The organism is Komagataeibacter saccharivorans, assembly GCF_004348195.1.
GTDB lineage: Bacteria > Pseudomonadota > Alphaproteobacteria > Acetobacterales > Acetobacteraceae > Komagataeibacter > Komagataeibacter saccharivorans.
On record NZ_CP036404.1, the window covers coordinates 523,659 to 754,344 of the forward strand.

Annotated in this window: 188 protein-coding genes, 1 tRNA gene, 5 pseudogenes and 1 other annotated feature (1 of these 195 running past the window's edge); of the genes and pseudogenes, 97 read left to right on the top strand and 97 right to left on the bottom strand. The window is 59.6% G+C overall.

The window, feature by feature from the left end; translation table 11 throughout:
* From KSAC_RS02275 to KSAC_RS02295, 5 genes are all read right to left on the bottom strand, one after another.
* On the bottom strand, positions 1-280 hold the 5' portion of the coding sequence (locus KSAC_RS02275) for a c-type cytochrome (protein WP_341812786.1). The gene continues 179 nt to the left of window position 1, outside the view; 280 of the gene's 459 nt are visible here — the first part of the coding sequence; it begins with the start codon at positions 278-280; its stop codon lies off the left edge, out of view.
* Positions 281-1,214: 934 nt separating this feature from the next.
* Complete coding sequence (locus KSAC_RS02280; RefSeq protein ID WP_102323736.1) at positions 1,215-1,490, bottom strand: hypothetical protein; 276 nt, start codon at positions 1,488-1,490, stop codon at positions 1,215-1,217.
* A gap of 116 nt (positions 1,491-1,606) precedes the next feature.
* Positions 1,607-1,972: a hypothetical protein gene (locus KSAC_RS02285; protein WP_102323735.1), complete on the bottom strand. Its 366-nt coding sequence runs from the start codon at positions 1,970-1,972 to the stop codon at positions 1,607-1,609.
* A gap of 108 nt (positions 1,973-2,080) precedes the next feature.
* Positions 2,081-3,634 (bottom strand): carbohydrate porin, encoded by a 1,554-nt coding sequence (locus tag KSAC_RS02290; RefSeq protein ID WP_243705338.1) that lies wholly within the window; start codon positions 3,632-3,634, stop codon positions 2,081-2,083.
* Positions 3,635-3,879: 245 nt separating this feature from the next.
* On the bottom strand, positions 3,880-4,398 hold the full coding sequence (locus tag KSAC_RS02295; RefSeq protein ID WP_132303962.1) for a hypothetical protein: 519 nt from the start codon (positions 4,396-4,398) through the stop codon (positions 3,880-3,882).
* Positions 4,399-4,562: 164 nt separating this feature from the next.
* Between KSAC_RS02295 and KSAC_RS02300 the strand changes: the two genes are divergently transcribed.
* The 5 genes from KSAC_RS02300 (at position 4,563) to KSAC_RS02320 (ending at position 9,944) form a co-directional block, all read left to right on the top strand.
* Positions 4,563-5,105, top strand: coding sequence for an iron transporter (locus tag KSAC_RS02300; protein WP_102323733.1), 543 nt, complete (start codon positions 4,563-4,565; stop codon positions 5,103-5,105).
* Positions 5,106-5,122: 17 nt separating this feature from the next.
* Positions 5,123-6,259: an ABC transporter substrate-binding protein gene (locus KSAC_RS02305; protein WP_132303964.1), complete on the top strand. Its 1,137-nt coding sequence runs from the start codon at positions 5,123-5,125 to the stop codon at positions 6,257-6,259.
* Complete coding sequence (locus tag KSAC_RS02310) at positions 6,246-7,352, top strand: FecCD family ABC transporter permease (protein ID WP_110547590.1); 1,107 nt, start codon at positions 6,246-6,248, stop codon at positions 7,350-7,352. The genes KSAC_RS02305 and KSAC_RS02310 overlap by 14 nt, the downstream gene beginning before the upstream one ends.
* Positions 7,349-8,131, top strand: a complete 783-nt coding sequence (locus KSAC_RS02315) for an ABC transporter ATP-binding protein (RefSeq protein WP_132303966.1) — start codon at positions 7,349-7,351, stop codon at positions 8,129-8,131. Before KSAC_RS02310 ends, KSAC_RS02315 begins: the two co-directional genes overlap by 4 nt.
* A gap of 1,312 nt (positions 8,132-9,443) precedes the next feature.
* Complete coding sequence (locus KSAC_RS02320) at positions 9,444-9,944, top strand: MucR family transcriptional regulator (protein WP_102323729.1); 501 nt, start codon at positions 9,444-9,446, stop codon at positions 9,942-9,944.
* A gap of 1,411 nt (positions 9,945-11,355) precedes the next feature.
* Here the strand turns inward: KSAC_RS02320 and KSAC_RS02330 are convergent.
* The 4 genes from KSAC_RS02330 to KSAC_RS02345 form a co-directional block, all read right to left on the bottom strand.
* Positions 11,356-13,359, bottom strand: coding sequence for a M1 family metallopeptidase (locus KSAC_RS02330; protein ID WP_132303970.1), 2,004 nt, complete (start codon positions 13,357-13,359; stop codon positions 11,356-11,358).
* 76 nt (positions 13,360-13,435) lie between these two features.
* On the bottom strand, positions 13,436-14,221 hold the full coding sequence (locus tag KSAC_RS02335) for a sulfite exporter TauE/SafE family protein (protein WP_243705269.1): 786 nt from the start codon (positions 14,219-14,221) through the stop codon (positions 13,436-13,438).
* A gap of 251 nt (positions 14,222-14,472) precedes the next feature.
* Entirely contained in the window at positions 14,473-14,715 is a 243-nt protein-coding gene (locus KSAC_RS02340) for a hypothetical protein (protein ID WP_132303973.1), read from the bottom strand.
* A gap of 77 nt (positions 14,716-14,792) precedes the next feature.
* Positions 14,793-15,449 carry a pyridoxamine 5'-phosphate oxidase family protein gene (locus KSAC_RS02345; RefSeq protein WP_132303975.1) on the bottom strand — a complete coding sequence of 219 codons (657 nt, stop codon included), beginning with the start codon at positions 15,447-15,449 and terminating at the stop codon, positions 14,793-14,795.
* A gap of 86 nt (positions 15,450-15,535) precedes the next feature.
* Between KSAC_RS02345 and pdxR the strand changes: the two genes are divergently transcribed.
* On the top strand, positions 15,536-16,954 hold the full coding sequence (gene pdxR, locus KSAC_RS02350; RefSeq protein ID WP_165927273.1) for a MocR-like pyridoxine biosynthesis transcription factor PdxR: 1,419 nt from the start codon (positions 15,536-15,538) through the stop codon (positions 16,952-16,954).
* Between the two features lie 104 nt (positions 16,955-17,058).
* Here pdxR and KSAC_RS17205 read toward each other — a convergent pair whose 3' ends face one another.
* A complete protein-coding gene (locus KSAC_RS17205) occupies positions 17,059-17,211 on the bottom strand; it encodes a hypothetical protein (RefSeq protein ID WP_165927274.1) in 153 nt (50 codons plus the stop codon).
* Positions 17,212-17,291: 80 nt separating this feature from the next.
* On the opposite strand from KSAC_RS17205, the gene KSAC_RS02355 reads away from it, so the two are divergent.
* Together KSAC_RS02355 and KSAC_RS02360 are read left to right on the top strand one after the other, a co-directional pair.
* Entirely contained in the window at positions 17,292-18,047 is a 756-nt protein-coding gene (locus KSAC_RS02355; RefSeq protein WP_132303979.1) for a CDP-diacylglycerol diphosphatase, read from the top strand.
* A gap of 190 nt (positions 18,048-18,237) precedes the next feature.
* Complete coding sequence (locus KSAC_RS02360; protein WP_102323721.1) at positions 18,238-19,038, top strand: SDR family NAD(P)-dependent oxidoreductase; 801 nt, start codon at positions 18,238-18,240, stop codon at positions 19,036-19,038.
* Positions 19,039-19,054: 16 nt separating this feature from the next.
* Here KSAC_RS02360 and KSAC_RS02365 read toward each other — a convergent pair whose 3' ends face one another.
* Both KSAC_RS02365 and KSAC_RS02370 read right to left on the bottom strand, forming a co-directional pair.
* The gene (locus KSAC_RS02365; protein WP_132303981.1) at positions 19,055-19,528 is read right to left on the bottom strand and encodes a DUF3574 domain-containing protein; all 474 of its coding nucleotides are present in this window, start codon (positions 19,526-19,528) and stop codon (positions 19,055-19,057) included.
* A gap of 47 nt (positions 19,529-19,575) precedes the next feature.
* A complete protein-coding gene (locus KSAC_RS02370; RefSeq protein ID WP_102323719.1) occupies positions 19,576-19,959 on the bottom strand; it encodes a VOC family protein in 384 nt (127 codons plus the stop codon).
* A gap of 194 nt (positions 19,960-20,153) precedes the next feature.
* Between KSAC_RS02370 and KSAC_RS02375 the strand changes: the two genes are divergently transcribed.
* The 8 genes from KSAC_RS02375 (at position 20,154) to treY (ending at position 36,587) form a co-directional block, all read left to right on the top strand.
* The gene (locus KSAC_RS02375) at positions 20,154-20,849 is read left to right on the top strand and encodes a YfdX family protein (protein ID WP_132303983.1); all 696 of its coding nucleotides are present in this window, start codon (positions 20,154-20,156) and stop codon (positions 20,847-20,849) included.
* A gap of 360 nt (positions 20,850-21,209) precedes the next feature.
* Positions 21,210-23,723: an alpha-glucan family phosphorylase gene (gene glgP / locus KSAC_RS02380; RefSeq protein ID WP_132303985.1), complete on the top strand. Its 2,514-nt coding sequence runs from the start codon at positions 21,210-21,212 to the stop codon at positions 23,721-23,723.
* A gap of 225 nt (positions 23,724-23,948) precedes the next feature.
* Positions 23,949-25,589 carry a glycogen synthase GlgA gene (gene glgA, locus KSAC_RS02385; RefSeq protein ID WP_132303987.1) on the top strand — a complete coding sequence of 547 codons (1,641 nt, stop codon included), beginning with the start codon at positions 23,949-23,951 and terminating at the stop codon, positions 25,587-25,589.
* A 57-nt stretch (positions 25,590-25,646) separates the two neighbouring features.
* A complete protein-coding gene (gene glgB, locus KSAC_RS02390) occupies positions 25,647-27,866 on the top strand; it encodes a 1,4-alpha-glucan branching protein GlgB (RefSeq protein ID WP_132303989.1) in 2,220 nt (739 codons plus the stop codon).
* Entirely contained in the window at positions 27,863-29,992 is a 2,130-nt protein-coding gene (glgX, locus tag KSAC_RS02395) for a glycogen debranching protein GlgX (RefSeq protein WP_102323714.1), read from the top strand. The genes glgB and glgX overlap by 4 nt, the downstream gene beginning before the upstream one ends.
* Positions 29,989-31,773 (top strand): malto-oligosyltrehalose trehalohydrolase, encoded by a 1,785-nt coding sequence (gene treZ / locus KSAC_RS02400; protein WP_132303991.1) that lies wholly within the window; start codon positions 29,989-29,991, stop codon positions 31,771-31,773. Before glgX ends, treZ begins: the two co-directional genes overlap by 4 nt.
* Positions 31,766-33,835, top strand: a complete 2,070-nt coding sequence (gene malQ / locus KSAC_RS02405) for a 4-alpha-glucanotransferase (protein ID WP_132303993.1) — start codon at positions 31,766-31,768, stop codon at positions 33,833-33,835. The genes treZ and malQ overlap by 8 nt, the downstream gene beginning before the upstream one ends.
* Complete coding sequence (gene treY, locus KSAC_RS02410; RefSeq protein ID WP_132303995.1) at positions 33,828-36,587, top strand: malto-oligosyltrehalose synthase; 2,760 nt, start codon at positions 33,828-33,830, stop codon at positions 36,585-36,587. The genes malQ and treY overlap by 8 nt, the downstream gene beginning before the upstream one ends.
* Positions 36,588-36,647: 60 nt before the next feature.
* On the opposite strand, the gene KSAC_RS02415 is transcribed toward treY, so the two are convergent.
* From KSAC_RS02415 to KSAC_RS02425, 3 genes are all read right to left on the bottom strand, one after another.
* The gene (locus tag KSAC_RS02415) at positions 36,648-36,980 is read right to left on the bottom strand and encodes a hypothetical protein (protein WP_110547575.1); all 333 of its coding nucleotides are present in this window, start codon (positions 36,978-36,980) and stop codon (positions 36,648-36,650) included.
* A gap of 132 nt (positions 36,981-37,112) precedes the next feature.
* Positions 37,113-37,331 carry a hypothetical protein gene (locus tag KSAC_RS02420; protein WP_102324223.1) on the bottom strand — a complete coding sequence of 73 codons (219 nt, stop codon included), beginning with the start codon at positions 37,329-37,331 and terminating at the stop codon, positions 37,113-37,115.
* 12 nt (positions 37,332-37,343) lie between these two features.
* Complete coding sequence (locus tag KSAC_RS02425; RefSeq protein WP_132303997.1) at positions 37,344-37,826, bottom strand: hypothetical protein; 483 nt, start codon at positions 37,824-37,826, stop codon at positions 37,344-37,346.
* Positions 37,827-38,095: 269 nt separating this feature from the next.
* Between KSAC_RS02425 and KSAC_RS02430 the strand changes: the two genes are divergently transcribed.
* The 3 genes from KSAC_RS02430 to KSAC_RS02440 all read left to right on the top strand — a co-directional run bounded on the left by KSAC_RS02430 (position 38,096) and on the right by KSAC_RS02440 (position 42,016).
* Complete coding sequence (locus tag KSAC_RS02430; RefSeq protein ID WP_243705270.1) at positions 38,096-38,326, top strand: hypothetical protein; 231 nt, start codon at positions 38,096-38,098, stop codon at positions 38,324-38,326.
* Positions 38,327-38,755: 429 nt separating this feature from the next.
* The gene (locus KSAC_RS02435; protein WP_132303999.1) at positions 38,756-39,244 is read left to right on the top strand and encodes a hypothetical protein; all 489 of its coding nucleotides are present in this window, start codon (positions 38,756-38,758) and stop codon (positions 39,242-39,244) included.
* Between the two features lie 366 nt (positions 39,245-39,610).
* Positions 39,611-42,016: a mechanosensitive ion channel family protein gene (locus tag KSAC_RS02440; RefSeq protein WP_408884750.1), complete on the top strand. Its 2,406-nt coding sequence runs from the start codon at positions 39,611-39,613 to the stop codon at positions 42,014-42,016.
* A 251-nt stretch (positions 42,017-42,267) separates the two neighbouring features.
* Here the strand turns inward: KSAC_RS02440 and KSAC_RS02445 are convergent, their stop codons facing one another.
* The 6 genes from KSAC_RS02445 to KSAC_RS02470 all read right to left on the bottom strand — a co-directional run bounded on the left by KSAC_RS02445 (position 42,268) and on the right by KSAC_RS02470 (position 49,236).
* On the bottom strand, positions 42,268-43,632 hold the full coding sequence (locus tag KSAC_RS02445) for an Nramp family divalent metal transporter (protein ID WP_132304003.1): 1,365 nt from the start codon (positions 43,630-43,632) through the stop codon (positions 42,268-42,270).
* Positions 43,633-44,172: 540 nt separating this feature from the next.
* On the bottom strand, positions 44,173-44,610 hold the full coding sequence (locus tag KSAC_RS02450; RefSeq protein WP_207918740.1) for an RcnB family protein: 438 nt from the start codon (positions 44,608-44,610) through the stop codon (positions 44,173-44,175).
* Positions 44,611-44,897: 287 nt separating this feature from the next.
* On the bottom strand, positions 44,898-45,581 hold the full coding sequence (locus KSAC_RS02455; RefSeq protein ID WP_102324220.1) for a Fe2+-dependent dioxygenase: 684 nt from the start codon (positions 45,579-45,581) through the stop codon (positions 44,898-44,900).
* 31 nt (positions 45,582-45,612) lie between these two features.
* The gene (locus tag KSAC_RS02460; RefSeq protein ID WP_132304005.1) at positions 45,613-46,125 is read right to left on the bottom strand and encodes a hypothetical protein; all 513 of its coding nucleotides are present in this window, start codon (positions 46,123-46,125) and stop codon (positions 45,613-45,615) included.
* Positions 46,126-46,149: 24 nt separating this feature from the next.
* On the bottom strand, positions 46,150-46,860 hold the full coding sequence (locus KSAC_RS02465; protein WP_102324219.1) for a tetratricopeptide repeat protein: 711 nt from the start codon (positions 46,858-46,860) through the stop codon (positions 46,150-46,152).
* 75 nt (positions 46,861-46,935) lie between these two features.
* Positions 46,936-49,236 carry a TonB-dependent receptor gene (locus tag KSAC_RS02470; protein ID WP_132304007.1) on the bottom strand — a complete coding sequence of 767 codons (2,301 nt, stop codon included), beginning with the start codon at positions 49,234-49,236 and terminating at the stop codon, positions 46,936-46,938.
* A gap of 822 nt (positions 49,237-50,058) precedes the next feature.
* On the opposite strand from KSAC_RS02470, the gene KSAC_RS02475 reads away from it, so the two are divergent.
* Positions 50,059-51,612 (top strand): glucoamylase family protein, encoded by a 1,554-nt coding sequence (locus tag KSAC_RS02475; RefSeq protein WP_207918742.1) that lies wholly within the window; start codon positions 50,059-50,061, stop codon positions 51,610-51,612.
* Between the two features lie 46 nt (positions 51,613-51,658).
* On the opposite strand, the gene ahpF is transcribed toward KSAC_RS02475, so the two are convergent.
* Both ahpF and ahpC read right to left on the bottom strand, forming a co-directional pair.
* Positions 51,659-53,239 carry an alkyl hydroperoxide reductase subunit F gene (gene ahpF, locus KSAC_RS02480; protein WP_132304009.1) on the bottom strand — a complete coding sequence of 527 codons (1,581 nt, stop codon included), beginning with the start codon at positions 53,237-53,239 and terminating at the stop codon, positions 51,659-51,661.
* 77 nt (positions 53,240-53,316) lie between these two features.
* A complete protein-coding gene (gene ahpC, locus KSAC_RS02485; RefSeq protein ID WP_102323703.1) occupies positions 53,317-53,880 on the bottom strand; it encodes an alkyl hydroperoxide reductase subunit C in 564 nt (187 codons plus the stop codon).
* A gap of 142 nt (positions 53,881-54,022) precedes the next feature.
* Here ahpC and KSAC_RS02490 point away from each other — a divergent pair, with 142 nt between their 5' ends.
* Positions 54,023-54,976, top strand: a complete 954-nt coding sequence (locus tag KSAC_RS02490; RefSeq protein WP_102323702.1) for a hydrogen peroxide-inducible genes activator — start codon at positions 54,023-54,025, stop codon at positions 54,974-54,976.
* A 94-nt stretch (positions 54,977-55,070) separates the two neighbouring features.
* Entirely contained in the window at positions 55,071-55,268 is a 198-nt protein-coding gene (locus KSAC_RS02495) for a hypothetical protein (RefSeq protein ID WP_102323701.1), read from the top strand.
* 47 nt (positions 55,269-55,315) lie between these two features.
* Here the strand turns inward: KSAC_RS02495 and KSAC_RS02500 are convergent, their stop codons facing one another.
* Positions 55,316-56,494, bottom strand: coding sequence for an OprO/OprP family phosphate-selective porin (locus KSAC_RS02500; protein WP_243705271.1), 1,179 nt, complete (start codon positions 56,492-56,494; stop codon positions 55,316-55,318).
* Positions 56,495-56,800: 306 nt separating this feature from the next.
* On the opposite strand from KSAC_RS02500, the gene KSAC_RS02505 reads away from it, so the two are divergent.
* Positions 56,801-57,664 (top strand): aminotransferase class IV, encoded by an 864-nt coding sequence (locus tag KSAC_RS02505; RefSeq protein WP_132304013.1) that lies wholly within the window; start codon positions 56,801-56,803, stop codon positions 57,662-57,664.
* A 9-nt stretch (positions 57,665-57,673) separates the two neighbouring features.
* On the opposite strand, the gene KSAC_RS02510 is transcribed toward KSAC_RS02505, so the two are convergent.
* A complete protein-coding gene (locus tag KSAC_RS02510) occupies positions 57,674-59,674 on the bottom strand; it encodes an N-acyl-D-amino-acid deacylase family protein (RefSeq protein WP_243705272.1) in 2,001 nt (666 codons plus the stop codon).
* 288 nt (positions 59,675-59,962) lie between these two features.
* Here KSAC_RS02510 and panS point away from each other — a divergent pair, with 288 nt between their 5' ends.
* Complete coding sequence (gene panS, locus KSAC_RS02515) at positions 59,963-60,961, top strand: ketopantoate/pantoate/pantothenate transporter PanS (protein WP_279433720.1); 999 nt, start codon at positions 59,963-59,965, stop codon at positions 60,959-60,961.
* A 229-nt stretch (positions 60,962-61,190) separates the two neighbouring features.
* Positions 61,191-62,183 (top strand): LLM class flavin-dependent oxidoreductase, encoded by a 993-nt coding sequence (locus KSAC_RS02525; protein WP_132304015.1) that lies wholly within the window; start codon positions 61,191-61,193, stop codon positions 62,181-62,183.
* 9 nt (positions 62,184-62,192) lie between these two features.
* Here the strand turns inward: KSAC_RS02525 and KSAC_RS02530 are convergent, their stop codons facing one another.
* The 7 genes from KSAC_RS02530 to KSAC_RS02560 all read right to left on the bottom strand — a co-directional run bounded on the left by KSAC_RS02530 (position 62,193) and on the right by KSAC_RS02560 (position 69,094).
* On the bottom strand, positions 62,193-63,134 hold the full coding sequence (locus tag KSAC_RS02530) for a 2-hydroxyacid dehydrogenase (RefSeq protein WP_132304017.1): 942 nt from the start codon (positions 63,132-63,134) through the stop codon (positions 62,193-62,195).
* Positions 63,135-63,160: 26 nt separating this feature from the next.
* On the bottom strand, positions 63,161-63,922 hold the full coding sequence (locus KSAC_RS02535; RefSeq protein WP_207918744.1) for a 2-keto-4-pentenoate hydratase: 762 nt from the start codon (positions 63,920-63,922) through the stop codon (positions 63,161-63,163).
* 116 nt (positions 63,923-64,038) lie between these two features.
* Entirely contained in the window at positions 64,039-64,983 is a 945-nt protein-coding gene (locus KSAC_RS02540; RefSeq protein ID WP_132304021.1) for a nucleoside hydrolase, read from the bottom strand.
* Between the two features lie 26 nt (positions 64,984-65,009).
* Entirely contained in the window at positions 65,010-66,245 is a 1,236-nt protein-coding gene (locus KSAC_RS02545; protein WP_110547562.1) for a NupC/NupG family nucleoside CNT transporter, read from the bottom strand.
* 102 nt (positions 66,246-66,347) lie between these two features.
* Positions 66,348-67,403: an NAD(P)-dependent alcohol dehydrogenase gene (locus tag KSAC_RS02550; protein WP_132304023.1), complete on the bottom strand. Its 1,056-nt coding sequence runs from the start codon at positions 67,401-67,403 to the stop codon at positions 66,348-66,350.
* A gap of 136 nt (positions 67,404-67,539) precedes the next feature.
* Entirely contained in the window at positions 67,540-67,884 is a 345-nt protein-coding gene (locus KSAC_RS02555) for a DUF952 domain-containing protein (RefSeq protein WP_102323690.1), read from the bottom strand.
* 67 nt (positions 67,885-67,951) lie between these two features.
* Entirely contained in the window at positions 67,952-69,094 is a 1,143-nt protein-coding gene (locus KSAC_RS02560; protein ID WP_132304025.1) for an MFS transporter, read from the bottom strand.
* A gap of 159 nt (positions 69,095-69,253) precedes the next feature.
* Positions 69,254-69,454: a sequence feature (23S ribosomal RNA rRNA prediction is too short), on the bottom strand.
* Positions 69,455-70,017: 563 nt separating this feature from the next.
* Here KSAC_RS02560 and KSAC_RS17885 point away from each other — a divergent pair.
* Positions 70,018-70,296: a hypothetical protein gene (locus KSAC_RS17885; protein ID WP_132304027.1), complete on the top strand. Its 279-nt coding sequence runs from the start codon at positions 70,018-70,020 to the stop codon at positions 70,294-70,296.
* A gap of 137 nt (positions 70,297-70,433) precedes the next feature.
* Here the strand turns inward: KSAC_RS17885 and KSAC_RS17210 are convergent, their stop codons facing one another.
* Complete coding sequence (locus KSAC_RS17210; protein WP_165927275.1) at positions 70,434-70,595, bottom strand: hypothetical protein; 162 nt, start codon at positions 70,593-70,595, stop codon at positions 70,434-70,436.
* Between the two features lie 372 nt (positions 70,596-70,967).
* Positions 70,968-71,651: a sulfotransferase family 2 domain-containing protein gene (locus KSAC_RS02570; RefSeq protein ID WP_132304029.1), complete on the bottom strand. Its 684-nt coding sequence runs from the start codon at positions 71,649-71,651 to the stop codon at positions 70,968-70,970.
* 943 nt (positions 71,652-72,594) lie between these two features.
* On the opposite strand from KSAC_RS02570, the gene exbB reads away from it, so the two are divergent.
* From exbB to KSAC_RS02655, 17 genes are all read left to right on the top strand, one after another.
* The gene (gene exbB, locus KSAC_RS02575; RefSeq protein ID WP_102324216.1) at positions 72,595-73,305 is read left to right on the top strand and encodes a tonB-system energizer ExbB; all 711 of its coding nucleotides are present in this window, start codon (positions 72,595-72,597) and stop codon (positions 73,303-73,305) included.
* 8 nt (positions 73,306-73,313) lie between these two features.
* Positions 73,314-73,802 (top strand): TonB system transport protein ExbD, encoded by a 489-nt coding sequence (gene exbD / locus KSAC_RS02580; RefSeq protein ID WP_102323687.1) that lies wholly within the window; start codon positions 73,314-73,316, stop codon positions 73,800-73,802.
* Complete coding sequence (locus tag KSAC_RS02585; protein WP_243705273.1) at positions 73,799-74,677, top strand: energy transducer TonB family protein; 879 nt, start codon at positions 73,799-73,801, stop codon at positions 74,675-74,677. Before exbD ends, KSAC_RS02585 begins: the two co-directional genes overlap by 4 nt.
* A gap of 280 nt (positions 74,678-74,957) precedes the next feature.
* Positions 74,958-75,782 carry an urease accessory protein UreD gene (locus tag KSAC_RS02590; protein WP_243705274.1) on the top strand — a complete coding sequence of 275 codons (825 nt, stop codon included), beginning with the start codon at positions 74,958-74,960 and terminating at the stop codon, positions 75,780-75,782.
* Between the two features lie 40 nt (positions 75,783-75,822).
* Positions 75,823-76,125 (top strand): urease subunit gamma, encoded by a 303-nt coding sequence (locus KSAC_RS02595; RefSeq protein ID WP_110547596.1) that lies wholly within the window; start codon positions 75,823-75,825, stop codon positions 76,123-76,125.
* Complete coding sequence (locus KSAC_RS02600) at positions 76,109-76,453, top strand: urease subunit beta (RefSeq protein ID WP_110547555.1); 345 nt, start codon at positions 76,109-76,111, stop codon at positions 76,451-76,453. Before KSAC_RS02595 ends, KSAC_RS02600 begins: the two co-directional genes overlap by 17 nt.
* Positions 76,450-78,156 carry an urease subunit alpha gene (ureC, locus tag KSAC_RS02605; RefSeq protein ID WP_132304031.1) on the top strand — a complete coding sequence of 569 codons (1,707 nt, stop codon included), beginning with the start codon at positions 76,450-76,452 and terminating at the stop codon, positions 78,154-78,156. Before KSAC_RS02600 ends, ureC begins: the two co-directional genes overlap by 4 nt.
* Positions 78,156-78,641, top strand: coding sequence for an urease accessory protein UreE (locus tag KSAC_RS02610; protein WP_132304033.1), 486 nt, complete (start codon positions 78,156-78,158; stop codon positions 78,639-78,641). Before ureC ends, KSAC_RS02610 begins: the two co-directional genes overlap by 1 nt.
* Entirely contained in the window at positions 78,601-79,314 is a 714-nt protein-coding gene (locus KSAC_RS02615; RefSeq protein WP_132304035.1) for an urease accessory protein UreF, read from the top strand. The genes KSAC_RS02610 and KSAC_RS02615 overlap by 41 nt, the downstream gene beginning before the upstream one ends.
* Positions 79,311-79,925, top strand: a complete 615-nt coding sequence (ureG, locus tag KSAC_RS02620) for an urease accessory protein UreG (protein ID WP_102323681.1) — start codon at positions 79,311-79,313, stop codon at positions 79,923-79,925. Before KSAC_RS02615 ends, ureG begins: the two co-directional genes overlap by 4 nt.
* A gap of 521 nt (positions 79,926-80,446) precedes the next feature.
* A complete protein-coding gene (locus tag KSAC_RS02625; protein ID WP_132304037.1) occupies positions 80,447-81,217 on the top strand; it encodes an SDR family oxidoreductase in 771 nt (256 codons plus the stop codon).
* A gap of 1,080 nt (positions 81,218-82,297) precedes the next feature.
* Entirely contained in the window at positions 82,298-83,215 is a 918-nt protein-coding gene (locus KSAC_RS02630) for an AMP-binding protein (RefSeq protein WP_279433733.1), read from the top strand.
* Positions 83,216-83,471: 256 nt separating this feature from the next.
* Entirely contained in the window at positions 83,472-84,479 is a 1,008-nt protein-coding gene (locus KSAC_RS02635; RefSeq protein ID WP_132304041.1) for a Gfo/Idh/MocA family protein, read from the top strand.
* A complete protein-coding gene (locus tag KSAC_RS02640) occupies positions 84,476-85,876 on the top strand; it encodes an MFS transporter (protein ID WP_132304043.1) in 1,401 nt (466 codons plus the stop codon). Before KSAC_RS02635 ends, KSAC_RS02640 begins: the two co-directional genes overlap by 4 nt.
* 32 nt (positions 85,877-85,908) lie before the next feature.
* Positions 85,909-86,670, top strand: coding sequence for a 2-keto-4-pentenoate hydratase (locus KSAC_RS02645; RefSeq protein WP_132304045.1), 762 nt, complete (start codon positions 85,909-85,911; stop codon positions 86,668-86,670).
* A 14-nt stretch (positions 86,671-86,684) separates the two neighbouring features.
* The gene (locus KSAC_RS02650) at positions 86,685-87,617 is read left to right on the top strand and encodes a 2-hydroxyacid dehydrogenase (RefSeq protein WP_132304047.1); all 933 of its coding nucleotides are present in this window, start codon (positions 86,685-86,687) and stop codon (positions 87,615-87,617) included.
* A gap of 280 nt (positions 87,618-87,897) precedes the next feature.
* Entirely contained in the window at positions 87,898-89,280 is a 1,383-nt protein-coding gene (locus KSAC_RS02655) for a carbohydrate porin (protein ID WP_243705276.1), read from the top strand.
* 120 nt (positions 89,281-89,400) lie between these two features.
* On the opposite strand, the gene KSAC_RS02660 is transcribed toward KSAC_RS02655, so the two are convergent.
* The 10 genes from KSAC_RS02660 to KSAC_RS02705 all read right to left on the bottom strand — a co-directional run bounded on the left by KSAC_RS02660 (position 89,401) and on the right by KSAC_RS02705 (position 105,404).
* Positions 89,401-89,787, bottom strand: coding sequence for an ectoine synthase (locus KSAC_RS02660; protein ID WP_102323675.1), 387 nt, complete (start codon positions 89,785-89,787; stop codon positions 89,401-89,403).
* A gap of 21 nt (positions 89,788-89,808) precedes the next feature.
* Positions 89,809-91,164, bottom strand: a complete 1,356-nt coding sequence (locus KSAC_RS02665) for an amidase (RefSeq protein ID WP_132304049.1) — start codon at positions 91,162-91,164, stop codon at positions 89,809-89,811.
* 22 nt (positions 91,165-91,186) lie between these two features.
* Complete coding sequence (locus KSAC_RS02670) at positions 91,187-92,353, bottom strand: pyridoxal phosphate-dependent aminotransferase (protein ID WP_132304051.1); 1,167 nt, start codon at positions 92,351-92,353, stop codon at positions 91,187-91,189.
* Between the two features lie 90 nt (positions 92,354-92,443).
* Positions 92,444-93,931, bottom strand: coding sequence for a prolyl oligopeptidase family serine peptidase (locus KSAC_RS02675; protein ID WP_207918746.1), 1,488 nt, complete (start codon positions 93,929-93,931; stop codon positions 92,444-92,446).
* Positions 93,932-94,046: 115 nt separating this feature from the next.
* Complete coding sequence (locus tag KSAC_RS02680; protein ID WP_132304053.1) at positions 94,047-95,588, bottom strand: efflux transporter outer membrane subunit; 1,542 nt, start codon at positions 95,586-95,588, stop codon at positions 94,047-94,049.
* Between the two features lie 26 nt (positions 95,589-95,614).
* Positions 95,615-98,917, bottom strand: a complete 3,303-nt coding sequence (locus tag KSAC_RS02685) for an efflux RND transporter permease subunit (protein WP_132304055.1) — start codon at positions 98,915-98,917, stop codon at positions 95,615-95,617.
* Position 98,918: 1 nt separating this feature from the next.
* Positions 98,919-102,089 carry an efflux RND transporter permease subunit gene (locus KSAC_RS02690; protein WP_132304057.1) on the bottom strand — a complete coding sequence of 1,057 codons (3,171 nt, stop codon included), beginning with the start codon at positions 102,087-102,089 and terminating at the stop codon, positions 98,919-98,921.
* On the bottom strand, positions 102,089-103,183 hold the full coding sequence (locus tag KSAC_RS02695; protein WP_408884751.1) for an MdtA/MuxA family multidrug efflux RND transporter periplasmic adaptor subunit: 1,095 nt from the start codon (positions 103,181-103,183) through the stop codon (positions 102,089-102,091). The genes KSAC_RS02690 and KSAC_RS02695 overlap by 1 nt, the downstream gene beginning before the upstream one ends.
* Positions 103,184-103,329: 146 nt before the next feature.
* Positions 103,330-104,706: an ATP-binding protein gene (locus KSAC_RS02700; protein ID WP_132304059.1), complete on the bottom strand. Its 1,377-nt coding sequence runs from the start codon at positions 104,704-104,706 to the stop codon at positions 103,330-103,332.
* A complete protein-coding gene (locus tag KSAC_RS02705; protein ID WP_243705277.1) occupies positions 104,703-105,404 on the bottom strand; it encodes a response regulator transcription factor in 702 nt (233 codons plus the stop codon). The genes KSAC_RS02700 and KSAC_RS02705 overlap by 4 nt, the downstream gene beginning before the upstream one ends.
* A gap of 779 nt (positions 105,405-106,183) precedes the next feature.
* Between KSAC_RS02705 and ku (KSAC_RS02710) the strand changes: the two genes are divergently transcribed.
* The 3 genes from ku (KSAC_RS02710) to ligD all read left to right on the top strand — a co-directional run bounded on the left by ku (KSAC_RS02710) (position 106,184) and on the right by ligD (position 108,698).
* A complete protein-coding gene (gene ku / locus KSAC_RS02710) occupies positions 106,184-107,143 on the top strand; it encodes a non-homologous end joining protein Ku (RefSeq protein WP_132304061.1) in 960 nt (319 codons plus the stop codon).
* Positions 107,037-107,705 (top strand): DNA polymerase ligase N-terminal domain-containing protein, encoded by a 669-nt coding sequence (locus KSAC_RS02715; RefSeq protein ID WP_132304063.1) that lies wholly within the window; start codon positions 107,037-107,039, stop codon positions 107,703-107,705. The genes ku (KSAC_RS02710) and KSAC_RS02715 overlap by 107 nt, the downstream gene beginning before the upstream one ends.
* 75 nt (positions 107,706-107,780) lie before the next feature.
* The gene (ligD, locus tag KSAC_RS02720; RefSeq protein ID WP_132304065.1) at positions 107,781-108,698 is read left to right on the top strand and encodes a non-homologous end-joining DNA ligase; all 918 of its coding nucleotides are present in this window, start codon (positions 107,781-107,783) and stop codon (positions 108,696-108,698) included.
* Here the strand turns inward: ligD and ku (KSAC_RS02725) are convergent.
* Entirely contained in the window at positions 108,695-109,495 is an 801-nt protein-coding gene (ku, locus tag KSAC_RS02725) for a non-homologous end joining protein Ku (protein WP_132304067.1), read from the bottom strand. The genes ligD and ku (KSAC_RS02725) overlap by 4 nt on opposite strands.
* Before the next feature lie 182 nt (positions 109,496-109,677).
* A complete protein-coding gene (locus KSAC_RS02735) occupies positions 109,678-109,983 on the bottom strand; it encodes a plasmid stabilization protein (RefSeq protein WP_132304069.1) in 306 nt (101 codons plus the stop codon).
* 408 nt (positions 109,984-110,391) lie between these two features.
* Between KSAC_RS02735 and KSAC_RS02740 the strand changes: the two genes are divergently transcribed.
* Positions 110,392-111,993, top strand: a complete 1,602-nt coding sequence (locus KSAC_RS02740; protein WP_132304071.1) for a B12-binding domain-containing radical SAM protein — start codon at positions 110,392-110,394, stop codon at positions 111,991-111,993.
* Between the two features lie 248 nt (positions 111,994-112,241).
* Here KSAC_RS02740 and KSAC_RS02745 read toward each other — a convergent pair whose 3' ends face one another.
* From KSAC_RS02745 to KSAC_RS02760, 4 genes are all read right to left on the bottom strand, one after another.
* Positions 112,242-112,634, bottom strand: a complete 393-nt coding sequence (locus KSAC_RS02745) for a hypothetical protein (RefSeq protein WP_132304073.1) — start codon at positions 112,632-112,634, stop codon at positions 112,242-112,244.
* 748 nt (positions 112,635-113,382) lie between these two features.
* Positions 113,383-114,327 (bottom strand): aliphatic sulfonate ABC transporter substrate-binding protein, encoded by a 945-nt coding sequence (locus tag KSAC_RS02750; RefSeq protein WP_243705278.1) that lies wholly within the window; start codon positions 114,325-114,327, stop codon positions 113,383-113,385.
* A gap of 36 nt (positions 114,328-114,363) precedes the next feature.
* Positions 114,364-115,080 carry an ABC transporter ATP-binding protein gene (locus KSAC_RS02755; protein ID WP_371208091.1) on the bottom strand — a complete coding sequence of 239 codons (717 nt, stop codon included), beginning with the start codon at positions 115,078-115,080 and terminating at the stop codon, positions 114,364-114,366.
* 38 nt (positions 115,081-115,118) lie between these two features.
* Positions 115,119-115,982 carry an ABC transporter permease gene (locus KSAC_RS02760; RefSeq protein ID WP_132304077.1) on the bottom strand — a complete coding sequence of 288 codons (864 nt, stop codon included), beginning with the start codon at positions 115,980-115,982 and terminating at the stop codon, positions 115,119-115,121.
* A gap of 359 nt (positions 115,983-116,341) precedes the next feature.
* On the opposite strand from KSAC_RS02760, the gene KSAC_RS02765 reads away from it, so the two are divergent.
* On the top strand, positions 116,342-118,774 hold the full coding sequence (locus KSAC_RS02765; RefSeq protein WP_243705279.1) for a TonB-dependent receptor: 2,433 nt from the start codon (positions 116,342-116,344) through the stop codon (positions 118,772-118,774).
* Positions 118,775-118,894: 120 nt separating this feature from the next.
* Here the strand turns inward: KSAC_RS02765 and KSAC_RS02770 are convergent, their stop codons facing one another.
* Positions 118,895-120,316 (bottom strand): coniferyl aldehyde dehydrogenase, encoded by a 1,422-nt coding sequence (locus tag KSAC_RS02770; protein ID WP_132304079.1) that lies wholly within the window; start codon positions 120,314-120,316, stop codon positions 118,895-118,897.
* A 100-nt stretch (positions 120,317-120,416) separates the two neighbouring features.
* Between KSAC_RS02770 and KSAC_RS02775 the strand changes: the two genes are divergently transcribed.
* Positions 120,417-121,073, top strand: a complete 657-nt coding sequence (locus KSAC_RS02775; protein ID WP_132304081.1) for a TetR/AcrR family transcriptional regulator — start codon at positions 120,417-120,419, stop codon at positions 121,071-121,073.
* A gap of 565 nt (positions 121,074-121,638) precedes the next feature.
* Positions 121,639-123,906 carry a TonB-dependent receptor gene (locus tag KSAC_RS02780; RefSeq protein WP_132304083.1) on the top strand — a complete coding sequence of 756 codons (2,268 nt, stop codon included), beginning with the start codon at positions 121,639-121,641 and terminating at the stop codon, positions 123,904-123,906.
* 198 nt (positions 123,907-124,104) lie between these two features.
* Here KSAC_RS02780 and KSAC_RS02785 read toward each other — a convergent pair whose 3' ends face one another.
* The 4 genes from KSAC_RS02785 to KSAC_RS02805 all read right to left on the bottom strand — a co-directional run bounded on the left by KSAC_RS02785 (position 124,105) and on the right by KSAC_RS02805 (position 131,732).
* Positions 124,105-125,481, bottom strand: a complete 1,377-nt coding sequence (locus KSAC_RS02785; RefSeq protein ID WP_243705280.1) for an HAD-IIIC family phosphatase — start codon at positions 125,479-125,481, stop codon at positions 124,105-124,107.
* 1,269 nt (positions 125,482-126,750) lie between these two features.
* Complete coding sequence (locus tag KSAC_RS02795) at positions 126,751-128,250, bottom strand: NCS1 family nucleobase:cation symporter-1 (RefSeq protein WP_132304087.1); 1,500 nt, start codon at positions 128,248-128,250, stop codon at positions 126,751-126,753.
* Between the two features lie 88 nt (positions 128,251-128,338).
* Positions 128,339-130,831: a TonB-dependent receptor gene (locus KSAC_RS02800; protein ID WP_132304089.1), complete on the bottom strand. Its 2,493-nt coding sequence runs from the start codon at positions 130,829-130,831 to the stop codon at positions 128,339-128,341.
* 145 nt (positions 130,832-130,976) lie between these two features.
* A complete protein-coding gene (locus tag KSAC_RS02805) occupies positions 130,977-131,732 on the bottom strand; it encodes an aspartate/glutamate racemase family protein (protein ID WP_243705281.1) in 756 nt (251 codons plus the stop codon).
* A 176-nt stretch (positions 131,733-131,908) separates the two neighbouring features.
* Here KSAC_RS02805 and KSAC_RS02810 point away from each other — a divergent pair, with 176 nt between their 5' ends.
* Positions 131,909-132,586 (top strand): GntR family transcriptional regulator, encoded by a 678-nt coding sequence (locus tag KSAC_RS02810; protein ID WP_102324205.1) that lies wholly within the window; start codon positions 131,909-131,911, stop codon positions 132,584-132,586.
* 173 nt (positions 132,587-132,759) lie between these two features.
* Here KSAC_RS02810 and KSAC_RS02815 read toward each other — a convergent pair whose 3' ends face one another.
* Positions 132,760-133,365 carry a biliverdin-producing heme oxygenase gene (locus KSAC_RS02815; protein ID WP_132304093.1) on the bottom strand — a complete coding sequence of 202 codons (606 nt, stop codon included), beginning with the start codon at positions 133,363-133,365 and terminating at the stop codon, positions 132,760-132,762.
* A gap of 187 nt (positions 133,366-133,552) precedes the next feature.
* On the opposite strand from KSAC_RS02815, the gene KSAC_RS02820 reads away from it, so the two are divergent.
* Genes KSAC_RS02820 through KSAC_RS02835 form a run of 4 tightly spaced genes read left to right on the top strand, consistent with a single transcriptional unit; the run spans position 133,553 to position 138,655 of the window.
* Complete coding sequence (locus KSAC_RS02820) at positions 133,553-135,877, top strand: TonB-dependent hemoglobin/transferrin/lactoferrin family receptor (protein WP_243705282.1); 2,325 nt, start codon at positions 133,553-133,555, stop codon at positions 135,875-135,877.
* The gene (locus KSAC_RS02825; protein WP_243705283.1) at positions 135,877-136,806 is read left to right on the top strand and encodes a heme/hemin ABC transporter substrate-binding protein; all 930 of its coding nucleotides are present in this window, start codon (positions 135,877-135,879) and stop codon (positions 136,804-136,806) included. The genes KSAC_RS02820 and KSAC_RS02825 overlap by 1 nt, the downstream gene beginning before the upstream one ends.
* Complete coding sequence (locus KSAC_RS02830; RefSeq protein ID WP_132304097.1) at positions 136,803-137,825, top strand: FecCD family ABC transporter permease; 1,023 nt, start codon at positions 136,803-136,805, stop codon at positions 137,823-137,825. Before KSAC_RS02825 ends, KSAC_RS02830 begins: the two co-directional genes overlap by 4 nt.
* Positions 137,825-138,655, top strand: coding sequence for an ATP-binding cassette domain-containing protein (locus tag KSAC_RS02835; protein ID WP_132304099.1), 831 nt, complete (start codon positions 137,825-137,827; stop codon positions 138,653-138,655). Before KSAC_RS02830 ends, KSAC_RS02835 begins: the two co-directional genes overlap by 1 nt.
* 111 nt (positions 138,656-138,766) lie before the next feature.
* Here KSAC_RS02835 and KSAC_RS02840 read toward each other — a convergent pair whose 3' ends face one another.
* The gene (locus KSAC_RS02840) at positions 138,767-140,461 is read right to left on the bottom strand and encodes a DUF885 family protein (RefSeq protein ID WP_132304101.1); all 1,695 of its coding nucleotides are present in this window, start codon (positions 140,459-140,461) and stop codon (positions 138,767-138,769) included.
* Positions 140,462-140,737: 276 nt separating this feature from the next.
* Here KSAC_RS02840 and KSAC_RS02845 point away from each other — a divergent pair, with 276 nt between their 5' ends.
* Complete coding sequence (locus KSAC_RS02845; RefSeq protein WP_132304103.1) at positions 140,738-142,990, top strand: prolyl oligopeptidase family serine peptidase; 2,253 nt, start codon at positions 140,738-140,740, stop codon at positions 142,988-142,990.
* A 141-nt stretch (positions 142,991-143,131) separates the two neighbouring features.
* Here the strand turns inward: KSAC_RS02845 and KSAC_RS02850 are convergent, their stop codons facing one another.
* Together KSAC_RS02850 and KSAC_RS02855 are read right to left on the bottom strand one after the other, a co-directional pair.
* On the bottom strand, positions 143,132-144,256 hold the full coding sequence (locus tag KSAC_RS02850) for a M24 family metallopeptidase (RefSeq protein ID WP_207918753.1): 1,125 nt from the start codon (positions 144,254-144,256) through the stop codon (positions 143,132-143,134).
* Positions 144,257-144,494: 238 nt separating this feature from the next.
* A complete protein-coding gene (locus tag KSAC_RS02855; protein WP_110547435.1) occupies positions 144,495-144,983 on the bottom strand; it encodes an Lrp/AsnC family transcriptional regulator in 489 nt (162 codons plus the stop codon).
* A gap of 110 nt (positions 144,984-145,093) precedes the next feature.
* Here KSAC_RS02855 and KSAC_RS02860 point away from each other — a divergent pair, with 110 nt between their 5' ends.
* From KSAC_RS02860 to KSAC_RS02870, 3 genes are all read left to right on the top strand, one after another.
* Positions 145,094-146,299 (top strand): diaminopropionate ammonia-lyase, encoded by a 1,206-nt coding sequence (locus KSAC_RS02860; RefSeq protein ID WP_132304107.1) that lies wholly within the window; start codon positions 145,094-145,096, stop codon positions 146,297-146,299.
* A 5-nt stretch (positions 146,300-146,304) separates the two neighbouring features.
* Positions 146,305-147,543, top strand: coding sequence for a Zn-dependent hydrolase (locus KSAC_RS02865; protein WP_132304109.1), 1,239 nt, complete (start codon positions 146,305-146,307; stop codon positions 147,541-147,543).
* A gap of 99 nt (positions 147,544-147,642) precedes the next feature.
* Positions 147,643-148,134: a transposase gene (locus tag KSAC_RS02870; RefSeq protein WP_132304111.1), complete on the top strand. Its 492-nt coding sequence runs from the start codon at positions 147,643-147,645 to the stop codon at positions 148,132-148,134.
* A 226-nt stretch (positions 148,135-148,360) separates the two neighbouring features.
* On the opposite strand, the gene KSAC_RS02875 is transcribed toward KSAC_RS02870, so the two are convergent.
* The 12 genes from KSAC_RS02875 to KSAC_RS02930 all read right to left on the bottom strand — a co-directional run bounded on the left by KSAC_RS02875 (position 148,361) and on the right by KSAC_RS02930 (position 162,489).
* Positions 148,361-149,983 carry a TolC family protein gene (locus KSAC_RS02875; RefSeq protein ID WP_102323644.1) on the bottom strand — a complete coding sequence of 541 codons (1,623 nt, stop codon included), beginning with the start codon at positions 149,981-149,983 and terminating at the stop codon, positions 148,361-148,363.
* A complete protein-coding gene (locus tag KSAC_RS02880; RefSeq protein ID WP_132304113.1) occupies positions 149,980-151,803 on the bottom strand; it encodes an FUSC family protein in 1,824 nt (607 codons plus the stop codon). Before KSAC_RS02880 ends, KSAC_RS02875 begins: the two co-directional genes overlap by 4 nt.
* Positions 151,784-152,833: a multidrug transporter subunit MdtN gene (mdtN, locus tag KSAC_RS02885; RefSeq protein ID WP_132306074.1), complete on the bottom strand. Its 1,050-nt coding sequence runs from the start codon at positions 152,831-152,833 to the stop codon at positions 151,784-151,786. The genes KSAC_RS02880 and mdtN overlap by 20 nt, the downstream gene beginning before the upstream one ends.
* Positions 152,833-153,099: a YtcA family lipoprotein gene (locus tag KSAC_RS02890; protein ID WP_243705284.1), complete on the bottom strand. Its 267-nt coding sequence runs from the start codon at positions 153,097-153,099 to the stop codon at positions 152,833-152,835. The genes mdtN and KSAC_RS02890 overlap by 1 nt, the downstream gene beginning before the upstream one ends.
* Before the next feature lie 369 nt (positions 153,100-153,468).
* A complete protein-coding gene (locus KSAC_RS02895) occupies positions 153,469-154,176 on the bottom strand; it encodes a VIT1/CCC1 transporter family protein (protein WP_132304117.1) in 708 nt (235 codons plus the stop codon).
* A 56-nt stretch (positions 154,177-154,232) separates the two neighbouring features.
* Positions 154,233-154,556: a hypothetical protein gene (locus KSAC_RS02900; RefSeq protein ID WP_243705285.1), complete on the bottom strand. Its 324-nt coding sequence runs from the start codon at positions 154,554-154,556 to the stop codon at positions 154,233-154,235.
* Positions 154,557-154,604: 48 nt separating this feature from the next.
* On the bottom strand, positions 154,605-155,954 hold the full coding sequence (locus KSAC_RS02905; protein ID WP_132304119.1) for a sensor histidine kinase: 1,350 nt from the start codon (positions 155,952-155,954) through the stop codon (positions 154,605-154,607).
* The gene (locus tag KSAC_RS02910; protein WP_132304121.1) at positions 155,951-156,622 is read right to left on the bottom strand and encodes a response regulator transcription factor; all 672 of its coding nucleotides are present in this window, start codon (positions 156,620-156,622) and stop codon (positions 155,951-155,953) included. Before KSAC_RS02910 ends, KSAC_RS02905 begins: the two co-directional genes overlap by 4 nt.
* Entirely contained in the window at positions 156,622-159,696 is a 3,075-nt protein-coding gene (locus KSAC_RS02915) for an efflux RND transporter permease subunit (RefSeq protein ID WP_132304123.1), read from the bottom strand. The genes KSAC_RS02910 and KSAC_RS02915 overlap by 1 nt, the downstream gene beginning before the upstream one ends.
* A complete protein-coding gene (locus tag KSAC_RS02920; protein ID WP_408884738.1) occupies positions 159,696-160,895 on the bottom strand; it encodes an efflux RND transporter periplasmic adaptor subunit in 1,200 nt (399 codons plus the stop codon). Before KSAC_RS02920 ends, KSAC_RS02915 begins: the two co-directional genes overlap by 1 nt.
* Positions 160,844-162,097, bottom strand: a complete 1,254-nt coding sequence (locus KSAC_RS02925) for a TolC family protein (RefSeq protein ID WP_132304127.1) — start codon at positions 162,095-162,097, stop codon at positions 160,844-160,846. The genes KSAC_RS02920 and KSAC_RS02925 overlap by 52 nt, the downstream gene beginning before the upstream one ends.
* A gap of 11 nt (positions 162,098-162,108) precedes the next feature.
* Positions 162,109-162,489, bottom strand: coding sequence for a hypothetical protein (locus KSAC_RS02930; protein ID WP_132304129.1), 381 nt, complete (start codon positions 162,487-162,489; stop codon positions 162,109-162,111).
* Positions 162,490-163,330: 841 nt separating this feature from the next.
* Here KSAC_RS02930 and KSAC_RS02935 point away from each other — a divergent pair.
* Positions 163,331-164,143: an IS5 family transposase gene (locus KSAC_RS02935; protein ID WP_132303502.1), complete on the top strand. Its 813-nt coding sequence runs from the start codon at positions 163,331-163,333 to the stop codon at positions 164,141-164,143.
* Positions 164,144-164,203: 60 nt separating this feature from the next.
* Entirely contained in the window at positions 164,204-164,320 is a 117-nt protein-coding gene (locus KSAC_RS02940) for a hypothetical protein (protein WP_243705342.1), read from the top strand.
* Here the strand turns inward: KSAC_RS02940 and KSAC_RS17800 are convergent.
* Positions 164,295-164,891 carry an IS5 family transposase gene (locus KSAC_RS17800; protein WP_207918792.1) on the bottom strand — a complete coding sequence of 199 codons (597 nt, stop codon included), beginning with the start codon at positions 164,889-164,891 and terminating at the stop codon, positions 164,295-164,297. The two genes, KSAC_RS02940 and KSAC_RS17800, sit on opposite strands and share 26 nt — an antisense overlap.
* Positions 164,892-165,158: a transposase gene (locus tag KSAC_RS17430; protein ID WP_207918754.1), complete on the bottom strand. Its 267-nt coding sequence runs from the start codon at positions 165,156-165,158 to the stop codon at positions 164,892-164,894. It lies immediately after the preceding gene.
* Positions 165,159-165,438: 280 nt separating this feature from the next.
* Here KSAC_RS17430 and nhaA point away from each other — a divergent pair, with 280 nt between their 5' ends.
* Positions 165,439-166,644 (top strand): Na+/H+ antiporter NhaA, encoded by a 1,206-nt coding sequence (nhaA, locus tag KSAC_RS02950; protein ID WP_132304131.1) that lies wholly within the window; start codon positions 165,439-165,441, stop codon positions 166,642-166,644.
* Between the two features lie 258 nt (positions 166,645-166,902).
* On the opposite strand, the gene KSAC_RS02955 is transcribed toward nhaA, so the two are convergent.
* Complete coding sequence (locus tag KSAC_RS02955; RefSeq protein WP_132304133.1) at positions 166,903-167,739, bottom strand: alpha/beta fold hydrolase; 837 nt, start codon at positions 167,737-167,739, stop codon at positions 166,903-166,905.
* Positions 167,740-167,836: 97 nt separating this feature from the next.
* Here KSAC_RS02955 and KSAC_RS02960 point away from each other — a divergent pair, with 97 nt between their 5' ends.
* Positions 167,837-168,346 (top strand): MerR family transcriptional regulator, encoded by a 510-nt coding sequence (locus KSAC_RS02960; RefSeq protein WP_132304135.1) that lies wholly within the window; start codon positions 167,837-167,839, stop codon positions 168,344-168,346.
* Here the strand turns inward: KSAC_RS02960 and KSAC_RS02965 are convergent.
* Complete coding sequence (locus tag KSAC_RS02965; protein WP_132304137.1) at positions 168,343-169,035, bottom strand: type 1 glutamine amidotransferase domain-containing protein; 693 nt, start codon at positions 169,033-169,035, stop codon at positions 168,343-168,345. The two genes, KSAC_RS02960 and KSAC_RS02965, sit on opposite strands and share 4 nt — an antisense overlap.
* A gap of 151 nt (positions 169,036-169,186) precedes the next feature.
* Here KSAC_RS02965 and KSAC_RS02970 point away from each other — a divergent pair, with 151 nt between their 5' ends.
* On the top strand, positions 169,187-170,119 hold the full coding sequence (locus tag KSAC_RS02970) for an SDR family oxidoreductase (protein ID WP_132304139.1): 933 nt from the start codon (positions 169,187-169,189) through the stop codon (positions 170,117-170,119).
* 28 nt (positions 170,120-170,147) lie between these two features.
* Here the strand turns inward: KSAC_RS02970 and KSAC_RS02975 are convergent, their stop codons facing one another.
* A complete protein-coding gene (locus KSAC_RS02975) occupies positions 170,148-170,297 on the bottom strand; it encodes a zinc-binding dehydrogenase (RefSeq protein WP_207918755.1) in 150 nt (49 codons plus the stop codon).
* Positions 170,298-170,352: 55 nt separating this feature from the next.
* Between KSAC_RS02975 and KSAC_RS02980 the strand changes: the two are divergent.
* The 4 genes and pseudogenes from KSAC_RS02980 to KSAC_RS02995 form a co-directional block, all read left to right on the top strand.
* Positions 170,353-170,572, top strand: a pseudogene (locus KSAC_RS02980) (integrase core domain-containing protein); the annotation flags it as partial.
* A 723-nt stretch (positions 170,573-171,295) separates the two neighbouring features.
* The gene (locus tag KSAC_RS02985; protein ID WP_165927276.1) at positions 171,296-171,733 is read left to right on the top strand and encodes a MarR family winged helix-turn-helix transcriptional regulator; all 438 of its coding nucleotides are present in this window, start codon (positions 171,296-171,298) and stop codon (positions 171,731-171,733) included.
* Positions 171,733-172,140: an acyl-CoA thioesterase gene (locus KSAC_RS02990; protein ID WP_165927277.1), complete on the top strand. Its 408-nt coding sequence runs from the start codon at positions 171,733-171,735 to the stop codon at positions 172,138-172,140. The genes KSAC_RS02985 and KSAC_RS02990 overlap by 1 nt, the downstream gene beginning before the upstream one ends.
* 75 nt (positions 172,141-172,215) lie before the next feature.
* Positions 172,216-172,947: pseudogene (locus KSAC_RS02995) on the top strand (IS5 family transposase); the annotation flags it as partial.
* 154 nt (positions 172,948-173,101) lie between these two features.
* Here the strand turns inward: KSAC_RS02995 and KSAC_RS03000 are convergent.
* The 4 genes from KSAC_RS03000 to KSAC_RS03015 all read right to left on the bottom strand — a co-directional run bounded on the left by KSAC_RS03000 (position 173,102) and on the right by KSAC_RS03015 (position 176,722).
* Entirely contained in the window at positions 173,102-173,575 is a 474-nt protein-coding gene (locus KSAC_RS03000) for a MarR family winged helix-turn-helix transcriptional regulator (protein WP_162900474.1), read from the bottom strand.
* Positions 173,576-173,678: 103 nt separating this feature from the next.
* Complete coding sequence (locus KSAC_RS03005; protein ID WP_132304143.1) at positions 173,679-174,851, bottom strand: pyridoxal phosphate-dependent aminotransferase; 1,173 nt, start codon at positions 174,849-174,851, stop codon at positions 173,679-173,681.
* Between the two features lie 81 nt (positions 174,852-174,932).
* Entirely contained in the window at positions 174,933-176,234 is a 1,302-nt protein-coding gene (locus tag KSAC_RS03010) for an NAD(P)/FAD-dependent oxidoreductase (RefSeq protein ID WP_132304145.1), read from the bottom strand.
* Positions 176,234-176,722 (bottom strand): DUF3830 family protein, encoded by a 489-nt coding sequence (locus KSAC_RS03015; protein ID WP_132304147.1) that lies wholly within the window; start codon positions 176,720-176,722, stop codon positions 176,234-176,236. The genes KSAC_RS03010 and KSAC_RS03015 overlap by 1 nt, the downstream gene beginning before the upstream one ends.
* Before the next feature lie 378 nt (positions 176,723-177,100).
* Between KSAC_RS03015 and KSAC_RS03020 the strand changes: the two genes are divergently transcribed.
* The 11 genes from KSAC_RS03020 (at position 177,101) to KSAC_RS03070 (ending at position 195,561) form a co-directional block, all read left to right on the top strand.
* A complete protein-coding gene (locus KSAC_RS03020; protein ID WP_132304149.1) occupies positions 177,101-179,269 on the top strand; it encodes an indolepyruvate ferredoxin oxidoreductase subunit alpha in 2,169 nt (722 codons plus the stop codon).
* A gap of 48 nt (positions 179,270-179,317) precedes the next feature.
* Entirely contained in the window at positions 179,318-180,874 is a 1,557-nt protein-coding gene (locus KSAC_RS03025) for an indolepyruvate oxidoreductase subunit beta family protein (protein ID WP_132304151.1), read from the top strand.
* A 12-nt stretch (positions 180,875-180,886) separates the two neighbouring features.
* Complete coding sequence (locus KSAC_RS03030) at positions 180,887-181,660, top strand: cyclase family protein (protein ID WP_132304153.1); 774 nt, start codon at positions 180,887-180,889, stop codon at positions 181,658-181,660.
* Positions 181,661-181,753: 93 nt separating this feature from the next.
* Positions 181,754-184,063 (top strand): oxidoreductase, encoded by a 2,310-nt coding sequence (locus KSAC_RS03035; RefSeq protein ID WP_132304155.1) that lies wholly within the window; start codon positions 181,754-181,756, stop codon positions 184,061-184,063.
* Positions 184,064-184,199: 136 nt separating this feature from the next.
* Positions 184,200-184,955 (top strand): SDR family NAD(P)-dependent oxidoreductase, encoded by a 756-nt coding sequence (locus KSAC_RS03040; protein ID WP_132304157.1) that lies wholly within the window; start codon positions 184,200-184,202, stop codon positions 184,953-184,955.
* Between the two features lie 68 nt (positions 184,956-185,023).
* Positions 185,024-185,440 carry a RidA family protein gene (locus KSAC_RS03045; protein ID WP_110547477.1) on the top strand — a complete coding sequence of 139 codons (417 nt, stop codon included), beginning with the start codon at positions 185,024-185,026 and terminating at the stop codon, positions 185,438-185,440.
* Between the two features lie 190 nt (positions 185,441-185,630).
* Positions 185,631-186,986 (top strand): oxidoreductase, encoded by a 1,356-nt coding sequence (locus KSAC_RS03050; protein ID WP_207918756.1) that lies wholly within the window; start codon positions 185,631-185,633, stop codon positions 186,984-186,986.
* A gap of 92 nt (positions 186,987-187,078) precedes the next feature.
* A complete protein-coding gene (locus KSAC_RS03055) occupies positions 187,079-188,380 on the top strand; it encodes an MFS transporter (protein ID WP_165927278.1) in 1,302 nt (433 codons plus the stop codon).
* An 82-nt stretch (positions 188,381-188,462) separates the two neighbouring features.
* Positions 188,463-189,539: a proline racemase family protein gene (locus tag KSAC_RS03060; RefSeq protein ID WP_408884752.1), complete on the top strand. Its 1,077-nt coding sequence runs from the start codon at positions 188,463-188,465 to the stop codon at positions 189,537-189,539.
* Between the two features lie 719 nt (positions 189,540-190,258).
* Positions 190,259-192,595: a TonB-dependent receptor plug domain-containing protein gene (locus KSAC_RS03065; protein WP_165927279.1), complete on the top strand. Its 2,337-nt coding sequence runs from the start codon at positions 190,259-190,261 to the stop codon at positions 192,593-192,595.
* A 185-nt stretch (positions 192,596-192,780) separates the two neighbouring features.
* Positions 192,781-195,561 carry a beta-glucosidase gene (locus KSAC_RS03070; RefSeq protein WP_132304163.1) on the top strand — a complete coding sequence of 927 codons (2,781 nt, stop codon included), beginning with the start codon at positions 192,781-192,783 and terminating at the stop codon, positions 195,559-195,561.
* A gap of 142 nt (positions 195,562-195,703) precedes the next feature.
* Here the strand turns inward: KSAC_RS03070 and KSAC_RS17480 are convergent.
* From KSAC_RS17480 to KSAC_RS03085, 3 genes and pseudogenes are all read right to left on the bottom strand, one after another.
* Positions 195,704-196,083: pseudogene (locus KSAC_RS17480) on the bottom strand (Mu transposase domain-containing protein); the annotation flags it as partial.
* 27 nt (positions 196,084-196,110) lie between these two features.
* A pseudogene (locus KSAC_RS03080) lies at positions 196,111-196,727 on the bottom strand (IS5 family transposase).
* 271 nt (positions 196,728-196,998) lie between these two features.
* Positions 196,999-197,637, bottom strand: coding sequence for an alpha/beta hydrolase (locus tag KSAC_RS03085; RefSeq protein ID WP_207918757.1), 639 nt, complete (start codon positions 197,635-197,637; stop codon positions 196,999-197,001).
* A gap of 466 nt (positions 197,638-198,103) precedes the next feature.
* Here KSAC_RS03085 and KSAC_RS03090 point away from each other — a divergent pair, with 466 nt between their 5' ends.
* The 10 genes from KSAC_RS03090 (at position 198,104) to KSAC_RS03135 (ending at position 208,469) form a co-directional block, all read left to right on the top strand.
* Positions 198,104-199,507 (top strand): aminotransferase-like domain-containing protein, encoded by a 1,404-nt coding sequence (locus KSAC_RS03090; protein WP_132304169.1) that lies wholly within the window; start codon positions 198,104-198,106, stop codon positions 199,505-199,507.
* Positions 199,508-199,847: 340 nt separating this feature from the next.
* Positions 199,848-200,330: an MSMEG_0572/Sll0783 family nitrogen starvation response protein gene (locus KSAC_RS03095; protein ID WP_010512648.1), complete on the top strand. Its 483-nt coding sequence runs from the start codon at positions 199,848-199,850 to the stop codon at positions 200,328-200,330.
* 24 nt (positions 200,331-200,354) lie between these two features.
* Positions 200,355-201,329, top strand: coding sequence for a Nit6803 family nitrilase (locus KSAC_RS03100; RefSeq protein ID WP_110547467.1), 975 nt, complete (start codon positions 200,355-200,357; stop codon positions 201,327-201,329).
* Complete coding sequence (locus KSAC_RS03105; protein WP_132304171.1) at positions 201,326-202,435, top strand: MSMEG_0568 family radical SAM protein; 1,110 nt, start codon at positions 201,326-201,328, stop codon at positions 202,433-202,435. Before KSAC_RS03100 ends, KSAC_RS03105 begins: the two co-directional genes overlap by 4 nt.
* Positions 202,432-202,995, top strand: coding sequence for an MSMEG_0567/Sll0786 family nitrogen starvation N-acetyltransferase (locus tag KSAC_RS03110; RefSeq protein ID WP_132304173.1), 564 nt, complete (start codon positions 202,432-202,434; stop codon positions 202,993-202,995). Before KSAC_RS03105 ends, KSAC_RS03110 begins: the two co-directional genes overlap by 4 nt.
* A complete protein-coding gene (locus KSAC_RS03115) occupies positions 202,992-203,966 on the top strand; it encodes a sll0787 family AIR synthase-like protein (RefSeq protein ID WP_243705343.1) in 975 nt (324 codons plus the stop codon). The genes KSAC_RS03110 and KSAC_RS03115 overlap by 4 nt, the downstream gene beginning before the upstream one ends.
* A complete protein-coding gene (locus KSAC_RS03120; RefSeq protein ID WP_132304175.1) occupies positions 203,963-205,141 on the top strand; it encodes an MSMEG_0565 family glycosyltransferase in 1,179 nt (392 codons plus the stop codon). The genes KSAC_RS03115 and KSAC_RS03120 overlap by 4 nt, the downstream gene beginning before the upstream one ends.
* A complete protein-coding gene (locus KSAC_RS03125) occupies positions 205,129-205,416 on the top strand; it encodes an MSMEG_0570 family nitrogen starvation response protein (RefSeq protein ID WP_132304177.1) in 288 nt (95 codons plus the stop codon). The genes KSAC_RS03120 and KSAC_RS03125 overlap by 13 nt, the downstream gene beginning before the upstream one ends.
* A 17-nt stretch (positions 205,417-205,433) precedes the next feature.
* Positions 205,434-206,681 (top strand): MSMEG_0569 family flavin-dependent oxidoreductase, encoded by a 1,248-nt coding sequence (locus KSAC_RS03130; protein ID WP_132304179.1) that lies wholly within the window; start codon positions 205,434-205,436, stop codon positions 206,679-206,681.
* A gap of 15 nt (positions 206,682-206,696) precedes the next feature.
* Positions 206,697-208,469, top strand: coding sequence for an AMP-binding protein (locus KSAC_RS03135; RefSeq protein WP_132304181.1), 1,773 nt, complete (start codon positions 206,697-206,699; stop codon positions 208,467-208,469).
* A gap of 63 nt (positions 208,470-208,532) precedes the next feature.
* Here KSAC_RS03135 and KSAC_RS03140 read toward each other — a convergent pair whose 3' ends face one another.
* Together KSAC_RS03140 and KSAC_RS03145 are read right to left on the bottom strand one after the other, a co-directional pair.
* Entirely contained in the window at positions 208,533-209,033 is a 501-nt protein-coding gene (locus KSAC_RS03140) for an SDR family NAD(P)-dependent oxidoreductase (RefSeq protein WP_243705288.1), read from the bottom strand.
* 35 nt (positions 209,034-209,068) lie between these two features.
* Positions 209,069-209,655: pseudogene (locus KSAC_RS03145) on the bottom strand (IS5 family transposase); the annotation flags it as partial.
* An 82-nt stretch (positions 209,656-209,737) separates the two neighbouring features.
* On the opposite strand from KSAC_RS03145, the gene KSAC_RS17485 reads away from it, so the two are divergent.
* Positions 209,738-210,817, top strand: coding sequence for a tyrosine-type recombinase/integrase (locus KSAC_RS17485; RefSeq protein WP_243705289.1), 1,080 nt, complete (start codon positions 209,738-209,740; stop codon positions 210,815-210,817).
* A gap of 122 nt (positions 210,818-210,939) precedes the next feature.
* Here the strand turns inward: KSAC_RS17485 and KSAC_RS03155 are convergent.
* From KSAC_RS03155 to gatC, 4 genes are all read right to left on the bottom strand, one after another.
* Positions 210,940-211,032: transfer RNA gene (locus KSAC_RS03155), tRNA-Ser, on the bottom strand.
* 100 nt (positions 211,033-211,132) lie between these two features.
* Positions 211,133-212,581: an Asp-tRNA(Asn)/Glu-tRNA(Gln) amidotransferase subunit GatB gene (gene gatB, locus KSAC_RS03160; RefSeq protein ID WP_132304183.1), complete on the bottom strand. Its 1,449-nt coding sequence runs from the start codon at positions 212,579-212,581 to the stop codon at positions 211,133-211,135.
* The gene (gatA, locus tag KSAC_RS03165) at positions 212,578-214,065 is read right to left on the bottom strand and encodes an Asp-tRNA(Asn)/Glu-tRNA(Gln) amidotransferase subunit GatA (RefSeq protein ID WP_132304185.1); all 1,488 of its coding nucleotides are present in this window, start codon (positions 214,063-214,065) and stop codon (positions 212,578-212,580) included. Before gatA ends, gatB begins: the two co-directional genes overlap by 4 nt.
* A gap of 1 nt (position 214,066) precedes the next feature.
* Positions 214,067-214,354, bottom strand: coding sequence for an Asp-tRNA(Asn)/Glu-tRNA(Gln) amidotransferase subunit GatC (gatC, locus tag KSAC_RS03170; RefSeq protein ID WP_102324202.1), 288 nt, complete (start codon positions 214,352-214,354; stop codon positions 214,067-214,069).
* A gap of 76 nt (positions 214,355-214,430) precedes the next feature.
* On the opposite strand from gatC, the gene ruvX reads away from it, so the two are divergent.
* From ruvX to KSAC_RS03185, 3 genes are all read left to right on the top strand, one after another.
* The gene (gene ruvX, locus KSAC_RS03175) at positions 214,431-214,910 is read left to right on the top strand and encodes a Holliday junction resolvase RuvX (protein ID WP_132304187.1); all 480 of its coding nucleotides are present in this window, start codon (positions 214,431-214,433) and stop codon (positions 214,908-214,910) included.
* A 159-nt stretch (positions 214,911-215,069) separates the two neighbouring features.
* The gene (locus KSAC_RS03180) at positions 215,070-216,032 is read left to right on the top strand and encodes an MIP/aquaporin family protein (RefSeq protein ID WP_118963199.1); all 963 of its coding nucleotides are present in this window, start codon (positions 215,070-215,072) and stop codon (positions 216,030-216,032) included.
* Between the two features lie 90 nt (positions 216,033-216,122).
* On the top strand, positions 216,123-217,757 hold the full coding sequence (locus KSAC_RS03185) for a dihydroxyacetone kinase subunit DhaK (RefSeq protein ID WP_132304189.1): 1,635 nt from the start codon (positions 216,123-216,125) through the stop codon (positions 217,755-217,757).
* Positions 217,758-217,805: 48 nt separating this feature from the next.
* On the opposite strand, the gene KSAC_RS17215 is transcribed toward KSAC_RS03185, so the two are convergent.
* Together KSAC_RS17215 and pgm are read right to left on the bottom strand one after the other, a co-directional pair.
* Positions 217,806-217,952 (bottom strand): hypothetical protein, encoded by a 147-nt coding sequence (locus KSAC_RS17215; protein WP_162900467.1) that lies wholly within the window; start codon positions 217,950-217,952, stop codon positions 217,806-217,808.
* A gap of 432 nt (positions 217,953-218,384) precedes the next feature.
* A complete protein-coding gene (gene pgm, locus KSAC_RS03190) occupies positions 218,385-220,052 on the bottom strand; it encodes a phosphoglucomutase (alpha-D-glucose-1,6-bisphosphate-dependent) (protein WP_132304191.1) in 1,668 nt (555 codons plus the stop codon).
* 470 nt (positions 220,053-220,522) lie between these two features.
* Here pgm and KSAC_RS03195 point away from each other — a divergent pair, with 470 nt between their 5' ends.
* A complete protein-coding gene (locus KSAC_RS03195; RefSeq protein WP_243705290.1) occupies positions 220,523-220,774 on the top strand; it encodes a hypothetical protein in 252 nt (83 codons plus the stop codon).
* Between the two features lie 49 nt (positions 220,775-220,823).
* On the opposite strand, the gene KSAC_RS03200 is transcribed toward KSAC_RS03195, so the two are convergent.
* A complete protein-coding gene (locus tag KSAC_RS03200; protein ID WP_102323617.1) occupies positions 220,824-221,273 on the bottom strand; it encodes a Fur family transcriptional regulator in 450 nt (149 codons plus the stop codon).
* 171 nt (positions 221,274-221,444) lie between these two features.
* Here KSAC_RS03200 and KSAC_RS03205 point away from each other — a divergent pair, with 171 nt between their 5' ends.
* Positions 221,445-222,071 (top strand): hypothetical protein, encoded by a 627-nt coding sequence (locus KSAC_RS03205; RefSeq protein WP_243705291.1) that lies wholly within the window; start codon positions 221,445-221,447, stop codon positions 222,069-222,071.
* A 106-nt stretch (positions 222,072-222,177) separates the two neighbouring features.
* Here the strand turns inward: KSAC_RS03205 and bfr are convergent, their stop codons facing one another.
* The gene (gene bfr, locus KSAC_RS03210; RefSeq protein ID WP_102323615.1) at positions 222,178-222,663 is read right to left on the bottom strand and encodes a bacterioferritin; all 486 of its coding nucleotides are present in this window, start codon (positions 222,661-222,663) and stop codon (positions 222,178-222,180) included.
* 155 nt (positions 222,664-222,818) lie between these two features.
* Between bfr and mtnK the strand changes: the two genes are divergently transcribed.
* Positions 222,819-224,051 carry an S-methyl-5-thioribose kinase gene (gene mtnK / locus KSAC_RS03215; RefSeq protein WP_132304195.1) on the top strand — a complete coding sequence of 411 codons (1,233 nt, stop codon included), beginning with the start codon at positions 222,819-222,821 and terminating at the stop codon, positions 224,049-224,051.
* A gap of 22 nt (positions 224,052-224,073) precedes the next feature.
* Here mtnK and KSAC_RS03220 read toward each other — a convergent pair whose 3' ends face one another.
* The 3 genes from KSAC_RS03220 to KSAC_RS03230 all read right to left on the bottom strand — a co-directional run bounded on the left by KSAC_RS03220 (position 224,074) and on the right by KSAC_RS03230 (position 228,247).
* Positions 224,074-225,780: a class I SAM-dependent DNA methyltransferase gene (locus KSAC_RS03220; protein WP_207918758.1), complete on the bottom strand. Its 1,707-nt coding sequence runs from the start codon at positions 225,778-225,780 to the stop codon at positions 224,074-224,076.
* Positions 225,781-225,787: 7 nt separating this feature from the next.
* Complete coding sequence (locus KSAC_RS03225; protein ID WP_132304197.1) at positions 225,788-226,846, bottom strand: AI-2E family transporter; 1,059 nt, start codon at positions 226,844-226,846, stop codon at positions 225,788-225,790.
* 222 nt (positions 226,847-227,068) lie between these two features.
* A complete protein-coding gene (locus KSAC_RS03230) occupies positions 227,069-228,247 on the bottom strand; it encodes a restriction endonuclease subunit S (RefSeq protein WP_132304199.1) in 1,179 nt (392 codons plus the stop codon).
* Between the two features lie 182 nt (positions 228,248-228,429).
* On the opposite strand from KSAC_RS03230, the gene KSAC_RS03235 reads away from it, so the two are divergent.
* Complete coding sequence (locus tag KSAC_RS03235) at positions 228,430-229,797, top strand: MATE family efflux transporter (protein WP_132304201.1); 1,368 nt, start codon at positions 228,430-228,432, stop codon at positions 229,795-229,797.
* A 14-nt stretch (positions 229,798-229,811) separates the two neighbouring features.
* Here KSAC_RS03235 and KSAC_RS03240 read toward each other — a convergent pair whose 3' ends face one another.
* A complete protein-coding gene (locus KSAC_RS03240) occupies positions 229,812-230,318 on the bottom strand; it encodes a hypothetical protein (protein ID WP_102323610.1) in 507 nt (168 codons plus the stop codon).
* Between the last annotated feature and the right edge of the window lie 368 nt (positions 230,319-230,686).

Genomic DNA, 230,686 nt, shown 5'->3' on the forward strand with positions numbered 1-230,686 from the left:
TGAACGAAGGCATGAACCCGGTATAGATGTCGCCCCCTACCGTAATCCGGCCCATGATGCCATTCAACGCGACGGCAGCCATGTATTGCCGCCCTTCCGCCGTGGCGGAAATCTGCGCCGCACGCCCGACCAGCGGCGGAAACTGCCCCGGACGGCCCTGCGCACCCGCTTCATGGCAGATACTGCAATTGGTCTGGTACAGCACCGCACCGTCCCCCGCGAACGCAACATTTCCCAGTGGCAGCATGCCAAGCATGACGGCAGACAGTCGTTTCATCATCCCTACGTTCCCGGCAGATCCCGTACCCGTAACAGGTGCCATGGGGACCTGTTTATCGTTTCAACATCGAATTCAGTATACGTCACGAACCGGTGAAAGCATGCCACAATACCATGGCTTACATCATATTTTCCAGTATAGTGTCGTTAACGCCACAGGATATGAGCTCTTTTATACAACATATATTTGAAATGATTGGTAACAATATGAATCATTTCCTGAAAATCGACATATTATGACTTACAACTCGCCCCTATGCTGATTTTATATATCGAGAGATGATACCTATGTTGTGGATATAAGGGCCTTTTTTGAAATTCGATATGATAGGTGTCAGAGCACTGATGCGTGAAACAGGCATCTGGATACGGACGCAGGGGCCACAAGACGAAACACGATCCTTCTGGCCCTACGAATGAGGAATGGGATCTGATCGCGCCTGCAAACCGGCGCGAGCGGAGACAGACAAGCAGCATTCCTGAAATGATCAGGACGCAGCACTATACCGCCCGCTCAGGCTGCGGCTATGTGATGGCCCCCGGTTCAGTCTGGCTCAAGGTTCGCTGGTGCAGCCCGTTCCTCTGGGGTCGTTTGTAAAAGACTACGAACAGCGGATGAATGCGGCAGGGACCACAGGTAGCCTCATGCTACACCGAAACACCCATCCCTGATTTTTCCGAATGGTCCTTGACCCCATTGCCGTCTGAATACCGCAAAGCGCCCCTCAATGGACGGGCCGTCGTCACACACGATGCACCATGCGCGTTTTCCCTGCGCACGAAAAAAAAGCGCCCCGCCGAAGCGGGACGCCGAGTTTAGGGATTGGGAGACGTTGTGGTGTCACGATATCCACATCCCTTTAACTACATTGATGGATAATAGTTTTATCGAATTCGATTAAATGACAAAAAATACATCTGCCGGGACATGCACATCACACGCCATGGATCATGACGTAATGCCGCGCGAACGGCAGCATGACCACAATGCCCAGCAGGCCAAACACCACCGTCATGCCTGCGAAGGTCACCATGTGGTGTGGATAATCTTCGGTGTAAAGCAGGCCGCAGACCCAGAATATCACGGCTTCCAGCGCCAGCGCGCCACCCAGTACCGGCCGGTGAAAGAACGGCCCCGACAGCCACCATACAAGGGCGGCCAGTATCACCACCATCGCGCTGCTGCGCGACAGGAAACGGATCGCACGCATGTCTTTCCTGAACCTTGGGGAAGGGAAGTAGGACTCACACCTTCGTGATCATGCGTGCAGTATGCCTTTATTCATCCCCGCGGGCAACGGCGCGACCCGTGCCCGCGGGGCATGGCTCACATTTTCTGCGCGCCGTCCGCAGGTGCCTGCGTAGCAGGGGCGGGGGCGGCATCGGGGTTCATCTTGCCCGGCGTTGTCGAATGTTCGACATCATACGCCGTGGCCTTTTCCTGATACGTGCCCTTGGAACCGGGATGTTCCTTGTCATACAACGCCGCCTTGGCCCTGGCTTCCTTGCGGTATTCATGACGCTTGTACATGCCGGTCGCACACCCGGCGGCGGCCCCCAGCACGCCATGGCCCGCCACATGGCCACCTACTGCGCCGACGGCGCCGTATTTCAGGCAGCCACCGGGTTCGGCATGGGCCGTGGTTGCGCAAGTAATGGCGGCAAGCGCCGCCAGCGTGGCTATTCTGCGCATGGATTATATCCTTTTCGCGTGTATCGGTGTCACGCGCCCAGACATATCCGATGGGTCATATTTTGTCACGTTTTCCCCAATCCCGGCCGGTAGGCCGCAGGGCGGGAATCAGAAGGTCAGGCTGCTGTGCAGGCCGAAAACGGCCTCGTTGCCCACGCGGCGGTTTCCGGTCCAGTCCGCCACCCCGCCGGAGGGGTTCCAGACGTACTGGAAGTCAGGCTGCATCACCATCCACGGCGTGACCTGCGCCTGATAGGTCAGTTCCAGATGGTTTTCGTTGCCCTGCACGATTGATCCGCTGTCGCGGTCGAACTGGCGCTGGCCTGAACTGGCCCGGCCAATGCCCCAGCCCAGCCCGATCGTGTCGTTGTCACGCCCCCTGAACGGCGCCTTCAGATTCACGCCCGCATCGATGGCGAAGCTGATCAGGTTGCGGTCGCCGCCATTGCCGGTCGCACGCAGGAACACGCCCACCGACCGTGCGGATTGCAGCGAAGGCCGCCAGATCATCTGGTCGATGATGCCATACACCATCCAGTTGCCCCGGTCCCAGCGCGGGGTCAGGTCGGACTGCGTGCTGTTCACGTTCAGCGTCGCCGCCCCCAGCGAACCACCGTTGCGGTTATACCGGTAATCGGCGAATTTCGCCGTGTCGTAATACCCGCCCAGCTTGTATATGCCCGGCAGGCCGGGGTCTTTCGTCACATGGGACATGTCGGCGGGCTGCGGGTTCAGCGCGTATTGCAGTTCGGTTATCAGCAGCGCGCCGGTGCCCATGTTGAAGTTGGTGCCATTGGCGCCATCATAGGTCTGGCTGGTGGGATCGGAATTGTAACCGCTGATGGACCCGGTAGCCTGCTGGATGGGAAGCGAGTTGTAGCGGTTGCCCGGCGGGTTGTCGTCGGCGGCGGCGAACATGAAGGTGAACTTCTCGCTGGGGCGGTAGCGGACGCGGATGGCGGGCGAGGACAGCGGCCATGACGGGCCGCCGCCATACAGGTTGACCGACGGGGCCATGGGCCAGCCGAAATTGGCGTTGAGGTAAAGCGATGCGTAATCGCTGATGAGGAATTCGGTATCGAGATCCTGCTGCCCGATCTTCACGTCCAGCTTTCCGTTAAGGAAGGTCTGCTGGTACCACAGTTCGAACAGGCGGGTGGAGCGGTCGGCCTCGAACCCGCTGACGGGGTTGAAGTTGGCCAGGTGATCCTGCGAGATCGAACGCCCGCGCGTCTGCAGCGCGCTGACCTGGAACAGGCCGCCCTTCAGGCCAAACAGCTTTTCGGTATCAACGGTCAGCGTCGGCATGGTCACGCCATCATAGGACGGGCCGGTGCCCGAACCGGCTGCCCCGTCATTGCCCGAGGCCGAACCGCCGGTGCCGTTCCCCCAAAGTTCATCGACTTCCTGAATGTCGAACGTGATGCCGTGTTTGTACAGCCATGGCCGCGCACCCCACATATTGCCCAGCAGGTTGCCGCTGGTATCGAGCCTGTCACCATCGCCCGCGGCCTTTTCCTCCGCATCGGCCTGCGCGCGTTCTGAATCGCGCACCGTCGCAGGGTCGATCTGCTGGACCAGCGGGGTGGAATTGCCAAGGCGGGCGCGGTCTTCCTCAATCTGTGTCTGGGCGAAAGCTGGGGCGGGCAGGGCCAGTCCCATGCACAGCAGCGATGATCCCGCCCGTAGCCCGTAACGCCATGCCCTGCGGCGTGGGGCAACGCCACCATGCAGGAAACGTCGGCTAGCGGGAAGGGAGTGCGCTGCGGGGGAAAGAGCCATTGGCCAACCTCAATTGAGAATCAATGTCAGTAATAATAATTCTCAATTACATTCCCGTAATGCGCCGTCAACCATATTTTGTTACATATCGCCCCCGCGCCAGCAGGGGGGGTGCCCCCGGCCCTTTATCGCAGGAAGACCTTGGGGACGCCTTCACTGTTAAGGCAGGACATGACCATCACACCGGTCCACAGCGCCAGCGAAAAACACGCGCCAACCCGCCCGCGCATCGTTGCCACCGGCCTGCCACACAGGACAGGCATATAGACAGTACGGTGGCACCACATGGCGTTCAGCATGGCCAGCGTGATCAGCAGCAGCTTGGGCGACAGGTAGGCCCGGCTGCCGATGCGCACGGGATCGTAAAAGAACAGTACGACGCCGCTCAGCATGGCGATGGTGAAGGTAACATGCAGTGGACGGACCATAAGCTGTGCGACAGGCGCAAGTCTGTTACCCACCCGGCGGTTGAGAATACCGAGGTCAAACAGCATATCCATCCCGAAGAACATCGCCATGCTTATGATATGCACAATACGGATCAGGTAATGTTCGGGCTGTAGCCAGAAATGCAGTGTGCGGCTGTCCATGGCGACAAGCAGATCATAGGGCAGCCGCATAAAGGCTAGGGGGTGGCTGATCATGGCAGGCGGTCTCCGTTACATGAAAGGGGGCATACCACCTGTTGACAGTGATAACAATTATCATTACCAGAACTGAAGAATCAGCCGGATGGGATGCCGCAAACCACCAGGTATTGCCGCAGGAAAATCAATAATAATGTGATGCATTACCTTCCTGAAATTTGATGGAAACAGTCGTCATGAATAGAAGAAATACGGTTCTGGCCCTTATTGTCGCGGCATTTCCCGTGGGGACCACAGTTGCGCATGCACGCGAATATCCGATCGGTGGGCCCGTGCAGGCCCATGATATGGAAATTGCATCCAGCTACCTGACCGGCATCATGGTCGAACCCATGCCCGCGGGCATGGCCGACAACATGAAGGCGGATACCATCCACCTTGAAACCGATGTCCACGCCACGGCGGACAATGTGTGGGGCTACCCCGATGGCGCATGGGTGCCCTACCTGTCGATCGGCTATGTCCTGACGAAGGATGGTACGTCATGGAAGGCGTCGGGCACCATGCATTTCATGACCGCCAAGGACGGCCCGCATTACGCCGATAACGTGCAGATGGACGGTCCCGGCCGCTACACCGTGGAACTGACCTATTCCTCGCCCGAACAGAACGGCTTCCTGCATCATGTGGACAAGGAAACCGGCACGCCGGGCTTCTGGAAGCCGTTTACCGAGAAGTTCAACTTCGCCTATCCGCAGAAATAAGCGGGCGGGACAGGAACATGGGACGGATACTGGACAGGGTACGGCAACTGGCATGCGGCGCGGTTGTGACCATGGGTTTTGCACTGGCGGCTACGGGCGCCAGCGCGGAAACCGTGACCGACCTTGCAGGCAGGACAGTGGAAATACCCGCCAGTGTCCATCGCATCATACTGGGGGAAGGGCGGTTGGTTTACGCCCTCGCGCCGCTGGAAAAACAGCACCTGTTCGACCACATCGTGGGCTGGCAGGGTGAATTCCGCGGCGCGGATACCCAGAGTTACGATCAGTACGTCGCAACCTTTCCGCAGGCAGCGGGTATCGCGCTGATCGGCAAGACCACGGCGGATACCGTCAGCCCCGAACGCGTGCTGGACCTTCATCCCGATCTTGCCATCCTGACGGTATCTGGCCACGGGCCGGGCAAGTCGAGCGAACTGGTCACACAGCTTGAAAGCGCGCATATCCCGGTTGTCTTTGTCGATTTCCGCGCCGATCCGCTGCACGATACCGTAGCGTCCATGCAGATCCTTGGCCGCGTGCTGCATCGTGAGACCGAAGCGGCGGATTATCTGTCTTTCTATCAGTCGCATCTCAAGCGCATTACGGACCGCATCGCCACCGTGCCGCAGGCGCAGCGGCCACGGGTATTCATTGAAATGCTCGCCGCCATGCGCGAAAGCTGCTGCCATACGGCGGGCAAGGGCAATATGGGGGCCTTCATCGAAGCCGCCGGTGGCCAGAATATCGCAGCCCCCCTGCTGCCCGGCTATATTGGTGACATCGATCTGGAAAAAGTGATCGCTTCCGACCCGGATTTCTATATCGCCGATGGCACCAAGGGACCAAAGGCCAGCGGTCCGGGCCTGCGCATGGGGGCGGAAGTCACGCCGGACATTGCACGCGCATCGCTGCTGAAGGTGATGGAGCGCCCCGGCATTTCCAGCCTGCGCGCCGTGACGGATGGCCATGCCTTTGGCATCTGGCATTCGTTTTATGACTCGCCTTACAACATCCTTGCCGTAGAGGTCATGGCGAAGCACTTCCACCCGGACCTGTTTGCCGATGTGGACCCCGATGCGACGCAGAAGGAACTTTACAGCCGCTTTCTTCCCGTCAGGCAGGAAGGGACCTTCTGGATCGATGCGCGTCCCTGACCAATCCCGGCCCGCCGCATCGTCTTCTTCTCCCGTTCCAGATCTTTCGGATTATGCAAGGCAGGTGCGCCAGACCTACCGGGCGCTGCTGCGGCGGCGCATCGGCATCCTTGGCGTCATGGGTGCGCTGATCGCCGGTTCGGTCCTGCTTGATTTCTGTCTGGGGCCATCGGGCCTGTCACCTTCGGCACTGGTGCGCACGCTGCTGCACCCGCATGATGTTTCAGCCGGACAGAGCGTGATCGTATGGCAGATCCGGCTGCCTTACGCGCTGATGGCCGTATGCGTGGGTGCCGCGCTGGGGCTGGCCGGTGCGGAAATGCAGACGGTTCTGGCCAATCCGCTGGCCAGTCCCTTTACCCTTGGCGTATCCGCTGCGGCAGCGTTTGGCGCGTCACTTGCCATCATCATGGGCTGGGGCATTCCCGGCGTGTCGGATGCGTGGGTGGTCTCCGCCGATGCCTTCGTTTTCGCCATCGGTTCGGTCCTGATGCTGGACATGGTTTCGCGCAGGCGCGGGGCGGGCACCGGCACGGTGGTACTGTTCGGCATCGCGCTGGTGTTCGCGTTCCATGCGCTGGTCTCACTGCTGCAGTTTGTGGCGAATGAGGACGCATTGCAGGATCTGGTATTCTGGACAATGGGTAGCCTGACGCGCGCGACATGGCCCAAGCTGGACCTGCTGGCCGCCGCCTGCGTGGTGGTCGCCCCGCTTTCGTTCCGCGCCGCGTGGAAACTGACCGTATTGCGCATGGGGGAGGAACGGGCGGCAAGCCTTGGCGTGGATGTGCCCCGCGTGCGGCGTGGCGCGCTGCTGCGGGTCAGCATCCTGTCCGCGCTTGCCGTATCCTTTGTGGGCACGATCGGCTTTGTCGGGCTGGTTGCCCCGCATATCGCCCGCCGCCTGCTGGGCGAGGACCACCGTTTTTATCTGCCCGGCAGCATGCTGGTGGGCGCGCTGGTCATGTCGCTGTCCTCGGTCGCGGCGCGTAACCTTCTGCCCGGCGTGGTCATTCCCACCGGGATCGTGACCGCGCTGGTGGGGATACCGTTCTTTCTGGCCATCGTGCTGCGCAGGCGGGGCCTGTCGTGAAAACGGGACTGCTGGCTGAACACATCTGCGTGCATTACGGCAGGCGCGTGGTTCTGGATGACCTGAATGTAGGTCCGTTCCCGGTGGGGCACGTATCCGCGCTGCTGGGGCCAAATGGCAGCGGCAAATCCACGCTCCTGCGCGCGATGGCGGGACTGGGGGAAAGCAGGGGCGCGGTCACGCTGGATGGGCAGGACCTGTCACGCCTGTCCTTTGCGCAGCGCACGCGACGGTGCATCTACCTGCCGCAGACATTGCCCGCCACCGTACATATACAGGTACTGGAATCCCTTCTGGCCGCACAGCATGCAACCGGATGGACGCCCGCGCAGCCTGAAGGCGACGCGGTGGACGGCGCGCTGCGCATGCTGGACGTGTTTGGCATTGCTGACCTGGCCATGCGGTATATGGATGAACTGTCTGGCGGGCAGCGTCAGCTTGTCGGGCTTGCGCAGGCGCTGGGCCGCCAGCCGGATGCGCTGTTGCTGGACGAACCCCTCAGCGCGCTGGACCTGCATCATCAGTTCGCCGTGATGGAAGTCCTGCGCCGTGAAACCGCGCGGCGCGGGATCGTGACGGTCATGGTGCTGCATGACCTGAACATTGCGGTACGCATGACCGATTATGACGTGATCCTGCGTGATGGGCGGATCATCGCCGCAGGGCCGCCCCGTGATGTCATAACACCCGATACGCTACGCGCGACCTATGACATCACTGCCCGCGTGGAAACATGCAGCCGGGGCCTGCCACACGTTATGGTTGACGGGCTGAGCTGAAAACGCGCCGCAGGCGCGTGAACACCCGCCATGACAGCCATGTAGTGGAAAGCAGGAAACGGTCATACATCCGTCCTGTCCTGCTGGAGCGATCAGGGCGGACCGGATGTATGACAGGCAAACGCCATGGCCTGTGCATGGTCAGGCCACCGCTGATCTTCATTACTGTATTGCAGCCTGCCGCACTCGCCGGTCAGACGTAAAGCCTCACGATGGCTACTGCCTGCAAGGTAGGGATGATACCGGTTCCTTTTACTTTCCCTTTACCCATCTGCCGAAGCATAGTCAGCCCGGACGGATATGACGGTATTGATACCTGTGTCAGGCCCATATGGCATTGCCCATGTAGCATATAAGAATATCTTTCCCGTTTCCGTGGCCGCAACGTGCATCCTGCAAATACAGACATGCGTGAGTGGCATCATGCCATGGTTAACGGCGGGTCGGCGTTATGGTGTGCCGGGACAGTAATCAGGTCGCGGTTATGGAGCCAGTGTGCAGGGTAGGATCTACCTGCGCTGCCCGGTTCCGCTGCATCCGGTAAAGTATTGGTAATGAAATAACGTCGCAGACCGTCCCGCGAAACAGGAGACCCCCATGGCGCGGCATGGCCATGGATACGACAGACGATAAGGGCGTTGCCGTTATTTATCCCGTGACCGCCATAAAGTAGCCGCGCAGCCACCTGTTCGCCCATTACTGGTCTGTTTCATAAGCCGGTTAATTTACCTCACACCCTTTTTATGTGTTCCCTATCCGCAGGATGATCATTACAGCCATAGGTTGAGAAGTGTAAAAAAGTATTCATCCTACGTTGCATCCAGCAGGGGGCAATATTGCGGTCATGTCATAACAGAACAAAATAAACCGCCTGTTCCATATATACGATACAGTCCATCCGGCCCATTGCCATCACAGGGCGGATCAACATGCCGATACTGTCAGGCCAGGGGCGCAAAACAGCGCTGTTCGCCTATGCGTCGTATCTATATAATAATGAAACATTATTAATAATGTATGGAAAAGTCGAAAGCTGCTTCCGGATTATTCATTTTTTGTAAACCAAAAATTGCATCTATTGGAAACATGGGATATTAGCCGGTGTTGATTGGCGTATACCCATGCCTGCTGCAAAAACCGGCCAGAGCGATATGTTACCCCGTGCTGTTGAAAGGTACGTCCCTGTCTGCAATGAAAATGGCATGAAATACCGATCAAAGTGATTTATTGTGGTTGCATAATAGACATATGATTATTACTGATAGGGTGAGATATGTCTCCTGACGGCAGTCTACCAAGGAAAGAAGCGACATTGGACAATAAAGATATTCCGCATACCGAACTGGTATCGATGACGACAGAAATCGTGGCCGCGCACACGAACCACAATACGGTTGCCATTGACCAGATCCCGGCCCTGATCGAGACAGTCTATGCTGGTCTCAAGGGACTTGGTGCTGAAAAGGCGGTCGAACCGACGCCGCTGCAGCCGGCCGTGCCCATCAAGAAGTCAGTATTCCCTGACTACGTGATCTGTCTGGAAGACGGCAAGAAGCTGAAAATGCTCAAGCGCCACCTCCAGACCGCCTATGGCATGACGCCGGAGCAGTATCGTGAAAAGTGGGGCCTTCCCCCCAACTATCCGATGACGGCGCCGAACTATGCGGCTCACCGTTCCTCCCTGGCGCAGAAAATCGGCCTTGGCCGCAAGGTCGTTGCCGAGCCGGTTGTCGAGGCACCCGCCGAAGCACCGGAAAAGGCGCCCCGCAAGACCCGCGCCCGCCGTACCAAGAAAGCCGACACAGCCGCGTAATAATACGCCCGCTGTTGCACGATACCCGGCCCGGAAACGGGCCGGGTATATGTGCGCGTAAAGGTCGTGATCTGCCAGTCATGACCCAGTTGCCGGTCAGGCCGGTTAATAATCCTCGCTCCGGGGCAGGGCACACATATGCAGCGCCCGTTCTGGCAATATGTTCAGGCGGTAGCATTACGGGCGTAATGACATAACATCCAATACAGGCTGTTCGGGGTAGTGATGTACGACCGGATCGCCTACTACAACGGCTATCTGGGCCAGTTCGCCGGTACCGGGACTTACCAGAACGTCTCGTCCTGACAGTAAGCAATCCGTAAATCCTGACACCTGCATGATAACCTGACTGGCGGCGATGCCGCGCATCTGCATTGTGCGTGAAGCTGACAGGGCGGCAATACGGACCATTCATATAACCTGTATTGCTTTGTGCATGTGCTGACGGTCAATCATTCGGCCATTCTCAACCACTGACCGGAACAGTGCTGTACGTTTTACTGACGTAGGCAGCATTGCCCTGATATGCGATCGCAGCAGACACAATAGAATATGTGTTTTCATACATAGTAATAAGTGACGTATTGCGCGCAGTGCGCTTTACGGTCATTGGCAGGATGGGACCGATCCAGACACGGACGCCACCTGCAAAACAGTCCCATTGCTGTTGGTCAGTAGATCAACGACCAACTGTTTAAAGAAATTACTGTGACAATTTGTAAACGATTTTCCGAACCAATATTACCCTGACAAACGGATACTGTTCCACCCGGTTCTTATCCGTTATTACAAAACAGTATACGAAACATAGTCTGCACAGTAACGGTTGGCTTCCAGTTCACGCAGTCAGGCGGTCCGTAAAGAAAAGGACGGGAACCGCGCAGGTCGTATCGCAAACCCGCCATGCGACGGCACCTCCATTTTGGATATCGAAGCGATACTGATCGTGGACAAGTCCGGTCAGTCGCAACGAACCAATGACCGCACAGGTAAACCGTTCGGACACACAGCCACGGTCGGGTACATCTACATAATGAAGCTGCATCATTAATGCAGGTCTGATCGGTTGCTGGCAGGCAGTGTCGTCTTGAGGAGGGATTAGACTGCATCCCCGAAACTGTCTGAAAGCGTAATCCGAACGTTTCTACAGTTTCTGACTGATGGGTCAGCCGCGATACATGCGTGGCGACTTTAGCAGGACCGGCGGGTACAGGCCGATCGTTATGACGCCAGGCCCCCGTGAACGCGCAGGGCAGGCGGTATGAACGGCTGTCTGAAGCAGTCACCCAGAAATCATCAAGAAGTTTTTGGTGGAGCTTTTTTCAAAATCTTCGGAAGACGTCGCCTTTCTGAAAAAGGCGGCAGACAGAACCGTGGGACAGCACACAGGCTGTCCCACAGGAGCATTGATTCAGCGCATCTTCCGGCTGTTGTCCGAACGGTCGGGTTCAGGCAGCACGTGATCGGGGTCCAGCGTGGCGCGGACAACGCTGCGTCCACCCGGCAGGCCGATCGTGATGCGGTCGCCCATATGCCAGCTTTCTGTCGGGATGACCTGATCGGCATGGGTACCATCGGCATAGTCCAGCCGTAACGTGACAGGCAGCATCAGCCTGCCCTTGCTGCGCAGGCCGACCTGCACGCCCTGTCGTGCATCGTTATGGACATAGGACAGGCTAGTGATGGCGTAATCGGGCCACCAGTTTTCAAAATACCATCCGCGCCAGAACCAGCCCAGATCCTCCCCGGTTTCGCTTTCCATGAAGCGGAAGAAATCGGACGGGGCAGGGTGGCGGTACGCCCATGCCTGAATATAACGCCGGAAGGCGGGATCAAAACGGTCGGGGCCAAGGATCTGCTCACGCAGCAGGACCAGCCCATAAGCACTTTTGAAATAACTGACCGGGTGACGGTACTTTTCCGAAACCAGTTCCGACGGCGTCATAAGGGGCGGCGCCTGCGGATCGGTCAGCAGGGGAATGATGTCGTCAGCGGGCCGCCCGGTTTTCGGCGCGAATTCGGAATCCCGCTTGGGCGCGTATTCCCCATGATTGAAATGCTGCGATGCGTAGGCATCGATAAAGGTATTGAACCCTTCATCCATGAAGGCACTGCGCCGCTCGTTCGATCCGACAATCATCGGGAACCAGTCATGGCCCAGTTCATGCGTGGTGATCCAGAACAGCTTGTCGTCACGGTCCTGCCAGCCATCAAACACGATGCCCGGATATTCCATGCCCGCGCCATGCCCACCGACATTGATGGCGTTTGGCCAGGGATAGGTGAACCACTGCTGCGAGAAGTATTCGATCGCGTGCTTTACATATTCGGTGGACCGATCCCATGCCTGCGCACCCGCCCCTTCACGCGGGTAGACCGACATGGCAAGCCGGGGCACAGGCGCCATGCCCGGCGCGGGGCTGATCGCAGGCAGGTTGATCCGCGCTGCGTCCCACACGAATACCGGCGATGCGACAAAGGATACATCGCGCGTGTTTTCCATGCGGAAATGCCACGTCTTTTCGCCATCATGGGCCAGATGGCTGGCGGGGTTGGCAACATCATCGGCAGTGCGGATCTGGACGGTACTGTCGCTGCGCGCCGCCTGCGCCAGACGTGCGCGTTCGGTCGGGGTCAGCACGTCCGCCGGATTAAGCAGCGCGCCCGACCCGACCACCGTGAAGTTCCACGGCACCGTTACCGTGTAATCGAAATCCCCGTAATCAAGATAGAACTCCTGCCCCAGATACGGCAGCGTATCCCATCCCCGGCGGAAGTCGTACACACTCATGCGCGGATACCATTGGGCGATTTCGTAAATATCGCCATCACGCACCGGGGTTACGGATGTCCGCCCGCCCCATGGGCCGGGCACGGTATGATGCCAGCGGATGCGCAGGCGTATTTTCTCCCCATGGCGCAGCAGCGTTCCATCGGGCAGGGCAAGCTGCATGCGGGTATCGGAAATACGGGGCTGGATCGTAATATCCCGCCCGTCGCGCACCACACTGACAGATTCGATGACCGCGCCGTCCGTCGTATTGGCATGCCGCGAAGGATTGACGAAATCAGCCCGCGCGCCGGAGCGGTAGATGTTCTGGTCAAGCTGCACCCACAGTTCGTCAAGACTGTCGGGGCTGTTGTTGGTGTAGGTCAGGATTTCCTCGCCACTCAACACATGCGTAGCGGTGTCGATGCGGGCATGGATGGTGTAGTCCGCGCGGTTCTGCCAGTAGTCGGGGCCGGGCACCCCGGAACCCGAGGCATAGCGCCCCGGCGCGTCGGGCAGCGTCAGCGCATTGAACGCCGCACGCATGGCCAATGCTCCGGACGGGTCGGACGCGGACGCGGGCGCGGCACGGGCTGTAGCGCACCCCGCGACACAAAGGATAAGGGCAATTTTTCCATAGGACATCAATGCGCTACCTGCCTGCTGCGTTATCGTTACGCAACTGTAGCAAGGTGGCAGGCCGCACGCAAAAGGCCGGGGGTCAGATGACCTTGATGCCGACGGTCAGCAGGATCGCGGCCAGTATGATCCGCTGTACCCGGTCCGGTATCAGCCCGATGCACAGGCTGCCCAGCACGATACCGGGTATCGACCCGCACAGCAGCGAGAACAGCAGCCCCATGTCGATATCCCCGATCCACCAGTGGCCCATGCCCGCGATGGCGGTCAGCGGCACCGCATGGGCGATGTCGGAACCGACCAGCGTGCGGACCTCCAGCCCCGGATACAGAAAAATCAGCGCCGCCATCCCGATCGCTCCCGCCCCCACGGATGACAGCGTCACCATCACCCCCAGCACGATGCCCAGCAATGTGGTCAGCCGGCCCGTCATGGCGGGGGAGATGCTGCCCGCCTTGGCGCGGGACAGCGCCTGCAGGCGCTGGCGGAACAGTACGCTGGGGGCGGTAATCAGCAGCGCGATGCCCAGCGCCACGGAAATGACATGCGTTACCTGTGGCGACGGGCTGCCCACCCAATGCAGGACGGCAATGGTCAGCAGCGTGGCCGGTATGCTGCCCGCCGCCAGACGGCCCACCACCGACCATGCCACCGACTGCCTGCGTCCGTGGACCAGCGTGCCCACCGTCTTGGTCAGGGCGGCATAGAGCAGGTCGGTCCCGACGGCGGATTGCGGATGGATGCCGAACAGCAGGATCAGCAGCGGCGTCATGAGCGACCCGCCGCCCACGCCGGTCATACCCACCAGAAACCCAACACCAAGGCCGGACAGGACATAAAGCAGGTTGATCGATTCAGTCAGGTGCATGGTGTAGGGACTCATGGCTCGACGGGCGGGGGCCGGTGCTGCATTCCATCGGGCGTGGTGCTGAATTTCCACGTCCGTACAGTCCCGACCGGGTCTAAATAACACAAAATATATGTGTTTTTCCGGTTGTGGAAACATCTCCTTATGTGGAATTACGGGCCAGCACAAGCCCGACCGTTAATACCGCGCCGCCATCGTCCGCATGGCTGGCGTGGAAAAAAGAAAACCCGGCGCGATGGCCGGGTCCCGGTTCAGTATGGATAGGGATAGACGGGCGGCGGCGGCGGCGGCGGCCGCATCCCCCACACGGGCGGCGGTGGCGGCGGACGGCCATAGCGCCACCTGCCTTCATGCCAGTATGGACGCCGCCCGTAGGGTCCGCGCCCGCCATGCGGGTACGGGTGGGCCCAGCCGGGATCGTAGGGCCGGGCCTGCGCCAGTGGCGGAACCGACAGCACAAGGACGGCAAAAACAGCCAGACAGAGTCTTTTCATGATGTCCTCCTCCTGTGCCAGCATGAAACCACCAGATTGCGGCACGATTGCGATAATGGTGCCAACGCGGCAGCGGCCTAAAGGAAGCGGTGCCGCGCCGCATCAAGTGATGCAGGGCAGGGGGTGCCTTCCACTACACGATTATCATCAACCGGACGACCCAGCGCGGTCACGACCGGGATCACCCCGGCCCAGATCGGCAGGTCATAATCCGCCGTATCATCAACCGGGCCGCCCGTACGGGTCTTGGTGGCGGCGGTGTCGATCCGCATGGCCAGCACACCCGTCGCCTTGCGTTCCTTCGCCAGCATGGGACGCACTTCAGCCCATCGTCCGGGCAGCAGGTGTTCGGTTATCACCTTCAGCGCATGGTCGTGCCCATCGGGGTCGGTGACGTGATGCGCCTGCCCATGCACCACCACGCTGCGGTAATTGACGGAATGGTGGAAGGCCGAACGCGCGGCCACGATCCCGTCCACCATGCTGACGGTCAGGCACAGGGGAAAGCCTTCCGCCACGTCGCGGATGATACGCGTTGTGCTCGCGCCGTGGATGTACAGCATATCGCCATCGCGGCCATAGGCCATGGGGATCACCATGGGCCGTCCGTCCATGATGAAGCCGACATGCGCCACCAGCCCGGCATCCAGAATGGCATGGACGGCGGGCGCGTCGTACCGGGCGCGTTTTGCCTGCCTTACGCGGGCATAGGGGGGCAGGTCGGTTGTCGTCATATCCTTGGCTCCTTCAGGTATGCGCCCATGGTGCGCGCGCCAGTGGCCGTGCTAAAGGTCAGGTTTTCATAATTACGGAGGGCCAGTTGCTGGCCGAACGCATAACCCTTGTGCCGCAGGGCCGCGTACCGCTGGCGGAACAGATCTACCGCCAGATCCGCGACCTTGCCCGCCACGGCAGGCTGCCATCTGGCATGGCGCTGCCGTCGTCGCGTGCGCTGGCGGGCCTGCTTGGGGTGTCGCGCAATACGGTTTCGGCGGCCTATGACCTGCTGCGCGCGGAAGACCTTGTCATCACGCGCCCCGGTGCCGTTGCGGTACTGAACATCCCCGCCACCTTCGCCCTGACGGAGCGCAGGGTGCAGACAGTCGGGCGGCCCGTCCGCCTTGCCCCGGCAGGTCATGCGCTGTCCGCCCCGCTACCCGCCATGGTGGAGGGTGCGCGCCTGCGCCCCGGCAGGCCCGACCCGCGTCTTTTCCCGCGTGACGCATGGGCGCGGGCGCTGCGCCGGGCAGGGCGGACCCTGTCGGGTGATGCGCTGCTATATGGTGATTCACACGGGCTGGCGGCCCTGCGGCGGGTTCTGGCCCGCACGCTGGCTGAAACGCGCGGGCTGCATGTCGATCCCGAACACCTGCTGATCCTGCCCACGGTCCGCGCGGGGCTGGGGCTGCTGGCGCGCTGCCTGTGCGCGGATGGCGACAGCGTATGGCTGGAAGAACCGGGCTATCCCGGCGCGATGCAGGCTTTTGGCACGTTGCGCCGGGTTGCGCTGCCGGTGGACGGAAACGGGGCGGATGTCTCGGCCATGCCGCAGGGCGCCCCACGGCTGATATACGTCACACCTTCCCACCAGTATCCCACCGGCACGCGGATGAGCCTGTCGCGGCGGCTTGCCCTTGTGGCGCGGGCGCGCGAATGCGGCGCGCTGGTGGTTGAAGATGATTATGACAGCGAATTCCTGTGGAGCGGACGCCCCGTCCCCGCGCTTGGCGCACTGGCGGAAGCGGGAGAGGTCGCAACGCTGGGCACCGTCGCCAAATCCCTGCTGCCGGGCCTGCGTCTGGCATGGCTGGCCGCCCCGCCACATCTTGCACCCGCGCTGATCCGTGCGCAGACCAGCCTTGGGCTTATGGCCAATGTCCATGCGCAGGCGGCGCTGGCGGATTTCATGGATGGCGGACAGTACCGCCGCCATCTGGAACGGATCAGCCGCATATACCGCAACCGGGGCGAAACCCTGCGCGGGGCACTTCTGGCCCATTGTGGCAATCATGTCGCCATACCGCCGCTGATTGGCGGGCTGCACATGGCCGTCCGCTTCGCGCCGGGGGTGGATGATGTGGCCGTGTCCACAGCGCTGGGGCAGGCCGGGTTCGGGGTGCCCCCACTTTCACAGTTCTATCAGGGCAGGGGGTCACCGGGGCTGGTTGTGGCCTTTGCGCAGGCGGATGAGGCGACCGCGCGCGAATTCGCAACCCGTCTGGCCCGACTGCTGGCATGAGCCATACCAGTCCTGCGCGACAGGAGAATTGTCCCCGGACCGGCACTGCACTGGCGGTTTACGGTCCTGTCCATAAAACACGCTGTAGCGTGGGGACATTTTCTTCAACGGCCCGGATGGAGCCTGCCTGCCATGGCCATCATGGTCGTGCCGGTCTGTAAGCTGTCATGGTTCGCGCGCGCAACCTGTGCCACGATTGCACATGCGGCGCTGTGGGCCGCCGGACGGACGAAGCCATGAATGACGGTCCCGTCCATGCTGGCAGGCGGGTTCGGGCACCAGTATGGCGCGGGAAAGATGCAGGGGAGGTCATGCAGTACGCCATGGAATACAGGGCATGAAGGGACGTGTCCTGATCGCGGTCGCGCTTGCCGTAGCGGCATGCGGCACCTATGCCGTCCGTGCCGCCGTCAACCCCGATGCGTTATGGCAGATCGTGCATGAACGCTGCACCCCGGGCGCAACCACGCCCGGACAGGCCATTCCCTGCGCGGAGGTCGATACCCGCGCAGGCTATGCCGTGCTGAAGGATCGGGTGGGAGTGGGACAGTACCTGCTTATTCCCACGCAGCGGATCACCGGCATGGAAGACCCCGCCCTGCTGCGCGATGACCTGCCGGATTATTTCGATTACGCATGGCGGCAGACACGGCGGCTGAATGGCAGGCTGGCACGTCCGCTGCCTGCGGATGACATGATGCTGGCCATCAATTCAGCCTACGGGCGCAGCCAGAACCAGTTGCATATCCATGTGGACTGCATGCGCACGGACGTAAAAGTGGCGCTGCACTGGGCCGTGCCCCATCTGGGGCCGGACTGGACGCCGCTGCCGCTGCATGGCCATGCCTACCGCGCACGCCTGATCCGGGTGGCCAGCCTGTCGGGCGTGCGGCCCTTCAGCCTGCTGGCGCATGATCTGGCGGACCCCGGCCGGGAAATGGGCCAGCACACGCTGATCGTGGCCGGCGTGGTGCAGCCCGATGGCCAGCCGGGTTTCGTGGTGCTGGACGATCATGTCGATCCCCGCACCGGCGACCGTGCTGCAGGGGAAGAACTTCAGGACCATGCCTGCCAGTTGCAGCACATGCCATAACCCGCGCCACAGGCTGGAAGCAGCCATGCAGGCATGTCCGCTGCACCCGCGCGGGTCCCGTGCCACCTTATGCGCACCGAACCGTGCGGGCAGATACCCGTTGGGTAGCATGTCGGGGCCGTTGCCGTGTTCACCGGGGCGCGTCCCGATCCCGTATTTCAGCCGGGTGTTTTTTAACCGGGAGACAGATATGTCATCTACCGCACAACCGTTTTCACACAGGGTCGCACTTGTTACCGGGGCGGCAGGCAATATCGGCCTTGCCTGCGCCGAAAGGCTGGCCGCCATGGGGGCGGATCTGGCGCTGCTCGACCTCAATGGCGAAAAACTGGAACAGGCCCGCGCCAGCCTGAGCCAGCATGACGTACGCATCACCACCCATACCTGCGACGTATCGGACAGCGAACAGGTCGGCAGCGTGGTGGACGGGGTGGCCGCTGAAATGGGCCAGATCGATTTTCTGTTCAACAATGCGGGTTATCAGGGCGCTTTCGCCCCCGTACAGGATTACCCGGCGGATGACTTCGCCCGCGTCATGAACATCAATGTATGCGGCATGTTCAACGTGCTTCAGCACGTATCGCGGCACATGATCGCACGCCGGTTCGGGCGGATCGTGAATACCGCCAGCATGGCAGGCGTGCAGGGGCCGCCCAACATGGCGGCTTACGGCGCATCCAAATTCGCGGTGATCGGATTGACGCAGGTGGCGGCAAAGGACCTTGCGCCATACAACATCCGCGTCAACGCCATAAGCCCTGCCTTCATGGGACCGGGGATGATGTGGGACCGTCAGGTCACCCTTCAGGCCGAAGCAGGCAGCCAGTATTTCTCCCGCGATCCGAAGGAGGTCGCACGCCAGATGATCGACAGCGTCCCCATGCGCCGCTATGGCAGCATTGAGGAAATACCCGGCGTGGTCGCTTTCCTGCTGGGCGACGATTCAAGCTACATGACCGGCGTCAACCTGCCCATTTCCGGCGGCATCTGAACCGGGGACCGAGGCATCAGAACGCATCGCACCCGGCGCCTGCCACCACGCCCACGGATTGCTGGCCAAAGCGGCGGCGGTATTCATCACGGATGGTGCTGATCCGCCCGGCAAGGTCGGGCAGGGCAGGGGTGACAATCCATACGACCCGTGCCGGTTCGTGCCTCACCTGACCGCTCTGCCGGTCACGCCACTGACCATCACCATGCACAACGGTCAGGCCGTCGGGAAACTGCGGCGTGACCACATCGCGCAGGAAAATCCGCCACTGCCGCGGTGTAACCCGTGTCCCATCCGGGCGGCGCAGGCCGAACAGCAGGGTAATGTTCAGGTCCGCCCGCGCCTGCAACGCCGCGCAGGCGGCATCAGGCCCGCCGGGTGACGCAGTATTATCCCGTGCCAGCGCGGGCGCGCAGGGCAGGAGCGTCCACGCCACCAGCAATACAGCCAACCCGCCCCGATAGCAGCGGTGCGGGTGCAGTGCCGCCATCCCGTCACGGCCCGTCCGATCAGAGCCGGTCGGGCACCGGGATGGGTTTACGCCGGAACGCGGTACAGCGCGCACAGCTTGTGCCCGGTGGGATCGCGCAGATAGGCAAGGTACAGATCGCCCGAAGCAAGATGGCGGATACCCGGCGGATTTTCACAGGTCACACCGCCATTGGCCACGCCTGCATCGTGCCATGCCCTGGCCGCTTCCGCCGAAGGGGCGACAAAGCCGAGGGTCTCGCCATTGCCCGCCGTGGCCGGTTCGCCATTGATCGGCTTCGTTATCATGAGCCGCCCGGTGGCAGTGGCGTAATTCAGTCGCCCCTTCGCATCGACGCTGGCTGGCGCAATGCCGAGGGCAGCAAACGTGCTGTCGTAAAATTTCTTCGAGGCTTCAATATCGTTCGTGCCGATGGTGATGTGACTGAACATGAATCCGTCCTTTGCAAATGTGCGGCGCGATCATGACATGGGGGAAACGAATACGGCAACAGCCCCCGGATCGGGCGCAGCCGCATAACGGCGTAACAGACATGGACCTGCGAGCAATTTTTTGTAACACTCCCGAACGGGATCGGCGCGCAGGCTGATCGTGATTTTATTATATTGATATATAAAGGAAAAACATGCGTTTTATCGCTTCACTTGCCGTTGTGGCAGGTCTGGTTTCGGCACCGCTGGGCGCCCACGCGGCATCGCTGCACACCGATTGGGAAAAGTTCAAGGCCACGCGCGCCTTCAACCACCTGTCGGCTGACGGGCAGCGCGCGATTATCGATATCCTGAATGCAAAGCAGATTCTGGACTCCGGCAAGACCGATGCCGCCATCCCGCCCCTGTATGACGCCACCCGCCGCCTGACCGCCGCGGGCAAGGCAAACAACCAGTTCGTTGCCGCCGAAAATGCGCTGCACCCCGCACCGCAGCACCCCGCCGCCCCGTCCCACGTGGCGGGCACGACCCCGGTTACGTGGGTTCCGGTTGGTGGGGAGGTGATCGGCACCGAAACACTGGCCCCGGAAAAGAAGACGGCCATCGCCACCGCCAACTCGCAGCTCAAGGCTGGCAATACCCAGCAGGCCGCGCAGACATTGCAGGTAGTGGGCGAGGACGCGGATTTCATCCTGGCCCTTGCACCGCTGGACCAGACGCAGGGCGCGATCAACCGCGCCACCGTGTTTACCGAAGCCCGCAACCCCACGGAAGCATCCGCCGCATTGCAGCAGGCGCTTGATGGCATCGTGTTCGTGTCCGAGGATTTTACGGAAACGGCCACGCCTGACCAGACCGGCAAGCACGCCCCGGCAAAAACCGGCAAGTAATCCGGCCCGGCCCGCCGTGAACCCGGCATAACCGCAGGGTTCACGGCCAGCGCGTGCCCCACCGGGCGCCGCATGCAAATTCTACGCCGCGCCATATGCTGGTCGCCCGCGTACACCAGAAAATCAGCCAGTTGATCCCCGCGCGACACCCGTTGCGTCCGTGCGTCCCTACGCATGCGGGGAGACAGTCTTCTGCCCCCCAGACAGTGCCTGCAACACCATGAGCGGAGAAACTTCCGGTCATGGCGCAACCGCATGCGGGGCATGGGCGTATTGCCCGTGGGCGGGATACATACCCGCTGCCGCGCACTGATCGCGCGGCTCACTGCCTGCATGGCATAATGAAAAGACCCTGAAACGATGGTTGATCCCGCAGGTCCAGATGCGACGGCAGATGAACAGGCCCTTATGGATCTTGCGCTGGACCTGCACTGGACATGGAACCATGCGACCGACGCCCTGTGGCGTCAGCTTGCGCCCGATATCTGGGACCATACGCGCAATGCATGGACGGTATTGCAGAACACGCCGCGCCACCGCATGCGCGAACTGCTGGAGACCCCCGCCTTTCACGACCTGCTGACCAGCCTGACGCAGGCCCATGCCGACAGCCAGCAGCGCCCCGCATGGTTTGAAACCGCCTGCACCATGACCCCGGCGCCCTGCATCGCCTATTTCAGCATGGAATTCATGCTTGATGAGGCCCTGCCCATCTATTCCGGGGGACTGGGCAACGTGGCGGGGGACCAGTTGAAGGCGGCAAGTGACCTCGGCGTACCGGTCGTTGCGGTCGGGCTGCTTTATGCGCAGGGCTATTTCCGTCAGGAACTGACCCCGGACGGGCGGCAGGAAGCCCTGTATCCCATAAACGATCCCGCCCTGCTGCCCATCCGCCCGGTTCTGGACGGCGGTGGCGACCGGCTGCGCCTGCCATTCCAGATCTCGACGGGGCGGATATGGCTGCGGGCGTGGCAGGTGACGGTGGGGCAGACGATGCTGTACCTGCTGGATACGAACGACCCCTATAACCCGCCGCATATACGCTGCATCACCACCCAGCTTTACGGTGGCGATGCGGAACTGCGGCTGCGGCAGGAACTGGTGCTGGGCATTGGGGGATGGCGGCTGCTACGCGCGCTGGGGCTGCGCCCGGATGTCTGCCACCTTAATGAAGGGCATGCCGCGTTCGCCGCACTCGAACGCGCACGCGGGCTGATGGAGGATATGGGCATTCCCTTCATGCAGGCGCTGACCATCGCACGCGCGGGCACCATCTTCACCACCCATACCGCCGTGCCCGCCGGGTTCGACCGTTTTGCGCCGCTGCTGGTCATGAGCCATCTGGCCTTTTACGCCAGCAATGACCTCCATATCGACGTTGAGGACCTTCTGGCGCTGGGCCGTGGCGGGGCACCGGCGGATGATATGAATACGCCCTTCAACATGGCCTATCTGGCCATGCGGGTCAGCGGCGCGGTCAATGCGGTCAGCCGCCTGCATGGACAGGTCAGCCGCGCGCTGTTCAACCCGCTTTTCCCCCGCTGGCCCCGCGTGCAGGTACCCATTGGCCATGTGACCAACGGCGTGCATGTGCCGACATGGGATTCAGCGGCGGCAGATGCGTTATGGACCCGTGCGGCGGGCAAGGAGCGCTGGCGCGGCGCGCTGGAAAGCGTGGAGCCATCGGTCCATGCCCTGCCGGCGCAGGAACTGTGGCACTGCCGCTGTCTTTCCCGCGCGGCACTGGTTGCGTTCATTGCAACCGATCACAGCGCGCGGGCCTGTTTTCATAGCGGGGAGCGCGCGCAATGCCTGCCGCCGCCGGTTTTCGACCCCGCCGTCATGACCATCGGCTTCGCCCGCCGGTTCGCCACCTACAAACGGCCCGACCTGCTCCTGCACGACCCTGACCGGCTGGCCCGTATCCTGACCAGCGCCGAACGGCCCGTACAACTGGTGATCGCAGGCAAGGCGCACCCGCAGGATACGGCGGGGCAGGCGCTGATTGCGCAGTGGATCAGGTTCCTGCAGCGGCCCGACGTGCATGGTCGTGTCGCCTTCCTTGTCGATTATGACATGTCGATCGCACGCCAGATGGTCGAAGGCATGGACCTGTGGATCAATACCCCCCTGCGACCGTGGGAAGCCTGCGGCACGTCGGGCATGAAGGTGCTGGTCAATGGGGGGCTGAACGTATCGGAGCGCGATGGCTGGTGGGCCGAAGCCTGGGCGCCCGATGTAGGCTGGGCCATTGGCGATGGCATGGATGAAGGGCATGATCCCCGGCGTGACGCCCATGATGCCGACAGCCTGTATACCCTGCTGGAACGCGAAATCGTGCCCCTGTTCTACCAGCGCGACGCCGATGGCATCCCCCAGCAATGGGTGGCCATGATGCGCGAAAGCATGACCCGGTTGACCGGGCGCTTTTCGGCAAACCGGGCGGTACGGGACTATACCCGCGATTTCTACATGCCCGCGGCGGCGGCATACCGTACGCGACTGGCCGATAACGGGGCGAAGGCTGCGGCCATCATGCACTGGCGCGAAAGCCTTGACCGGCTGTGGCACGCCATAAGCCTTGGCCCGGTGCAGGCGACGGCGGCGGGCGACAGGTGGCATGTCACCGTCGCCGTAACCCTTGGTCCCGTCACGCCGGACATGGTGCAGGTCCAGCTTTACGCCGACCAGCCGGAGGGAGCGCCCATCATAGTACCCATGACGGCACAGGCGGGACAGGCGAGCGGTCCCGTATCCTACAGCGCGGAGGTCAGCGCCACGCGCCCGCCCGCGGACTACACGCCCCGGGTCATTCCCCATCACCCCGATGTGGCCATCCCGCTGGAGGCTGCGCATATCATATGGCAGAAATAGCCATTACATTGCGAACAAGTAATGAATGATGGTCGCGGTTCCGTAATATCTAAATGGTTACATGTTTTACTTTACGGTCCTGTTTGACAAGAAACGTTGTGAAGTAATGCGCCCCCACCATGCGATCACATAACCGTGTGGTTGAGACCATGCGCACAATGGCCCGTTAATCGCAGCAGACCCGGAAAATATGACCGGTTTTTCCCATGCCAAGGAAACAGGCGGATGGCCACTGCGCTCAGCCCCTTTGTCTCACCGATCCGGCTGCTTTCGGTTACGTCGGAAATGTTTCCCTTCGTCAAGACGGGGGGGCTGGGCGATGTGGCTGGCTCCCTGCCCATGGCTCTGGCCCGCTACGGGGTGAATGTCACCACCCTTCTACCCGGTTACCGCCCCGTGATGGCAGCAATGGAAGACCGCCGCGCGGTCGCACACCTGCCTGACCTGCTGGGCCACGCGGCAACGCTGTGGGCGGCGCGGGCGGGGGATGTGGACCTGCTGGTACTGGACGCGCCCACGCTGTTCGACCGCCCCGGAAACCCTTACATGTGCCCCGATGGGCAGGACTGGCCCGATAATGGCGTGCGCTTTGCCGCGCTGTCCCGCATGGCGGCCAATATCGCGCAGGGCCAGCTTGCGTGCTACCGGCCCGACCTTGTTCACGCGCATGACTGGCAGGCGGGGCTTACGGCGGCCTATCTGCATTATGACCGCATGGCGGCGGGGGACGACGCGGCCGCCATACCCCGCATACCGGTCGTACAGACCATCCACAACCTTGCCTTTCAGGGGCGCTTTCCAGCGTCCAGCATGGCCGAATTCGGGCTGCCGCCAGAAGCCTTTTCGGTGGAAGGGTGCGAATGCTATGGCGCGATCAGCTTCCTCAAGGCCGGGCTGTATTTCGCGGATCGCATCACCACGGTCTCGCCCACCTACGCCCATGAAATCCAGACACCTGAAGGCGGCATGGGCCTTGACGGTCTGCTGCGCCAGCGCCGCGACCGGCTGGAAGGCATACTGAACGGCATCAGCACCGATATATGGAACCCGGCCAGCGACCCGGCGGTGCATTTTCCCTACATGCCGGGCGACACGCTGGGGCGCGCGCCCAACAAACGCGCCCTTCAGGCGGAATTCGGGCTGGCTGCCGATCCCGATGCCTTCGTCATCGGCATTGTCAGCCGCCTGACCGAACAGAAGGGCATCGACCTGCTGCCACAGGTGACGGGCAACCTGCTGGCGGGCAATACGCAGATTATCGTGGTGGGGGAAGGCGATCGGGAGATCGAACGCAGTCTGGTGGCGTTACAGCAGCGTTTCGCGGGGCGCTTTGCCTGCCGCATCGGCTATAGCGAGCGACTGGGCCACCGCGTGCCATCCGCCGTCGATGCGCTGCTGATCCCCTCGCGTTTCGAACCGTGTGGCCTGACCCAGCTCAGCGCGCTGCGCTACGGGGCGGTGCCGGTGGCGTCGCGCGTAGGGGGGCTGGCCGATACGATCGTCGATGCCAACCCCGCCGCCATGGCGCATGGGGTGGCGACGGGTTTCCTGTTTTCCCCGGTGGATGCGTCAACGCTCGTCACCGCCGTCAGCCGGGCGCGGATGCTCTACCGGCGCAATCGGCGGGCATGGCGGCAGTTACAGGTGAACGGTGCGGCGTGCGACGTATCGTGGAACGAGCATGCCGTCCATTACGTCATGCTGTTTGCCGATGTTCTGGGGCTGGACCCTTATGCGGCAGCCACATCCAACGTGATCTGCCTGCCATCGGGCCAGCAGCCACGCCGCATGCAGCGCGAAGCCCGCAGGCGGCGGATCGCGCGCAGGCCACCCCGGCTGTCATGGCCGCTGGCCGCGCCCCACTGACCACACGGCACGCACGCCATCGCGTCAGCACGTAACAAGCAATAAAGGCCGAGGTGTATGAGGATCAGACAGGATGAAGCCCATTATGCCCTTCCCGAAGGTGTCGATGACCTCATACATGGCCGCTGCGCCGACCCGTTTTCCATCCTTGGCCGCCATAACATGGGCAAGGTCGATGTCATCCGCGTGCTGTATCATGATGCGGCACGGGTGCGTCTGGTGGTTGAACGCCCGCGCGGCTCCGCGGTCGAACGCCCGATGCGGCGCATGGGCGATACCGGCCTGCATATCGGCACCATCCCCGCAGGCGCGCGCTATCACCTGAAGATTTTCTGGGCCGATGCGGCGGAGGAAACCGCCGATCCCTATTCCTTCGGCCTGCTGCTGGGCGATATGGACCTCTACCTGTTCGCCGAAGGCAGGCACCACCAGCTTGACCGCGTGATGGGCGCGCAGCCCATGATGATCGACGGGACGGCGGGCGTGCGCTTTGCCGTATGGGCGCCCAATGCGCGGCGGGTGTCGGTCATTGGCGATTTCAATTTCTGGGATGGCAAGCGCCACCCGATGCGCCTGCGCCATGCGGCGGGAATATGGGAACTGTTCATTCCGGGACTGGGGGTAGGCGAGCGGTACAAATTCGAGATCATGGCGCGCGACGGGCGCATCCTGCCACAGCGCGCCGACCCGTTCGCCCGTTTTGCCGAACGTCCGCCCGCCACGGCATCCGTGGTGGCGTCGGCCGATGCGTTTACATGGCATGACGGGGAATGGATGGGCAGCCGCGCGGGGTGGCAGGTGCCCGAAGCCCCGATCTCGATATACGAACTGCATGTCCCGTCATGGCGGCGACCGGGCGGCGATCCCGACCGTGATATTTCATGGCGCGAACTGGCGCAGGAACTGATCCCCTATATCCACGCCGCAGGCTTCACGCATGTCGAACTCATGCCGGTGATGGAATATCCTTTTGGCGGGTCATGGGGTTACCAGCCGCTCGGGCTGTTTGCTCCCTCCGCCCGGCATGGAACACCGGCGGATTTCGCGGGGTTTGTGGATGCGTGTCATCAGGCCCGCATCGGGGTGATACTGGACTGGGTGCCCGCCCATTTCCCCAACGACGTGCATGGGCTGATAAGTTTTGACGGCTGCGCGCTGTATGAACACCAGGACCCGCGTGAGGGCGTACACCGCGACTGGAACACCCATATCTACAATTTCGGCCGCCATGAGGTGCGCGGCTTCCTGATTGCAAGCGCGCTCATGTGGCTGGAGCGGTTTCATATCGACGGCCTGCGTGTCGATGCCGTGGCGTCCATGCTGTACCGCGACTACAGCCGCAGGGAAGGGGAATGGATACCCAACATCCATGGCGGCCGCGAAAATCTGGAAGCCGTGGCCTTCCTGCGCCAGCTTAACGAAACCATCCACGCCACCATCCCCGACGCCATGACGATTGCCGAGGAATCAACCGCGTGGCCCGGCGTCACCCATCCGGTCGCGCAGGGGGGGCTTGGCTTTTCGTACAAATGGAACATGGGCTGGATGCATGACAGCCTGCATTTCATCGCGCGCGATCCGCTGTGGCGTGGCTACCACCTGTCGGAAATCCTGTTCGGGTTGTACTACGCTTTCAGCGAACGTTTCATCCTGTGCCTGTCGCATGATGAAGTCACGCACGGCAAGGGTTCGCTGCTGGCGCGCATGCCCGGCGATCAATGGCAGCGCCATGCCAGCCTGCGCGTCTATTATGCCTTCATGTGGGCGCATCCGGGCAAGAAGCTCCTGTTCATGGGCAGCGAGTTCGCGCAGGAAGGCGAATGGTCCCATGCGGGCGAACCGGAATGGCATACCCTTGAAAACCCGCTCAAGGCCGGGATGCTGGGGCTGGTTTCCGATCTGAACCGCCTTTATGCAACACTGCCCGCATTGCATGCGCGCGACTGCGAACCCTCAGGCTTCGCGTGGGTCGTGGGCGATGACACGACCAATACGGTGCTGGCATGGCTGCGCCTTGCCCCCGGTCATGCGCCGGTTCTGGTGGTGCTCAACCTCACCCCCGTCATCCGCCATGATTACCGCGTGGGCGTGCCGGTGGGCGGGCAGTGGCGCGAATGTCTCAACTCCGACGCCACCGCCTATGGCGGCAGCGGGGTGGGCAATGGCGGTCACGCCATGGCGACGGATCAGGCGGCCCATGGCCACCCCTATTCATGCGTGCTGACGCTGCCGCCGCTGGCAGCGCTTTACCTGCAACCGGTGGGGGAAGGGGCATGATGCGCTTTCCGCCTTCGCTCTCACCGGGCAGCCCCACGCCGCTTGGTGCCCACTGGGACGGGATGGGCGTCAACTTCGCCGTGTTTTCCGCCCATGCGCAGCAGATGGATGTCTGTATATTCGACCCGCGTGACCGGCGTGAGATCGTGCGCTTCCGCCTGCCTGAATATACGGACGAGGTCTGGCACGGCTACCTGCCCGATGCCGAACCCGGCCTATTGTACGGCCTGCGTGCCTTTGGTCCGTACGACCCGGCCAATGGCCACCGTTTCAACCCGCACAAGCTGCTGATCGACCCCTATGCCCGTTGCCTGAGCGGGGCGCTGGTTCCGTCCGATACCCAGTTTGGCTACCGCCTGCATTCACCCCGCGCCGACCTGTCATTCGACAGGCGCGACAGCGGCCCCACCATGCCGCGATGCGTGGTGGTGAACGATGCCTATGAATGGGGCGATGACAGCCGCCCGTGCATCCCGTGGGATGAGACGGTCATCATGGAAGCCCATGTCCGTGGCCTGACCCGGCGACGCGCGATGGCGGGACAGTGGCAGCCGGGCACCATTCAGGCCCTTGGCGCGCCAGAGATGATCGACCACCTGCGCCGCACCGGCATCACCACGCTCGAACTCATGCCGTTGCAGTATTTCATGCCCGAACGCAGCCTGCTGGAAAATGGCCTGACCAATTACTGGGGCTACAACACGCTGGCGTTTTTCGTGCCGCATGATGGCTATCTGGTCAACGGGTCCGCCCATGAACTGCGCACCGCCATCCGGCGGCTGCACCGGGCGGGGATCGAGGTGGTGATGGACGTGGTCTACAACCACACCTGCGAAGGCAGCGAGCAGGGGCCGACCCTGTGCTATCGCGGGCTGGACAACGCATCGTATTACCATCTGGTGCCGGGTAACGAACGCCACCTGATCAACGATACCGGCTGCGGCAACACGCTCAACCTGTCCCATCCGCGCGTGTTGCAGATGGTGCTGGACAGCCTGCGCTACTGGGCGGACTCCTTCCATGTGGACGGCTTCCGCTTCGACCTTGCCCCCGTGCTGGGGCGCGAACCGTACGGGTTCGATCAGGGGGCCGGGTTTTTCGATGCGATCGTCCAGGACCCGGTCCTGTCGGACCGCAAGCTGATCGCCGAACCGTGGGACCCGGGACCTGGCGGCTACCAGCTTGGCAATTTCCCGCCCGGTTTTGCCGAATGGAACGACCGTTTCCGTGATACCACGCGCCGCTTCTGGCGCGGCGATCCGATGCAGCAGGGCGACATGGCCGCACGCATCGCGGGATCGGGCGACCTGCTGGACCGGCGCGGGCGCAGGCCGTGGAGTTCAATCAACCTCGTCACCGCGCATGACGGTTTCACGCTGGAAGATACCGTCAGCTACGCCGAACGCCATAACGGGGCGAACAGGGAAAACGGGCAGGACGGGCACGCGGAGAACTACAGCGCCAACTGGGGCGTGGAAGGTCCGACCGATGATCCCGCCATCCTTGAACTGCGCGGGCGGGTCCAGCGCGCGATGATGGCGACGCTGCTGCTGTCGCACGGCACGCCAATGCTGCTGGCGGGCGATGAGTTCGGCCAGACGCAGAATGGCAATAACAACGCCTACTGTCAGGACAACGCCACAAGCTGGCTGGACTGGAACCGCGCCCGCAGCCCGGCGGGGGAAGCCATGACAACGTTTGTCAGCCGCCTTTCGGCCCTGCGCGTGGTCCATCCCTCCCTGCGCTCGGCACGCTACATGCACGGCCGCCACAGGCCGCTGCCCGACATTCCGGACATAAGCTGGTTCAGCCATGACGGAAACCTCATGGGCGTGGACCAGTGGAATGACGGCGCGTTCCATTTCCTTGGCGTGCGCCGGGCGGTCAATATCACCGATGGCATATTCGATATTACCTATACGCTGCTCAATGCCGGGGGGGAGGACATCACGGCCCGCCTGCCCACGCCCGCGGGAAAATGGACGCTGCTGCTGGACACCACCCGCCCCGAAGCGCCGGAAAGAACGCTGGCGGACGATGCGCAGGACATTGTGGTGCCCGCGCATGGGGTGCTGCTGCTGTCGGTCATGCCCGACGCATCCGCAATCGAAGGGCACACGCCATGAACACGCATTTCCACTACGAAAGGCGGGCGGGGGCGATGCTGCTGGATGCGGGGCATACGCGCTTTCGCCTGTGGGCGCCGTCATCCGCCGGCGTGGTGCTGGAAGCCGAGGGGCATCCCCCGCTCCCCATGGCGCGAAAGGGCGGGGAGGGATGGTTTGAATGCGTGCTGGCCTGCGGGGCGGGCACGCGCTACCGCTACCGCGTAACACCCGACCTTGCGGTGCCGGACCCCGTTTCATGCTACCAGCCCGATGACGTGCATGGGCCGAGTGCCGTCGTCGATCCCGCATCCTATGACTGGCGGCATGGGGCATGGCGGGGCCGCCCATGGCACGAGACGGTCATTTACGAAGTGCATGTGGGCGTCATGGGCGGTTATGCGGGGGTTGCGCGCGACCTGCCGCGTATCCGCGCCCTTGGCGTCACGGCCATCGAACTCATGCCGCTGTCGGAAATACCGGGGGGCCGTAACTGGGGCTATGACGGCGTGCTGCCCTATGCGCCGGAATCCGCCCATGGGTCGCCCGATGCGCTCAAGGCGCTGATCGATCAGGCGCATGGACTTGGCCTCATGGTGTTTCTTGATGTGGTGTACAATCACTTCGGCCCGGACGGGAACTACCTGCCGGTCTATGCGGCACCCTTCTTCCGCAACGATCTGCACACGCCGTGGGGGGCGGCCATCGATTTCCGGATTACGGCGGTGCAGGACTATTTCCTCGATAACGCACTGTACTGGCTTATGGAATTCCGCTTCGACGGGCTGCGGCTTGACGCGGTGCAGGCCATTACGGAACGAAGCTGGCTGGAACAGCTACCCGCACGCATCCGCGCCCGGACCGAGCGCGGGCGGCATGTTCACCTGATGCTGGAAAATGAAAATAACGACGCCGGCCTGCTCCGCGCAGGGTATCGCGCGCAATGGAATGATGACGCCCATAACGCGCTGCATGTGCTGCTGACCCATGAGCATGAAGGCTATTACGGCAATTTCGTATCAAACCCGGCGGGGGCGCTGGCCCGCGTGCTGGGGGAAGGCTTTGCCTTTCAGGGTGATATCTCCCCCGTAACCCATAAGCCACGCGGTAGCCCCAGCATCGATCTGCCGCCCGAACGCTTCATCATCTTCCTGCAGAACCATGACCAGATCGGTAACCGGGCGCTGGGCGAACGTCTTGTGGCGCTGGCCCCGCCGCAGGCGTTGCGCGCGGCGTACGGGCTGCTGCTGCTGTGTCCGCAGATACCGCTCCTGTTCATGGGGGAGGACTGGGGTTCGCGCCAGCCGTTCCTGTTTTTCACCAGTCATGCACCGGAACTGGGCCGCATCGTGCGCGAGGGACGACGGAAGGAATTCGCCGGTTTTTCCCATTTTGCGTCGGAGGAGGCACAGCACACCATACCCGACCCCAACGCCCCGGAAACCTTTGCCGCATCCTGCCCCCCGGCGGCGGAACGCGACATGCCCGAACATAGGGCATGGAATGTGCTGATCCACGAACTGCTGACGATACGCCATGACGAAATCGTGCCCCGCCTGTCCGGCGCGCGGGCCATCGGGGCGGATGCAGTGGGGGCAGGGGCCGTATGCGCGCGGTGGCGGATGGGCGATGGCGCAGTGCTGACCATAGCGCTCAACCTTGCGGACAGCCCGGTAATCCTGCCGCATGCACCACAGGGACGGTGCCTGCATGCGCAGTTCCCCCCCGGCGCGGATCTGTCTTCCACCACCCTGCCGCCCCATGCCGTTCTGGCCTGCCTGACAGAGGCGCAAAATGACTGACCGCACCCTTATCGAGCGCGCCCGCAGGGCCGGTCTGAGCGTACGCTGGCGCGATACCGCCGGGCGGGTCCAGCAGGTGCCCGGCGAGAATCTCAGCCGCCTTCTGAATGTTGTTGAAAGCATGGGCGGCCGCGCGACCGGCACGGGCCTGCCCGCCATGATCGTGGCCATAGCCGGGCGGCCCACACCGCTCCCCCTGCCGGAGGGCATGCAGTCCAGCCCGTTCCGCATCACGCTGGAAAATGGCGAGCGGCTGGAGGGCAGCCTGCGGCAGATACGCGGCAAGCCCGCGCTGCCCGCCCTGACGGTTCACGGCTATCACCAGCTTGAAATCGGTCCTCATGCCACCCGGCTGGCGGTGGCCCCCGCATCATGCCCCACCATAAACACCATTACGGGAACGGAGAACGCACGCATATGGGGCGTGGGGGCCCAGACATACGGGTTGCGCATGCCCGGTGATGGCGGCATTGGCCATTTTGGCGCCGTCGCAACCCTTGCACGCCTGGCGGGCGCACGCGGCGCGGATGCGCTGGCCATAAGTCCCGCCCATGCCATGTTCGCGGCACGGCCGGGACAGTACAGTCCATATTCGCCTTCCACCCGGCTGTTCCTCAATGCCCTGCTGGCCGACCCGCATGCCGTGTTCGACACCGCCACCGTGCAGGCCGCAATGCAGAAAGGGGGCAGGGCCTATGTCGATGCCCTGAAAAATCTGGAAACCACCCCCCTGATCGACTGGGCGGCGGCATCCGCTCACCGTTACCAGCTTCTGCGCCGCCTGTATGAAGACCGGGTCGCATCCCAGCCGCCTGCCGAACTGGCCGCCTTCCGGGCGGCGGGCGGCACCGCGCTGGAACGCCACGCCATATTTGAAACCCTGCATGCCCATTTCGCCACCTATGGCGCGCGCGGGGGCGACTGGCGGCGGTGGCCCGTGGCCATGCGCCAGCCCGCCAGTCCGGAGGTTGCCCGCTTCGCCGCCGAATTCGCCCATGATGTGGGCTTCCACGTCTTCGTGCAGTGGCTGGCCGCACGCAGTCTGGCGCAGGCGTGCCATACCGCGCGGGCATCGGGCATGCGGGTGGGCATCATCGCCGACATGGCGGTGGGCATCGATCCCACGGGCAGCGAATGCTGGGCACGGCAGGAGGAGTTCCTGACCGGCGCATCCATCGGGGCACCGCCAGACGCCCTCAGCCCGCTGGGGCAGGACTGGGGACTGACCACGTTTTCCCCCGCCGGACTGCGCGCCACGGGCTATCGCGCCTTTATCGAAACACTGCGCGCCGGTTTCGCCCATGGCGGCGGGCTGCGTATCGACCATGTGATGGGGCTGGAACGGTTATGGGTCATACCGCAGGGCGGTTCGTCAGCGGAGGGGGCTTACCTGTCCTTTCCCCTGTCCGACCTGCTGCCCCTTGTCGCCCTTGAGGCCGAGCGCGCGCGCGCCGTGGTGATCGGGGAGGATCTGGGCACTGTCACCGCCAGCTTCCGCAAGGCCGCGCAGCAGCGCGGCGTGATGGGGATGAACGTGCTGTTTTTTGAGCGCACATCCCACGGCGCGTTCAGGCCGCCCGTCGCATGGTCCCCCGGTTCCGCCGCCTTCACCACCACGCATGACCTGCCGACCGTGGCCGGATGGTGGCAGGGGGTCGATATCGACTGGCGCGCGCAACTGAACCAGTTCGCCCCCGGCACCACCGCCGACACCCAGCGCGCGGAGCGGGAAAATGACCGCACGGCGCTGTGGTCCGCCCTGTCCGCCGCGCGCGGCACGGCTGGTGGAAAGCGGGTGGCCGAAAAGCCCCCGGCCACCGTTGCGGGCGCACGGCAGGTGGTGGATGATGCCATCGGCTTCGTGGCCGCCACACCGTGCCCGCTGGGTATCATTGCGCTGGAAGACCTGCTGGGCCTTGCCGAACAGCCCAACCTGCCGGGCACGACCACGGGCCACCCCAACTGGCGCAGGCGGTATGCGGGCATGACCGCGACCCTGCTGAGCGGCGCCGATGCCCGCAGGCGCGTCAACCGGCTGCGGGCGGAGCGTGGTCATGCCTGAACCTGTTGTCCCGTCCCTGATCCGCGCCACCGCCCGCCTGCAGTTTCGTGGGCGCATGACGCTGGATGACGCAACCGCCCTTGTGCCGCAGTTTGCCCGCCTTGGCATAAGCCATCTGTACGCATCCCCGCTGCTGGTGGCCTGTCCCGGTTCCACGCATGGTTACGATACGGTAGCCTATGACCGCATTGATCCCGCTCTGGGCGGGGAGATCGCCCTTATGAACCTGAGCAGCCGGCTGCACGCGCACGGCATGGGCCTGCTGCTTGATATCGTGCCCAACCACATGGCGACCGATGACCACAATCCATGGTGGATGGATGTGCTGACATGGGGGCGGGCGTCGCCCCATGCTGACTGGTTCGATATTGACTGGACCGTGCCCGATCCCGACCTGCGGGGGCGGGTGCTGCTGCCCTTTCTGGACCGTCCCTTTGCCGAGGCGCTGGCGGCGGGCGCGCTTGCCATGCAGTATGACGTGCCCAGCGGACTGTTTTTCATCCACCACCACAGCCATCGCTTTCCCCTGTGCCCCACGGGATATGGCGGCCTTCTGGCTGCGGTCAGGGCACCCGGGCAGGTACTGGCCAATTTTACCACGCTGGCCATGCGCGGCGGGCCGGGGGCGGAAGCGCAGGCGGCCCTGAGTGCCCTGCGCCAGTGGGCGACAACGGCTGAAGGGCGTAGCGCCATTGCCCGCGTCACCAGCCTGCACAACGCGGCAGGTAACGCGGCACGCACACGTCTTGCCGCCGTGCTGGAACACCAGCCATGGCGGCTGGCATGGTGGCGCACGGCGGCCACACGGATCAACTGGCGGCGGTTTTTCGACATTACCGGCCTTGTCAGCCTGAGTGTCGAACGTGAAAGCGTGTTTGACGCGGTGCATGCCTATGTCTTTTCGCTGTACCGGCGCGGGCTGATCGATGGGGTGCGGGTCGATCATATAGACGGGCTGAGCGCGCCTGCCGCCTACTGCCAGCGCCTGCGTGAGCGCCTTGGCCGCCTGTCGCGCCTGCGACCGGACAGCGCACTGCCGGGCGCCGTGATTTACGTTGAAAAGATCCTGTTGCCGGACGAGCAACTGCCCGCCGCATGGCCGGTTGACGGGACGACAGGCTATGATTTCATGGATCAGGTGGCCGCCGTGCTGCATGACCCGGCGGGTGCGGATGCGCTGGAGCGGCTGTGGGCGGCATGCGACGGGGATGCGCAGGCTCTTGAACCGATGGTCAGGACTGCGCGGGCGCATCTGCTTGACCACAGTTTCGCCGCCGAATTTAACCGCCTTGTCAGCCTGCTGGACGCGGCCCTGCGCCACCGGGGCGACATCTGCAAAACGGATGACATGCAGGCCGCGCTGAAAACCCTGCTGATGCACTTCCGGCCCTACCGCACCTATTTCGGGGATGAGGCGGTGCAGGACCATACCGCCGACGTAACAGCCCTGAACGCCGCCAGGGCGGCGGCCGTGCCGTGTCTGGACCAGGATCAGGGCCGGGCGCTGGAAAACATGATGCGCGTACTGAGCGCCCGCCCCGAACATGCGCCCCCGGTATGCGTGCGCAGGGCACAGCAGGCGTTCGAGCACCTGACAGCGCCGCTGGCCGCCAAATCACTGGAAGATACGGCGTTCTACCGTTATGGCCGCCTGCTTTCGCGTAACGAGGTGGGGGCCGACCCCGGCACGCTGTCCATGCCGGTCGCAGGCTTTCATGCCCGCTGTGCCGACCGCCTGCGCCATTATCCCGACGCATTGCTGGCCACGGCGACGCATGACCACAAACGGGGGGAAGATACGCGCGCGCGCCTCATGGTCCTGAGCGAAATGGCGGGGGAGTGGGAAACCACGGTGCAGGGCTGGTTCGTCCGTAATGGCGCGACTGACACCGCCGGGCCGGACCGCGTGGATGAGATCATGCTGTACCAGACACTGGTCGGCGCATGGCCGCTGGAACCCTTTGCCAACGGGACGGCCCGACAGCATTTTCGTGACCGTATCCTTGGGTGGCAGACCAAGGCCCTGCGTGAAGCCAAGCGCCATACAGGCTGGATCGACCCGGACGTGGCGTATGAAGACGCCTGCGCAGCCTTTGCCACGCGGCTGCTGGACCCCGCCATATCCGGGGATTTCCTGCACCAGATGGAATCCCTTGTCGCCCGCATCGCCCCCGCCGGTGCCCTGAACGGGCTGTCACAGACCCTGCTGCGGCTGACCACGCCGGGGGTGCCTGACCTGTATCAGGGATGCGACCTGTGGGATTTCAGTCTGGTTGATCCCGATAACCGCACACCGCCAGATTTCCTCCACCGCGCCGCCCTGCTGGAACAGTCCACCCGTTTCAGCGCCGCTGCCGCCACATGGCGCACGGGCCGCGTCAAGCAGGACCTGATCCGCCGCATCCTGTCATTCCGCCAGCAATATCCCGACCTGTTCGCACGCGGCACGTATGAACCCGTCACCCTCAACGGACCGGACCGGGACCATGCCATCGCCTTCATCCGGCGGCACGGCCCGCTGCGCCTTCTTGTCGTGGCCCCCCGGCTGCCGCTGGCGATGCGGCCCGGTACCGACACGCTGGCGCTGGGGCGGGAGATGGGGCTTTCGCTTGCCATGTCGGCAGAGGGGGCGCAGTGGCACAGCCTGCTGGGCGACGTGCCGCAGCGGATCACCCGCCCGTTCGAGCGTGGAAACGTGCCGCTTGTCTGCCTCACCCACGATGCGGATACATCAGGACGTCTGAAGATCTAACAGGATGGAAAGACGTGGGGCGGGTAACGCCTTTCTGACCACCCGGCAAAGGCTATGGACCTATTGCCACGCGCCGTTACGAAGCATGCAGTCGCGGAAGTAGTTGCGATGGGAGACACGGCTGATGCCGATGGTGGTGCTGCTCATATACGTCCCCGTACCGGACAGTGCTTCGCATTTGGCTTCGATCCCGGCATAGGCCCCACTGTCCTTCGACTGGGCGATATGATGGCCTGATATGGTCCCGTATGGGGAACTGATATGCTGCTGGTTCTGCATGTGGTGCGAACCGACCAGCAGATTGATGCGATGCGTGTGCGCCTGTGCCACAGGTGGGGTACACAGGGCGGCAAGCAGCATGATGGCCCCTAAAAAAGCGGGCTTCGCGGGCATAGGGTCTTCTCCATGGGGGATACGGCACCCTTTATACGCTGCGCATGTATCGCAACTGTGTCTGGATACAACATTTATGTATTATCCGGATTATATATTGTTCATGTTATATGATTGCCGTCCGGCAGCGGGTCAATGGTGGATCAGGCCCATGCCCGCCTGCATCGCGGTATGCAGCACGTCGGACCAGATGCCCTGACCACCACCCCTGCCGCCGCCGTGCTGACCATCGCCGGGTGGTGGCCCGTTATCCGCTTCGTCCATGGCCAGGTCATCATCGGGCTGGGACCGATGGGCCGCGCAGCCGCACAGAAGGAACAGGCAGCCCCCAACCATCAGCATCCTGCGCATGCCGCCCGTCATCTAATCGGAATTGCCGATACGGATTTTTGAGACATCGACACTCTCGTGATGGTCCACCGTGGCACTGCCCGGACCATCATGATCCGGCCCATGCCCGCGCGACGGACCCGGTGGCGGGCACCGGCTGACCATACGTTCATGCTCCGGCGGGGCGCCCCGGCGCATATCCATGCCATCGGGCGGCCCGTACTCACCCGCCATGCCATTATCCATCATGCCCCGATTGAACAGGCCATTCCCGGCCATGCCGCCGCCGGGCATCATACCCCCGCCCATCATGCCGGGACCACCACCCACGCCGAAGCCGGAAGTAACACTGCCATGTATCCCACGGTCCACATCGGCGGCTACGGCGTCATGGGGCAGGGGGACACGACGGCACACCTCCCCACCGGGGCGGTTATGACAGGCGGCAAGCGCCATGGGCAGAACGAAACTGAACAGGGTCGCGGCACGGATATGCCCGCGGGGTACGAAAATCATCTGGTGGCCTGCGCATGAAAAATACTGGCGGCACTGTAATGGGGGGAGGGTTCGATAATCCTGTCACGAAATGTTATTTTTCATTCCAGAAGTGCAGGAGGCCGCCTTCAGCATTTTTTTGTACGGTGGCGGGCCATGAAAACCATCCGGTCGACCGCAACTTATGTTAGACTGCGACGTTCGATGCAGGGGCCATGCCACCACAATATCCAGATACATAACTCGTGACCGTTCCAACACCCCAATCGCGGATGCACAGGGAGATGGACATGACACCGTCAGATCATGAAGTGAACAATCAGGAACTGGAAACCCGGGCAATCAGCCTGTGGAAAAAACAGCACCCCGACCGCCCCTGGCGGCGTGTGGGCAGCATGCACCGTTACCACAAGACCGCGCACGCGCTGGAAGGCATCCCGGCCTTCCCCGAGGAGCAGGCGCAGTTCCGGTTCCTTGCAGCGCATGCACTGACCGTTTCCCACGGTCGGGAGTGCATGTAGCACTGGCAGCCTTCACCGGATCGGCGGACGCACCGATGCCCTGCGGGGGCTGCGGGTCCGCGCATACTCCATCCGGTAATGGGGGCAGGGGTCATTACCACTTCACGCACAGAGTGTGGAGCTGATCGACGCGCATCGAAACAACCGGCCTTTTTTATACCCACGCCCCCTGCCAGATCCGGCAGGGGGCGTTTCTGTTCTGGCATCACCGGATGGAACCGAACTATCCGCTTCTTTCCATCAGCCGAAGGAGCCGTGTCGGGATCGTTGCCGTATGGAAGGGATGCCGGACCCGAATATCCGTTTCATGTCCTGTAGTCGGTAATTACATTAAGACTGCTTATGCATAACCGTATTCCCGATCCGGCAGGTTGTCTGCACTGCATTGCCAGCCCACCATAGCCACCTGATCAGGATGGAGGAGCTGACGTGATTGATCGTGACCTGCAGGACGCGATGCTTCGCCGCATGGCCGAAAACGGGGGAGCGGCCAATCTGGCCCCGCCCGCTGGCACGGATGCGACGCAATGCGCCCGCAATCTGCTCGACCTTGAATTGCAGGGACTGTGCAAGGGCGGGGTCAGCATTTCAGGCAGCAACTTCCAGATCACGGGCGACACCACCCTGACCGATGCGGGTCGCGCCTATCTGGAACGCAAGGATGAAATGCACCTTACACTGAACGCGCCCGATGCGATCGACAGGCTGCGCCAGCGCGTCGCCACCGATACCGGGCTGAGCGATACGGAACGTCACGACCTGACAGCCACGGTGGACACGCTGCATCCACTTGCCCTGCGGGCGCTGGGGCGAGAACTGCTGGAACGTGCGCTGGAAAACAGCCCCGACGCCATACCGCTGCTGAAGAAACATGCGAATACCCCGACATCTTCGTCGGGACCATCCCGCCCTTCATGACACCAGCGATCCCCGGCTGGTGTTCTCCCGATCATTTATTCATAAAATAATGAAATAAGCATATATATAATTTATACATATATCTTATTTCAACCAACCAATACATACCAGTAAAATACAGATATTTAAAGCATATCAGAAAACGGTAGAGCATTTTATTGCATATCAGATCGGCTTCCCGCGATCTGCGCTTTTGCGGTCCTGTCTGCGATAAACTGGATGCCCCGTATGGAATGGCATGTCGGTATGCCGGATTTACATTGCATGGGGCAGATTTCAGCAGTCGGGACGGAATATCAAGGAATGCGCCATTTTACGAATACCTGCCAGACGGGGGCAGGCCGGTTGACCAGCCCGATGGTCATGATGCGCATCGCCATTTTCGGATTACTGCTGTTCTGTACCGCAACCCTGTCGGGCCACGCCATGGCGGCGGATACGCAACCGGCGCAGGGCATGACCCAAGAACAGGCCCGACAGGTGCTGGACGTCATCAACGACCCGGCAAAACGCGCGGAATTCCAGAATACCCTTGCTGCCATCGCCGCACAGTTGCCGACCACCGCCCCGGTCGCAGCACCCACACCGCACGCCACGGCCCCGGCCAAGGCGGATGAAGTATCAGTCCAGCCAGACAGCCTTGGCAGCGATCTGGTGCAGGACGTAACATCGCTGCGGTCCAGACTGTTGGTGCAGGCACAGCATTTTGTGGCCCTGTTTGGCGATCTGGTGTTCGTGGCGCACTGGACCCATACGATTTTTGCCGACCCGCAGTCACGTTCGATCCTGCTGGATGCCGTGGGGCGGGCCACGCTGATCCTGTTACTGGCGCTGGCGGCGGAACGTGGTTTTTCCATGCTGCTGCGCAGGCCGCTGCTGAAAGTGACGGAACGGGCGGTTGCGACCGAACGTCGCCTGAACCTGCCCGATGCGTCCACCCCGGCGCAGCCTGACGCACCACCGCCTGCAACCGGCCCGACGCAGGCAAGCGACGAACAGCTTGCCCAGCAGGCCCAGCAGCACGACATGCAGGCACAGCACGCCACATTGCGCCTGCTGGCCCGCATTCCCTTTTCACTGCTGCACCTGCTGATCAAACTGCTGCCCGTCGGCCTGTTCTTCGCACTGGGGTCCAGTTTCGCCTATCTGCTGACCACCACCCATCAGGCGGAAATGGTCACGATCACCCTGACCAACGCCTATGTCGTCGCGCGCGTTGTCTATCTGTTGATGGAAACGCTGTTCGTTCCCCATTCGCCCGCCATCCGGCTTTGCAGCGCGAGTAACCAGACCGCGTTCATGGTCACGCGCTGGCTGAACTTTCTGGTGGCCGCGCCATCGGTTGTGGTGTGCCTTTCCACGCTGGGCGGGGTGTTTGACATGCCCGCGCGCGGAACGGAGGCGATCATCCGTAGCGTGGTGCTGGTTGAACATGTGCTGGTGGCCCTGTTTACATGGCGTGTGCGCGCCCATGTCGCGCTAAGCCTGCAACCACCCGCACGCCTGCGCAAGCAGCCGTTCTGGATGTTTATGGGCCGGATGGTCTACCTGTGGTGGATTCCGGCAATGTTCTTCAACTTCGCGTTGTGGCTGATCTGGGCGACCCATATTCAGGGGGGGTATGCGTGGATCATCCGCACGGTCATCCTGACTACCGCCGTGGTGATCCTGTCGCGCGTGGTATCTGTCGTGCTGTATAACCTGCAGAACCGGCTGTTCCACATCTCGCCCGCGCTGGAAGCCCGCTATCCGGGGTTACAGGCGCGGGTTGACTACTATTACCCGGCATCGCGCAAACTACTGTCTTTCCTGCTGTTTTTCACGACCACGATCCTGTTTTTCCAGGCACTTGGCCTACCTGCCATCCATTTCTTTTTCTATGGACGGCTGGGACCGAAAATCATTGGCGCGATCCTGTCCATGATTATCGCCTATACGGTCGCCATCCTGATATGGGAGGTCGCGAACGCCGCCCTTGAACGGCAGATCACACACTTTGAAAACTCGTCACAGGAAGGACGCGCGAGCCGCCTGCGCACGGTGCTACCCATTATCAAGACCGTGCTGCTGGCCGTCATCATCATTATCGTGGCGGTCACGACGCTGTCCCAGATCGGCATCAATGTCGCACCGCTGCTGACCGGCGCGGGGATCATGGGCGCGGCGATCGCCTTTGGCGCGCAGAGTCTGGTCAAGGACTTCATCACCGGCTTTTTCATGCTGGTGGAAAATGCGATCCAGGTGGGCGACTGGGTTACTGCCGGGGGCATATCGGGCACGGTGGAACATCTGTCCATCCGCACGCTGCGGTTGCGTTCGATCAACGGGGACCTGCATATCATCCCGTTTTCGGAGGTATCGTCCATCGCCAATACCTCCCGCGATTATAATCTGGTCGTTGTCGATCTCATGATCGATCTGACGCAGGATACGAAGCAGCTTACCGATATATTTCACGAAGAGTTGGAAAAGATGCGCCAGACCCCGCGCTTTGGCCATCTTATCATGTCCGGGTTTTCATTTCTGGGCATAGAGCAAGCGGACGGCAATGGCGCGCGCTTCCTTGGCTCCGTCCGCACGGCACCGGGATCAAAATGGACCGTCTACCGGGAATATTATGCCCGCGTTGCGGTACGCATGAATGAAGAAGGCATCAGGTTCCCGGTACCCAGTTTCCTCAACCTGCTGGGGAACGGCCCCGGCGATGATGGATTGCACGTCAACATAACCCCCACGCGGCCAGACAGCGCAACACCACAGGCAAAGGCGTAGAAAGGGCGTTACCTACCTCCGTCTTTGCAGTCTTGTGACACGCATAGCTGTTCGCTCATCCCATAACGGGCGAGCAGCCAGAAGGCGCGGTCCGTACCCACTGGTTACCCAGCAGCCACCTTGCGGTAAGGCGCAGTTTGATGGGCAGTGCTTCGCTGACAGGGAAGGGTCGGCATCACAACCCAAAGCCATGCCAGACGCTGAATGGATTATCTTATTATACCCTGAAGAGACGCAGCATTCCCGCAGCTTCAGGTAATCGCATCAAACAGCAGTTTGCCATTCAGCAGCAGAATGATGATCGCCACCGCCCATGCCAGCACGATCATGCGGCGGGAGATCACGAATTCCCCCATCTTGCCCCGGTCGGTCACGAACATAAGCAGCGGAATAACCGCGAATGGCAGTTGCATGGACAGGACCACCTGACTGAGCAGAAGCAGTTCCCCCACGCCCCGGTTGCCATACAGCGCCGTAACGGCCACCACCGGAATGATCGCCAACCCGCGCGTAAGCAGTCGCCGTGCCCAGTGCGGAATGGTCAGGCGCAGGAAACCTTCCATAATGATCTGACCCGCCAGCGTGCCGGTCACGGTGGAATTGGTGCCTGCCGCCAGCAGGGCGACGGCAAACAGGGTAGACGCCACGCCAAGGCCCAGAAGGGGGGAAAGCAGACGATACGCATCCTCGATTTCCGCTATGTCCTGATGACCCGATGTGTGAAAGGCGGCGGCGGCCACAATCAGGATTGCGGTATTGATGAACAGCGCCAGCATAAGGGCGATGGTGCTGTCCCATGTGGCCCAGCGGATCGCCTCCGTGCGGCCAGACGACGTACGCTCGAACGCGCGCGTCTGGACGATGGATGAATGAAGATAGAGGTTATGGGGCATGACCGTCGCCCCGATGATGCCGATTGCAATATAAAGCATCTGGCTGTTGGTCATGATTTCGGTGGAAGGAAGAAAACCCTTCAGTATGGCCGCCACCGGGGGCTGCGCCGCCACGACCTCCACCGCGAAGCATAGGGCAACAGTCGCAAGCAGGCCGATGACGAACGCTTCCAGATAACGGAAGCCCCGGTTCATGAGATATAACGCCAGAAAGGCATCCAGCGCAGAAATGATGGCCCCCGCCAGCAGCGGTATGTCAAACAGAAGGTGCAGGGCGACCGCCGTGCCGATCACTTCCGCCAGGTCGCAGGCAATAATGGCCAGTTCGCAGGCCAGCCACAGCACGATATTGACGGCAGGCGGGAAATGGTCCCGACATGCCTGTGCCAGATCGCGCCCCGTTGCAATGCCCAGACGGGCGGCAAGCGACTGCAGGATGATCGCCATGAAGTTCGACAGCAGAATGACGGTAAGCAGCGTGTAGCCAAACTGCGCCCCACCCTGCAGATCCGTCGCCCAGTTACCGGGGTCCATATACCCCACGGAAACCATGTAACCCGGCCCCACAAAGGCAAGGAACCGCCGCAGCCACGATGCACCGGCACCGGGAACCTGCACGCTGGCGAATGCGCCGGGCAGGCTGTTGGTGTCGGCCTGCGCATCACTGGCGAAACGCCATGCGGATTTTGGGGTAGGGGACAGGACGGGTTCTGGGCGTGACATAAGGTTACTCAATCCCATCCCCCACAAATATGCAATATGCTATATTGAATGGTGTAAGGAAATTTTATCAGCCTGTTGAAAGTCTGACGTGACGGGAAGCCCAGAGGAATATTATCGGGATCAGCAAACCACACTATAATTTTTAATACTATTAATATTTATTGTATATTTTATAATACTTCTATACGTATGCGCATTTATGCTATTGTATAGAAAAATACAACACTATTATTTCTAGGTATAAATGCCTGGAAAGGCACATACACAACGGGCATGTGAAGTCATGCAGAAAAATTGGCTTCAGTGCACCTTTCCAAAAGGGCACACACAAAACCGGTCCGTTGGGCATCATCCATGCCTTGCAGGAATACCCCGGTTCAGTATGGGGATATGAAATACCTGCCCATCCCGGAAAACAGGCCGGACGCCGGGGGATGCTGCCGTTCCACGGTCGCCCCCGGCGCCCATTTCATTCACGATACGACCGGCAAAGCCGATGGTGTCACAGCGTATCGGAAACGTAAAAGGATGATGCTTTTGTCACCGCATCATCGGGGATGCGATCGTGGCGCTGACCACACCGGCAATCACGCCGGTCGCCACGGCCGTAAGCAGGTACTGGTTACCATAACGCATCCACTGATAACCCGGCGGCGGGGCGGAAAGACCGCGATAGGACTGCCAGTTATTGACAACCCAGCGACTGTTGCGCGGGCCATCATAACGGTCGCCCCGGTGCCATACCCGGTTCATGTCAACATTGTCGTAACCGCCACGGGACGGGGGCGCATTACGCATGGGACGGCCATGTCCACCACCACGCGGTCCCTGTTGCGGACCATGCTGCTGGCCCTGCGGTCCGCCGCCACCGGGACCACCGGGGCCGCCAGGTCCATTCGGCCCCTGCTGGGCGTAGGAAGGTGATGCCATGCCCAGCAGGCAGGCTGTCCCCATAGCGATGAGGGATGTGGTTTTCATGTATCGTTCCAGTCCGAATTCAATATGCAGCTTCATTGAGAAAGGCATCTACAATCCTGAAAAACAATGATCTTACCATGCCCGGAAATAACGGCTTTTTTATGCGTGGGTCCGCGCATTACGTAACGTCGCTTCCGGTGCAGGTTATTACGTAGCAATGGAAATCCGGTATCTTCCCCTGTCTGCTGGATTGCCGGACCATACGCCTGCATTGCGCGGGCGGCAGGCACGGTCCTTCTGCGCGGTAACGCACTGGCACACTTCCCGGTTGCAGAGGGTATTACGCCTTACAGTTCCGCCCACCGGCGGATCAGGTTGTGGTACGTGGCTGTCAGACCCAGTACGGCCGGATGGTCGTCGGGCAGGGACTGGCGCGTTTCGATAATCGAGCGATCAAACTGATACAGCAGCGTGCGTTGCGTATCGTCGCGCACCATGGACTGCGACCAGAAAAAGGATGCCCAGCGACTGCCCCGTGTAACCGTGCTCACGCTATGCAGGCTGCTTGCGGGATAAAGCACCATGTCCCCCGCCGGGCAGCGTATTTTCTGGGTGCCATACGTGTCCTGAATAATCAGTTCACCGCCGTCATATTCATCAAGTTCGCTCAGGAACAGGGTGGATGATACATCGGTGCGGAACCGGAACCCCGTGCCGGGCAGGGGACGGATGGCATTGTCCACATGGGTATTGAAACACATGCCCGCATCATAACGGTTGAACAGCGGCGGAAAGACACGCAGCGGCAGGGCAGCGCTGTTGAACAGCGCGTTCCGTCCCAATGCCTGCAGGACCAGATCGGCCAGTTCGCGTCCCTCCGCACTGTCCTGCGGGATCTGGAGGTTGAATTTGGCCTTGGCGGACTGGTCGCCCGCCGTAACCCTGCCATCGACCCACTGCGATTTTTCCAGCAGGGCGCGACAGTAAGCCACTTCCGCCGCACTCAGCACCCCGGCAATATGGATCAGCATGATATGTTCCGCGTCCTTGGGTAAAACAGCATTATCGGTGCCTTCCACCACCGCCGTGCTGCGGCAGGATCTTCAGCAGGACATCGTTGGATTTCTGTCCGGCGGCGGAAGCGATTTCATCCAGTGTTTCGTCAGTGGAGCGCACGGCATATCCCGTATGGGTCAGACGTGCGGCCAGTTCATCGGGCGTGGCATGCAGCAGGGGCGCCAGATCGGTCAGCGGGGCATGCGTCAGGATGGGAAACAGACGCTGCGCCGGATTGCCGCCACGGTGCCCGGTCGTGACCATGAAAGCCACAGCCGCCAGCACCGAAATCCCGCAGGCCACCAGCATGGTCCGGCTGCGGAAATATCCAAGGAACTGCGGCCAGTTACGCCACATATGCAGCACGAACGGCACCAGCAGCACCATGCTCAGCCAGGCATGCATGGAATGGAACAGGCCGGGCTGCCAGTGAAAGAACAGGGCCGTGCCGGAAACGGCGGAAATGACAAAGAAACCCGTAACAAACGGGGTCGCGTATTTTTTTACGAAGCGGTTCATATGTAATGCTGTCCTGTTATCGCTTTATGCTGCTGGTCTGGAATGCGTGCCGTCACATAGCCGCCTGCGCGCATCCTGTGCCACACGACGCAGCCGCGGGTCGCCAGACCCGGCCAGAAGGGTTTCGACCGCACGGAATACGTCCGCAAAACCCAGTTCAAGCGCCTTTTCCAGCCATGTCAGTGCTGCGGGCACGTCCCGCGCTGCAAGATGGACACGCCCCAGATTGAGACACCCCCAGCAGTCACCCGCCATGGCGGCGGCATGAAAAAATGTGGCGGCCGCATCCACCTGCGCATCGGGCATCACGCCGTCTTCCACCATGATGCCCAGCATGTTGAATGCCTTGGCCACCCCGTTACGCGCCGCCGCCACATACAGGGCGCAGGCCCGGTGCGGATCAGCGGCCACACCGTCGCCCGCCAGATACAGATCGGCAAGGTTGAACATGGCCCAGCCATCGCCGCACCGCGCAGCCTGTGCAAAATACATGGCGGCGGTGGCCGGGTTGCGCGATACGCTCCAGCCACGTTCAAACGCGCGGCCCAGCATGTTCAGGGCGCGCGGATCACCACTGCGGGCCGCGACCTCGAACATGCTGAAGGCATCCGCCATGTTGCCGTTGTTCAGATGGACCTGCCCCAGCATGAGCTGAACATCCACCAGCGCCACCGGCTCACACGGCGCATTGCCGGTCGTGTCGTGTGTTGTGCTGTTTTTATTTGCACGTTTCATGTCTTCGGTCATGAGGGCACGGTTGTTGTCAGGACAATGAAGGGCAGGAGACAATAAATCAAAACTTTATGGGTTTCAGAATGTTACGCCAATATTACCCATGAAGTAGCGACCGGGAGAAGGAACCGCACGCGACCCGGAGAAGGAGGAGGCGTAATTAAGCCGGTTGGTAATGTTATTGGCGTTGAACGATACGCGGTAATGACGGTAATCCCACGAAACCATGCCATTGAGGTTGAAAGTATAGGGCATGCGTGCCGTATTGGTCGTATCCGGCCCGGCCCAGTAGCCCGATGAATACTGTGCGCCACCACCAACCTTCAGGCTGCCCCAGTCGGGACGCAGCAGCAGGTGGGACAGGTCATACGAACTCCATACCGACATGTTGTTATGCGGCACCTGGGGGGCGACCTTGCCGTTGTCGCCGGTGTTGCTGTGTGTCACCCGGCCATCCATGTAGGAATAGGAAGCAAATACCTGCCAGTCGCGCGTGATCTTGCCATTGGCGCTCAGTTCCACGCCACGGATGCGGCGGCCACTGCCGGAATCCGCAAAGCCGGTTTCCAGATCGCCATTGACATCATAATACTGCGAATTGTTTTCGCTGATCTGGAAGAACGCAACCGTGGTGCCAAGACGTTTGTGGAAGAAGTCCGTCTTGTTGCCCACTTCAAACAGGTCGCTGCGCTGTGGTGACAGGTTGACACCCTTCTGCGCCACATCGCCCGCCTGCGGCTTGATTGTGACAAGGGAGGACACATCGGTGCCAACGGGTTTGTACGACCGCGCGAAGGTGAAGTAGAAGGACGTTGTCTTCAGCGGCGAATACATGATGCTGCCCGACGGGCTCCAGCGATCAGATTTCTGTTCCGCGCGCCCCTGGCTGGCGGTCGAGCGGCTGTAATACGAACTGCTGAATGAATCCCACCGTGCGGTACCGAACAGGGAAAGCTGCCGGGTCAACTGGATGCGATCGGCCAGGAACAGCCCCAGATCACGCGCATTGGCATTGCCGTAACCGCTGTCGGGAAAGGTGAGGGAGGTGGACGGATAGGAGTATTGCGGGTTGCGGATGGTCTGGTTGTTGGTGCGGTTGGTAAAGCTGCCCGGCCAGCGTGAATCGCTGGCGTAATTGATATCCACCCCGGCCTTGAGGTCATGATGGACAAAGCCGGTATTGAACCGCGCACGTCCCATGATGACGTTCTGCACGCCCCAGCCCTGCTGCCGGTACGCGGCCCCACCACCCGCGCCGTAGGGCAGGGCGTAATTGCCACCACCCAGAATGGCCGCGGCGCACGCGCCCGAACATGCGGCGGGCGTGGTGGCGGTATAGTCGCGCTCGTACAGGCTCAGCCGCGTATCGTTGGTCAGCGTGAACCATCGCGTGATGTCGGATTTCAGCGCGGAGGTCAGCGTATGGATGTTGGAGCGGTCAAAATCGAAGCTGCGCGTATAGCTTGTATTGCGCGCCACACCGTATTCGGTAATGGGGCGGTAGATGCCATTGACCTGAATCATGCTGACACCGTAATCAGGCTTGCTGTCGCTGTTCAGCCACTGCCATGTCAGATGCCATGAGGTCCGGCTGCGCAGGCCCACGCCAAAATCCACCGCCGCACCGTAGCGGTTGGAGGACACGTTGTTGCGGTCAACCACGTCCTGCTTGTTGTACATGCCATTGACGCGAATGGCCATGTCATCATTGATCTGGTAATTGATATCCCCCGCACCCCGGTATAACGGGCCGCTGCCAAAGGTCTGGTCATAGCTGTAGCTGTTGCCCGCATGGGCGTGTTTCTGGCTCTGGTTGATGACGCCACCAACGTTACCCGCGCCAAAATATTCGCCCGACGGCCCCTTGATGACCTCGACACTGTCCGTATTGAACGTATCGCGTGTATAGGTGCCGAAATCCCTTAATCCATCAGTATAGATGTCCTGTCGCGCCTGCAGGCCGCGAATACGGAACTGGTCGCCATTCAGGCCGCCAGCCCCTTCACCGGTGGACAGGGTAATACCCGGCACATTCGCCAGCGCCTGATCCAGCGTAAAGGCGCGCTGCTGCTTTATCAGTTCCTGCGGCACGACAGTAATGGTCTGCGGCGTGTCACGCACGCTGTCCGGCATGCGCGATATATGCAGGATCTCGCTATTGGTATTGCCGGATTCATTGCCCGCATCCCCGGCTTCCACATGGCCGCCCACGCGCACGGCAGACAGTTTTATGCTGCTGTCGGGTGCTGCGGGCTGGGCGGCATCATCGGCATTCGCATCTTCCGCGCCCACACCAAGGCCAACGGACATGCCAAGGGCTACCGCCAGCCGCAACCCGCGGCCTGGCGGGGCTGATGGGGACAGTTCTGTCTCACTCATTCACCACTCTCCTGACGCGGCATGTGCTGTCGCGTCGTTTATTGCTAACAGGGGACGGCTGTTTGATATTCATTCTCAACTGCATTAGCAAATGATAATCATTCGCTATAACATGAGAAAAGGGCGAGTGTGGCATTACTGACACAGATAGACCGACCCAAGAAAAACTAGGTCAAAAATCAGAAATGATATGTAATGAAATGCCCGTTTTATATGTTTTTGTTATTATAAACAGCCGCAGGACCATGCGCTGGTCTACGCCTTCCGCAAAATGGGGAAGGGCTAAAGAACACATCCACAACCGATTATGGCATGGCGCGAAAAAGGGGTTCTCTGCTTACCGTTACGGCAGAATATTAAAAGCCATTCCCGACACATGGAGCGTAGCCCCGCAACCGGACAGCCATCATCCCATCAAGCCGTTTGGCCCTGACCAGAATCGTTCCGGTATCCTGTCCGATGCGGAGGGGAAGCGGTGAGGGAGCAGAAAAAGTAAGAACAACGGCCCGAATGCCAGCCAGCGCACAGAAACTGGCGTGTTATCGACCGATCCATCGAAAATACCGGTGCCTGCATGGCGAAGATACAGGCCGCACCGGACGGAAAATACTGATTTCATTACAAAACATCTTTTCCCGTCCGCGCCCGGCAATGATGGACAGGGGGCAGGGCACCGGACCGCATGATCCGGCTTTGTGGGCTGCACGGCGATCTCCGTCACAATTTGCAACGTTCATGTCGCTGCCCTGCGGGCGCGGGGATATTGCATTCTGCCCGGATCTCAAATCATAAAGGCCGGACAACCGGCAGGAGACGAAAGCTTTGTACCCTCGCAAAACGGGGAAGCATGCGGCTGTATTCATTTCGGCATTGTTATATGGCGCGTCCCTTGCATCCGTCCCGGCCCACGCAGTTGACGCAAAAGCCACCACGAGCGCCAGCACCCCTTCCGCCGCACCGGCCGCAGCCAGCCGCGCCGATACCATCCTGATCGATGATCTCGAACGCCGGACCTTTCAGTGGTTCTGGGATGCAGGCGACCCGAAAACGGGGCTGGTTCCCGACCGCTATCCTTCCGGCCAGACATTCAGCAGCGTCGCCTCCATCGGGTTTGGCCTGACCGCCTATGGCATAGGCGTGACCCGTGGCTACATCACCCGTGAACAGGCCATTGACCGCACGCTTGTCACCCTGCGCTATCTCATGCGCAGCCCGCAGAATGACAGCGAGGATGATGCAACTGGATATAACGGCCTGTACTACCATTTCCTGAACCGGGAGACGGGTAAGCGCTTCAACCGCGACATCGAACTGTCCAGCATCGACACGGCGCTGCTGATGCAGGGCATCCTGTTTTCGCAGTCCTTCTATGACCACGATACCCCGCGCGAGCACGAGATACGCGATCTGGCCGACCAGTTATACAGGCGCGTCAACTGGCAGTGGATCACCCGCCCCGATAACCGGCTGAGCATGGGCTGGTCGCCCGAACACCAGTTCATACCCAGCTACTGGGAAGGGTACAGCGAAGGCATGATGGCCTATATCCTTGGCCTCGGCTCGCCCAGTCACCCGCTGACCCCGGCATCATGGCAGGCATGGCTTGCCACCAATGACCGGCGATGGGGCGATTATTATGGCCAGACATTCCTGAACTTCGCACCTCTGTTCGGCCACCAGTACAGCCACGCATGGATTGATTTCCGGGGCGTGCAGGACGCATGGGCGCGCGCAAAGCGGATTGATTATTTTGAAAACAGCCGCCGCGCGGTCTATGCGCAGCAGGCTTACGCCATCGCCAATCCGGGTAAGTGGCACGATTACGGGCCGACCATGTGGGGGCTGACCGCCTGTGACGGCCCCGGTGACACCACGCAGCCGATTGATGGCCAGAGCCGGCGTTTCCTGTCCTATTCCGCCCGTGGCGCGGGCCGTGACTACACGCAGGATGATGGCACCGTGGCCCCCACCGCCGCGGCAGGCTCCATCGCCTTCGCCCCCGAAATCGTGCTGCCGACGCTACAGAACATGAAAGCCCGCTACGGCGAGCGCATTTATGGCCGTTATGGTTTTGTGGACGCTTTCAATCCCAGTTTCCGCACCGGCCAGTCCTTCTGGTCGGATAACGAATATCTGGGGATAGATCAGGGGCCCATCCTGCTTATGATCGAGAACTGGCGCAGCGGACTGGTCTGGAACGTGATGAAGCGCAACCCCTATATCCGCACCGGCATGGAACGTGCGGGATTTGAAGGCGGCTGGCTGCCCGCCACCACAACCGCAGCCAACGTCCCGAACCGTCCATCATCCACACAGGTTGCGCAGGATCACGCCGGCCCGGACCGCACGGCGGCAAATCCGGCCGGGCATTCGTAGCCGCCCGGTGGGGCAGGGGGCGAATATCCCCCGGCCCCGTTTTGCATCAGGCGGGGACGCGCTTTTCTTCCGCCACCGGCACGCGGATCAGGTAATCGAATGCGGACAGGGCCGCCTTCGCGCCATCACCAATGGCGATCACGATCTGCTTGTACGGCGTGGTGGTCGCATCACCCGCCGCAAAGACACCGGGCACCGATGTCGCGCCATGGTCATCCACAACGATTTCACCGAAATCGTTCAGCCTGACCGTGCCCTTCAGCCAGTCCGTATTGGGCAGCAGGCCGATCTGGACGAATACCCCTTCCAGATCGACATGGTGGTCCGCGCCGTCACCGCCGCGATAGGTCAGGCCAGTCACGTTCCGGCCGTTGCCTTCCACCCGCGTTGTCAGGGCCTCGGTCAGGACGGTGACATTGGGCAGGCTGTGCAGCTTGTCCTGCAACACCTTGTCCGCCTTCAGGTGTGATCCGCGCTGCAGCAGCGTGACATGGGCCACGATACCGGCAAGGTCGATGGCCGCTTCCACGCCGCTGTTGCCACCACCGGCCACGGCAACCCGCTTGCCCTTGTAGAACGGGCCATCGCAATGCGGGCAGTAGGCCACGCCCCTGTTACGGTATTCCTCCTCGCCCGGCACGCCGAGGTGACGCCAGTGCGCGCCGGTGGCAAGGATGACCGTGCGGGAATGCAGGATCGCCCCGCTTTCCAGCGCGACCCCATGCAGGCCACCGGGCTTTATCGCCGGAAACAGTTCCGCCGCGCGCTGGGCGGGTATGATCTCCACATCATACTGCCGCACATGTGCTTCCAGCGCAGCCGCCAGTTTTGGCCCTTCGGTTTCCTTGACCGAAATGAAATTCTCGATGCCTTCGGTATCCATGACCTGACCGCCGAAGCGCTCGCCCACCAGCCCCGTGCGCAGCCCCTTGCGCGCCGCATAGATCGCGGCGGAAGCGCCCGCAGGGCCGCTGCCGATTATCAGCACGTCGAAGGGTGCGACATTCCTGAGCTGCTCCGCCGCGCGTTTGGGGGCATTGGCGTCCAGCCTGGCCAGAATCTGGGTAATATCCATCCGCCCGGTGTCGAACAGTTCCCCGTTGAGGTAGACCTGCGGCACGGACATGATGTTCCTTGCCGTGACCTCGTCCTGAAACAGCCCGCCGTCAATCGTGACGTTATGGATGTTGGGGTTGATGACGCTCATGGCATTGAGCGCCTGCACCACGTCCGGGCAGTTCTGACAGGACAGGGAGACATAGGTCTCGAAATTGTAATGTCCCGGCAGCGCGCGGATCTGGGCAATCTGGTCATCGGTGAATTTGGGGGGGTGGCCCCCGGCCTGCAACAGCGCCAGCACGAAGGACGTGAACTCATGCCCCATCGGGATGGCGGCGAATGTCACGCCGGTTTTCGCCCCATCGCGCCTGATGACGAAGGAGGGGCGGCGCGTGGCCTCGCCCTGTTCGGACACCTGCACCCTGTCAGAAAGGGCGGCGACCTCGTGCAGCAATTCATGCATCTCACGCGATTTCGGGCTGCTGTCGAGCGATGCCTCCAGCACGACCGGGTGCGCCAGGTCTGCCAGATAGGCCTTGAGCTGCGTCTTGATGGTGTCTTGCAACATGGGAGTGAACTCCGCTTTTCCTGAAAAGGTGAAGCGCGGTGGCCCGATCCCGCAGGGTCGGGCCACCGCCGTCGGGATCAGATCTTGCCGACGAGGTCCAGCGACGGGGTCAGCGTCTCGGCGCCTTCCTTCCACTTCGCCGGGCAGACTTCACCGGGATGGCTTGCGACGTACTGCGCGGCCTGGATCTTGTCGATCAGTTCGGCGGCACTACGGCCCACGCCGCCAGCCGTGATCTCGATGTACTGGATCTTGCCTTCCGGATCGATCAGGAACGTGCCGCGATCGGCAAGACCTGCTTCCTCGATCAGCACGTCGAAGTTGCGCGCGATCTGGCCGGTCGGGTCGCCCAGCATGACGTACTGGATCTTGCCGATGGCCGGCGACGTGTCGTGCCATGCCTTGTGCGTGAAATGCTTGTCGGTGGAGACCGAGTAGATTTCAACGCCCAGCTTCTTGAACGTCTCGTAGTTGTCGGCCAGATCCTCAAGCTCGGTCGGGCAGACGAACGTGAAGTCGGCGGGGTAGAAGAAGAATACGGACCATTTGCCCTTCACGTCGGCATCGGTCACCTTGATGAACTGGCCGTTGTGGAAGGCGTCGGTTTCAAAAGGCTTCAGTGGCGAATTGATGCGTGCCATGTGGAATTCTCCTTGCTTGCACTGTCAATGTTGACGGGCCTGTTGTCCCACGAACACGAAATGCGGGGAAACAGTTTCTGTCAATGGCTGTAATCGGTAAAACCATTTTACAAACAGACAGGAATCGGTCCTATCTATACCCATGACGTATATTCCCCTTTCTGGTCTGTCGCTACGGGATATCGAATATGTGGTGGCGGTTGATGACCTGCGTAACTTTTCCCGCGCGGCGGAACGCTGCGGGGTAAGCCAGGGCGGCCTGTCGGAACAGGTGCGCAAGCTGGAAGGGCTGCTGGGTGTCGTGCTGTTTGAACGCTCCCGCCGCCACGTCACGCTGACACCGGATGGCGCGCGCCTGATCGCCCGTGCCCGCGACGTGCTGGCCGCCGCCCGTGCGATGATCGAAGCCGCCCGCGTGCAGACCGGCCCGCTGGAAGGGGTGCTGCGCATGGGGGTCATAGCAACCCTTGGACCGTATTACGTACCCAGCCTGCTGCCGCTGCTGCGCCGGACCTACCCGCAACTGAAACTGCAACTGACCGACAGCCTGACCAACATCATGCTGGACGCCCTGCGGCATGATGAACTGGATCTTGTCTTTGCGGCCCTGCCGGTCAAGGGCGATAATTTTCACTGCGTGCCCCTGTTCGACGAGCCGTTTGTGGCCGCCTTTCCCGCCGAGCACCCTCTGGCCACACGTCCGGGCCTGACCATGCCGGACCTGCAGGGACCGGACCTGCTTTTGCTGGAAGACGGGCACTGCCTGCGCGATCAGGCACTGGCGCTGTGTGGCATGCCCCTGCAACGCGACCACCAGCGTCTTGCCGCAAGCCTTGAAATGCTGTGGCACATGATCGGCGCGGGGGAAGGCTACTCCCTCATCCCGCGTCTTGCGCTGCGCAACCGCAGCGAGTGGTCGGACCTGATTTCCCTTGTCCCCATTCCCGAAGCCCGGCGCACCATCGGGCTTGTCTGGCGCACAACCGACCCGCGGGCCGCCGCTTTCAACGAATTCGCCCACTTCCTGCGCGAAAACGTGCCCGATGGGTGCCGGGCAGCAAGCGAAAACCCGGCCGCACAGGAGACTGACGCCTGAACCCACCCCACGCAGCCGCATTACCGCCAGGATTTAACCGCAATCAAACCTTCCTTGCGCTGCAACGTTCATCTTCAAGTTGCAGGAGGAAGACATGAAACCTTTCATCAGGACCCTTTACGTCGTGGCGATCAGCGCCGCGCTAGCCGCATGTTACGGCGGCCATCCCCACCATGGCGGTCGTGACGGCTATTATCAGGATGGCCATTACGGCGGCGGCTATGGCGGCGGACCCGGACCGGGGCGTCAGGGTGGTGGTCCCTATCCCGGAGGGGGCATGGGGGGACGTTAATTCCACCCGGTTACAGATACCCGCGCGCCCAGGCGCGCGGGAACACATCAGAACTTGATCTGGAACAGCGACATGATGCCGTGAAAATGTTCCGGAGTCCGGCCACCGCTGACCTGCCCGTATTCATACTGCATCGTCATGCGCATGATCGTCGTGGGCCACCAGTTGACCGCCAGCGTGCCGACTTGCTGGTTGCCCCCCGAAATCGGGGCTGAATTCAGGTTCGCATGGGAATAGCGGGCCGCCAGTTCCAGCACGCCATACCCATTGCACAATACGGTCTGCCTGCGGTCGCACACAGGCGATGAAAAGGCGGCGGTGCGTCCCTTCCATGCGCGTGGCTGACCGTTGATGGTATAGGCAAGCTGGCCGTACCATCCGTGAAACTGTAATTGCCTGCCGCTACCGCCGGTATGGCTGTTGACCAGAATATCGTATCCTTCCCCTTGGAAAAGCAGCTTTTTCCATGCCAGCGCGGCCTCCATGCCGAACGCTCCGGCGCTGTCTGCCGCGATTTTTCCGGTTCCAAGGTATTTCGCGTCGGTGCCCGTATTCATTTCGGGCGTATCGGCAAAGGACAGGGCAGGGCTGGCGTTGCGGGCGGATGCGGGCCGGAACACCCATTCCCCCGAAACACCCAGATGGAGCAGGACCGAGCGGGTGCGCACCGGCAGCCCCACCAGACGGAACGCCATGGCACGCTGGTTGCCATCTTCGCCGGGCCCTGCGGTGCCACCCGTGGCGGAAAGGGCCACATGATAGCGCCTGCCATAGGATTCAGCCTGCACGGCCTGCCGTTCAATGCCTGTGGCCAGATTGCGCGTAAGGGTGGAAATGCTGGCCCGTTCGACAAAGACCGTATCCCCCTGCGCCTGCATGGATTCAAGGCCGAAGCTGGGTTTGAAAATACCGGCGGTAAAGACGAAATGCTTCAGCCCGATATAGGAAACCTGTCCTTCAAACAGGCGCATCGGCCCGCCGGGTGCGGGACCTGCATCCCATATCGCGCCAATTTCCACCTGTTTGTGAATATCCATCCGCACGCCATTGCGCAGGCGTGCGCCACGGGCGCCGGTTCCGGGCTGCTGGGGCGCGGCATGGGCAAAGCCGCCTACATCAAGCTGGTCCGTGGCATAGGGCCGGATGGTAATGCCGGGCAGGGTGATTGCGGGAATGCTCTGTCCATGCGCGATACCACACGGACCCAGCAGGGACAGGCAAACCAAAAACCCTGTTTGTAACCGACACGACAAAAGGGGCCACGCTCCCATCACTGGCTTCACAAGGCTGACAGTCATAACACGGGGCCAGCGCGGACAGGGGTATCGAATCTTTGAAGGGGGGTGTTGCCGCGTGGTGAACACACAAGGGGGAGAAGAACGCACAGGCGCGCAGACCGGGCATGGCAGCCGACCGCGTGGGGCTATGGCAACCACTGGATCATTGCGCAATGATTACGGTCTGGCTCCCTGTTTTTTCGGTTTCATTCCCTGTATCAGGGGGCAATCCCATTGACGCAAAGGAAGGCGCACATGTCGGGTGAACTGTTTCTCAATGGCCGTTACCTGCCGCCTGAACAGGCAACCGTGTCCGCCTTCGATCGCGGGTTCCTGTTTGGCGAAGGGATTTATGAAGTCTGGCTGGTTGTAGGGCGCAGGCTGGTCGATCTGGACAGCCACCTCAGCCGCCTTGACCGCTCGCTGCGTGAAACCGGCATTCCCGTCCCGCCGGAACGCGCGGCACTGCCCACCATTTTAGCAGAAATCATCACGCGCAACGCCATAACGGACGGCTTCATCTACCTTCAGATCACGTCCGGCGCGGGGGAACGAAACTTCACGGGTGAGGCCAGCACGCGCCCGACCCTGCTGATCCTTGCGCAGGAAAAGGACGCGCTGGCGGCACCTGCGCTGCAATCCGGCATCGCCGTTGATCTGGTGCCCGACATCCGCTGGCTGCGCCGCGACATCAAGACCATCATGCTGCTGCCACAGGTCATGGCGAAAAAGGCCGCCATGGCCCATGGCAGGCAGGACGCCATTTTTTACGACAGTACGGGCGTGACCGAAGGGGCTTCGGCCAATGTGTTCATCGTGACAGCACAGGGTGACCTCGTTACCCGTGCCCTTTCGCACGAACTGCTACCCGGCTGCACCCGCAACCGTGTGATGATCCTTGCACGCGAGGCAGGACTTACCGTGCGTGAAGAGACCATAACCGTGGACGCGCTGCTTGCCGCGCCTGAAGTGTTCCTGACCAGTGCCACCAGCCTTGTCATGCCGGTTATCCGCATCGGGGACAGCACGATCGGAAACGGACAGCGCGGCGCAACCACCCAGCGGCTGCAGCAGCTTTACCTGAACTACATAGACAGCCTGCCCCCTATCGGCGGCTGAAGCGCAGGGCTACTGCGGCAGAAGCATGACCACGTTCTGGTAGGTCGCGCGCACCCTGGCGCGGACGGCGTTGTCCGGCGGGTTCATATCGGGGTTCTGTTCCGCCGTAGCCCGTGCCGCAGCATCGCGCATCTGTTCATCGGGATGGTCCTGTGGCTTCAGGACGCGGCCAAACTGCGTCTGTCCAAAATCGGGCACATATTCTTCGTCACGCCATGCCGTCCTGCCCGCGATCATGACTTCATGCACCACGCCTTTTGGGCGATTGATGACCTGCCGACAGCCCAACTGGCTGCGATAGACGAATTCATAGGTTCGTTCCGGATTCCACTGCCGCAGGGCCGTGGGGTCGATCAGACACAGATCCGCCTGCGCGCCAACCTTCGCTACGCCCGTATTGAGGTTGAAGAATTCCGCAGGCAGGCCGGTCAGCCGATGCACGGCCTGCGCCACCTTCTGCAATCCCTGTTTCTGGGCTATTTTGAGGAAACGCAGGTTGCCGTCATAAAAACCGATATTGGCCAGATGCGCACCGCTATCATTGAACCCCGGCAGGGTCAGGGGATGGAACAGAAGTTTTTCCAGTACGGCAGGGTTCCGGTTGGCAATCGTCGTTTCCCATCGCAGGTCGGTATCCCACTGCCGCAGCAGATGCACGATGAAGGCCGCGTCATCGCATATGGGATTGGGAAAGGTTTCAAAAAACCGCGCTTCAGCCGAGGTCGCCGCGCCAAGCTGGCCGCCGGATTCCTGCCAGCATAACAGGCGCTGATACGGGGCATCCAGCGTGTGATCGCACCAGTTGTCCAACGGGCATTCGCTGACCATCATATCCGCAAGCCTGCGGGTCAGCACCGTTTCTTCCTGCCGCAGCACGCGGCGCAGCCGGGCCAGCGACAGACCTTTCTTGCCGTTGAGCCACATATGCCGGAATGATGCGATCCATTCCGGATCATTCAGGATGCGCGCCCGCGCGGCCCGGTCCTCTGGCTCGCATTCATTCAGGGCGCGCAGTTCGGGAATTTCATCGGCCAGCGGATTTATTGCCCCGTCGCTCCATATACGGAACGTGCCGGACAGGACCTGAAACCGGAACATCCCGTCCAGAAGGCGGGAATTGAGGATGGCCGAAAGCATGAGGCACAGCTTCACCGCGGCACGGTTCGTATGCAGGTCGAGAATGGCCAGCACCGTCGTGCGCAGGGGGCGGCCAAACAGGCGACCGCTGGTCAGCAGAAAACTGCGGAATGCCTCGAAAATATTGTCCTTGGGTGGCGTCGCCTGCCATACGCGGCCATAGCGCCGCACCACCCCGGTCAACCGCGCCAGTTCGCGGAAGCCTGCGTACTGCGTTGGAATCCGGCTTTTCTTGTGCGGGCTGTTCGCCAGAAAATGGAAGGGCAGGGCATCAGTTGAAAAACCGGCATATCCCTGCGCCATGCCCGCATCAAGCAGGCGTTCCATGCTGGCGCGTTCGCGCCGGGTGGGCCTGCGGTTGATGGACGCCTGCAACCCCATGACTTCGACCCGCAACATGGAATGGGGAATAAGGGGTATGACATTGGGACCAAGCGCCAGCCCGCCCAGATGGTCGAGATACTGCTGCGAATCAGTCCATGTGCAGGCATCGGCCACCTTGCCCAGCACGCTTTTGGGCATGTTTTCCACCCGGGCGAAACAGTCCACGATCGGGTCTTCCCCGTCGCGTCGCTGGTTGCCATATGTTACGCCGATGGAACAGTTGCCAATCACCACCGCAGTCGTGCCATGGCGCACGACTTCCGGCAGTTCGGGGGCAAGTTCCAGCTCAAGGTCGAGATGCGTATGGATATCCAGCAGGCCGGGCATGAGCCACAACCCGCCGCAGGCCACCTGCCGGGTGCTTTCATCGGCTTCAAGCCCGATGCCGATTGCACTGATCCGGCCATCGGAAACCGCCACGTCGGTTACGACAGGCTCACATCCCGTACCATCGAAGAAAAGGGCATTGCGATAAATGGTATCGGGCACCTATGCCTCCACACTTTATGCCATGGTCGGGCATGGCGGAAATACTGAAGGCTGAACCGCTGTCGCGCGGGCCAGAATGCATATCGCTGAAACACCCTGGCACCGGATTGGTTCCCCACAATCCTGCCCCAGGCCGTCAGTCCCGTCTGCTGATGAACCCATGCAGATGATACGCAGGCAGGTATGCAAACCGGACCCCATGAGGGTAAATGGCCCCCTCATGCGTTGGCGACAGGAAGTGAAGGGCACGAAATTGAAAACACGATGGATGGACAGGGGGGCGGCACTGTGAGCCTGACGCGCCTTTTTCCGGTATGGGCGGTTCTTGTCTCGCTTTGCGCCGTGCTGTTTCCCGCCCCGTTCGTGGCGCTGACACCGGCGATCACGCCGCTTCTGGCCTTCATCATGTTCACCATGGGTGTCACGTTGACGGTGGGGGATTTCGCGCGGATCGCACGCCGCCCGCTTCCGGTGCTGGCCGGTGTGGCGCTGCATTATCTTGTCATGCCGCTGGCGGCGTGGGCCATTGCGCATCTGCTGGGCATGCCCCCCATGCTTGCGACCGGCATGGTGCTGGTGGGATGCGTGTCAAGCGGTACTGCATCCAATGTCATGATCTATCTGTCACGCGGCGATCTGGCGCTATCGGTCAGTATCAGCACGCTTTCCACACTGGTTGGCATTGTCGCCACCCCGCTGCTGACCCGTCTGTATGTCTCCGCCGGTGTGCAGGTCGATAGCTGGGGCCTGTTCTGCAGCATTGTGGAAATCGTCGCCCTGCCGGTTCTGGCCGGGGTGGTGGTCAACGCATCATGCGCACGCACGATCCGCCGGATCGAACCGGTCCTGCCGCTGGTGGCCATGGTGGCGATCATGACCATCATCGGCAGTATCGTCGCCGGTGTGCGGCCATCCCTTGCGGCGGTGGGGCCGCTGGTACTGGTGGGCGTGGTGCTGCATAACGCAATCGGGCTGCTGGGCGGTTACTGGGGTGGCCGTCTGCTGGGTTTTGACGAAACGGTATGCCGCACGCTGGCGCTGGAGGTCGGCATGCAGAATTCCGGACTGGCCGCAACGCTGGGGCGTGTCTATTTCTCTCCGCTGGCGGCGTTGCCGGGGGCCGTATTCTCGATCTGGCATAATATTTCCGGTTCGGCCCTGGCCGCCATCTGGGCGGGGCGACCTCCCGGTCCTGCCGGTTCCGGGCGGTCAGGGCAGCGGGGCATTGCTGGTGCCGGGCATGTTGAACAGAAGGAACAGCGCGATAACCAGCAAAAGGATCGGTAACAGACCGATCCCCTTAAGCCCCGGACTGTTGGCACCCCCGTACCAACCGGAACGGAAACCATAGCCGCCCCCGCCAATGGCGAATATGAGCAGGCAGATCACAAGAAGGGTCAGCATGGGATATACTCCACAAAATGCCTGCTGACCCAACGTAAGGGATTGTGTACGGTTCCGCCGTGCAGCATGCCCGCGCACCCACTCCGTCCTGCCATGCTGAAGGAGACCCTGCGTGATTCCATTTTCGGTTCTTGACCTCTCCCTCATCACACGCGGATCAGGCGTGGCTGATGCGCTGCGCAACACGTGCGATCTGGCGCAACTGGCGGACGGGCTGGGTTTTCATCGCTACTGGCTGGCGGAACACCATGCCCTGCCGGGCATTGCTTCCGCCGCGACAGGTATCCTGATCGGACAGGTCGCGGCCGCGACACGGCGCATCCGCGTGGGGGCAGGCGGCATCATGCTGCCCAACCATTCCCCCCTTATGGTGGCCGAGCAGTTCGGCACGCTGGAAACGCTTTTTCCAGGTCGCATCGACCTTGGGCTGGGCCGTGCGCCGGGGGCGGACCAGCGCACGGCGCGCGCCCTGCGCCGCGACCCGCACGCACCGGACCGCTTTGCGGAAGATGTGGTTGAACTGCTGCATTACTTCGAACCCATGGACGAAAATGACACCCATCGGGTCCGTGCCATACCGGGGGCGGGACTGCGCGTGCCGGTATGGCTGCTGGGATCGTCGCTTTTTTCCGCCGTTCTGGCGGCACGTCTGGGCCTGCCCTATGCCTTTGCATCCCATTTCGCGCCCGCGCAGATGGAGGAGGCAATCAGCCTTTACCGCGCACGTTTCGAACCATCGGAACGCTGCCCCCGGCCCCATGTGATGCTGAGCGTGAACATCATCGCAGCCGATGATGCGACCGGGGCACAGCGCCTGGCCACGTCGCTACAGCAATACTTCGTCGCCCTGCGCCGGGGACGGCCCATTGCCTTTCCGCCCCCGCATGACACGCATGAAGCCCTGTGGTCACCTGCCGAACAGGCCATGCTGGACCACGCGCTGGCCTTCACCTTTGCCGGATCGGTGGACACGATTGCACCGTCCCTGCGGGAGTTCGTGACCCGTTACCGGCCTGATGAACTGCTGACCGCCGTACCCCTGTTCGATCACGCGCAGCGCCGTCATTCGCTGGAACTGACGGCGGCGCTGCGATCCGCGCTGTAGGCTGGCCCGTCAGATAACGGGTGTAGGCAGGGGCTGGCCCGCAAAATAGGCAGCCAGATTGCGCATGACCAGATCACCCATCGCCAGCCGGGTTTCCACCGTTGCGCTGGCGCGGTGGGGTTGCAGCACCGTGCGCGGGCTGGTGCGCAGGGCTTCGGGCACATCGGGTTCATGCTCGAACACATCCAGACCCGCACCGCCAAGCGTTCCCGCCTCCAGCGCACTGCTCAGGGCCTGCTCATCCACCACCGAACCACGGGCTACGTTGATGAGGAACCCGTCCGCCCCCAGTGCATCAAGAACCTGCCGGCTGACCAGATGCCGTGATCCCGCCCCACCGGATGCCGCGACCACCAGAATGCTGCTATCCGCCGCAAGCGCCGCAAGGTCGGGGATAAAACGGTAGCCTTCCAGATTCAGGTCACGCAGGTCGGTATAGGCGACGGGCATGCCAAACGCCCCGGCCCGGCGTGCGATGGCCTGCCCCACATGCCCCATGCCCAGAATGCCCAGCTTCCGCCCCGATACCTTGCGGCCCAGCGTCGGGCCGGGTGCCTTGCCCCATTCCCCCGCACGCACGTAACGATCCCCGGCAGGCAGGCCCCGCAGCAGCGACAGGATCAGCCCCATCGCCATATCCGCCACGTCATCCGTCAGGACGCCGGGGGTGGTCGTAACATGCACTTTCCGCTGCCGGGCCAGATCCAGATTGACGGCGTCGGTCCCGATCCCGTTTATGGCGATCAGCCCAAGGGCGGGCAGGATATCCATGACCGCATCGGGCACGCCCGTCCCGCCGCCGGTCGCAACCGCCCGTATCCGGCCCGCCGCATCCCCCAGTGTCGCGGCCAGCGTTGCGGAAGGGGTATGGCGATGGACCGTATAGGCCGCATCAAGCTGTTGCTCGATTTCCGGCATCATGGGTTCCAGCAGCAGGATTTCAGGCTTCATGGGTCATGCCTTCCAGTAGGGGCCGTTCAGGCCAGATGGGTGCGCACATGGCCGAGGCCGGCAAAGCTGACATCGACATCCGTGCCATGAGCGACAAAGAGAGTACCCATGGTTGACCCCGTTGTGACAATCACATCCCTGCCAATACCGATCCCGCGACGCGATGCGTGGTTGGCCAGCCATACCAGCATGCGCAGCGGATCGCCTGCGGCGTTACCGCCAATCCGGTCCACGCGCACATCGTTATCAATGCGCAGGATCACGCGTTCGGTCTGGGGGACAATGGCGCGCCAGTCGGCCCGGCCCGACCCCACAATCAACGCCCCGTGATTCTGCTGGTCCGCGGCATGCACCAGCGCGGGCTGGGAGGACGGTTTTTCAAAACGGGTATCCAGAATCTCGATAACCGGATGAATGGTGCCGATCGCGTCCAGTACCTCATCGCGCGTCCATTCGCCATCACGGGGTGGAAGGGCACGGGCGAAACGGTAGCCAATTTCGGCTTCCACCCCCAGATACCGGCACAGCGCATGCGGCACGGTCGCGCCATCAGTGAAGATCGTACCGGTATGAATGGGCGCGCAGGCGGGTTCTGCATCCGGGCCGGAAGCGCCAACCTTCCACCCGCCAATCGGCCCCATATGCCGCCCCACCGCATCCTGCACCCTGTAAGCCTGCGCCATGTCCGCCGGGACAAGGCTTTCATCAACCCCCGCAGGTGCCGGCTGGTCGCCGCGACGTATGGCTACGAGCAGGTCAACAAGGGGGGAAGGGGACGAAGACGGCATGAAAGTCATTTTCCTGCGTGAAATGGGAAAGGGCGGATGACAGGTTCCGCAAGATGACACATCCCCCGACGTTGAGCCACGCCACCCACGCGGGATAGACCCGCACCGGCCATGGCTTATGGCAGGCGCGATAGACGGTCCATCAGCAGCGACCACAGGCCATCGCTGTCCACATCACGCAGGAACAGCGCATTGCGTGGCCTGTCCGTTACATGCCACCAGTCCACTGCCGTTGCCCCCTGCATGAGCGGACTGGCGACCTCGACCGCGACATTGACCTCCCGCCCGGTAAACAGGTCCGGGGCCAGTAGCCAGCCGATCGTGCAGGGGTCATGCAGGGGCGCACCGTCCCAGCCATATTTCGCCAGATCGAACCGCCCGGAAAAACCCAGCATTTCCGCCGCCGCCCCGGCGCATCGACCCCGCAACGCGCGCAACTGATCCAGACGCGGTGCCGTGACCAGAAAGCGGTGCGTGACATCCAGCGGCACAAGGGTAAGCGGCATCCGGCTGCGCAGGACGATATCGGCAGCATCAGGGTCCGCGAACATGTTGAATTCGGCGCTGGGGGTAATATTGCCGCATTCCGCATAGGCGCCGCCCATCGACACCACCCGTTCCACCCGCGTTGCGATATCGGGGGCCTTGATGACGGCCATGGCGAGATTGGTCATCGGCCCCAACGTGACGACTGTTACAGTGTGGTCAGGATGGGCGCGGATCGTATCGATCAGGAAATCCACGCCATGCTGCGCTGCGGGGCGCAGGGTCGGCTCGGGCAGGGCGGGGCCATCCATGCCGGTCTGGCCATGCACGTGTTCCGCCGTTACCGGATCGCGCCGGACGGGACGCGCGCAACCGGCATGAACGGGAATGTCCCGCCGCCCGGCCAGTTCCAGTATTTTGCACGCATTGGCCGCCGTCTGCCGTACCGGCACGTTGCCCGCCACGCTGACCAACCCCAGAACATCCAGTTCGGGTGAAGCAAGGGCGAGCATGATGGCGATGGCATCATCCTGCCCCGGGTCCGTATCGATTATGATCCTGCGCCTGTCGGCCATCGTCCTGTTCCGGTAGAAATTAAGCATTACTGAATGATGATACCGGCTATGGCGGCACTCGTCAGGTTCGACAGCATGCCACCCAGCACGGCGCGTGCGCTGCTGCGCGCCACTTCTTCGCGCCGGTCAGGGCACTGGCTGCCAAACGCCGCGACCAGTAACCCGACCGAACTGAGATTGGCAAAACCACACAGCGCGAAGGATGCAATGGCCGCCGCCTGATGGGACAGATGGCCCGCCTGAATGGCGGGGCCGAGCCGGGCGTAGGCGACGAATTCGTTCACCACCACCTTCAGCCCCAGCACCGAACCCACCGCGCCGCATTCACGCCCGCTTACGCCCAGCAGCCACGCAAGCGGCCCGAACACGAAACCCATAAGGTATTCCAGTGACAAGGCGGGGATCCCGACCACGCCACCCGCCGCCTGCAATACACCGTTGACCAGCGCGATCAGGCCGATGCAGGCAACCAGCATGGCCGCGACCGCAAGAGCGGTCCGGGCACCCTTGAGGGCGCCTTCCATCACCGCCTCGAAAAACGCACGGTGATAGGCGCCGCGCGCCGCGTCAATCGAACCCGTCCGGTTTTCCGGCCCACGGGGCGCGAGTATCCTGCCGAACATCAGGCCGCCCGGTATCGCCATGAAGGATGCAGCCACAAGATAATCCGCCGGAATACCCAGCCCCACATACCCCACGAGTGTCGCCCCCGATACCGAGGCAGCGCCACTGCATAGCACGCTGAACAGTTCCGTCCTGTCCATTGCGGCAAGGTAGGGACCAAGGGCCACCGGCAGTTCGCTCTGGCCCACGAAAATGGTGATGACCGCCCCAAAGGATTCCACGGGTGACGTGCCCAGCAGCCGTTGCAGCGCGCGCCCGAAGATGCGCGCGAACGCCTGCATCACCCCGCAATGGTACAGGATTGCGATCAGCGCACTGACATAGACCAGTGATGGCAGTACCTGAAACGCGAAGACATAGCCCCCATCAGGAAACAGGTCGCGCATACGCGGCCCCACAAGGGGACCAAACAGAAAACGCGCCCCCTGATCGCCGTAGGACAGGAGGCGCGTCACCATGGTCGATATGATCCGCAGCGCTGCCTGCCCCATGGGGACACGCAGCACGACAAAGCCTATGGCGACCTGCAGCAGCAGGCATGCCATGACGATGCGGGGGCGGATATGCCTGCGGTCGGTGGAAAATGCGATGCCGATGCATATCAGGACGATAATGCCGATACATCCGCGGATATGCATGAAACAACCTTTGACAGCGCCGGACCTGGCAACAGGTTTTTCTGGCAAGTAGTTGTATCAGCGTAACATCATCCCCCGCCGCGTCAACCGGCGGGGTTGGGATCAGGCCGTTTCGGGCATCGTCGCCATGTCGATGACGAAGCGGTATTTCACGTCCGAACGCAGCATACGGGCGTAGGCGGTCTCGATTTCATCCATGCGGATCATCTCGATATCGGCGGTGATGCCATGCTCGCCACAGAAATCCAGCATCTCCTGCGTTTCGGGGATGCCGCCGATCAGGGAGCCGCTGAAATTGCGACGCTTCATCAGCAGGCTGAAAACCGAAACGGGCAGGGGGGTTTCCGGCGCGCCCACCTGCACCAGCGTACCGTCGCGGCGCAGCAGGTCCAGATAGGTATTGATATCATGATCGGCAGCGACGGCATCAAGAATGAAGTCAAAGCGACCGCGTTCCTTCGCCATGGCTTCCGGGTCTTTGGACAGCACGACTTCATGCGCGCCAAGGCGCAGCCCATCAGCGACCTTGCTGGCGGATGTGGTGAACAGCACCACCTCCGCGCCAAAGGCACGGGCGAATTTCACGCCCATATGGCCAAGTCCACCCAGCCCCACGATCCCCACACGCTGGCCCGGCCCGACCTTCCAGTGGCGCAGGGGGGAATAGGTGGTGATTCCCGCGCACAGCAGGGGGGCGACAGCAGCAGGATCCAGTTTTTCGGGCACCTTCAGCACGAAAGCCTGATCGACCACAATCGCGCGGGAATATCCGCCAAAGGTGATGCCGCGCCCCTGCCGGTCCTCCCCGTTATAGGTGCCGACAAATCCTACCTCGCAATACTGCTCGAACCCCGCACGGCAACTGCTGCATTCCCGACAGGAATCGACCATGCAGCCAACCCCCACCAGTTCGCCCGCGCGGAAGCGGGTGACGGACGGGCCCACGCGTGTCACGCGCCCGACGATTTCATGCCCCGGTACGCAGGGAAAAATGGTGTTGTGCCATTCATTGCGGGCCTGATGCAGATCGGAATGGCAGACACCGCAATACATGATGTCGATCTGCACATCCTCGGGGCCGGGATCGCGGCGGTCCAGCGCGATGGGACCAAGGGACGCATCGGCGGCGGTGGCCGCGTAACCTACGCATGAAAACATGACTGACTCTCCGTTCCTGACATGCCACGCCGGGCGTGCGCCGGGGCATACGATTTCCCTATTGTGAACAGAAGGCCGCCCCTTCTGTCGAGGGGAGGGACAGCACGCTCATGCAGCCGTGATCGCCGCCGGCCCTTCACACCGGCAGTTGCACCTGCCCGTTTGCATCGCGCGTAACGGGGCAGATGGCCACGACCGCGCCCCACGGCAGCACGGCATACAGATGCGGGAAAAGCTGGCCGCCCCGTGCCGGCTCCCACCGCATGGCGGCGGGATCAAGCAGGCCGCAGTCAATGGCCAGCAGCATCAGGTCGCTCTGCCCGCTGAAATGCCGGTCCAGCGTACCGGGGACCTGTGCCCCGGTGGAAAAATGGATGAACCCGTCCGCCAGATCGGCCGGGGAGCCGGAAAAACTTCCCGTACGCTCGAAAATCTCATGTTCGGCGGAGGTCAGGATCTTGTAAACGATGCGGTCAGCCATGGCGCCTTTCCTGATTGCGGGGCCTGAGCAGCCCCTGTTTTCCCGCTACTGGCGGAAGACGGACCTTTCAATGGCCCATCTGGCGGGGAATGGCAAAGCGCCTGCCCATCCGCAGGACAGGCAACGCCAGCAGCGCGAGGACCGTGCTGCCCCCCACCACGGCATAGGCCCCGATGGTGGATAACGCTACACCCCCACACAGCGCGCCCGCGCCAATGCCCATATTGAAGCCGCATACGCAAAAGGAACACGCGGCTTCCCGCTCGTCCGGGGCCAGTTCGATGGCGTAGCTCTGCGGGCTGAGGTTCAGCACGCCCGTAACAATCCCCCACACCGCCATATCGGCCCATACCGCAGCCGGAAACCAGCCCGAAAGCATGAGAAACGCGTGGCTGGCCAACAGCCCCACCACGGCAAACCCGATGGTCCGCCCGGCGGAATAGGGCAGGTTACCGCCCAGCCAGTTGCCCGCAACCCCGGCAACCCCGCATACCAGAAGCAGCAGCGGCAGCAGGGTTTCCGGACTGTGCGGAATGGCCTGCAACAGGGGGACGATGTAGGTATAGGCCGTGAACTGGGCCATCTCCACCAGTGCCGTCAGCACGGCGATATAGCGCAGCCGTGGCTGACGCAGCAGTTGCATGACATCAAGATGCCTGCGCTGCGCAGGAAGCGGCGGCAGCAGCACCATCATGCCCGCCATGACCATAAAGGCCATTACCCCGAAAACGCCAAAGGCCGCACGCCATCCCAGCCATTGCCCGATGGCGGAAGCCAGGGGAATGCCACCGGCAATGGCGACCGCAACACCGCTGAATGCCCATGCCGTAACCCGCGCGACCGGCAGGCCCGGCCCCAGCCGTACCGCCACACCGGCAATGATCGACCAGAAAATGCCATGCCCCAGCGCCAGTATCACCCGCAGCACGGCCATGAGTGCATAATTGGTGACAAACGCGCAGGCGATGTCCACCACCCCGGCAAGGCCCAGCAGACCGACCATGATGACGCGCCGGTCCACGCCGGAGGTCAGCAGCGTAAGCGGTATGGCACCCAGCGCCACCATCCATGCATACCCCGTGACCAGTTGTCCCACACTGCCAGCGGAGACCTGCAACCCCTGTGCAATATCCGTCAGAAGGCCGATGGGCAGGAGTTCGGTCACACCCCACACGAATGCTCCCATGGAGAGCAGGACGATACGCAACATAATCACAGACACCTGACGGGCATGAAGAAGATAGCACATGACCATCTTCCGACAGGCCGTGCGTGGCCGCTTTAGCGTTATCACCGCAGCACGAAAAGGGGATGATGCCCACAATTACGCAAAGACTGGAAAAACACCGGTGGCAGTCCATGCCGCTGGTCAATCCCGACCGCTTCAATGCTGCTCTCGTGACCGAAAATAATGCTGACCTGCATCTCCGATCGAACTGTCACGCACACAGTCAGGCGGGCTTATGCCATTGCACTCGGCAGCCGGTTTCCGGCCAGCCTGAACCCACCATCACGGGCCTCCGTTACACTTTGGCGGCAACCGCCCCAATCAACATGCCTGCTCTATGAATAAAGCCGATCGCCTGCGTTACGGATACCGGGCAGAACGAGGGTTATGCCGTATCCGAGTGCATGTCCGTGCCGATTACGCATCAGATGACATCATCACCCCGACGGGTCTGGAATTACGGAATAATATAATAGTATTATATAAATAAAAATGTTATTATTGTTGCCGTTTCCATTTAAAATAACTTATTTAATGAAATCCGATATATTCCATCATTTGTAGCAGACCGTATTCTTTATACTCGGCCTGTCGACGGTTCGCAGTCCATAGTCCTTTCGGCCCTGTAATCACCCGTGCCTTGTCAGACTGGCCTTTGCCATCCTGCTGAACCGTATCCGGCAGTCAGAAGGGGCAGGGGAGGGAACAGTCCTGAAATGACTTCATGTATATTTCATCTCGAGCGCAGTCGCAGATAAACATCTGAAAAACAGAAGAAAGAACAGCCCCCGATAACCAGATCGCATTGCCAGCGCGCACAAAAAAAAGGGGCACCCTGAACGGGTGCCCCTTTATTCTGGTTTTACAACCGCAGATTACTGCTGGTCCTGATTGCGGTGTTCGCCATGCTCACCGTGCTCACCGTGCTCACCGCCACGCTCGCCGCGGTCGCCGCGGTCGCCACGATCACCACGCTCGTTGCCCTGCGAACGATCGCCGTTATCGCTGTTCTGGTTGTCGCCTTCGCTACGGTTGCCGTGGTGGCCGCCGTGTTCACCATGATGGCCGTGGTGACGGGATTCCGTGTTGTCATCCGCATGCGCCACAACCGGCAGGGACAGACCAAGAGCGGCAGCGAAAAGGAGTGCTTTTTTCATGTAATTAATATCCTCTTAATAAGCTGATTCATCTCAAATCAGTCAGGTTTAGTCTAAAATATCGAACAGAATAAATAAAGTGTTCAGCGACCAACCAATTGTAACGGAATGCATCATGACACACCCGACAAAAACACATGTCAGGTATCCGATTACTGTGCGGGTCAGGGTTCGTCGTAAATAAATCCTTCTTCCGGCATCGCAGATACGCCTTCGTGCGTCCGCACGTAGCCACGTCTGTTTTTCCAGGCATGAATCAGGGCTTCGCGCCATTCTTCATACGGCTCTTTACGGGGTTTGGGGGTGGAATCGGATTTTATGTTCATGATCCGGAAACCTCTGAAAAAGCCCGCAGAAGCACAGGCGTAAATGCCTTACCAAAAACCATCCCCAACGAGTGTGATAATTATATGAAGACAGGAATACCTGAAAAAGACATTGCCCGTTACCGGGTTCTGATCTGCCACTACAGCCATCGGTATTTTTTCCAAAATCCGCTGACCTCGCCCTCCATCCACCTGCCGTGCCCGTGCGTAAACACGTCCTTCGCATGGGCCGGAACGACATCCATGCCCGACAGGAAGAACAGAAGTCATGCAACAATCATCCGGGAATAGGACAGAATTCCCCTACGCCAAGTAAAGTGACAATCACATCAGGACCGGAGCCACTGGTTTTTTTTCGGAAGTGAGGTCTGTTCAGTGCCGGATACGGGCGATGAGATCATAGTCAGCCCGGTAAATCTGCCTGATCCGCTCGATCTGGTCGGGCCGGGGCAGTTCGCCTTTATTGACCGTTCCATTCATCTGCCTGATTGCGACAGGCGTATATCCCGCCACAAAGTCCTGAATGCCCTTCATATCATCCAGCATGAACAGGCGATCGACCGCAATGCGTCCATCCCGGTCAGTCAGGTACCATGTCTGGGGACGGAAAATATGGTCGATTTCATATGTTCGCCGCGCCTGCGCAACAAGATCAAGCGCGTCGTCCAGATCACGTAACGCCATGTAATGCGCCCGGAAGCCCCGGGCCACCTGTCGCGTCTCACCACCGCCCGTCCGCGCGTAGCGACAGGCCGAAAGGAAACGCTGCACCGGGTCGCGCAGAATGGCGAAAGAGGGAAAACGCAGCAGATCAGGCATCCGATGCTGGAAATACCGGACAGTCTCATGCCCGACATCCATGCCATACAATGCACGGGTTATGGATGTTCCGGCATTCTTGGGTATGTGAAGGAAGAATACGCCCCGTTCACGCACCATGGCCGCACGGCGCTGCCGTTTTGGTCCGGGCGGGTAGGGAATTCGCAGCTCCGCCAGCCGTTCATGCACGTCGCTGGACATCTTGACACGAACGACGGGCTGCAAAAGCGTCTGCATGAAAAACGGTTCCGATAGGCAGGCGGGTCACCAAGGACCACGACGCATCATCTGCCACGGAAACGTACGGTGTGTGAATAAAGGAAACGGATTGAAACAGCCCGGACAAAGAACGGCCTCTGCCATGACTGACCGGCCCATTTGCCACAGCTAACCAGACAATGGCGGCTGCCCCAACCAGTCGGACAAGGCCACGACAGGGCAGGGACACCGCACGCGTTTTCCATCGGGCTACGGTCCCGTTTCCATTACGCGGAACCCTTCCGCTGCACGGATAACCTACCGTCCAACTGCATACGACCGCAGGTCGCCCCGAAGGCGGCAGTCAGAGACCGGGGTAGAATGCCAGCCATATCATTTCAAAGGCTTTTCCATCGGAAGAATCCATGATTTCGGGCAGAGCGATGTGCTGGTCCCCGACCCGCTCCATATACATAAACCGGTGGTCTCCCAGCACGCGCCACCACCCATACCGATCGGAATATAGCCTCCCTCCGTAACTGCGCGGCCTGACGGAGGATCGCCCGCCCGGCGCAATGTTCTTGGTTCGGCAAATATCCTGATCCGCACAATGCTCCGCCGCGCGTGCAAAAGCAGGGAAAGCGTTCCGTTTCAGCACCACCGATCTTTCCACCGGCCCGTGCAGCCGACTGGTGCCCCGTAAGGACGCTGACCAGACGCATGCACAGGCGCCACGGGTCATCGTATGGCGTGATGACCGCTATTTCACGGTGAATGGCCTGTTCATTTTCCGCAGTCCTGAAGGATTATGACACAATAAAATGGATGGGTCTTATGCTGAATCATGTTGCGATTAATTATCACATTCATTACTAATTCACCTGCCCATGACACGCCGCGCCCGGCGGCGCTGGTTCTGGTGCCGCACACCGTCTGTCAAGGGAGGTCAGTTGTGACCCCGATTTCTTTCTCCCCGTGGGAGATGTTCCTTAGTGCCGGTCCCGTGGTCCGCTGCGTCATGATCCTGCTGGCGGTGGCCTCGCTGCTGACCTGGACCATCTTCATCGCCAAGTCCGTCGAACTGCTGCGCGTGCGTCTCACACTCCACAAAGCGGAAAAATCGCTGGAGGAGGCCAACACGCTGGATCTGGGCGAAGAATGGACGCGCGGAAATTCGTCCATCGCCCACACGCTGGTCATGGCTGCAGAGACCGAACGCCATCGTTCGCGGGACATTCCTGATGATGGCGAAGGGCTGAAAGAACGCATTGTCCTGCATCTCGAACGGCTGGAAGCTGCCGAAGGGCGCCGCCTTATGCGGGGCACCGGACTGCTTGCCACCATCGGCGCCACGTCGCCCTTCATTGGCCTGTTCGGCACGGTCTGGGGGATCATGACCTCGTTTACCGGCATTGCGGCGAGCAAGGCGACCAGCCTCGCCGTGGTGGCGCCCGGCATTGCGGAGGCACTGCTGGCCACGGCGCTGGGGCTGGTCGCGGCCATTCCGGCTGTGGTGATCTACAACCACCTTGCCCGCCAGACGGCGTCATGCCGCGCGCAGGTGGCTGACCTTACCGCACTGGTCATGCGTCTGGTGTCACGCGATCTGGGCCGCATGCACATGCTGATGGCGCAGGACAATATCGTGCGCCTTGGCGGACAGTCGCACGATGCCCGCGCGGCGGCGGAATAGGGGCGGTCATGGCCATTCGCATCCGTCACGCCGATGAAAACCCGCATGAGGCCAGCGAGATCAACGTCACGCCCTTCATCGACGTGATGCTGGTGCTGCTGGTGATCTTCATGGTCACCGCCCCGCTGACTACGGTAAACGTGCCGGTGGACCTGCCGTCCTCGACCGAAAAGCCGACGCCGCGCCCGGATGATCCGGTATTTCTGACGGTAAAAGCCGATCACGGTCTGGCGCTGGGAGAAGACGACATTTCGACAGATGCGCTGCCCGGCGCGCTGGAAACCGCAACGAAGGGCAACAGGGATGAACGGATCTTCCTGCGCGCTGACAGGACCGTCGATTACGGCACGCTGATGGGGGTGATGGATAAGCTGCGCGCCGCCGGGTACCTCAAGGTCGCCCTGGTCAACCTGCAGGGGCAGGAGGAAGGCAGCGAAGCCGGAACGACTGCGCTGCCGGACGCCAACCGCGCTTCCGCAACAGGCGGCACACCGTGACTATCGCCACCGACACGCCGGACGGGGGAACGCATGGCGCATACCCGATTGAAAGCCCTGCCGTGCCATCCTTTGCCCAGTGGCAACGCAACCGGGCGCGACTGACCCGGCGTACGGACACCATCCGCTGGGGGCTGTCCCTCCTTGCGGTTCTGGCGACCGCTGGTGGGGTCATCGGGTGGGTCATGCACCTGCCGCCTGCGCCGGTGGTCGTGGCGGAACAGGCACCTGCCGCCATTGCCATAGATATGGCCCCCGAACCTGTCTCCATCCCCACCCCGCCGACTGACGCGCCGGTCGGACCGAAGCAGACACTGTCCATACCCGACCCGCAACCCGATCCGCCGCCAAAGATCACGGCGCCCCCTTCGCCCGCACCCAACCCGCCGGTTCCGGTGCCCGCACAAGAACAGCGGAAAATCCCCAGAAAGAAAACCAGACCGACGCTACAGCAAAAGAAACCGGTTCCGGATAAAACACCACCTGCCGACGCGACCACCGCGCCACCTTCGGCCGAAGCGCCGCCCGCACCGACACAGGCAGCACCCGCGCCCGGTTCCTCATCGGCCCATGCCGCACATGATCCGGTTACATGGCAGGGCGCGCTGCTGGCGCAGCTTGAGAAATTCAAGCGTTACCCGTCCGCGGCCATGGCCGACCATCAGGAGGGCGTGCCGACCGTAACCTTCTCCATGGACCGCAAGGGGCACGTGCTGTCGGTCACGCTGGCCCAAAGTTCCGGTCATGCCCTGCTGGATCAGGAAGCACTGGCGTTGCCCAGCCGCGCCCAGCCGCTACCCATCCCGCCGGACAGCGTGGCAGGCGATCCAATTAAACTGACCGTGCCGGTCGAATTCTACCTGCATCAGAACTGACCACGAGGCTGCCCGAAACGTTACGGCCTCGTACAGGTCTGTTCCGGTTTCTCGTGATTCAGACGGCTGATCCGTTCAGCAGCAGCCTGTCCGCCCCCTACGCCCCATCCCTGCTACGGGCAGTAAAATGATGCGAACGGCGTGCGCCATCGGGAAGACACCCTTTCACCAGATATTCTGGCAGGCTCTGGTCGGCTGACCAGAAAAAGTCATTACGCTATAGACCTGTTCTGCGCAGGCGCTAGGATCAGCCCGGTTATGGCAGGATGAAAGTGACCGGGTGACTACGACTCTCCAGCGTGCAAAAGGGCGGTTCGGACTGGAAGTCAGGGCATCAGGCACCCGTACGCGCATGGCCGATCTGGTGCAGGAGGGATGTTGCCGCCTTCTGTTTCCCCGGATTGCGGGGCCGGGGATGGAGACGGCTACCGTCAACATATCGGGCGGGATTGCAGCGGGTGACCGTATCGAAGGCCGTCTGGCCTGCGGGAAGGGAACGGACCTGCTGATGACATCTCAGGCGGCGGAACGGATCTATCGTGCGCGCCCTGATGATGCCCCGGCTGAAATTGCGGTCTCGTGCCAGATTGATGCCAACGCCCGGCTGGAGTGGCTTCCCCATGGCACGATCTTTTTTGATGGCAGCCGCCTGCATCGTCGCATGACGGTAGACATGGCAGGCTCGGCCACCTTCATGTTTCTGGAAAGCCGGATATTCGGGCGCAGGGGTTCGGGCGAGAAGCTGTCGCGGCTGGATGTGCGTGACCGGCTGTCCATCCGGCGGGACGGCAGGCTGTTAGTGGAAGATATGCTGCGGCTGGAAAGTCCGGACGTGTCCACCCTGCTGGCACAACCGGCAGTAGCTGACGGGCAGGGGGGCGTGACGACACTGGTGCTGGTCAGCCCGCAGGCGATGGACCTGCTGCCGGACGTGCGCATGCGGCTGGCGGCCCCCGAATGCGCGGGGTTTGCCGCCTCCGCATGGAATGGCATGCTGGTGGTGCGGGGGCTGGCACAAAGTGGATGGATGCTGGAAGTCGCGGTGCGCAAAATCCTGCCCGTCCTGCGCGATGGCCGGCCCATGCCCGGCACATGGCGGTCATGATGATGGCGCCCGACCGGCGCGCAAGGGAGCGGATGACTACATGAAGCTGACACCCCGAGAGAAAGACAGGCTGCTCGTTTCCATGGCGGCCATGGTGGCCCGGCGCAGGCTGGAACGCGGCGTGCGCCTGAACTACCCCGAAGCCGTGGCGCTGATTACCGACCATGTGGTGGAAGGCGCCCGCGATGGCCTGAGCGTGGCCGAACTCATGGCCAGCGGTGGCCATGTGCTGACGCGCGCGCAGGTCATGCCCGGCGTGGCGGAAATGATCCATGACGTGCAGGTTGAAGCCACTTTTCCTGATGGTACGAAACTGGTGACGGTACATGACCCGATACGCTGATCCCCTGTCCGAAGGGGCCATTCCGGGCGAAATCCTGCCTGCCGATGGTGATATCATCCTTAACGAAGGCCAGCCCCGCCGCGTGCTGCGCGTGACCAATACCGGCGACCGTCCCGTACAGGTGGGCAGTCACTATCACTTTGCCGAAGTCAATCCCGCCCTGCATTTTGAACGCGCGCAGGCGCTTGGCTGGCGACTGGATGTGCCATCCGGCGGCGCTGTACGCTTTGAACCGGGGCAGGAGCGAGACGTGACACTGGTGCCTCTGCGCGGGTTACGGCGCGCCATCGGCTTTCGCGGCGATGTCATGGGGAGCGTGGATAAATGACCCGGATTACGCGGCATGATTACGCGGGCCAGTTCGGTCCCACCACCGGCGACCGCGTACGGCTGGCGGATACGAACCTGCTGGTGGAGGTGGAGAAGGACTTCACCACCTATGGCGAGGAAGTCCGCTTTGGCGGCGGCAAGACTATCCGTGACGGCATGGGCCAGTCACAGGCCACCCGCGCGCAGGGGGCGGCGGATACCGTCATCACCAACGCGCTGATCATCGACCACTGGGGCATCGTCAAGGCGGATGTAGCGCTGTGCGACGGACGGATCGCAGGCATCGGCAAGGCGGGGAATCCCGATATCCAGCCCGGCGTTGACATCATCATCGGGCCGGGGACGGAAATCATCGCGGGGGAAGGCAAAATCCTGACGGCGGGCGGCATGGACAGCCACATCCATTTCATCTGCCCCCAGCAGATCGAGGAAGCGCTGGCATCGGGCATCACCACCATGCTTGGCGGCGGCACGGGACCGGCCACGGGCACGGCGGCCACCACCTGCACGCCGGGACCATGGCATCTGGCCCGCATGCTGCAGGCGGCGGATGCGTTTCCCGTCAATCTGGCCTTTGCCGGCAAGGGTAATGCCTCACGCCCCGAAGGGCTGGAGGAAATGGTCCGCGCCGGAGCGTGTTGCCTGAAACTGCATGAAGACTGGGGTTCGACGCCTGCGGCCATCGACTGCTGTCTGGGTGTGGCCGACCGGATGGACGTACAGGTCATGATCCATACCGACACGCTGAACGAAAGCGGCTTTGTGGAGGATACGATTGCAGCCTTTCAGGGCCGCACCATCCACGCCTTCCACACCGAAGGCGCGGGCGGCGGCCACGCGCCGGACATCATCCGCGTGGCCGCTCTGCCCAACGTGCTGCCGTCTTCCACCAATCCCACGCGGCCCTATACGCGCAATACGCTGGATGAGCACCTGGACATGCTCATGGTCTGCCACCACCTTGACCCCAGGGTGCCGGAGGATATTGCGTTTGCCGAAAGCCGCATCCGGCGCGAGACCATCGCGGCGGAGGACATTTTCCACGACATGGGCGTGCTGTCGATGATGTCATCCGACAGTCAGGCCATGGGCCGGGTAGGCGAAGTGCCGCTGCGTACGTGGCAGACCGCCCATAAGATGAAAAGCCAGCGCGGTGCGCTGCCCGGCGATGGCGCGGCGGACAACAACCGCGTCAAACGCTATATCGCCAAATACACCATCAACCCCGCCATCGCCCATGGCCTGTCGCATGAGGTCGGGTCCATCGCGGTGGGCAAACTGGCCGACCTTGTATTGTGGGAGCCTGCCTTCTTTGGCGTGAAGCCCGATCTTGTCATCAAGGGTGGGGCCATCGCCTATGCCATGATGGGCGACCCGAATGCCTCCATCCCCACGCCGCAGCCCGTACATGGCCGCATGATGTTTGGCGGCTATGGCGGCGCACTGACCCATACAAGCCTGACATTCGTGTCAAAAGCGGCCCTTGAGGATGATATCGGCCGGAAACTCGGCCTGCGTAAAAACCTTTCCGCCGTATCCGACACGCGTGGCGGCATTGGCAAGCGCAGCATGATCCATAACGACGCCATGCCGCATATCGAGGTCGATCCCGAAACGTATGAAGTACGGGCCGATGGCGTGCTGCTGACGTGTGAGCCTGCCGACATCCTACCCATGGCCCAGAGGTATTTCCTGTTCTGATGACCCGTGTTGCCGAAATCCTGCCAGCGGGAAGCTGGAATGAATCCGATGCGGCCGACATATTCGCTGCTGATTACGAAGGCCGCCATCGCCGCCGCATGATGCTGGCCCTGCGTTCAGGCGCAAAGGTGCTGCTGGAACTGGAACACGCCCGACTTCTGCACGATGGCGACGGCCTGCGGCTGGAAGATGGCCGTATCATACGGGTCGAAGCCATGGCCGAAGACCTGATGGAAGTCACGGCCCACGACCCGCTGCACCTGTTGCGGCTGGCATGGCATCTGGGCAACCGGCATCTGCCCGCGGCGATCGGGGGACAGCATATCCTTGTGCGCCATGACCATGTGATTGCCGATATGGTCCGGGGTCTTGGTGGTCACGTCCATAACGTGCGGGCGGCGTTCGACCCTGAAAGCGGGGCCTATGCCGGACGCGGGGCAGGCCATGTCCACGGGGAGGAGCACCACCATCATTCCCATGACTGAATACGAACCGGCCGGACTGGACTTCCTACGCCTGCTGTCATGGGTGTCACCCGCCTTTCCCACTGGTGGCTACGCCTATAGTCACGGGCTGGAATGGGCTGTTGAACAGGGCAATGTGCGGGATGTGGAGACACTCTGCGCATGGATAGGCTCCCTGTTGCGCCATGGCAGTCCCGGCAACGATCTGATTATCCTGCATGCCGCCTGGGCTGCAGGGAACGACGATGAACGCCTGCGCGATATTGCCGAATTCGCCTGTGCCTGCGCCACCTCGCGCGAACGGTATGAGGAAACGGTCTATCAGGGCGAGGCCTTCCTGCGCGCGGCAGGCGTATGGGGTGTCGTACCGCCCGAGGCCGCTCGGGCGGGGGTACGCTGGCCGCTTCCGGTGGCGCAGGGACTTGTCTTCCGCCGAGGCGGCGTTTCGCGGGAGCAAGCCGTGCTTTCTGGCGGTTATGCTGCCGTCGCAGCCCTTGTATCCGCTGCCGTAAGGCTGGTGCCGCTGGGACAGACGGACGGACTACGCGCGCTTTCCCGGCTGGAACCCGTAATGGCGGAAATGGCAGACCGCGCACAGGCGCAGACACTGGAAGATGTGGGCGGAGCCTGTTTTGGCTCCGACCTTGCGGCGATACATCATGAAACTCAGGAAACGAGGTTGTTCAGGACATGACAGAGGCAAAACACGGCCCGCTTCGGGTAGGCATCGGCGGTCCGGTTGGCACGGGCAAGACAGCACTGATGGATGCGCTGTGCCGCCGCTTTCGCAATGATTACAATATCGCCGCCATCACCAACGATATCTACACGCGTGAAGATGCGGAGTTCCTGACCCGCGCCGGTTCCCTGCCGCCCGAGCGGATCATGGGGATCGAGACCGGTGGCTGCCCCCACACCGCCATCCGGGAGGACGCCAGCATCAACCTTGCCGGTATTGCCGAACTGACAGATCGTTTTACCGGTCTGGACCTCGTACTGGTGGAAAGCGGAGGGGACAACCTTGCCGCCACCTTCAGCCCGGAACTGGCGGACCTGACCATTTACGTCATTGATGTTTCGGCGGGCGACAAGATCCCCCGCAAGGGTGGCCCCGGCATTACGCGCAGCGATCTACTGGTCATCAACAAGATCGACCTTGCACCGCATGTGGGGGCCGACCTTGGGGTGATGGACCGCGATAGCAGGCGCATGCGTGGCGAACGGCCCTTCGTATTCTCCAATATCCGCGCGGGCGAAGGAGTCGAAGCCATTGCACGTTTCATTATTGAACAGGGGGCGCTGTAAAATATTATTATAAAACTGTTCGTAAATCCGAACGCATAATATGTGTTCCAATCAGATGGTTCATTTCATCAAGACAAATTAAAAATGCATCGAGCCAGCGGCAATTATTGGGATGGGTCGGTAATCAGCGACCCCATAGAGGCATATAAATACACGCCTATGAATGAGATACTTTTTTCTGACGATCAACAGAAGTGGATGGAACCCTTTTTCCATTAATTCATAGGTCACCATTGCCTACAATATTGTTTCAAACGCAGTCTTTTATAAAAAACAGGAAAAGTTTTTGAATGCTGCCTTTTTCCAAAAAGACGCCTTCTTCAAAGATTTTTGAAAAAATCTTCCTTATTATTTCTGGGTATTTCCAGACAGGCTTTGCAAACAGTCTCTAAAATACTGACTTTCCATACCGGTTCAGCCATCAGGAGATAGGAAGTATCGTCCACGCGCGAAGACGTGTAAGGGCAGGGGACATTATTCCCTGCTACCGTCGCATCCTTCATAAGCAAGACGGACGTATCATGGCTGATAATACGCTTTTTTCCCTTACCGGCAGACGGGCGCTGGTCACCGGGGCTTCCCGTGGCATCGGGCTGACCCTGGCACGCGGGCTGGGCCTGTCGGGGGCAAAGATCGTGCTGAACGGTCGCAATCCTGAACCGCTTGAAACAGCCCGCGAGATGCTACAGCGCGAAGGGCTGGATGTCGTAACCGCCCCGTTTGATGTGACCGATCAGGAAGCCGTCATCGCCGGGGTTGAAAAAATAGAACATGAACACGGCCCGATTGATATTCTTATAAACAATGCGGGCATCCAGCGTCGCGCGCCGCTGGACCAGTTCAGCCGGACAGACTGGGATGCGCTGATTGCAACCAACCTGAACGCGGTTTTCTTTGTAGGACAGGCCGTGGCGCGGCACATGCTGCCCCGTGGACGGGGCAAGATCGTCAATATCTGCTCGGTACAGAGCGAACTGGCACGGCCCGGCATCGCGCCGTATACCGCAACCAAGGGCGCGGTCAAAAACCTGACCAAAGGCATGGCGACGGACTGGGCGCGCCATGGATTACAGATCAACGGGCTTGCGCCCGGTTATTTTAAAACAGAAATGAATGAAAAGCTGGTGGCGGATCAGGAATTTACCCAATGGCTGTGCAAACGCACGCCCGCCGGTCGCTGGGGAAATGTGGAGGAGCTTGTCGGCGCTGCGGTTTTTCTGTCATCGGATGCGTCCAGTTTTGTGAATGGCCACGTCCTTATGGTGGACGGTGGTATTACCGCGTCTTTGTAATTCTTGTGATGATATGGGCATATGCCCGCAGCAGGCGCTTGCGGGCATACGTTCCATACAATCCAGTCTCCCCCCGTATTCGTATCATTCGAAACGAACTTATTCCTTATACATCACCGGTTTATATAAACAAATAAAGCAATACTTTTCCATTAATATTTACAAAACAATGTCTCACACGTAAATTGTACCGCGTTATTCATGTAATATGTATTATTTATATTTGAAATAAGTATTTTATAAAATAGGAAACTTTTGGGTGTCGCCTTACGAAGCTTTTTGAAAAAAGCTTCACCAAAAACTTCTTTATGATTTCTGGATGTTTCCAGATAGTTTTTCAAACAGCTTCTTATAACCCACGCGATCAGACTCATACTGTAATGGATAACGATGGATTGCGGTCATATTTGCATGCTTCAGAAAAAGTCAACTGCAAGATACATGACCGAAGGATATGTAACAGGCAGACCAGCACACCTTCCTGAATACTTTTTATATTTACGTTTTAATTTAATTATAGAAATTAATATATTTAAATACATAGTTTCATACTACGGAACTGACAGGATTTTCCTCAAATATGCTTTATAGGCAATTGATAAGGGTCCACGTAACGCCGGGAAGTTATATAATATATGTCCTGATCTGTTCTGTATAATTCCAACAAAATTCCGTTGATGCTCTATACACGGTTCCGTGATTATATATATTTGCAATCTTTGCAATTACTGTTTTTGCTTTCACCACTTTAAACGGCAAAGCATCTTCCGTCCGTCAGCCGGATTTGCCACAGTCCGTAGCAACAAAAACAAACAAGAGCAGCACAAATAAAATGCCACAATCAGGCGCATGCCCCGCCACGCAACATCTTCGCCGCGTCCCGGCCAACACGCATGGTGATTTCAGGGCAGGGGCATCCCATACGGGGCGGACTAAATATCAGGCACGTTTTCGGCCGGGTGAGGGTATTATCCTCACCGTTTTTTACCGCGTAAAACGCCCGGATTCACCTCTTTCATGTACTGCTGCACCGCAAGTCATAAAGACCGGAGCGGCTGAACGATGGGAAACAGGCCCATGATGCGTAGAACCTTTGACAGCGTTTCCATTCTGTCCGCCCTTCATTCGCGGCAATACATTCCCCGGCAGGCAGGATACGTTGCCTCTTCCCACATTATCCCGGTATCGAAGCGCGGCCAGCGTATACAGAACATCTGCGCTTCATGCGTGGATTACCATCTGGGGGACCATGCGGACAGGAGTGCAGTAATCTGGCGCGGCGCAGGTAATACGCCGAACGGACGGATGTCATATCGGGAACTGCATGAACGGGTCTGTCGCCTGGCTAACACGTTGCAGGATCAGGGCGTGCAACGCGGCGACAGGGTTGCAATCCACCTGCCTCTGATTGCGGAAAGTATCGTGGCGGTACTGGCCTGCATGCGTATCGGCGCGGTGCATGTCGTGCTACCCACGCATCTGGATGCGCGGGCGCTGGCGGAGCGGCTTGGGGATTGCGGCGCGACCGCCATTCTGACAGGCGACCAGATACGGTGTGATACCGGACCTGTACCGCTGAAGGTCACGCTGGACACGGCATTGGATATGGAAGTTGGCCATAGCCGCATAAACACGGTGCTGGTCGTCACGATCAATAAGACGACAGTACCAATGCAGTCCGGTCGCGATCATCGCTACGATGCCGTGGTAGACTGGTACGAACCCGACTACGCGCCCGTAGCCATGTATGAGAATGACCCGCTGTTCATGCTCTATCCAAATGATCGTCCGGGCGGGTTCGGTACTGTAAAATACACAGCCGGGGAGTACAGCCGTCTGGCCGACTATACAATGGACATGCTGGCATCCGACAGGAATGGGGGCGTCCTTCCGGGTATGCTCGACATGGCCTGGAATACCGGACAGACAGCCCTTGTTGCCGGTGTACTGGCAAAAGGGGGCACGCTCACCCTTTCCGTAGGGCTGCCGGCTTCATAGCAGCAGGGGCACCGACAACACGGACCGCAGGGGACAGTCCTGCAATATTTCTTCACGATTTTGTTTTCAGTGGAAGAAAACCGGTCGGTCAGGGTGACGTTTTCAGTAAGCCGTCATCACTCGCCGGACATGAACAAATAAATAATAAATAAAAATTCAACGTTCAGTTGCTTTGTGCAACTGACACCAAAGACACGCCCCCAATGGGGAAAGCGTGCCCATGTGGGGAGGGTCATAAATTGTCCCTGACTATTCAATGAGCAAACATATTGGCTGGGCCCTGATTGGTGCAAGTAATGTAGCCAGACAGTGGATTATCGATGCCATTCAGGTACAGGCTAACAGCAGCATCCTCGACGTACTGAGTTCAAGCGATGAACGCGGTGCGAAGTTTGCGGCTGAAAACGGTATTCCGGCCCATACCACGGATATAAACGCCATTCTGACGGATGACAGGGTGAATGCTGTCTACATCAGTACAGCCAACCAGTTCCACTGCGAGCAGACACTGGCGGCAGCCCGTGCCGGTAAGAATGTACTGTGCGAAAAACCGGTTGCACTGACGGTCGCGGATGCCCGCAGGATGATCGCCGCCTGCCGGGACGCGCGCGTGATACTGGGGGTAAACCATCACCTGCGCTGCAACGCCATGCACCAGAAACTGCGGCGGATTCTGGCGGAAGGAACCATCGGCAGGCTTAATGCCGTACGGGTGTTTCATGCCAATTTCCTGCCTCAGGCCCTGCATGGCTGGCGGGTTAACGACCCCGATGGGGGCGGGCTGATACTCGACAGCACCATCCATGACATTGATACGCTGCGTTTCCTGATCGGAAGCAATCCCACGCATGTCATGGCGATGACCCAGAGCGGACGCCTTGCCCATGACGGGGTGGAGGACGGCATCATGGTCATCATGCGCTTCCCCGGCGATGTGCTGGTCCAGATCCACGGGGCCTATACCGTCCCGTTTTCCGAAGGGGGCGTGGAATTCTACGGCAGCGATGGCGTACTTGTCGGGCGGGACTGCATGAGCCAGCGGGCCGCGGGCCGACTGTTCATGCGCAACGCCGATGGCGAGAAAGAAATACCGGTTGAGCACCATAATCTTTACCACTACGCGCTCGCCGCCTTCAGCAATGCGGTGCGCGGCACGGGACAACCCGCCGCTACTGGCGAAGACGGTCTTGCTGCCCTGGCCATAGCGCTGGCCATTCGTGAATCGGCCCGTACCGGCCGTCAGATCGAAGTGGAAATCCCATGAGACACGCAGCTTTCGGGGCCATCGGTGCCGATGGCCGGATAATGGCCGGGGCGAGCACGGCCCGGGTCACCCTGACCGTAAGTGAACTGCGGCGCGCGGCGTGGACCTGCTCGCTGGGCAGTGCGCTGGAATATTATGATTTTGCCCTCTACAGCCTTGCTTCCGCACTGATTTTCGGACCGCTGTTCTTTCCGTCGGCAACGCCCGTTACCAGCCTCATCGCCAGTTTTGCCACCTATTTCGTGGGCTTTGCCGTGCGTCCCGTTGGGGGCATCATTTTCGGCAGGCTGGGCGATCATATCGGCCGCAAGAAGGTCCTGCTGATGACCGTAACCCTTATGGGGCTTGCCAGTACGGGCATCGGGCTGATCCCCACCTATCAGACGATAGGGATATGGGCACCTGTCCTGCTGGTTACGGCACGGATGCTGCAGGGCCTTGGGGCCGGGGCTGAACAGGCCGGGGCCGCCGTCATGATGACGGAATACGCCCCTCTGGGCCAGCGCGGGTTCTATGCCTCGCTGCCATTCCTCGGTATCCAGATTGGCACCATCATTGCGGCGCTGGTCTATTGTGCGCTTCTGTTCGGGGTGACGGATATCACGCATTCATGGATATGGCGCCTGCCATTTCTGGTCAGTGCCGTCATTCTTGTGGTTGCACTCTATATGCGGCTCAAGCTCAAGGAATCTCCCACTTTCGAGACGATCCAGCGCAAGGTGGTGGAAGAACGTGAGTCCCTGACTACCCTCATCCGCGGTTCCTGGCGCACGATCCTTGCGGGGATAGGCGTAAGAATGGCTGAAAACGGCGGATCGTCCATCTATCAGGTGCTGGCGATCAGCTATCTTGTCAATACGATGGGCCTGCCCGGACTGTGGGGCACCACATCGCTGATAACGGCTGCCGTTATTGGTGGATTTACCGTACCCATCGCAGGCAGGCTGAGTGACCGGTTCGGACGCATAAAGGTGTACCGGACCTGTGCCATCCTGCAGGCCGTAACGGCGCTGCCGGTATGGTATGCCTTCAGCACGGGCCGCCCCTTTGCCGCAGTTATCGCGCTGTCCATCGCGCTGGGGGTGACCACATGGGGCATGTTCGGCACGCAGGCCGCCATGTTGCCAGAAATGTTTGGCGCGCGGCATCGCTACATGGCCGTGTCGCTTTCACGCGAAGTTTCGGCCGTTATTGCCGGTGGCCTGACCCCGCTGGTCGGTTCGTGCATCATAAGGTGGGTTGCAACCTTTTCCCCGTCCGCAGCGCATCCCGGTCAGATGTCATGGCTGCCCATTGCGGCCTATGTCATTTTTCTTGCGCTTATCACCATCGGGACGACTTTCTTCATTCCGGAATGTCGTAACCGCGATCTCGTTGAACAACACGACATTATCTAGTCATTTTTATTTCATTACAGGAAATGCTGAATATGCAGACCGTAATCTCGTCTGATGTCGCACACATGCTGCTGTCGGTGCGGAATGGGAAAACCGCGCCGCCCGCGCATGTGCCCGACAGCCAGATCCCGCTTTCGATTGAAGACGCCTACACCATACAGGATGAAGTCGCGCGCCATCTGGGACCGATAGCGGGCTGGAAGGTTGGATCGGAAACCCCGGCTTCGGAACCGTTCTGCGCACCCATCCATACATCAACCATTTTTACCGATGGCGCGACGGTGCCTGCCGAACTCTGCCGTCATCTTGGTGTGGAAGCGGAAATCGCATACCGCTTTGCCCATGACCTGCCGCCGCGCACACGGGAATGGACCCGTGACGAGGTGCTTGACGCCATTGGCACGATCCATCCGGCGATCGAAATTCTGGATACGCGTTTCGCACAGCCGGGGTCGCAGCATAAACTGCTCCATACCGCTGACCAGCAGAGCCATGGCGCCCTGATTGTAGGGCCAGGAGTAGCGGACTGGCGCCGGTTTACGCCCGTGCAGGAACCGGTTGTGCTGACCATCAACAACCGCATCGTAGCTGAACATACGGGCGGCAATTCCGCTGGTGATCCACTGCGCCTGCTGGTCTGGCTGGCCAATCACGCATCCCGGCGAAAAATCGGCATCGCCGCTGGTGATATCGTCACGACCGGCTCCACAACCGGAACCATTTTTGTCGAGCATGACGCTGACATTACAGCCTGCTTTCCCGCCATTGGCAGCGTACACGCCCATCTTGCCTGAACAGGAAATCTGAGATGACGAAACCTGAAATCCTGCTGATCGAACCCATGATGCCGGAAATCGAAAAGCAGCTTGATGCCGCCTATACGGTCCATCGCTTTACTTCGCTCGCACAGTTGAAAGACATCGCGGGCCGCATTCGCGGCATTGCTACCGGCGGAGCGACCGGCGTGCCGCAAGCCGTCATGGACAGCCTGCCAGCCCTTGAAATCATTGCCATAAACGGGATTGGCACCGATGCCGTGAACCTGAAGGAAGCAAGACAGCGCAATATCCATGTCACAACAACACCCGGTGTCCTGACCGATGATGTCGCGGATATGGCGATCGGACTGATCGTATCGCTGCTGCGCGGCCTGCCTGCCGGTGATCGATACGTACGCGATGGGGAGTGGGGCCATAAAGCCGCCCCGCCACTAGGCCGTAAGGTAACAGGAAAAAAGCTGGGTATTGTTGGCATGGGGCAGGTGGGGCGCGCGATTGCGCACCGTGCCCGGTCTTTTGCAATGCCTGTGTCCTATACCGACCTGCGGGATCTGGAACTGAAGGATTATGCTTTTGTGTCCGACCTGAAAACGCTGGCGCGCAGCAGCGAAATTCTGGTTATCGCGGCATCCGGCGGGGCGGGATCACGGCATCTGGTCAACAGGGAGGTGCTGGACGCGCTGGGACCGGACGGTTTCCTGATCAATGTCGCCCGTGGTTCGGTGGTGGATGAACAGGCCCTTGCGCAGGCCCTTGATGCGGGCACGCTGGGTGGCGCGGGACTGGATGTCTTTGAGCATGAACCGGAGGTACCCGAAGCACTGCGCCATTCGTCGCGCGTCGTGCTGCAACCGCATCGTGCGAGTGCTACGGTCGAAACACGGCTGGCCATGGGTAATCTGGTTGTAAAAAATCTTGCCGCGCATTTTGCGGATGAATCGTTACTTACCGCCGTTATCTGAGCGGACATACGGCCTGTCCGGATACGCCCCCCGGTCGGGCGTATCCGGCATGGCGGCATGGATGATGGTGATGCCGCCGACCGCGTACCATTTATGGTCTCAACCATTCTTCTGTAACGGAAGAAATTCTTAAAATAATAAATATAATGAGAATTAAATCGGATCAGCATGAATGCGTACGTTATTTACGGTAATTGCAGCATTCTATAGCCAGAAACCGCTTTTAAGAATAACAGCCCATATACCTGTCGTCGCGGTGATGATGCTGTGCGGTCATGCAATGGGCCAGACCTTTCAGGACAACTCGAACAGCGACGCCCGCCTGCGGGTGGCCACACCGCTTATGGCCCACCCGTCCAACGCGCCTGTCGTACCCCCCTTTTCCCGGCCCGAAGCCGTGTTCGCGGACCCATTTGGCATGACCACATGGCTCCGTACACGCGGCATTGCGCTGACGATGGACAATACCAACGAATACACGGCTGCCATTTCCCGACCGACCCCCGGTCATCCCGGTTACAGGCAGGGGTCAAGTAACGCAGGGCAGGTCAATACGGCCCTTCATATAAACTGGGAAAAAATTATTGGCCTGAAGGGTTTCGCCACCCATACCCTCTTTACCAGCCGTTACGGCACGACTGCCAACCGCATGATGGGGGACTGGATGGCCCATTCATCGGAAATATATGGCGGGGGAGGCAATGTCGTCGTCCATCTCGTCACTGCTTATGGTGAAGAAACATTACTTGGTGGTCGCGTAAGTATTGCTGGCGGACGACTGACGGAAATGAGCGAATTCAGTGCCAGTTCGCTTTTCTGCAATTTCCAGAATAACAGTTTCTGCGGCCGGCCCAAGGCTGCCATCGATAATCAGTATATCACTTCCTATCCTGCAGGAGAGTGGGGTTTTCGTGTCCGTGGTCGCCCGTCCCGCTACACCTACATACAGGCAGGCGTCTATTTTGCCGAACGCGGTATTTATGCAAACAGCCAGCACAGGACCGGTTTCCACTTCAATTCATCAAATATCGTAGGTCAGCTTGCGCCGATCGAATTCGGCTGGGAACCCATGCTTGGCCGCCAGCATAAGCTGCCGGGGCATTACAAGATCGGTGGACAACTGATTTCAGCCCCCAACCCTGACAATTATTATGACGTGAATGGGCAGGCTTTTGCACTAACGGGCAAAACGGCGGCCAATCATCAGCAGACATGGAGTACGTGGTTTGAAATAGACCAGAAACTTCTGCGGCACTCCTATTCCAATGCCGAAGACGGCCTGACCATAATGAGCGGGGTTATCTATAATGATCCGCGTACATCACTGCGTAATTATGAGACTTACGCAGCTATGGTTGACCGTGGTTTTATTAAAAGCAGACCCTATGATTCCTTTGGCGTGGCCATGACCTACGTCAAGATTGCGCCCGGCGTCTCATATACGGATGCACTGGACCTGAGCATGGTTCCGGCAAAAACCGCGCCGAACCACGCAACAGGCATTCAGGGCCATGAAACCATCTTTGAAACGAATTATCAGATCCACGTCATGCGTGGTGTAGTAGTGGCCCCCGATTTTCAGATCTATTTCCATCCCAATGCACAGAGAAACCTGAAAAACGTGGAATTCATAGGTTTCAAGTCACAGATCCAGATCTTCTGACGGATAGATGTCCTGCTCATGAAGGACAGGCATCGTATAGACGTAACACAGGTTAAGGATAACCCCATGTTACGCAGCGATGCCTGTCGGTGACGGTAAGGAAAGGCCGCGATTGCCGTATTATTCGACGGGTGCGTAACTGCCATCCTCGCGATGGACTTCATTGCCCGCAAGCGGGGGCGTAAAAACACAGACCAGCAGAAGATCGCTTCCTGTCGCGCGCAGGATATGCGGATCGTTCCTGTTCAGTGCGTAAATGGTACCGGGGCGGATTGGAAAGACTTCACCGGTCTGCGTATCTTCGACCTCACCTTCACCAGAAATGCAATAATTGGTCTCAAAATGGTTCTTGTAATGCAGATGCAGTTCCGCGCCCTTCTTGACGCGCGTTTCATGCACGGAATGACCCATGCCATCATCGCGCACGATCATGCGGCGGCTTTCCCATCCCGGTCCCGAAGCATCCCGTGCCGTACCCGCAATTTCGTTGGATGTAACAACAATCATGATCTTTCCCTTATGGTGATTTCACACGGGCTGCTGAAGGTTACTGACCAGTGGTTCCATTACACTGGCCATGGCGAGGAGGGCATCATCGCCACCCCGTATTCCCGTCAGCATCAGGCCGACGGGAAGTTTGCCAACCGGCAGGGAAATGCCGGGCAGATCCAGACGGTTGGCGAATTCGGTTAATGAAAATGCGCGCCGGTTAAGCCGCAGATAGGTTGCCTCATCCCGCAGTTCCGCCACAGCCGGTGGCAGGATCGGAACGGTGGGCAACAGGAAGCCGTCATATCCGGTTATCTCGCGGTCGAACCTGTCGCGGCAGGCAGACAGGGCCCGCAGGGCATCCACATAGCGATAGGCAGGATTTTCCCGCCCGGCCAGCAGGCGTTTACCGACTACGGGATCGTATCCGTCAAAATCCGTCGCCAGACGATGGCGGTGCAATGCGTATGCTTCCGCCCCGATGATCCCGCCCTCCGCTGCAATACGGGCACTGTCCATAAGGCTGTCCAGAGGGATTTCGTGAATGGTTATACCCGCCGCCGTGAGGACATCCCGACAGGTCCTGAACAGGGCATGCACATCTTCATCCAGCCCCATATCGGATAGTGTGCCGGGAACAGCCAGACGGATAGCAAGGGGAGGGGAAGGGACATCCGCCCCACAACCGGTAATGCCACGATCCACCTGCCGGCACAGCCCCACAGTGGGACAGATAAGACCCGGCACGTCAAAACTGGTGGAAAGCCAGTGCATGCCCTGCGTGTCGTAACGCGCGCGGCTGGGCTTGAACCCGACCACACCACAAAACGCAGCGGGAATACGGGCTGAACCACTGGTATCGGAACAGACGGCCACATCGCCGTATCCGCGCGCAACCGCGACTGCGGCTCCTGAACTTGATCCCCCGGCAATCCGTGTCCCGGTTGGGTCAAGCGGCGTGCGGGGCGTGCCGAAACGGGTATTGACCCCCAGCGCGCCATAAGCGAACTCGGTCATATTGGTCTGCGCCAGCAGGGTCGCGCCAGCCGTACGCAGCTTATGGACGAGTGCCGCACTCCGCATGGCCGGTTTCGCGTGCTGCAAGACCTGCGATCCGCAGCTACTGACCCAGCCTGCGGTATCGAAACAGGCCTTGACCGTCATGGTCAGGCCAGCAAGCGGGGGAAGTTCCCGACTGGTCCGGGACAACGCCTGCCAGTGCCCAAGTTCCGCGCGCGCCGCTTCAAACCGTTCATTGAGGAAAATGGCCTGATCCGTCCAGTCACGGGCGGTATAGTCAGCCAACGCCCGATCAAGCCGTGCAGGCCCGTTTGCGGATATATGCGGTTCCGCATGGTCCTGCTGTGTATGCAACGGCGAGACGTCGGTATTCATTTTTCCACCCCGGCGTGAATGGTCAGTATTGTAATGCGTTACATTTGTGCGTTCTTGCCGCCTGTTCCTGAAACCATGGGACCATGCGCCGTATTGCTTCTTCAATCAAAGCTGTATTCACCGCAAAACTGAAGCGTATGAAGAACTTCCCATCGACGGGATCAAAATCGATACCGGGTGCCGTGGTGACACCTGTATCCATCAACAGGCGCCTGCAGAATGCCATGCTGTCATCCGTCAGATGCCGGATGTCGGCATAGATATAGAATGCGCCATCCGGTGGGGCGATATGATTCAAACCCATCTGTGGCAAAGCCTGTAGCAGCAGGTCACGGTTACGGCGATAGGTTTCAATATGGCCGTCCAGTTCGTCCCTGCCATCGAATGCGACAAGGGCCGCGTGCTGGCTGAGGGCCGCAGGCGGCAGGAACAGGTTTCCCATCCGCGCGTGGGCAATCTCCGCTTTTTCCGGCGGTACGACAAGCCATCCCAACCGCCACGGCGCCATGCTGAAGTATTTGGAAAAGCTGTTTACCACCAGCGCATGGGGATCATATTCTAGGATACTATGCGCGCGCTCGCCAAAGCTGAGGCCGTGATAGATCTCATCCGATATGATGCAGATCCCGCGTTCCCTGCACACTGCGACAATGGCCTGCATTTCGTCGGCTGACAGTATGGTGCCGGTCGGATTGGCGGGGCTGGCCAGGATCAGCCCGTCGGGGGCAGGCTCCAGCGCCCTGATGGCGCTGGCGGTCAACTGAAAGCGCTCTTTCTCCCCACATGGAATTTCAACCGGCTCCATGTGTAATGTCCTGACCACATTGCGGTAGGCGACATAACCCGGACGCGCCATGGCCACACGGGCACCGGGCACAAAACTGGCCAGCAGGGCAAGCACCAGTGCCGGTGACGCGCCGCATGTAAGGATAACCTGCGCAGGCTGGACCGAAACATCGTAGGTTTCGTGATAGTGCCGGGCGATCCTGTCCCTTAGGGCCTGACTTTCCCAGTAGCCCATGGGATCGGTGGCCAGCACATGCTGCGCGCGCTCAAGCGCCGCCTTCGGCGCGCCGGTGGAAGGCTGGCCGAACTCCATATGGATGATACTGCGCCCTTGCGCCGCCAGTTCATGTGCCAGCTTACTGATGGACAGGGCATGAAACGGATCAATCGGGGGCACAGTCATCACGACCTCAGGCTAGGGAAAGCGGCTTTATCATCCCTGCCATACAACACCGTATCGGGCGGGATGAAAAGCCACCCGCCCAACCGGCTTTCACGATTTCACCTGCCTGAACAGCCAGTCCCTTGCCGCCTTGATGTAGAAGAATTTCCGCGCGGACCCCATATGGTCGACACCGTCAAAGGTCAGGAAGGTGATGTTGCCATCCCTTGCAAGGTAGCCATTGACCTGATCGGTCAGTTTCTGCTGGGCATCGACAGGAAAAATACGCGCAGGATCAAGGTATTCCGCCGGTCGCACCACTGTAGCGCCAGCCTGTTCCCATACCGGCACGCATTTCTCGTTCCATGGCGTGGCCTTGTTGTCTTCCGACCCGGTGATGATCAGCACCTTCTGTTTTGCAAGCGGTATCAGATCACTCGGGCGCTGCTGTCCGGCGATAATCAGCCCGGCGGCAAAGGTTTCAGGGTGTTTTGCCATCAGCCACAGCGATGTCATGGCCCCCATGGACCAGCCGGTGCAGTAAACCCTTTTCGGGTCGATCTTCAGAACCTTGTCACGCCGGTCATCCAGATTGGGGTTGCCATAATTCCATGTATTACCGAGCAGGGATTCGACAAGCCGGTAAGTATTTTCGACATCGGATGTATGTTCCCAGTAATCGTTCATCGTCGTGCGCTCGTAGCGCGGGGTGATGATCACGCATTCATGCCGCTCCTGCTCCTCGGGCAGGCTCCAGATACTGGCGATGCACTGTTCGGTCAGCGTCTGGGCACAGGTTCCATCCGGGCTTGTCCCTGAATGGGTGACGGCAAGGAGGAGGGGATAGGAACGGTTCTCCCCCCCCTTTGCCAGGAAAGATTTCGGCAGGTAAATGCTGTATTCAAGCCACGCGGACCGCGTATCGTCCCACCACCAGTGATTCTGTTCCCAGGCATCGACCCCACGTATGACAACACTGTTCCCGTGCGGCCCCGCGTTGCTCCATACGGTCTTACTGGCCGCATACACGGCGCCGCCCGTGGTGCGGACGTTCCTGTCCTGTATCAGCGTGACCCTGTCACTATCGGTTGTGGGCAGGCTCAGGTCCGGGTCATGCGTAAACTCGGCAATGACATACCTGCCGGAAATGCTCTTCCGGTCAGGCCGGAGTGCAGGCATGTTACTGGTATAGATGGCCGCAACCGGGCGCGGTTTCGCGGCTGCCGTCGTATCATTCTTGTCAGGTTCCTGTGGCATCCCCGCGAAGAACCCTTTGGCCGCAGGAAAGACTGCCGTGGCATATGTATCAGGCGACAGGCTGGCCGGGTCGATTGCAACATCGTATTCCACTGCGATGCCATAGACCTTCTCACCCCCGCCCGTGACCTCACACAATGCGCTGATGCCCTGAATTCCGGTGGTTTTCTTTCCGTGGGGGCCGGGACCGTCGGGTGCATCCGGTCCTGCGGAAGATGCGGCCATGAAGCCATGCCCGCCCTCCGCCGCCCGTGCGCCCTGAACGCCAAGCCCCATTGTGGAGACCGCCCCGGCCAGAGCCGCGCTAACCGTCACGAAGTTGCGTCTTGATACATCGGTCATGGGTTTCTTCTCCGGTTGAGGGTCAAAATCAGGCTATGGCAGGGGACATCATGCCGCAACATACTGATATTGTTGTTTAGAATTGTGGAAAATCCCTGAAAGCGCCCCTCTTGCATCAGTCTTTCCCATGCCTTTCCAGAAAGGAGGGCACCAGGGGATTATCGCTCTGAAGGGAATTCTTGCCGGGCAGTTGCGATACATCCCAGCCACCACCCAGATCGGCAATCAGCTTCACGCTGGCCAGCAGGCGGCTTTCCTGAATCTGCAACGCCGTTTCCTGATCCCCCAGCGCGGTCTGCTGGGTGGTGATGACAGTGGTGTAGATGGCGGTGCCAAAACGGTATTCATTCATCGATACGTCCACGGCTTTCACCGCCGCACGCACGGCAGCATCCTGCTGGCTGGCCTGCTGTTCAAGAATACGCAGGCTGGAAAGCTGGTCCTCCGTATCCTGCAGGGCGGTCAGCACCGTCTGGCGATAGGTGGCCACCGCGTTGTCGTAATCGGCATTGGCTTCCTGCACCGCTGCCGTCCGTGCGCCGCCTTCAAACAGGGTTTCGCTGCCCGCTGCCCCCAGTGACCAGATCCGGTTGGCAACCTGAATCAGCGACTGGACGGGATTGCCGCTATAGCCATAGGCAGCGGACAGGGTGACATCGGGATAGAAGGCGGCAATGGCGGCCCCGATTTCCGCATTATATTCCTCCATGGCCCGTTCGGCCGCGGCAATATCGGGGCGGCGTTGCAGCAGCGTTGCAGGCAGGGTGACCGGCACGGCCGGAATGGCCAAAGGCATGGCGGCTCGCGCAATGGTCAGGTCGGCGGGCGCGCGGCCAACCAGCACAGCGATCGCATGCTCATATTCCGAGCGCGCCACATCCGTTGCGGTGGCGCTGGCGCGGGTCTGCTCCAGTTCGGTTTCAGCCTGCAATTCATCGCCTGCATTCAGCGTGCCGCCTTCATGCTGGTTACGGATGATCTGGAGATTATGGGCATAAAGCGCTGCCGAGCGGTCCAGCAGCGACTTGAGGGATTCCTCATAGCGCATTTCAAAATAGTCCTGCGCCAGTTGCGACTGGTAGGACAGGCGGGCATTGGCAATATCGGCGGCACTGGCCTGTGCTGCGGTCACCTGTTCCTGTATCTGGCGGCGGATCTTGCCCCACAGGTCCAGATCCCAGTCGGCACTCAGTTCAGCGGCATAGGTGTTGCGCGTGGAGCCGGTGCTGTAGGTGGTGCCGCTGGTTGATGTGGCAGAACTGCCCTGACTGTTGCGGGCAAAGCTGAGATCACCGGAAAGCGTCGGGTAAAGGCTGGCCTTCGCCGCATTCACCAGCGCCCGCGCCTTGCGGTACTGGGCTTCGTATTCCTTCAGGTTCTGATTGGACAGTGCAACCTGATCCTCCAGCGCGTTCAGCGTCGGGTCATTATAGACCAGCCACCATTTGCCCTTTGGTATTGCGGCCATATCCGGCTGGCTGACCGTCCAGCCCGGGGCGGGCTGCAGTTCCTTGAACCGGGCAGAAATGATGGGCGCCGGGTGTTTGTAACGCGGACCAACCATAAGGCAGCCCGACAGCGTGACCGCCGCCAGCAGTACTGTCGTGCCGCGCATGGCCGTGTGGAAACGGGCGGAAAGAAAGGAAGAATACGGCATGGAACTGTCCTGATACGTCATCACGCTCACGAGGAACGGGCAGGGCGCACGGCGCGCGCAATGGCATGGAAAAAGGCAGGAAGGCGGCGGCGCCCCCACTGGCCCAGACGGTCGAGATACAGGTACACGACCGGCGTCGTGTAAAGCGTCAGGATCTGGCTGAACAGCAGCCCCCCCATGATCGCGATACCCAGCGGGCGGCGTAGCTCGGCCCCATAACCGTTACCCACCACCAGCGGAAGTGCCCCCATGGCGGCGGCAATGGTCGTCATCATGATCGGGCGGAAGCGCAGCAGGCAGGCGGTATGGATGGCGTCATGTGCCGTGCGGTTGTGGTTGCGCTCCTCGGTAATGGCGAAGTCCACCAGCATGATGGCGTTCTTCTTCACGATCCCGATCAGCAGGATCAGCCCGATCAGCGCGATCAGGTCGAACTCCTGCCCCAGCAGGTACAGCGCCAGCAATGCCCCCACACCAGCGGAGGGCAGGGTGGAGAGAATGGTCAGCGGGTGAACATAGCTTTCATACAGGATGCCAAGCACCAGATAGACAGCACCCAGTGCCGCCACAATCAGCAGCGGTTCGTTACTGGCGGAACTCTGGAACTGGGCGGCGGTGCCTGCAAAATGCCCGTGCACGGTCGCTGGCACCTGCAACCGGGCGATCTCCTCATTAATGATCCGCGTGGCATCGGACATGGATGCGCCGGACGCCAGGTTGAACGACAGCGTGGCCGCCAGCGACTGCCCCTGATGGTTCACACTAAGCGGCATGGTGGCGGACTGCATGCTGGACACGACCGAAAGCGGGACCATCGTTTCCGCCGTGGAGGAGACGGCTGACCCGCTGGAAGCCCCGCTGCCGCCCGCAAGGCTGTTCTGGATCTGGTTGGCAAAGGACTGGCTGCTGAGCGAGGATGAAGTGGTGGACGTAGTGGAAGACGATGTCACCTTGATCGTATTGCTCTGCGTGCTGCCGCTGGCGGTCCCGCCCGATGTGCTGACCCATACCTGTTGCAGGATGTCCGCATTGTCCCAGTATTTCGGCAGCACGTTCATCACCACCCGGTACTGGTTCAGCGGGTTGTAGATGACCGAAGCCGCACGCTGGCCAAAGGCGTCATAAATCGTATTGGAAATCAGTTGCGGGGTCAGGCTCGTCCGCCCCGATACGTCACGGTTGATCATGACATTGGTGGACAGTCCGCCCTGCTGCACGTCGGATGAGACATCCCGCAGTTCCGCATGCTTCTGCAATGCAGCCTGCAGGCGGGGAATCCAGTGATACAGCGTCGCCGCATCATCGCTTTGCAATGTGTACTGATAGGCCCCGTTGGCCTGCCGCCCGCCTGACGGCAGCAGGCTGGGCAGCATGGCAATGAACTGCCCGCCCACAAGATCATGCGTGCGATGGGTCAGATCGGCCAGTGTCTGGCTGATGGTGGTCTTACGCTGCGCCTTGTCGATCAGGTCAATGAAGATATTGGCCTGGTTGCTGGAATTGCGGCCACCGACAAAGCCGGTCACGCCGGAGACCTGTCCGTTCTCCATAATATTCTTTTCCACCTGATCGACCTTCGCCAGCATCTCATCGAAGGAGGTGGCCTGATCGGCGACGAGATGCGCCATCATCATGCCGGTATCCTCGGTCGGGAACAGACCTTTGGGCATGATTACGAACAGCGCGCCCATCACCCCGATGGTTACGGGCAGCGACAGCAGCACCAGCCTGCGATGGCGCAGGGCCGCCCCCAGTGAGCGGCCATAGGCGTTTTCCACATAAGCAAAGACCCGTTCCATCCGCGCCGACAGGCGTGACCAGAAGGCTGGCTGCCGGTCGGCCCGCACCGCGTCCGATGGCAGGATACGCGCGCACATCATGGGCGTAAGCGTAAGCGACAGCACCATGGAGACGAGCACCGTCACCGAAATGGTCACGGCGAACTCATGCAGCAGGCTGCCCATAAGCCCCCCCAGCATGAGAATGGGCAGGAACACCGCCACCAGCGATATGGAAACCGACAGCACGGTAAAGGCCACTTCCTGCGCGCCCTGCAGCACGGCATCGGCGCGGCTCGCCCCCTGTTCCATATGGCGGCTGATATTCTCGATCACCACAATGGCGTCATCCACCACGAAGCCCGTCGCAATGGTCAGTGCCATGAGGGAAAGGCTGTCGAGCGAATAGTTCATGAGCTTCATCACGCCAAAGGTCGTGACCAGCGATGCTGGAATGACTAGGGCAGGCACGATGGTCGTGCGCGGTGAACGCAGGAACACCAGCACCACGCCAACCACCAGCAGGACCGACAGGACCAGCGTGCTTTTGGTATCGGTCAGGGCCGCCTGAATGGTGGCGGAGCGGTCCATGCCGACATGCAGTTCCACATCAGCGGGCAGGGCGGCCTTCAGGGTCGGAAACTGCGCCCTGATCTGGTTGATGGTCTGGACCACATTGGCCCCCGCACGGGGGAAGACAATGGCCAGAACTGCGGGCTTACGGTTAAAAAATCCGCCATTTTCGACATTTTCCACCCCGTCAGTCACCTGTGCCACGTCCTCCAGCCGCACGGGACGCATGCTGCGATAGGCCACGATCAGACCCTTGAGATCCTGCGCGCCATGAACCTGATCATTGGTCTGCAGGATCAGGCGCTGCCTGCCGCGATTGAGGAACCCCTTGGGCGTATTGGCATTGGCGGAGGACAGGGCAGCACGGATATCCTCGAACCCGATGCCGTATTTGAACAGGGCGAGGGGGTTGAGTTCCACCCTCACGGCAGGCAGCGCCGCCCCACCCAGCATGAGCTGCCCCACGCCACTGATCTGGGACAGATGCTGTTCAAGCACATTGGTCGCCACGTCATAGACCTGCGCGGGCATTCTGGTGGCCGAGGTGAGCGCAAGAACCATGACCGGCATGCCAGCGGTATTGGCTTCGACATAGGTCGGATTCTGCCGCAGGGTGGCGGGAAGGTCCGCGCGCGCGGCCACGATGGCCGCCTGCACGTCACGCGCGGCGCTGTTGATGTCGCGGGAGGTGTCGAACTGCAGGGCAATGCTGACCTGCCCGGTCACGGATTGCGATGTCATCTCGCTCAGCCCGGCAATCGTGCCCAGATGCCGCTCCAGCGGTTCGGCAATCGTGCTGGCAATCTGCTCGGGCGTGCCACCGGCCTGCTGGGCCTGCACCTGAATGACCGGCAGGTCGACATTGGGCAGATCGGATACAGGCAGCAGCCAGTAGCCGATGGCACCGGCAATCATCATGCCGATCACGATAAGCGTGGTGCCGATCGGACGCTTTATGCACAGGGCGACGATCGACATGTCAGCGTGCCCCCCCGGAAGGCGCGGGCGGCGGGGACGCATGGCGGGCGCGGAAGGCGGCAAAGCGCAGGCGCACCCGCTCCATGAACAGGTAGATGACCGGCGTGGTAAACAGTGTCAGCAACTGGCTGACAGCCAGACCACCCACAATGGCGTAACCCAGCGGCCGCCGCAGTTCCGATCCCGTTCCGGTGCCGATCACCATGGGAATGGCCCCCAGCATGGCGGCCAGCGTCGTCATCAGGATCGGGCGAAAACGCAGCCGGGCCGCCCGGGTTATGGACTGCACGGAATCCATGCCTTCCTGCCGTTCGGCCTCCAGCGCGAAATCGATCATCATGATGGCGTTCTTCTTCACAATGCCGATCAGCAGGACGATTCCGATCACCCCCATCACATCCAGCCCGGACCCCGATACCCACAGCACCAGCAGCGCGCCAATGGCGGCCGAGGGCAGGGTGGACAGGATGGTCAGCGGGTGGATGAAGCTTTCATACAGAACACCCAGCACGATATAGACCGCAACAAGGGCCGCCAGTATCAGCCAGGCCTCGTTGCTCATGCTGCCCGCAAACACGGCGGCCGTGCCCTGAAACGATGTCTGCATGGTGGCGGGCAGATGCAGCGATTTTTCCACCCGCTCGATCGCATCGGTCGCAGCACCGAGGGAATAGCCGGGTGCGACGTTGAACGAGATGGTCGATGCCGGAAACTGCGCCACATGGGTAATCAGCAGCGGCGCGGTGGATGCTGTCATACGTGTCACCGTACTCATCGGCACAAGGCCGGATGACGGGTCACGGGTCGGGCCGGACGTGCTTGCGGCCCCGCTACCGCTGGCGGCAAGATACAGCCTGTCCAGAGCCTCCGGCGTGTTCTGAAGCGACGGTTCGGCCTCAAGGATCACCCTGTACTGATTGGACTGGGTATAGATGGTGGAAATCTGACGCTGGCCAAAGGAATCATACAGCAGATTGTCCACCGTTTCCGGCGTGATCGAGAAGCGTGCGCCCGTGGCCCGGTCCAACGTCACACTGGCCGCCAGTCCCTGCGCCTGCAGATCGGAGGTGACATCGGCCAGTGCCGGTTCCCTGCGCAGCGCGTCAGTCAGGCGCGGCACCCATGTGGCAAGGCGGTTCGTGTCGGAATCCGCCACCAGAAACTGATACTGGGTGGCCGATACATTGGTGTTCAATGTCAGGTCCTGCACCGGCTGCAGGTAAAGCTGCGTACCGGCTATGGCGGCTGTCTCGCGCTGGATACGCTGCGCCACCTTTGCCGCCGACAGGCTGCGTTTGTCATGTGGCGTCAGGTTGATTTCAAAACGCCCCCGGTTGAGCGTGGTGTTGTCCCCATCCACCCCGATATAGGAGGACAGGCTGACAACATCCGCATCCTTCGCAATCGCTGCCCCCAACTGCTGCTGCAGTTCACGCATCGCATCGAACGAGATGGAGGCATCCATCACGGACACACCCTGAATCACCCCGGTATCCTGTTCAGGAAACAGCCCCTTGGGAATGACAGCCACAAGCAGGCCGGTCAGCACCAGCGTCGCCACGAACAGGGCAAGTGTCGCCCGCTGGTGACGCAGCACGCGTGTCAGCCCCCGGTCATAGGCATCGATGACCGAGACGATCAGCCGGTCGGTCGCCTGTGCCCAGCGCGGCTTGGTTACGGCGTGGGCCCTGTCCTTGAGCAGACGGGCGCACATCATAGGCACCAGCGTAAGAGAGACCACGGCGGACAGGATGATGGTGACCGCCAGTGTCACCGCGAATTCATAAAACAGCCGCCCGATCACATCGCCCATGAACAGAAGCGGGATCAGCACGGCGATGAGCGAGATGGTCAGCGAGACGATGGTAAAGCCGATCTCGCCAGCGCCTTCCAGCGCCGCGGTCATCCGGTCACGTCCCATCTCGATATAGCGGGCGATGTTCTCGATCATGACAATCGCATCATCCACCACGAAACCTGTCGAAATGGTGAGCGACATGAGGGAGAGGTTGTCGAGCGAGAAGCCCATCATATCCATCACCGCCAGCGTGCCGATAATGGACAGCGGCACGGACAGCGCCGGAATGACGGTGGCCGATGGATCATGCAGGAACACGAAGATCACGCCCACAACCAGCGCCAGGGCCAGACCCAGTTCGAACTCCACATCCGCCACGGATGCGCGGATGGTGATGGTCCGGTCGGTCAGTGGCGTGATGGTGACGCCGCCGGGCATGTCCTGCTGCAGTGATGGCAGCGTGGCCTTGATGGCGTTGACGGTGTTGATGATGTTGGCCGAAGGCTGGCGGCGGATGTTCAGGATGATGGCCGGGGTCTGGTTTGACCATCCGGCAAGCTGGGTGTCTTCCGCCCCTTCCACCACCGTTGCGATATCGCACAGCCTGACCGGCCCCTGACTGGTATCCGACCAGCCGACAACCTGATTGAGTAGCTGGTCAGTACTGGAAATCTGGCTGTCGATATGGATGGTGCGGTTCAGCTTTTTGCCATTGAAGCTGCCGGTGGGTGAATTGACGTTCACGTTGCCGATCGTGGTGCGCAGCGTATCAAGATCAATGCCCAGCGAGGTGGCCTTGGGCACATTCACGCGGACGCGGTAAGCCTTCTTGTTGCCACCGGACAGGGAAACTTCACCCACGCCGGAAATCTCGCTGATTTTCTGCTGCAGGCGTGTCGTCACGTAATCCTGCACTTCAGGCAGGGACAGGGTGGTGGACGTGACCCCCAGGATCATGATGGGCGTATCAGCCGGATTGACCTTGGAATAGATGGGCGGCGCGGGCAGGGCGGTTGGCAGCAGGGAATTGGCGGCGTTGATGGCCTCCTGCACCTCCTGCTCGGCAACATCCAGCGACGTGGTCAGCCCGAAACGCAGCGTGATGACCGACGCCCCGGCCGAGGACTGGGATGTCATCTGGTCCAGCCCCGCCATTTCGCCCATCTGCCCTTCCAGTGGCGCGGTGACGGAGGTCATCATTACATCCGCGCTGGCGCCGGGGTAGAAAGTGCGGACTACGATGGTGGGATAATCCACTTCCGGCAGGGCCGAAATCGGCAGGAACCGATAGCCGATCAGACCCGCCAGCATCAGCGCGAACATGAGCAGCGTGGTGGCGACGGGCCGCTGTATGAAAAGACGGGAGAGATTCATTACCCCCCCTGCGTCGTGGTGGCGGGAATGGTGACTTTCGCCCCTGCGTGCAGGCGGTCGATGCCCGATGTCACCACCTGCTCATCCGCCTTCAGGCCGGATGTGACAACGACCGTATCCCCCTGACTGACCCCTGTTTTGACCAGACGCACGGCCACGGTGCTGTCAGGCTGCACCACATAAACAAATGAACCATTGGGACCGGACTGGATGGCGCTGGCTGGGGCAAGCAGCACATCATGCTCGGTATCAACCAGAAGGTGGGCATTGACGAACTGGTTGGGGAACAGGTCCTCATCCTTGTTGGGGAACAGGGCACGCAGCCGGACCGTGCCGGTCGAGGTATCGATCTGGCTGTCCAGACTGCTGACCGCGCCATCGGTCAGCTTCGTGGTGTCCGTGCTGTCCCATGCCTCGACCGGCAGCGACTTTGCAGTACGCAGCCGTTTCCAGACCATGCCAAGCTTGTCCTGCGGCAGGGTAAAGATAACTGAAATCGGCTGCATCTGCGTCAGAACCGCAAGCCCGCCGGACTGTGCCGCAGTCACATAATTGCCCCGGTCCACCGCACGGATGCCCACACGGCCACTGACCGGTGCTGTGATGTGGCAGTATTCAATGTCCAGCCTGTAGGTATCGACCAGCCCCTGATCGGCTTCCACCGTGCCTTCAAGCTGCTTGACCTTGTACTGCTGGTCCTGTGCCGTCTGGGTATCGATACTGTCGCGTCTGAGCAGCTTCTGGTACCGGACGTTATCCATCCGCGCTTCATCAAGCTGGGCCTGATCGGCTGCGAGCTGCCCGGAATACTGCTTCAGTTCGGCCTCATAGGGGCGGGGGTCGATGACCGCCAGCAGGTCACCCTCATGCACTTCCTGCCCTTCGGTAAAGAGCACCTGTGTCAGATAGCCTTCCACGCGGTTCTGCACGGTCACATTGGTGACGGGAATGACCGTACCCAGTTCGCTCAGCACCACGGGCATGTCGCCTGATTTTATGATCGCAACAGAGACGGGAATACCTTCATCCACCGCTTTTGTAGCCGCCCGCATCGGATGGGAACCGATCACAAGCAGCGCCGCCAGCAGGGCCATGCCCGTCAGGTTACGGTATCCAGTCGGCATTCCCCGGTCCGTGCGACCGGAAACACCACTCCATGGAACCGTAGACGAAGTCAAATCATCAATACGCTGCATTCTTCTTATATCCGTCTCTGTATTTCCTGGTGGATGCAGGGGCATCAATGCACTGAATGTGTCCGGCTGCGCGCGTGCGTGAACTGCTGCGGGTCAAGGGGCAGGGCGATACACACCCGCAATCCGTGTGGCTGATTGGACTGAAAGTTCAGGCTGCCGCGATGGCGCTGCACGATGTCATGGATGATCGACAGACCCAGCCCCAGCCCACCGTCCGAACTACGGGCCGGGTCCAGCCGCGCGAAGGGTAGCAGGACGACATCGTGCATTTCAGTGGGGATGCCCGGACCGTCATCCGCGACCTCGATAATGGCTTCATTGCCATTGCGTCTTGTATCAACCTGCACCGTGCTACCGAATTTGCAGGCATTGTCGATCAGGTTGTTGACCATGCGGGAGACTGCCACCGGCTGGCACAGACAGGTCAGGCCCAGGTCACCCTGATAGATCACATTCCGGCCGGTCGCCTCGAATTCCGCGCAGACACTTTCCACCAATGCGCCGATATCAACCCGTTCCGCCGGTTCCGTGTCACCCTGACCTTTCAGAAAAGACAGTGCCCCGTTCAGCATCCGGTTCATGAGCCACAGATCATTACGCAGGGCCGCGGGCGAAGCATCCGCCCCCCCCATTTCAATCCGCATGGACAGGCGGGTAAGCGGCGTACGCAGGTCGTGGCCAATCGCCATAAGCATGCGGGTGCGCTCCTCCGCTGCTGCCGCGATACGGGCCTGCATGCGGTTGAAGGCGCGGGCCACGCGGCGCAGTTCCACAGGCCCCTGTTCCGTCAGCGGTTCGGGCGTAATGTCATAGCCAAAGGTTTCCGCCTTATTCGCAAGTACCTTAAGCGGGCGGTTGATGCGCCACAGGCTCCACAACGACAGCGTGCCCATTATGACCAGCAGCGACAGGAATGACACGATCAGCGGCAGCGTTGCACGCATGAGCTGGGGCAGGTGATGATTGATCCCGTTATGGGCGGTAATGAATATCCCCTCGCGCGGCATGTCGATATGGGTGGAGGTCATACCGCTGGAATCCGCAGCACAGGTGGATTCCTTGATGACGGCATTCCGGTTGTTCATCTGCGCCTTGAGGATACGGCGCAGCAGGACCGAAAAATGTTCGGTTGGAATGGGCATGCAGGGGAAAGGGCCGGTCGTCTGGAACGATACATCCGGCGTAGACATGCCACGTGCAATTACTGCGCGTATTTCGGGCGGGCCTGCACGCAATGCGTCAATGGCGGTCTCAATGGCCAGCGCGTTTGGCCATGGTCCTTCGGGCAGGGGCGGCACGGTTGGCCGCAACACAAATACCAGAAAGGCAACAACAAAAATGGTGACCATCATGCTGGAAATCACGATCGCAACCATCTGCCCGTAAACGGTGCGGGGCAGCAGGGAAAAGCGGGTTTTCATCGGTCGGCAGCCCCCTTGTGGGACGCTGCCGGGCCTGGGTCGAACACATAGCCGTCGCCACGTACCGTCCGCAGCATCTCAAGCTGGCGACCACCATGGGCCAGCTTGCGCCGCAGGCGGCTGACAAGCAGGTCAATGGTGCGTTCTTCAACGGCCCCCGGCGTATTATAGAGCAGTTCAATAATCCGCTGCCTGCTCAGCAATGCCCCCGCATGGTTCCACAATAGCAGGAGAAGGTCGGTTTCAGCCCCGGTCAGGGTCATGCGTATGCCCTCCGTACTGTAAAGGGCGCGTTTTTCCGGAACGAAAGTCCAGTTTCCGAAGCTGTAGCCATGCTTTGGTTCGTGCGTGACAGGGGCTGCGGTACCCGACGGGCGACGCAGGACTGCCCGGATGCGGGCCGCAAGCTCCCCAAGATCGAAAGGCTTGCTGACGTAATCGTCCGCCCCGAGATCAAGCCCCGCAATCCGGTCACGGACATCGGCCAGGGCCGTAACCATGATGATGGGGGCAACGCTCCGCTCGCGGATCAGGCGGCAGATGGCATGGCCACTTTCCTGCGGCAGCATGAGATCAAGCAGGACAATATCAGGCGTGCGCCCAGCGAGGACGGCCAGCACATCCGCCGCCGTCATGGCGGACGCTACCGCATAACCCTGCTGTGACAGGAAACGTGTCAGCAGGTTGCTGATATCCATGTCATCTTCCACAACAAGGACGAAATTCCGCCCTTTTTCAGCCGGGGAAACACCTGTTCCCTGCCTGTATGGAAGATCATGGCCTGACTGCCCCGCTATCAATCCGATACTCCGCGCCATTACATTCGCATTCATTCGACGGGGCAAAGTATAATCATGCCGCCACTCCGGCCTAGCAGATAGAAGCGGGGAGGAATGTTTATTTCAGAAATGACAAAAAAAGCATGAGAATTAAAAGAAAGTTTATGTGATATTGTATGTAACGGATTAATTCATTTTGTATTTATTTTGTACAATCTCCCAGAGGCAGTGCCAGAAAAGGAAGGATGAATACCCTGCGCGTTTCAGCATCACCCGGTGGTCATACAGTTCACTTCCGCACTTTGCAGCGTCGCAGACATGACAGCGGGCAATGTCACTTCATGACGCCGACAGCCACCGCATCGAGGCAATGGGCGGCCCGGCGCCGCATTAATGGAAGTCACAACTCATCTGCGATGAAAGCGATCCCTGTTTGATACCTTTGCGGCGAAACTCCCGCCGGTCACGATGCTTTATAGCGGCATAAAGCATGATTCATGGCGCCCGAAAGGACAGCCCATGTCACGTCTTCGCAGCTTTACCTGCCGCCAACTGCCCGAAAATACGGCAGGTCATGGAGGACAGGCATTGCATCACGGGCACAGTGGGCAAGAAGAACCTGGCAGCCATCCCGATGCACCAGATAAAGACAGTCACAGCGTAAGATAACGTCCATAATCCCAACAGCAGGTGTCGCCATGGTCGCACGGGCAAGCTGGAAAGGTATTCTTGCGATCGGGGAACTCACATGTCCGGTTGCCCTCTATGCGGCAGTCTCGGCTTCCGAACGGGTTACCCTGCATCTGATCAACCGTCGCACGGGCAATCGGGTGCATCGCCACTATATCGACAGCAAGGACGGCACTGAAGTGGACCGGGACGATCAGGTCAGGGGCTACGAGACGCAAGATGGCGAGATCATTCTGCTTGAGCCCGGGGAAATCGCCGCCGCCGTTCCGGACAGCGACAGAAGGCTGGCGCTTTCCGCCTTCGTGCGATGCAGCGAAGTTGACGATGTCTATCTGGACCGGCCCTATTACCTCTGCCCGGCAGAACCGGCGGCAGGAGCGACCCTTGCACTGATCCACGCCAGTCTTGCCCGCCAGAAGGTCGCGGCCCTGACCACCACAGTCCTGTTCCGTCGCGTGCGGACGTTGCTGATCCGGGCGCACGATGACAGGCTGATTGCAACAACGCTGAACTTTGATGATGAAGTCCGCCCGGCACAGGACGCTTTTCGCGATATTCCGGGCCGGAGACTGTCGCGGGAAATGCTGGATCTGGCAGCCCATATTATTGAAACGAAAAAGGGGCATTTCACACCGGCAGACTATACCGACCGTTATGAAGCCCTTCTTGCGGATCTGGTACGGGCAAAACTGGCCGGCAAAAAGCCGCGCCTCGCACGGCGTCCGGCAGCAGGCGGGGTCGTCAGCCTGCTGGACGCCCTGCGGAAAAGTGCCGGCACGCCCCAGAAAGTGGCACGCCATCGCCCCACAGGGGAAAAAACAGCCCCCGCCCATCCCGTACCCGGCGTAGGGCAGGCTGACCGTGTCGCTCGATACCTATCGCCAGAAGCGCGACTTCCACAAAACGCACGAACCAGCAGGCGAAGGGCAGCAGGTGGCAGGACAACACTTCATTGTCCAGAAGCATGATGCCCGAAGACTGCATTATGATTTTCGTCTTGAACTGGATGGCGTGCTGAAAAGCTGGGCTGTAACCAGAGGACCAAGCCTTGTGCCGGGTGAAAAGCGTCTGGCCGTCCGGGTGGAAGACCATCCGCTGGATCATGGTGATTTTGAAGGCACTATCCCCGCAGGCCAGTACGGGGGCGGCACGGTGGCCATATGGGATCGGGGCACATGGACCCCGGCAGGGGACGCAGGACAGGGGCTGGCCAAGAGGCATCTTGATTTTGAACTGCACGGGCAGAAGCTCACCGGGCACTGGCATCTGGTCCGGATGAAAGGCAGGCCACGCGACAGGCATGACAACTGGCTTCTGATCAAGGCCGATGATGAGGCCGCCCGTAGCGCGGATGATCCCGATATCCTCAAAGAACAGCCCCTGTCGGTCAAAAGCGGTCGGACCATCACCGAAATTGCGCAGGGCATGCCGCCTTTCCCAAGGATAGATAAAGCAGAAAAAACGCCGGTTTCTTCATCCAGGGCACCAGCCATTCCGTCAGGAGAGCAGCACGGGGTGGATGGCGGATAACCGGCTTCGCATGCTGCCTTTCGCGGTGTCCGGGACGACAGACCGGCTGAGGAGATCATTCGTGAGATGCCAGTCATGGACACATCATCGGCCCAGCCCGAAAAACAACCCGCACGCACTGTCACCCTGACCCATCCCGACCGGGTTTACTGGCCTGATGTCGGTATTACCAAGGCAGGGCTGGCCGACTACTATACGGCGGTATGGCCCCGTATCGCGCCATTTATTATCGACCGGCCATTTGCGCTGCTGCGCTGCCCGGAGGGGATGGAAGGACCGCACTTTTTCCAGAAAAACGCATGGAAAGGCATGAACGCCCATATCGTGCCGCTGGATGACCCGATGGGAGATACCGCAGGGCATCTGATCGGTATTCATGACCTTGATGGCCTTATGGGGCTGGTGCAGGGGGCAACGCTGGAAATTCATCCCTGGGGGGCGTCCTGCCGCGACTGGGACCATCCCGATACACTGGTCATGGACCTTGATCCGGGGGAAGGGGTTGAGTGGCAGGCCGTCATCACGGCTGCGCGGGAAGTGCGCGAACGGCTTGAAGCCAGTGGCCTGGCTGCATTCGTCAAGACGTCCGGGGGCAAAGGGCTGCATGTGGTCGCGCCTTTGCAACCCGCAGCCGACTGGGATATGGCAAAAACCTTCTCCCACACCATGGCGCAGGCGATGGCAGCCGACAGTCCGGACCGCTTTGTCGCGACCGTGTCCAAAGCGAAACGCCATGGCAGAATCCTGATTGATTACCTGCGCAATCAACGGGGCGCGACCTCCGTATCCCCCTATTCAACGCGTGCCCGCACCGGTGCCCCGGTCTCGATGCCTGTTGGGTGGGAAGAACTGGATACGATTACCGGTCCGGCGCAATTCACGGTAAACAATGCCATGGAACGGCTTGCCTCACTCCGCACGAACCCGTGGGAGGATTTTCCAGCGGCGCGTCAGCCGATCACGACAGCAATGCTTTCCCGGCCGGGTCATTAGGAACCGTTCCTGTCAGATGATTTGAGGCTTGCCCTAAGCGTATCCATGATGTTCACGATTTTTTCTTCCGCCGGTGGTCCGGACCGCCTGATTGGCCTGATTCTGCGCGACCGTCTGCGGGCATCAATGATTCCCTTCAGGCGCGCCTGCACCGGATCATGGACCATGGCCGCATTCCAGGGACGGGTAAGCCCGGCCATGACCTTCCCAAGCTGCGCAACATCCTGCCTGTTTGGGGCAGGGATGCCCCCCGCCGGAAGGGAATCCGCCGGATCGCGCATGTCCACACCGTAGCGGAGCGTCCATACCACAATCCCGTTATCCCTTGGCTCCAGCAATACGGCATGTTCCCGTCGATAAAGAACCAGCCGCGCAATGCCGACCGTGCCGGTATGACGCATGGCATCACGGATGACGGTGAAGGCTTCGGTGCCGATTTCATCATCCGGCAGCAGATAATGCGGCGTATCGTACCAGACCCAGCCAATCGCCTCCCTATCCACAAAACATTCGATATCAATGGTACGGGTGCTTTCCAGCGCAATGGCGTCGAGTTCGTCGTCCTCCAGCACAACATACTGGTCATCACCGCACGGATAACCCTTTACAAGATCACCATCATCGACCGGCGTACTGGTTACAGCATCCACATACTGAACGAACACCCGGTTTCCCGTCTGCCGGTTCATCATATGGAAGCGGATACGCTCAGCTTCCGTTCTGGCCGGTATCATGGATACGGCACAGGTTACGAGGGAGAGCCTGAGATGCCCAGCCCAGAACGGCCTGCCTGCCATTGTCCTGTCCCTCCCGCTCATATCGCCTGATTCTGATGCCTGACCGGGTGGCGCGTTGCATATCCCTGACCGGCATCCTGTCCGCGGGCAGGGCGCTCGCTCCCGCCCCGACGCCGCCGGGTTCTCAACCGCGCCAAGCGGGAACTCAGCCGCGTATCTGGTCGGCCGGGACAGGTATTCCGCTATTTCTCTTCATTTTCCCGGCGCGTTTCAGCGGCTTTCCGGGCGGAAGCGGAGCGTTCCTCCGCCGGGCGATGGGCTGAGGCTGCCCCGCCGATCTTTCCGCCCCTGCGGGCGGGTTCGTGCGTTACGGTATGCCCCCTGCCTGAGCCACTTTTCTTGCCGCCGCCCGTCTCCTTGTTGACTGTGGCCCAGGCGCGGCGCTCGGCCTCATCCTCGTCGATACCGCGCTGCTCGTAGCTTTCCTCGATATGTTGGGCCTGTCGCTTCTGTTTGTCCGTATAAGCGGACTTATCTCCACGTGGCATGATCCATACTCCCGTTTCCCGCAAGTGACAGGGGTGCCGTTTGGGGAGACGGAGCCCCCCTTTGCACTGACAATGTCGGCTGACAGGAAAAGTTTTCATAATGGCCTGCATGGTATGGGGAAGAAAACCGTTTCGAGTGTAAGGGGCTGAAGGCAGGCTCCGGGCAGTCGTGTTTGTGTTACATTTCGCAAAAATGGTATCCTGCCGACCTGAAGCTCTTCTATCGCTATTGCGGGGCAGGAGGTGTAGAAACACCCTTTCATCCAGATGGAAGATCCATATGACGACCCTTCGCCGGAATATTCCCATTTCACCCGAAATGGATCAGTCCGCCCGCATATACCTTGCTACCAACCGGGGAGGCCGTTTCGATCGTGAAGAGGGGGTAAATCGAAGGATTTCATCATAATGACCGACACCTGCAAGGTCTTGATGATCTTCCCGCTTTTCAATGCAAATTCGTTCTGGAATTACAAGGAAGCCTGCGATCTGTCCGGCGCGCGCTATCCTGCCGCACCGCTTGGCCTGATTACAGTTGCGGCCCTGCTGCCCAAAAACTGGGAAGTCCGGCTGGTCAATCGCAATACCGAGCAACTGGACGATGACGATTTCGGCTGGGCCGATATCGTGATGACCGGCGGCATGCTGCCGCAGCGCAACGATGCCCTTCATATCATTGAAATGTGCCGTGCCGCCAACAAGCCGGTGGTGATTGGCGGTCCCGATGTCACATCCAGCCCGGCGCTATACGCGGCCGCGAATTTTCAGGTTCTGGGCGAAGCCGAGGAAATCATGGTTGATTTCATCGAGGCCTGGCGCAGGGGAGAGCGCGAAGGTGTGTTTGAAGCCCCGATGGGCAAGACGGACGTTACAAAAAGCCCGCTGCCCCGCTTCGACCTGCTGAAACTGGACCAGTACCTGCATGTTGGCGTCCAGTTTTCGCGCGGGTGCCCGTTCAGTTGCGAATTCTGCGATATCATCGAACTGTATGGGCGGGTCCCGCGCACCAAGACGAATGCACAGGTCATGGCCGAACTCGATGCCCTGTACGCGCTTGGCTATCGCGGACATGTGGATTTTGTCGATGACAACCTGATTGGCAACAAGAAGGCGCTCAAGAAATTCCTGCCCGACCTGAAACGCTGGCAGAACGAGAAGAACTTTCCCTTCGAGTTCTCGACCGAGGCATCGATCAACCTTGCCGACGATGCCGACCTGCTGCGCAGCCTGTCCGACACCAATTTCTTCGCCATCTTCGTCGGCATCGAAAGCCCGGATACGGACTCCCTCGTGCTTATGCAGAAAAAGCAGAACACGCGCCGCAGCCTGCAACAGAGCATCGAGACGATCCACAAGGCGGGCATTTTCGTCAATGCAGGCTTCATCGTCGGCTTCGACAGCGAAAAGGGCAGCGTCGCCCAGGGTATGATCGACTGTATCGAGGACACGTCCATACCGGTCTGCATGGTCGGCCTGCTTTACGCCCTGCCTACGACCCAGTTGACGCGCCGCCTGCTGGCGGAGGGACGTCTTTTTTCCGGCAGTGAACAGACGCAATCAGGCGACCAGTGTACGGCGGGCCTGAACTTCGAGACCAAGCGCCCGCGTCGCGACGTGCTGGATGACTACAGGACGGTTCTCAAGGCGATCTATGATCCGGTTGCCTATTTCGGTCGTGTGCGCAGGCTTGGCCGCATGCTGAAGCGCGAGCGGACCCATAAAATGGTGAAGGGTGATCTGCGCAGCTTTGTCCGACTGCTGTTCCGGATCAACCGGGCCGGACCGGGCACCGCAGGGCAGTTCTGGCGCATGCTGCTGGACTGCGCCCTGCACAACCCCAAGGCGCTGCCCTATGTGGTGATGACAAGCGCCCTTTACCTGCATCTTGGTCCATTTTCGCGACAGGTTATCAAGGAAATCGATCAGGAAATCGGGAATGTGGATTCAGGACGCTGGCAGGCCCCGCCGTCCCTCCAGCCTGTCCAGCCCCTGCAGCCAATCGAGGCGTAACTTTTGTACGGCATGAAATAAAGTAGCCCTTTGGAAAGGGGAGCATCCCCCCGGATGCCCCCTTTCCGAAGAACGGATTATCCCTACGGTTTCCATATCGAAAATGGAGCCGGAGGGAGGCGGTATCCGAACGTTCTGCTGTGGCTTGCGGATAAATGCGCAAATGATCCTGCGGGAAAGCCTCCAGCGGGTATCACGCAAAACCGCCCCGACTACATGGCCACAGCCGATGAAAAGGGCAGCCAGCCTCAGTTCAGATGTATCTTATCCACCGCGGGGGTAGCGGGCTGTAATGGCCGGTTCACCAGACGGAAAGACAGCCGCGAAATCTGGCCTGACAGTTGCGCGCCTCTGGTCCGGGCGTGAAGGTCGATATCGACCCCACGGGCATTTTCCATAACAATCCCGGTCGTACCATGATGGACGGTAAGGGTTCCGCCAAGCGTCCAGTATGTACCGTTGAAATCCTGCACGCGTCCCAGATTGTGGACACATCCGCGCCCGGACAGGGAGATGCTGCCTATGCTCGGCATTCCGCCACCACGCACCGTAAACGCGTAAACATGTTCACTAGCGAACAATGTGCCATGGCCCCACAGATATCCGACACCCGCACTGATCTGGCGCGCGGATATATCCATAACTGCATCGGTTGGCGCGCAGTGCGTCTGGGCCTGTGCCTTATCATAAAGAGGCAGCGACCCCATAAGGAAACACAGGCCAATAGTCCGGGATAAATTCATTGCATATGAGGCCCCGACAGGCGTCGTCACATCATACGACTTCTCCTGCCTGATATGGTCGAAACAAGGATCATTCCATTACTGAACGGTCCCGTATCGTTCCTTATGGGGCGGCAGTCATACTGTCAATATGAAATGAAATATCCGCCCGTTCCGCCATATCCGCCCTACAGGACGGGAGAGGGGACCCGGTGAATTCCTGTGAAAATACGGATGAATAGATACAGACCGACAGGCCAGTGATGGGCGCTGAAGGTCTCGCGAGACGTATCTCTCAAAATCTTACGGACAACAGCCGAGGGACACAGGCTACCCGTTCATCATAACGGGGACTGGTCTATTTTTCCGACCCATCCGACATCGCCGGAAAAGTCTGCCGAGAAGAGCGGGCAGTTACATTTCTTACGGTATTCTGCACACAGAACCATTCCGTCGTATGTTTGAGAAGGGAGGCTTGTATCGAAAACCCATACAGTTCCCGCTACTGCAAAAGCATGTACCCCTGACTACGCAGCATGGATTTCCCATACGAGCCGACCGACTGCATCAATCCGGGCCAGATAGCACGCCATGGCATGCAGGTACCCTGTCTATTGTAATTATTGAAGATAACCTCAATTAATGAACGTATAGGCCTACTATTCTCTCAAGGAATCCTGGGCACTGCGGCCGCCACTTCAGGGGAGGTGGCCAGCAAACCAGCCGCATGAAAACTGTCAGCTATCCTCTGCTGCCCTGCGATCACTTCGGGGGTCATGGGTAGCAGGCCGTAATGCAGTTTCGCAACCGAACGGGCAACGACTTCCGAGGGCAGTCCTGTGCTGTGGGCAAGCAGGGCGATGACATCGTCCCTGTGGTTCGTCGCCCAGTCATCGCATTGTGCGATCGCCGCAAGAATGGCGCGCACCAGATCCGGACTCTCCTCGAAAAATCCCCGACGGGCGAGATAGAACTGGGTGCCGCCATTCACGTCATCGCCGGTCGCAATGACACGGGTATCGGCATTGGCCCCGGACAGATACGGGTCCCAGATTGCCCATGCGTCGACCTGTCCCGTCTCAAAAGCCGGTCGCGCTGCGGCAGGCAGAAGATAGGATACCGATATATCGTTCAGGCTCAGGCCATATTTGCGCAGGGAGGCAACCAGAAGCCAGTGGGCATCCGCCCCCCGGGTCACCGCAACCCGCTTGCCCTTCAGATCAGCCACCGAGTGAATGGGGCTTGAGGAGGGAACAATGATGGCCTCGCTGGTGCCAGTCGGGGCTTCATGCCCGACATAGACCAGAGCGTCGGGCGAGGCCGCCTGCACGAAGACGGGCGGCAGGTCCCCCGTCTGCCCGAAATCCAGCGCGCCGGCCACCAGCGCCTGCAACAGCGGCGGCCCGGCAGGAAACAGCGCCCATTCCACCGACACCCCAAGGGGACGCAGCGCATCCTCAAGAAATCCCCTGTTTTTCAGCAGGACAAGCGTCCCGTATTTCTGATAGCCAATCCGAACGGTCCGGGATGCGGCATGAGCGCGCCGTGCCATACCGGCCATGATCCCCTGCGCCACGAATGCGGCCAGAACGCGACGTCTCGAAAATAACACTTTCTGCCTTCCTTCCATTATTGCGCGTCTGACGTGTCAGTCATCGTGAACACCCAACGCATCCAGCAGCGTCTGGCGGAACTGTTCGAATTGCGGGTCGGTATGCCGTCTTGGCCGGTCGAGGGGGATAGCCAGATCCGTCCTGATACGTCCCGATTCCAGAACCACCGCCCGGTCCGCCAGCAACACGGCCTCATCCACATCATGGGTGACAAGGAGCACGGCGCAGCGATGGCGCTGCCATAGCCCGGCAACCAGACGCTGCATCCTGAGCCGGCTCAGCGCGTCCAGTGCCGCGAACGGCTCATCCAGCATCAGCAGGTCCGGCTCCCGCACCAGCGCCCGTGCCAGCGCCGCGCGCTGGGCCTCGCCCCCCGACAGCGTAAGCGGCCAGGCTTCGCTACGGTGGGCCAGCCCCACTTCCTGCAGAACCGCTTCGGCACGCGCACGGACCGAAGCGTCCTTTTTCTGTCCCAGCACCACGTTCTGCCATACACGTCGCCAGGGCAGGAGCCGGCTTTCCTGAAACACGACCGCCACATCATCGGGACGGTGGACCGAACCTTCCGTGACCGGGTCAAGTCCTGACAGCATACGCAGTAACGTTGATTTCCCCGATCCGCTCCGGCCCAGAAGCGCGACGAATTCGCCCGGCGCGATATGCAGGTCCAGCCCGTCGAGCACCGCCGGACCATTGGCGAAGCGGCGGGTGAGGCCGGTGACCGTCACGGCAGCGTCGGCAGCATTGACCATGGGTCCGGGTCGCGTCTGTGCGGGGGAGGAAAGGGTGTTCATGCGTTCTCTCCCCGTCGCGGCGAAAGCGGACGCCAGGCCAGCAGCCACGTTTCCAGCCCACGGACCAGATTATCCGACAGCAGGCCCAGCAGGCCGTACACCATCAGCCCCACCAGGATGATGTCCGTGCGCAGAAAATCTTCCGCATCCATCATCATGTGCCCGATGCCACTTTCGGCGTTGATCTGTTCGGCCACGACAAGCATCAGCCACGCGACCCCTACGGCATAACGCACGCCGACCAGCAGGTCGGGCAGGGCCGCCGGAAGAACGACATCACGAACCGTCTGCCCCCGCGAAAGCCCCAGCGTCTGCGCCATTTCCAGCAGTTTCGGATCAACCGTGCGGATGCCTTTATGAAAATTCAGATAAACGGGAAAGGTCGCGCCGAGCGCCACCAGAAGTACCTTTGGCGTCTCCCCGATCCCGAACCACAGGATGAACAGCGGCACCAGCGCCAGCACCGGCAGCGTACGCATGATCTGCAGTGGGGCATCGACAATATCCTCGCCGATACGCGACAGGCCGGAAATCAGGGCAAGGACCATACCCACCAGCAGCGCGATCGACAGTCCCGACACCGCGCGAAGCAGGGAGATGCCAAGATTGGCCTCCAGCGTACCATCGCGCATCAGCGACCATGCCGTCGTGACGATCTGGGCTGGTGAGGCGACGAGATGCGTCGAGAGAATACCCACCGAACAGCTACCCTGCCACAACGCCACAAGCGCCAGCGGCGAAACATAACGCGCAATATCGCGCCATCGGGGCAGGCGGCCATGTCGGGACAGAAGGCCGGACAGCACATCCGTTGACAGACCATGCGTGTGGATACCAGTAGGCTGGGATGCCTTTAACATACGATCACCCGCTGTAGTTTTCAATCTATATCATCATTGCCAATGATGGAATTGTTCCACATCGCTGATCGTAGTTCAATTGGTTTTCACATTTAATATGATTAAATTAATCGAGATCGCACCATTCCAACATTATCTCGCATACACACATGCCTTTCGCCGCGCAGATCAACCGATATTAAAACGATTCGTATTGTCATATTGACTCACATCCGAACTTATGAACGATTATAGGTAGTGATAATAATATATGCACATATGATTCGTTTATTTCGAGGGATGCAATGCGCGCCATACCGGACGGACAGCAGAATTTACGATGGCCATCATCGGACAGGCGTCTGGTCGCGCATTGTTCCTTGGCCTTCTCGCTGCTGGTGACGACGGGCGTCATCAACCCCGGCCATGCCGCCGACAGCCCGAGCAATCCGCAGCGCGCGCCGAAAGCCGTAAAGTCCCATTCCCCGGCAACGCGCAGCACGAACGCCGTGATCGCTACGCATCCCGAGGAAATGAAGGTCACCGCCACGCGCTCCCTGTCGCGGCGTCAGATCCTTGCACGGCAGAACGACCCCGTGGCTGTGACGACCATCACCGAACACGATCTGCAATCCCACCAGATCACCAACATACAGCAGGCTGTGAAACTGCTGCCCGCGGTCTCGCTTCAGGTCACCAATCCCCGTAACACGGCCATCAACGTGCGCGGCCTTGGCAATTTCAGTTCCAGCGCGCAGGACGGGCTGGAAAACGGTACGGCTGTCTATATCGACGGCGTGTACCAGACACGGCCCGGCGCCGTACTGGGCGACATCAGCGATCTGGCGGGCATGGAGGTTCTCAAGGGCCCGCAGGCTACGCGTGGTGGGGTGGATAACGATGGCGGCGCGATCAACATCACCACGCTCGCGCCATCCTTTACGCGGGGCTACTCCGTCACCGGCGATTATGGCAGTTACAATACCGCCAATGTCCGGCTACGGGCCACCGGCCCGATCGGCAGCAGCGACAAGGTCGCCTATAGCCTGTCCGGATTTTCAATCAATCATGACGGTTATATAAAAAACGTCACGACAGGGCGGGATTATCAGGATTATCACGATATTGGCGTAAAGGGGCAGATACTGGCGGTTCCGACTGACAGGCTGACAATCCGCCTGATCGCCGATTATTCGCATCTTAAGGAAAGCTGCTGCGTCACACCTTTTTCCACGGCACTTACCCACTATGCCAACGGGGCGGCCGTGGTGGGAAATTACTGGCAACGCGCTGCCTTTGCGGGGGCTGAGACGCTGCCCGCCCATGGCGTCCGTGACATGCAGGTGGCCCTGCCATCCACCGGCAGTCAGGCCGTGGATCAGGAAACGTACGGTGTCTCGCTGGATGTTACCTATCGGCTGCCGCATGGGTGGAAACTGGAAAATACCGCGGCATGGCATTCATGGCTGTGGTACCCGCATAACGGATTTTCCGGTGGTCTTGGCACCATACCGGGGTTGCGGACGCTGACCGCTGGCAACAATCAGGTATATGAACAGCACGCCACGGAAGAACTGAAGATATCGTCCCCCGAAGGACGCCGTTTCCACATATCCGCCGGTGCTTTCTACATGTATGAGGAAGTGCCGGATTACACGCGCTGGCAGATTTCCGCGCAGGGCGCAAAGTATTATGGCTACGGCCTGTCGCCTGCCGTGTACAATTCCGCCTATAATGGTGCGCTGTTCAGATCATCGGATAATCCGATCACCAACGACCTTGCGGGCTATGTGCGCGCGAAATACGACATTACATCGAAACTCTCCATTGAAGGGGGATTCCGGTATTCCTTTGTCACCAAATCAGGCAGCTATACATCAACCATCGTCAACTCATCCAACCCGTCGCTTGCTGCGGGGGTGCTGGGGGCGGCGACGTCCTATCACGCATTCCATCGGGAAAGCGAACCCAGCGGCACGCTCAGCCTTGTGTACCGTCCAACCGGCAATAATCTGGTCTATGCCACCTACAGTCGCGGATTGAGGAATGGCGGGATCAATCTGGTCAGCCTGAACATCGCACAGGGCGCCAATCCGGACGTGAAACCGGAACTCGACGACATGTTCGAGGTCGGAAGCAAGAATGCGTTTTTCAACAAACGGCTCGTGGTCAATTTCGACGCATTCTGGAACAACGTGCATGATTACATCACCAGTGCCGCATATTATACTTCGGCTGGCACCACGATTTCATATCTGACAAACGCCAAACACGTTGTTTCGCGCGGGCTGGAACTTGAAACACGCGGCACCATCCTGCCCGGGCTGGAGGGCCGCCTGTCCGCATCCTATACCGATGCCTTCTTTGCATCATTCAATAACGCGTCCCATCCGCTGGAATCTTCCAACGTGTCAGGACTGTACAGTCTGACGGGAAACCAGATTCCACTGAATTCCCGATGGAACCTGTCCGCCGGGCTGGAATATACTACGCATCTCAGAAACATCGGCAATGTATCCGGTCGGTTCTGGCGGCAGCTCGTGTTCTTTGTGGGTGCGGATTATACCTATCGCAGCAGCTATTATGCCGACGCATCCGAATCTTCCTATACGCGCATAAGGCCGTACGGGCTGCTGGATGGTCATATCGGCATACGGCCTGAATCGGGCAAATGGGATCTCAGTTTCTGGGGACATAACATGCTGGACAAGCGGTATTTCATTACCATGACACCCCTTGCCGCCGGAGCCGTGTTTTACGGGCAACTCGGCGACCCGGCGATGTTCGGTGGTGAATTCAGCTATCGTCTGTAGTGTCGGGGAAATCGTTCACGACGTTCATTACCGGCGGGAAGCCATGACGTGACTGCCCCGCCGGTCCAACAGCCATAATCGCCCATCACAGGGAATTCTGCCTTCAGAGTGCATTTTTTCTCACCGCAGAATAAAATTCGTGATGGCATCGGTCAGTTTGCCAAAGGGAGGCTTAAGAAGCGTGGCGGCATTGAAACGACCCTGCCGGTAAATGCCCCGGGGATGAGTGAGGGTCATGAAGCCTTCTTTCCCATGATACGCGCCGATCCCGCTATCCCCCACGCCACCAAACGGCAGGTCGTCCTGCGCATAATGCAGCAACGTACCGTTAATGGTCACACTCCCCGATACCGTGCGTTTCAGCACCCTGTCCCGGTCAGCGCGCTTTCTGCCGAAGTAATACAAAGCCAGAGGTCGGGGGCGGGCGTTAATGAAGGCGATCGCTTCATCGAGTGTCCGATATGTCAGTACAGGCAGGACAGGCCCGAAGATTTCCTGCTGCATGACCGCCATTTCTGCTGTGACGCCCAGCAGCAGAACGGGGGCAAGGACATGACTGGATGCTGAGTCGCTGCCCATCCGGATGACGCGCGCGCCGTGTTCCTCGGCATCGCGGACCAGAGCAGTAAGCCGCTCGTAATGATGCTGGTTCAGGATGGCGGTGTAATCGGGTGAACCAGCGTAACCGCCCGGATGAAGCTTTTCCACAGCGACCTGATACGCCGTGGCGAAAGCGTGTTGATCCGCTTCGTGAACCAGCACGTAATCCGGTGCGATACAGGTCTGTCCCGCATTGGTCAGTTTGCCGAATGCCACCCGATCCGCCACAAGCGGTATGGTAAAACCGGGCTCAATCACTACCGGTGACTTCCCGCCGAGTTCAAGCGTCACCGGGGTCAGGTTGTTTGCGGCCGCAGCGGCAACCTTCTTTCCCACCGCCGTACTACCGGTAAACAGGATATGGTCAAAGGGCAGGGCGGAGAACGCGGCACCCAGTTCGGCATCCCCCGTCACGACGGAAACCTGTTCCGGCGCAAAAGCAGCCTGCACGATCTGTCCGATCACAGCCGATGTGGCGGGTGTGAGTTCCGATGGCTTGACCATGGCGCGGTTGCCAGCAGCAATCGCGGTGGCCAATGGTACAAGAGCAAGGGATAGCGGATAATTCCATGGCGCGATAATGCCCACCACGCCAACGGGCTGATGGATCACCCACGAACGACCCGACCGGAAATAGGCGGAAACGTGGCGGCGTTCCGGTTTCATCCACTGTCCCAGATGACAGATCATATAATTGATCGACTGCACCAGCGGAATCAGCTCCACAATTGCGCTTTCGCGTTCTGATCGCTGGCCAAAATCCGTTTTCAGGGCGTGCGTGATGTCCGTCCGCCGCTTCAGGATTTCAGATTTCAAACGACGCAGATCGGCCCGGCGCTGCTTCAGGACGGGCGGTCCGTCATTGACGAACGCAGCCCGCTGACGGTCGAGGATACGGCGCAGGTCATCGGGGGTAATATTTGCTGAAACAGTATTGGACATTGCGACCTCCATGTTTACAGGAGAAACTTATGCAGGCAGGATATGGAGTAGAATGATCCGGTGTCAACGAAAGTTTCTTCTGTAAACATGGCTATCGCGAATGAGTGAAACGACAGACCGTCCCTACCATCATGGCGACCTGCGCCGCGCCCTGATCGACACGGCCCTTGGCATGCTGGCCACGGATCAGAACTGGACCTTTACCCTGCGCGAGGTTGCCCGCCGCACCGGTGTCAGTCACGCTGCCCCCTACAAGCATTTCCGCGATCGCGAGGACCTGCTGCGGGAACTGGCGCGGATCGGTTTTATCCGGCTGGGACAGGGCATGACGGAAGCCGTGGGGGCAAAGGGTCTTTCCGTGCGTGAAAAATTCATTGCCGGAGCCGGGGCCTGTATTGATTTCGCACTCCACAATCCCGGCCTTTACCGCCTGATGTTCAGCGCGGATGCGGACAAGACGGCGGACACGCACCTGCATGACGCAGCCATGGACACTTTCGGGATCCTTTTACGCCTTCTGGAGGAGGGGCAACAGAACGGCAGTTTCCGCCCGGCTGCCATCAGCGCACTGGCGGCGGCAAGCTGGGCGCAGGTACACGGGCTGGCCATGCTGGCCATCAATGGCCAGCTTCTTGAAGAAAAGGTAGGAATGGAGCCAGTCCGTGCGGCGCTGGACGTGCTGCTGGATGGCTTATGTCAGGGGGATGGTCATGCAGGATCAGTTTATGATCCGGAACCATATCCAAAAGTAATATAATGAAATTGATAGCTGCATCTTTTGACGCCAAATTTTGACTACATCATAAGGCATTTCAAACAGTTCTGCATGCACACGTCCCAACGTGTCCTTCTGCATCCGTCGCAGCATGGACCGGGTCAATGTCCTCTGGCGACCGGCAAACCGACGCATGCCACATGCAGGACGATCGACCAGTTCCCGGAGTGCCGAACCGTCCGGTGAGCGTGTTTCCCACCAAGAATACCGGAACTCCGCCGATTGGCTTTCCCATGCAGGGAATAAGGCCAGATCAGGCAAAGCAGCCTGCCATAGAACCAGGCGAACACCACGTTGGGACAACCCGGCATCGTCGTAAGAGCGTGACATCCGCGCCCACTGTCTGTTGCTCAGACCACAGGGCTTCAGCCGGAAAGAATCACCAGAACGCGACAGGAATTATGAAGCGGAAAATGATTGCTCCGTGGAACGAACGCGGCCGGAAAACCCTTCGGAATGTTTGTCCCATAAAAGACATATTTGATATTGCAATTCACTATCATTTACTAAATAAGCGGTCGGGAACGTCATATCGTGAGCTTTGATAATGAGTCTTCGTGCGCTTTGCCTCAGCACCATCTGCGCCTCCAGCCTGCTGGCGGGTCTTGCCAATCCGGTGATTTCCCTCGCTGCAACAGACGAGTCCAGCCCCGTGCCACAGAAGGTGAAACCGTCTTCCGCACCGCGCACGCAGCCTGCCCATAACCCGGTGAAAAACGCGGACCCGACGGCTGAAAACACACCGGATGCCACGCCCGGCCAGCATGAGGACATTGTCGTCACAGCCGCGCGCAAGAACCGCATGTATGTAAGCAGCGGCGGTGATCTGGGCGCGCTGGGCAACAAGAAGGGGCTGGATGTGCCTTTCAACATCCGCAGCTACAATTCCAGCCTGATCCTGAACCAGCAGTCACAGACGCTGGGCGATGTCCTGCTGAACGATCCCACCGTGCGTACCACAATGGGGTATGGCAATTACGCCCAGCTTTTCCAGATCCGCGGGTTCACCCTGTATGGGGATGATGTGGCGATTGATGGCCTGTATGGCGTGACGCCGCGCCAGCTTGTGTCTCCACAGCTTTATGACTCAGTGCAGGTGCTCAATGGCGCCAGCGCCTTCCTCAACGGCGCGGCCCCCGGTGGCTCGGCCATTGGTGGTAACGTCAACCTGATCCCCAAACGGGCGGGGGCGACGGATATCACCCGTATCACCGGCGATTATACCAGCAGCGGGCAGGGCGGTGGCGCGTTTGACATAAGCCGCCGGTTTGGAAAGGACCATGCCTTTGGATTCCGCTTCAACGCCGCCGGCATGGATGGGGAAACGGCAATCAAGGACGAGCGGCATGACGATGTCGCCCTTGGTGCGGCTTTCGACTGGCATAATGACGATACGCGCATCGACATGAACATGAACTACCAGAAACAGCAGGTTTTTGGTGGACGCAGCGCGATCATCGTTTCCAGTCTGGCGACGGACATGCCTGCGCCAAAAGCAACGTCCCCTTCGGAAAACTGGGGCCAGCGCTGGGCCTATACCGATCTGAGCTATCTGTTTGGCACGCTGAACATTGAACATGATTTTGGCAGCCACATAACGGCATATGGCAAATTCGGCGCCCAGAGCGGCAATGAAATGGGCAATTACGCGACCACCACGCTTACCAACTCCCGCACCGGTGACGGCACGGTGGGCGCCATGGCGGATGCGTATAATGTCATGAACGAAGCAACCCAGGCTGGCGTGCGCGCGCATGTCAACACTGGCCCCATCAAGCACGAAATCAATGCGGGCGGGTCCGCGATATGGGAAGAATCGGACGCGGCCTATTCCATGAGCCTCGTCTCCAACGCAGGCAACATCTACCACCCCACGCAGTTCACGCCGTCGGAAACTTATAGCGGGGGCAGCCTGAACAATCCCGGTCGTGTGGCATGGAACAAGCTGTATAGTTTCTTCCTGTCCGATACGATGACGTTCTGGCATGATCGCATCGCGCTGACAGGCGGCTTCCGTTATCAGGATATCCTGTCGGATTCATATGCCTATGGCACGGGAACCCTGAGTACGCATTACGATGCTGCTGCATTCTCGCCGGTCATCGGGCTTGTCATCCACCCGGTCAAACACGCCGCCCTGTATTTCAACCGTATTCAGGGCCTGTCGGCAGGGCAGACCGTGGGGGCAACCTACGTCAATGCCGGACAGGTTTTCGCCCCGTACCAGAGCACCCAGTACGAAGTCGGTGCCAAGTATGACGTGGGACGGTTTGCGGCTGGCGTGGCCTTTTTCCAGACCTCCATGCCGCAGGGCATGACCGAAGCCTACGGCAATACCGGTCAGGAAATTTACACCCAGGATGGCAAGCAGCGTAATCGGGGCATGGAACTGACCTTCAATGGTGAAATCCTGCGTGGCCTGCGCTTTAACGGTGGCCTGACCCTGATTGACGCCAAGCAGATGCATACGACGGGCGGCACGTATGATGGCAAGACCGTGATCGGCGTGCCGAACTACACCATCAATGGCAACCTTGAATACGATGTCCCCTTCGTAAAGGGGCTGACACTGGTTGGCCGCGTGATCAGCACGGGCAAGCAGCAGTTCAACAACGCCAATACGACGCATCTGCCCGCATGGTCCCGTTTCGATCTGGGCGCACGATATACTTTCCTGGCGGCAAAAAAGCCGCTCACTGCGCGCTTTGAAGTCGACAATATAGGCAACCAGCGTTACTGGGCCTCCGTTTACCAGAGCGATCTGGTTATGGGAGACCCCGAGACGTTCAAATTCTCGATCAGCGCCGATCTCTGATCTTCATTACGGATCATACAAACTGCGATGCCTGCCTTCCTGATATTCAGGAAGGCAGGATAACAGTCGAATAAAACAGGGTACAAACCTTTTTGTCTGCCATAAGGGGAGATGGTCAGCCCCTACTGCGAACGGTCTGTCGCTCGACCTGGCGCCTTATCGGGATCGCACACTCTTCCCGTCGGCTTCAGCTATATATCACCATGCAATTTTATCCTCATTGGTGACTTCAGGGGGACAGGCAGGCGCAATACGGGTGACGAAATCATTCCCTTCCCTGGTAAAGCCACACTTCTCCAGATAATTTTCACAATAAAAGTTGCGCCCGGTTGCTGTGAATCCCCCCGTTACGGTCGGGTATTTTTCCAGGATATGCTGTGCCAGTACCTGCATGGACGCGTATTCCGAGCACAGGCCGAATACACGACATGACAGGATGGACTGGATGATCCTGTTCTTCTGGACAAGGTGCAGTCCGATCAGGCCGTTATCCGTCTGCCTGTCCCGCAGGAACACGCAGAATATATATCCCTCCTGCGCAAACAATTTCTTTATGGCATCCAGCGACCAGCGCTGTCCGGTGGTATTGAACTGGTTGGTCTTGTTCAGAAGCTCAAATGCCCGTGCAAAGTTCCGGTCATTGTCCGAACGCACCACGGTGTAACGCTGCTGGATATGAAGGGAACGGAGCCATTCCTCGCGGCTCATTTTCTGCCGCGTCTGGTCACGACTGATCTTGGCCCGCAGCGTCTGGGTACGTTGCCGGGATTCCGTACTGATCCGGGGTACCTGCGTGCTGGGAGAAAGCAGGATCGCACGCCGCCAGTCCATGTGCTCCTCGCTCAGGAATCGCAGTTCGGGAATCACACAGCGGACTTCATCAATCTCACGCGGATTGTCATCCACAAACAGGACGTTGGCAGGCAAAAGATTTACCTCGTCCAGTATTTCCAGAATATTTTCCGATTTGGGCTGAAAATTGATCTTTACCGATACAAAATCTTCCAGCTTCAGGCGTCCACGCCACACGCGATCGAACTCGGCGCGGGCCAGTTCGGGATCATTCTTGCTGCAGATGGCCAGCACCCCCCCTCTGGCCTTATACACAAGCAAGGCTTCGGCAAGACCCATGGGCCAGTAATCCGTGCGTTCATAAGGCGTGCGGTCGCCATCCGCCAGCACACCGCGCCACATGGTATCATCAAGATCCATGATAATAAGCTTGATCGGGGCTGCCGCGTTTATAATGGCAAGATTATCACGGATGACGTTAAAGACGCAGTGGCCGTAAACATCGGGTTGGCCGTCCACATCATATATATGGGAAACAGGTGTACTGTTGCGGATACGCCTGCCATCATCCTCGAAGGTGGTATCGAATATATTCGATGCATGCGAAAGTTCGCGCGCGTAGTCATCCTGTATCCGGAAACGACCCATCGAATTGAGAACGTCGTTCACGTCCAGAAGGAAAGTATTAGGATAGGCCCGAATAATCCGTTCCATTTCAGCATTAAGCCGTGTCACGAAATACTGTGGATTGGACAGATCAAAACGGGGGAAAAGTGACCCCATGAAATTCTGCCTCGGCTCCCAGAATGACAGGAAAAATGTCGGCTTTCCGTCAAGAAGGTCGGAAATGGATGTGACGAATTCTGAAATATAGTCAACACAGTATTTCAGATAATTTTCATGGTCTTCTTCGGTCTTGAGGCGAGGCCAGAACACTTCATTTTCAAAACCGTCAAAGGGGAGGGCCCCGGCGGCCATAACCGAACGGAGCGGCAAGCCGATGACGTTCACCTCTGCTTTTTCATGGTTTATTTCTGACAGGGGCGGGGAAAAATGAATCTGCCGACTTTCATCCACACCCATCGTCACATGGATGACATCATGCCCGTGATTTGTTGCGTAATTGATGATGGGCAAAAGTGCGCAGGGACCAAAAAACGCAACATGGAGCTTTTGCTCCGTTTCAGGTTCCAGTCTGTGGAAGGGAAACCCCTTCAGTCCATTCGATGATACACGATCAAGTTTGTAATGCTGATATTTAACTTCGTTTGGAAGGTTAATTATTTTTTTTATTTTTCTGGACAGCTTTTTGATCATTGAATCGCTCTGATATTATAACTGAACCACCTTACAAAAGTTACATTAAATAACACAATGGCACAAATTATAACAAAGCTCTTCGCTTCATGATCCTGTGACCAGGAATCAACCAGACAGGAGAAAAAGGCGTCAGGATTCCATGGAACTGAATGATTACGGACAGGTGTTACGAACCATAAAAGCTGTCCTGCGTTCCCGTTACGGTCAGATCACAAGACGGTGTAATGTCCTGTCATGCTGACTGGCCATGAATGTGGGATGATACCTGCATGCAAACCGTATCCCTCTGACATATCAGGCGAAGAATGGTCTCTGACTGTCCCTGATATGCGGGAATGCAAAATGGCGGCATCATGCATTGCGTGAATTACTTAATGGGTTGCGTTATATGATCAGCAACGGGATTGCGTGGCGCACGATGCCGAACGATCTCCCGCTGTGACTGGCAGTCTGTCAGCAAGCCCGTCTCTGGATAGAGGCTGGCTGCTTCGAAGCGCTTTGTCTGATCTACGTGCGCGCTTCACTGCGTATTGAGTCTGGTCATAGGGCTGAACCAGCAGCCTTTTGCGTTCGACACAGGAAAACAGGTCCCGCATCGGATATGATGCGGGGGCAAGCGCAAACGGGAATCAAAGCTACATATGCCGCTGAACCCGCCGGGTCACCTGCTGGCCCCGCATGTGACCCTGTCGATCAGGATGATCGCGCCTAAACCGGGCGTTTCGCCGCCCTTCAGGATCTGATGGACGAAAACACCGAACGGGCATCACGTCCCGAATGCATCAGGATAAGGTAAGATAATCCCCCTGTCAGGCAGCCTATAAACCACGCAAATCCGGACAGGGTTGATAACGCCGGCACAAATACACTCGCGCTGCCCGCCATCACCGCGACAAGCAGGGCAAGGACCGCCGCCAGATTGACCCCGTTGCGGTACCAGTAGCGACCCTGCGGACTGGTTGTATAAAGTGCTGCTACGTCGACCCGACGACGGCGTACAATATAATAGTCAACCACAAGAATACCGAACAACGGCCCAATAAATGTCGCCAGCACATCCAGCGTCAGATGCATGACCTGCGGACTTCCGTACAGCTTCCAGGGCATGATGAGAATGGAGCCCACGGCAGCGATCATGCCGCCTCTGCGCAGGCTGATGGATCGTGGCGCAAGATTGGAGAAATCGAATGAAGCCGAAACAAAATTGGCTACGATATTGATCCCTGCCGTAGCAATGATGAAGGTCAACATGCCGAATATGACAGCGGTCAGGCTATCTATATGCGCCACTGTTTCCACCGGATCGATCATGACATGACCAAAAGCCGGAGCAGTCAGGGCGATGGTACAGATCGTCAGTGCTGAAAACCCGATAAAATTGAACGGCAACCCCCAGAAATTACCGCGCCTGATATCCGATGCACTTCGCCCGTACCGCGCGAAATCACCAAAATTAAGCATGGGTCCCGAGAAATAGGAAACCACCAGCGCCACTGCATTTATACTGGCCCATGCCAGCGCCCCCCCATGCAATGGGCCGCCAGCACCCGTAATCTGGAATGAAAAATGGCTCCATCCCACGCGCTGGAGCAGATACAGGTCCAGCGCAATCATGATGGCATAGACGGCTGGCCCCGCCAGTTCGATAAACCGGCGGATCGTCTCGATCCCCCGCCAGAAAATGGCGGCCTGCACCAGCCATAGCAGACCAAATGCCCCCCATCCCACGGCGGAAAGCCCCAGCATGCCATGCATCCGGACTTCCGCCCACGGTGTCAGGGCCGGCGAAAGCCGCAGGGCGAGCACCACCAGCGCATTGGATGCCAGCCATGTCTGTATCCCGTACCAGCACACAGCTATCACACCACGTATGAGGGCAGGGATATTGGCACCCAGCACGCCGAAGGACATGCGACATATAACCGGAAACGGCGCACCCGTGCGCTGGCTGGGTACCGCCACAAGGTTACACAACACGTTTACGATCAGCACACCAGCAAGCAGGGATGCAAAAACCAGCCCCGACGGCAGGCCGAGCGTAAAGAGGTTGCCCGCTGTTACATAGCCGCCGACGCTATGCACGTCCGACATCCAGAAAGACAGGTAATCGTACCAGTTCCAGTCCTGCCTGGCAGCAGGTAGCAGGTCACGGTTACGCAGCCTGCTGTCCTGTTCTCTCGCCTGCGTGATCAGGACAGGTGGCACCGCTTCCGGTCGTGTCTGCATGTTCATCCGCATCATCCCCGCAGCCTACTATGCTTGGGTCTTCCCGCCATGTGAAGGTCATGCCGGCCTGTGGACCCCGTTTCCAGCTTCCTGCTCAGAATCCGGCCCGGAAAGTCACAACCGCCGAGAAGCGACCCAGCGTATTATACGTAGGCGCCGTGCCCTGAATCCTGCCAATGGTCGTATTGGTCAGGCTGACGCTGTTGATGGCGGAATAGGCATGGGTGTCGATCATGTTGTTGACCCACAGCATGATTTCCGGGCTTTTGAGAAAGCTCAGACCACGCCCGACAAGACTGTTGCGGGGAAGCCGCGCACCAACTGTTGCATTCATGGTGTAAAGGGAGGGCAGGGCTTCCTGATTCATGAAGGTCGAATACTGCTTGGAGAAATAGTTCAGCCCATAATTCCAGAAGAAAATGCCATTATCCCAATCTATCCCAAGCGAGGCCGCCCATGTGGGCGTATTGACCGCCATCTTGCCCTTGGTCGGCAGGCCCTGAATATTGTTGTCGATGGTCGAATGCAGGTACTGCATGGACGCATAGGGACGGAAATGATGAATGGGCCGCGTGCCGATTTCCGCATCGAAACCATTGGTGGTCTGGTTACCCGCATCAATGACCTGTCCGATCGCCTCGTTACCCAGGAACATGGACGTAGAAACCTGATGATGTGACAGGTTATAATGGAAATATGTAAAGGACCCGATGATGTATTTACCGGTATAGCGCATACCCACTTCTTCGGTAATGTTGTATTCATCATGGATATGGGTCTGGCCCTGATTGGCGATCTGGCCGGTATTGGGGTTGATGGTGGTGATCATGGCGCTGTCCGGCGGCGCCTTGGCGCCGGTCGAGACCCCACCGAAAATCTGCACATACTTGTTCAACTGGAAATGGCCACCAAGCGTTGGCAGCGGCATGACTTCGTTGGCGCTGACCTTGCGCTGCAGGCCCGGGATATTGTCGGTCCCGTCACGGTGGATCATGGTGACACGCATGCCACCATCAAGCACCAGACGACCGTCGAGCAGCGAAACCGTATCACCGGCATAGATCCCGTTAACAGTCGAAATATCGCTGTAATTCTGGGAATAGAATACTTGGCCATTTGCCAGCCGTAGCGACTGGCCCGCCCGGCCCCATGATGTCGCCGGGTTGCCCGCACTGCTTACGCCGGTATAGCCCACAAGATTGGTCGAATTATCATAATCAAACCAGTAACCAAGATAGATATGGTGCTGACCGACCTTATAACTCAGCTTCGCGTTCACACCGCCGCGCATTTCGTTCAGGCTGCTGTACTGCTCGGTTACGCCATAGGACTGGCCCGGCAACTGTCCGGGGATGGAAATGGACTGCGGGCTACTGCCATATCCATTGTAAACCTGATCGTTCAGTTCAAAGCCTGAACCATAAACTTTCTGGTTGGCCGCGACATAAGGGGTTACATCCAGTCCCAGCCGCCCGAAATTGAAGTGGGAAGGGGCTGCGATATTGAAGGTCTTGGAATGAAGCCAGTTCAGCTTCCAGTAATCGGTGCCGCCAGCAGCGTTATTGATGTTGTATGAGCCAGCCAGCTCGTTTTTAAGACCCTTCTGACGCCAGCTCGCCATTGTCATGTCCCAGTATGGCTCGTTCCCGATGATGCCGCGCGTAAAACCACCCACCAGCGAGACGCGGTTTCCGTTGTCCCATTCCTTGAGGATCTTGAAATCGATATGCTTGAAGTCTTCCTGACCGGGACCATGGTAAAATGTGTCATGCTGGTTGGAAAACGAGATATAGGAGCGGATGCCCGTTTTACCCCATTCACCCGTATCCATGCGCAGGAACTGGCGGGTATAATCCCGGTTTCCCACACCCACATCCCCCAGTCCGCCAAATTTTCTGGAGGGATCACGGGTCTTGAACTCGAACATGCCGCCAGAACCATTGATGGCGGGCGTGTCCAAGTTGGATGATCCGGGCTGCACGGAAACGCTGCCAATATTCTCGCTATCCGTAACCCATGCCACATCGAGGTTGTAGCCGCCGATACTGCTCAACGGCATGCCTTCCCATACATTGGCGATCTGGTCCTGCGTCAGGCCACGCATGCTGAGGGCAGATTTTTCATGGCCCGCAGGGTCCGTATTCGCCACTACTATGCCCGGCAGCAGCTTGACGGCATTATAGGCATTCTGCGCCGGAGACTGCTTCATGATGTAATCGGGCGTGACAGTGCTGCGGGCCTTGGGGGCAGTCTGCTTCTGGATCAGGCCGCCGCCGGGTGCGCGTCCGGTCACGCCATCGGCCGAATGGACCACATTCGCACCCACCCGGATCTGTTCCGCACTGCCCGTGGCCCGGATGCCATCGTGCGGGGTGGTGGCTTTGTGCTGCGCGGCTGCGGGCTGGGCGTTCGCGGTATGCTTCGATACCGTACGGGCAAAGGCTGCCCCGTGTGACGCGCTCAGTCCCAGCGCGGTTGTAAGCGCCAGAAAAAACCGATGTCCGGGGAACTGCACTGAAAAACGGAGCAGCGGCGCGGGTTGTCTGGAAGAATACGATCCGGTCTGGCTTTTTCCGTCAGGGCACATTGCCGGTGTCCTTATGCTTTACCACCGCACGACAGGGCGGGATTGCGACATGAAATGATACTTGAAAGAAATGTTCGTCGTTTCGGATACAAAATAATACACACCGAAAATGTGTGTCAACGGATATTGTTTACAAAACGAGATTTCAATTCAGATCGACGCCAGCATCGGTTCCCGATGCCAGATAACGCTGCAGTTCGGGCGACAGACCCACCGTTTCCATACCATCCCGATGGAAAACGGATCGTGCCGGGCGCGATAACAGGTCCCGTATTTCCAGCAGACTCTCATGCAGGGAACACATGACAGGAACGGCGACATAGGGCGCGACGCGTATGGAAAAACCAGCCAGTCCCGCACCACCAAGCAGCACACGGGCTGCACCGTCCTGACGCACGGCCTCATTACAGATATGCGCAATCTGGCGACAGACGGCATCCCCCCCGGTCGCCAGAACGTTGCCCGCTTCGGGCAGGATACGCACGGAAGCCAGCCGCGCGCTCAGTCCCATGGACTGCACCAGACTGATCAGCGTGGGTTTCCATTCCTTCCCCCCGGTCACGATGGAAAAGCGCCCCGGCAGTCGTGCCGCCCGCCTGATGGCAGCCTGCGCCATGCCCGCAACAGGCACGGGACAGATGCTGGACAGCGCCTCCCGACCCGGATCACCAAAACAGGCCACCAGAACCCCATCAAATGGCCCACGCGCGCGCGCCAGCGCATCCAGCACCGCATGGCCTGCAATGGTGAGAGAAACGGAATTGGTAATGTACCGTGCCCCAAACCGGGCGGTTACCGCTTCAATAGCCACCGTATCGGCGAACAGGGATCGGGCATGGGCCACCATGCGCTGCGTCATGTCTGTATCGGTATTGGGATTGATAAGCAGCAGGCGCGGCAAGGGCAGGGCATCCAATCATCAGATTACGGGTCACAGCAGCGACCTCCGCCATTCAGTATGATTTGGAAACGTATTTCGTCAACCCAGATTGTTTACAATATGAATACCCTTGACGGAATCATCAGACTGCCCCAACAGAAATGCGTTTCAGCCAAAAGGGGAGGGGGACGCAGGCCATGGGATCATCTGCCAGGGAAGAAGCGCGCATTGCTGATGCCTTGTGCAAGGCGGTCCTTGAACGCAGGCTTGCACCCGGCAGCAAGCTGCCCGAGGAAGAGCTTGCACAGATTTTCCGCTCCAACCGGGCCAAGATCCGGCGTGTGCTGCTATCGCTATCGCGTTCCCATATCGTCACGCTGGAACCCGGTCGTGGCGCATTCGTCAGCCGTCCCTCCCCACAGGAAGCGCGAGACGTGCTGGCCAGCCGCCGCCTGATCGAAGTCAGCCTGCTGGCACAGCCCTACCGCAAACTGTCCGCACAGGGTGCAGCACGCCTGCGCCACATCATGGCGCAGGAAGCGGAGGCGCATGAGAAGCACGACGCAATTGCCATGATCTATCTTTCAGGTCAGTTTCACCTGACGCTGATTGAGGAGCTGGGCAACAGGGTGCTGAAAAGCATTACCGATGAACTGATCCTGCGTATGTCGCTTATCATTACCATGTATGAGCGCCAGAACACGACCTGCTGCCTGTCCTCCGATCATCATGACCTGCTGGAACTGCTACTGGCCGACAACCATACGGAGGCATCCGCCCTTATGGCACGGCATCTGGAAGGGATTGAAAGCTGCCTTGATTTCAACCGCGAACCAGCGACCACCACCATACTTAGCCAGATACTCAAGTGTTAAGTTTCGCTGTGAACTGAACAGTATTTTCTGAAATCAACACTGCTCGCCCGTAGTTCACGGCCCAGCCGGACACACATCACGACCCTTACGCAAGCCAGAGGGAACGGCTCCGGCCGCGTCTCCGCTGACTTACGTATTGCGCATGAAAAGGCGTCGTGACCTGAAGGGGCTGGTCAGGTGGCCGTCACCGTTGCCGCCGTATTATTTTTCCGTGCCGGGATATAGGTTCTTACGCGGGCATAACTTTCACGCACGCCCTGTACGCAGCGTTCCGGGTCGAGGCCCGCATGATCGATCGCCTTGCGGAATGCAGTCCATGAAGGACCACGCCCCATCGGGTCCGCCGCCATATGCCGGGCACCAAAACTGTCGTCAAAGCCCATTTTTTCAACAAGCCGGGTCAGGAAATTAGCGCCGAGCTTTGATCCTTCCGCGACATACAGCCATCCAATCGCGGTGGAAGGGTCCATCATGCCCACAGGCACGCCTGGGGCAGGTATGGCGATGTCCAGATCGTTCATATCGGCCGAAACCTGCGGGAACCTGTTTCTGGCGGCCAGATCCGGCACGATGCGCGCAAGGTCATCGCTGTTGTACAGGGGATCAAGGTCACGATGGAACAGGTACTGCATCAGCACAAAGTCCCGATAGCCTGCGGCATCCGTAAACATGCCCCGTGACATGACGGTGTGATTGAGATCATCGTGGATCTGGTGAGTGGCTTCCCGCAGGTAGCCGGACAGGGGGACATGAATGTTCCCGTCGTTTAACAGAGCCATGTTTTTCTTCCTGTTACAATTTTATACTTAGAGTCCAACGGACTGATTCTTGCGTTTCACATGCGCAGACCGCTGGAATCCAACATTTCCTCCATTAGTGCAACTAAGAATCAGGCGCAACAAAATCCTTGCCGCCTCACGATCGCACGCATATCGTTGTGCTAATGATTCCCAGTAGCAATGGTGAATGATGATAAAGCTCTTCTTCCGACGAGGGCAGGCACGCCGCCGTCACATGCTTGCAACCACGGCTCTGGCCTGTGCGTGGATGACCCCCGCCTTTGCCGCATCACAGGCAACAGATACGACGACATCCCCAAAAACGGCAGTAAAACAGTCCTCTTCACCAGCGCAGGTTTCCCTTTCACCCGCCGCACCGATCCGGCTTTCCCCCGTAAAAGTGCAGGGCAGTACGGACATCATTGACCTGATGAAATTTGATCCCGACAAGGATCATAGCGAAGTGGGCAAACCGGCGGTCCTGACCACCACAACCACCTATAAAACCTTCCGCGACAGGCAGATCGACAGTCTGGAGGATTATTCACGGCGCGTGGATGCCTCTGTAAACTATAGTAACGGAAACTCCAGCATCAATATTCGTGGTCTGGACCAGAATCGGATACTGACCACGATTGATGGCGTGCGTATGCCATGGGCAAATGATGGTGCCTACGCAGGTAGCTTCAATACCGCACAGGGGGGCGTAAGTGATTTCGATTTCAATTCACTCGGGGCCATTGACGTGGTCAAAAGTGCTGATTCCAGTTTCTTCGGCACGGGTGCGCTAGGCGGGGTGATTGCCCTGCGGACGCTGGACCCTGAAGACATCCTCAAGCCCGGTAAAAACTTCGGGGGCCTGACGAAGATGACCTATAATGGCGCAAGCGAAGCCGCATTGCTCAATCAGGCTTTCGCTGCGCGTTACGGGAATACCGTGTTCCTGCTTCAGGGGGGCTACCAGAACGGCAGCGAAACGGGCAACCGTGGCGATACGGGTGGTTATGGCCGGACCCGGACCATGAAAGATCCGGCGTCCTATCAGGTGGGCAACTTTCTGGGCAAGGTCCGGCATTATTTCGCTGGCGGCCACCGGATCGGCCTGACGGGCGAATGGTATGACCGCAATTATAACGAGGAGACCAAAACCTCCGAAACCACAGCGACCGATCGCTATTATACCCGCAGCGAAAACCAGCGTTCGCGTGTTTCAGCCAATTATGATTATCAGGCTGACAGTCCGACCGCACTATTCAGCGAGGCCCATTTTCTGGCCTACTGGCAAAGCATCAGGACCGATACCGATATCACGAACCGGGATTCAGCCAATGCTTCCACATATACCCACGAACATCTGAGCCTGCCCGTGCAGTCCTATGGTGTTACCGGGTCAGCCACAAACAACATCTTCACCGGCCCGCTGCACCATAAGATTACTTATGGCGGCGAAGTCTTCCTGACCGATACCTACCAGACCCAGACCGGCCAGCAGGCGGTCTCCAGTCCGTACCTGCATGACAACTTTTCGGACATGCCCAAGGTACACGGGACGGACATGGGGGCAATCGTGCAGGACCGTATCGGCATCGGGCGCAATGAATGGTTCCATATCACGCCGGGATTCCGCTTCGATTACTTCCAGCGTGATCCGCATAATACCACGTCCTACATGGCAAATGCAGGATATAGCGGCCTGCCACATGGTGCCCATGGCTCACACTTCTCGCCCAAGGTGCTGGTGGAAGCGCGGGTGGCCCACAACCTGACATTATATGGACAGTATTCCGAAGCCTACCGCGCCCCATCAGCGACGGAGGAATACCTGAATTACAGCACCCCGCCGTACTATCAGGTAACAGGGAATCCCAACCTCAAACCCGAAAGCAGCCGGGGATGGGAAGTTGGCATGAAATACGGCAATTCCGAACGCGGGGCCAATATCTCGTTTTATGACAATCACTACCATAACTTCATCGATATGGAGGGGGTCAGTGGCTGTTCGGGGTACTACCTGTGTTATGGCTATACCAATCTGGCGCATGTCCGCATTTATGGTGTGGAAGCGAGCGTCAACTGGGCGTTTGACCGGCACTGGCATACATGGGGTTCGTTTGCCTATGCCGACGGGCGCGATACGGACATGAACTTCCACCTCAGTTCGGTCGCACCTTTCCGTGGCATCATCGGCTTTGGCTACAAGACGGATAACTGGGGCACCGACCTGTCGGGCACATTCGCCACTTCACGCGATGACGCCAAATACCTGACCACCACGGGATCGCTACAGAACCAGTGGAAAACGCCCGGCTACGTCATTTTTGACCTGACAGGCTGGTACAGCCCCACATTCTACCGTCCGCTGCGCATACAGGCGGGCATGTACAACATCTTTGACAAGGCTTACTACAACGCAGCCTCGCTTCCCTATGGCCAGTCATCCAGTTCACTTTCGGAGCGGTATTACACGCAGCCTGGCCGCTCCTTCAAGGTAACCGCGAGGATCGAGTTCTGATGGCATATAAACCTGCAGGCCACGGTCGGGTGGAAATGGGACGCCGACTATTTGCCTGCCTGCTGGCTGGCGGCGTGCTGACCATGCCACGCATCAGCCGGAGCGCCGGAGATGACCTGTTCACCGACTGTCGGGGGCGACAGGTAAAAACTGGCCCTGCAACGCGCATAGCCAGTATTGGGGGCACCATTACCGAAACGCTGTATGCGCTGGGTGCGGATGCGCGTATCATCGCGGTTGATATTACCTCCACATGGCCCGCACAGGCATTGCGCGAGAAGAAATCCGTGGGCTACATGCGCGCCCTGTCCGCCGAAGGCATTCTTTCGCTTCAGCCTGACCTGATCCTGGCCATGAACGATTGTGGACCACCACAGGTTCTGGAGCAGTTGATGGCATCAGATGTGCCGGTCGTGTTTGTTGACGCCACACCATCGGAAAATGCCATTCTGGCACGCACACGCTTTCTGGCGAAACTGATACATGCGCAAATGGCTGGCGACCGGATCTGCGCGGACATATCGCGGCATTTCGATATGCTGTCACAATGGCGCGCGGCCCACCCTGAAACAAAGCGGGTGCTGTTCGTCATGCGCATGAGCAATAACCGCCCGATGGTAGCAGGTACGGGCACGGCCGCGGATGCCGTGATCCGTCTGGCCGGTGGAACCAACCCTGCAACATTTGAAGGCTACAGGATACTGGATCAGGAAGCCCTGATCGGCCTGCGACCGGATGCGGTACTGACCATGGAACAGGACGCCCCGCAGGTCCGCGCCGCCCTGCTTGCCAATGCGGGATTCCGGTTGACGCCTGCAGGCAGTAGCCAGACGATCATCGCCATGGAAGGCGAACGCCTGCTGGGTTTTGGCCCCCGTACGCCCGATGCGGCACTGGAACTGGCCCGCCACCTGAGCACGCCCGCATGACGAGGGAAAGATCCCGCACGGTCCGGCTTTTCAGCCTGCTGTCGGTCCTGCTGTTACTGACCATGCTTGTGGCCCTTGATACGGGGGCCACGACGGTTCACCTGCGCGACCTGTGGCATCCGGCTGGAACACAGGATCAGGCGACACGGCTGGTGCTGCGCGACATCCGGGGACCGCGCATCGTCATGGCCTGCCTGACCGGCGCGGCGCTGGCGGTTGCAGGCACGATCATGCAGGGACTGTTTCGCAACCCGCTGGCCGATCCGGGACTGGCCGGGGTTTCGTCCGCTGCGGCGCTGGCGACGGCCTGCGTCATTATCCTTGGCAGTTCGTGGCAATGGGCGACGTGGCTAGGCATGTGGACAATCCCGTGTGCGGGCATCGTGGGCAGTTTTGCTGGCATGGGACTGCTCTATCTTTTCGCTACGCGCGGTGGGGTCACATCGATCACCGCAATGCTGCTGGCGGGCGTGGCGTTTGGGGCTTTTTCCGGTGCGCTGACCGGTATCCTGATCTTCCGGGCCAATGATACAGCCCTGCGTGATCTGACTTTCTGGACAATGGGCAGCTTTTCCGGGGCCACATGGCGCAGTGTCAGCCTACTGGTGCCGTTTGTGCTGATTGCGGGCGCACTTGCCACCTGTCTTGCCGCCCCGCTGAACGCCATGCTGCTCAACGAACACAACGCGCTGCTGATTGGCTACCCGGTAGAACGGATCAAAAGCCTGTCCATTCTGGCAGTAGCCTGCGCCACGGGGCCGACCGTATCCCTGGTGGGAGCCATCGGTTTTGTGGGGGTGGTCGTGCCGCATCTGGTACGACTGGCCGCAGGTCCTGACCATCGGATTGTCCTGCCCGCCAGTGCAATGCTGGGGGCAATATTACTGACGGGAGCAGACACCATGGCCCGCACGCTGGCCAGCCCTGCGGAGATCCCGGTTGGCGTCGTGACGGCACTGCTCGGCACGCCGGCTTTTGTCTGGCTGCTGGCACGTAGCCACCGTACGGATGTTTCGTGATGACACTGGAATTGCGCAACGTAACATGGCGGCGGGGTGAGCGTGAAATCCTGCGCGACGTCACCCTGTCTTTCGGCAGGGGGCTGGTCACGGCAATCATTGGCCCCAACGGTGCGGGCAAAAGTTCGCTGCTGCGTCTCGCCAGTGGACTGTCCAGGCCGACCGGTGGAGACGTGCTGCTGGATGGCCAGCTGGTTGCTGCCATGTCGCCACGGCATCTGGCCACCCGCCGCGCCATGCTGACACAGGAAAATGAAACTGCAGGCCAGTTTCTGGTACGCCAGATGGTCGTGATGGGGGCAGGGATATCCGCCCGCGGGATGGCCATCGACCGGCAGGTGGCACTGGCTGATATGCTACTGCAGCAGGTAGGGCTGGCACAGTTGGCCGGGCGACAGATGATGACCCTGTCCGGCGGGGAACGCCAGCGTGCAAATCTTGCCCGTGTCCTCATGCAACTGGAAGTTGCCCGGTCGAAGGACTTACCTGCGGGTTTTCTCCTGCTCGACGAACCGATTTCAGCGCAGGACCCCGCCCATCAGGCGCTTGTCCTGCAACTGGCATGCCAGCATGCCGCCCGGGGCGGTGGCGTCGCTGTTGTCCTGCATGATCTCAACTGGGCCGCCGCCTGCGCAGACCGACTGGTCGTGGTTCATCAGGGCAGGGTCCATGCGTATGGTACCGTCGAAGCGGTAATGACACAGGATCTGGCCTGCTCCATTTTCGGTCTCAAGGATGGCTGCATCCATCTTCATACAAAAACGGGCCGCCCCTTCATCCTTCCCCATGATAATATTGGTGGGGAAGCCAATATCCGTGCATCGTCATAACCTACCTGCACGATCAGGCGCGCAGGCAGGTAGATCAAGGAGGACGACTTTATCCGACTGCCACCGCGATCCGCGCCGTCCTCCATACCCGCTCACTTCCGAACTACGCCTTTACGGCGCGGTAGCGAGTGTTTTTGCGGGCAGCAGCGCTTCCTCCACCAATGGCCATGGGACGATCCCCGCTGACGCGATGCCCGCAAACGTGGTGCGGACATCAAACGGGCGGCCTGCGGCCTCCGCATCATGTGCCTGACGCGATATTAACTGATCAAGCATCAGTTTTCCGGTCACATAGCTGGTGCCATAGCCGGGCTGGCGCAGATAAAGAAGCTGCTCGAAACCAACCAGCGCATTGTTGGGATCAGAATAGCCGCGTGGCGTCCATGTCGCATGGAACCGCCCCGCCGTGGCGAGGTCCATCTGGTTCGCCTGCACATACAGCGATGCCAGACCGCGCGCGGCACGGTTGGCCAGCATGATCCAGACCAGTTCACGCCCGCGCCGTTCATGGTCATACAGCCCCGCCTGCATCACGATTTCCTCGAACGCGGTAGCAAACCCTTCGGACCGGGCGGCATAGATGTTGAACAGCGGCGCGCCACGACGGATCGGGTCGGGATTGGGGTCATCCTTGATCCGCGCCAGTTCCGTCCAGTGAATGTCATGGGAATAGAGCGGCCACGGGTCCAGCGCCGTAACTTTCAGAAAGAAGTTGCGCTCATCCGGCGGGGTGTAATCCAGCGTCTGCGCCGCCATCGCCGCGCGGTAATAGGGCTGATCCGGCACCAGACCTGATTTGATGATGAAATCAGTGAACTGCTGCATCTTCGTCGTGGCGTATTTACGATAGGCCACGGCATCATCAACAGGTTTCAACTGCGGCAGGTCGCGGTTATGCAGTTCCTCCAGCCGCAGCGAGGCCTGCGCGCGCTCCAGTTCGCGCCGCAACAGACTGACCTGCTCATCCCAGGTGTAGGGAACAAGCTGGACGTTCTTCATGTACCAGTCATAGTTCACCTTGCCCACGCCTGATGGGCCGGTCTTGTGCGGGGCTTCGGCTTCGATCCAGTCCGCGAAGTCCCGTGTTGCGATCAGCGCTTTTTGCGCGGCATCACGCACCTGCGGCCCTGCACCTTCCAAAGTGGCCGCCTTCTGTCCCTCCAGCGTGCGCATCTTCAGGGAACCGTCGAGCAATGCGGACAGCACTTTTTCCTGACGGCGGAATTCTCGATCGCCATATTTCCACAGATCGGCGGTATTGCTTTTCGCCAGCCACCCGCGCGCACGCTGTAACAGCACCGGCACACCCGACAGACGCGTCGCAAGATCCTGTGCCGCCTGCGGTGACAGCGGATAGCTGTAGCGGAACAGGTCGATCGTATCCGCCGACGGGCCTTCATGCGCAGGCACGTCACTTTCCTCGGCAAAAATGGTGGCGAAATAACCGGGATCACGCGCCCATGGACGACGCACCCGCAGATCGAAATCCAGCCCGTTCATTTCCGCAGCGATCAGGCGCGCGTCGATATCATCCTCGGTAGTCCAGCCCGTTCGATCCAGCGCGGCAAGACGCTTCTGCATCCGCTTCAGGCCGTCCTTTTTATGTGACAGCGCCTTCACATCATAGTCTGGCGCGCCATCGCGCTGTTCTGGCGCGGCAAACGTGCGCCAGTCGGAAAACAGTGTCTGCAACTGCGGACTGGCGGCCTGCGCCAAGGTGGCCATGACATTGCATTGCGGCAACAGAACCATGGCACCGGCACATAGCAGGACCGTCGTGCGGTGCTTTAGAATTTCTTGCAGCATTCGTGTTCCCGATCTCTGCGGTATTTCCCCTCCACCGTGACGCATCGCCCGCGGCAGCTTTGTTTCACGTTGCCCGCACCACACGCGGACTGTCAATTCCGCCCCGGCCTATACCAGATGTCTGGTATGTCTTTTCGAAACCACAACATCCTGGACCCACTCCAGATGGGGCATAGCGTGAAAAGTACGATACCCGACAAGAAAGAAACGATATTGCCATCCGGGCCAGCGGGCCGTTAGATGAATCATGATGGAAACGAAATGTCATGAAACGGGATGGGAAGCGTGAAGGCCTCATGCCGGTTGTCCGCAGGGCTGCTGCTACTGGCGTCGGTTGCGGCGACAACGCCCGTCCTGTCCGCCACGCCTGCGACATCGGTCGCTGCGGCACGGTCATCGGGCAATCAATCACCGGCACCGCTGACGATTGCAGGACTGTATGCGGATCACAGCATAATCGGCACCTCACCTGAACATTACGCATGGTCCGCTGATGGCGCACGACTGGCTTTTGCATGGAATGATCACGCAACCACGTTTCGTGATATCTGGGTCTACGACACTGCATCGGACGTAAAACGGCAGGTAACGCATCTGGACGATGCGAAAGACGGCCATAATACGGCAAAAACGCCCGCGCCTGATCCCGGCGTGACACAGCTTGCATGGTTGCCGGGCGGACGCATCGCCTTTGTAACCGATGGCATGGTACGGGTTACGGACATGCAGGGCCATGTAAGCATGCTGGAAGCGGCACACCATGGGGTCAGACTGCTGTCGACCTCACCGGACGGGCGGTGGCTGGCCTTCGTATCCGATGGATCACTGTGGCTGCGTGACATGAAGGCACGGATGCCCGCGAACATCATGGTTACGGGATCTGCTGATTTCAGTGTGGACCGGATGGAATGGAGCCCCACATCCGACCGCATAGCTTTCGTCATGGCTGACAACCGCGCCGTCCATAAGGTGGAGATCGATTATACCCTTGATGGGCAGAACCACCACGACCACGTGACCCGCGCCTTTCCCGGCGATCCCAATACCGCGTTCCCTGTTGGCGTCGTCGATGTTGCGGGCGGACCACCGCGCTGGATGGCACGCGACAACGAGCAGGACCCGGTATGGAATTTCGGCCTGTCGCCGGACGGTCGATCCCTGTTTGTGAATGCCAGCGACCTGACGATCAAGCATCATGCCATTGATGTCTATGACGTATCCACCGGACATCGGCAAAGGTTCTACCAATTTGCCGACCCCACCCAGATCCGCCCCGACTGGCAGGCCGCATGGGCGCCACGGGGCAGGGGACTGGTGCTGCTGACAAACCGGTACGGGTATAACCAGCTTTACCACATCCCCACCGCAGGGGCGCGACCGCATCCGATCACGGGCAGGACCGGGAAACAGGGAACATGGGAAATCGAATCCTTCGTGCCCGATCCGATACATGGGCGGCTGTATTTTACTTCTAACGAAGCAGGGTATGCACAGCGCCAGGTCTATCGCATCGGTCTGGATGGCGGGATGCCTGAACGCATCACCCGGATACATGGCACCCACGAACCCGTCTTCTCACCCCGGTTCGACCATATGGCCGACCGGTTCAGCAACGATACCACGCCGCCGGACCTGTATATCACGGCGCTGGACGCCAATATGCCGCCTTCCATCCGTGTGACACATTCGCCGCTGCCATCGTTTGATACGCGAACATGGGCGGACGTGCGCTACATGGACTACAGAAGCCATGTTGACAACGCACTGCTGACGATGCGTGTCATGCTTCCCCCCGATTATGACGCCAGCCGCCGCTATCCCCTGATCGTCGGTTCGGTCTATTCCGACGCGGTGCGCGACCAGTGGGGTGGACGGACCGCCCATCCGACATGGGGACTGGATCAGTATCTGGTGTCGCGCGGGTATATCGTGATCAATCCGGGCATACGCGGCAGCTTTGGCCGGGGAAAGGCATGGAACCGGCCAATGCTGGGTAAATACGGCGTGCTTGACATTGATGACCTGCAGGATGGAGCGCAGTTCATGATCAATCAGGGCTATGCCGATCCGGCGCGTATCGGCATCTGGGGATCGAGTTATGGCGGGTTGATGACGCTGATGTCGCTGTTCACCAAACCCGGTTTCTATGCCGCAGGGGTAGCGGGCGCACCCGCCAGCAACGTGGCCCATGCCTATCCCGAACAGGAATGGATCATGGGCCCACCATCAGGTCGGGATTTCCCCGCCCGTTACCAGCGGCAGTCGGCGCTCTACCACACGGATGGCCTGCGTGACCCGCTGATGATCATCCACGGCACGCGGGACGAGGTCGTTCTGTATGCCGATACCATGGCCATGGCACAGCGCATGATCGCACAGGACCGAATGTTCGAACTGGTCACGCTACCCGGTGCAAACCATCCATGGGATACGGAAAATCTGCCACAGACACGCTTTGCCTATACCAGACTGGTGCGGTTTTTAGACTTTTATCTGCATCCCGCGGCTGCCGTCAGCCCGGTACAGTAGATGGAACAGATCACGATTTCAGCGATCTGCCTGCGCTTTTACATCAGGCAGACTTCACTGTAATTGATCTGCATGTCATGGAATGCCTCCATATTACCGTATGCGCTGATGAAGGCATTCCACTGCATTTACAGGTCCCGGTCAGGAAATGACGGGCATTTCCCGTGGCGCACGAATGGTCAGGAGATGTGCGCCATCTTCCGTAATCACCACGTCTTCCTCGTGAACGATCATCTTACCCGGGGCGTATTCCATGCCCGGTTCGATTGTCAGGACCATGCCCGGCTGGATGATGGTTTCCTCGCCTTCCCGGAAGGACGGGGGCTCCGTCAACTGCATCCCCAGCCCATGCCCCAGTCGGCCCACATTATTACCGATTGATCCGGCATCCTGTAGCGCGGTGGCCATTATTTTCCATACGGATTCCATCGTCGCACCGGGCCGGGCGGCCTGAATTCCCAACTCCGTCGCCTGCCAGACGGCCTCATTGGCGCGGCGCGCGGCATCATCAATACTGCCCACGGCATAGACACGATCGAAATCACAGAAATACCCGTCATAGGTTGCACCGGTATCGATGAACAGGACATCGCCCTGCGTCAGTACGCGGTCCTGCGGACCACAGACGATCTGCGCAACACCACCGGGACCGGAAATCGCAGGCATGAAGGGCACGCTGTCAGCACCCCGCGCACACATATCGGCCCGCAGGCGCTTGACGGCCGTCCGCTCGGTATCGCCAATGGAAATCAGGTCTGGCAATCCGATATAGGCGTCACTCGCCACCTCACAGATAAAGCGGATATGATCGATTTCCGCCTCCGTCTTTATCATGCGGGCCTGCCATAGCGCCGGTGTCCCGTCCACAATCTTCATTTCGGGCATGCGGGTGCCCAGGTCCAGAAAATCCGAAACCGGCATGCGCAGCGCCATCTCGCGCCCCATTTCCGCCCCGACGCGCCCGAAACGACGCGGAACAGCAGACAGCGTGTCCGCCAAAAGGGAAACACCATCATCTTCCGGGCATGGCGCAGGCCATGTACGGATGTCATTCACCCAGGTTCGCGCCATCTCCGGTGCGCCAATTTCCGGTATTACGGCAATAATGGCCCCTTCACGCGGGACAACCACAAACCACGGGCGGGTTGGACTTTCCCAGAACTGGGAATCAAAACCCGTAAAATAGCGAATATTCGATGGTGACGTGACAAATACCGCGTCCAGTTCTTCTGCCCGCAGGATGGACTGCATCCTTTGTACACGCAAGGCGAACTCATCGGCGCAGAACCCTCTGCGGGGGGGATTACGAAGTATTGTCATCTATCTTCACCCTGGCATGGATATATAAATTTCATGTACGGATATGATATTCTGCCTGATGCGGCGGACATGTCCCGCCTTTATAAATATTGCAGAACAGACAAGAAAAGCGCTCTATTTTTGATGGAGATATGAAACTTTATTTCGGCATCAACCCAAAAATACGTAATTATCGTCAGGTCAGTCAGGCATCGGGGCGCGATACAGCCATGCCGGTCTTGACCCGGTCCATGACCACGGTCGTACGAAACCGCTTCACATTGTTATTCCCGAAAAAAAGAGTTTTGGTCAGTTCTTCATATTCAGCCATGGTCGAAACGAGCATGACGAGGAAAAAATCGGCATTGCCAGTTATATAATAGCATTGCTGGACCTGTGGGCATGTCGCAAAGCTCTGCTTGGCTGCCGCAATCAGTTCGACGGTCTCGGTTATGACTTCTACTTCCACCAGAACCGTTATGGTGCGCCCGACTGAAACCGGATTGATTACCGATACATTCGCTTCGATCACGCCACATTCCTCCAGTCGCCTGATCCGGCGCTGCACCGATGGGGCAGACAGGTTGACCGCTTCGCCTATGACACGTTGCGGCGTCGTATTGTCGCGCTGCAGTATATCGAGAATGGCAAGGTCAAACTGGTCAAGATCGGACCGACCTGTAGATGAAGACATGAAACAGCGTCCTTCATGCAAAAAATGTGCAAAATACACCGTATAATACAGCAGATATTTCAGTGACGTTGCAATATATTTGCACGCATCATGACAGGGATCGTGTAAAAATGTTTCTTGAAAACAACAGTACGCTCCATAAGCAACCTCTGCCTGTATCTGATGCGGCGCTTCTGGGTAAAGAGGCAGCGCAGGACGTGGAACGCTTCCTGACCTACCGGGAAAACAGCGCGCCCACACCGCTCTACAACCTGCCAGAGATGGCGGAGGCGCTGAAAGTGGGTGTCATTCACGTAAAGGATGAGGGGCAGAGACTGGGACTGGGCAGCTTCAAGGCGCTTGGCGGTGGCTACGCGGTCACCCGGCTCGTGCTGGAAAAAGCAGCCCAGCAGGAAGGGCGGAAGGTGGATGTATCCGAACTGCATAGCCCGATGGTACGTACGGTAGCCATGGGAATGACATTCGCCTGCGCCACAGACGGAAACCACGGGCGCGCGGTCGCACAGGGCGCGCAGGCAGTCGGGGCGAAAGCGGTCATTTTTGTTCATAAAGGCGTCAGTCACGACCGCATTGCGGCCATTGCCCGCTTTGGCGCGGAAATCGTACATGTGGATGGAACCTACGATCACTCTGTGACAGTGGCGGCGCAGACGGCGGCCGAGAAGGGCTGGATCACGATATCGGATACGTCATGGCCGGGTTACGAATATATTCCCGGTCTGGTCATGCAGGGTTACATGAACCTCGTGCGTGAGGCGCTGCGTCAGATGCCCGCTCCGCCTACGCATGTATTCGTACAGGCCGGGGTAGGGGGAATTGCAGCCGCGGTTGCAGGCCATCTGGCTGTTGTCATGGGTGCTGCGCGTCCGGTTTTCACGGTGGTGGAACCGGCCCGCGCCGCATGTCTTTATCAATCAGCACTGAAAGGCGAACCCGTGACGGTTCCGGCCACGCAGCCCACCATCATGGCCATGCTTGAATGTTATAGTCCCTCTCTCGCCGCGTGGCGCATCCTGTCCCATACGGCGGATGCCTTCATGACGGTCGATGAGGATGATGCTGTAAATGTCATGAAGCGCCTTGCTTATCCCCAGGGGCGTGATCCGGCTATCGTGGCAGGGGAAAGCGGAGGCGTCGGGCTTGCGGGGCTTATCCGTGCAGCGACCTCGCCCGAAATACGTACTGCACTTGGGCTTGATGCTGCATCGCGTATTTTTGTCATCAATACCGAAGGCGCTACGGACCCCGTGCGATATGGTGAGATTGTGGGATGCCACCCCGATCAGATCCGTCCTGCCGCAAGCGTCCGGGCCTGAAAATCATGAAGCCGTTATCAGTCAACAGCACCCGTCTTCTGGCCCGTATTCAGGAACTGGGCAGTATTGGCAGAGACGCGGATGGCAGATTGACGCGCCTCGCCCTGTCCGATGCTGACAGACAGGCCCGTGATCACCTTGTTGCGTGGATCAGGGCTGCGGGTCTGGAAGTGGCGATAGACCGGATTGGCAATATTTTTGGCATATGGGGTGGGAACAAATATGGTAGCCGGCAACCGCTCCTGCTGGGGTCGCATATTGATACCGTCATGAATGCAGGCATTTATGATGGGTGTTACGGCGTTCTCGCCGGGCTGGAGGTTATCCAGACACTTCACGAAGCAGGCTTCGTTCCCGAACGGCCCATCGCCGTGGCCGCGTTTACGAATGAGGAAGGGGTCCGCTTTGCACCGGACATGATGGGATCGCTGGTTTACGCAGGGGGACTGGAATTGGAAACGGCGCTTGCCACACGCAGCACCGATGGTGCGGTGCTGGGGCAGGAGCTTGCCCGTATTGGTTATGCTGGCGATCATGCTGTCGGTTTCATGCGTCCCCATGCGTATGTAGAGCTCCATATCGAGCAGGGGCCCGTGCTGGAATATTCCGGCATCCCCATCGGCGCGGTGGAGGATCTGCAGGGCATTTCATGGCAGCGCATCACGATAGAAGGGCAGGCCAACCATGCGGGTACAACCCCCATGGCCCTGCGGCGCGACGCCGGATACGCTGCAGCACGGATCATGACCTTCGTGCATGACCGTGCCATGGCTTCAAAACTGTCTGGTGTTGCCACTGTGGGCAGCGTTGCTTTTGAACCCAACGCCATAAATGTCATCCCCGCCCGGGCAACCCTGACAGTCGATCTGCGCAATCCCGATGAAACGGGACTGCAGGAGGAGGAAAATGCGTTGGCCGCGTTCCTGTCTGATCTGGAGACATCGGGAGATGTAAAAATCCACGTCGAAATACTTGCCCGCTCCCGACCCGTTACATTTGATGCCCGTATTATTGACCTGATCGAAGAGGCGACATTGAAACGCGGCCTGACCGCCCGGCGCATGACTTCCGGTGCAGGGCATGATGCACAGATGATCGCCAGCATGGCGCCAACTGCGATGATTTTCGTTCCCAGCCACAAGGGCATTAGCCATAACCCGGCCGAATTTACATCGAACGAAGGGCTGATTACAGGGGCGAACGTGCTGCTTGATGTGACTCAGCATCTTGCAGACGCGTCATAATACCGAAAGAGCGAATGAAATACATAAAGGGGGAGACGACTATCACAGCATTAAGTTAGAGGCGGGCTTAGGTAATCAAATGATGTATTGATATGTCATATGAAAGCACGTCGCCGCAGCCGTCTGGCACTTTCCACCCCAAGACACTTTCTGGAGCATTTCGTTGCAGGTACGCCCGCGCGCAGTGCTACGGAGATTATCGGTGTCAATCGCAATACAGTGACCCTATCCTGTAGTAAGAGTCGGGAAATTATCGCCGGGCACAATGCTCTGGAAGCGCCACTCGAAGGGAAGGTCGAAGTCGATAAAAGCTATTTCGGCGGACATCGCAAAGGCGAAAGAGGCCGGGGTGTTGCCGGAAAAGTCGCCGTTTTCGGGCTTCTCAAGCACGGCGGTCGCGCCCATGCCATGATGATCCCTGATGCGGGAAGCAGGACACCCATGCGGCCATTCGAAAGAAAATACGTTCTGGTTCAATCGTTTATTCAAACGCATGGCACGTCTGCCCCACTGGGCCTGTATCCCCAACCCAGCCGGGAAGCAGAGGCGCAATCCGCCGCCATTACGCTTCGTTCAACCCGTACCGCCTGATGTCGGTTGGTCCCAAAGCGGCTGCCTTTCGTGGAGAGCGACTAAAAATGAATCCATGACCTGAGCACGGTTTGCGACCGTATCCGCCCGGCGCACTCTCCTCGCCCTTTCTGCTCCACGGAACGCTGCCGTTCTGATACCCGAGGCAGACAGGCCCAGCAAAGGCAGCGCCTGTCGGTAAATGAGCGTTTTTTTTCATCTCGGGGACCGTGCTCCGTCCCCACGCTCAGGGGGCATATTCTGCCGGTGCCTGATCAAGTGACCCGGTAGAAAATGCCAGGCTGGCCGCCGCGATCAGGGCGGCGTAATAGGCATCGGAATGACTGAGGGTCGCATCCAGAAGGCCGTTCTGGGCCATGGATGTCTGTATGATGGACCCCACACCATTGCGATAGGCGGCATACGCTGCATCGAACGCTGTCCGTGTCGCAGCCTCCAGCCTGCCGGATGCGCTGTAGGCGCTCAGACTGGTATGCAGGGCGTTTTCTGCCGCCACGATCTGCTTGACGGATGCATCCACCGTTTTCTGTAATGTGGCGCTGGCGCTATCCGCCCGGTCCTGCGCCTGCCTGAGCTGGGCCGCCCGCATGCCGCCATCAAAGATCGGTACGCTGATCCCGCCCAGAATCACGCTGCTGAGCGCATTGGAAGACAGGTTGAGGGTGGGCGGACTATCACTGCCGACCCCCGGCACGGAAGACAGCGCCAGCCGACCGGTGGTATAGGCAACATTGCCAGTCACGAAGATCTTGGGCAGGAATTCGCTCCTGGCTGCGGTAACCTCACTTTGGGTGGCTTTTACGCTGGCGTAAGCCGCCAGTACATCCGCCCGGCGTGCAACCGCCTGCTGGACAAAGGCATCACTCAGTCGGGTATCATCCAGCGTAAGGGGCCGGTCCGATACATTCTCGGTCTGCAGGCGGGTGCGGGGGGAAATGCCCATCGCATTGACCAGTTCCAGATAGGTATTTTCCACATCGCCCTGCGCCTGCACAAGACGGAGTTCGGTCTGGGCCGTGGCCTGGCGGGCCTGTGTCGCATCCACGATCGTGCCCTGCCCATGTTTCAGCCGCGCCTGTGCGGCATCCTCCACCCGCCGGGCATTTTCCAGCGCCTGTTCCAGCCAGCGCACGCGGGAAGCCGCCGCCGCGTGGGCATAGAAGGCGATGGTAACACCATAAATGATTTTCTGGTGGGCGGCGGTAAACAGGATATTGGCCCCGATCTGTCCCTGCCGCATCGCGGCCAGCACGGCTTCACGTTTGCCAAAATCAAACAGAAGCCATTCCAGTCCTACCGTCTGGATTTCACCCGCACCTGAACCGGCGTTGCGAACGCCACCGACAAGATTGTTGAAACTGGTCACCCCGCCATTGAAGGCATCGCCCGCCGCGCCGCCATTGCTGATGGAAGGGTTGTCACCATTGTTGCGGGTGTGATTGTAGCCGCCCACCACAGTTGCCGTCAGCCGGGGCAGGTAGGTGCTTCTGGTAATGCCCACAGCCAGAGCCGCATCGCGCGCCGTATCCCACGCCCGACGCGTATCGGGGTTGGCCGACTGGGCAATGTCAATCAGTTCTGCCAGCCCGTAGGCATGCCCGGCCTGTGCGGTAATGGCTGTATCAGGAGGCCGCACCTGAATCTGGCTGTTGGAGGGCAGGGTGAAACCCGGTGGCATCAGCAGCCCATGTCGGGCCGCACGACCGGGCTGGATTTCGCCGCTGGCGGTCTGGCTGGGCTGCCATGGGCTGTCCGGACTGGCCGGGGCACTGGCCAGTTCATGCGTGGCGCACCCGCACAGGACAACAATCGCGCAGCCGGCCAGTATGGAAAAAGCATGACGGTTCATCGGGCGCTGTGTTCCAGTTGTTCGATCTGTGCCGCCGTATCAGACGGGGCGTGGCCCAGCAGCGTGGTGCCCAGACATCCGGCCTGCGCCAGCGTGTCGCGCCATGTTATAAGCTGGGTATTGCGCCGGTCCGCATCGTCGCCCGGGGGCACCGGTTCGGCCCGGGTGTATTCTACCGCCAGTGCCGCAGTTTCCATCGCGCCCTGTACCCGGGCAAACAGGGCTTCGCGATGCTGGAGAACAGGCGCATCCGCCTGCCGGCGCAGGAGGCCGAACAGGGCTGCAAGTTTCCCCGGTATCGCATCACGCGCACTGGCGGGCCAGAAACTGGTGAAGATGGCGTACGTGATGAAATTGCCGATCATGATTCCTACAATACGGTCCCGCGCCGTCGCCATGTCACTGGTTGGTCCATAGCCCTTGAGATCGGTCAGGTAGAAGGCAAGACCAATCTGGAAACCGGCATAGGCGATCCGTGCATCACCTGTCTTGATCCATGCTCCGAGCAGGGAAACGACAAAGACAAGAACCAGAAAACCCGTAATGCCATCCAGGTGCGGCATGACGAAAATGATGCCCAAGATCCCGATCATACCCCCGATCAGCGCCCCGGTGATGCGCAGCGTCAGTTTGGAGATCATTTCGCCCATAGTGGGGAGCGCCACGATGAAACAGGTGATGACGCAGGTATGGATGCCCGGCCAGTCCAGCATCTTGAACAAAAGATAGCTGCTCATGACCGCAGCCGTGCCCTTGACCGCGAAGCGGACATGAGTGGGGCTGGTGAATGCATCAGGGACAAAGAAACCTGCAGAACCGCCCGTTTTTTCCGGTTGCGCTCCGGCAGGCGTTGTAAATGTCGGCAACAGGGCCGCAAGGTCATGCAGGATGGCGCTGTCCCCAATGGGGGCGGGAAGGGGGATATCGACAGGATAGTCGCCTTCTTCGAACATGGCCGCCATATCGCCCAGTGTTGCGACCAGTTCGGGCGGTGCGGTAGCCTGCGCGCGTGCTGCATCAATCGACAGCGCCAGCACCGCGACACTGGCATTGGCGGCCTGCTGCAGGCAGGCAAGGTTATGGGGGGACCAGACCTTTTCCAGTCCCGCCATTTTCACATTGCCCATCATTTCGGCAGACCCGGCGCGTAGCAGACCCGTGGCATGGTCGATCAGCCTGTCATCAGGGTTCCGCAGCAGGCTAATGGACAGGTTGAGACGCGCTGCAATGCCATCGGTCAGAACCGTTTTGGGCGAAGGGCAGATCAGCAGCCCGAGCACGACCATCACCGCGCCGGGCACGGCGAGGAACAGATCGGTATACAGCACGGCACGGGTCACGATTTCACCCACCGGTACCTGATCAATGGCGATCAGCGCATACACGACGGTCAGGCCGAGCACGTAGGCGACTGGCCTGAGCCTGCTTGCCGAGCCCAGAAAGAAAAAGCCGAACGACAGAAGCGCAATGATGATGACCAGCCCCATCGGGTGGTCCAGCGTCAGACGGACCAGCCCGAACACGAAAGCCAGCAGGAACACGACGAAGATGTTGAGGCCCACTGCCGCCAGCACATTCGTCACCCGGTCTTTCTGCCACAGCGCCATGGTCACCAGAGCAGGCACGGCCAGATCGGGCACCTGCCATATTTCCCCCACCAGCACGGTGGTGGTACACCCCGCCGCCATACGCAGGGCATAACCCAGCCGACCGGGTGCCGGATTACAGACCAGCGCCCACAGGCGCGACAGGGACAGACCATGGGGCATGCCCGTGCGCGCCCCCTGTGCGGTAGGGACGTTAGTGGCAGGCGGCGCCATAACGGATCTCGACGGTAGCGGTGGCGCCCATGCGCAGCAGGGCAGGGCGGATGTCATCGAGCCGGATCCGGACCGGAAAACGCTGGGCGACGTGAACCCAGTCCATCTGCCGTGGCACGAGGGGCAGCATGCGTGCAAGGCCGGTCGTATCGGCGGACATGACGCCCCACCCAATGCTTTCCACATGGCCCCGCAGGGGGGTGTGGCGGTCGATCATGGAATAGACCGTAACACAGTCACCGGGATGAACGGGGGCAAGGTCGACTTCCCGAATGGTGGCGGTCACGTACCATGCCTCATCCACAATCAACGTAAACAGCACCTGTGACGGGGCCAGCACTTCGCCCGGCTTTACACTGAGGCTGGTCACGTACCCATCCGCAGGCGCGGTGACAACTGTCTGGCGCAGTTCGTAACGGGCATGGTCCAGCATCGTCTGGCTTGCGGCCTGTGCGGCCTGTGCGCTTTTCAGATCACCCACGGCCATATCCGCCGCTTCCGACTGCTGTCGCGCCTGTGCCAGCGAGACCTCGGCATCACGCAGGGCAACGCGGGCCTGGTCGTATTCCTGCCATGGAATATAGGACTTACCGGCCAGCGGCTGCAGGCGCTCGGTCGTACGGGCTGCAAGGTCACGGTTGGTCCGGGCGCGGGTCACCTGGTCACGCGCGGCGGCGGCGGTTGCCGTTTTAACGCCAACCAGCCGCTTCTGGTTCTCCACCTCCGCGCTGGCAAGGTCCAGATTGGCCTGCGCCTGCTGCACGCCCAGCATGTAAGGCTCGGGATCGAGACGGTACAGCACATCGCCCTTATGAACATGCTGGTTGACCTGAACCGGAAGGTCTGCCAGCCGTCCACCAACCGTTGAGGCGATATGAACCAGTTCGGCATCAATGCTTGCGCTATCGGACCCGGGATAGGCATTTTCCCGGTGAGCCACATAAAAACCCAGCACGACGGCAGCACCGATGCAGCCTGCGGCAATGACCATGCCAAGCGGCTTCCTGCCTGAAATACGGACGCGCTGCATCATCCGGGTCCGAAGGCCACCAGCCAGACCGCCAGCGCGGCCAGGATACCCAGTGCAACATAGGTAAAAAGCCGGAAGCTGAGGATGGCATCCACCCCGATCAGCACGAATACCACCCGCAGGCCCAGCGACACCGCAACCCCGGTCAGCCCGCACACCATCCATGCCGGGAAATAGGCGCCCACCACTGGAAAAGAGGGCGCCCCGCGGAATGCACATCCCCCAAGCAACAGGGGAAAAAACGGCAGGATCGTTAGTGGGCGCACTGATATCATGACAGGGGAAAAATCTTCCTCAATCGTGTCGGAAATTCCCTGTTATCATATTTTCTATTAAAAAATAGTCACAAAAATATTTCTATTCCAGATTATTTAAATATAAACAAATTGTTAATTCAGTCCATTGAATGGATTGACCAGCGTCATTTTGTTAAGAACGATTTTCCAAAAACCATCCGCAAAGCAGTGCTGAAACATTCTGTCGCCAACCAGACAGCGCACCGTATCGCAACGCGTTATGACTGCAACGCCCAGATATTCTGCCCGGCCAGATAACTTGCGACAATCATAATTTTTTAAATACTATATATTAGTTCAATTCTTAATAATACAAATATCAAAATAAAATACATATTTTTACTTATTAAATACGTTTCCAACAACTGATGTAACAACCATAGCCATCACGCCCCAGAATATCACCCGCAACGCTGGACGCCAGGGTGCCGTACCTCCAGCCAGAGCGCCGACAGTCCCCAGAATTGCAAGACAGATCAGCGAAACAATAGAGACACTCCATGATACCAGCCTGAGCGGTGATACCACGACCGTAAGCACCGGCAGTATGGCACCAAGCGCAAAGGCACATGCGGATGCCAGGGCAGCCTGTATCGGACGCGCCGCCGTTGCCTCGGAAATACCCAGTTCGTCACGGGCATGGGCACCCAGCGCATCATGTTTCATCAAGGCGACGGCGACCCGATGCGCCAGAAGATCATCAAGTCCACGCTGACGATATATGCCAGCCAGTTCGCTGACTTCAGAATCCCAGCTACTACCGAGCTCCCTTTTTTCACGGGTCAGATCCGCCTTTTCCGAATCTGCCTGGGAACTGACAGACACATATTCCCCCGCGGCCATGGACATGGCGCCAGCTATCAGACTGGATATGCCAGCCAGTAGTATTCCAGCCTGCGATGTATGGGCACTTGCAACGCCAATAATAAGGCTGGAAGTAGACAGTATTCCATCATTTGCCCCAAGAACGGAAGCCCGCAGCCAGCCCAGACGGGCTGTTGCATTTACCTCTCCCGAACCAGATATGCCCTTATCAATTACGCCCATTGGATATATTCCCGGTAATGAACATGCGCTGCAGAACATTGTCGTGCAGGATGAAGTCATGAAAACACGCCGCCAACACGTGGCCGGTGGCCAAGGCCGATTTCCATCATGGTCAGCCCATACAGGCTGTATTCCACGCTGCGGGCCAAGCGGACATCTGCCGCCCCCACCCGATCCGCCACGTGATGCGGAGGGGCAGGAGCGGCACCATTCCCGCCGTCAGGTGGCTGACCACAAGCTGTGTGATGCAGTGGATTATGGAACAGGCCCCATATATTTGTGCTTATGAACTGCCGCATGATGATTGCCGCACGGCTCCAGTGAAAAAGGACTGTCGGTGCGTCATAGCGTATGCGTGCGGAGAATGTTTCCTGCATCATGCCAGTCCTCATATCAGTTCTACATGACGCGAAACTGAACGCGCGGTCTCAGGCCAGGCCGGAAGCTGGGATCACATCCGGGTCGGGGAAAGTAATGCGGGCACCAAACCCCCTGCCTGATTCCGGCAGTGGGGAACGCAGGCACACGGTCGCATCCATCTGCCGGGCAATATTGCTGGCAATCGTCAGGCCAAGACCGCTACCGCGCGTGCCAGTCCCGCCACGCACGAACGGGCTGGTCAGCCGCGCCAGCATGTCCGCCGCCAGGGCCGGACAATCGTTGATGATGTCAATGCTACCATCTGGCAGGACGGTCACATGCACCGGAATGTCACCCACCCCGTGCAGCAGCGCGTTTTCCAGCAGGTTACGTAGCATGATGCCAGTCGCATCCATGTCACCATGCACGAATATGTGGCTGATCCCGTTTACGGTCAGGATGATTCCACACCCGTCACGCGGGTTCTGGTCCAGATCGTCCGCCAGCACACGCAGCACGGTCAGGAGATCGAAGCGGTTACGGCGGAAGGCAACACCTGACGAGGCACGTGAGAACTGCAGCAGTTTTTCCACCGTCCGTCCCAGTCGGCGCGTCCGGTCGGCAATGATATCCACCCTCCGGCCGGCCTCCGTTTGCGGCGATACCATGCGGCCCAGCATCTGCACCTGCGCCAGCAGGGCGCCAAGCGGGTTGCGCAGTTCATGCGCGGCGCTCGCGGCAAAGGCCCGCTCGGTGGAGAGCGCCGTTTCCAGACGGGCCAGAAGGGTATTGACGGCATGCTGGATGGAGACGAGTTCCACGGGCAGGTCAAGCAAGGGGATGGGCCGCAGGTTGCCGCTGCCACGCGATTGCATTTCATCATGCAGGCGGTCAAGCGGACGCAGGGCACGGCGCACGATCACGCGCACCAGCAGCCAGATGACAGGCAGGAAAACCAGTATCGGCACAATGGCGATCGCCGTTGCGCGCCACGTCGCCCCCCGACGGTGCAATGTCGGCTCCCCCACCAGCACACGATAGGCCGTGTCGGTCGGGGCTGCGATATAGACCCGGAAACGGGTGGTATCGACAAACCCGGTATGGATATCGGGCACAAAGGGCTGAACCGGTGCATTCTGTGAACGCAACACCACGTGTCCGGACTGATCGACTACCTGATAGGCAAGTGTGCGCGGTCCCACACCGGGCACCCAGGCAACAGTATCCCGTGATCCATGAGGCTGTGTAGCGATGGTGGCCTGCAGCCGTTCGGAGACCTCCTGCAGAGAATTGTCCAGCCGTTCCGTTATTTCGTAGCGGGTAAAGCCTGCAACGGCGAGGCTGAGAGCCAGCAGGCTGAGCGTCACCACGCTCAGGACACTGCTGACAATGCGGGTGGCAAGGCTCCAGTTCTTCATACTGTTTCACCCGCAGTCAGGCAGTATCCACGGCCACGGACAGTCCTGATCACCGTGTTGCCCACCTTTTTGCGCAGGCGGCTGACGAAAACCTCGACAGTGTTACTATCCACATCCTGATCCAGCGCGTACAGGGCCGTGTCGATCTGCTGGCGGGAATAGATCCGCCCCGGACTGCGCGACAGCAGTTCCATAATGGCCCATTCCCGTGCGGTCAGGTCCAGCACCCGCCCGTTGCGCGATACCGAGCGGTTTTCCCGGTCGATCGTAATCTCGCCAATGCGATAATGGACCGGCCTGTGCGGTGCGGCATAGCGCCGCGCCACGGCAGCGATACGGGCCACGAGTTCGTTCAGGTCGTAAGGCTTGACAATATAATCATCCGCCCCTTCCGACAGGCCGGCAATGCGGTCGCTGATCTGGTCTTCCGCCGTGGTGATGAGGATGGCGATATTCGATGACGTCCGGCGGATGTCACGCAGCAGGCTGCGCCCGCTGCCATCCGGCAGGCCAAGATCGAGCAGCATGAAATCATAATCCACGATGGCCATGGCCGCGCGCGCGTCCTCCAACGTCATGAACCAGTCCACTGCATGCCCGTCCAGACGCACGCGCTCCTGCACAGCCACCCCAAGGTCATGTTCATCTTCCACGATAAGGATACGCATCAGTCCTGAACCTTCTCTCGCATGACCCGGGCGTAAAGCGATGGCAGCACCAGGAGTGTAAGCAATGTGGACGTAACCAGCCCGCCGATCACCACGCTGGCCAGCGGGCGTTCGACTTCCGCCCCGGCGCTGTCCGACAACGCCATGGGGAAAAAGCCAAGGCTGGCGACAAGGGCCGTAGCCATAACGGGACGAAAACGGGATCCGGCGGCGGCAAAGGCCGCCTGTGCCACCGCCATGCCGCCCGCGCGCAGGGCTGCGATTTCGCTGACCAGCACCACCCCGTTTAGGATCGCCACGCCAAACAGTGCAATAAAGCCGATGCCTGCAGAAATGCTGAATGGCAGGCCGCGCAGTGTCAGCGCCACGATGCCGCCGGTCGCCGCCACCGGCAGGTTGATGAATACCAGAAGCGCCGGCCGCACCGCGCCAAACGCCACCACCAGCAGGGCAAAGATCAGGCCAAGGGCAATGGGCAGGACGATCTCCAGCCGCAGCACCGCTGATTGCAGGTTACGGAACTGGCCATCCCACTGCATGGTATAGCCTGCGGGCAGTTTTACGTCCCGCATCACGCGGGCCTGTGCTTCGGCCACGTAGGACGCAAGATCGCGCCCGCGCACATTGGCCTGCACCACCATGCGCCGACGCACCCGGTCCCGGCTTATACGCGGCGGGCCATCGACTTCATGCACATGCGCCACCTGTGAGAGCATGACACTGCCTTGCCCGTCCATACGCCGGACCTGCAGCGCACCAATTGCGGCAGCCGAGGTCACGCGCTTCGGGTCAAGGCGCACCTGCGTGCTGATGATGGCATTGTCCACCATCACCGGCCTTGTGCCGATATGTCCGCCGACTGCCTCTACCGTATCCAGAATATCCTGCACCGCCACGTTACGGCTGGCAGCCTGCGTACGGTCGATATCGGCCACGATCAGCGGCACGGTGCCATCGCCCGCTGCCGCCACGTCCGCCGCACCCTTCACGCCGGACATTACGGCCACCACCCGGTCGCCCAGTTCGGCCAGCGTTTTCAGGTCATCTCCGAAGATCGAGACGGCAATCTGGGTGCGCACACCAGAGAGCAGGTCGTCCATGCGCATCTGCACCGGCTGGCTCCATGAATACAGTGCATCGGGCAGTTCGCGCCGCAGGGTGTCGTCCATCACGGCCACAAGCCCGGCCTGCGTGCGGGCAGCTTTCCATGTGGAGGATGGGTTGAGAAAGACGAAGCTGTCGGTCTCGTTTACCCCCATCGGATCGGTCGGGATGGCGGATGTGCCAGTATTGCTGATTACTGTCCTGACCTCGGGGAAGCGGCGCAGGATCTGCTCCTGCTTCGTGACCGACGCCAGCACGGTGTCGAGCGCGGCCGAGGGCAACCGCGTGGTGGTGACCGCAAGCGCCCCTTCATCAAGCTGGGGTATGAATTCACCTCCCAGTTGTGTGGCAAGAACAGCCGATACAACCAGCACCGCGATCGTACCGCCAAACAGGATGCCCGGATGCGTCTCGCCCCATGTCATCATGCGCGTATAGGGGCGGCGCAGCCATGCGATCAGCCGTGTATCGCCCGCAGGCTGCACCCGCCCCAGCGTCAGGCTGGCCAACACGGGAATGCAGATGAAACAGTACGCAAGCGAGGCCAGCAGCGCCATGATGACCGTCTGCGCCATGGGGCGGAACATGTGCCCCTCGATCCCCTGCAGGGTCAGGATGGGCAGGTAAACCATGATGATGACCAGTATGGCGAACCCCACCGGGCGCATGACCTGCCGTACGGACGAGACCACGAGGGGCATGAATTCCACATCCGGCTCCTCCTCCCGTCGGGAGAGAACATGCTCGATCACCACCAGCGAACCATCGACGATCATGCCAAAATCGATCGCGCCAAGGCTGAGCAGGTTGGCCGAAATCCCGAACTGTCGCATCCCCGCCATGGCGCAGACAAGGGCCACCGGAATGACCGAGGCAATGACGAGGGCCGCCTGCCAGCTCCCGATCACCACCACCAGCACGCCCACCACCAGCACCGCGCCCATCAACAGGTTGTCGCGCACGGTAGCAATGGTCTGCCCGGTCAGGGTGGCGCGGGTGTAGTAGGGTTCCAGCGTTACGCCTGCGGGCAGTGCCTGCCTGATACCCGGCAGGGCACGGTCAATCGCGGCAAGGGTGGCGTTGGAACTGGCCCCACTTTCCATCATCACCACGCCGATCACGATTTCGCCTTGTCCATCGCGCGTGACCGCCCCCAGCCGGGTACGTGCGCCCGTGGTGACACGCCCGAGGTCGCGCAGGCGTATGACCGAGCCGTCCGCATTCGTCCGCACGGCGATGTTGCCAAAATCTGCCAGACTGCCCACCAGCCCACGCCCGACCACGCTCTGCTGTTCGGCATGATGCGTGATCCAGCCACCACCGGACGCGGCATTATTCTCATCCACCGCGCGATAGACCTCACCGACTGAAAGATTGGCCCCGATCAGCCGTGCCGGATCGAGCGTGACTTCATAGGTTTCCTCGGCCCCGCCATTGACGTTGACATCCACCACGCCGGGAACAAGGCGCATCTGCGGCACCACGGTCCAGTTCATGATGCGATTGAGTTCCATGAGCGAGCGCCCTGCGCCCCGGATCTGGAACTGCATGATCTCACCCATGCCGGTAGCCAGCGGCCCCATGCTGATGGTAATTCCGGGCACGGATATGTTCGAACGCGCCTGCTGCATGCGCTCGTTTACGCGGGTACGGTCAAGGTTGATGTCGGTGTCATCGGCAAACTGCACATACACCACCGACACCCCGCCACGGGAGACGGAGCGCAGGTCGGTCATGCCGGGAATGCCGGTCATGCTGGCCTCGACGGGAAAGGTGATGAGTTTCTCCACTTCCTCCGTCGCAAGGCCGGGCGCGACGACCGAGACAAGCACCTGACGGGGCGAGATATCGGGCACCGCCTCCACCGGCAGGCCCAGCACCGTCATGATGCCAGCCGCCAGCAGCACGAAAAGTCCGCCCAGAACCAGCATACGCGCACGTAGCAGGGCTTCAAGATACCTGCGCGCCATCACTCCGTATCCATCCCGGCAAGGCCAATGACCGAACGCAGGGCGAAACTGCCATGCCCTACGACCGGCTCGCCCCCTTTCAGGCCGGAGCGGATGACTGCCCGTGTTCCGTCATCCAGCGCCACATCGACCACGACGGGCCGGTAATCGGTTTCGCTCACCCGCACGAACACGATGCTATGCCCGTCAATCTGCTGGCAGGCTTCGGACGGCACGACAATGCCCGCAACGCTGTCGCGCTGTGCCAGTGTTGCATCCAGCACCATGCCGGGCATCAGTGTGCCGACCGGGTTGGGCACGGTGCTTATGACCCGGACCAGCCCGGTCAGCGGACTGGCCATGCCATCCACCGTGTTGATACGCGACGGGAACGGGCCATCTGCCGCCTGCGTCACCTGCTGGCCGCCCGGCGCGATCCGCGCCGCCTGATCGGGCGGGATATCGGAAACGATCCGTACGCTGGACAGGTCCGCCACGGTCGCCACGTCCATGGTCGGGTCCATGTCGCCCGCCACCGACGTATTGATTGCCTGCACCATGCCATCGACAGGGGAAATCAGGGTCGAGGTCTCATCTTCCGTGCCGTGGCTGTCCTGTTCCGACGATGAATTAAACTCTTCCGCGAAACGGTGGCCCAGCGTGTCCACGTCCGCCTGTCGCGCGCGCATTGTGGCGTCAGCCTGCGCCAGTGCATCCTGCCTGCGGCGCAGTTCGGCCATCGGCAGGCTTTCGCCCGCCAGTGCCTTGGCCCGTTGCACGGCGCCCGCCGCATCGCTCCGGGCCGCGATGGCAGCGGTGAGTGTCGCACGCATCTGGACCGCCTGCAGGCGCGCGACATGCAGGGAATGGTCCTGATAACGCAGCAGCGCCTGTCCCCGCCGCACGGGCGTTCCCGGCTGCACCAGCACCACCAGCACCTTGCCGCTGCCAGCGGGGTGGATATGCACGACCCGGGTCGTATCAGGCATGACCCGGCTTATGACCGGCAGCATGGGCGCAACCCTGCCGGGTACTGCCGTGGCGATGGTAATACCCTCGTTTACTACGGCAGCCCCATCCAGTTTCACGATAGGAGGCAACGCCCCGTCCGTGGCATGGGCTGACGGGCAGGACAGGCCCAGAATGAACAGGGCAGGGGTGAGCCGCTTCACGGTACGATCCCGGTTGCGATCAGCATGCGGATGCTGGCGACATGCCATTCCACCTCGGCCCGGGCGCTGGCCAGCCGGGTATTGGCTGCTGTCTGCCGGGCACCAAGCGCCGTATCCAGGCTGGCTTCGCCCAACCGCCAGGCCCGTTCCTGCGCCTCGGCCCGCTTCTCCATGTTTTCGGCTGCGGTGCGGGTGGCCTGCCGCGCGGTGGTGGCTGCGATCAGACGTTCACGTACCCGCATCATTTCCAGATGCACCATGCGCCGCGCCTGCGTTTCTTGACTGGTAGCCGAAGCCAGCCGGTTGCGTGCTTCGGCCATGATGGGCGTGTTGCGGACCTCGCTGGGCAGGGGAATGCTGAAATTCAGCCCCACGCGGTCATCCCACGGGCTGCCGTACTGCTTTTCATGGATCGCATCCACGCCGATTTCCGGGTTGGGCATAAAAGAACGGTGCGCCAGCTTCATGTTAGCCTCAGCAGCTTCAACATTGCGATGCGCGACCCGTATGCGGGGATCATTGTCCTCCATGTCACGGGGCGCGATAAAACGGGCATGGGTGACGTCGCCTGCCCCATAACGCGCAAGATCCGGCACAACCGGACGGCCGAGGAGCACCTCCAGTGCAGCGGCTGCATTGTCGGCCTCCTCCTGCGCCAAGGCCAGTTCATTGCGGGCGTTCCCCACTGCCGCCTGCGCCATCTGACCATCGGCCGAGGCCAGTTCACCATCATGCACCGCCCGTGTTGCGCTGGTGGCCATACGTGCTGTCACCTCATACAGGGTATGGGCCACATCCGCCCGCGTACGGGCGATCAGGGCGGCGGCACCCGCATCAAGCACCCGGATGGACAGCGCCATGTGTTCGACATTGAGCTGTTCATCAAGCGATGCGGCTTCCGCACTTGCAACCTGTTGCGTGGCACTACCCTGTCCCGGCAGCCATAGCGGCACGGACACCCCGCCCTGATACGTTGTATAGCCTTCGTTACTGCCCAGCATGTGGTCATCCATGTATTCACCCGACAGGGTCGGGCCACCGGCAAACCATGACCCCGCCGCACTCGCGCGGGCACGGGCGGAATGGTGGCCGACCTGCAGTTCGGTGCGGACCGGATCGATCGCCCACGCCATGCTGACGGCTTCATGGAAGGACGGGCCGGACCGGGGCACCTGAGCCCGGGCCAGCACCCCCCATGTCAGGGCACCGGTCATGCCTACCGACAGGAGGGCGCGCATGACGCGCTTCATGCTTCAGGCCTTCATGGAATGACGGGACCACCATGGCTGATCCGTGCGGCCAGGTCACTCCACAGTCGCGCCATCATGAGGTTGATGCAGGACGAAACCGAAAAGGGAGACTGGGACCGCGCCAGGGGGGAGAGGGACATGCGCTCCCCTATGACAAAATGCCCCTGCAAGAACAGCCGGGCGGAAATCGATCCCTGCTGCCCCTGTCCCATGGGCCTCATAACGGAAATACGCAGATGAGGTGCTGGCTCAGCGATAAGGCTGAATGCGTGCAGTTCAGCCTCATCAGACGGGCACGCCACACCCTGCAGTACGACATCGCGCAGTACGGAATGGGGATATCCGCCATACATACCGTCCACATGCAAGCGAATGCCCTGCTGGACTGTCATGCATATGCCTTCCGCCCCGCTATCTGCCCGGGAGGGCGACACCATCAGAAAGAAAATACAGGCTGTATACAGGCTGCCGTACAATATCCTTCGCATAATACGCGTCTGTTTCCTGTAAAACGTATAATTCCTGCCATCACGACGATGACTTCCTACCGATAACAGAGAAACCTGACGCGAACCTGAATATATCATCTTCGAAATAAATTTATATTATGAAAATGATTATCGTTCTGATATTATTGCAGGATTTACGGATGGAAATTCATTGATAAAATATAATATTAGATAATTTTGAGGCATTTTATAAAGTATTGTTTATTATTCACAAATATTAACAACAAACATTACCTGACGAACGGACAGACAGCCCGATCATATACCCATTTATTCAAATAACGTTAAATTTACTACGGGAACATTAACCAAGTATAAGTATTTCCGATCCATTACGGCGCGCTTTCTGGTCATGTCCAGCAGCCGTTCTATAAAATAGGTCGGCGCAAGATACCGGAGACCGCGAGATCCCATGCTCCTCCATACGAATGGTATCCGGCACGACATTGTGCCTGATGTTTTTCAGCGCGGTAGAATACCGCCAGATTTTTTGCTGTTGTAACGAATAATCTGCAATCGCCCCACAACCCCAACCCGCCCATAACACAAGCCACAATGATGTCGGGCCAGCCTGTAGCCTCTACAGGGTCAAGACAGAATGCCGCGGGGCCATATAACCGACACGAAGGGAGAAACCATCCGCTATTATGAACGTGCCGGTCATTGCCCTCTCCGCCTAGAGGGTGTTATGTACTTTTTTGTGTAATTGTTGTAGAATATGTGGATGAATACTGCTCGCAAACCGTATCCGTCTGATATCAGTGACGAAGAGTGGTCTCTGATTGTTCCCTATCTCCTTCTGATGAAAGAGGATGCAGAGCAGCGACATCATGATCTGAGAGAGTTGTTCAACGGCCTGCGGTATGTGATCCGTTACGGTATAGCATGGCGCGCGATGCCGAACGATCTGCCACCGTGGACTGCGGTTTATCAGCAATCCCGGCGCTGGATGGACGCAGGATGTTTCGAGGTTGTCGTCCACGATCTCCGGGCCGTGCTGCGTCTGGCTGCAGGAAAGCAGGCCGAGCCGACAACGGCGATTATCGACAGCCGGACACTGCGCTCAACCCCTGAGAGTGGTTCACGCGCCGGGTATGATGGCGCGAAAAGAAAAAAGGGATCGAAGCTGCACATGGCGGTCGACACCCTAGGGCATCTTCTGGCCCTGCACGTCACCCCGGCAGACAGAGATGATCGGGCAGAAGTCGCTCCGCTCGCGCAAGCCATTCAGCAGGCAACAGACGGTAGCGTTGAACTGGCATGGGCTGATCAGGGCTATACCGGATCAAAACCGGCGAAAGCTGCCAGAGAGCAGGATATCACCCTCGAAATCGTCAGGCTGCCTCAGGCAAAGCGGGGTTTTGTGCTGCTGCCCCGACGATGGATCGTGGAGAGATCGTTCGCATGGGCGACACGGTGCAGAAGGCTCGTAAAAGACTACGAGCGCTGCGCCTCAACCCTCGCCGCAATGCACACCATCGCCTTCGCTGGCTTCATGCTCAGAAATGCCGCTCAACTGCTCGCCCAAAGTGCATAACACCCTCTAGCCGGAAACTACCGTGTCTACACCCAAAGACATTTAAAGTGTCTGGGCTTTATCCGTCGCGCAAGAAAGTTGGGCTTTCCGCTAAATCAGATACGGGTATTACTGGATCTGCAGTACAGACGTGCTGATCTTGCAAGTAATATTATGTTATTTCCAGTAAAAATATGAGAAGAAACAGCCAAGAAATCCATGATCTGCGATCGCTACGGCATGAGCTGAACCATCTACTAGGTTCTGTTGACAAAAGAGATAGCCACAATTTTACGGCTGCGAGGTTAAGAAAGGCGAGGAACGATTTTCTTGTCTTGTCATATCGTGTGGCGATACGTCGGAACTGCTTCAGTTTGTTGAACATCCGCTCGATACGGTTGCGATCCCGATAACGAGGGAAGTCGCAGGGAATATCCTCCGTGCGATTTGAACGCGGCGGGATAACAGGAAGAATGTCTCGAAAAAGCAGGTTCTCCCGTATCCTGTCACTATCATACCCCTTATCGGCCAGAAGTCGGCGCGGTGTCACGACCGGCAGGTCCATCAGGGCATCAGCGCCGAAATAATCAGAAACTTTACCCCCCGTCAGGTCGAAGCCAAGAGGGCGGCCCTGACCGTCAGCGCGGGCGTGGATCCTGCTCGTAAAGCCGCCGCGGCTTCGACCAAAGCCTTCCTTATACGTCCCCCTTTTGCGCCAGCCGCCTAGCTGTGAGCCCGAACGACCGTGCTGTCGATCATGTGCTGCCAGTCATCGGGTCAGACCGAGTTCAACCAGCGTTTTCAGCAGAGCGTCCCAGACACCTTGCTCTGCCCATCGACGGAACTGCACATAGACCGAGTTCCATTTTCCGTAGCGCTCATGCATGTCCCGCCATGGGCAACCGACACGCAGGACATAAAGCATTCCATTGAGAAACAGACGGTTATCCTGTGCCGGTCGTGACCAGCGGCCACGTTCAGGCGGCAGCAGGCCACCAATGATCGCCCATTCCTCGTCCGTCAGGTCGCCACGCATCCACAGGTCTCCGCAAAGACCAACGTTGAATCACATCCAAGCCAGTCTGAGAAGACTTTTTGTCAACAGAACCTAAAGCAGTGCCAGCATGGCAGGATTGGAGAATGCAGGGTCATTGATGATTTTGGCCAGATATAAGGAAAAGGCTGCAGTCGCGTCATCCAGAACGCAAAGCTCGCAAAACGGGTATTCAAGAATACGGACACAAGAAGAAATATTATGACAAGATAGCGCAGAACCTTTGCCTTGTCCGGAACCCCGCCTTGTTCGACAAAGAGGGATGACTAAAGCTTTTATTGCGTTCACCACCCACCTTCGACGTTTCCTTGGCTCTCCCGCAGGCGGGACGTCTGTTCTCCTGTTTGCGTCTCTTGCGGGTCTTATCCTGGCAAATTCACCATGGGCGTTGGGTTATAGAGCCCTGATAACGACCCCCATGACACTTTCCTTTCTGGGCGTGCATGGGCCGGAAAACATGGACGCATGGGTCTCCAACGGGCTTATGACCCTGTTTTTTCTGGTGGTCATTCTCGAAATCAAGAAGGAAACCGTCTCAGGGCATCTCTCGTCACTACGCCGCGTTGCCCTGCCGCTTATCGGGGCACTGGGCGGCATGATCGTGCCCGCCCTGACGTATCTTCTGATAACATGCGGACATCCGGAAGCGACGCGCGGCTGGGCTATTCCTGTTGCAACGGACGCTGCATTCACGTTGCCGATCATTCTTGCTCTTGGAAGGCATGTCTCGCCGGGAGCCAGAGCCTGGTTGATGGCGTTGGCCATTTTCGATGATGTGCTGGGTATCGTGGTAATCGCCCTGTTTTACGGAAGCACTCTGTACTGGCCAGCACTGGTGGCGGTCGGAATTGTCACGGCAGCGTTGATCGGAGCGAACAGGGCCGGGATCAGAACGTTATGGAGTTATGCCACCGGGGGCATTCTCCTATGGATAGCATTTCTGGAATCTGGCCTGCATCCAACTCTTGCTGGGGTGATAACCGGACTCTGCCTGCCAGCGACAGCATCCGGAAAAGGCGTTGGACAAGTTACGCCTCTCGACAGGACAGACTCCGCGCTGGCACCCTTCGTCACATGGGTGGTTCTGCCGCTTTTCGGTTTCATGAATGTGGGTGTGTCATTGACGGGTGTTCACCTGGACATGATGCAGGAGGCTGTTCCGCTCGGGATCATGTTGGGACTGATTGTTGGCAAGCCTGTCGGTGTCTTTGGCGCGACGCTGCTTGCGACCCGATTGAAGATCGCTACGCTTCCGACCGAAACACCAACGGGAATGTTATTTGGCCTTTCTCTGCTGTGCGGCATCGGATTCACGATCAGCCTGTTTATCGCGAACCTGGCATTTGCCGGATCAGACCTTGTAAGCCCGGCCAAGATGGGCATTTTCGCCGGCTCGGTCCTGTCTGCCCTGTTGGGGTGGTGCTGGTTGCGTTTCTTGCCTCAGCATGACCGGCCATCTTCTCAGTAGAAGATGGCCGACAAGAGAGAAATTGTCACCCACAGCCAGCATTCGTCTTTCCCTGTCTGCTTCGCGAGAACAGGGCGGACAGGCTGCTGATGCCCACATTCAAGACATTCCGTCCATCAGCAACGTTTTCGTAAAGCCGACATTAATGCCAGATTTCAGCACGGCGACATTGTAGGAGCTGACTTTACGATCAGGCTGGTGAAGAAATAAACTCGTCACCCGCTGATGTTAAAAAACCAAATGATTGGGACGCAATTTTCAGCCGGTAATAAACGCCAGAATATCGGCATTGATGATGTCAGCATGGGTCGTGTGCATGCCATGCGGATAACCGGCATAGATTTTCAATGTGCTGTTCTGAAGCAGCCTGTCCTGAAGGATTGCCGCATTTTTGTAAGGTACGACCTGATCATCATCGCCCTGCAGCACAAGCACCGGCACGGTGATGGCCTTCAGATCCTCGGTCTGATCCGTTTCGGAGAAGGCCCTGATCCCTTCATAATGGGCTTTTGCACTCCCCATCATGCCCTGACGCCACCAGTTGCGGATCGTCCCTTCTGAAACTTCTGCGCTCGGACGGTTGAAACCGTAAAATGGGCCGCTCGCTACATCCAGAAAGAACTGCGCGCGATTGGCCGCCAGCCCGGCACGCAGCCCGTCCAGCACCTCGATCGGTGCGCCTTCAGGGCTGCGATCCGTCTGAACCATCAAAGGCGGCACGGAACTGATGAGCACGGCTCTGGCGACACGTCCCTGAGGCTGACCATATTTCGCGATATAGCGGGCAACCTGTCCGCCCCCTGTCGAATGCCCGATATGGATGGCGTTTTTCAGGTCGAGATGTTCGACAACAGCCGATGTATCCGCCGCGTAATGGTCCATGTCATGACCGTCGCTCACCTGCGCCGAACGCCCGTGCCCGCGGCGGTCATGCGCAATGACGCGAAATCCCCTGTTCAGGAAGAACAGCATCTGCGTATCCCAGTCATCGGCGCTGAGTGGCCAGCCATGATGGAAGACGATCGGCTGGGCGTTCTTCGGTCCCCAGTCCTTGTAGAAAATCTCTACGCCGTCAGATGTCGTGACGAATGGCATGATACGTCTCCTTGCCGATCAGGAACGGGATACTGTTCACAGTCTAACGTTAAAGGTAACTTCAAGGTCAAGTTGCATTCATGACGGGAGGTACATCATGAAGATTGGAGAACTGGCACGGCAAACCGGTCTTACAGCTTCTAAAATCCGGTTCTATGAACGTATCGGATTGCTGAAAACGGTTGATCGTCGTTCCAACGGATACCGAACCTATCCGCCACAGGCTGTGCTGATTCTGAGGCTTATCACAACGGCGCAGCGAGCTGGGTTTACGCTGGATGAAATCCGTACCCTGCTGCCCGCTGATCTGAAACACTGGAACCATGATGCGCTCATGGACGCACTGACACGCAAGATTGCGGATATCGAGGCGCTGCAGGCACGCCTAGCCCAGAGCAAAGCGCACCTCCTTCGTCTGGTTGAGGACATTCAGGCTCGCCCCGACGACATGGACTGTGCGGCCAATGCCCATCGTGTCCTGACGAATGTACTTATGACACCTTCCGAAAATCTGGATGTCACACCTGACGATGTGCGCCTTCTGGACAGGATGGATCGTCGTCTGTCCGTGAGCAGGGCGCGCAGCAAAAAAGTTGTTTCGCCTTAAAGTCCTCCCAGAAGGGACACGACTGTTCTTGCGGTCGCTCTGGCGGAAGAAGGGTTCTGGCCCGTCACCAGTTTTCCATCCGCCACGACATGGGACATGAACGGTAGAAGGGCTTTTTCATAAAGCGCGCCCCGTGCCTTCATTTCAGCTTCCGCGTTGTAGGGTATCTCCCGCGATACGCCCGCCAGCCTTTCCTCGGTCCATGAAAATCCGGTGATTTTGCGCCCGGAGACCAGAAAGGAACCATTGGCCAACCGGGTGTTCAGAAGCCCGCAATATCCATGACAGACAGCGGAAACAATGCCCCCCTTTTCCCACAATGCGCGTGTGATGGCCTGCAGTCCTTCATTATCGGGAAAGTCCCACATTACACCGTGCCCGCCGGTAAAGTAGATCGCATCATAATCCTGCGGATTGATGTCTGCGGGGCAAGGGGTTGCAGACAGCAGGGCCATTTTTGCCGGATCGGCCAGCCACGCTTTTGCGGAACCGTCGCGCATCGGCCATTTCAACGCACGCGGGTCAAGCGGAACCTTGCCACCCATGGGGCTGACAATGCGCTGTTCATAACCCCTGGCGGCAAACACGTCCCAGGCATGCGTCAGTTCCGACAGCCATAATCCAGTTGGGTGCGCAGGATTGTCGAAATGCGCAATGTTGGTGGCAACGTGAAGTATATGGCGGCTCATGGCTGGCCCCTTTCATGCGGCAGGGTAGTCGAACGGCCGTTCTGTAACGTTCAAGTCCGGTTGAAGGTCAATCTGTCGTTTGACATTAAATCTGACTTCAACGTTAGCGTTGTAAGGGCAAACTTGCTCGGCACCATGGAGGCAGCCCCACATGCAGACAATCTTGGGCGCAAATGGCCAGATCGCCACAGAACTGGCGCGGACATTGCATCAGCATCATACGGGCGATCTGCGGCTCGTGAGCCGCAATCCCCGCAAGGTCAACCAGGACGACACTCTCATGGCTGCGAACCTGCTGGATGCAGGGCAGACGATGCAGGCAGTGAAAGGCAGCCGGATCGTCTATTTCACAGCCGGCCTGCCCCCTGACAGCACGCTCTGGGAAGAGCAGTTTCCCGTCATGCTGAAAAACGCCCTGCAGGCGAGCCGGGCGGCGGGGGCCAGTTTTGCCTATTTCGACAACACGTACATGTATCCGCAGGACAGCGAGATCCAGACGGAGGAAACGCGCTTCGCCCCGGTTGGCCGGAAAGGGCGGGTGCGCGCCGCAATGGCGTCCATGGTAATGGAAGAAATGGCCCGGGGAGACATTCCCGTGCTCATCGCCCGCGCACCGGAATTCTATGGTCCGGGGAAAACGCAGAGTTTTACCAACGCCCTGATCATTGACAGGCTGAAAGCGGGCAGAAGACCGCTGGTCCCTGTCCGTGACGATACGCGCAGGACCCTCATATGGACGCCGGATGCAAGCCGCGGGCTCGCAACGCTGGGCAACGCACCGGATGCTTATGGCCAGACCTGGCATCTGCCGTGCTGTGATGATCGGCCGACCTACAGGACATTCGTTACTATGGCGACCAGGATTTTCGGACGCACGCCTTCCTATTCGGTCATCGGCAGATGGCCATTGATCATCGCAGGCATTTTCTCAAAAAAGGTGCGGGAAATCAGAGAACTGCTGCCCCGCTACGAGCAGGACAATCTCTTCGACTCAACGAAATTCAAACGCCATTTTCCTGCGTTTTCGGTCACGACATATGAGGAGGGTCTGGAGTTCATCATGAAGAAGTGGAGAGGCAGATGAGCCTGAATAATCCCGGCTTCTCCACTTTTTACGGAATCAGCAGGAGCTTTCCGGTCGTCTTGCGGCTTTCCATGTCGGCATGGGCGCGGGCGGCGTCGGCCAGCGGGTAGGTGCCGCCAATGTTGACCTTCAGCCTGCCTTCAGTGATCCAGTTGAAGAGCTGCGCCGAATGGCGCACGGAGCAGATCTATCGTCTTCACAAGGAGTTGGGCATGCAACTGCGCAACATGGTGCCGAGGAGCATCCGGGTCGACGAGGGCTCGGAGTTTATCAGCCGGGATCTGGATTTACGGGCGTATCAGAAGGGCATCGTGCTCAACTTTTCCTGCCTAGACAAAAATGGAGGCTTGGCGTCAGGATTACAACGAAGTCCGCCCACACAGTGCTATCGGCAACAAGCCACCGATATCGCTGCTGAACAGTTCTCCGGCATGCTTGTCGGCTAAGCTTTGACCCCGGAAGTTTCCAGTTCACGCTGGTCCAGATTCGGGAAGAACTTCAATAAAAACAGGACCTCTCCTTTTGACTGGTAACAAAATGGGGGACACGTCATCCCTTTTGCCGACTCAGTCGGAGGATAATCCATTATTCACTTACCCAGAGTGGATCCGCCAACATCACGGTCCGCAGCCATGCACGTGCGTGACAGCCCACGGCTTAATGCAATACTTATGGCATCGCTCTTGAAACCTTCCATGCGCTTCGTCTCGCCGGTCTCTGGATACGAGCATTAAAATGTTCGGATGACCGGATCAAATCCGTTTCAAGTCCACTTCGTATCTCCCGCATATGGCGTCATGCGCGTGAAGATATGGTCAGATGTCCATGAAGACTGTCATTCTGGCCGGACCAGTTCTTATTGAAAATCATTAATATAAACAATCACATGTCCGCGTAATGCATTCGGCGTAACGGGTTGACCAACACAAAGTCGTCAGACGGCCGCATTTAAAGCGTGACTGCGTGCCAGAGCAATCTTGTCTTTGCAAAAAGAAAAACATGCCTTAGAAGCTTTAATCTAAACTATTATGATATAACATCGATTTATGATAATCTGCATCATACGGTATGGAACAGACAATGCCTGTGCACTCATCGCTCGCAGCAAACTCCGCCAAGCATAAGGAGGACACGAAAAAATCAGTCGACAAGATGGCACTGAGGGTCTGGATCCGGATGTTTGCCTGCACCCAGCTGGTTGAAAAGCGCGTACGCAAGCTTTTGCGGAAAAAGTACAATACTACCCTGCCGCGCTTTGATGTTCTTGCCCAGCTAGATTCCAGCAACGGAACGCTCTCGATGGGCGACCTGTCCCAGCGCCTGATGGTCACCACGGGCAACGTGACCGGACTGATAGACCTTATGGAACAGGAAGGGCTGGTTGAACGTCACCCTCATCCCACCGACCGGCGCAGCACGCTGGTGCAGATGACCGCGCTGGGTGAACAGCTCTGTTCAACCGCCATGCCCGCCCATCAGGAATGGATACAGGAAATGCTGAAAGGCATGACCGAGGATGAACTGTCCCAGCTTCACCAGTTGCTGGGCAAAACCAAGGCAGCCATTGCGGCAAGGGAAGAGCAATGGGAACAGAAGCGGACAAGAGCAGAATAATGACGGAACAGATCGCGCAGGCACATAACGAGACACCGGCCAATGAAACGCCGCCAGAGCTGGTACTGCGGGTCATGACCATGCCAGCCGACCTGAACGGGGCGGGCAGCATATTCGGTGGCTGGATCATGGCGCGTCTTGACCAGGCGGCTGGCCTTGCCGGCGGCAGCACCAGTTCGGGAAACGTGACGACGGTCGCGGTCAAGGAACTGCTGTTCCTCCACCCCGTGTATCCGCATCAGGATGTAAAGGTCTATGCCCGGCTACTCAGGACAGGGCGTACGTCCATGCATTTCCATCTGGAAATGTGGGCGGCGGATCTGGGCAAGGCAGAATCTATCCAGTGCGCCACGGCTACATTCGTGGTGGTGGCTGTAGATGCGAAGGGAAATCCTAGGGCCTGTTAGTGTCTTCCCGAAAATGAGTTGAGTGATTTCAGCAGGTTATGATTCATGGGCTTGCGAGAACCTGATGAGATCAGGATGGCCTGGACTGAAATCACCCGCGCGCAGTATCAAAGGGACGATCTGGAATATTCAAACGACCTGCGCGATGCGGAGTAGGCGCTGATTGCGCCGCTGATGCCCGAGAGGAAACGACCGGGGAGACCACGACGTACGGATTTGCGCCGGGTCATGGAGGCGACCCTCCATATCGTCACGACCGGCTGCCAATGGCGGCAGTTGCCCGGCACTTTCCGGCCTTCACAACCTTACAGGGCTATTTCTACCGTTGGATTCGCGAGGGATGATGGGAAGCCATGAACCATATTCTCGTGATCCTGTCGCGTGAGCAGGATGGGCGAGACGCCACGCCTTCGGTGGGCATTATCGACAGCCTGTCGGTTAAAACCGCTGAAAATGGCGGCCCACGCGGTTATGACGCGGGTAAGAAGATCAGGGGCCGCAGGCGGCATATCGCGAGACATGCCGGGTCATGTCGTGGCGGCTGTCGTACATCCCGCCGACATTCAGGATCGTGATGGTGCGCTGGCTGAACTCGGCCGATGAACGATCGAAATCATCAAGCGTAGCGATCGGGCCGAAGGCTTCGTCGTCCTGCCCAAACGCTGGATCGTGGAGCGCAGCTTTGCATGGCCCGGACGCTGCCGTCGCCTCACGAAGGATGTCGAGGCAACAATCTCGTCATCCCATGCGTGGTTGATGATTACCCATATCCGCAGAGTTCTGCGAAAAATCACTCAACTCATTTTCGGTCAGACACTTAGAAAAAACAGACTGCATCATGCCCATCGTAAACAGCTATGCAGTCCGTTCTGTCATTCAGGACCTAACAGGTCCTAGGTAAATTTCAAAATAATACAGACACTTTATATTTATGCATGCCCATTCCTGAACAGGACGGTTTCTACTCTATTCCAAGTCTGTCCAGATTTTTGATGATATGGCGTAGGGTTTTTACAAACGCCTGTAGCTGTTCCTGGTTCAGGCCCTCCATGGCGCGGATGGTCTGACGGGCGACAACAGGCGTCAGCCTGTCAAGCAGCTTACGACCTTCCGGGGTCAAGGTGACAATGGTCACGCGGTTGTCATCAGGGGACAGGAAGGTCGTCACAAGCTGCATCTGCGCCATGCGCTCGATCAGTCGCCCGACCGTATTGCGCTTGATCAACGCATGCTGCGCCAGGCCGGAAATACTGATATTTTCCTGCGCGCGCAGGACAGTCAGTATGCGATAGATACTTTTATTGACGCCGTTTTTTACAAGAACGGCTTCCACATCTTCGTGATACTGAAAATCCGCATGCGCGATCAGATAGAAAGGGGATCCGAACAGGTCGAAGTCATGCGCGGCGGGATCTAGTATGACGTTCTTGTTCACGGGCAGCTCTGTATCGGGTTTATGAAAACAGGCTGAACATAGTCGTTAATGCGGCGCACGTCACGTTCAACCTGTCATGCGGCGAAATGCCGGATCGACGCTTTTAGCTGGCCAGCGTGTTGAAGAAATGCCGCATGCGTTCCAGCGCCATGGTCAGGCGGTCCGCGCTTTCCGCACCGAAGCACACGCGCAGGTGACCTTCACCCGCAGCGCCATAGAAACTGCCAGCTTCCACCACTACGCCTTCGCGTTCCAGCAGGGCATCGGCAATATCCTGCGCCCGGCGTCCGGTGCCTGAAATGTCAGGGAATGCATAGATCGCGCCCTGCGGCAGCGGGCAGGTGACGCCGGGACACTGGTTTAGCGCATGGACCACCTGGTCACGGCGCCTGCGGTCTTCCGCCAGCATGCCGTGCAGCGGGCCTTTATCACCCGTCACGGCGGCAAGGGCGCCATACTGGATAAAGGTGTTCACATGCGTCACCTCGTTGGACGTGACCGTCAGCAGCCCCGCCATCAGGTCCTTCGGGCCGCATGCATAGCCCAGTCGCCATCCGTCCATGGCATAGGCCTTGGTGAAGGCAAAAAGGGTAATCGTACGCTCCGCCATGCCGGGCAGTGAGGCAATGCTGGTATGACTGGCATCATCAAACAGGATCTGCTCGTACACTTCATCGGAAATGACCAGCAGGTCATGGCGGATGGCCAGATCGGCCAATGCCGACAGTTCGTCGCGGCTGTAGACACGGCCGGTCGGATTGCACGGATTAACCAGAATGATCGCCCTGGTACGCGGTGTAATGTGCGGCGCGATCATGTCGGGATTTATGCTGTAGTCATTCGCCCGGTCCAGCGGTGCGCGCACCACCACGCCACCTGCCAGTTCGATCTTGCCGATATGCTGCGGATAGAAGGGTTCCAGCAGGATGACTTCATCCCCCGGATTGATGGTGGCGAACAGGGCGGCAAAGGAAGCCTGCGTCAGGCCGTTGGTAACCAGCACCTGATCGGGGGCAACATCAATTGCGTTCTCCCGCTGCAGCTTGCTCGCCAACGCCGTGCGCAGTTCGGCATTGCCCCGCAGATCGCTGTAGTGAACGTGCCCGGCGCGCAGGGCGTCCACCACCGCTTCCTTGATATGGGCAGGAGTGTCATGAACCGGCTGCCCCAGTTCAAGATGGATCAGATCGCGCGTGCCTGCCATTGCCATCGCCCTGGAAAACATTCCGTAATTTTTGGGCGATGATTCGGTAATACGTTTTGCCAGTCGGCTCATGATCAGGTTCCGTCAGAAAATTCGGAATGCGCGGCACGCTCATCACGTGCCGCGCTGCCAGTTTTGTGAAAATCCGCGCGTCTATGCCGCGGGTCGTTTTATCATCTGCGTGACGCGCGCACGCAGGCGCGCGGCGGTCATGATCAGGCGTGGCACATGGCGCAGCAGCATGAACCCCGGCACGGCCCGGGGGCGGCTGGTCGGCAGGCGTGGCAGGTCCCGCCCGGCAGAGAGAATCCAGTTGGCCGCATCACCACCCGCCAGCGTGTTGATGGCCAGGCCGCGTCCGTTGCACGCCTGAATGGCCAGTAGCCCTTCATCCAGGATCGGCATGCGCGGCACGCAGTCACTGCGCAGCCATGCGGTGCCCGTCCAGGCGAATTCCAGCGGCAGCCGTTCCCAGCCGGGAATGGCCTTTTCCAGCCGGTCGTTAATGCTGTCTTCAATCCGTGCCCAGTCAAAATGCTCGGGCGCGGGTGCTGCCGTAATCAGGTGGCCTTCGGTGTCAAAACGGATGGAAAAGACATCGGTGGCAAGATCCGTCAGGGCGTGGCGCTGGGGCAGGATGACTTTCCGCAGGGCAGGGGAGACGGGCGCGGTGGCCACCTCCAGCACCGGCAGGGGAAGCACCGCATGACGCAGCGCGCGGTGGAGGAACTGGTTGCCGCCATTTGCAGCCAGAATGACATTGCGCGCCACGAATTCCCCACCGGGAAAACTTACCAGCCAGCGCGTAGCCCCATTACCCTTATCCCGCGTGACGGAGGTTACGCGGCAATTATTGAAGACCCGGCCGCCTTCTTCCAGAATGCGCCGGCCCAGTTCATCGGCATAGGCCGAAGGGTTCACGCCGCCGCCACTGCGGTCGAGGACGGCTCCGGCATATCCCTGACATCCGGTCAGTTGTGCTGTCTGTTTCGCATCCAGCAGGGACATGTCCTGCCGCCATGCCTGCCAGTCCGCCACTGTCTGGCGTTCACGCTGGCCATTACCGAAAAACGGCGCGAGAAACCCGTTGGGCATGGCGCCGCAGGCAAGATTCTGTTCCCGGATCAGGGCAAATGTTTCACGCGGGGAGGCGGCGACCGCTTCCAGAAGGCGGCTGCCTTCCGCCTTGCCCAGACGTTTCATGATGGAAGCGGGCGTATTGCGCACAAGCTGGCCGGTAATGATACCGGCACTGGCGCGCGTGGCCAGCCCCAGGGCCGTTCCCGCATTGAGAACAGCCACGTCATGCCCGTTGCGGGCCAGATGGAACGCGGTGGACAGACCGGCAATGCCGCCACCGATCACAACGGTTTCAGCCTGCTGGCGGCCACGTCCGTGCGGAATATCCAGTGTGGCGCTGCCCTGCCACAGCGGCCGCTCTGCTGAGGGGGCCATCAGTTCCGGCTCGTGGCTTCAAAGGTCAGTCTGCAACTGCCATTCCTGCGGATGACACCGCATCCTTCCCGAAGAGCTGCCAGATCTTCCGGCACCACACGGGCGCAGACGGAACCCATGATCCAGCCCATGGGCATGAGCATTCGCCCGCCCGGACCGTAAAAAATGCCGATATCAAAAAAATCGGCGTCCGGCGCGCCCTTCCATGTACCCTTTGGCGCGAATACTGTAGCGATTTCGCCCATATCGGGAAAACTGGTGGCATTTTCCGGCGGCAGGTCGAGTACAGCGCCCTGTGGCAGGCTGTCACCCACGACGGGGCATGAAATTTCCGGCCCCGTCCACATGGCATGGATTGCGCCATGGTCACCGCCCTGCTGCGCGATGCGCCACAGCATTTCGGCGTGACGGGGCGCTTCCTTGTCCAGTAACTGGAACCGTGCGGTCAGTGCTGATTTTTCTTCTTTAACAGTAATGAAACGGGTCATGTCAGGGCATATCCATTAACCAGGGTCAGCATAATATTATAACCAAAATCACATGATGTCGATCGTTTTATGTAGCATCCGGCCGGAAAGGCTGGCAGGATCATGAATGGATGCGGCGTGCGCAAAACAGACGGGGACAGGTAAGTGTCCCGTCTCGCCGTTCGCGAGCTTCAGCCGATTTCTGTCGGGGCCGGGAATACAAATCGGCATCAGACAGGTCATGAAATTATTTTTTGGACGCAACGTTTTCCGCCGGAAGTAACGGGCATGCGCCTGGGAGGGGGATAAAATTCATTGCGATATCGAACAGTAAATGATTGAAGCCGAAATATCTTATGTGCTAACTATTTTTCATATCTGAACGAGGAGCGGGACATCATGGCAGAGCGGTCGTTTGCGCTTGAAGTGCAGGATCTGCGCATTGGTGCCGGAGAAACCTTCCGGGGCGAAGGAATACTCGCCATAACCAAGGCCCTGTTGCAGTCGGGCGTGGGTTATGTGGCAGGCTATCAGGGCGCGCCCATTTCCCACCTGATGGATGTGCTGTCGGACGCGCAGGACCTGCTGGCGGAACTGGACGTACATTTTGAATCAAGTGCCAGCGAGGCAACGGCCGCTGCCACACTGGCCGCTTCCGTCATGTATCCCATCCGTGGTGCGGTGACATGGAAATCCACCGCAGGTACCAATGTGGCATCCGATGCGCTTTCCAACCTGTCTTCGGGCGGGGTGAAGGGGGGAGCCCTCATCATCATTGGTGAGGATTATGGTGAGGGCTCCTCGATCATGCAGGAGCGTTCCTATGCATTCGCCATGAAATCCCAGATGTGGCTTCTCGATCCCCGCCCTTCGCTGCCCTGTATCGTCGATATGGTGGAGAAGGGGTTCGAACTGTCCGAAGCCTCCAGCACGCCGGTCATGCTCCAGGTCCGGATCAGAAGCTGCCACCTGCACGGCACATTCGTAGCCAGGGATAACAGGCGGCCCATAATGACGCTGGATGAAGCGACACGCAGCCCCCGGCGTGATCTTTCGCGCATCGTGCTCCCGCCCGCGGCCTATGTTCAGGAAGCCGAAAAGCTTGAACAGCGCTGGCCAGCCGCCGTGCAGTATATCAGGGAGCACAGGCTTAACGAATTTTTTGACCAGCCGGATGCAGATGTCGGGCTGATCCTGCTGGGTGGCCTGTACAACAATACGCTGCGTGCCCTGATGCGGCTGGGTCTGGCTGATCTGTATGGCAAGACGGACATCCCGCTTTACGTCATGAACGTTGCCTATCCGGTCATTGATGACGAGGTCGTGGAATTCTGTCGCGGCAAGAAAAGCGTTCTGGTCATCGAGGAAGGCCAGCCCGACTATATCGAACAGGCCATCGGCCGGATCCTGCACCGCGCCCGGATTGACTGCACCCTGCACGGCAAGGATATGCTGCCCATGGGGGGCGAATATACCGTGGGCGTGCTGACCGACGGACTGCGCAACCTGTTCGTGGCGGATGCGCCGGATCTGCTTGACAGCACGGCACGGGCCACCAACCAGCCTCCCATCACATGTACTCCGCAGATCGCGGCGCTGAAAGACAGCGTTCCCGCCCGTCCCGCCGGATTTTGTACCGGCTGCCCGGAGCGGCCGATCTTTGCCGCCATGAAACTGGTGGAAAAGGAACTGGGGCCACATCACATCGCGTCGGATATCGGCTGCCATCTTTTTTCCATCCTGCCACCCTTCAATCTTGGCGCCACGACCATGGGCTACGGACTGGCGCCGGCTTCCGCCTCGGCCTTCAGCGGGGACAGCCGTCGCAAGGGGCGCGAGCGCAAACGCACGATTGCCGTAATGGGCGACGGCGGCTTCTGGCATAACGGGCTGACCAGCGGTATCGGGAACGCGGTTTTCAATAAAAACGATGATGTCACCATCATTGTCGATAATTATTATTCCGCCGCCACGGGCGGACAGGATATCCCGTCCTCGCGCTCGACCCCCGCCAGTCGGTCCACCCACCATCCGATCTCCAGGGCGATCAAGGGGGTGGGCGTGAAATGGGTGCGGGAAATCGATCACACCTATGATGTCGGCCGGATGCGCGAAGTGCTGAACGAAGCCCTGACCACGCGCGAAAGCGGGCCGAAGGTGATCGTGGCATCTTCGGAATGCATGCTCAATCGCCAGCGGCGCGAAAAGCCCCTGAAGCGCAAGGCGCTGAAGGACGGCAAGCGGGTGGTCACCCAGCGTTTTGGCGTGGATGAGGACGTCTGCACCGGCGATCATGAATGTATCCGGCTGTCCGGCTGTCCCTCCCTGTCGGTCAAGCCATCGGGGGACCCGCTGAAAGAGGACCCGGTCGCCAGCATTGACCAGAGCTGTGTCGCCTGCGGCAACTGTGGCGAGGTGGCGGATGCCGCCGTTCTGTGCCCCTCCTTCTATCGTGCGGATGCAGTGGTCAATGCAGCGCGGTCGGAGCGGTGGAAACACCGCATCCGTTCGGCACTCATTGCGTCCGTCCAGCGGTGGCGCGAAGCGCGCCGTCCGGTATTCAGCTGACGTCCGGCCATCGCCCCATCTGGTAGCTGTACAGGATCAACATTTTTCATGACCGTTCTTTTACGAGAAAACTCCGCGGCCGTTGCGACAAAACCGATTTCAATAGCCGTCTGCGCCATGGGCGGTCAGGGCGGCGGCGTTCTGGTCAGCTGGATTGTCTCCCTTGCGGAACAATGTGGCTGGATCGCCCAGTCGACATCGGTTCCCGGCGTGGCCCAGCGCACCGGGGCAACCATTTATTACATCGAGATCGCACCGGCCGACCCGGCAGGACGGATGCCCGTTCTGGCCCTGCTGCCCACGCCGGGGGAAGTGGACATCGTTCTGGGTGCCGAACTGATGGAAGGCGGCCGGGCCATGCTGCGTGGCCTGGTCACACCGGAACGCACGACCCTGCTCGTTTCCACCCACCGCAGCTACGCGGTGGAAGAACGCATCAATCCCGGCGACGGGCGCATAGACCCCGCGCCGGTGTATGACGCCGCAGCCTTTGCCGCAAAAAAAGTCATCGCCTTTGACATGGAGCAGGTGGCGAAAGAGGCGCGCAGCGTCATTTCCGCCGTCATGCTGGGGGCACTGGCGGCCAGTAATGCCCTTCCATTTCCACGCAAAGCGTTCGAGGATGCAATCCGCAACGGCGGGATCGGGGTCAAGCCAAGTCTGGCCGCCTTTGACCGTGGCTTTGCGCGCACCACCGGCGATATGCCCGAACCCGCCCACCCCGTTACGATGGAGCAGGCGGTGGCCCCGTTCAGCCCGTCGGGCGTGGCAGCTTTCGATGCGCTGCTGCACGCCGCGGCCGGACTGCCTTCCGGTGCCGCCACCATGCTTGATGCCGGACTGCGGCGCGTGGCGGATTTTCAGGATGTTGCGTATGCAGCCACCTATCTGGCGCTTGTGCGTGAGTTTGCGCTGAAGGAACGCGCGCAGGGCATGCCTGCGCTGACGATCGAAGCCGCGCGCCATATTGCCAACGCCATGGCCTATGACGACGTGATCCGGGTGGCAGACCTCAAGACCCGCCGGACCCGCTTTTCCCGCATTGCGGCGGAAATGGGTGTAGCCGCCGGTCAGCCGCTTTCCATTACCGAATTCATGCATCCGCGCGTTGAGGAAGTGCTGGGCCTGCTGCCATCCGGCCTTGCCCTGATGCTGGAAAAAACCGGGTTGGGCAGACTGCTTATGGGGCGGTTCCTGCGCAGGGGCTGGCGGGTGCGGACCGACCGACTGCGCTGGTTCGTGCTGTTGTCCATTACTGCCGAACTCTATCGCCTGCGCCCTGTTTCGCTGCGCCACAAACGCGAAATGCGCCATCGGGACGAATGGCTCGACCTGACCCGCGCCGCGCTGGAACAGGATTACGATTTCGGTGTCGAGGTGCTGCGCTGCAGGCGTCTGGTCAAGGGTTACAGCGACACCCACGCCCGCGGCCTGTCCAAATTCGATCGGGTCATGACGGCGGTTGGCGTCATGGTCGACAGGCCGCTGCTGCAGGGCAAGGCGGCGGTATGGACCCGGCTGCTGCGAGAAGCCGCCCTGAAAGACCCGGAAGGCACGGCGCTGGAGGCCGCACTGGCCCGCTTCCAGCGCGGCGCCATGGCATAGGAGAGCACGATCATGTCACTTTTGCCCGAGCTGGCTGCCGGACTTGCAAGCGGCAGCATAGAGGTGGTGGATCTTACCCACACACTGAGCGAGGATTTCCCTACGCTGATCCTGCCCGAACCCTTTGGTCAGACACTGCCGTTTTCCAGCGAAGTCATTTCCCGCTACGATGAAAACGGCATTGCGTGGTACTGGCGCAACTTTACCGTCGGGGAACATACCGGCACGCATTTTGATGCCCCGGCCCACTGGATCAGTGGCCGGAACCTGCCGGACAACACCGTCGATACCATGCCCGCCCGCGACTTCGTGGCACCGGTCAATGTCATAGACTGCGCCGCCGCCGCCGCGGAAAATCCCGATTTCCTGCTGACATGCGAACATATCCGCCAGTGGGAGGAAGAATACGGCACGATCGAACCCGGTACCTGGGTTTTCATGCGCACGGACTGGGGCAGGAGAAGCCCGGAGGATTACACCAACCGCAAGGAGGACGGCGCGCATACGCCAGGGCCATCTGCCGAATGCATCCGTTTCCTGATTGAGGAGCGAGACATTTTTGGATTTGGAACGGAAACGATCGGCACCGACTGTGGCCAGGCCCATCTGCTTGACCCCAAATACCCCGCCCATACCCTGCTGCATGGCGCGGGCAAATATGGGCTGCAATGTCTGACCGGGCTGGACCGGCTTCCTGCGCGTGGTGCGATTGTCATGGCAGCGCCACTGAAACTGCGTGACGGATCAGGCAGCCCGCTGCGGGTCTTCGCCCTTGTAACGAGATAATATATTAAAATATCAACTGCAATTCCGAAGTATTATATAAATAATTTATTTAATATATAATATTTCGGACCTGCCAAAAAAAGGAATGTCTGGATGGACATCGTTTCAATCGGTGGCGGGCCTGCCGGTCTGTACGCTGCAATCCTGCTCAAGCGCGATCTTCCGCAGGCACGGGTCAGGGTTTTCGAACGGAATGCCCCGGCCGACACGTTCGGTTTTGGCGTGGTATTCAGTGACCAGACCCTTGATATCTTCGCGCAGGCTGATCTGCCGTCCTATGAAATGATCCGCCGTGAGTTCTCGTACTGGGATGATCTGGACATAGCGGTCAGGGGGCGGACATTCCGGGTGCCGGGCAATGGCTTCTGCGGCTGTTCGCGCCGCGCGCTGCTGCAACTGCTGTACCGGCGGGCGGAAGAACTGGGCGTGGAACTGGCCTTCCGCACCGAAGCATCGCCCGAGGAATTCCCCGAAGCGGATCTTGTCCTGGCGGCCGATGGCATCAACAGCGCAATCCGCGAAAAGAACGTCGCCCATTTCCAGCCCGCCATCGACCTGCGTTCCAACCGTTTTGTCTGGCTGGGCAGCACGCGTGCGCTGGACGCCTTCACTTTCTTTTTCCGCGAACATGAGGGCGGCGTATTCGTCGCGCACTGCTACCAGTACGAACGCGAACGCAGCACCTGGGTCATTGAGGTGGACGAGGAAACCTTTGCCCGGTGCGGGCTGGGGGACATGACCGAGGCCGAATATGTCGCGTATCTGGAGGGCGTCTTTGCCGAGGAACTGGACGGCCACGGGCTGATTGCCAACCGGTCCATATGGCGCCGGTTCCCCGCCATCCAGTGCAAAAACTGGTCAAAGGACAATATCGTCCTGATGGGTGATGCCAAGTCAACGGCCCATTACTCGATCGGTTCGGGCACGAAACTTGCCATGGAGGATGCCATTGCCCTGCACGCCGCCGTCATGGCGACCGACACTATTGGCGATGCGCTGGCAAAATATGATTCCGACCGGCGTGATGAAGTCGAACGCCTCCAGCATGCGGCGGAAGTCTCGCTGACATGGTTTGAGCACCTGAACCGCTACTGGCCCATGAGCGATATCCGCTTCGCCTTCTCCCTCATGACGCGTTCAAAAGCCATTACATGGGATAACCTGGCCCTACGTGCCCCGGATTTCGTGGCGCAGGTGCAGAAGGATTTCGAGACGGACTGCACGGCATCCGGCCATGCCACCAGGCCAGGGGTCGTGCCCGCGTTCCAGCCGTTCCGGCTGCGTGATATGGACATTCCCAACCGCCTGGTGGTGTCGCCCATGTCCACCTATCGCGCCCGTGACGGCGTGCCGGGGGAATGGCATCTGGTGCATTACGGGCAGTTCGCTGCCAGCGGGGCCGGGCTGGTCTATACGGAAATGACCGATGTCTGCGCCGATGGCCGGATCACCCCGGGCTGCACCGGTCTTTATACCGATGCGCAGGAAGCCGCCTGGCGCCGGATTGTCGATTTTGTCCATGCCGAAGGTGACAGCCGGATCTGCCTGCAGTTGGGACATGCGGGCCGCAAGGGCGCGACCCGTGTCATGTGGGAGGGCATGGACCAGCCACTGGCCGAAGGGGGCTGGGACCTGATTTCCGCGTCACCTCTGCCCTATCATCCGCACAGTGCGATGCCCCGCGCCATGACGCGTGATGACATGGACGCGATTACGGCGGACTATGTTGCCGCGACCCGGCGGGCCGTGAACTGTGGCTTTGATATGATCGAGGTGCATTGTGCCCACGGATACCTTCTGGCCAGTTTCCTTTCGCCCCTGACCAACATCCGGGACGACGAATATGGCGGCAGCATCGAAAACCGCATGCGCTATCCGCTGGAGGTGGTACGGGCCGTACGGGCGGCCTGGCCTGCCGAACGTCCCATGGCGGTCCGTATTTCAGCAACCGACTGGCAGGAAGGCGGCATCACGATGGACGATGTCGTGACGGCAGCGCGGCTGTTCGCACAGGCGGGTTGCGACCTGATCGATGTTTCCACCGGCCAGACCACGCCTGATGCCCGACCCGTGTTCGGCCGGATGTTCCAGGTGCCCTTTGCCGAGCATATCCGGGCGGAAGCCCGGTTACCCGTCATGTGCGTGGGCAATATTTCCACCGTTGACCAGGCCAATACCATCCTTGCCGCCGGTCGTGCGGATCTGGTTGCGCTGGGTCGTCCCATGCTGGTTGATACCGCCCTCATCCTGCGCGCGGCGGCCCGTTATGGTGCGCCCATGCCGCGCCTGTGCCCCGGCAACCTGCCCGGTCTGCATGCGCTGGAACGTAACGAAGGCCGCAATTTTGCCGAGGAGCAGGCGTTGCGCATCCGGGCGCGGCCCCGTCGCCATGCAGTGACCTGATAGGGCCCGCCACTCCCGCAAGCAGCAGCCTGCCGGGGGAGGGGCATAAAGCGGTTGCGGATATACTTCATATCAATGTATCTTAAATATAAGATAATAATACGGTCTTCCCGACCGACAGGGGAATGGAATCCTGATGCGTGCAAGGCATGTACTGGTTACAGGCGGTTCAAGGGGCATAGGCCGCGAAATTGCCCGTAAAATGATGCAGGGCGGCGATATCGTGACCGTTCTTGGCCGCTCGGAAGCGCAGCTTGAAGCGGTGGTCGGCGCGGGTGATGCACATCATTACGTCGTGTCAGACATTACGTGCGAAAAGGACCTAGATAACGCCTTTCACCGGGCTGTTGCACAGGCGGGGGCAATCAATGTCCTTGTCAACAATGCCGGTGGATCGTCCAGCGCCCGTTTTGCCGATATGGCGATGGATGCGTTCGTGCAGGCATTCCGGCTGAACGTGCTAGGCGCGGCGCGGCTGTGTCAGCTTGTACTGCCATCCATGGTGGAAAGACGGGACGGACGCATCGTCAATGTCGCCTCCACGGCGGCACTGCGCGGGTATACCTATGTTTCCCCTTATGTCACCGCCAAGCATGCCCTGCTGGGTCTGACCCGTTCGCTGGCGCTTGAATACGCGCGTTACGGCATAACCGTGAATGCCGTCTGCCCGGGCTTTACGGAAAGTGACCTGGTGCGCGACAGCGTGGAGCGCATCGTCAGGAAAAGTGGTCGCCCGGCGGAGGACATCCGCACCGAATTTGCCCGTTTCAATCCCCGTGGCTGCCTGAACAGCGTGGAAGAAGTGGCCGTGGCGGCTGCCTTCCTGTGCGGGCGCGAAGCAGGTGCCATCAACGGCATTGCACTGCCCGTAGCCGGGGGAGAGGTGGGGTAGGCCCGTTCCCGACCAGTCCTGCCTGTTCTGGCCAGGATTTTTTCTATTTCATGCAGGTGGAAACAAACATGGATTCATGTCTTACAAAAAAAACGGATCACAAGATCCTGCTGCCGGACGGCTGGCCCGCGCCACGGGGGTATTCCCATGCCATTGCCGCGTCCGGGCGACTGCTGGTACTGGGTGGCCAGATCGGAATAACCCCGCAGGGCGACATGCGCGACGGGTTCGTGGCGCAGTGCGAACAGGCGCTGCAGAACATCTGCTGCCTGCTGGAAACGGCAGGAGCCATGCCGGAACATCTGGTGCGGATGACCTGGTTCGTTACGGACATAGCCGTCTACAATGCCAGCCTGCGCCCGTTGGGGGCTGTGTACCGGCAGACGATGGGACGGCATTACCCGGTCATGAGTCTGGTGCAGGTTGGTCGCCTGGTTGAGCCCGGGGCCGTTGTGGAAATCGAGGCGACTGCCGTCATTCCGTAACAGGAAACAGGTCATGGCAATCGGCACGTCCATGCTGTTCGTTACGAAATCGTAATTATAATGAATGTTTCAGGTTCTTCGGGCATGAATGGGATCAGGAAAGGCAGAGGGTAAGATGTGGAAACCATCGGACCGAATTCAGTGGCAGTCCCATGCACCGGCAGCTTCCGCCGCCGCGGCGGATTCCCCGTTGTTCCGACCTGTTACGGTCAACAGGTTCGCCCTGAAAACCAGAAGCTGGTACCCCGCCGTCGTAAGCTGGCGGGCAAGTGAGGACGGCCATGTCACCCCATCCACCCTTGCATGGTACAGACGCATCGCCATGGGTCGGCCCGGCGCGATCGTGGTGGAAGCCGCAGGGATCAGGGATATTCCCAGCGGCCCGCTTCTTCGCCTGTCGCATGACAGATACGTGGCCGGCATGGCGGAACTGGTTGCGACCATTCGGCAGGCCAGCGGAGGCGAGACAAAGGTTTTCGTCCAGCTTATCGATTTCCTGAACATACGCCGCAGGCCGGAGCCTGATCGTTTCCTGACGCGTTTTCTGGTCATAACCGACCGCCACCGGGCATTACTTGGCGAGACGGACGACACGATCATCCGCAACCGCCTGAAAAACATGAGCCGGGCCGAGCTTGAGACCATTCTTGACCTACGTGAACGCGAAGCTCTGGATTACGGGGCGCGGGAGCGGATAACGGATGTGCATCTACCGTGGATAAAAGACCTGCCCGATGTTCTGCCCGACCTGTTTGCCAACGCGGCCCTGCGGGCACGCGATGCCGGTTTTGACGGGGTGGAACTGCATTATGCCCATGCCTATACCATGGCCTCGTTCCTGTCCGCGCTGAATACGCGTGGGGACGGATGGGGCCAGACGCGCGAAGGGCGCGTAAGGCTGGCGGAAGCCGTGCTGGACAGTGTGCGTGACAGGGTCGGTCCGGACTATCCGGTCGGCTGCCGTCTGCTGGCCGAAGAATGCATTACAGGTGGCAGCACGGTAGAAGATGCTGCCTGGTTTTCAGGGCGGCTGGCGGCGCGCGGACTTGATTTTCTCTCACTCTCCCGTGGGGGGAAGTTTGAAGATGCGCTCCAGCCACGGGTAGGTGAGGCGGCTTATCCCTATACCGGCCCAAGCGGATATGAATGCATTCCACACGCGATCTCAGATTCCTTCGGGCCGTTTGGCCGTAATGCACAGGCATCGCGCTTCATCCGCGCGCAGCTCCGTAGCGCCGGTTTTGACACACCCGTCATCTGTGCCGGCGGGGTTCATACCGTGGAGATGGCGGAAACGATGCTGGCAGACGGCACATCCGATGTGGTTGCAAGCGCGCGGCAGTTCATGGCGGACCCGGACTGGTTGCTCAAGGCGCGGGCCGGACGTGCCGACGGCATGCGCGTCTGTAAATACACCAATTACTGTGAAGGACTGGACCAGAAGCACAAGGCCGTGACCTGCCGGTTATGGGACCGCACCGCCCTGAACAGCCCGGACACGCGGCTTTGCGCCGATGGGAAGCGGCGGCTTGAGGCACCCGTATGACCCGATAAGCAGCACTGCTGCCTGTCATCCCGTCTTGTTTCTGACGGGTTTTCTTTCCGGATATAACTGCCCTCATACCTGGAGTATTCAGTGTGGAACGTGGACTGTTGCGGCACTTCAAGGTCATTTTGCCAATACTGGCGTCATCTATTGGCAATGCGCTGCAATTTTATGATTTCTTTCTGTACGGGCTGGCGTCCGCGCTGGTCTTTGGTCCATCCTTTTTCCCCCTGAGCAACCCCATACTCAGCACCAGCGGTGCCTTTGTGGGCTATGCAGTGGGCTTTGTGTCACGGCCACTGGGTGGAATCGTGTTCGGGTCGGTCGGAGACCGGTATGGCCGCAAGACCACGCTGACATGGACGCTGTCACTGATGGGTGGGGCGACATTCCTGATCGGTCTGCTGCCAACCTACCAGCAGGCGGGCCTCATCGCCCCCATCGCCCTGATTACGCTACGTCTGATCCAGGGATTTGCAGCCGGAGGGGAATGGAGTGGCGGGATCCTTATGGCGACTGAAAACGCCCCCCCGAAGCAGCAGGGATTTTATGGCGCGTGGAGCCAGGCAGGGGTCGGAGTGGGATTTATACTCTCGTCGGGGCTGTTTTTCCTTTTCCGCGCCATCAGCGGTGACCAGTTCCTGACCTGGGGATGGCGCCTGCCATTTCTGATCAGTATCGTGGTTGTCGTGCTTGGTGTCGTGATCCGGCTGAAGGTGGGCGACACGGCCGAATTTGCCAGGGTCGCCGAAAAAAACGGCGTCCAGACCCCCATGACGGAAGTGATCCGCAGTTACAAGACGTCGGTCCTGGCTGCGTCCACCCTGATCCTGTCCGAGATGATCTATGTTCTCATGACCACAACCGTCTCGCTCTCTTATGGCGCGTGGCTGCATGTAAATGAAAGTATCCTGATTGCGTCGGTTTTTGTTTCCATGACTGCTGATACGGTCATGATGGTCGTATTCGGGCGGCTGGCCGATCTGCTGGGCGCACCGGTTGTTTACGGGCTTGGCATCCTGTGTTCCGCCATTTCCATATACCCGTTTTTCATGTCGGTCGGTACTGGCAACCCCTATGTCATCATGGCGGCCTTTGTCATTACAAACGGCATTTTCCATGCCGGCATGATTGGTACCCAGCCCGGCCTGCTGACGGCGCTGTTTCCGGTTCAGGTACGCTCCTCCGGTCTGGCGCTGGGGCAGTCCATCGCGTCGGTTATCGTGGGGTTCATTCCCCTGATCTCTACGGCCATCCTGTACAGGACCGGGTCCTTCAACGGCGTGATTGTCATATTTTATGCCGTGTCCATCATCTCGTTCGGCGGGCTGGTCCTGACATGCCGAAAAATGTCCACCTTTTCCGTAGGAACGGTGAAACAGACTTCCTGCTGACGAAGCTGCGCGCCTTTTGTGACCTAGGTGAATATTTTCTTTTCCTCTCTTCTGTCCGGATAGGTAAAACATGAGTAATAACATGCACGATTACGGCACGCGCCTTATTCATCACAACGGGTCATATGACAACGCAAGGACCCTGCATGTTGTGGATTCCCATACCTGTGGCCAGACAACACGGGTCATTATGGACAGCGGCGAAAACCTTGTCGGCCTTTCCCCCACCGCGGCCCGGGATCACTTCAGAACTCAGGCCGACTGGGTTCGGCGGATGGCGGTACTGGAACCGCGTGGGCACCGGTCAATGTTTGCCGCTGCGCTGATCGCGCCCAGCGCTGCCGGTGAACCCTTCGGGATCGTATTCATGGATGCAAACGGCTACCCGGATATGTGCGGACATGCCACGATCGGTGTTGTGACAACACTGTGCGAACTGGCGCTGATTCCGTCGATTGACCTGGGCACGGACGGGCATTTTCAACTTCCGCTCCTGACGCCCGTGGGCACCCTGGCGATAGAAGTGGAAATAAAGGACGGCCGATGCCAGGCGGTTTCCTTCCAGATTCCCCAAGCATATTATATTGGCTCTGTTGAGGTCGATACTGGCCATGGTAAAAAAACAACCGTGGAAATAGCCTATGGCGGCCAGTATTATGGATTTGTTGAATCAGACAGTGTCGGTCTGTCAGTTCAGCCTGACCTGATAGATGAATTGATTGAAAAAGCTAAATTCATCCGTCAGGAACTAGGCCGGACATCCACTTTATCCGATCCCCTGACCGGCGTCGTGCCATCGGTGGGCAATATCGTCTGGATCGATGAACCGCGGGCGGAAGGGGCCGATGGGCTGAATGTTCCGGTTTCCGGTGCCCACTCCTTTGACCGTTCGCCCTGCGGAACAGCCACATGTGCCAGGATGGCGGTCAGGGTGGCAAAGGGCCTGTTAAAGGTAGGCGATGATTTCGTTAACGAAAGCATCATGGGAACACATTATCGGGGCAGGATTGTAAAGGAAGAACGGAAAGACGGCAGCACCTATCTTGTGCCGCGCGTAACCGGTTCCGCCTGGATCACCGCGCTGTCCCAACTGGTGGTCTCGAAATATGATCCGCTGGGCAATGGTTTTCTTATCGGCGGCGGCAAGGCTGTAGTGTAACGCGTCACGACGGCATCTCCAGCCCTATGGCTTCGCCTGGGCATGGGGATCTGGATATTATTTCAGAACAACGCGTTTATATAAATAACAGACAATCCTGCGTGCCACCTTTTTTTCATGAAGGTGGCATTTTCTATAGTTCCCCAAAAGAAATCTTCCCCGGAAACGTACGTTTCGTTTTTGTAATGTTTTCGGGCTGGATTTTAGACCTGACACGCTGTCCAATCGGATGGACCAGAACAAAACCAAATTGATATTACATATCGGTGCAGTAATATTTTGCCAAAATCCAGATGGACTTGATCCCACCAGCTATTCTGGCATTTTTGCAACATGACCTGACGCAAATTTTCGATACCGTAACTCTTATCGTTGGCGAATCGATCTAATATACTGAAATAAAATACTTTTATTATTATCGTACAGAAATGACCAACCGCATTTTTAGTGAGAAACGTTTTTAGTTCGTATTGACTTAGACATAAGCTTCTCATACGATGTGTCCATATTCACGTGAAGAAAGACTTACTTTCTCTACCCCACGTCACTCCCGGTCGGTACGGCGCGGACCACGCCTTTTACACGCAACCGGGCAATCCCTTTTTCGAAGTCACGGCATCTGCGTGCTTCTCATAACAGTAATCAGGATGGAGAATTGGATGCGTAACAGGAAGCTGCCGTTTCTTCTGTTCCTTTTGACAGGAATATCCACCGTCCCCATGCCGGGGTACGCTGCGGCAACGGCTGAAACACAGACCAAAGACAAGAAAACCACCCGTAATTCGGGTGAGGCGGAACAGCTTATCGTAACGGGCACCCGTACCACCAACCGCAAGCTTTACCAGAGCATGAGCCCGGTTGATGTGACCACCAAGCAGCAGATCCTGCGTACGGGCCAGACGAACCTGCGTGATGCGCTGATCGTGACATCGCCATCGGTCACGACGCCTGCATTCGGCACCGGGGCAGGTGGTCTGACCGATGCCATATCGCTGCGCGGCCTGAACCCGGACGAGACGCTCATCCTGATCAACGGGAAAAGACGCCACCCGACGGCCAATATCTATGCGTCTCCCGGTTCACAGCAGGGATCGACCCCAACCGATCTTGATATGATTCCGATGTCCATGATCGATCATATCGAAATCCTGCGTGATGGCGCGGCCGCCCAGTACGGGTCCGACGCTGTTGCCGGTGTGGTCAACATCATCCTGAAATCACAGGATCATGGCATTTCCGCCCAGAGCCTCGTTGGCAATTACGGGAACAATCAGGGCTTTACCGCGGGCGGCATGTTCAATGAGGGCTTCAGGATCGGCCATGGCGGTTCCCTGCAGCTCAGCTTCGATTACCGTCACCAGGACCCAACCCATCATGACGGCACGGATACACGCTATAACGCCAAGGTTGACCGGCTGTTCGGTATCCCGGCCAGTGACCGCGAGGCGTTGGGCGTCAACTTCAACCTGCCGCTTACGGAACACGTAACCTTTTACGGCAACGCGACCTATGCCCACAGGGATGCCAAGGCCTGGGCATTTTACCGCACCATGCCAAGCGGCTACTCTGGAATCTATCCCAACGGTTACAGCCCGATCCAGACATCGGACGAAAACGACATGGGTGTGACTGCGGGATTCAAGGGGGACAACTTCTTTGGTTTCTCGTGGGATGTCAGCAGCACGTATGGATCTGACTGGTTCCATAGTGGTCTGGATCAGTCGATCAACCTGGATCTGTTGCAGGCCACGGGCACGTCCCCCAACAGTTTCTCGATCGGCAATTACCGTAATGCGCAGTGGGTCAATAACGTCGATCTGCGCCGTTCGATCGCGGCGCCGTTCTTCGCGGCTCCGGTGGCGGTGGCGCTCGGGTTTGAAAACCGTAACGAGCAGTACGAGATGGGCGCAGGTGATGCCGCATCGCTTTACGGCAATGGTTCACAGGCGTTGCCTGGCCTGCCCGACGTCGCATCCGGCGTGCATGGACGCCATATCTACGCAGGCTATGCGGATGTAAACTTCAAGCCGCTCAATGGTTGGGAAGTCGATCTGGCAGGCCGTCTGGAACATTATTCTGACGTGGGCAACGCAATCAGCGGCAAGGTCTCCACCCGTTATGAGATCAATAAGTGGGTTGCGATCCGTGGCACGATCAGCAACGGCTTCCGTGCCCCGACACTGGCGGAAGAAAACTTCACCAACCTGAATGTCAGCCCCGAAGCCGCCAGTGGCGTGCTGGCCGTCAATTCGGCGGCAGCACGGTCACTGGGTGCCAAGGCGCTCAAGCCAGAACGCTCTACCAACCTTAGCGGCGGTATTGTCATCAATCCGCTGAAAAAACTGCATATTGCTGCTGATGTCTACCAGATCAATATCCGTGATCGTATTGTGGAAGGGGGGTACGCCTCTGGCGCGGAAGCGCTGAACGCCATCGATCTGTCCGGTATTCCAGTGCCGACCAGCCTCGATCCCTCGGCCGTTTCGGTCAACTACTTCACCAATGGGGCAAGCACGCGTACGCAGGGGCTGGACATCACCGCGACCTATCTGACCGATTTCAAGAAGTATGGGCGTGTTGACTGGTCACTTGGCCTGAACCTGAACAGAACACGTGTATCGCACATGTCCTATAACAGTAACGGTACCCCCGTACTGAATGCCCAGCAGGTTGCGTTCCTGACAACGACAACGCCGCGCAGCAAGATCATCATGTCCGGGCACTGGTCACTGGGTCGATTTGACGCAACGCTGCGTGAAACACGCTGGGGTTCCGTGACCGACGAAATGCAATATACAACGGGTCCGAATGCATGGTCGGTCAATACGTTCTTCCCGTTTGAAGCAAAACCGCGGTGGGTGACAGATCTGGAATTCGGTTACGCGGCAACGCGCAACCTGCATCTGGCCATTGGCGGGAACAACATCTTCAATACCCACCCGACCGAAGTACCGGCGCAGGGACGTGCCTATGGCGTGACCAAGTATGATTATTATGCGTCGCAACTGGCCTTCAACGGTGGATTCTATTACTTCCGCGCAGATATGAAGTTCTAAAAACCTCATATCCATCAGCAATACAGTCCGCGTCCTGCGAAAGATCCTGCCGCCATGGGGCCACAACCCGCGCAGGACCGGACTTCTGTCCCCCTGCAGTAGCAGACCCTTCGGGACGGTATCATGCGCCTGGTCGGGAAAACGGTCAGGCGCAGGTATGTATAATATTAGAAAGGGACAGGTACATGGTCATGCCAACCCGGATTCTTGCAGCTCTCACCTCGCGCTGGCCAGACAGGCCAGTCCATGGACTGGCCCGGATCCTGAAAAAACGCAGCACAATACTTCTATATGGCAGTGCCTGCTGTCTGGCCCTGTCGGTCTGCAATCCCTTCCACCCCGCGCAGGCCGCCGACCAGGAAGATGCGGACGTCAAGGCAACCCGTATCGCATCCAGCCTGCTGAAGCAGATGACCCTTCAGGAAAAGCTGAACCTTATCCGGGGAACGGAAGAACCTGCGGCGCACAATGATGGGGAGGCAGGCTACCTGCCGGGCGTAAAACGGCTGAATGTGCCACCGCTGCGCATGGCGGACGGACCGCCGGGACTGCTGCTGAGCAAACCCTCGGTCGCTGAAGTCGCGACCATGGGGGTTGCGGCCACATTCGACCCAAAGCTTGCATTTGATAATGGCGTCCTGATTGCGGATGAAGCCAATCGACTGAATATTGACGTTGTCCTGCAGCCTTTCATCAATATAGATCGGGATATCACCTATTCCCGGGCCTATAATACTTTTGGCGAGGACCCGACCCTGACATCCATGATCGGTGCTGCTGAAATACGCGGCATCCAGTCACGCAACGTCATGGCCGATGCCAAGCATTTCATCGGCTACGATACTGACGGCCAACATGTCTTTATTGATGAACAGCCGCTGCACGAAATCTATCTGGCCCCGTTCGAAGCCGCCATCAACGCCCATGTTGCATCGATCATGTGTGCGTATAATATGATCAATGGACCTTACGCCTGCGCAAACAGGGCGCTTATGGACCATGTGCTGCGTGATGAGCTGGGCTTCAAAGGGTTTGTCGTATCGGACTGGGGCGCGGTGCATGACAATCTGGGCCTGACGGCGGGTCTGGACATGGAAATGCCGGGGCACCTCAATCCGACCAATCCCTTTGCGGGCATCATTCCCGCTTATTATGACAATACGCCGCCGCCCCACCATGTTCCGCCACCCGACTTTGATGCCATGCATCGTATCTTTGAAGGGACCATTCCCGAAGAACCGCAGCCCGAGCCGGTAAAGTGGGATGTCCTGTTTCCCGTCAATCACCAGTTCAGAAACCTGTATGACGCCCTGCGCGACGGGGCGGTGACGCAGGCTGAAATCGACCGCGCGGCGGGGCGGGTCCTGTTTGAAATGGCCCTGTTCGGTCGGTTGCCGGGCACGACGGGTCAGGGGACAGGCACGCGCCTTACGCCCGGGCAGGTTGACGACATCAATGAACGCACCAGTGCTGCATCTGCCGTCCTGCTCAGGAATGTCCATCATGCGCTACCGCTTACCCCTGATGACCTGACGGACCTGGCAGTTATCGGGCCGGGGGGCTCACAGGTTATTGCAGTTGGCAAACCCAATGAACGTTCACTGGGTGAACCTGATCATCAGGTCAGCCCCGTTACCGCGCTGCGCCAGATCGGGGGGGGAAAGGCCCATATCCAGACCGCCGTTGCGGATGACATGGATGGCCACATCATCGCCGCGGACCATGTTATCAGCCCCATGCCACAGGACATGGGGCACAAGGCAGGGCAGGCGCCACTTTCTGTCCTGACCGCAGCTACGGGCGCCACCGTGCCCGCAGGCAGCACGATGGACTGGAGCGGTGATCTCCAGATTGATGAAGACGGGGAATACTGGCTGTGCCTGCACGTGCTGGGTGCGCGGGCCGACATTATCGTGGATGGCACGCGCATCGGCGGCACCCATGCACTGAAGGGCGGTCTGCACGGGGATATTGTCGAACCCAATCAGGATAACCTGCTGCCGGGCTCGGACGGACTGGACAACGTACGTGTGCCGGTCAAACTGGCTACCGGCAGACATAAGGTTGTGATCCATGCCGTACCCGATGATTCCGGCACCCCCGAAAGACTAAGGCTGGCATGGGCAACGCCAGCAACACGCCGGGCGGACCGGGATCATGCGGTTGATGTCGCCCGGCATGCACGCAAGGTCATCCTTTTCCTGTGGAGCCGGGGCCAGCCGCCCTTCCAGCTTCCGGGTGAGCAGAATGAACTGGCGGAGGCCGTTCTGGCCGCCAATCCCCATACGGTCATCATGCTCAATACAAGCCAGCCCGTGGCGCTGCCCTGGCTTGATAAGGCACCGGCCGTGATGGAAATGTGGTGGTCAGGCGACCGGGGTGGCGTTGCCGCCGCTAGGGTTCTGACGGGACAGGTCAATCCTGCTGGCCGTCTACCCGTTACATGGGGCAGGCAACTGAGCGATTATCCCGCAACCGACCCGATGCACAAGGAGCGCTCCGGCGCGGGACAGGACGAAAAGACCGTGTTCTCGGAAGGGGTGAATATTGGCTATCGCGCCTTCCTTAAATCCGGTCGCAAGCCCCTGTTCCCGTTCGGGCATGGCCTGTCCTACAGCCGTTTTGCCTATTCGCGGCTACATATCGATACCAGTAATGCAGGTGGCCTGGACGTCCGGTTCAGGATCAGGAACAGCGGCGGGGCCGGGGGTGATGAAGTTCCCCAGGTCTATATCGACGCCCCCGGACCGCCTGTACCCGGTGCAGATCTTGCCGTAAGAAGCCTTGTCGCTTTCGACAGGGTGCATCTTGATGCCGGGGAAAGCCGGGACATTACGCTGCATGTAGCTCCCCGTGCCCTGCAGTACTGGTCCACACATGACCATGCATGGCGCAAGGTGCCGGGGACACGCCCGGTCCTGGTCGGTGCTTCGTCAGGCGACATCCGGCTGAAGGGCAGGATCTGACCTGACCGCAACCCCGCGTTCCGTTGGAACGTGGGGGCCGATAATGGCTACGGCACAGAATATGGACAGAACCGGCAGGAGAGGGCTGACGCAGGGGCCGACGGAACAGGCAGTCTAGTTTGCCATTCAATAGCACGACAACCAGCCGCCTGCGGATCCGTTCAATGGAGACGGGCAGGACCCGGTCCTGAAACGGCGCGCCATTGCGCAGGACGCCAGACTTGCGCCCCAGTACTCCAATATAATGCCATGGATCATAAACCGTCCGCTCCCGCCCGAACGGGCGGACATGGACACCAATCGTCCGGTCATCCTGCCGGATCTCGATGCGAGCGGCATAAGCCCTGAATTCCACCGGGCGACCAACCGCACTGCTGAAGAGGGAATACCGACTGTTGTCAAAGCAGACCAGGCAGGTTTTCGTGACAGAGGCCGTGCGGGCATGGAGCCCGTCAAAGGAAACAGTGCCGCGCGCCCGACCAGGAACATATCCGAGACCGTTGTCTCCGGGACATCCGGATGCATCTGAATTCCTCTTAGGCTCAGGACTCATAGCCAGAAGATGACGGTTGCAGCGAGGCAGATGGCTGAGAAGAAGGCGGTCGGGCATCTGTCATAGCGTGTTGCGACCCGCCGCCAGTCCTTGAGGCGGCCGAACATGATTTCGATGCGGTTGCGTCTTTTGTATTTTCGCTTGTCGTATTTGACTGGTTTTCCGCGGGATCTTCTTCCCGGAATGCAGGGCCTGATCCCTTTTTCCTCCAGGGCATCTCGGAACCAGTCAGCATCATAACCCCGATCCGCCAGCAACCACTGTGCCATGGGAAGGCCGTCCAGCAGAGCAGAGGCTCCGGTGATCTGTCCGGCTGTCATAAAGAAGCTCAGCGGTCGTCCGTTCTGATCGGTGACCGCATGCAGCCTGGTGTTCATGCCCCCTTTAGTGCGTCCGATCCGGCGGCCTGGATCCCCTTTTTTAACTGCAGGCTTGAAGCCGTGCGGTGTGCCTTGAGATAGGGCGTATCACGCCAGCGCATACCATTGCGGTTCACAAAAATGATGCCGCTCAGCACGCGGCGGTCATCAACGCGAGGTTTACCATGGCTCGTGGGAAAGAACGGCCGCAGACGCTCCATCTGTTCATCCGTCAGCCAAAACAATTCGCTCATCTTCAGTCTCCTTGCAAAGTCTGAATCAAAATTCCCTACACAAATCAATAGGTCCTGAGCCTAAAATCCACGCCGAGGCCATTCATATCTGGGCGACATCAGCCCCCTCGCTTTCGAAGCAAGGGTGGCGTAATCACTTCCTGACCGGCACAAAACCGTCGCAAGTCCAGACTGGCGCATGGCATCCCGGTTATCCTGACGGAACAGGCTGCTGAACAAAATGCCTGACGGTTGGGTAAACACAGGTCCATATCCCAACAAGCGCCTTGTTCTATCTCAAGGTAGAAGTTCGGATCGTGGCATCCAGCCATGTAATGATCTTGGTAATGACCTCTGCCTCAATGCCGAAATAACCGTGTGGCGCAAGCGAACCACAGTTTTTTCCAGACCGGGTTTTACCGCCTGCCACCATTAACACGGTGACTTCATGACTGCCTGTCATGGCCGAGCCAATTCGCTTTGCGTCTTGTGACGGGGCGACGTTGCATCGATCATCGCGATTAGCAACAACAAGAACCGGCGGCTGTACCTTCTCTGGATGGGCACTGAAAACGGTTTCCCCGCTACTTCCCATAACGGACACCGATTCAGTCAGCACAACACCGGCAATATCCCCCGGAGCGGCATGGACCGCGCCATTGACGGCGGCAATCGCACCCTGACTTGTACCGAGCAGAAAAACAGGGCCTGAATCCTTCCAGTGTACGAAAACGATGATATCCTCGACAAGATGGGCATAGTACGCGGAACTACGCTGCCCCCGAAGATTGCGGTGGCCAACCGTGTCCGGAATGAGCACCGCATAGCCGTGCCTGTTCCATGCCTCGCGGGTTCGTACGACGAAGTTGTCGGCATGCCGGATGCGCCCGTCCTGCCCGAGGCCGATGTCACCTGTTCCGCCAGGAAACATGATGATCGTTGCTCGTGGCCGCTCCGGAGAACTGAAGATGGCCCGGACAGACCCGCCCGCCCGGAGAGGTATAGTCATAACACGTTCATCGATGTCCGGATCTACGATATTAGCAGTGGTCCCTGGGGCAGGGCAGTCGCTGGCATTAGCCACTACTGACAGGAGCGCGCAGCAGATAGCGAGCACGACCATTGTGCAGTGCCTGTATTCCGACATGGTCCTGCCGAGATCGGTTCTGATCATCTCATCCTGTTCTCGGACGAATAACTTCTCATTGCCTTAATTTCAGGTCTGGTCTTCCAGCTACCTTGTATAGAATCTTCAGCCTCCCGCAGAAATACATTCCCGGTCGAGACGGGTAAGACCCCCCTGCGCCGAATATCCAGTCTTACCGGTATCGTTATTGCGCTGATTGTATGGCATATGGTCAAATGGAATTCCATTGAATGTATGGAATTTTCATCCCATGTCTGCATACCCCTATCTGGTCCACTGGAAAGATGAGATCAGCCGCAGTCCGAATGCGATTTACATGACGCTCGCTGATGCCCTGGCACTTTCCATCCGCAAGGGCGATCTGCGGGAAGGGGACAGGCTGCCGCCACAGCGAACAATCGCGGAGCATCTTGGCACCAATCTGACGACCGTGACCCGGGCGTTTACCGAGGCGCGGCGGCGTGGCCTGATTGACGCGACGGTCGGCCGGGGCACCTTTGTCCGTGTTGGTGCAGGGGAAAGCCACTGGCGTCATACCGGTCCCGCCGTGGTTGACCTGACCATGAACCTGCCGCCCATCCCGCAGGACCCGCCCCTTCAACGCATTATCCAGAGCGATATTACGGCCATCCTGAAGCAGCAGGATCTGAACAGCCTGATGTCCTATCGGGTAACGGGCGGCACACAGGAAGAACGCCAACTGGGCGCGAAATGGATCGCGCCCGTCATCGGGCAGCGGCGAACAGACGAAATCCTTGTCTCACCGGGTGCTCAGAGTGCGCTTGCGGCGATCGTCAGCACGCACACCCAGCCCGGCGATGTCATTGTCACCGATCGCATTGCTTATCCGGGCATCCGGACCATCGCGGCGCAGTTCGATCTCATTCTGGTCGGTGTGGACAGTGACATGGAAGGCATGATGCCGGACCAGCTTGATCGGGTCTGCGCCGAGCATCATCCCCGGATGCTCTACTGCATCCCGACCATCCACAATCCCACCACGGCGACGATGTCCCTGCAACGGCGCAAGGACATCCTGAAGGTCGCCCAGCGCCATCATCTGCATATTGCCGAGGACGACCCCTACAGTCTTTTGATGGACAATCCGCTGCCAGCACTTGCAGCCCTTGACCATAGCCGTGTCAGCTACGTGGCCACCCTCGCCAAGACGCTCAGTCCTGGCCTGCGCACGGCTTATGTTGCCCTGCCCAATGCGGATATGACCCGGCGCGTTACGGCGGCCATCCGGGCCATAGCCCTGACCAATGCCGGCCTGCTTAGCGCGCTGACGGCGCGGTGGATGCAGACGCAGCAGGCCCATACGATCCTGCATGCCATCCGCACGGAACTGCGCCTGCGCCAGTCCATTGCCCGCAAGGTGCTTGGGGAGGGGCACTGCATGAATCCGGACGGACCGCATGTCTGGCTGAAACTGCCGGACTGGTGGGGCAGTGCGGATTTTGTGGCCTATGCCCGCAGGCGGGGTCTGGCGCTGGTGCCCAGTACCGTTTTCACCATCAGTGGCGAGCCCCCGCAGCGGGCGCGGATCGCACTCGGCAGCGCACCGGACGTCGTGAGCCTTGAAGAATCCCTGCACGGGGTGCTGTCGGTCCTGCAGCACAAGCGCTCCCCCGGCTTTGCCGATATTGTTTGACCGGATGGTAGAGCCCGGAATCGACGAAATCTTCTGATTTCATGAGATGGAAGGCGGATATTCCGGAAAACAAAAAGGCTCTTTATTCACGAATGCGTGATTGCAAAATCTTGTCAAAACAGATGTTTACGCTCAAGCCTTACGATTGTATGGTTGATGTATATTTTTTGTATGCCTCTGTCTTGGTATGAGGGCTATGTCTGATTTTATTTGAGCCGTTTGTACGCTTGTCAGAACGCATACAATATTTTGGCTCTCCGCCATCCCGTGCCACGTTCGTCTCGGCAACGCGGTCAGTCCCGGCTTCCCGCCGGAGACCGCAGCACACGGGAGACATACCATGCCGAAAGTCGAACACGCTCCGCATAAAGATGGCGATTGCTTCGTCAATTATGAAAACAAGGTCTTCGAGGACGTCAAAGCCCAGCCCGGCGAAAAAGCCCTCATCACCTTTCATACCGTTGCCAATGAAGGTTCGGTCGGGTTTGTAAATCTTTTGCAGGCCACCCGTCTGATCCGCAAGGGTTTCGAGACGTCGGTGCTGCTGTACGGTCCGGGTGTGACCCTTGGTGTGCAGCGCGGTTTTCCCCGTCTGGGTGACGAGGCCTTTCCGGGGCACATGAACTGCAATAAGCAGATCGCGAAAATCCTTGAAGAAGGCGGCAAAGTCTATGCCTGCCGCTTCGCGCTTCAGGCCCTTTATGGCTACGGCGAGCAAAACCTTATCCCCGGCATCACGCCGATCAATCCGCAGGACGTGCTCGACATCATCCTGCTGGCCCGCCGCGATAACGCCTTCATCCTCAATACCTGGACTCTCTGAAGGCCGAAGGGAGGACCGCAAGCCATGTCCCGTATCGTTCGCGCCGCAGCCATCCAGATCAGCCCCGTCCTTGGTGACGATGGTCTGGGGACTGCCCGGAAAGTCTGTCAGGCCATCCGCGATGCCGCCGAAAAAGGCGTTGCGCTTGCGGTCTTTCCTGAAACCTTCGTGCCCTATTATCCCTATTTCTCGTTTATCCAGCCGGCTTTCCGCTTCGGCGGCGAGCATCTGGCGCTTTACGAACGCGCTGTCGTCATCCCCGGTCCGGTGACGGACATGGTGGCCGAGGCCGCGCGCCAGACCGGCATGGTCGTAGTGTTGGGCGTGAACGAGCGCGATTTCGGCACGCTCTACAATACGCAGATCATCTTTGATGCGACAGGCGAGATCCTGCTCAAACGCCGCAAGATCACGCCCACCTATCATGAACGCATGGTCTGGGGGCAGGGGGATGGTTCGGGGCTGAAAGTGGTGGAAAGTGCGGCCGGGCGCATCGGCGCTCTGGCCTGCTGGGAGCATTACAACCCGCTCGCCCGCTACGCGCTGATGACCCAGCATGAGGAAATCCACTGCGCGCAGTTCCCCGGCTCGCTGGTGGGCCAGATCTTCGCTGACCAGATGGAAGTCACCATCCGGCACCATGCGCTGGAATCCGGCTGCTTTGTCGTGAACGCCACAGGCTGGCTCACGGAAGATCAGATCAGGGACATAGCGCGCGACCCTGCACTGGAAGGGCCGCTGCGGGGTGGATGCTTCACCGCCATCGTCTCACCTGAAGGCAAGCTGTTGGGCACACCCCTGACGGAAGGCGAGGGGATGGTGATCGCTGATCTCGATTTCGCTCTGATTACCAAGCGCAAGCGGATGATGGATTCCGTGGGGCATTATGCACGGCCCGAACTGCTCAGCCTGCTTCATGACCGGAAGCCTGCCCGCACTGTCCATTACGTTGGGGAAGCCGATCTGTTTCCTGCATCTACAGATGAGGTTGCGCCATGACCGTTCCAACACGCGGCACGCTTTCCGGCCGCAGGCTTGTCACTGACCTGCAATCCTTCGGGCTTCAGATCGGCGAGCAGACCGGGGGTATCGCCCGTAAAGGCGGAGCCGGTCCTTCCGACCACAAGACAATCACCATCGCGGGTCAGACCGTCATGGTTCCGGTTTATACGTCCGGTGCGCGACGGTCTCCGTTTCAGGCCAGTCTGCCTGACCAGAGTGGAACAAGCACGCTGCTGCGTGATGGTCAGACACTGGGCACGATCCATTTTCCGGCTACCCCGCGCTTTTATGGCCTGAGCACGGCGGATGGCGTTCCCTACTGGAAGATCGCCCTTCTGCATGGTCGTGACACGCTGGCGACCACGGTGCACCAGACCTGCATCCGCTATACCGACCGGCGCACGTCCTGCCAGTTCTGCGCCATCGGTCAGTCGCTGGAGGCCGACCGGACGATCGCCTACAAGACACCAGCGCAGCTTGCCGAAGTGGCCAAGGCTGCCGTGGAACTGGACGGCGTGCGCGATATGGTACTGACCACCGGGACACCCAACGTGGTTGATCGGGGCGCTGCCGTGCTGGCGGAATCAGCCCGTGCCATCCGGGCGGCAGTGAACCTGCCGCTTCAGGTCCAGTGTGAGCCGCCGCGTGACCACGGCTGGTTCCAGCACCTGCGCGAGGCGGGGGCCGACAGTCTGGGCATGCACCTCGAAGCCGCAACACAGGCCGTGCGCGAGAAGATCATGCCCGGCAAGGCCACGGTCAGTGTCGATCGCTACATGGACGCCTTTGCGTCTGCCGTGCCGATCTTCGGGCGTGGGCAGGTCAATACCTACATTCTTGCAGGGCTAGGCGATAGTGCCGAAAACATTCTGGCTTTGGCCGAACGCCTGATTGCGCTCGGGGTCTATCCCTTCGTAGTGCCGTTCGTGCCCATTTCCGGCACACCGCTGGAAAATCACGCGCCGCCTTCAGCCGAGTTCATGAAATCCGTGCTGGCGCCGCTGGGCCGGATGCTGCGCGAGGCAAACATGAAATCCACCGACATCCGGGCCGGGTGTGGCCGATGTGGTGCCTGTTCCTCGCTCTCGGCGTACGAACAATGAGTATGATGCTCGAAGGCGTGAAAGACCGCCCCTTCATCCCCACGGAATATGTCGTACGCCTCGCCCGCACACCGTGGGAACGTGCCGGTTATCATGCGCTGCGCCGCGAAGTGTTCTGCGCAGAACAGCACGTTTTTTCAGAGGATGACCAGGACGCAATCGATGCGGTTGCCATTCCCATCATCGCGGCCTGCTGTATCGCGGGAATGCCGGACCGGATCGTGGGCGCGGTACGTATCCATGAAGCCGAGCCCGGTGTCTGGCGTGGTTCCCGTCTGGCGGTCCATGCCGATCACCGCAAGCTTGGAAGGATCGGGGCGGAACTTATCCGTATGGCGGTCAGCACGGCGCATGGACTTGGGGCCACCCGGTTCCTGGCACAGGTGCAGGAACAGAATGTGCCGTTTTTCCGCCGCCTGCACTGGAAGAGTCTCGGCGTCATCACGCTGCATGGCCTGCCGCATCACGACATGGAAGCCAACCTTTCGCGCTATCCGGCACACGGTCAGGACCAGACATGGCTGCTGCGTCCGCAACCCCGACCGCGGCAGGTGGCGTGATGGCATATGAACTTGCCTCACTGCTGCGCACGTTGCGTCACGGTCCCGCCCTTGCGGGCAAACAGGATATTGCTGAAGCGGCTGCGATCCTGAAGCCTGCAAATCCTGATGCCATCCGCCTTGGCGATGACTGCGCTGCAATTCCGGACGGTAACGGCTATCTCCTGCTGGCCAGTGAGGGATTTCAGGACAGTTTTGTCCGCTCAATGCCGTGGTTTGCCGGGTATTGCGGCGTAATGGTCAATGTCAGCGACATCGCGGCCATGGGTGGTCGTCCGGTGGCCGTGGTCGATGCGTTGTGGAGCGATACGTCCGAGACGGCCGCGTCCATACTGACCGGTCTGCATGATGGAGCACGTACCTATGACGTGCCTGTTGTTGGCGGACATACCAACATGCGCAGCACTCACAACTCGCTGTCAGTGGCGATCCTTGGCCGTGCCCGTCATCTGCTGACCAGCTTCGATGCCCGACCGGGCGAGGTTCTGATCGCCGCCATCGACCTGCGTGGCCGCTGGCACGATCCGCATCCGTTCTGGGATGCAAGCTCCGCCCTGTGCGGCACCGAAGGGGCGGCCCGGCTGCGAGGGGATCTCGAACTTCTTCCGTGCATAGCCGAGGATGGGCTAAGCCGTGCCGCCAAGGACATCAGTATGGCGGGGCTGCTGGGTACCGCCCTCATGCTGGCCGAATGTTCAGGCGTGGGCATGACGGTCACGCTTGATGACATTCCGCGCCCCGATGCCGTGCCCATGGAACGCTGGCTGTCCGCATTCCCCAGCTATGGCTATCTGCTCACGGCGCGTCCTGAAGATGCGGATGCGGTCATCGCCCGCTTTCATGGGCGGGGCATTGCAGCTTCTGCCATCGGCCAGTGCAATGAGACGCGGCGTGTGGATGTCACATGGACGGATGAGAAGGAAACCTTCTGGGATCTTGCCCGGACGCCGCTCATGGGGTTTGCGCCATGAGTCTGTCCATCGGCATCCTGACCCATTCGACCAATCCGCGCGGCGGTGTGGTGCATGGTATGGCGCTGGCGGAAGCCCTGTGCGATGCTGGCCATGACGCGACGCTGATTGCCCCGGATGTGACCGGGACTGGTTTTTTCCGCACGCCCCGCTGCGGCACATACTATATTCCGGCTGCGCCGGAGAGCGATCTGCCAACGCTGGTGGAGCGCCGCATTGGTGAAATCAGGGACGCATTGTGTGGGCAGCATTTTGACGTGCTGCACGCGCAGGACCCCATCAGCGCCAATGCGCTGGCCGATCTGGTGGAAAAGGGGCGGATACCGGGCTTTGCCCGCACGGTCCACCATCTCGATCATTTCTCTCACCCCGTCCTTGCCGCGCGGCAGGAGCGGGGCTTTATGGCGGCGACCGAACTCTTTACTGTCAGCGCGATGTGGGAAAGCGCCCTGCGTGACGACCATGGTCGCAAAGCGCCCGTTGTCGGCAATGGGGTCGATCCCGTGCGCTTTTCGCCCGCACCAACTACGCACGATGCCTCGCTGCGGGCACGGTATCGTCTGCCGGCTGGCCATCGCCTGATCCTGACCGTCGGCGGCATCGAGCGCCGCAAGAATACCCTGCAACTGCTCGACGCGTTTCTTGCCCTTCGGCGCGAACAGCCTGATGTGCATCTGGTCGTGGCGGGCGGGGCTTCATTGCTGGATCATTCTGCCTACCGCACGCTGTTCGCGACATGTCTGCGCGAAAGCGGTGCAGTGGATCACGTGACCATAACCGGACCGGTTGCGGATGACGACATGCCTGCCTTTTACCGGCAGGCCGCCGTGCTGGCCTATCCGTCCGTAACAGAAGGGTTCGGCCTGTGCCCGCTGGAGGCGCTGGCCTGTGGCACGGCTGCCATTGTGCCGGAGATTGCTCCCTTCACCGGGCACCTTTCGCGGGCGGATGCGCTGTGGTGCGACCTGACGTGTTCCGACACCCTGCTTCTGGCCTTGCGGGACGCGCTGAACGTCAAAAGCCGCGACCATTTCCGGGTCAGCGGCCCCGCAACGGCCCGCCGTTTTGACTGGCGCAGCGTGGCAGGCCGGCACCTCCCTGCGTACCGGCGTCTGGCTGCTCTATGGCATGCCGATGCCCCTGATTCAGGAGCTTTGTCACCATGCCCGAGATGACCTTTCGTGTGCGCTGGCCCGATGGGACGGAGACCGACTGCTATTCCCCATCACTGGTCATAAGAGACCATTTCACGCCCGGTCAGGATTATCCGGTCCGGGAGTTCCTTGAAAAGGCGGATACGGCCTTGACGGAAGCCAGTGAGCGGGTTCGTGCCCGCTATGGCTTCCCGTGCAGCCGCGCCCTTGGCCAGTTGCACGCCATCCTGCAGGCCGGTGCGCCCTTCCTCAATCGACCCGATGCGCAGATGCGCGTCCTGTCTTTCAGTTATTGAGACGAAAAGAAACGACCATGTCACAGAACGAAAAAAGCATTCCCGTCATTATCGTGGGTGGCGGACAGGCCGGGCTCTCCATGAGCTGGTATCTCTGTCGTGAGAAGGTAGAGCACATTGTCTTTGAAGCAAAGACGGCCTGCCATTCGTGGGACGATGAACGCTGGGACAATTTCTGCCTGGTCACACCGAACTGGCAGTGCGAACTCCCCGGTCATCCCTACAAAGGAAGCGATCCTCACGGCTTCATGGTGAAGCAGGAAATCATCGAATACGTGAAGGGCTTTGTTAACTCGTTCAACCCACCGCTGCGCGAACACACGGCTGTCACCTCCATCACGCGCCATGAAGGCGGGGGGTACCGCGTGGTGGCGGGCGGAGAGACATGGCATGCAAAGCATGTCGTCATCGCGTCAGGTGCCTATCAGGACGCTGTTATCCCCGGCTATGCGAGTGCCATCGATCCATCAATCTTTCAGGTCCACTCGCAGGATTACCGCAATGCCGCCCAGCTTCCGGACGGCGCGGTTCTGGTCGTGGGCAGCGGTCAGTCCGGTGCGCAGATCGTCGAGGACCTGTTTCTTGAAAAACGCAAGGTCCACCTTTGCGTCGGCTCCGCCCCGCGTGTCTCGCGCTTCTACCGTGGCCGCGACGTGGTGGACTGGCTTGCGGATATGCACTTCTACGATCTGACGGTGGATAATCACCCCCTGCGTGACGGCGCACGCGACAAAACCAATCATTATGTCACCGGCCGAAATGGAGGCCATGATCTTGATCTGCGGCTCTTTGCCCGGGAGGGCGTGGAGCTGCATGGCACGCTTGAGACAATCCGCGATGAAGTGGCACATTTCGCGCCGGATCTTGCGGAAAACCTTGATGATGCAGACAAGACCAATGCCGACATCAAGAGATCGATCGACGCCTACATTGCGCGTGAAGGGATCAGCGCTCCCATCGAAGCGCCTTACGCACCTGTCTGGGAGCCTGATGGCAGCAACACGCCGCTCGACCTGAAGGCTGCCGGGATCACCTCGATCGTCTGGTGCATTGGCTTCCGTCCAAACTATCGCTGGATCGACGTGCCGGTTTTCAACGGGGCCAACAAACCGGTCTGGCATCGCGGCGTGACCGACGTGCCGGGATTCTACTTCCTCGGCCTGCCGTGGCTGCACACATGGGGATCGGGACGGTTCTCCGGTATCTCGCGTGATGCGGCGTGGCTGGCCAGCCAAATCACCGGCAAAGACGTGCCCGTAGCCTGAGCGGAGGACAGCGCCATGCTTCCATGGACAACATATGAAGCGATGTATGACGCAGCCCTGAACCAGCCAGAGGCATTCTGGCTGGATGCCGCACGGCGCATCACATGGAAGCAGCCGCCAGTGACCGCATGCAGGGCACGGACGGATGGCTGGCATGACTGGTTTCCCGATGCCACGCTCAACACCTGCTACAATGCCGTGGACCGGCATGTGCAGGATGGACGCGGCGGGCAGGCGGCGCTGATCTGGCATTCCTGCGCCACAAAAGAACGACAGGTTGTAACCTACCGGGAACTGCAGGGCAGGGTAGCCGGGTTTGCCGGTGGTCTGCGCTCGCTTGGAGTGGAAAAAGGCGACCGTGTCCTGATCGTCATGCCCACCATGATCGAAACAGCCATCGCCATGCTGGCCTGTGCGCGGATCGGTGCCGTACATGTCGTGGTTTTTGCGGGTTATGCCGGGCCGGAACTGGCGCGCCGGATTGATGACGTGGCCCCCAAAGTCATCATCACTGCCAGTTGCAGCTTTCAGGGGCAGACAGCAATCCCGTCCGCACCTGCCCTGAATGAGGCACTGGCCGAGGCTACGCATCGGCCACAGGCCTGCGTGATCGTGCAGCGCAAAGCCTGTCCGGCCTCACTTCTGCCGATGCGGGATCATGATTTCCACATGCTGGAACACTTCGCGCCAGCAGAGCCGGTTATGCTGCGTTCCGAAGATCCTCTCTATATTCTTCACACATCTGGTACGACAGGTCATGCGAAAGGTATTGTGCGTGACAACGGTGGTCATGCCGTAGCGCTCGCGCTGTCCATGGAACTGATCTATGGCTGCAAACCCGGTGATACCTTCTTCACCACATCGGATCTTGGCTGGGTCGTAGGCCATTCCTATGGCGTCTATGCGCCGCTGATCAGCGGTTGCACCAGCGTAATCGTGGAAGGGGGCGCATCTGCTTCCGCCATTCACGCGCTCTGTCATGAGCATGATGTGAAATGCCTGTTCACGACGCCAACACAGATGCGACTCATGCGACAGGAAAGCCGCCATCTGTCAGGAGCGATACTACCCGCGCCGGCCCGTATCCTCGTGGCCGGGGAATATGCGGACCCAACCCTGCTGGACTGGGCGCGGTCTTATTTTCGCAAACCCGTGGTCAATCACTGGTGGCAGACCGAAACCGGGTGGAGCATCACCGCCCATTTCTTCGGCCTGCCCGAGCGTGAGCCGGTGGCGCTCATGAATGATATCGGACGGCCTGCGCCGGGATTCCGTCCAGCCACCGTGCCGTCCATACCGGAGGAACGGTGCGGCGAGATTGTTCTCTCCCTACCGTTGCCTCCTGGCTGTCTGGCGGGTGTCTGGAAGGACAGGGCGATCCGTGCTCCTGCAGCGTATCTTGATGAAACACGCAGGTATTATCGTACCTTCGACGAAGGCATGATCGAAGCCAACCGTGCCGTGCATATGCTCGGTCGTTCTGACGACGTCATAAAGGTCGCAGGTCGGCGGATTTCGGGCGTACAGATCGAAAAGATCATCGCTTCACACCCTGCCGTTCATGCCTGTGCTGTGGTCGCGACCCCCGACGAATTGAGGGGGCAGCGACCTGTCGCCTACGTGGTTCCTGATTCCGAGGCGGAATGTGCCCCTTCTGCCGACGAAATCGTAGCACGGGTCCACGAAGTCCTCGGGCGCTGGATTGGTCTGAAGGAAGTCCGCTTTGTCAGGCAGCTGCCGACCACCGTATCTGGCAAGATTACACGCAAACGTCTGCTGGTATCCTGATGGTAGCATTGCGGCATGCCATTTGTGGAACGGCCCGTTCAGATGGCATGGCCGCCAGAGACTTCAATCCGCTGCGCGTTCACCCATCGATTGTCCTCGGACAGCAGGGAGGCAATCATCGGGCCGATATCTTCCGGTAATCCGGGAGGGCAGCGCGGTGATCTCCGCGATGTGACGGGCAACGTCCGGGTTATGCCGCACCATACCGTCCAAGAAATCCGTCTGGATAGTACCCGAGGCTACCGTATTGACGGCAATGCGGCAAAACCCGAGTTCCTTGGCCATGTAATGCGCCATGACTTCTACCGCCCCCTTCATCATGGCCGCATAGGCAACCCGGTCGGGATAGGCGACGCGCGTCAGGCCGGATGAGATGTTCACGATCCGGCCACCGTCCGTGATCAGCGGCAACAGGGTCTGGGTCAGGAAAAAAGGACCTTTGGCGTGGACGCGATAGGCAGCGTCTAAATCCTCTTCCGTCACTTCACCAAACAGCCCGCTATGGGACGTTCCGGCCATGTTGACCAGATAATTGAAACGCTCCGTACCCCATTCGCGCAGCACGCGCCGGATTTCATCGGCGAAGGTAGGCTCAGGACTCATAACCAGAAGATGACGGTTGCAGCGAGGCATATGGCTGAGAAGAAGACATTCGGGCATCTGTCATAACGTGTTGCGACCCATCTCCAGTCCTTTATTCTTCCGAACATGATCTCGATACGGCTGCGGCGTTTGTATTTCCGCCTGTCGTATCTGACCGGTTTTCCACGACATTTCCGGCCAGGAATGCAGGGCTTTATCCCTTTCCCCTCCAAGGCATCCCGAAACCAATCTGCGTCATACCCGCGATCGGCCAGCATCCATTGGGCTATGGGAAGACTGTCGGGAAGGGCTGCTGCACCTGTATAATCACTGGTCTGCCCCGCCGTCATGAAGAAGCTCAGCGGTCGTCCGTTCTGATCGGTGATGCCATGCAGCTTCGTATTCATACCGCCTTTTGTGCGACCGATCAGGCGACCTAGATGCCCTTTTTGAGTCGCAGGCTCGAAGCCGTACGATGTGCCTTGAAATAGCTCGCATCAATCATGATGGTCCGAGGCTCTTCTTGTCCAGCAGCCAGACCATCCATCATTCTGATGAAGATCCCGATCGCACTCCAGCGCTTCCAGCGGTTGTAGAGTGTCTTGCAATACAGATCACTCATCTTCAGTCTCCTCACAGAGCCTGAATCAGATTTCTCACCTCAAATCAATGAGTCCTGAGCCTAATTGCCAAAGCCACCGCGTCGACAGTCAGCCAAAAAACCGAAGAACTGCTTCCTTCGCGGCGATACGTGGTGGGCGGAAATCGTCATTCGCGGAGAACGATATCGACAGAGCCTATTCACAGATGATGCGCGGGAAGCGGAAAGGCGCATAAAAGCGCTGCGCCTCAGACTGGAACGGACTGCCCTGGACGTACCTGGCGAGGAATCATGGAAGGCTGCTGTGGTGCGCTGGGCTGGAGAAGGACTGGACGGCGTGAAAGACTCTGTCCGCAAGCGCTACCTGTCCAGTATCCGTCGCTTTGACGAACGGTTTGGATTTCTGATGGTAGCCTCCATCACGACACGAGACATCGCCGACTGGGTCAGCGACCGTAAACGCAACGGGTCAATAAAAACGCAAGGAAAAGGGAAGGGGAAAGCCATCTCCAACGCCTCCATCCAGCGCGATCTGACCGCCCTGTCCCGACTGCTCAGTTTCTGCTGTTCGATCGGCTGGCGGACAGATAATCCGGTGCAGGCCTTTGACCGCACGATCATCCGCGAACGCCGTGAACCAAAACGTCCGCCCACCCGCAAGGAAATACAGACCGCGATCGACGCGGCGCCACCGGGGATTGCAGGCATCCTGACCATCCTGGCCGAGACAGGCATGCGCATGAATGAAGCCGTGATGCTGGAGCGATGGCAGGTGGACAGCCGAAGCCACCAGATCCTGCTGACCAAAACCAAGACCAGCAGGCCTCGCACTATCAACTGGCACCCACCAAGCGGTAATGCCACCAGAGCACTGGAAGACGGGGCCGCATCCGGATTTCTCTACACCAGCGGCACCACTGGCAAGCCGTTCGCCAATTTTTCATCCAACCATGCCCAGATCATGCGACGCATCCTGCGTGACAATCCGCTGTTCCGGCGCTTCGGGGTGCATGACCTGCGGCATGCCTTTGCAGTGCGGTGGCTGAAAGAAGGGGGGAATATCTATCGTCTATCGCGGCACCTTGGACACAGTTCGGTGAAGGTGACCGAACAGAATTATCTGGGCTTCCTGACCGTCGAGGAACAGGAGCGGGTCCAGTTCTAGGCGGAGCAGATTTTTGCAGGGGTCCCCACAAATTCCCCCACAGCAGCCTGAAAAACCGTTCAGAAACGACCAAAGCGCCCCGTGGGGCGCTTGGCAATTTCTTGTTTATTTTCAAGAAGTTTTGGCGGAGGGGAAGAGATTCGAACTCTCGATACGGCTTAACACCGTATAACGGTTTAGCAAACCGCCGCCTTCAGCCACTCGGCCACCCCTCCGCCGAAGAGCGCGCATTATCAAGTAACACGGCGTTTGCAGGGGTGCTTTTAGCCTGTGGCTGCCCCCCTGCAAAGCCCTAAAATGCGTAAAAGCCCTTTTTTACAAAACTTTTTTCAGGGCTTCATTCACGATGGCCGGATTAGCCTTGCCAGCCATGGCTTTCATCACCTGACCGACAAAAAAGCCGAACAGACGATCCTTGCCGCCACGGTATTCTTCCACCTTGTCGGCATTGCGCGCCAGCACGTCCGCCACGGCCGCGTCGATCGCACCCGTATCGGTTACCTGCTTCAGCCCCTTACGCTCCACGATGTCGGCCGCGCTGTCGCCGGTCTCCAGCATGTCCTCGAACACTTCTTTTGCGATCTTGCCGTTAATCGTCTTGTCGGCCATCAGGTCCAGCATGCCACCCAGCGCCTGTGCCGAGATGGGGCTGTCCTGAATGGTGCGACCAGTACGGTTCAGTGCGCCAAACAGGTCACCCGTGACCCAGTTGGCGGCAAGGCGTGCATCGCGGCCCTTTGCCACTTCCTCGTAGTAATCGGCGATCGCCTGTTCGGCGACCAGCACGCTGGCGTCGTAGCGGGGGATACCGTACTGCCTGATAAAACGGTCACGCTTGTCATCCGGCAGTTCGGGCAGGGCACGTTCCAGTTCGTCCACCCATTCCTGTTCCACCACCAGCGGCAGCAGGTCAGGATCGGGGAAGTAGCGGTAATCGTGCGCATCTTCCTTGCTGCGCAGGGAGCGGGTTTCATTGCGTGCGGGATCGAAAAGGCGGGTTTCCTGATCCACCTCGCCACCATCTTCCCATACTTCCACCTGACGCGCGGCCTCGACCTCAATAGCATGCATCACATAGCGGATGGAATTGACATTCTTGATCTCGCAACGCGTACGGAACGGCTCACCGGCCTTGCGCACGGATACGTTCACGTCCGCACGCATGGACCCTTCTTCCATATTGCCATCGCATGTGCCCAGATAGCGCAGGATCTGGCGCAATTTGCGCAGATAGGCTCCAGCTTCTTCCGGATTACGGATATCCGGCTCGCTTACGATCTCCATAAGGGCCACACCGGCACGGTTCAGATCGATGAAGGAGCGTGCAGGGTCCTGATCGTGCATGGACTTGCCAGCATCCTGCTCGATATGCAGGCGCGTAATGCCGATATGACGTACGGTACCGTCGACCAGCTCGATCTCGACCGTGCCTTCGCCCACGATGGGGTGGGTGAACTGACTGATCTGATAACCCGTGGGCAGATCGGCATAGAAGTAGTTCTTGCGATCAAACCGGCTTTCCAGATTGATGCGCGCACGCAGGCCCAGCCCCGTGCGAACGGCCTGTGCCACACATTCCCGGTTCAGGACGGGCAGCATGCCCGGAAAACCGGCATCAACCAGACTGACATGCGTGTTCGGCTCCCCACCATAGGAAGCGGAAGCCCCGGAAAACAGTTTCGAGTGGCTTATGATCTGTGCGTGGACTTCAAGCCCGACCACGATTTCCCATGTGCCGGTCTTGCCTTCGATCGTGTAGCTCATTTCGCGCCCTCCGCACGGATGGCAGGCCGGTGGGTGAAGCCCGCTGCACTTTCCAGCGCGCTGCCTGCGGCCAGCAGGGTTTCCTCATCAAACGGACGACCGATCAGTTGCAGGCCAAGCGGCAGGCCCGTATCCCCAAGCCCGACCGGCACCGACATGGCGGGCATACCCGCCATGGAGGCAGGAACGGTGAAGATATCGTTCAGGTACATCTGGACCGGATCATCACTCTGCTCACCCTGCGCAAAGGCAGGTGTCGGCGCGGTGGGGGTCAGCAATACGTCAACCTGCTGGAAGCATTCCGTAAAGTCGCGGCGGATCAGTGTGCGGACCTTCTGCGCCTTCAGATAATAGGCATCGTAATACCCGGCGGACAGGACATAGGTGCCCATCATGATGCGGCGACGCACTTCCGGTCCGAAACCCGCACGGCGGGTTGCTTCGTACATGGCATCGAGCGTCTGGCCTTCCACGCGCTCACCAAAACGCAGGCCATCATAACGGGCCAGGTTGGATGAACACTCGGCAGGGGCCACAATGTAATAGGTGGCAAGGCCATATTTCGTGTGGGGCAGGGACACATCCACGATTTCGCAGCCCGCGGCCCGAAGCCATTCGATACCCTGCTGCCATGCCGCACCGATTTCTGCCGACAGGCCCTCGGCACGGTATTCACGCGGAATACCAACCTTCAGCCCCTTCAGGCTGCGGCCAATGGCTGCCGAATAATCCGGCACGTCCCTGTCGACGCTGGTGCTGTCACGCGGGTCAAACCCGGCCATGGACTGCAGCATGATGGCACAGTCACGCACGCTACGCGCCATGGGTCCCGCCTGATCGAGAGAGGAGGCATAGGCAATCGTGCCGAACCGGCTGCACCGGCCATAGGTGGGCTTGAGCCCCACAATGCCGCAATAGGCAGCGGGCTGGCGGATGGAACCGCCGGTATCAGTGCCGGTAGCACCCATGGCCAGCCCGGCTGCAACAGCTGCGGCTGAACCACCGGACGAACCGCCGGGCACCAGCACGGTATTGGCCTCACCCTTGCGCTTCCACGGATTTTCGACCGGCCCGAAAGCCGAGGTGATGTTGGCCGACCCCATGGCGAATTCATCAAGATTGGTCTTGCCGACAAACACCGCGCCATCGCGCAGCAGGTTGGCCGTGACCGTGCTTTCGTATGGGGGAACGAAATTTTTCAGGATATTGCTGGCCGCCGTGGTCCGCACGCCCGTAGTGCAGAACAGATCCTTGATACCCAGCGGGATACCGGTCAGCGGCTTTGCCTCGTCCCGCGCCAGCGCGGCATCGGCATGGGCCGCGGCTTCAAGGGCCGCGTCGGATGTGGGGGTGATATAGGCGTTAAGGCGCGGGTTCAGCGCCTCAATGGCGTCCGTATGGGCGCGCACCAGTTCCACGGCGCTGAAGGCGCGCTTGCGCAGGCCAGCCGCGGCATCGGCAATCGTCAGTTCGGTCAGGCTCATTTTATTCAACAACCTTGGGTACGGTATAGAAGGGGCCAACAGCATCGGGCGCGTTGGACAGGACGGCCTCACGGCAATTGCCGTCGGTCACCACGTCCTCACGCGTGCGCAGGGCGGCGTGGCCCGTGCCGACCATGGGGGAGACCCCCTCGACATCGACCTCGTTCAGCTGCTCGACCCAGCCGAGGATCCCGTTAAGCTCCCCTTGCAGGGACTGAAGATCAGACTCGTCAATACCAATCCGTGCCAGTCTGGCAATGCGGCGGACGGTCGCGGGATCAAGCGACATGAAGCAATAACTTTCCATCGTAACAGGGGAAGAATATCCTGCGGCGCAGGACCTGCTGAGGAACATACCCCCGACCATGCCCCTGTTCAACATATCCGATCTCCGTTCCCGCCTGCGCACGGGCCAGCGCCTGCTGGGGCTGGACCCCGGACGCAAGACAATCGGCGTCGCCCTGTCGGATGTGGGGCTGATGCTGGCATCGCCCCATATGGCGCTCAAGCGCGGGAAACTGTCTGTCGTCGCGGCCGAAATCAGCCGGATCGCCCATACACAGGATGTCGGCGGGCTAGTGGTCGGCCTGCCCCTTTCGCTGGATGGCAGCTTTGGCCCCGCAGCGCAGGCGGCGCGGGACTGGACGCTCAACCTGTCGGACATGACCGGACTGCCTGCCGCGATGTGGGATGAACGGCTGTCCTCATCCGCCGTGAACCGCTTCCTGATCGCGGAAGCCGACATGACCCGCCAGCGCCGGGGGGAGGTCGTGGACCGGATGGCCGCCGCCTATATCCTGCAGGCGGCCCTTGATGCCTCCATCACGCCCGCTGCGGAGGAATGAATTGCGAACTCGTGATGGCATGACTGGATTGTTCTAAACACCGACCCGGTCGGGGCAGGGGCTGCTATGGTCCCTGCCACCACCGGCGCATATCAGAAGGCATCATTCCCGTCTGCCAGACTGCCGGACCCTACGTGCCAAAATACGAGGAGACCGGCCATGCGTCTGCCGCATCTGCACCTGCCTTACCTGCATATTCATGTGCATGACCGCCCACTGGCGGGTGATCCACATCCCCACAACCCGTTCCACTGGAAGCTGTATTTCTGTGAGGCGGTAGCCACGGCCGTCCTGATGATTCTGGGCCTGAGCGCGGTTATCCTCCTTACCGCACCCGGCAGTCCGTTATCGGCCCCGCTGCTTCACCACCCCTACATCCAGACCGCGCTGTGCGGGCTGTGTTTTGGCCTGTCGGGCACGGCGGCAGCCATGACCCCGTTTGGCAAGGTCAGCGGGGCGCATATCAATCCTTCCGTCACGCTGGCGTTTTCACTGGCGAAACGCATTGGGGGGATCGATGCCTTCAACTACATGATCGCGCAGGTGATCGGGGCCTTCCTTGGTACGGCGATGGTGTATGAAGCCGGAAAACTGGTGGCATGGTGGGGCAATATGGCCGTGGCCGTGCATTACGGGGCGACGGTGCCGTATGACCACATATCCATCTGGTGGGCGATGTGGTCGGAAATGTTCGTGACCGCAGCCCTGATTGCCATGCTGTACTGGCTTGCAGCCCATCCGCGCTGGAAATTCATCACGCCGTGGTCCGGCGGGCTGTTTTTCCTTGTCATGAACCCGATTACGGCATGGCTGTCCGGCAACAGCGTCAATTTCGCCAGGACACTGGCCCCGGCCCTGTTCGCGGGGGAATGGGCGGGATTATGGGTTTATGTGGTCGGGCCGTTTGCAGGGGCGTCACTTGCCGTCATGGCCATCCGCATGAATTTACTAGGCAAACTGCACCTGCTTGAAGCGCGACTGGTCAATTTCGGCCATCATGGTCGTGTGCCAGGACTGGATGACCCGCACCGCAAGCTGAACCACCCCGATGATCACCTCCACATCCCTCCGGCATCAGAACCGGCGGGAGAGGGGACCGCGCCCGGCGCAACCCACGTCTGACATAATCCGTTGTTTTGTCAGGCGGGCATTCGCGGCCATATTCACCAGCCGCGCCGCCAGCCATGGGCCGCCGAGGGAGAAAGCATAATAATGAAGCGTTTTTTCAATACGCGAGACACAATCGTAACTGAATCTCTGGACGGTTTCCTGCGCTCTGCCGCAGGGCAGCACCTGTGCCGACTGGATGGTTACCCCGATACCTGCGTCATCATGCAGCGCGAACCGGACCGGACACAGGTTTCCATCATTTCCGGTGGCGGGTCCGGACATGAACCCGCCCATGCCGGATTTGTGGGCAGGGGCATGCTGACGGCTGCCGTGTGCGGCGCGCTGTTCGCCTCGCCATGTGTGGACGCAATCGTGGCGGCCATCCTTGCCACGACGGGAGAGGCCGGGTGCCTTCTTGTCGTCAAGAACTATACCGGTGACCGGCTGAACTTCGGCCTTGCAGCTGAACGCGCCCGCACGATGGGCAAACAGGTTGAAGTCGTGATTATCGGTGACGACATCGCCCTGCCGGATTCCACCACACCACGCGGCGTTGCGGGCACGGTGCTGGCGCACAAGCTGGCCGGTTACGGATCCGCGCAGGGCTGGGATCTGGCGCGTATTGCCGATTTCTTACGCATGGCCGCAAAGCGTATGCGCACCATCGGCCTGGCGCTTGAGGACTGCAATCCGTACGAGCCGGGGCGCGGCAGCCGCCTTACAGCCGATCAGGCCGAACTGGGCCTTGGCATCCATGGTGAGCCGGGCGCGCAGCGTATCGCACTGGCCAGCGCCAATGATCTCATGCACAGGGCCGCCGCCACGCTGGAAGCCAGTCTGCCCGCTAATGCAGGCGACAGCCGTCACGCCCTGCTGCTCAACAACCTCGGCTGCGTGCCGGAGGTGGAGATGACGCTGCTGCTGGAATCCTTCAGCCATGTACCGCTGGCGCGCCACGTCTCGCACATCATCGGTCCGGCATCCCTGATGACCGCACTGGACATGAACGGGTTCTCGCTCACCCTGATTGAACTGGACGATACCATCCGGCAGGCCCTTGAGGCACCTGTCCAGCCACATGCGTGGCCCGGTATCGCGCCGCTGGACGCGCCTGCAATCGTGCCCATGCCCGAAATGCCCGATCCGTTCCCTTACAAGCCAACCCGCAATGCCACGATGGCAGGTCTGCTGGAACGCGGTGCGGACATTCTGGTGGCCAACGAAGCGCCACTTAATGAACTGGATGGCAAGATCGGGGATGGCGATGCGGGTTCCACCTTTGCCGGTGCGGCCCGTGACATCATTGCCGCCATCGACCGGCTGCCCATGGATGACCCGCACCAGCTCATGACTACAATCGGCAATATCCTGACCCAGCATGCGGGTGGTTCGAGCGGCGTGCTGTTCGCCATCATGTTCTCGGCCGCCGGACGTAGCGAGCAACCGTGGCAGCAGGCCCTGCGCGATGGACTGGCCCATATGATGGAATGCGGGGGCGCCAGACCGGGTGACCGCACCATGATTGATGCGCTTTACCCTGCGCTGGAAACACTGGCTGATGGCGGCACGTTGCGGCAGGCCGCCCAGGCCGCCCGCAAGGGGGCCGATTCAACCACTACGATGAACAGCGCCCGTGCGGGCCGTGCAGCCTACGTGCCCAGTGCACATGTCCGTAATGTGCCCGACCCCGGCGCGGAAGCCGTAGCCCGCCTGCTGGAAGGGCTATCCGAAGGCTGATGAAAGAAGGGGTGCCCCCGAAGGCAGGCAACCCCTCATTTCATGATATTACTGCTGCGGTGCGGTACCGCCATGCGTGCTGACACCGGGGCCACCGCCGCCGTCCGATCCGCCACCGGCTGGCTTGGGTTTGTCACACCCGGCAAGACAGCCAACAATGGCCACGGCAAACATCATCCGCGTAAGGTTGCGCACTGGTTTTCTCCTCTCCAGCTATTCTGGCTTTCAAGGGGAGTTAACCGCCCGACCGCACCACGGTTGCGTGTAAAAACCGGACAGCGCCGCATAAGCAGTTCAACAGACACCATTTCACGCATGCGCGCGCAGCAGCGGTAGCGGTGCTGGAAGGAAGGATGTTCCATCCGATCCGTGTCCGTTTATGTCCGCCCTAGCGGACAGCCTGTTTTCGGAAAAAACGTTCAACAGCCAGCATGCCGAGCAGTTTCGCGACTTCGAATCCCTCGCGTGTCTGATCGATGAGGTAACGCATAACGGCCTCCTCTTTAGACTATCGGATTACATTGTGTCGCATCGTCACACCAGACGGAAGAAAAAACGTCCCGCCCGGTGTTCACGATTGCCGTTCTGTCTCTGCACGGAAAAGGTCGTGCAGGAAACCCCGAAAAATCAGCCCTGCTGTTTTTCCGCCGCCCTGGCGAACAGTGCGGAAATGGCTGCCTGTGCCTCGGTCTGGATGCGCTTGAGATGCTCTTCGCTTTTAAAGCTTTCAGCGTAGATCTTGTAAACATTTTCCGTGCCGGATGGACGCGCTGCAAACCAGCCGTCCATGGCTTTTACCTTCAGCCCCCCGATTGCCGCGTCGTTGCCCGGCGCACGGGTCTGGGTGCTTTCGATCGGCTCACCGGCCAGTTCATCCATACCGATCTGCTCGGGGGTCAGGTTTTTCAGAAGTGCCTTTTCCTCCGGGTTGGCCGGGGCGTCGATACGGGCGTAGTACGGCGTGCCAAGGCGGCCCGTCATGTCTTCATACGCGGCACCGGGGGAACGACCGGTACGGGCCGTGATCTCGGCGGCAAGAAGGCCCATGATGATGCCGTCCTTATCCGTCGTCCATACCGTGCCATCACGACGCAGGAAGGACGCACCGGCACTTTCCTCCCCCCCGAACCCAAGGGAGCCATTATACAACCCGTCAACGAACCATTTGAACCCGACAGGCACTTCAACCAGCCTGCGGCCCAGTTCCTTCGCCACCCGGTCGATCATGCTGCTGCTGACAACCGTCTTGCCCACAGCGGCATTCGCGCCCCAACTGCCGCGGTTGTTGAACAGGTATTCGATGGCGGTGGCCAGATAATGGTTCGGGTTCATCAATCCATACTGACCCGACACGATGCCATGCCGGTCAGCATCGGTATCGTTGGCGAAAGCGATATCAAAACGCCCGCGCATACCCACAAGGCGTTCCATGGCGTAGGGGGAGGAACAGTCCATGCGGATCTGCCCGTCCCAGTCCGCCGTCATGAACCGGAAGGTGGGATCGACCTCCGTGCTGACAACGGTCGCATTGATGCCATAGCGGTCAATGATGGGTTGCCAGTAATCCACCGCAGCCCCGCCCAGCGGGTCGATACCGATGGAAATGCCGCTGTCACGGATAATGTCCATATCCACGACCGCTGCCAGATCGTTCACATAAGGCGTTATGTAATCGTGACGCTGCACGGTTGGGGACTGCAACGCTGCTTCATAGTCAATGCGCTTCACCCCTTCCATATTTTTGCCGATGTAATCGTTGGCTGCGGTTTCCACCACCTTGGTAATATCGGTATCGGCAGGGCCACCATGGGGGGGATTGTATTTGAAACCACCATCTTCCGGCGGGTTGTGAGACGGAGTGATGACAACGCCATCGGCCAGCGCGCTGCTGCGGTCGCGGTTGTAGGTCAGGATGGCATGCGAAACGACGGGGGTAGGGGTGTAGCCGTCCTTTGCGTCAATACGGGTTTCCACACCATTTGCGGCAAATACCTCAAGTGCCGATTTCAGCGCAGGCCGGGACAGCGCATGCGTATCGATCCCGATGAAAAGGGGACCATCAATGCCTGCACCCTTCCGATAATCGCAGATGGCCTGGCTGATCGACAGGATATGATTTTCATTAAAACTGGTGGTCAGCGATGAACCCCGGTGTCCCGATGTTCCGAACGCTACCCGTTGCGCCGTAATGGCCGGATCGGGTTTACGGGTATAATAGGCATCCAGCAGGGCATCGATATTGACAAGACGGTCCGGATCGACCGGCTTGCCGGCAAAATGACTGATGCTGGACATTGACTGCTCCCAAAATATGGTAATGCAAACACTCTGTAGGGTTAAATGTGACTTTTCAATGGACTGCGTTGATCGGGCCTACCGTATGGACAGATACGACAACCAGCAACGCCTCTCCTCCCGCCTGCTTCAGGCATGACCCTGACGAGAACCACGCTACCAAAAAACACATATAAATTTCCTTACAGGCAGGTCTGATGGGCGTCCACCCCAAACCATGGACCTGACCATCTGCCTGCATCCCGGACGCACAGGACTATATGCTTATCCAGACCGCTTTCGTTTCCTGAACTACCGCTCACGATCGCGCGTGCCGGTTGCAACATTCTCGCGGAATGCCCATCTGTACCGGCATGAACGATCCCATGATGGCTGATACCCGCCCACGCCACCCACTATCGGATGAGCATAAGCGCCGGGAAAGGCTAGACCGGTTACTCCGGCGCCTGCCTGCGCGCGGCGAGCGGGCAATGATCTGGCTGCTTCAGCCCGGCAGGGCATGGCTGCGTGGGATTCTTGGCTGCCTGCTGATTCTGGGGGGCGTGCTGAGCTTTCTGCCCATACTCGGGTTGTGGATGCTGCCGCTGGGCATCATCCTGCTGGCCGAAGACGTGCCGGCACTCCGCAGGCTCAGCGCCCGTATGCTGGAATGGATAGAGCAGCGTCATCCCAACTGGCTTGCCCCGCCACGTGACGGTTCATGCCAGCCGGACCGGAACTGACCGGCTTATCAGACCATAATTGGTAAAGTGGGTCGGGGCAGGAACAGTTTCAGTTCCCGCCGCGTGTCTTTGCCTTCTTGCGGCCGACAACGGACAGCCGGGTAGTGACCAGACCATAGCCCATCTGCTGCACGATGGTATCCAGCAGGGCATCGAGTTCGGCATTCTCGAACTCGATCACCTTACCGCTGTCGGCATCGATCAGATGATAGTGATCCCCATGGTCGCCATCGGCCACTTCATAGCGGGCACGACCGCCGCCGAAATCGCGCCGTTGAAGAATTCCATTTTCTTCAAACAGGCGGACGGTACGGTACACGGTGGCAATGGAAATACGGGAGTCCACGGCCACCGCACGGCGGTACAATTCTTCCACATCCGGGTGATCATCGCTGTCTGACAGGACAAAGGCGATCGTCCGACGCTGGCCTGTAAGTTTCAGGCCACGCTGACGGCACAGATCCGCAAGGGGAGAATCGGGGGAAGTCTGCTCTTTCATTGCTCTGTAACGTAATCCAAACAGACCATGGGGGTCCAGTAGGGATAAGCAGTTCGGGCTATCGATTTTAATTGCAATTGATAATCTTTCGCATTATACAATCATCACCGACACAACAGGGAGCGGGCTCTGCTACGGCCCGAGCGGATGATGACCGACACGACAGTTTTCATGAATGATCTTTCGTGCAGCGAACGCCTGCTGGTCTGGTGCGTGCGCCGCCTGAACGGCAACCCCCATGACCGTTCCACCGTACCGGGGCTGGCGCTACCATTTTTCCGGGCGGATTTCGCCGCTGTGGCAAATGCATTCCATATGGCGCTGGCCCGGCTGCGCGCCTTTCAGGCCCAGCCGGTGGATGTGGCGATATGCAGCGCCACGCGGCTGACCCGCACGGAAAATCACTTTCTGGCCGCCGCCGCCGCCGCACAGGAAGGACGCGAGGCGGAGGTGCGTCGCGCGCTAAGGCCCGTTTTCCTTCATCATCATGTGCTTTCGCCCTTTGCCGCCGCCATTACCCAGCTTGGCGCGTGCATGGCGGGTGCAGGCTACTGGCTGCCACGCCGGGGGCAGGGCACCACGACATCGGGCAGGGTACCTGTCACGCGCCTGCGCTGGAACCACGGGCGGGGAACGGACGGTGCAAATGCAGCCCCCGCCGCGCACGCAGCCAACGGGGCCCACCAGCCTGTAGGGGCTGGCAGCCTTGGCACCCTGCGCTGGCATGATGCCGACATGGCAAGCGCCCATGTCATGTGGCCCCGTAGCGCGGCCCTCGCCCAGACAGGGGGCGTATGAAAAACGCCCTGAAGCGCGGGCCATATCGACTGGCCTGCGCATCAGGGCGTCAGGGGCGGCAAACAGTCACCGCCATGGTCTGCCCGCGAACGGGCAGGGGATCAGGTCAGTCCTGATCGGGAGCGGCGGCGGAGTTCAGCTTGATGTAGCGTTCAATGCCGATCTGCTTGATCAGGTCGAACTGACGGTCAAGGAAGTCTTCATGCTCTTCCTCATTCACCAGGATCTTGAGCAGCAGATCACGCGAGACATAATCGCGCACGCTTTCACAATAGGCGATGCCTTCACGCAGGTCGCCAATCGCCTTTTCTTCCAGCTTCAGGTCGCATTTGAGGATTTCCTCAACGTCCTGACCAACAAGGATCTGGTTGTAACGCTGCACGTTGGGCAGGCCACCCAGATAAAGGATGCGCTCGATCAGCCAGTCGGCATGACGCATTTCCTCGATCGATTCCTCGTATTCCTTCTTGCCCAGCAGGGTCACGCCCCAGTGGCGCAGCGTGCGGGCATGCAGGTAATACTGGTTGATGGCCGTCAGTTCATTGGTAAGCTGTGTATTAAGGTGTTCGATAACCTTGGGGTCTTTAATCATGGATCGTGCTCCCATCCTGCCTGTCTGCCGCCCAGGTTACTCCTGTTGCAACCTGCGGTGCGTTAAAAAAAGCGTTGCATAACCGTCGCCTGCGCGCAACCCTGACGTAATCGTGGCCGACGGGCCGCACGCAGTCCGTGGCAGGAAACGACCGCATGAACCATACCACCTACCGCACGCTGGATGCAGTCGGCATCCGCGATCTGATCGCGGGTCTGCCGGACATTGCCGCGCGCCTTGGCGGCACGGTGAAACACTGGCAGGTGCTCGAGGTAAGCGACGGCAACCTGAACAACGTATTTATCGTTACCGGCCATACGGGGGAAGTCTGCCTTAAACAGTCATTACCCCATGTCCGTGTCGATCCAGCATGGAAAATGCCACTCGACCGCACGTTTTTCGAGGCCGAATGGCTACGCGCCGTTCAGCCTCTGGCCGGTGCGCTAACGACCGAATTCCTGCATTTTGACCCGGTACTCTATGTCCTGATTGTCGAAAGCCTGTCTGGCCATACCGTCCTGCGCTCCGCCCTGATGCAGGGCGTGGACTGGCCGGGCGTGGCCCCGCGCATCGCAACATTCGTGGCCCACACCACATTCGGCACATCGCTGCTTGCCCGCCCGTTTGAGGACGTATTCACGGCACGGGGCATTTTCTGCGCCAATCAGGCCCTGACGCGCATCACGCTCGATCTGGTGCTTGACCATCCCTACCGTGACCATCCGCGCAACCACTGGGAAGAACCGGAACTGACCCCGATCGTGCTGGATATCCGATCCAGTGCGGCGACCCTGATGGCGGTCGAGAACCTGCGCCGCCGGTTCCTGTCGCAGCCACAGGCCCTGCTGCATGGCGACCTGCATACCGGTTCGATCATGAGCACGCCGGACGATACGCGCGTGATTGATGGCGAATTTGCCCTGTATGGCCCTATCGGATTTGATTGCGGCATGTTCATCGGCAATCTTGTCCTGCATTATTTCGCCACCCCGGACCACGCCGCGCGACAGGCGACATTGCGGGACATAGCGGCCTTCTGGGCCTGCTTTCAGGAACAGTTCCTGATATTATGGAACATGAATGAAGCAGCGCCTGCTGGCACACTCCGTCCGCTTGCCTACGGACCGGCGGCGCGTGTGGCGCAGCAGGCGTTCATTGATGAAATCCTGATTGATACAATCGGCTTTGCCGCGGTCGAGATCATCCGCCGCCTTATCGGCTATGCACATACTGCGGATTTTGACGCCATAGCTGATCCACAGCAGCGTGGCGCGTGCCGTGCGGGGGCATTGGCCTTTGCCTATCATGTACTCGAACATCACGCGGAGGTGGTGACGATAGGCGACTTCCTGTTCAGTCTGGGCGAACGGGAAAAGACAGGGCTGTAAACACACCCTGACCCTGTAACAGTTATTCCGCCTGCTTCTTCCCCGTCATATCAGGCATGAGGGCCGCAAGCCGGTCCATGGAGTGGTGCAGGTCCCGCACGATCTCCTCCACCGGTCGGTGCGGGGCAGGGCGATGGAAATAGCGCGGAAACGAAATCGCGCACCCGACCTGCGCCCGTGTCATATCCAGTCGGGCTTCGGCATCATGGGGCCGGATCATGCTGGCGAACCACGCATGCGGGTCCTGCGCCATATCGGTTAGAAATACCGTACGGGTTGGTGCGTCATCATACACCGGACGTTCGACCACGAGGCTGCGGTAGAGAAAATCCCGCCCTGCCACAATGCGCGAAAATCCCATCCGACGGGATGCTGATGGCCAGTCGATCCCATCACCTCCGTCAAAAGGGGTATCCGGGTCGTGACAGGGGACTCTTTCCTGCGGCGCATCGGCTGCCAGCATGTCCCAGTGCTCCGCTGCGCCATCTTCCCCCTCATGCAGGACCACATCCATCTCCGCGCCTGCCATGCAGGCTTCCATGATGGCGCTGAGGTGCCCCGGCGTCATTTCTCGACGTTTTTCACCACTGCTGCGCATCGCCCTGCGCCATAGGAAGGAGGCATCAATCAGTCGCACTTTACCCTGCCGGGCGGCGGGCTTGTGGTTATCAAGTATCCACACATATGTAGCGATGCCGGTATTGACGAACATGCCCATGGGCAGGGCAATGATGGCATCGATCAGATCGTGTTCCACCAGATAACGCCGAATGGCGGATTCCCCGCTTTCCGCGCCGCCACCAGATAGTGCGCCCGCATGGGTCACAACCCCCACACGGCTGCCGCCATGGCGGGGGCTGCGCATCTTTGCCAGCAGATGCTGCATGAACAGCATCGACCCATCCGACAAACGGGGCAATCCGGCAGGGAAACGCCCGGCTGAACCACGGGCATGTTCCGCCTGTATCGCGGAGCGGATGTTGCGCCAGTCCAGCCCGAACGGTGGATTGGCCAGCATGCGGGCGAAATGCCGCTTCCCGTGTCCGTCTTCCGTCAGCGTATTGCCCTGCGTAATCTGCGCAGGCGACTGCCCCCGCAGCAACAGATCGGCCCGACACAGCGCACAGTACTGCTGGCCCAGTTCCTGACCGAACAGGCGTATTTCCGTCCCCCGCGTCTGCAACCGGTCCGCCGCACGCCCCAGCAACGCGCCCGTTCCGGCGGCAGGGTCATACAGATCATGTCGCGTGGGGACCGTATCGGTAGCAAAAACGAGATCCACCATAAGGTCCGTGACCTCCGGCGGGGTGTAATGCACGCCCGTGCCCCGACTGGTGGTGAAATGATGGACCAGTTCCTCAAACAGGCGCGCCATGCCTTCGGTGCCATAACGCGCAGGCGCCAGATCAAGGGCCGCGAAATGCGCTGCGACCGCGTCCAGCAGTTCCGCCTGCGCCAGACGGTGGGCAAGCGCACGCACATCAAGCTGCGTCATGATGAACTGAACGGAACGGGGCAGCCGCGCCAGCAAGGTCTCGAACGTCGCAAGTCCGTCCACCGCCTGCGCTACACCCGCCAGTCCGGCAGCGGAGCGAGTGCGGGCCTGCTCCATACGACGCAGCACCGTAAAGGCCAGAATGACCGGCCCATACTCATCCGGCTGCAACGCGCCACGTAACAGATCAGCGATACGCCAGATGGCGCCAGCCGTAAGTAGCGGGCGATGCATATCTGTCTCAGCCAGCCTGGCCTGCACGCTCTTCCGCCGCCGCCGTGCGCCACAACGACAGGGCAACCGCGATGACGGCAGGCCCAATGAACAGACCCAGCAGACCGAAGACATGCAGCCCGCCAAGAATGGCCGTCAGCACCGCAAGGAACGGAATGCTGGTGCTGCCGCTGATCAGCTTGGGCCGGACGAAATGATCCCCCGCGCCATAGGCAATCGTGCCGATGACGCCCACAATGATCGCCTGCGTCACCCCGTTCGTGGCAAAAGTCATGAGCGTAGTCGCGCACAGTAGGATCGGCCCGCAGAACGGGATGATACTGACAACGGCAGTCAGCAGCGTAAGCAGGGCAGGGTGCGGGGTTCCGGCAATGAAATACCCGATCCCCACCAGCACGCCCTGACCCAGCCCGACCAGAACCAGTCCAGCTACAGTACCACGCACGGCGCCCACCGTATTGCGGATGACATCGCGCGCCCGTCCACCCAGAAAACGGCGGCCAACGGCACGGATATCAGCGATCAGCGTATGGGACGCAGCCAGATAGAAATAGACGGACAGGGTGGCGATGACGAATGTTTCGGTCATTTCCATCACACGATGCGGAAGCTGCCGTCCGTCGCTCGACGCAAACATGCGCGAGGCCACGCTGGTCCAGTGTCGCAGTTCATCGGGATCGGACAGGTAATGCTGCCACAGCGCTGACAGTCGGGGGCCGAAACGCGGTATTTCCGCCACCTGCGGCGAGACGGGAATGCCATCATGCAGTGCGTCGCGTCCCCATGCCATGAGGGAGGGTATTTCCATCCCCGCCCGTACAGCCATGGCGATCATCGGCACGGCCAGCAGCGCAAAAATGCCACCAGCAATCAGACCTGCGGCCAGACCATTGCCCATGCCGCGTTCGATCAGCCTGCGGTATAACGGGTAGGTTGTGATCGTCAGGATGCCACCCCATACGAATGCAAACAGGAATGACTGTTCAATCCACGCGGAAAACGACAGGACTGCACATACAAATATAAAGGTCCCGATATACTGGGTCCGGCTCCGGTTATCTTCCATATGGCTGTTCTGTCCTGTTTCTGTTGATGCACTGTCGGAATAAATATAAACTACACACGGCAAAACGGCATGAAGACCTGTATAGTCCTGTGCCCTGCGCCCCTCATGGCAGAAGAAGGTAAAGAGGGTGTATAGACCGCGTGTGCGGGGCTATGGCGGGATTACCCTCCCTGTTCGCACGCGATATGAACGCCGCCTGCACCATCGCGTCTGCATGAATGTTCAGCAGGTCAGTTGCCCGTTGACCGCCGCAACCCGTAACGCCGCACGATATTCCTCCAGATGGGCAGCAACACGCTCGCGTGCCCTGACCTGACTGGCGTGCCGATCCTGCTTCCTCCATACCATTTGTGCAATTTCTCGCTGTGTGGGCAGGGGCGGCAGGCATAATTCCAGCGATGCGAGGGTAGCTGTATCGAGTTCCGCAAATACGCTGCCCCCTGCACGCCGCCGCAACTCGGACCCGGCGGTGTGAAGAAACAGGGCCGCATAACATGGGTCCACATCTTCCGTCCGACGCACCAGCGCCTTGCAGCCCTGACTGACCGAAAGCGGTCCCCGTCCAATACCTACCCGCCCCACCGGCGCACGGGTGGACACAACCAGCGCACCCGCCGGAACCACAGCCGCACGGCAGGATTCAAGCCCGATGGCGGACAGGCTGCGCGCACCGCCGGTAATCCATGCGGGCGGCCCATCCGGCAGGTCCGCAGGGGTGATCCATGTCACATCGCCCCCCCAGTTCTCTGGCCGGGTGGTCGCGGGTGTGCCGCCGCCTGTTATGTCAAACATGGCGGCAAGGGGACGTATGACATGACCAGGCGGCACGGAGGGAGGCCATGCGCCGCCATCATAACCAATGGCATGCTGGATTTCCGCCCTGATCCATTCCCCCGCAAGCGCAGCCTGCCGGGCCAGTTCAGCCATCTGGTCGTCGATCCGTTGCATCGCATGATCCAGCATCGCTGCAATCGCCTTCTGCCGAGACAGCGGAGGACAGGGCAAGGGGAGGGAGTTCATCCGCGCCCGCACCAGCTTGCGGCGCGTCGTACCGTCCACATGGGCGGCGTAGTATACCGTATTGAGCGCATGGGCCAGAAAGCGTCCGTCTATCCCCGCCCTGGGGCGCAGGACATGGACGTGATTGCCTGCCCATAGCGGTCCCTCATGAAAAAATGCGACATCCCGGCTAGGGTCGAGAAAGGGCGCACCGTCTTCACCCAGCAGTACAAGCGCCCCGTCAAACAGGGCCTGATCCACATATCCGGTTATCCCACTCGCACCGTGATAGGGCACCGCCCCGGACCGCTGCGCGCGCTGGGCCCGATTAAGGGGCACCCGCCGGGTATCAAGACAGTCCACAAGCGCGCCAAGGGGGGCCACAGGCCAGCATGATGTCATAGCGTACCTTTGTAAGCGCCATATCCATCCGCCGTCGAGGTCAGGACAGCGACATTACATCCGACCGGGCATGCTGGCCCTGTGCCACGAAGTAGTATACACCGCACGACGCACCTGCGCAGCACTGGCATAAGGCGCATTGCCATGGCTCCATGCCGGGCCATGGCTGACTACAGGGTTTCATGACGCGTCCAATCAAACCGTTCCGGACTGAATTCCGGTCCATTCTCGCCATTGCGGGCCCGATGGGTCTTTCGCAGTTCGCCCAGATGCTGATGGGCCTGACCGATGATGTGCTGCTGGGCAGCCTTGGGGCCAGCGCGCTGGCGATCGGCGGCCTTGCCACGGGCACATTCTTCACGCTGACCGCCATCCTGGCCGCCGTGATCGAAGCAGGCGGCATATTGCTGGCACAGGCGCGCGGACGTCAGGATCATGCCGTCCTTGGCACCATTATCACATCCATGCTGCTGGTGGCCGTGGTCCTGTGTGTGCCTGAACTGTTCTGTCTGGCCCATGTCGATACCCTGCTGGCATGGATGAACGAACCGCAGGCCATCCGCGCGCCAGTGGCCGATTTCGTCCGTATCCTGATGTGGGCGGTGCCGCCCGCGCTGCTGGGACAGGGCATCCTGACAACGGCGCTGCCCGTCATGGGGGCACAGGGCATCCTCATGCGGGTGACGCCGTGCATTACCGTCATCAACGGCCTGTTCAATGCGACCCTCATCCACGGCTGGTTCGGCCTGCCCGCGCTGGGGTTGCATGGGTCCGCCATCGCCACGGTCATCACGCTGTGGTGCATGCCGGTCATCATGCTGGCCTTCATGATGCGCAGGCCCGAACTGCGCGTGGCCCTGCGTCCGCGCATGCATGAATGGGGATATACGCTCGCGCTGCTTCGCACGGGCCTGCCAATGCTTGCAGCCGCCATGGCGGAGGTCACGCTGTTCCAGGCCAACAGCCTTGAAGCCGCCCGGCTTGGCAACAGTGCACTGGCGGCCTTCCAGATCATGCTGGGGATCGGGATGCAGTTCTTCGTGCTTTATCTGGCGCTGGGACAGGCATGCAATATCCGTATCGGTTACTGGACGGGGCGGGGTGACCCCACCATGGTCCGCCGTACGGCATGGGCCGGGATGATACTGGGCATCGTGACGGCCAGCCTGGCGACTGTCGCCTTGGCAGCAGGACGATACCCCATCATCGGCTGCTATCTGGACATGACGCAGCCGGGCAATGCGGAGGCAGTGCAGATGGCCCTGACGCTATTGCTGGTTGGTGCAGCCTTCCAGATCCCCGATGCAGTGCAAGTCGTCGCAACCGGCATCCTGCGCGGGCAGGGCGATACTGCCATTCCGATGGTACTGGCCATTATCGGCTACTGGGGCATCGGCTTTCCCAGCGGCGTATCGCTTGCCTTCCACCATGGCATGGGCCCCGCCGGATTGTGGTGCGGGATCGGGATCGGGCTGGTCAGCGTGTTCACGCTGCACGGCACGCGCATCCTGTGGCGCATGCGAAAGCAGACCCATCGCGCGCGCACATAACAATCGGCGCGTGGCTACAGCCGGTGGTGCATTTCCTCACGGATGCTGTTGCACTTGCGGGTAAAGACCCCGGCCTGTGACGCGGTCATGAAATTGATCAGAAAGGCGCCAAGCAGGGAACAGAAGGACAGGATGATCAGCACCCGCCCCATAAGCGAGATGATCCCGCCGTAATGTTCAGCCGAGTACCACAGCAGCCCGAGGCTTAATACCGCACCAAATACCCCCAGCACCCCGGTAGAGCGGATAAGGGATTCCTCTTCCCGGATGAAAGCGGATGATTCCTGCCATAACAGGAACAGTTTGCGATCCATTTCCTGCACTGCGGCAGTATAGGCTTCCGCATCGTCCGGGTGCTGGTGATCGCTCCCGCTACGGTGCAGTTCGAGTTCCTGCCTTGCCTTGGCAAAGACGCGCCTGCGTTCCTTGATGGCGGGCAGGCTGATATCGACAAAGCTGAGAATGGCTACATTCAGCCCGGCAGAAAGCTGGATTACCGCCTGAAAATCACCCCAGATCACAGGCTGCCCCCGTGAAGGACCATATAACCGCGCACTCGAGAACCCTGATCAATAATCCGTTTTCAGCCTGCACGGATGGCACGCCAGTCATGGCGCACCCGGAAAGGCGTCACGCCACCGGCACGATTAGCATGAAGGGCCGGGAATATCCACGCTTCCAACCGGCGGCAGTCACCCGTTCTGCGCAATCCATACAGCGCGAAGAGACATGCAATGCCACCCCAGCGGAGCAACTGGCCGCTCCCTTATCCAGTCCGGCGATGCGATGACCGGGTCCGGAACAATCATACGATAGTCCGCCCATCCGCAACCTGCGGGTTTGATGCGGACATAAAAAGGGGACATGCCGATGATGGCATGCCCCCCGA

Bases quoted from the DNA above. Each gene is read 5' to 3' on its own strand.
- KSAC_RS02280 (WP_102323736.1), bottom strand. From the start codon at position 1,490: ATGCGTGCGATCCGTTTCCTGTCGCGCAGCAGCGCGATGGTGGTGATA.
- KSAC_RS02285 (WP_102323735.1), bottom strand. From the start codon at position 1,972: ATGCGCAGAATAGCCACGCTGGCGGCGCTTGCCGCCATTACTTGCGCA.
- KSAC_RS02290 (WP_243705338.1), bottom strand. From the start codon at position 3,634: ATGGGACTGGCCCTGCCCGCCCCAGCTTTCGCCCAGACACAGATTGAG.
- KSAC_RS02295 (WP_132303962.1), bottom strand. From the start codon at position 4,398: ATGATCAGCCACCCCCTAGCCTTTATGCGGCTGCCCTATGATCTGCTT.
- KSAC_RS02300 (WP_102323733.1), top strand. From the start codon at position 4,563: ATGGAAACAGTCGTCATGAATAGAAGAAATACGGTTCTGGCCCTTATT.
- KSAC_RS02305 (WP_132303964.1), top strand. From the start codon at position 5,123: ATGGGACGGATACTGGACAGGGTACGGCAACTGGCATGCGGCGCGGTT.
- KSAC_RS02310 (WP_110547590.1), top strand. From the start codon at position 6,246: ATGCGCGTCCCTGACCAATCCCGGCCCGCCGCATCGTCTTCTTCTCCC.
- KSAC_RS02330 (WP_132303970.1), bottom strand. From the start codon at position 13,359: ATGTCCTATGGAAAAATTGCCCTTATCCTTTGTGTCGCGGGGTGCGCT.
- KSAC_RS02335 (WP_243705269.1), bottom strand. From the start codon at position 14,221: ATGCACCTGACTGAATCGATCAACCTGCTTTATGTCCTGTCCGGCCTT.
- KSAC_RS02340 (WP_132303973.1), bottom strand. From the start codon at position 14,715: ATGAAAAGACTCTGTCTGGCTGTTTTTGCCGTCCTTGTGCTGTCGGTT.
- KSAC_RS02345 (WP_132303975.1), bottom strand. From the start codon at position 15,449: ATGACGACAACCGACCTGCCCCCCTATGCCCGCGTAAGGCAGGCAAAA.
- KSAC_RS17205 (WP_165927274.1), bottom strand. From the start codon at position 17,211: ATGGACGGGACCGTCATTCATGGCTTCGTCCGTCCGGCGGCCCACAGC.
- KSAC_RS02355 (WP_132303979.1), top strand. From the start codon at position 17,292: ATGAAGGGACGTGTCCTGATCGCGGTCGCGCTTGCCGTAGCGGCATGC.
- KSAC_RS02360 (WP_102323721.1), top strand. From the start codon at position 18,238: ATGTCATCTACCGCACAACCGTTTTCACACAGGGTCGCACTTGTTACC.
- KSAC_RS02365 (WP_132303981.1), bottom strand. From the start codon at position 19,528: ATGGCGGCACTGCACCCGCACCGCTGCTATCGGGGCGGGTTGGCTGTA.
- KSAC_RS02370 (WP_102323719.1), bottom strand. From the start codon at position 19,959: ATGTTCAGTCACATCACCATCGGCACGAACGATATTGAAGCCTCGAAG.
- KSAC_RS02375 (WP_132303983.1), top strand. From the start codon at position 20,154: ATGCGTTTTATCGCTTCACTTGCCGTTGTGGCAGGTCTGGTTTCGGCA.
- glgP (WP_132303985.1), top strand. From the start codon at position 21,210: ATGGTTGATCCCGCAGGTCCAGATGCGACGGCAGATGAACAGGCCCTT.
- glgA (WP_132303987.1), top strand. From the start codon at position 23,949: ATGGCCACTGCGCTCAGCCCCTTTGTCTCACCGATCCGGCTGCTTTCG.
- glgB (WP_132303989.1), top strand. From the start codon at position 25,647: ATGAGGATCAGACAGGATGAAGCCCATTATGCCCTTCCCGAAGGTGTC.
- glgX (WP_102323714.1), top strand. From the start codon at position 27,863: ATGATGCGCTTTCCGCCTTCGCTCTCACCGGGCAGCCCCACGCCGCTT.
- treZ (WP_132303991.1), top strand. From the start codon at position 29,989: ATGAACACGCATTTCCACTACGAAAGGCGGGCGGGGGCGATGCTGCTG.
- malQ (WP_132303993.1), top strand. From the start codon at position 31,766: ATGACTGACCGCACCCTTATCGAGCGCGCCCGCAGGGCCGGTCTGAGC.
- treY (WP_132303995.1), top strand. From the start codon at position 33,828: ATGCCTGAACCTGTTGTCCCGTCCCTGATCCGCGCCACCGCCCGCCTG.
- KSAC_RS02415 (WP_110547575.1), bottom strand. From the start codon at position 36,980: ATGCCCGCGAAGCCCGCTTTTTTAGGGGCCATCATGCTGCTTGCCGCC.
- KSAC_RS02420 (WP_102324223.1), bottom strand. From the start codon at position 37,331: ATGCGCAGGATGCTGATGGTTGGGGGCTGCCTGTTCCTTCTGTGCGGC.
- KSAC_RS02425 (WP_132303997.1), bottom strand. From the start codon at position 37,826: ATGATTTTCGTACCCCGCGGGCATATCCGTGCCGCGACCCTGTTCAGT.
- KSAC_RS02430 (WP_243705270.1), top strand. From the start codon at position 38,096: ATGACACCGTCAGATCATGAAGTGAACAATCAGGAACTGGAAACCCGG.
- KSAC_RS02440 (WP_408884750.1), top strand. From the start codon at position 39,611: ATGCGCATCGCCATTTTCGGATTACTGCTGTTCTGTACCGCAACCCTG.
- KSAC_RS02445 (WP_132304003.1), bottom strand. From the start codon at position 43,632: ATGTCACGCCCAGAACCCGTCCTGTCCCCTACCCCAAAATCCGCATGG.
- KSAC_RS02450 (WP_207918740.1), bottom strand. From the start codon at position 44,610: ATGAAAACCACATCCCTCATCGCTATGGGGACAGCCTGCCTGCTGGGC.
- KSAC_RS02455 (WP_102324220.1), bottom strand. From the start codon at position 45,581: ATGCTGATCCATATTGCCGGGGTGCTGAGTGCGGCGGAAGTGGCTTAC.
- KSAC_RS02460 (WP_132304005.1), bottom strand. From the start codon at position 46,125: ATGAACCGCTTCGTAAAAAAATACGCGACCCCGTTTGTTACGGGTTTC.
- KSAC_RS02465 (WP_102324219.1), bottom strand. From the start codon at position 46,860: ATGAAACGTGCAAATAAAAACAGCACAACACACGACACGACCGGCAAT.
- KSAC_RS02470 (WP_132304007.1), bottom strand. From the start codon at position 49,236: ATGAGTGAGACAGAACTGTCCCCATCAGCCCCGCCAGGCCGCGGGTTG.
- ahpF (WP_132304009.1), bottom strand. From the start codon at position 53,239: ATGTTGCAAGACACCATCAAGACGCAGCTCAAGGCCTATCTGGCAGAC.
- ahpC (WP_102323703.1), bottom strand. From the start codon at position 53,880: ATGGCACGCATCAATTCGCCACTGAAGCCTTTTGAAACCGACGCCTTC.
- KSAC_RS02490 (WP_102323702.1), top strand. From the start codon at position 54,023: ATGACGTATATTCCCCTTTCTGGTCTGTCGCTACGGGATATCGAATAT.
- KSAC_RS02495 (WP_102323701.1), top strand. From the start codon at position 55,071: ATGAAACCTTTCATCAGGACCCTTTACGTCGTGGCGATCAGCGCCGCG.
- KSAC_RS02505 (WP_132304013.1), top strand. From the start codon at position 56,801: ATGTCGGGTGAACTGTTTCTCAATGGCCGTTACCTGCCGCCTGAACAG.
- KSAC_RS02530 (WP_132304017.1), bottom strand. From the start codon at position 63,134: ATGAAGCCTGAAATCCTGCTGCTGGAACCCATGATGCCGGAAATCGAG.
- KSAC_RS02535 (WP_207918744.1), bottom strand. From the start codon at position 63,922: ATGCCGTCTTCGTCCCCTTCCCCCCTTGTTGACCTGCTCGTAGCCATA.
- KSAC_RS02540 (WP_132304021.1), bottom strand. From the start codon at position 64,983: ATGGCCGACAGGCGCAGGATCATAATCGATACGGACCCGGGGCAGGAT.
- KSAC_RS02545 (WP_110547562.1), bottom strand. From the start codon at position 66,245: ATGCATATCCGCGGATGTATCGGCATTATCGTCCTGATATGCATCGGC.
- KSAC_RS02550 (WP_132304023.1), bottom strand. From the start codon at position 67,403: ATGTTTTCATGCGTAGGTTACGCGGCCACCGCCGCCGATGCGTCCCTT.
- KSAC_RS02555 (WP_102323690.1), bottom strand. From the start codon at position 67,884: ATGGCTGACCGCATCGTTTACAAGATCCTGACCTCCGCCGAACATGAG.
- KSAC_RS02560 (WP_132304025.1), bottom strand. From the start codon at position 69,094: ATGTTGCGTATCGTCCTGCTCTCCATGGGAGCATTCGTGTGGGGTGTG.
- KSAC_RS17885 (WP_132304027.1), top strand. From the start codon at position 70,018: ATGCTCACCGTGCTCACCGTGCTCACCGCCACGCTCGCCGCGGTCGCC.
- KSAC_RS17210 (WP_165927275.1), bottom strand. From the start codon at position 70,595: ATGAACATAAAATCCGATTCCACCCCCAAACCCCGTAAAGAGCCGTAT.
- KSAC_RS02570 (WP_132304029.1), bottom strand. From the start codon at position 71,651: ATGCAGACGCTTTTGCAGCCCGTCGTTCGTGTCAAGATGTCCAGCGAC.
- exbB (WP_102324216.1), top strand. From the start codon at position 72,595: ATGTTCCTTAGTGCCGGTCCCGTGGTCCGCTGCGTCATGATCCTGCTG.
- exbD (WP_102323687.1), top strand. From the start codon at position 73,314: ATGGCCATTCGCATCCGTCACGCCGATGAAAACCCGCATGAGGCCAGC.
- KSAC_RS02595 (WP_110547596.1), top strand. From the start codon at position 75,823: ATGAAGCTGACACCCCGAGAGAAAGACAGGCTGCTCGTTTCCATGGCG.
- KSAC_RS02600 (WP_110547555.1), top strand. From the start codon at position 76,109: ATGACCCGATACGCTGATCCCCTGTCCGAAGGGGCCATTCCGGGCGAA.
- ureC (WP_132304031.1), top strand. From the start codon at position 76,450: ATGACCCGGATTACGCGGCATGATTACGCGGGCCAGTTCGGTCCCACC.
- KSAC_RS02610 (WP_132304033.1), top strand. From the start codon at position 78,156: ATGACCCGTGTTGCCGAAATCCTGCCAGCGGGAAGCTGGAATGAATCC.
- KSAC_RS02615 (WP_132304035.1), top strand. From the start codon at position 78,601: ATGTCCACGGGGAGGAGCACCACCATCATTCCCATGACTGAATACGAA.
- ureG (WP_102323681.1), top strand. From the start codon at position 79,311: ATGACAGAGGCAAAACACGGCCCGCTTCGGGTAGGCATCGGCGGTCCG.
- KSAC_RS02625 (WP_132304037.1), top strand. From the start codon at position 80,447: ATGGCTGATAATACGCTTTTTTCCCTTACCGGCAGACGGGCGCTGGTC.
- KSAC_RS02630 (WP_279433733.1), top strand. From the start codon at position 82,298: ATGCGTAGAACCTTTGACAGCGTTTCCATTCTGTCCGCCCTTCATTCG.
- KSAC_RS02635 (WP_132304041.1), top strand. From the start codon at position 83,472: ATGAGCAAACATATTGGCTGGGCCCTGATTGGTGCAAGTAATGTAGCC.
- KSAC_RS02640 (WP_132304043.1), top strand. From the start codon at position 84,476: ATGAGACACGCAGCTTTCGGGGCCATCGGTGCCGATGGCCGGATAATG.
- KSAC_RS02645 (WP_132304045.1), top strand. From the start codon at position 85,909: ATGCAGACCGTAATCTCGTCTGATGTCGCACACATGCTGCTGTCGGTG.
- KSAC_RS02650 (WP_132304047.1), top strand. From the start codon at position 86,685: ATGACGAAACCTGAAATCCTGCTGATCGAACCCATGATGCCGGAAATC.
- KSAC_RS02655 (WP_243705276.1), top strand. From the start codon at position 87,898: ATGGGCCAGACCTTTCAGGACAACTCGAACAGCGACGCCCGCCTGCGG.
- KSAC_RS02660 (WP_102323675.1), bottom strand. From the start codon at position 89,787: ATGATTGTTGTTACATCCAACGAAATTGCGGGTACGGCACGGGATGCT.
- KSAC_RS02665 (WP_132304049.1), bottom strand. From the start codon at position 91,164: ATGAATACCGACGTCTCGCCGTTGCATACACAGCAGGACCATGCGGAA.
- KSAC_RS02670 (WP_132304051.1), bottom strand. From the start codon at position 92,353: ATGACTGTGCCCCCGATTGATCCGTTTCATGCCCTGTCCATCAGTAAG.
- KSAC_RS02675 (WP_207918746.1), bottom strand. From the start codon at position 93,931: ATGACCGATGTATCAAGACGCAACTTCGTGACGGTTAGCGCGGCTCTG.
- KSAC_RS02680 (WP_132304053.1), bottom strand. From the start codon at position 95,588: ATGCCGTATTCTTCCTTTCTTTCCGCCCGTTTCCACACGGCCATGCGC.
- KSAC_RS02685 (WP_132304055.1), bottom strand. From the start codon at position 98,917: ATGTCGATCGTCGCCCTGTGCATAAAGCGTCCGATCGGCACCACGCTT.
- KSAC_RS02690 (WP_132304057.1), bottom strand. From the start codon at position 102,089: ATGAATCTCTCCCGTCTTTTCATACAGCGGCCCGTCGCCACCACGCTG.
- KSAC_RS02695 (WP_408884751.1), bottom strand. From the start codon at position 103,183: ATGGCCCTGCTGGCGGCGCTGCTTGTGATCGGTTCCCATCCGATGCGG.
- KSAC_RS02700 (WP_132304059.1), bottom strand. From the start codon at position 104,706: ATGAAAACCCGCTTTTCCCTGCTGCCCCGCACCGTTTACGGGCAGATG.
- KSAC_RS02705 (WP_243705277.1), bottom strand. From the start codon at position 105,404: ATGGATATCAGCAACCTGCTGACACGTTTCCTGTCACAGCAGGGTTAT.
- ku (WP_132304061.1), top strand. From the start codon at position 106,184: ATGGTCGCACGGGCAAGCTGGAAAGGTATTCTTGCGATCGGGGAACTC.
- ligD (WP_132304065.1), top strand. From the start codon at position 107,781: ATGGACACATCATCGGCCCAGCCCGAAAAACAACCCGCACGCACTGTC.
- ku (WP_132304067.1), bottom strand. From the start codon at position 109,495: ATGGCAGGCAGGCCGTTCTGGGCTGGGCATCTCAGGCTCTCCCTCGTA.
- KSAC_RS02735 (WP_132304069.1), bottom strand. From the start codon at position 109,983: ATGCCACGTGGAGATAAGTCCGCTTATACGGACAAACAGAAGCGACAG.
- KSAC_RS02740 (WP_132304071.1), top strand. From the start codon at position 110,392: ATGACCGACACCTGCAAGGTCTTGATGATCTTCCCGCTTTTCAATGCA.
- KSAC_RS02745 (WP_132304073.1), bottom strand. From the start codon at position 112,634: ATGGATATATCCGCGCGCCAGATCAGTGCGGGTGTCGGATATCTGTGG.
- KSAC_RS02755 (WP_371208091.1), bottom strand. From the start codon at position 115,080: ATGGTCAATGCTGCCGACGCTGCCGTGACGGTCACCGGCCTCACCCGC.
- KSAC_RS02760 (WP_132304077.1), bottom strand. From the start codon at position 115,982: ATGTTAAAGGCATCCCAGCCTACTGGTATCCACACGCATGGTCTGTCA.
- KSAC_RS02770 (WP_132304079.1), bottom strand. From the start codon at position 120,316: ATGTCCAATACTGTTTCAGCAAATATTACCCCCGATGACCTGCGCCGT.
- KSAC_RS02775 (WP_132304081.1), top strand. From the start codon at position 120,417: ATGAGTGAAACGACAGACCGTCCCTACCATCATGGCGACCTGCGCCGC.
- KSAC_RS02780 (WP_132304083.1), top strand. From the start codon at position 121,639: ATGAGTCTTCGTGCGCTTTGCCTCAGCACCATCTGCGCCTCCAGCCTG.
- KSAC_RS02785 (WP_243705280.1), bottom strand. From the start codon at position 125,481: ATGGGGTCACTTTTCCCCCGTTTTGATCTGTCCAATCCACAGTATTTC.
- KSAC_RS02795 (WP_132304087.1), bottom strand. From the start codon at position 128,250: ATGAACATGCAGACACGACCGGAAGCGGTGCCACCTGTCCTGATCACG.
- KSAC_RS02800 (WP_132304089.1), bottom strand. From the start codon at position 130,831: ATGTGCCCTGACGGAAAAAGCCAGACCGGATCGTATTCTTCCAGACAA.
- KSAC_RS02810 (WP_102324205.1), top strand. From the start codon at position 131,909: ATGGGATCATCTGCCAGGGAAGAAGCGCGCATTGCTGATGCCTTGTGC.
- KSAC_RS02815 (WP_132304093.1), bottom strand. From the start codon at position 133,365: ATGGCTCTGTTAAACGACGGGAACATTCATGTCCCCCTGTCCGGCTAC.
- KSAC_RS02820 (WP_243705282.1), top strand. From the start codon at position 133,553: ATGATGATAAAGCTCTTCTTCCGACGAGGGCAGGCACGCCGCCGTCAC.
- KSAC_RS02825 (WP_243705283.1), top strand. From the start codon at position 135,877: ATGGCATATAAACCTGCAGGCCACGGTCGGGTGGAAATGGGACGCCGA.
- KSAC_RS02830 (WP_132304097.1), top strand. From the start codon at position 136,803: ATGACGAGGGAAAGATCCCGCACGGTCCGGCTTTTCAGCCTGCTGTCG.
- KSAC_RS02835 (WP_132304099.1), top strand. From the start codon at position 137,825: ATGACACTGGAATTGCGCAACGTAACATGGCGGCGGGGTGAGCGTGAA.
- KSAC_RS02840 (WP_132304101.1), bottom strand. From the start codon at position 140,461: ATGCTGCAAGAAATTCTAAAGCACCGCACGACGGTCCTGCTATGTGCC.
- KSAC_RS02845 (WP_132304103.1), top strand. From the start codon at position 140,738: ATGGGAAGCGTGAAGGCCTCATGCCGGTTGTCCGCAGGGCTGCTGCTA.
- KSAC_RS02855 (WP_110547435.1), bottom strand. From the start codon at position 144,983: ATGTCTTCATCTACAGGTCGGTCCGATCTTGACCAGTTTGACCTTGCC.
- KSAC_RS02860 (WP_132304107.1), top strand. From the start codon at position 145,094: ATGTTTCTTGAAAACAACAGTACGCTCCATAAGCAACCTCTGCCTGTA.
- KSAC_RS02865 (WP_132304109.1), top strand. From the start codon at position 146,305: ATGAAGCCGTTATCAGTCAACAGCACCCGTCTTCTGGCCCGTATTCAG.
- KSAC_RS02870 (WP_132304111.1), top strand. From the start codon at position 147,643: ATGAAAGCACGTCGCCGCAGCCGTCTGGCACTTTCCACCCCAAGACAC.
- KSAC_RS02875 (WP_102323644.1), bottom strand. From the start codon at position 149,983: ATGAACCGTCATGCTTTTTCCATACTGGCCGGCTGCGCGATTGTTGTC.
- KSAC_RS02880 (WP_132304113.1), bottom strand. From the start codon at position 151,803: ATGGCGCCGCCTGCCACTAACGTCCCTACCGCACAGGGGGCGCGCACG.
- mdtN (WP_132306074.1), bottom strand. From the start codon at position 152,833: ATGCAGCGCGTCCGTATTTCAGGCAGGAAGCCGCTTGGCATGGTCATT.
- KSAC_RS02895 (WP_132304117.1), bottom strand. From the start codon at position 154,176: ATGGGCGTAATTGATAAGGGCATATCTGGTTCGGGAGAGGTAAATGCA.
- KSAC_RS02900 (WP_243705285.1), bottom strand. From the start codon at position 154,556: ATGATGCAGGAAACATTCTCCGCACGCATACGCTATGACGCACCGACA.
- KSAC_RS02905 (WP_132304119.1), bottom strand. From the start codon at position 155,954: ATGAAGAACTGGAGCCTTGCCACCCGCATTGTCAGCAGTGTCCTGAGC.
- KSAC_RS02910 (WP_132304121.1), bottom strand. From the start codon at position 156,622: ATGCGTATCCTTATCGTGGAAGATGAACATGACCTTGGGGTGGCTGTG.
- KSAC_RS02915 (WP_132304123.1), bottom strand. From the start codon at position 159,696: ATGGCGCGCAGGTATCTTGAAGCCCTGCTACGTGCGCGTATGCTGGTT.
- KSAC_RS02920 (WP_408884738.1), bottom strand. From the start codon at position 160,895: ATGGCATGTCGCCAGCATCCGCATGCTGATCGCAACCGGGATCGTACC.
- KSAC_RS02925 (WP_132304127.1), bottom strand. From the start codon at position 162,097: ATGAAGCGCGTCATGCGCGCCCTCCTGTCGGTAGGCATGACCGGTGCC.
- KSAC_RS02930 (WP_132304129.1), bottom strand. From the start codon at position 162,489: ATGACAGTCCAGCAGGGCATTCGCTTGCATGTGGACGGTATGTATGGC.
- KSAC_RS02935 (WP_132303502.1), top strand. From the start codon at position 163,331: ATGAATACTGCTCGCAAACCGTATCCGTCTGATATCAGTGACGAAGAG.
- KSAC_RS17430 (WP_207918754.1), bottom strand. From the start codon at position 165,158: ATGCGTGGCGACCTGACGGACGAGGAATGGGCGATCATTGGTGGCCTG.
- nhaA (WP_132304131.1), top strand. From the start codon at position 165,439: ATGACTAAAGCTTTTATTGCGTTCACCACCCACCTTCGACGTTTCCTT.
- KSAC_RS02955 (WP_132304133.1), bottom strand. From the start codon at position 167,739: ATGCCATTCGTCACGACATCTGACGGCGTAGAGATTTTCTACAAGGAC.
- KSAC_RS02960 (WP_132304135.1), top strand. From the start codon at position 167,837: ATGAAGATTGGAGAACTGGCACGGCAAACCGGTCTTACAGCTTCTAAA.
- KSAC_RS02965 (WP_132304137.1), bottom strand. From the start codon at position 169,035: ATGAGCCGCCATATACTTCACGTTGCCACCAACATTGCGCATTTCGAC.
- KSAC_RS02970 (WP_132304139.1), top strand. From the start codon at position 169,187: ATGCAGACAATCTTGGGCGCAAATGGCCAGATCGCCACAGAACTGGCG.
- KSAC_RS02985 (WP_165927276.1), top strand. From the start codon at position 171,296: ATGTTTGCCTGCACCCAGCTGGTTGAAAAGCGCGTACGCAAGCTTTTG.
- KSAC_RS02990 (WP_165927277.1), top strand. From the start codon at position 171,733: ATGACGGAACAGATCGCGCAGGCACATAACGAGACACCGGCCAATGAA.
- KSAC_RS03005 (WP_132304143.1), bottom strand. From the start codon at position 174,851: ATGAGCCGACTGGCAAAACGTATTACCGAATCATCGCCCAAAAATTAC.
- KSAC_RS03010 (WP_132304145.1), bottom strand. From the start codon at position 176,234: ATGGCCCCCTCAGCAGAGCGGCCGCTGTGGCAGGGCAGCGCCACACTG.
- KSAC_RS03015 (WP_132304147.1), bottom strand. From the start codon at position 176,722: ATGACCCGTTTCATTACTGTTAAAGAAGAAAAATCAGCACTGACCGCA.
- KSAC_RS03020 (WP_132304149.1), top strand. From the start codon at position 177,101: ATGGCAGAGCGGTCGTTTGCGCTTGAAGTGCAGGATCTGCGCATTGGT.
- KSAC_RS03025 (WP_132304151.1), top strand. From the start codon at position 179,318: ATGACCGTTCTTTTACGAGAAAACTCCGCGGCCGTTGCGACAAAACCG.
- KSAC_RS03030 (WP_132304153.1), top strand. From the start codon at position 180,887: ATGTCACTTTTGCCCGAGCTGGCTGCCGGACTTGCAAGCGGCAGCATA.
- KSAC_RS03035 (WP_132304155.1), top strand. From the start codon at position 181,754: ATGGACATCGTTTCAATCGGTGGCGGGCCTGCCGGTCTGTACGCTGCA.
- KSAC_RS03040 (WP_132304157.1), top strand. From the start codon at position 184,200: ATGCGTGCAAGGCATGTACTGGTTACAGGCGGTTCAAGGGGCATAGGC.
- KSAC_RS03045 (WP_110547477.1), top strand. From the start codon at position 185,024: ATGGATTCATGTCTTACAAAAAAAACGGATCACAAGATCCTGCTGCCG.
- KSAC_RS03060 (WP_408884752.1), top strand. From the start codon at position 188,463: ATGCACGATTACGGCACGCGCCTTATTCATCACAACGGGTCATATGAC.
- KSAC_RS03065 (WP_165927279.1), top strand. From the start codon at position 190,259: ATGCCGGGGTACGCTGCGGCAACGGCTGAAACACAGACCAAAGACAAG.
- KSAC_RS03070 (WP_132304163.1), top strand. From the start codon at position 192,781: ATGGTCATGCCAACCCGGATTCTTGCAGCTCTCACCTCGCGCTGGCCA.
- KSAC_RS03085 (WP_207918757.1), bottom strand. From the start codon at position 197,637: ATGTTTCCTGGCGGAACAGGTGACATCGGCCTCGGGCAGGACGGGCGC.
- KSAC_RS03090 (WP_132304169.1), top strand. From the start codon at position 198,104: ATGTCTGCATACCCCTATCTGGTCCACTGGAAAGATGAGATCAGCCGC.
- KSAC_RS03095 (WP_010512648.1), top strand. From the start codon at position 199,848: ATGCCGAAAGTCGAACACGCTCCGCATAAAGATGGCGATTGCTTCGTC.
- KSAC_RS03100 (WP_110547467.1), top strand. From the start codon at position 200,355: ATGTCCCGTATCGTTCGCGCCGCAGCCATCCAGATCAGCCCCGTCCTT.
- KSAC_RS03105 (WP_132304171.1), top strand. From the start codon at position 201,326: ATGACCGTTCCAACACGCGGCACGCTTTCCGGCCGCAGGCTTGTCACT.
- KSAC_RS03110 (WP_132304173.1), top strand. From the start codon at position 202,432: ATGAGTATGATGCTCGAAGGCGTGAAAGACCGCCCCTTCATCCCCACG.
- KSAC_RS03120 (WP_132304175.1), top strand. From the start codon at position 203,963: ATGAGTCTGTCCATCGGCATCCTGACCCATTCGACCAATCCGCGCGGC.
- KSAC_RS03125 (WP_132304177.1), top strand. From the start codon at position 205,129: ATGCCCGAGATGACCTTTCGTGTGCGCTGGCCCGATGGGACGGAGACC.
- KSAC_RS03130 (WP_132304179.1), top strand. From the start codon at position 205,434: ATGTCACAGAACGAAAAAAGCATTCCCGTCATTATCGTGGGTGGCGGA.
- KSAC_RS03135 (WP_132304181.1), top strand. From the start codon at position 206,697: ATGCTTCCATGGACAACATATGAAGCGATGTATGACGCAGCCCTGAAC.
- gatB (WP_132304183.1), bottom strand. From the start codon at position 212,581: ATGAGCTACACGATCGAAGGCAAGACCGGCACATGGGAAATCGTGGTC.
- gatA (WP_132304185.1), bottom strand. From the start codon at position 214,065: ATGAGCCTGACCGAACTGACGATTGCCGATGCCGCGGCTGGCCTGCGC.
- gatC (WP_102324202.1), bottom strand. From the start codon at position 214,354: ATGTCGCTTGATCCCGCGACCGTCCGCCGCATTGCCAGACTGGCACGG.
- ruvX (WP_132304187.1), top strand. From the start codon at position 214,431: ATGCCCCTGTTCAACATATCCGATCTCCGTTCCCGCCTGCGCACGGGC.
- KSAC_RS03180 (WP_118963199.1), top strand. From the start codon at position 215,070: ATGCGTCTGCCGCATCTGCACCTGCCTTACCTGCATATTCATGTGCAT.
- KSAC_RS03185 (WP_132304189.1), top strand. From the start codon at position 216,123: ATGAAGCGTTTTTTCAATACGCGAGACACAATCGTAACTGAATCTCTG.
- pgm (WP_132304191.1), bottom strand. From the start codon at position 220,052: ATGTCCAGCATCAGTCATTTTGCCGGCAAGCCGGTCGATCCGGACCGT.
- KSAC_RS03195 (WP_243705290.1), top strand. From the start codon at position 220,523: ATGATCTGGCTGCTTCAGCCCGGCAGGGCATGGCTGCGTGGGATTCTT.
- KSAC_RS03200 (WP_102323617.1), bottom strand. From the start codon at position 221,273: ATGAAAGAGCAGACTTCCCCCGATTCTCCCCTTGCGGATCTGTGCCGT.
- KSAC_RS03205 (WP_243705291.1), top strand. From the start codon at position 221,445: ATGAATGATCTTTCGTGCAGCGAACGCCTGCTGGTCTGGTGCGTGCGC.
- bfr (WP_102323615.1), bottom strand. From the start codon at position 222,663: ATGATTAAAGACCCCAAGGTTATCGAACACCTTAATACACAGCTTACC.
- mtnK (WP_132304195.1), top strand. From the start codon at position 222,819: ATGAACCATACCACCTACCGCACGCTGGATGCAGTCGGCATCCGCGAT.
- KSAC_RS03220 (WP_207918758.1), bottom strand. From the start codon at position 225,780: ATGCATCGCCCGCTACTTACGGCTGGCGCCATCTGGCGTATCGCTGAT.
- KSAC_RS03225 (WP_132304197.1), bottom strand. From the start codon at position 226,846: ATGGAAGATAACCGGAGCCGGACCCAGTATATCGGGACCTTTATATTT.
- KSAC_RS03230 (WP_132304199.1), bottom strand. From the start codon at position 228,247: ATGACATCATGCTGGCCTGTGGCCCCCCTTGGCGCGCTTGTGGACTGT.
- KSAC_RS03235 (WP_132304201.1), top strand. From the start codon at position 228,430: ATGACGCGTCCAATCAAACCGTTCCGGACTGAATTCCGGTCCATTCTC.